General features: G+C 65.6%; 133 protein-coding genes and 1 pseudogene (1 of these 134 only partly in view). 80 read left to right on the top strand and 54 right to left on the bottom strand.

Annotation, left to right across the window (positions count from 1 at the left end):
• Nucleotides 1-1,254, top strand: the 3' portion of a protein-coding gene (locus ACVKN3_RS01675) for a YjbH domain-containing protein (protein WP_354512890.1). 984 nt of this gene lie to the left of the window's left edge; only the last 1,254 of its 2,238 coding nucleotides appear in the window; its start codon lies beyond the left edge, outside the window; its stop codon occupies nt 1,252-1,254.
• A 37-nt stretch (nt 1,255-1,291) separates the two neighbouring features.
• On the opposite strand, the gene ACVKN3_RS01670 is transcribed toward ACVKN3_RS01675, so the two are convergent.
• From ACVKN3_RS01670 to ACVKN3_RS01660, 3 genes are read right to left on the bottom strand one after another with little or no spacing between them, the layout of a single operon-like run.
• The gene (locus ACVKN3_RS01670) at nt 1,292-2,629 is read right to left on the bottom strand and encodes a UDP-glucose dehydrogenase family protein (RefSeq protein WP_354512892.1); all 1,338 of its coding nucleotides are present in this window, start codon (nt 2,627-2,629) and stop codon (nt 1,292-1,294) included.
• A gap of 42 nt (nt 2,630-2,671) precedes the next feature.
• Nucleotides 2,672-3,787 (bottom strand): polysaccharide biosynthesis/export family protein, encoded by a 1,116-nt coding sequence (locus ACVKN3_RS01665; protein ID WP_354512894.1) that lies wholly within the window; start codon nt 3,785-3,787, stop codon nt 2,672-2,674.
• On the bottom strand, nt 3,784-4,110 hold the full coding sequence (locus ACVKN3_RS01660) for a hypothetical protein (protein ID WP_354512896.1): 327 nt from the start codon (nt 4,108-4,110) through the stop codon (nt 3,784-3,786). The genes ACVKN3_RS01665 and ACVKN3_RS01660 overlap by 4 nt, the downstream gene beginning before the upstream one ends.
• 374 nt (nt 4,111-4,484) lie before the next feature.
• Here ACVKN3_RS01660 and ACVKN3_RS01655 point away from each other — a divergent pair, with 374 nt between their 5' ends.
• Both ACVKN3_RS01655 and galE read left to right on the top strand, forming a co-directional pair.
• The gene (locus ACVKN3_RS01655; RefSeq protein ID WP_354512898.1) at nt 4,485-5,930 is read left to right on the top strand and encodes an undecaprenyl-phosphate glucose phosphotransferase; all 1,446 of its coding nucleotides are present in this window, start codon (nt 4,485-4,487) and stop codon (nt 5,928-5,930) included.
• Between the two features lie 79 nt (nt 5,931-6,009).
• Nucleotides 6,010-6,990: a UDP-glucose 4-epimerase GalE gene (gene galE / locus ACVKN3_RS01650; protein ID WP_354512900.1), complete on the top strand. Its 981-nt coding sequence runs from the start codon at nt 6,010-6,012 to the stop codon at nt 6,988-6,990.
• A 4-nt stretch (nt 6,991-6,994) separates the two neighbouring features.
• Here galE and ACVKN3_RS01645 read toward each other — a convergent pair whose 3' ends face one another.
• Genes ACVKN3_RS01645 through ACVKN3_RS01605 form a run of 9 tightly spaced genes read right to left on the bottom strand, consistent with a single transcriptional unit; the run spans nt 6,995 to nt 18,049 of the window.
• A complete protein-coding gene (locus ACVKN3_RS01645) occupies nt 6,995-8,494 on the bottom strand; it encodes a right-handed parallel beta-helix repeat-containing protein (RefSeq protein ID WP_354512902.1) in 1,500 nt (499 codons plus the stop codon).
• A gap of 13 nt (nt 8,495-8,507) precedes the next feature.
• Nucleotides 8,508-9,329, bottom strand: coding sequence for a glycosyltransferase family 2 protein (locus ACVKN3_RS01640; protein WP_285401811.1), 822 nt, complete (start codon nt 9,327-9,329; stop codon nt 8,508-8,510).
• Nucleotides 9,326-9,835: a serine O-acetyltransferase gene (locus ACVKN3_RS01635; RefSeq protein WP_354512904.1), complete on the bottom strand. Its 510-nt coding sequence runs from the start codon at nt 9,833-9,835 to the stop codon at nt 9,326-9,328. The genes ACVKN3_RS01640 and ACVKN3_RS01635 overlap by 4 nt, the downstream gene beginning before the upstream one ends.
• The gene (locus ACVKN3_RS01630; protein WP_354512906.1) at nt 9,828-11,060 is read right to left on the bottom strand and encodes an O-antigen ligase family protein; all 1,233 of its coding nucleotides are present in this window, start codon (nt 11,058-11,060) and stop codon (nt 9,828-9,830) included. The genes ACVKN3_RS01635 and ACVKN3_RS01630 overlap by 8 nt, the downstream gene beginning before the upstream one ends.
• Before the next feature lie 4 nt (nt 11,061-11,064).
• A complete protein-coding gene (locus tag ACVKN3_RS01625) occupies nt 11,065-11,949 on the bottom strand; it encodes a glycosyltransferase family 2 protein (protein ID WP_354512908.1) in 885 nt (294 codons plus the stop codon).
• A complete protein-coding gene (locus ACVKN3_RS01620) occupies nt 11,946-13,370 on the bottom strand; it encodes an MOP flippase family protein (RefSeq protein ID WP_354512910.1) in 1,425 nt (474 codons plus the stop codon). Before ACVKN3_RS01620 ends, ACVKN3_RS01625 begins: the two co-directional genes overlap by 4 nt.
• On the bottom strand, nt 13,367-14,617 hold the full coding sequence (locus ACVKN3_RS01615; protein WP_354512912.1) for a glycosyltransferase: 1,251 nt from the start codon (nt 14,615-14,617) through the stop codon (nt 13,367-13,369). Before ACVKN3_RS01615 ends, ACVKN3_RS01620 begins: the two co-directional genes overlap by 4 nt.
• A 2-nt stretch (nt 14,618-14,619) precedes the next feature.
• Nucleotides 14,620-15,849, bottom strand: a complete 1,230-nt coding sequence (gene wcaK / locus ACVKN3_RS01610) for a colanic acid biosynthesis pyruvyl transferase WcaK (protein WP_354512914.1) — start codon at nt 15,847-15,849, stop codon at nt 14,620-14,622.
• A 10-nt stretch (nt 15,850-15,859) separates the two neighbouring features.
• Complete coding sequence (locus ACVKN3_RS01605; RefSeq protein ID WP_354512916.1) at nt 15,860-18,049, bottom strand: polysaccharide biosynthesis tyrosine autokinase; 2,190 nt, start codon at nt 18,047-18,049, stop codon at nt 15,860-15,862.
• Nucleotides 18,050-19,897: 1,848 nt separating this feature from the next.
• Between ACVKN3_RS01605 and ACVKN3_RS01600 the strand changes: the two genes are divergently transcribed.
• From ACVKN3_RS01600 to ACVKN3_RS01580, 5 genes are all read left to right on the top strand, one after another.
• Nucleotides 19,898-20,107 (top strand): MbtH family protein, encoded by a 210-nt coding sequence (locus tag ACVKN3_RS01600; RefSeq protein ID WP_285405684.1) that lies wholly within the window; start codon nt 19,898-19,900, stop codon nt 20,105-20,107.
• Between the two features lie 153 nt (nt 20,108-20,260).
• Nucleotides 20,261-23,584, top strand: a complete 3,324-nt coding sequence (gene fabD / locus ACVKN3_RS01595; RefSeq protein WP_354512918.1) for an ACP S-malonyltransferase — start codon at nt 20,261-20,263, stop codon at nt 23,582-23,584.
• A gap of 29 nt (nt 23,585-23,613) precedes the next feature.
• A complete protein-coding gene (locus ACVKN3_RS01590) occupies nt 23,614-56,445 on the top strand; it encodes an amino acid adenylation domain-containing protein (protein WP_354512920.1) in 32,832 nt (10,943 codons plus the stop codon).
• Between the two features lie 17 nt (nt 56,446-56,462).
• A complete protein-coding gene (locus ACVKN3_RS01585; RefSeq protein WP_354512922.1) occupies nt 56,463-57,908 on the top strand; it encodes a cytochrome P450 in 1,446 nt (481 codons plus the stop codon).
• Nucleotides 57,905-59,296, top strand: coding sequence for an MATE family efflux transporter (locus tag ACVKN3_RS01580; protein ID WP_354512924.1), 1,392 nt, complete (start codon nt 57,905-57,907; stop codon nt 59,294-59,296). Before ACVKN3_RS01585 ends, ACVKN3_RS01580 begins: the two co-directional genes overlap by 4 nt.
• A 65-nt stretch (nt 59,297-59,361) precedes the next feature.
• On the opposite strand, the gene ACVKN3_RS01575 is transcribed toward ACVKN3_RS01580, so the two are convergent.
• Complete coding sequence (locus ACVKN3_RS01575; RefSeq protein ID WP_285405694.1) at nt 59,362-59,556, bottom strand: hypothetical protein; 195 nt, start codon at nt 59,554-59,556, stop codon at nt 59,362-59,364.
• A 72-nt stretch (nt 59,557-59,628) separates the two neighbouring features.
• On the opposite strand from ACVKN3_RS01575, the gene ACVKN3_RS01570 reads away from it, so the two are divergent.
• On the top strand, nt 59,629-67,944 hold the full coding sequence (locus ACVKN3_RS01570) for a GH36-type glycosyl hydrolase domain-containing protein (RefSeq protein WP_354512926.1): 8,316 nt from the start codon (nt 59,629-59,631) through the stop codon (nt 67,942-67,944).
• 73 nt (nt 67,945-68,017) lie between these two features.
• Nucleotides 68,018-68,218: a hypothetical protein gene (locus ACVKN3_RS01565; protein WP_354512928.1), complete on the top strand. Its 201-nt coding sequence runs from the start codon at nt 68,018-68,020 to the stop codon at nt 68,216-68,218.
• An 18-nt stretch (nt 68,219-68,236) separates the two neighbouring features.
• Here the strand turns inward: ACVKN3_RS01565 and ACVKN3_RS01560 are convergent, their stop codons facing one another.
• Nucleotides 68,237-68,866: a TMEM175 family protein gene (locus ACVKN3_RS01560; RefSeq protein ID WP_354512930.1), complete on the bottom strand. Its 630-nt coding sequence runs from the start codon at nt 68,864-68,866 to the stop codon at nt 68,237-68,239.
• A gap of 146 nt (nt 68,867-69,012) precedes the next feature.
• On the opposite strand from ACVKN3_RS01560, the gene ACVKN3_RS01555 reads away from it, so the two are divergent.
• From ACVKN3_RS01555 to ACVKN3_RS01540, 4 genes are all read left to right on the top strand, one after another.
• Complete coding sequence (locus ACVKN3_RS01555; RefSeq protein WP_285405702.1) at nt 69,013-69,456, top strand: hypothetical protein; 444 nt, start codon at nt 69,013-69,015, stop codon at nt 69,454-69,456.
• A complete protein-coding gene (locus ACVKN3_RS01550; RefSeq protein ID WP_354512932.1) occupies nt 69,449-70,768 on the top strand; it encodes a sorbosone dehydrogenase family protein in 1,320 nt (439 codons plus the stop codon). The genes ACVKN3_RS01555 and ACVKN3_RS01550 overlap by 8 nt, the downstream gene beginning before the upstream one ends.
• A 292-nt stretch (nt 70,769-71,060) precedes the next feature.
• The gene (locus tag ACVKN3_RS01545) at nt 71,061-71,498 is read left to right on the top strand and encodes a hypothetical protein (protein WP_354512934.1); all 438 of its coding nucleotides are present in this window, start codon (nt 71,061-71,063) and stop codon (nt 71,496-71,498) included.
• A 23-nt stretch (nt 71,499-71,521) separates the two neighbouring features.
• Nucleotides 71,522-72,397 carry a bestrophin family protein gene (locus tag ACVKN3_RS01540; RefSeq protein WP_285405708.1) on the top strand — a complete coding sequence of 292 codons (876 nt, stop codon included), beginning with the start codon at nt 71,522-71,524 and terminating at the stop codon, nt 72,395-72,397.
• Between the two features lie 10 nt (nt 72,398-72,407).
• Here ACVKN3_RS01540 and treS read toward each other — a convergent pair whose 3' ends face one another.
• Nucleotides 72,408-74,480 (bottom strand): maltose alpha-D-glucosyltransferase, encoded by a 2,073-nt coding sequence (gene treS / locus ACVKN3_RS01535; protein ID WP_285405709.1) that lies wholly within the window; start codon nt 74,478-74,480, stop codon nt 72,408-72,410.
• A 390-nt stretch (nt 74,481-74,870) separates the two neighbouring features.
• On the opposite strand from treS, the gene ACVKN3_RS01530 reads away from it, so the two are divergent.
• A complete protein-coding gene (locus tag ACVKN3_RS01530) occupies nt 74,871-76,589 on the top strand; it encodes a M1 family metallopeptidase (RefSeq protein WP_354512937.1) in 1,719 nt (572 codons plus the stop codon).
• Between the two features lie 3 nt (nt 76,590-76,592).
• On the opposite strand, the gene ACVKN3_RS01525 is transcribed toward ACVKN3_RS01530, so the two are convergent.
• The 3 genes from ACVKN3_RS01525 to ACVKN3_RS01515 form a co-directional block, all read right to left on the bottom strand.
• Entirely contained in the window at nt 76,593-78,401 is a 1,809-nt protein-coding gene (locus tag ACVKN3_RS01525; RefSeq protein WP_354512939.1) for a glycoside hydrolase family 97 protein, read from the bottom strand.
• A 116-nt stretch (nt 78,402-78,517) separates the two neighbouring features.
• Nucleotides 78,518-80,758, bottom strand: coding sequence for a S53 family peptidase (locus ACVKN3_RS01520; RefSeq protein WP_354512941.1), 2,241 nt, complete (start codon nt 80,756-80,758; stop codon nt 78,518-78,520).
• 286 nt (nt 80,759-81,044) lie between these two features.
• Nucleotides 81,045-82,601: a methyl-accepting chemotaxis protein gene (locus tag ACVKN3_RS01515; protein ID WP_285405713.1), complete on the bottom strand. Its 1,557-nt coding sequence runs from the start codon at nt 82,599-82,601 to the stop codon at nt 81,045-81,047.
• A 162-nt stretch (nt 82,602-82,763) separates the two neighbouring features.
• On the opposite strand from ACVKN3_RS01515, the gene ACVKN3_RS01510 reads away from it, so the two are divergent.
• Nucleotides 82,764-83,885, top strand: a complete 1,122-nt coding sequence (locus tag ACVKN3_RS01510; RefSeq protein WP_354512943.1) for a sialidase family protein — start codon at nt 82,764-82,766, stop codon at nt 83,883-83,885.
• A gap of 191 nt (nt 83,886-84,076) precedes the next feature.
• The gene (locus ACVKN3_RS01505; protein ID WP_354512945.1) at nt 84,077-87,088 is read left to right on the top strand and encodes a TonB-dependent receptor; all 3,012 of its coding nucleotides are present in this window, start codon (nt 84,077-84,079) and stop codon (nt 87,086-87,088) included.
• On the opposite strand, the gene ACVKN3_RS01500 is transcribed toward ACVKN3_RS01505, so the two are convergent.
• The 3 genes from ACVKN3_RS01500 to ACVKN3_RS01490 all read right to left on the bottom strand — a co-directional run bounded on the left by ACVKN3_RS01500 (nt 87,072) and on the right by ACVKN3_RS01490 (nt 88,843).
• Nucleotides 87,072-87,956, bottom strand: a complete 885-nt coding sequence (locus tag ACVKN3_RS01500; protein WP_285405716.1) for a DMT family transporter — start codon at nt 87,954-87,956, stop codon at nt 87,072-87,074. The genes ACVKN3_RS01505 and ACVKN3_RS01500 overlap by 17 nt on opposite strands.
• Before the next feature lie 65 nt (nt 87,957-88,021).
• On the bottom strand, nt 88,022-88,207 hold the full coding sequence (locus tag ACVKN3_RS01495) for a hypothetical protein (protein WP_354512947.1): 186 nt from the start codon (nt 88,205-88,207) through the stop codon (nt 88,022-88,024).
• Nucleotides 88,208-88,393: 186 nt separating this feature from the next.
• The gene (locus ACVKN3_RS01490) at nt 88,394-88,843 is read right to left on the bottom strand and encodes a VirK family protein (RefSeq protein WP_285405718.1); all 450 of its coding nucleotides are present in this window, start codon (nt 88,841-88,843) and stop codon (nt 88,394-88,396) included.
• Between the two features lie 187 nt (nt 88,844-89,030).
• On the opposite strand from ACVKN3_RS01490, the gene ACVKN3_RS01485 reads away from it, so the two are divergent.
• Nucleotides 89,031-91,451 (top strand): penicillin acylase family protein, encoded by a 2,421-nt coding sequence (locus tag ACVKN3_RS01485; protein WP_354512949.1) that lies wholly within the window; start codon nt 89,031-89,033, stop codon nt 91,449-91,451.
• 26 nt (nt 91,452-91,477) lie between these two features.
• Here the strand turns inward: ACVKN3_RS01485 and ACVKN3_RS01480 are convergent, their stop codons facing one another.
• On the bottom strand, nt 91,478-92,722 hold the full coding sequence (locus ACVKN3_RS01480) for a hypothetical protein (protein ID WP_285405720.1): 1,245 nt from the start codon (nt 92,720-92,722) through the stop codon (nt 91,478-91,480).
• A 39-nt stretch (nt 92,723-92,761) separates the two neighbouring features.
• Here ACVKN3_RS01480 and ACVKN3_RS01475 point away from each other — a divergent pair, with 39 nt between their 5' ends.
• Nucleotides 92,762-94,270: a glycosyltransferase family 39 protein gene (locus tag ACVKN3_RS01475; RefSeq protein ID WP_354512951.1), complete on the top strand. Its 1,509-nt coding sequence runs from the start codon at nt 92,762-92,764 to the stop codon at nt 94,268-94,270.
• 151 nt (nt 94,271-94,421) lie between these two features.
• Complete coding sequence (locus tag ACVKN3_RS01470; RefSeq protein WP_354512953.1) at nt 94,422-96,098, top strand: methyl-accepting chemotaxis protein; 1,677 nt, start codon at nt 94,422-94,424, stop codon at nt 96,096-96,098.
• 52 nt (nt 96,099-96,150) lie between these two features.
• Here the strand turns inward: ACVKN3_RS01470 and ACVKN3_RS01465 are convergent, their stop codons facing one another.
• On the bottom strand, nt 96,151-97,944 hold the full coding sequence (locus tag ACVKN3_RS01465; protein WP_354512955.1) for an IlvD/Edd family dehydratase: 1,794 nt from the start codon (nt 97,942-97,944) through the stop codon (nt 96,151-96,153).
• A 256-nt stretch (nt 97,945-98,200) separates the two neighbouring features.
• Between ACVKN3_RS01465 and chvE the strand changes: the two genes are divergently transcribed.
• Genes chvE through mmsB form a run of 3 tightly spaced genes read left to right on the top strand, consistent with a single transcriptional unit; the run spans nt 98,201 to nt 102,098 of the window.
• Nucleotides 98,201-99,328 (top strand): multiple monosaccharide ABC transporter substrate-binding protein, encoded by a 1,128-nt coding sequence (chvE, locus tag ACVKN3_RS01460; protein ID WP_275451396.1) that lies wholly within the window; start codon nt 98,201-98,203, stop codon nt 99,326-99,328.
• 24 nt (nt 99,329-99,352) lie between these two features.
• Complete coding sequence (gene mmsA / locus ACVKN3_RS01455) at nt 99,353-100,909, top strand: multiple monosaccharide ABC transporter ATP-binding protein (RefSeq protein ID WP_285405727.1); 1,557 nt, start codon at nt 99,353-99,355, stop codon at nt 100,907-100,909.
• Nucleotides 100,893-102,098 carry a multiple monosaccharide ABC transporter permease gene (gene mmsB, locus ACVKN3_RS01450; RefSeq protein WP_354512958.1) on the top strand — a complete coding sequence of 402 codons (1,206 nt, stop codon included), beginning with the start codon at nt 100,893-100,895 and terminating at the stop codon, nt 102,096-102,098. The genes mmsA and mmsB overlap by 17 nt, the downstream gene beginning before the upstream one ends.
• A gap of 48 nt (nt 102,099-102,146) precedes the next feature.
• Here mmsB and ACVKN3_RS01445 read toward each other — a convergent pair whose 3' ends face one another.
• A complete protein-coding gene (locus ACVKN3_RS01445) occupies nt 102,147-102,905 on the bottom strand; it encodes a FadR/GntR family transcriptional regulator (RefSeq protein WP_285405729.1) in 759 nt (252 codons plus the stop codon).
• A gap of 119 nt (nt 102,906-103,024) precedes the next feature.
• Here ACVKN3_RS01445 and ACVKN3_RS01440 point away from each other — a divergent pair, with 119 nt between their 5' ends.
• From ACVKN3_RS01440 to ACVKN3_RS01425, 4 genes are all read left to right on the top strand, one after another.
• Complete coding sequence (locus tag ACVKN3_RS01440) at nt 103,025-104,551, top strand: aldehyde dehydrogenase (NADP(+)) (RefSeq protein ID WP_285405730.1); 1,527 nt, start codon at nt 103,025-103,027, stop codon at nt 104,549-104,551.
• Nucleotides 104,552-104,587: 36 nt separating this feature from the next.
• The gene (araD1, locus tag ACVKN3_RS01435) at nt 104,588-105,580 is read left to right on the top strand and encodes an AraD1 family protein (RefSeq protein ID WP_285405732.1); all 993 of its coding nucleotides are present in this window, start codon (nt 104,588-104,590) and stop codon (nt 105,578-105,580) included.
• 2 nt (nt 105,581-105,582) lie between these two features.
• The gene (locus ACVKN3_RS01430) at nt 105,583-106,521 is read left to right on the top strand and encodes a Gfo/Idh/MocA family protein (protein ID WP_285405734.1); all 939 of its coding nucleotides are present in this window, start codon (nt 105,583-105,585) and stop codon (nt 106,519-106,521) included.
• Between the two features lie 115 nt (nt 106,522-106,636).
• Nucleotides 106,637-107,884, top strand: coding sequence for a methyl-accepting chemotaxis protein (locus ACVKN3_RS01425; RefSeq protein ID WP_354512961.1), 1,248 nt, complete (start codon nt 106,637-106,639; stop codon nt 107,882-107,884).
• Between the two features lie 107 nt (nt 107,885-107,991).
• Here the strand turns inward: ACVKN3_RS01425 and ACVKN3_RS01420 are convergent.
• Together ACVKN3_RS01420 and ACVKN3_RS01415 are read right to left on the bottom strand one after the other, a co-directional pair.
• Nucleotides 107,992-109,107: pseudogene (locus tag ACVKN3_RS01420) on the bottom strand (glycoside hydrolase family 5 protein); the annotation flags it as partial.
• A 159-nt stretch (nt 109,108-109,266) separates the two neighbouring features.
• Nucleotides 109,267-109,776, bottom strand: a complete 510-nt coding sequence (locus ACVKN3_RS01415; protein ID WP_354512963.1) for a GNAT family N-acetyltransferase — start codon at nt 109,774-109,776, stop codon at nt 109,267-109,269.
• Between the two features lie 300 nt (nt 109,777-110,076).
• Here ACVKN3_RS01415 and ACVKN3_RS01410 point away from each other — a divergent pair, with 300 nt between their 5' ends.
• Entirely contained in the window at nt 110,077-110,811 is a 735-nt protein-coding gene (locus ACVKN3_RS01410) for an SDR family oxidoreductase (RefSeq protein ID WP_354512965.1), read from the top strand.
• 38 nt (nt 110,812-110,849) lie between these two features.
• Entirely contained in the window at nt 110,850-111,137 is a 288-nt protein-coding gene (locus tag ACVKN3_RS01405; RefSeq protein WP_354512967.1) for a DUF1330 domain-containing protein, read from the top strand.
• A gap of 89 nt (nt 111,138-111,226) precedes the next feature.
• On the opposite strand, the gene ACVKN3_RS01400 is transcribed toward ACVKN3_RS01405, so the two are convergent.
• From ACVKN3_RS01400 to ACVKN3_RS01390, 3 genes are all read right to left on the bottom strand, one after another.
• Nucleotides 111,227-112,609 (bottom strand): peptidoglycan-binding domain-containing protein, encoded by a 1,383-nt coding sequence (locus ACVKN3_RS01400; RefSeq protein WP_354512969.1) that lies wholly within the window; start codon nt 112,607-112,609, stop codon nt 111,227-111,229.
• A gap of 57 nt (nt 112,610-112,666) precedes the next feature.
• Nucleotides 112,667-113,095 (bottom strand): lysozyme inhibitor LprI family protein, encoded by a 429-nt coding sequence (locus ACVKN3_RS01395; protein WP_354512971.1) that lies wholly within the window; start codon nt 113,093-113,095, stop codon nt 112,667-112,669.
• A gap of 145 nt (nt 113,096-113,240) precedes the next feature.
• Nucleotides 113,241-113,636 carry a VOC family protein gene (locus ACVKN3_RS01390; protein ID WP_354512973.1) on the bottom strand — a complete coding sequence of 132 codons (396 nt, stop codon included), beginning with the start codon at nt 113,634-113,636 and terminating at the stop codon, nt 113,241-113,243.
• A 130-nt stretch (nt 113,637-113,766) separates the two neighbouring features.
• On the opposite strand from ACVKN3_RS01390, the gene ACVKN3_RS01385 reads away from it, so the two are divergent.
• The 5 genes from ACVKN3_RS01385 to ACVKN3_RS01365 all read left to right on the top strand — a co-directional run bounded on the left by ACVKN3_RS01385 (nt 113,767) and on the right by ACVKN3_RS01365 (nt 137,507).
• Nucleotides 113,767-114,189, top strand: a complete 423-nt coding sequence (locus ACVKN3_RS01385) for a hypothetical protein (protein WP_354512975.1) — start codon at nt 113,767-113,769, stop codon at nt 114,187-114,189.
• A 44-nt stretch (nt 114,190-114,233) separates the two neighbouring features.
• Nucleotides 114,234-116,129, top strand: coding sequence for an O-linked N-acetylglucosamine transferase, SPINDLY family protein (locus ACVKN3_RS01380; protein ID WP_354512977.1), 1,896 nt, complete (start codon nt 114,234-114,236; stop codon nt 116,127-116,129).
• A 114-nt stretch (nt 116,130-116,243) separates the two neighbouring features.
• Nucleotides 116,244-135,851 (top strand): LysM peptidoglycan-binding domain-containing protein, encoded by a 19,608-nt coding sequence (locus tag ACVKN3_RS01375; protein ID WP_354512979.1) that lies wholly within the window; start codon nt 116,244-116,246, stop codon nt 135,849-135,851.
• A 15-nt stretch (nt 135,852-135,866) separates the two neighbouring features.
• The gene (locus ACVKN3_RS01370) at nt 135,867-136,202 is read left to right on the top strand and encodes a DUF7668 domain-containing protein (RefSeq protein ID WP_354512981.1); all 336 of its coding nucleotides are present in this window, start codon (nt 135,867-135,869) and stop codon (nt 136,200-136,202) included.
• A gap of 846 nt (nt 136,203-137,048) precedes the next feature.
• Nucleotides 137,049-137,507 (top strand): hypothetical protein, encoded by a 459-nt coding sequence (locus ACVKN3_RS01365; RefSeq protein WP_354512983.1) that lies wholly within the window; start codon nt 137,049-137,051, stop codon nt 137,505-137,507.
• Between the two features lie 479 nt (nt 137,508-137,986).
• Here ACVKN3_RS01365 and ACVKN3_RS01360 read toward each other — a convergent pair whose 3' ends face one another.
• Nucleotides 137,987-138,808 carry a glycosyltransferase family protein gene (locus ACVKN3_RS01360; RefSeq protein WP_354512985.1) on the bottom strand — a complete coding sequence of 274 codons (822 nt, stop codon included), beginning with the start codon at nt 138,806-138,808 and terminating at the stop codon, nt 137,987-137,989.
• 424 nt (nt 138,809-139,232) lie between these two features.
• Between ACVKN3_RS01360 and ACVKN3_RS01355 the strand changes: the two genes are divergently transcribed.
• The 31 genes from ACVKN3_RS01355 to ACVKN3_RS01205 all read left to right on the top strand — a co-directional run bounded on the left by ACVKN3_RS01355 (nt 139,233) and on the right by ACVKN3_RS01205 (nt 176,752).
• A complete protein-coding gene (locus ACVKN3_RS01355; RefSeq protein WP_354512987.1) occupies nt 139,233-140,372 on the top strand; it encodes a tetratricopeptide repeat protein in 1,140 nt (379 codons plus the stop codon).
• 2 nt (nt 140,373-140,374) lie between these two features.
• Nucleotides 140,375-140,647 (top strand): flagellar biosynthetic protein FliQ, encoded by a 273-nt coding sequence (locus ACVKN3_RS01350; protein WP_354512989.1) that lies wholly within the window; start codon nt 140,375-140,377, stop codon nt 140,645-140,647.
• A complete protein-coding gene (locus ACVKN3_RS01345) occupies nt 140,644-141,393 on the top strand; it encodes a flagellar biosynthetic protein FliR (RefSeq protein ID WP_354512991.1) in 750 nt (249 codons plus the stop codon). Before ACVKN3_RS01350 ends, ACVKN3_RS01345 begins: the two co-directional genes overlap by 4 nt.
• 1 nt (nt 141,394) lies before the next feature.
• Nucleotides 141,395-142,471: an EscU/YscU/HrcU family type III secretion system export apparatus switch protein gene (locus ACVKN3_RS01340; RefSeq protein WP_354512993.1), complete on the top strand. Its 1,077-nt coding sequence runs from the start codon at nt 141,395-141,397 to the stop codon at nt 142,469-142,471.
• The gene (locus ACVKN3_RS01335) at nt 142,468-144,534 is read left to right on the top strand and encodes a flagellar biosynthesis protein FlhA (protein WP_354512995.1); all 2,067 of its coding nucleotides are present in this window, start codon (nt 142,468-142,470) and stop codon (nt 144,532-144,534) included. The genes ACVKN3_RS01340 and ACVKN3_RS01335 overlap by 4 nt, the downstream gene beginning before the upstream one ends.
• An 8-nt stretch (nt 144,535-144,542) precedes the next feature.
• Entirely contained in the window at nt 144,543-145,220 is a 678-nt protein-coding gene (locus ACVKN3_RS01330; RefSeq protein WP_354512997.1) for a flagellar hook-basal body protein, read from the top strand.
• A gap of 10 nt (nt 145,221-145,230) precedes the next feature.
• Nucleotides 145,231-145,998 (top strand): flagellar basal-body rod protein FlgG, encoded by a 768-nt coding sequence (gene flgG, locus ACVKN3_RS01325; protein WP_354512999.1) that lies wholly within the window; start codon nt 145,231-145,233, stop codon nt 145,996-145,998.
• 44 nt (nt 145,999-146,042) lie between these two features.
• Complete coding sequence (gene flgA / locus ACVKN3_RS01320; RefSeq protein WP_354513001.1) at nt 146,043-146,696, top strand: flagellar basal body P-ring formation chaperone FlgA; 654 nt, start codon at nt 146,043-146,045, stop codon at nt 146,694-146,696.
• A gap of 79 nt (nt 146,697-146,775) precedes the next feature.
• Nucleotides 146,776-147,282 carry a flagellar basal body L-ring protein FlgH gene (locus ACVKN3_RS01315; RefSeq protein ID WP_354513003.1) on the top strand — a complete coding sequence of 169 codons (507 nt, stop codon included), beginning with the start codon at nt 146,776-146,778 and terminating at the stop codon, nt 147,280-147,282.
• A complete protein-coding gene (locus ACVKN3_RS01310; RefSeq protein WP_354513004.1) occupies nt 147,279-148,400 on the top strand; it encodes a flagellar basal body P-ring protein FlgI in 1,122 nt (373 codons plus the stop codon). The genes ACVKN3_RS01315 and ACVKN3_RS01310 overlap by 4 nt, the downstream gene beginning before the upstream one ends.
• Before the next feature lie 12 nt (nt 148,401-148,412).
• Nucleotides 148,413-148,787 carry a hypothetical protein gene (locus ACVKN3_RS01305; protein ID WP_354513006.1) on the top strand — a complete coding sequence of 125 codons (375 nt, stop codon included), beginning with the start codon at nt 148,413-148,415 and terminating at the stop codon, nt 148,785-148,787.
• A complete protein-coding gene (locus tag ACVKN3_RS01300; RefSeq protein WP_354513008.1) occupies nt 148,784-149,245 on the top strand; it encodes a flagellar basal body rod protein FlgC in 462 nt (153 codons plus the stop codon). The genes ACVKN3_RS01305 and ACVKN3_RS01300 overlap by 4 nt, the downstream gene beginning before the upstream one ends.
• A gap of 2 nt (nt 149,246-149,247) precedes the next feature.
• Nucleotides 149,248-149,547 (top strand): flagellar hook-basal body complex protein FliE, encoded by a 300-nt coding sequence (gene fliE / locus ACVKN3_RS01295; protein ID WP_354513010.1) that lies wholly within the window; start codon nt 149,248-149,250, stop codon nt 149,545-149,547.
• A 7-nt stretch (nt 149,548-149,554) separates the two neighbouring features.
• Complete coding sequence (fliF, locus tag ACVKN3_RS01290; RefSeq protein WP_354513012.1) at nt 149,555-150,940, top strand: flagellar basal-body MS-ring/collar protein FliF; 1,386 nt, start codon at nt 149,555-149,557, stop codon at nt 150,938-150,940.
• The gene (locus tag ACVKN3_RS01285; RefSeq protein ID WP_354513014.1) at nt 150,937-151,383 is read left to right on the top strand and encodes a hypothetical protein; all 447 of its coding nucleotides are present in this window, start codon (nt 150,937-150,939) and stop codon (nt 151,381-151,383) included. The genes fliF and ACVKN3_RS01285 overlap by 4 nt, the downstream gene beginning before the upstream one ends.
• On the top strand, nt 151,380-152,048 hold the full coding sequence (locus tag ACVKN3_RS01280) for a FliH/SctL family protein (RefSeq protein WP_354513016.1): 669 nt from the start codon (nt 151,380-151,382) through the stop codon (nt 152,046-152,048). The genes ACVKN3_RS01285 and ACVKN3_RS01280 overlap by 4 nt, the downstream gene beginning before the upstream one ends.
• A complete protein-coding gene (locus tag ACVKN3_RS01275) occupies nt 152,045-153,376 on the top strand; it encodes a FliI/YscN family ATPase (RefSeq protein WP_354513018.1) in 1,332 nt (443 codons plus the stop codon). The genes ACVKN3_RS01280 and ACVKN3_RS01275 overlap by 4 nt, the downstream gene beginning before the upstream one ends.
• Nucleotides 153,373-153,819: a hypothetical protein gene (locus ACVKN3_RS01270; RefSeq protein WP_354513020.1), complete on the top strand. Its 447-nt coding sequence runs from the start codon at nt 153,373-153,375 to the stop codon at nt 153,817-153,819. The genes ACVKN3_RS01275 and ACVKN3_RS01270 overlap by 4 nt, the downstream gene beginning before the upstream one ends.
• Nucleotides 153,816-154,610 (top strand): hypothetical protein, encoded by a 795-nt coding sequence (locus tag ACVKN3_RS01265; protein ID WP_354513021.1) that lies wholly within the window; start codon nt 153,816-153,818, stop codon nt 154,608-154,610. The genes ACVKN3_RS01270 and ACVKN3_RS01265 overlap by 4 nt, the downstream gene beginning before the upstream one ends.
• On the top strand, nt 154,607-155,035 hold the full coding sequence (locus ACVKN3_RS01260) for a flagellar hook assembly protein FlgD (protein ID WP_354513023.1): 429 nt from the start codon (nt 154,607-154,609) through the stop codon (nt 155,033-155,035). Before ACVKN3_RS01265 ends, ACVKN3_RS01260 begins: the two co-directional genes overlap by 4 nt.
• Nucleotides 155,036-155,046: 11 nt before the next feature.
• Nucleotides 155,047-156,210 (top strand): flagellar hook-basal body complex protein, encoded by a 1,164-nt coding sequence (locus ACVKN3_RS01255; protein WP_354513025.1) that lies wholly within the window; start codon nt 155,047-155,049, stop codon nt 156,208-156,210.
• Complete coding sequence (locus tag ACVKN3_RS01250; RefSeq protein ID WP_354513027.1) at nt 156,203-156,952, top strand: hypothetical protein; 750 nt, start codon at nt 156,203-156,205, stop codon at nt 156,950-156,952. The genes ACVKN3_RS01255 and ACVKN3_RS01250 overlap by 8 nt, the downstream gene beginning before the upstream one ends.
• 5 nt (nt 156,953-156,957) lie before the next feature.
• A complete protein-coding gene (locus ACVKN3_RS01245; RefSeq protein WP_354513029.1) occupies nt 156,958-157,275 on the top strand; it encodes a FliM/FliN family flagellar motor C-terminal domain-containing protein in 318 nt (105 codons plus the stop codon).
• Complete coding sequence (locus tag ACVKN3_RS01240; RefSeq protein ID WP_354513031.1) at nt 157,272-157,616, top strand: hypothetical protein; 345 nt, start codon at nt 157,272-157,274, stop codon at nt 157,614-157,616. Before ACVKN3_RS01245 ends, ACVKN3_RS01240 begins: the two co-directional genes overlap by 4 nt.
• Nucleotides 157,613-158,341 carry a flagellar type III secretion system pore protein FliP gene (gene fliP, locus ACVKN3_RS01235; protein WP_354513032.1) on the top strand — a complete coding sequence of 243 codons (729 nt, stop codon included), beginning with the start codon at nt 157,613-157,615 and terminating at the stop codon, nt 158,339-158,341. Before ACVKN3_RS01240 ends, fliP begins: the two co-directional genes overlap by 4 nt.
• A gap of 1 nt (nt 158,342) precedes the next feature.
• Nucleotides 158,343-159,068, top strand: coding sequence for a sigma-70 family RNA polymerase sigma factor (locus ACVKN3_RS01230; protein ID WP_354513034.1), 726 nt, complete (start codon nt 158,343-158,345; stop codon nt 159,066-159,068).
• A gap of 32 nt (nt 159,069-159,100) precedes the next feature.
• Nucleotides 159,101-159,424: a hypothetical protein gene (locus ACVKN3_RS01225; RefSeq protein WP_354513036.1), complete on the top strand. Its 324-nt coding sequence runs from the start codon at nt 159,101-159,103 to the stop codon at nt 159,422-159,424.
• A 91-nt stretch (nt 159,425-159,515) separates the two neighbouring features.
• Nucleotides 159,516-175,106 (top strand): LysM peptidoglycan-binding domain-containing protein, encoded by a 15,591-nt coding sequence (locus ACVKN3_RS01220; RefSeq protein ID WP_354513038.1) that lies wholly within the window; start codon nt 159,516-159,518, stop codon nt 175,104-175,106.
• A gap of 20 nt (nt 175,107-175,126) precedes the next feature.
• On the top strand, nt 175,127-175,411 hold the full coding sequence (locus ACVKN3_RS01215) for a hypothetical protein (RefSeq protein ID WP_354513040.1): 285 nt from the start codon (nt 175,127-175,129) through the stop codon (nt 175,409-175,411).
• Between the two features lie 261 nt (nt 175,412-175,672).
• Entirely contained in the window at nt 175,673-175,903 is a 231-nt protein-coding gene (locus ACVKN3_RS01210; protein WP_354513042.1) for a hypothetical protein, read from the top strand.
• Nucleotides 175,904-175,906: 3 nt separating this feature from the next.
• Entirely contained in the window at nt 175,907-176,752 is an 846-nt protein-coding gene (locus tag ACVKN3_RS01205) for a hypothetical protein (protein WP_354513044.1), read from the top strand.
• Here ACVKN3_RS01205 and ACVKN3_RS01200 read toward each other — a convergent pair.
• Nucleotides 176,744-177,819 (bottom strand): IS3 family transposase gene (locus ACVKN3_RS01200; RefSeq protein ID WP_456991027.1). Its coding sequence is split into 2 segments (ribosomal slippage): nt 176,744-177,561 and nt 177,561-177,819, totalling 1,077 coding nucleotides; the frame shifts between segments, so codons are not numbered across the junction. The genes ACVKN3_RS01205 and ACVKN3_RS01200 overlap by 9 nt on opposite strands.
• Nucleotides 177,820-177,895: 76 nt before the next feature.
• Nucleotides 177,896-178,846: an alpha/beta fold hydrolase gene (locus ACVKN3_RS01195; protein WP_456991025.1), complete on the bottom strand. Its 951-nt coding sequence runs from the start codon at nt 178,844-178,846 to the stop codon at nt 177,896-177,898.
• A gap of 128 nt (nt 178,847-178,974) precedes the next feature.
• On the opposite strand from ACVKN3_RS01195, the gene ACVKN3_RS01190 reads away from it, so the two are divergent.
• The 3 genes from ACVKN3_RS01190 (at nt 178,975) to ACVKN3_RS01180 (ending at nt 180,312) form a co-directional block, all read left to right on the top strand.
• The gene (locus ACVKN3_RS01190; protein ID WP_354513046.1) at nt 178,975-179,556 is read left to right on the top strand and encodes a CGNR zinc finger domain-containing protein; all 582 of its coding nucleotides are present in this window, start codon (nt 178,975-178,977) and stop codon (nt 179,554-179,556) included.
• Nucleotides 179,557-179,713: 157 nt separating this feature from the next.
• Nucleotides 179,714-179,917 carry a hypothetical protein gene (locus ACVKN3_RS01185; RefSeq protein ID WP_036141265.1) on the top strand — a complete coding sequence of 68 codons (204 nt, stop codon included), beginning with the start codon at nt 179,714-179,716 and terminating at the stop codon, nt 179,915-179,917.
• Between the two features lie 50 nt (nt 179,918-179,967).
• Nucleotides 179,968-180,312, top strand: coding sequence for a hypothetical protein (locus ACVKN3_RS01180; protein WP_354513047.1), 345 nt, complete (start codon nt 179,968-179,970; stop codon nt 180,310-180,312).
• A 271-nt stretch (nt 180,313-180,583) separates the two neighbouring features.
• Here ACVKN3_RS01180 and ACVKN3_RS01175 read toward each other — a convergent pair whose 3' ends face one another.
• Both ACVKN3_RS01175 and ACVKN3_RS01170 read right to left on the bottom strand, forming a co-directional pair.
• Nucleotides 180,584-181,036 (bottom strand): hypothetical protein, encoded by a 453-nt coding sequence (locus tag ACVKN3_RS01175; protein WP_354513048.1) that lies wholly within the window; start codon nt 181,034-181,036, stop codon nt 180,584-180,586.
• On the bottom strand, nt 181,036-181,695 hold the full coding sequence (locus ACVKN3_RS01170; protein ID WP_354513049.1) for a contact-dependent growth inhibition system immunity protein: 660 nt from the start codon (nt 181,693-181,695) through the stop codon (nt 181,036-181,038). The genes ACVKN3_RS01175 and ACVKN3_RS01170 overlap by 1 nt, the downstream gene beginning before the upstream one ends.
• A gap of 430 nt (nt 181,696-182,125) precedes the next feature.
• Between ACVKN3_RS01170 and ACVKN3_RS01165 the strand changes: the two genes are divergently transcribed.
• On the top strand, nt 182,126-182,908 hold the full coding sequence (locus ACVKN3_RS01165) for a DUF3592 domain-containing protein (RefSeq protein WP_354513050.1): 783 nt from the start codon (nt 182,126-182,128) through the stop codon (nt 182,906-182,908).
• 151 nt (nt 182,909-183,059) lie between these two features.
• Here the strand turns inward: ACVKN3_RS01165 and ACVKN3_RS01160 are convergent, their stop codons facing one another.
• From ACVKN3_RS01160 to ACVKN3_RS01125, 8 genes are all read right to left on the bottom strand, one after another.
• Nucleotides 183,060-183,821 (bottom strand): hypothetical protein, encoded by a 762-nt coding sequence (locus tag ACVKN3_RS01160; protein ID WP_354513052.1) that lies wholly within the window; start codon nt 183,819-183,821, stop codon nt 183,060-183,062.
• Nucleotides 183,822-184,091: 270 nt separating this feature from the next.
• On the bottom strand, nt 184,092-185,999 hold the full coding sequence (locus ACVKN3_RS01155) for a peptidoglycan-binding domain-containing protein (RefSeq protein ID WP_354513054.1): 1,908 nt from the start codon (nt 185,997-185,999) through the stop codon (nt 184,092-184,094).
• Nucleotides 186,000-186,002: 3 nt separating this feature from the next.
• On the bottom strand, nt 186,003-186,767 hold the full coding sequence (locus ACVKN3_RS01150; RefSeq protein ID WP_354513056.1) for a hypothetical protein: 765 nt from the start codon (nt 186,765-186,767) through the stop codon (nt 186,003-186,005).
• Between the two features lie 239 nt (nt 186,768-187,006).
• On the bottom strand, nt 187,007-187,795 hold the full coding sequence (locus ACVKN3_RS01145) for a hypothetical protein (protein WP_354513058.1): 789 nt from the start codon (nt 187,793-187,795) through the stop codon (nt 187,007-187,009).
• A gap of 663 nt (nt 187,796-188,458) precedes the next feature.
• Nucleotides 188,459-188,821, bottom strand: coding sequence for a hypothetical protein (locus ACVKN3_RS01140; RefSeq protein WP_354513060.1), 363 nt, complete (start codon nt 188,819-188,821; stop codon nt 188,459-188,461).
• Nucleotides 188,808-190,175 (bottom strand): hypothetical protein, encoded by a 1,368-nt coding sequence (locus ACVKN3_RS01135; RefSeq protein ID WP_354513062.1) that lies wholly within the window; start codon nt 190,173-190,175, stop codon nt 188,808-188,810. Before ACVKN3_RS01135 ends, ACVKN3_RS01140 begins: the two co-directional genes overlap by 14 nt.
• Nucleotides 190,172-191,083: a DMT family transporter gene (locus ACVKN3_RS01130; protein ID WP_354513064.1), complete on the bottom strand. Its 912-nt coding sequence runs from the start codon at nt 191,081-191,083 to the stop codon at nt 190,172-190,174. Before ACVKN3_RS01130 ends, ACVKN3_RS01135 begins: the two co-directional genes overlap by 4 nt.
• On the bottom strand, nt 191,080-192,015 hold the full coding sequence (locus ACVKN3_RS01125) for an alpha/beta hydrolase (protein ID WP_354513066.1): 936 nt from the start codon (nt 192,013-192,015) through the stop codon (nt 191,080-191,082). Before ACVKN3_RS01125 ends, ACVKN3_RS01130 begins: the two co-directional genes overlap by 4 nt.
• A 211-nt stretch (nt 192,016-192,226) precedes the next feature.
• Here ACVKN3_RS01125 and ACVKN3_RS01120 point away from each other — a divergent pair, with 211 nt between their 5' ends.
• From ACVKN3_RS01120 to ACVKN3_RS01110, 3 genes are all read left to right on the top strand, one after another.
• Entirely contained in the window at nt 192,227-193,123 is an 897-nt protein-coding gene (locus ACVKN3_RS01120) for a LysR family transcriptional regulator (protein ID WP_354513067.1), read from the top strand.
• A gap of 189 nt (nt 193,124-193,312) precedes the next feature.
• The gene (locus ACVKN3_RS01115; protein ID WP_354513069.1) at nt 193,313-195,244 is read left to right on the top strand and encodes a M61 family metallopeptidase; all 1,932 of its coding nucleotides are present in this window, start codon (nt 193,313-193,315) and stop codon (nt 195,242-195,244) included.
• Between the two features lie 107 nt (nt 195,245-195,351).
• Nucleotides 195,352-197,001 carry a hypothetical protein gene (locus tag ACVKN3_RS01110; RefSeq protein WP_354513071.1) on the top strand — a complete coding sequence of 550 codons (1,650 nt, stop codon included), beginning with the start codon at nt 195,352-195,354 and terminating at the stop codon, nt 196,999-197,001.
• A 3-nt stretch (nt 197,002-197,004) separates the two neighbouring features.
• Here the strand turns inward: ACVKN3_RS01110 and ACVKN3_RS01105 are convergent, their stop codons facing one another.
• Nucleotides 197,005-197,379, bottom strand: a complete 375-nt coding sequence (locus tag ACVKN3_RS01105; RefSeq protein ID WP_354513073.1) for a nuclear transport factor 2 family protein — start codon at nt 197,377-197,379, stop codon at nt 197,005-197,007.
• A 151-nt stretch (nt 197,380-197,530) separates the two neighbouring features.
• Here ACVKN3_RS01105 and ACVKN3_RS01100 point away from each other — a divergent pair, with 151 nt between their 5' ends.
• The gene (locus ACVKN3_RS01100; RefSeq protein ID WP_354513074.1) at nt 197,531-197,923 is read left to right on the top strand and encodes a MarR family winged helix-turn-helix transcriptional regulator; all 393 of its coding nucleotides are present in this window, start codon (nt 197,531-197,533) and stop codon (nt 197,921-197,923) included.
• Between the two features lie 161 nt (nt 197,924-198,084).
• Nucleotides 198,085-199,719, top strand: a complete 1,635-nt coding sequence (locus ACVKN3_RS01095; RefSeq protein ID WP_354513076.1) for an NAD(P)/FAD-dependent oxidoreductase — start codon at nt 198,085-198,087, stop codon at nt 199,717-199,719.
• Nucleotides 199,720-199,768: 49 nt separating this feature from the next.
• Here ACVKN3_RS01095 and ACVKN3_RS01090 read toward each other — a convergent pair whose 3' ends face one another.
• The 4 genes from ACVKN3_RS01090 to ACVKN3_RS01075 form a co-directional block, all read right to left on the bottom strand.
• Nucleotides 199,769-201,325 carry a tryptophan halogenase family protein gene (locus ACVKN3_RS01090; RefSeq protein WP_354513078.1) on the bottom strand — a complete coding sequence of 519 codons (1,557 nt, stop codon included), beginning with the start codon at nt 201,323-201,325 and terminating at the stop codon, nt 199,769-199,771.
• 112 nt (nt 201,326-201,437) lie between these two features.
• Complete coding sequence (locus ACVKN3_RS01085; protein ID WP_354513080.1) at nt 201,438-203,879, bottom strand: TonB-dependent receptor; 2,442 nt, start codon at nt 203,877-203,879, stop codon at nt 201,438-201,440.
• Nucleotides 203,880-204,113: 234 nt separating this feature from the next.
• On the bottom strand, nt 204,114-206,741 hold the full coding sequence (locus ACVKN3_RS01080) for a glycoside hydrolase family 3 protein (RefSeq protein WP_354513082.1): 2,628 nt from the start codon (nt 206,739-206,741) through the stop codon (nt 204,114-204,116).
• A 72-nt stretch (nt 206,742-206,813) separates the two neighbouring features.
• Nucleotides 206,814-207,827 carry a LacI family DNA-binding transcriptional regulator gene (locus ACVKN3_RS01075; RefSeq protein WP_354513083.1) on the bottom strand — a complete coding sequence of 338 codons (1,014 nt, stop codon included), beginning with the start codon at nt 207,825-207,827 and terminating at the stop codon, nt 206,814-206,816.
• A gap of 290 nt (nt 207,828-208,117) precedes the next feature.
• On the opposite strand from ACVKN3_RS01075, the gene ACVKN3_RS01070 reads away from it, so the two are divergent.
• The 4 genes from ACVKN3_RS01070 to ACVKN3_RS01055 all read left to right on the top strand — a co-directional run bounded on the left by ACVKN3_RS01070 (nt 208,118) and on the right by ACVKN3_RS01055 (nt 214,634).
• Nucleotides 208,118-209,551, top strand: a complete 1,434-nt coding sequence (locus tag ACVKN3_RS01070) for an MFS transporter (protein ID WP_354513395.1) — start codon at nt 208,118-208,120, stop codon at nt 209,549-209,551.
• Nucleotides 209,552-209,693: 142 nt separating this feature from the next.
• Nucleotides 209,694-210,992, top strand: coding sequence for an MFS transporter (locus ACVKN3_RS01065; protein ID WP_456991216.1), 1,299 nt, complete (start codon nt 209,694-209,696; stop codon nt 210,990-210,992).
• Between the two features lie 128 nt (nt 210,993-211,120).
• Complete coding sequence (locus ACVKN3_RS01060; protein WP_354513087.1) at nt 211,121-213,655, top strand: TonB-dependent receptor domain-containing protein; 2,535 nt, start codon at nt 211,121-211,123, stop codon at nt 213,653-213,655.
• A 4-nt stretch (nt 213,656-213,659) separates the two neighbouring features.
• Nucleotides 213,660-214,634, top strand: coding sequence for a glycerophosphodiester phosphodiesterase family protein (locus tag ACVKN3_RS01055; RefSeq protein ID WP_354513089.1), 975 nt, complete (start codon nt 213,660-213,662; stop codon nt 214,632-214,634).
• Between the two features lie 776 nt (nt 214,635-215,410).
• Here the strand turns inward: ACVKN3_RS01055 and ACVKN3_RS01050 are convergent.
• The 5 genes from ACVKN3_RS01050 to ACVKN3_RS01030 form a co-directional block, all read right to left on the bottom strand.
• Nucleotides 215,411-217,084, bottom strand: coding sequence for a methyl-accepting chemotaxis protein (locus ACVKN3_RS01050; RefSeq protein WP_354513091.1), 1,674 nt, complete (start codon nt 217,082-217,084; stop codon nt 215,411-215,413).
• 62 nt (nt 217,085-217,146) lie between these two features.
• Nucleotides 217,147-217,512, bottom strand: coding sequence for a hypothetical protein (locus ACVKN3_RS01045; RefSeq protein ID WP_354513093.1), 366 nt, complete (start codon nt 217,510-217,512; stop codon nt 217,147-217,149).
• A 7-nt stretch (nt 217,513-217,519) separates the two neighbouring features.
• Nucleotides 217,520-217,879, bottom strand: coding sequence for a hypothetical protein (locus tag ACVKN3_RS01040; RefSeq protein ID WP_285404833.1), 360 nt, complete (start codon nt 217,877-217,879; stop codon nt 217,520-217,522).
• A 127-nt stretch (nt 217,880-218,006) separates the two neighbouring features.
• The gene (locus ACVKN3_RS01035) at nt 218,007-220,841 is read right to left on the bottom strand and encodes a type 2 lanthipeptide synthetase LanM family protein (protein ID WP_354513095.1); all 2,835 of its coding nucleotides are present in this window, start codon (nt 220,839-220,841) and stop codon (nt 218,007-218,009) included.
• Between the two features lie 69 nt (nt 220,842-220,910).
• On the bottom strand, nt 220,911-221,099 hold the full coding sequence (locus ACVKN3_RS01030) for a DUF6229 family protein (protein WP_036141379.1): 189 nt from the start codon (nt 221,097-221,099) through the stop codon (nt 220,911-220,913).
• 287 nt (nt 221,100-221,386) lie between these two features.
• Here ACVKN3_RS01030 and ACVKN3_RS01025 point away from each other — a divergent pair, with 287 nt between their 5' ends.
• Together ACVKN3_RS01025 and ACVKN3_RS01020 are read left to right on the top strand one after the other, a co-directional pair.
• Nucleotides 221,387-222,994, top strand: a complete 1,608-nt coding sequence (locus ACVKN3_RS01025; protein ID WP_354513097.1) for a cyclic peptide export ABC transporter — start codon at nt 221,387-221,389, stop codon at nt 222,992-222,994.
• Nucleotides 222,995-223,189: 195 nt separating this feature from the next.
• On the top strand, nt 223,190-224,281 hold the full coding sequence (locus ACVKN3_RS01020) for a hypothetical protein (protein ID WP_354513099.1): 1,092 nt from the start codon (nt 223,190-223,192) through the stop codon (nt 224,279-224,281).
• Nucleotides 224,282-224,333: 52 nt separating this feature from the next.
• Here the strand turns inward: ACVKN3_RS01020 and ACVKN3_RS01015 are convergent, their stop codons facing one another.
• On the bottom strand, nt 224,334-229,601 hold the full coding sequence (locus ACVKN3_RS01015) for an autotransporter-associated beta strand repeat-containing protein (RefSeq protein WP_354513101.1): 5,268 nt from the start codon (nt 229,599-229,601) through the stop codon (nt 224,334-224,336).
• Between the two features lie 194 nt (nt 229,602-229,795).
• A complete protein-coding gene (locus ACVKN3_RS01010) occupies nt 229,796-230,620 on the bottom strand; it encodes a hypothetical protein (RefSeq protein WP_354513103.1) in 825 nt (274 codons plus the stop codon).
• Nucleotides 230,621-230,686 lie beyond the last annotated feature (66 nt).

Genomic DNA, 230,686 nt, shown 5'->3' with positions numbered 1-230,686 from the left:
AAGGCGGCGGCCGCCGGTGCGCCCGAGCCGGCGCGCCGCGCGCCCGCGCAGGTGGACTGGGCGGAGATGGCCAACGCGCTGGGCAACAACGCCGGGATCGATGTGCGCAGCATCGGCCGGCGCGGGTCCGAGCTGGTCATCCACGGGCAGCAGGATCGCTTCTTCTACGCGGCGGAAGGCGTGGGACGCGCGACGCGCATAGTCGACAACCGGGTGGACGGCACGATCGACTGGGTCACGGTGTCCGCCGAGCGCAGCGGGCTGGCCACCGTGGACACCAGCGTGCACCGGCCCCGCTTCCTCGAACTGCTCGATCACCGGCTGGACCTGTCCGACTTCCGCCGCAGCGTGGAACAGGACCCGGTGACGGCGCGGGACGAAGAGGTGCTGTACCGCGCGCCGCTGCGGCGCTTCACCGGCGGCACGTCGCTCGGCTACCAGCAGAACCTGGGCGGCCCGGACGCCTTCGTGCTGTACCAGGTGTATGCCGCGGCGTCGGGCACGTTCAACGTGACGCGTCACCTGTGGGTCGACGGCGTGCTCTCGGTCAACCTCGCCAACAACTACGACACCTTCCGCTACGACGCGCCGAGCAACCTGCCGCGCGTGCGCACCGACGTCCGCCGTTATCTCACCAGCTCCGATGTCACGGTGCCGAACCTGCAACTGACGGGCACGCGCAAACTGGGCCAGGATCTCTACGGACTGGCCTACGCCGGCATGCTGGAAAGCATGTACGGCGGCGCCGGTGGGGAAGTGCTCTACCGGCCATTCGGCCAGCACTGGGCCATCGGCGCGGACCTGAACTGGGTGAAGTCGCGCGGCTTCCGGCAGGACCTGTCGTTCCGCAAATATCACGTGATCACGGGCCAGGCCACGGGTTACCTCGATACCGGCTACCACAACGTCACCGTGGCGGTGAGCGTCGGGCGCTACCTGGCGGGGGACTGGGGTACCACGGTGGACGTGTCACGGCAGTTCGCCAACGGGACCCGGATGGGCGCCTATGCCACCATCACCAACAAGTCGGGCAGCGCCGGCTACGGCGAGGGCAGCTTCGACAAGGGCATCTACGTGTCCATTCCCTTCGACCTGCTGCTGCCGCGCTCGTCGCGCAACCGCGCCACCTTGTTGTGGCAGCCCCTGCAGCGTGACGGTGGCGCGCGCCTGAACAAGCGTTACACGCTTTACACGTTGACCAACGACCTGGACAGCGACCTGTTCGACAAGAACCTCGGCAGGATCGCCGAGTAGGGCGGGCCGGCGCACGGTGGCGCCGGCCCGCCCTGGTTCAACGTTGCAGCGAACGCCCGCGCCCGATGCCGTAGTACGCGATGCCGGCTTCCTCGACGGTGGCGGGATCGTAGAGGTTGCGACCGTCGAAGATCGCCGGCGTCTTCAGCATGGCCTTCACGCGGGCGAAATCCGGGCTGCGAAAGGCTTTCCACTCGGTCAGCAGCACCAGCACATCGGCGCCTTCCAGGGCGTCGTAGGCACCCTGGCACAGCACCAGGTCGTCCCGCTGGCCGTAGATGCGCGTGGTCTCGTCGCGGGCTTCCGGATCGAAGGCACGCACGCGCGCGCCCGCGTCCCACAGTGACTCCATCAGGCGACGGCTGGGTGCCTCGCGCATGTCGTCCGTGTTCGGCTTGAAGGCCAGGCCCCAAAGGGCGATCGTCTTGCCGGCGATGTCGCCCTCGAAGTGGCCCAGCAGGTGCTCGAACACGCGGTGTTTCTGCGCCGCGTTCACCGCCTCCACCATGGCCAGCAGCCGCGCGTCGTAGCCGTGGCCGCGCGCGATGCGTTCCAGCGCCTGCACGTCCTTGGGGAAGCACGATCCGCCGTAGCCGGCGCCGGGGTAGATGAAGTGATAGCCGATGCGCGGGTCCGCGCCGATGCCCTGGCGGACCAGCTCGACATCCGCACCCACACGCTCGGCGATGTTGGCGATCTCGTTCATGAAACTGATCTTCGTCGCCAGCATGGCGTTGGCGGCGTATTTGGTCAGTTCGGCGGAGCGTTCATCCATCACCACCATGCGGTCGTGGTTGCGGTTGAAGGGGGCGTACAACTTGCGCAGGCGGGCCACCGCGCGCTCGCTGGACGAGCCGACCACGATGCGATCCGGCCGGAGGCAATCCTCCACGGCATCGCCTTCCTTGAGGAACTCGGGATTGGAGACCACGTCGAAATCGATCGCCGCGCCACGCGCCGCCAGCGCATCCGCGATGGTCGCTCGGACGCGGTCGGCGGTGCCCACCGGCACGGTGGACTTGTTCACGACGACGGCGTAGTCGTCGATATGCTCGCCGATGGTGCGTGCCACGCTGAGCACGTATTTCATGTCCGCACTGCCGTCTTCGTCCGGCGGCGTGCCCACCGCGATGAAGATCAGTTCGCCGTGGGCCACGGCAGGCGCGGGATCGGTGGTGAAGTCCAGTTGCCCGGAGGCGTAGTTGCGCGTGACGATGGGTGCCAGGCCCGGCTCGTAGATAGGCACGATGCCTTGCCTGAGTCCTTCCACCTTGGCCTGGTCCACGTCCACGCACACCACGTGGTTGCCCATCTCGGCAAGGCAAGCGCCCGTAACCAGTCCCACGTAGCCCGTGCCGAATATTGTGACCTTCATGGATGTCCCTTCAGACGTCTGGATGGAGCGGAGCGGGCAGTGTCAGAGCTGGCTGGCCCGGTCCAGGTTGTATGTCGCGCTCGCCGCGTTGCTGACCAGGCCGGACAGCGGAAGCAGCTGGCTGATGAAGCGGTTCCAGCGGGTGATGCCGGCCGGTCCGACGAAGATGACGTCGCCCGGTTTGACCGAGAACTGCGCCGCCACGGCGAAGGCCGCGGGCGAGCTGTTGTCCAGCTGGTAGATGGTCGCGGGGGCTTTTTCCATGTCTTCCACGCCGCGGATGACGTACACCGATCGTCCGTTGGCGCTGCTCTGGTTGAGTCCGCCCGACCGGCCCAGTGCCTGCGTGAGCGTGAGGTCGCTGGTCTTGAACGAGATGGCCTGGGGCCGCAGCACCTCGCCGATCACGTAGGCCTCGTGGCGGTCGTTATAGGGCAGGTAGATACTGTCGCCGCCCTTCAGGTACACCTCCTTGCCGCCCTCGCGCGAGCGCGACAGCGCGTCCAGGTCGATGTGGTATTCGTGGTCGTCGCGGCGAAGCACCACGTCGGACAGGTCGGCCAGTTGCGCATTGACGCCGGCGCTGCCCACCGCTTGCGCGAGGGTCAGCGGCGTCACGGTGATGTTCTGCGGGTCGGTGCGCACGAACGCGCCACCGAGCGTCACCCGCTGGCTGGCGTACGCGATGATGCTGATATCGACCTGCGGCTTCTCCACGTATTTCGTCAGGCGATCGGTGATCGCCTGACGCAGCTCCTCGACGGTCAGCCCGGAGGCTTTCAGCAAGCCGACGTACGGATAGAACAGCGTGCCATCCGGCCGCACCATGCGGCCGTTGGCGCCGGTCTGCTGCTGCGAGCCTGCTGGCGAGGTGAGCTCGGGGTGTTCCCACACCGTGATGTAGAGCGAATCGCCGGGCCCGATGCGATAGGCATCGGGCTGGTAGGACGTGAGGGTGGGATCGATGGCAGGCGCGCTGGCCGTGGCACGATCCATCGCGATGAGCTTGGGTGTAATGGGCACCAGTTGGTACCGGCTACCCGTGGCGCTCTGCTTGTCGTTCAGTTCGCCGGTCTTCATGTGCTGGCCGGGCGCGAGGATGCAGCCATTGAGCAACAGGCAGCATCCCGCGGTACCCAGCGCAAGCCGCAGCCTCAACGCGTGCCGCCCGTGCCACCCGAGCCGCCGGTCCCCCCGGTGCCACCCGTGCCGCCCGTGCCGTCGTTGCCGGTGCCGCTGGTGTTGTTCGCGGCAGCGCCGGTGACGGCGCCCATGGCGGCGGTGCCGGGCCCGACGCGCGTCGGTGCGATTGCGCCGCGCGATGCCTCGCGCGCTTCATCGGGGCGCGCGACCCGCGGTGGCGTGGTGTCGGCGGGCCGTGCGTTCGGTGGGTTGGCCGGCGGTCGGTCGGTGCGTTGGCTCTGGGCCCAGGCAGGAATCGCGACGGCAAGTATCGCGCTGGCAAACAGCAGACGTCTCATGGTCGTCATCTCCGGTGATGTGAAGCGATGCATGTATGAATGCATGCATCGCGTAGGCAGGGTTATTCACTGCCAACTCGCAAGGAAGTGCAAGGTAATCGGCTGAACGTGCGTTATCGAAAATTCTTTTTGTGACACGACCCGCAAATCGCATGATCTTGCATTGCCGTCAAAATTCTGGCGGTGCAGCATGGGGTCATCGTTACACACACACTGCGAAGTGTTGAGTTGGCGGCCCCACGGGAATGTCGTGGGCCGACCGTCACGTGTTGGGCCGCTACGTGTCCCTGGAGGGGCAACGCGATCCCACGGGGGGCACGTACCTGGGCACGCCGATGAACCGGCGATCATCGCGTCGAAATAGGGTACCTGTCATGCAACTGTCCAAATTCAACGCGTTAGTGGATCTCGAACTTCGCGTAAGCGATCCCGTCTGCGCCGTGTCGGCCAGTTTCCTTGCCTACTACCTGCGCTTCGGCACGCTGGCGATGACCAGCCTGTATTCGGTGGCCCTCGTCATCCTCCTGTTGTCCACGCTGACGGCATCCGCCGTGTTCCGTGTCTATGAGCAGCCTATCGGGCAGCGTCCCATCGGCCAGTATTGGCGCATTGCAGCATCGTGGTCCATGGCGTTCGCCGTGCTGCTTGCATTGGGCTACCTGCTGAAGGTGAGCGAGTTGTATTCGCGCGGCTGGGTATCGCTGGCCTTCGTGCTCGGTCTCGCGTTCATGGCACTGGTTCGCCTCGTCGCTTACCGCGCAACCACCCGCCTGCACGAGCGTGGGGTGGGTATCAGCCGTTGCCTGCTGATCGGCGCGACTGACTCGGGCATCCATATGATCGAGCAGGTCGAAGCCAATCCCGCGCTGGGCATGAAGATCACCGCGTACGTGCGCACCAGTTACGACAACGGCGCCCCGGCGAACATCCCGATGGCCGGTTCGCTGCTGGAACTGGACGAGGTGCTGGCCTGCCGCGAATGGGACCAGGTGCTGGTGGCGCTGCCGGTCGGCGCCAACCGCGCCATCAACTACGTGCTGGACCGCATGGAACAACACGTCATGACGGTGAAATTCGTTCCCGACATGCTCGGTCGCCAGCTCATCAACCACCGCATGGAAGACGTGGCCGGCGTGCCACTGGTCACGCTGCGGGAAAGCCCGCTGCTGGGCAACGCATGGCTGTTGAAGGACATCGAGGACCGTGTCATCGCCGGCACCATCCTGCTGATGATCGCGCCGCTGATGCTCGCGTTGGCCGTGGGGGTGAAGCTGTCCAGTCCCGGTCCCGTCCTTTATCGCCAGCGCCGCGTCGGCCTGGACGGCAAGGAATTCGAGATGATGAAGTTCCGTTCCATGCCCGTGGACATGGAGAAGAACAAGGCCGTGCAGTGGGGCGGCGCACAGAACAAGACGGTGACGCGCTTCGGCCGCTTCATCCGGCAGACCAGCCTCGACGAGCTGCCGCAGTTCCTCAACGTACTGCGCGGCGACATGTCCATTGTGGGACCGCGCCCCGAGCGGCCGATGTTCGTGGAGAAGTTCAAGGGCGAGATCGCCGGCTACATGCACAAGCATATGGTCAAGGCGGGTATCACCGGCTGGGCCCAGATCAACGGCTGGCGTGGCGACACCGATCTGGTCAAGCGTATCCAGCATGATCTTTACTACATCAACCACTGGTCGCTGGCCTTCGACCTGCGCATCATCTTCCTCACCCTGTTCAAGGGCTTCGTGCACAGCGAGGCCGCTCCCGCATCCTCGGCACCGGGAAAGCCGGCCTTGCCGGCCGTCGCTCCCGCCGTGGAGGAATCGCGTTGATCGCGCTGCATCCGTCCTGCCATCCATCGCGCCGACCCGTGTCGTGCCGCTTGCCTCCCGAATCCGCCGGAATGATCGCTTGAAGCTCCTGATCTGCGGCGGGGCGGGCTATGTCGGCTCGCACATGGTGCGCTACCTCACCGGCCAGGGACACGAGGCGGTCGTCTACGACGATCTATCCACGGGTCACCGCCAGGCGGTGCCGCGCGAGGTCACCTTCGTCCATGGCGATATCGGCGATGCCGCACGCCTGGCGCGCGTGTTCGCCACCCAGCGCTTCGACGCGGTCATCCACTTCTGCGCCAAGTCGCTGGTGGGTGAATCCGTCGGCGAACCCTATGCCTACTACCGGAACAACGTGGCCAACACGCTGGTGCTTCTGGGCGCGATGCGCGAGGCAGAGGTGGATCGGCTGGTGTTTTCCTCCACGGCGGCGGTGTTCGGGCATCCGCAGGCCGAACGCATCGACGAGTCGCACCCGACCGCACCGATCAATCCCTACGGGCGGAGCAAGTTGATGATCGAGCACGTGCTGGCGGACGCAGCCAAGGCCTACGGGCTGCGCTCGGTCGCCTTGCGTTACTTCAATGCCGCGGGCGCCGATCCGCAAGGCACGATCGGTGAGGCGCACGAGCCGGAAACCCACCTGATCCCCAACGTGCTGAAGGCGGTGCTGGGGCAGGGCGCGGCTTTGAACGTGTTCGGCGACGATTACGCTACCCGCGACGGCACCTGCGTGCGCGACTACGTGCACGTGAACGACCTGGCCTCGGCGCACCTGCTGGCCATCGATTACCTGTCCGGGCAGCCCGGTGCCCATCGCTTCAACCTCGGCAACGGCGAAGGCTTCAGCGTGCGCGAGGTGATCGCCGCCGCCGAACGCGTGACAGGAAAGGCGGTACCGCACACCATCGCGCCACGGCGTGCGGGCGACCCGGCCACGCTGGTCGCCTCCAGCACGCTGGCCCGTACGGAACTGGGTTGGGAGCCGCGGGTGGTGGGTCTGGACGATATCCTGGCCAGCGCGTGGCGTTGGCACAGCGAGCCGGCGTTCGGGTAGCTCCCTAGGCTGCCAGCCGACCGATCCGCGCCAGCGCATCGGCTACTGGCTTGCCATCGACGAAGCACTCGCGAACCAGCGCGTTGACCTGGTCCAGCGTGGGACGGTAGCGGCGGAACCGCGCCAGCAGGGCGGCGTCACCCGCGAGCGCACGCATCCGCCCTGGCGCAGCATCCTGCGGCGTATCGGTATAGACGGCGTTGTCGCCCAGCCGGGTCTGGGTGGCCACGCCCATGTCCATGCCCGGCGACCGCGCCGCCACGATGATGTTGTCGTGGATGGCGGTGTCGTCGGGTACGCCTTGCCACCGCGTGGCCTTGAACACGGTGACTTCCGCTTCGGCGACGGGCTTGTCCGGGATGATGATGATGTTGTTGTAGATCCGGCTGCCGGCCACGGGGCCGGAGATGCGCAGCGAGGCACTGTCCGTGGCGCGCAGTGCATCGTTGATGCTGACGTTGAAGCGCACGACGGTGCCCGTGTTGCCCACGGCGGAGGCGTTGCGCCCGTCGTTGCACACCAGCGCCATGCCGCCGACGTTGTCGTGGCTGTAGTTGTACTGGATGACCGTGCCGCGGCAGTTGAAATCCGCGTCGTACGCCTGGCCGTCGGCATGGGCGCGGTGGTCGCTCACCTCGTTGTACTGGATCAGCGTGTCGTCGCAGTCGAACGGCCAGATGCCGGCGGCGGCTTCACCGCGTGGCAGGGCGCCGCACTGGCTGACCGTGTTGCGCTCCACGATCGCGCCGGTGCAGCCCTTGACCAGGATGGCGTCGCCGGGCACGCCGAGGAGGCGGTTGCCCCTGACCACCACGCCGGCGGCAAGGCCGGATCGGCGGCTGCCCGCGCCGAGGAAGAGAATGCCGTCGCGACCGCAGCGCTCGATGCGATTGCCCGCGATGGTGAGACCCTGGTAGCGGGTCGGGGTCTGCTTGCCCCCCGCCTGCACGAGGATGGCACTGCCACCGCCGTCCTTCTTGACCAGGCTGCCGTTGACGTCACGCAGGTACAGGCCTTCCAGCACGATGCCGTGCACCACGCCCGCATCCTGGTGGAACAGGTGCACGGCGGTCCGGCGTGGTGCGGGCTGCGCACCCGTATTGGATATCTCCAGGTGGCGCAGCTCCCAGTATTCGACGTTCTGCAGCCGCACCGTGGAGGGGCTGTCGCCGTCGGCGTGCAGATGGGGCAGGGCACCATCGCCATAGGCGTCCACCGTGACCGGCGCGCCGGCGCGGCCGGAGCCCTTCGGCAGGAAGGCGCCGGGGTAGTCGCCGCCACGACGGAACAGGATGCGGTCGCCGGGCCCGAAACGCGCCTGGTTCAGCCGTCGCAGGCTGCGCCAGGCCTGTGCGGGCGTCGAGCCGTCCCGGCCGTCGTCGCCATCGATCCCGTCGATATGGAACACGCGGCCCGAGGTGGCCGCGCGCAGCGGCGGCAGTGGCAGGAAGGCACAGGCGCCGGCGACCCAGGCCGAGCGGCGAAGAAAGGTGCGACGGTCCATGGTCATGCCCGCCTCAGCGCCGCTCGTCGAGCGTATAGCGATAGACCCCGCCGTGCTTCCGCAGCATGTAGGCGAAGCCGGCCAGGTGCTTCAGCGCGAGGCGCGAGAACTTGCGCGTGCGCCGCTTGTAGTCGTGCACGACGGAAATGCGCCGGCAGTAGTAGTTGCGCAGGCCCAGCTTGCGCGTGCGCACGCAGAACTCCGCATCCTCCGGGCCGAAGAAGATCCGGTCGTCGTAACCCATCAGCAGGGCGGCCACCTTTTTGGTGAAGGTCTGGTTGGCGCCCAGCACGTAGTCCACCTCGAGCGGATCGTCGGCATCGTCGAACGCGGTATCCACCATCAGGTGGCGGTCCAGTTCGCGCTGGACGAAGCCGAGCTTGCGCGTGGCCGGAATGCGGGCGGCGATGGGCTGGAAGAAGCGGGGAAACCGGCGGGTGGAATCCTGGCGCGTGCGGTCGACGTTGAGCAGTTCGAATCCCACCACGCCCGCGTCGGGGTGGGTCTGGAAGAACTCGTCGACGATGCTGCCGGGATCGGCGGTCAGGAAGATGGTGTCGTTGTCCAGCGTCATGCAATACCGGCCGCGGGCCAGGAACAGGCCGCGGTTGCGCGCGGGGCCCACGCCGTAGTTGCTGTCCAGCGGGAAATAGCGCACCTGCGGCAGCGTCGCGACGAATTCGGCGCTGCCGTCGCGTGAGCCGTTGTCCACGACGATCACCTCGTCGCGCTCGAAGTCCAGCTTGTCCATCAGCGAGAGCAGACAGCGTTGCAGGTTCTCCTTTTCGTTCCAGGTGATGATGACGATCGACAGGCGCACATCGGCCTCGCTCATGACGGTGCTCCAGCGTGGGGCGGGGTGGAAACGGGAGCCGGGGCGCTTGCGCGCATCGACGACGGGGTGATGACCGCGTTGGCCTTCACCACGAAATGGTCGGGGATGACCACCGGGCCGAAGATGCAGGCGCCGGTGCCGATGGTCACGTTGTCGCCGATCACGGGCGCCCCGTCGCCGGGAAAGCGGTTGCCGATGCATACCCGCGCGTAGAGGGTGCAGTTGGCGCCGATGGTGGTCTTGCCGTTCACGATGATGCCGAAGGCGTGGTAGATCACCAGCCCGGGACCGATGGTCGCGGTGGTCGGCAGGTAGCACTTGAAGACGAACTCGGCCAGTTTCTCCAGCACGCGCAGCGGTGCATGCAACGCCGTGCCGCGCGCGCCGGCCAGCAGCCGGTAGGTCAGGATGACCCAGAACGACTGGTCCAGCATCCACCAGGCCAGGCTGCGATACCCGGGCAGCGAGCGGAGCCGGCGTATGTCGGCGCGGAAAGCGTCAAGCATGGGAAGGGTCCATGGAAGGATCGGCGGTCGGTCGGCCGGAGAGCTGGGCGCGCACTTGCATGCGCCGTTTCGTTTCCGTGCGTTGCGCGGCGCGCCGCAGGTCGGCACGCGCGTAGAACATGCCCACGAAAAACCAGAAATAGGCCTCGTAGCCGCTGAACTCGATACAGGCCAGCATGAGGTAGCACAGCAGGAAGAACTTGATGTTGCGCTGCGCGCCCTCGGTACGGGTGAGCAGGATCTGCGCCGCCATGGCCAGGAACAGCAGCAACGACTGCACGCCACCTTCGAGCAGGAACTGCAGGTAGATGTTGTGGACGTTGTTCTCCACGAAGGTCAGCCCGGACAGTTGCTCCATCACCGGCACGCCGTTGCCCACCCCGTAACCGAGCAGGTTGTGCTCCAGGGCGGTACCCGCGCTGTTCCACAGGGCCAGGCGCCCGACGTTCTTGTGGGCCAGCTGGGTCTCGGCCTGGAGGTTGAAGCGGTCCAGCACCGGGATGTCGATCACCGACGAAAGCACCAGCCCGACCAGCAGCACGGCCATGGCCACGCCGAAAAACGTAAAGAAGTAATAGTGGCGGGACTTGCGCGCCTGGAAACAGGCGATGCCGATCGATACCGCGGTGCCGACCAGCCCGGCGCGCGACAGCATCATGCCGCTGGTCAGCAAGGCGATGCCGGCGGCGATCGGGTAGGCACGGGTGCCCAGCAGCAACAGGGAAAGCAGGGCCAGCAGGCTGGCTTCGATGTTGCGGCCGCCGGTGGACATGTACAGGATGCTGGAGGCGCCTTCGGTGCGCGCGTAGACCGCGCCCAGGCTGCCCGCGTACACCAGGTCGCGCAGGATGACGAAGGCGAGGCAGCAGCCCAGCATCCAGGTGAAGATCCGGCGCAGTTCCACGTCCTGCAGCTTGCGGCCGAAGACGACACCAAGGAAATACGATGCCGCCACGAACACGATCAGCGTGGAGCGCAGGCCGCCGCCGTAGGTGGCCCCGGCGGCCAGCGCGGTGGCCGCCATGGTGGCGATGAAGGCCGTGGCCGGATTGAGTTTCAGGTAACGCGCGGCGGGAAGGTAAAGCACCGGCATCAGCAGGAGCAGCAGGTGGTAGACGTTCACGTGCGACTTGCTGCTGGTGCTGTGGCCAAGCGGTATCTGCACGAACAGCATGGCCATCAGCACGATGGCGGCACCTCGGGTCTTGTGGATCGCGATGGCCATGCGCTCAGCCGATCGCCCGGCCGAAGAACTTGTGCAGCAACACCTTCAGCGTGGACTTGTAGCCGCCCAGCGACAGGTTGCGCACGATCTCGCGCAGCGGTGCGCGCTGGCCGCCGATGACGAACTGGATGTTGCGATGGTTGCGTTTCTGGTCGGCGCTCATCAGCCGGGCATGCTTGGCCAGGAAGCGCTCGCTGCCTTCGGCGCGCTTGCTGGAGTTGCGTATGCGCGCCCGCGAGCGGTCGTCGTCGACGAAGGACAGCACGGCCCGCGTGCGCAGGGCTGGGCCGAAGCGGTCGGCCAGGCGTATCCACATGTCGTAGTCCTGCCAGGACGGCATGGCCTCGTCGAAGCCGCCCAGCTCGCGCATCCGCGACAGTTCCGTCAGCACCTGGTTGCCGGCCAGGTTGGCGTAGAGCAGGGCGGGCAGCGCCAGGCGCTCGGTCGCGTTCAGCTCGGCCACGCCGTAGTGCCGGCCGCGCAACGCGGCGATCTGCGCCTCGTCCTGGAAATAGCGGAACCGGCTGCACACGAATGATACGTCGTGCCGGCGGTAGAGCTCGACCAGGCACGCGATGCGCTGCGGATGGAACAGGTCGTCGTCGTCCAGCCCGGTCACATAGGTGCCGGTGGCGTGCTCGATGCAGCGGTTGCGGGCACGGCAGGCACCCTGCGGCGTGTCGTTGCGCAGGTAGGTGAAGCGCCCCGGGTGGCGCTGCGCGTACGCGTCCACCACCTCGGCGGTGTCGTCGGTGGAGGCCTCGTCGCAGATCAGGATCTCGATCCGCGGGTAGCTCTGCGCCAGCACCGAATCCACCGCGCGCCGCAGCAGGGCCGAGCGGTTGCGCGTGGGGATGTATACGCTCACCAGCGGCAGGGTGTCGGTCATGCGCGTACCGCCTGGAGCTGTCGATGGATCAGGATATGGCGGCTGTGCCAGATCACCCACGCGAGTGCCGGCGCGGCGAAGGCGAAACGCACGGCGCTGGCTGTCCAGCCGTCGCCCGGATACACCGCGACGGCCAGCATCAGGCACGCGTAGGGCACGACGCTGGCCATGACCCAGGCGTCGAAGAACTCGCGTGCCGTGGTCTGGATAAGCTTCGACGAGAAGAAGTAATACGAAAGCACCGTGGACAGCACCTGGCTGAGGGCGAGGGCGATCGCCATGATTTCCAGCGAGCGGGATGCCGCGCCCGCCACGCTCACCGCCAGCGTGATCCCGCAAATCCGCACATTCCAGCCGAATTCGATGTCCGAGCGGCCGCGGCTCTGGCTCAGGGCGCCGATCAGCGAGCCCAGCGGCCGCAGCATGCCGAACAGCAGCATCAGCGGGACCAGGCGCGCGACGCCGTCGTAGCGATGGCCGTAGAGGATCGAGACGGCGGGCGGCGCGAACACCGCCAGCATGATGAAGACCACGGCGCTGAAGATCGCCACGCCGCGCAATCCGACGAGGAAGATGCGGCGCAGGGCCTCGGGATCGTCCTGCACCGTGGCCAGCCGGGGCAGGGCCAGGCGTCCGGCCACGGGCATGATCAGCTTGGTCGGTTGCAGCACCAGTTCCTTGGCCAGCGAGTACACGCCCAGCGAGGACAGCCCGAGGAATTTGCCCAGGATGATCTGGTCGGCCTGGCTGCGCAGCTGGTTGATCACCTGTGAGCCGAGCTGGAAGGCGCCGTAACGAAGGGCCTCGCGCATGATGCCACGGTCGAAGGTGCGGCCCGGATGCCACTCGCGCTCGGACACGGCGAGGAAGCAGACAAGGCGCACCAGGCTGTTCACGATCATCGCGTACACGGCGGCCTCGATGGACGCCTGGAAGCCCAGCACCAGCACCAGCAGCGTGGCCAGCCCGCACAGCCGGCCGATCACTTCGATGCGGGCCAGGCGGGGCAGGCGGAACGCCTTGATCAGGCTGGCCTGGTACTGCGCCGCCACGCCCAGCAGGACGAAGTTCACCGTCGACAGGCGCAGCAGGTCGCCCAGCAGGTCGGACCGGTAGAAATAGGCCACCGCGTACGAGATCGCGAACAGCGTCGCCGCCGACGCCAGGCCCAGCCCCACGCTGATCATGAACAACGAGGTGCGCTGCGGGCGGCTGATGTCCTGCCGGTGGATCAGGTAACTGCTCAGGCCCATGTCCTGCAGCAGCGTGGCGATGGCGTTGACCACGTTGACCATGGCCAGCGCGCCCAGCATGTGTGCGTCGACGTGATGCGCGAGTACCGCGATCTGCAGCAGCTGGCTGCCCGCGCTCACCACGGTGGACCCGGCCGTCCACAGCGCATCGCGTCGTGCCGAGGTCATCGGGCTGCCTGCGCGTGCAGCTGCGCGGCAAGGCTGTCGTGCAGCCGGCGCTGGTCGAAGTGCGTCTCCACGGTGTGCCGGGCCTCGCGCGCGATGGCCGCCAGGTCGAAGTCGCCCGCCTGGATACGCGCCAGCACGTCCGCCAGCGCATCGACGTCGCGCTCGGGCACCAGCCAGCCGGAACGGCCATCCTCGATCAATTCGGGGATGCCGCTGTGCACCGTCGAAAGACACGGCACGCCGCTGGCCATGGCCTCCATCAGCGACACGGGGATGCCTTCCTGGTCGCCGTCGGCCGCGGTGACGCTGGGCAGCGCAAACACATCGGCACCACGCAGGGCTTGCTGCACATAGGTCGTGTCGCGACGGCCGAGGATATGGATGGCATCCTGCATGCCTTGCTCGTCGACGAAACGCCGGAGTGTCGTGTGCAGCGGGCCGTCGCCGATCACGTCCAGGTGCAGGGGAACACCGCGCCGCACCAGCTGGGCGACGGCCTCGCAGAGGTAGCGCACGCCCTTCTTTTCGACCAGGCGCGCCACGCACAGCAGGCGCAATTCGCGTCCGGGGGCCGGCGCGCCGTTCGTCGCCGGCGGCGCGTAACGGAATCCCTCCAGGTCCACGCCCATCCGGTGCACCTGGATCTTTTCAGCCGCGCAACCCAGAGCCTCCAGCTTGCCGCGCCAGCGCTGGCTGATCGGCAGCATCCGCTCACCATGCGCGAACAGGTGGCGATAGTCGGCCGCATGCCGCGCCAGCACGCTGTGCTGCGACAGATCGAAGCCGTGGAAGACGGTGTACAGCGGCCCTTCGATCAGACCGAGCGTGCGCAAGTGCGTGGCCAGCACGCCAGTCGGGCCGAAGTGGGCGACGATCGCCCGCGCCCGCAGAGGCGTAGGCAGGCGGCGTACCGCACCGGCCAGCACCAGGCTCTTCGCCGCGTGGCCGAAGCGGCGCACGGACAGCGCGCGCCGCACGCGGGCGCTGGGCAGACCGGGCAGCACGCGGCGCAGCCGCCGCAACAGCACCTGCCAGGAGGCCGACGCGCTGGCCGGGTGATCGAAGACGAAGGTCGCCCGTGCCATCAGGCCGCGCGTGTCCACGATGTCGCCGGGCACGGGGGCCGGCCCCCGGCTGATCGCGAGGATACGTACGTCGAACCCGCGGTCCAGCAGGCCGACGATCTGGTCGATGACGAAGGTTTCCGAATACCGTGGAAACTCGGCGAGGACGAACAGCACCGGCATGCTCAGGCTCCGATCCCCAGGGTGGCTAGCACGGATTCGCGTGCGAAGGCCTTTTCCCGCGCCGCCGCGATGGCCACGCGAGCGCGCAGCGTGTCGTCCCGCAACAGCGCCAGCACCTGGCTGCGCAGGCTGCCGTCGAGCAGGGCGGTGACCGGCACCGCCAGTTCGTCCACGCCCAGGCGCTTCATGATGCCCTCGGACTTGTGTTCGTAGTTGAGCGCCACCGACGGCGTGCCGAAGTTCATCGAGAGGATGGCGCTGTGCAGACGCGTGCCGATGGTCAGCACGCATGCACCCAGGCAACGGCCCAGGTCTACGTCGGTCAGCTCGTTCATTTCCACGTGGTAGGCCTCGGCGTGGCGCATGCGCGCACCGACGCGCAAGGCCACCATGCGGTCGTCCTTCGGGTAACCGTCGATCGCCGTGCAGGTGGAATACGCCACCACGCGGTAGCCTGCCTCGATCACCGCGTCCAGCAGGATGGCGAAGGCTTCCTCGTACTGCGCCTGGGTCACGCCCAGCCGCTTGTCGAACGGGGCCAGTTCGCGGAAGGTCACCGCGACGGTGGGCGGATCGGCGATGGCCACGGGTGCGCCTGGGTCCACCAGCCACGCGGTGTCCGACGTCCAGCGCAGCGTGTCCTGCGGGATGCCGTCCTCGGCCATGTAGCGCGCGCTCACTTCCTCGCGCAGGGCCAGCGCCTCGACGCGGCGCATGACATCCCGGGAAATGCGCCGGAAGAAGGGTTGCCGGAACGGCCCCACGCTGTGGCCGATCATGTAGACCGGCCGCCCGGCGAGAAGCGCGCAGATCGACTGGTCGTACTGGGTGGGGCCGTACAGGTCGACGAAGAACGATCCGCCCACCTGGATCACCAGGTCGTAGCCGGCCATCCACGCGATGGTGTCGCGATGGCGTTGCGGCAACGGTACCCAGCGCGCCCACCACCGGCCGGTGAGATGCGCATGCAGCAGGCGCGGCACGAGGCGACGCAGCAGCTGCGGGCGAAACCGGCCGAAGCGCTGGCTGGCCGCTTCGCGGTAATAAGCATCCAGTCCGTCGGGTAACAGCGGGCGGCCGAGCAGGTAGGCGGAGCTGGTCGGGAAGCGGCTGGTGACATCCACCTCGCAGCCCGGCAACGCGGCCGCCAGGCACTCCAGCAGCCCGCGCAGGATCGCGGCGTCACCGCGGTTCCCGCAAGTGTGGTTGCCGACGATCAGGATGCGTGACATGGGAACGCCTTCATGCGGGATCCGCCTGGTACTTGTAGTAGGCATAGGCGGAATAGCCGGCGGTGCGCCGCTCCACGGCGTTGAAGATGGCGCCCTTGAGTTCCACGCCGTTCTGCTCGAAGCGTTGCTTGGCCAGCGCCAGTTCGCGTTGCTTGTTCAGGCCGAAGCGCGCCACCAGCAGGCTGGTGCCGGCGTGGTGGCCGATGACCGCCGCGTCGGTTACCGCGAGGATCGGCGGCGTATCGATGATGATCAGGTCGTAGGCTGGGACGACGCTGGCAATGAACTGCGTGAAATGCGCATGCATCAGCAGTTCGGACGGGTTAGGCGGCACCTGCCCGCGGCTGATGAAGTGCACGTTCTCGGTCGGCCCCGGCTGTATGACGTCGGCCAGCGCGGCGCTGCCGACCAGCAGGTCCGACAGGCCGCGGCCGGTGCGCACGCCGAGCAGCTGGTGCAGCGTACCGCGACGCATGTCGCCGTCGACCAGCAGCACGCGTTGCCCGGCCTGCGCGATCACGGCGGCGAGATTGGCCGAGACGAAGGTCTTGCCGGCGAAGGGGCTGGAGCCGGTGATCATCAGGATGTTGTTCTTCGCCTCCAGTCGCGCGAAATGCAGGCTGGTACGCAGGCTGCGGATCGATTCGATGGCCAGGTCGGCAGGGTCGGCGATGGCCAGCAGCGGACCGTGCGCGGCGTGCGAGCGGCCGCGACGCAACATTCGCGTACCCTGGCCCGGGCTCAGCGGCACGGAGGCGTAGACGGGCAGGCCGAGGTCCTCGATCAGCGCGGGGTCCTCGATACCGCGGTTCAGTATCTGCCGCAGGAAAACGAAGGCCAGCGCGAGGAAGCCGCCGAGGAAGGTGACGACGATCACCACCAGCGCCTTGCGCGGCTGCACCGGCACGTTGGGATCCACCGCCGCACTGTCCACGATGCGCACGTTCCCCACCGTGCCGGCACGCGCGATATCCAGCTGCTGTGCCTGGTTGAGCAGGCTGGTGTAGGTGTTGCCGCTGACCTGCGTGTCACGATTCAGCTTGAGCAGCTCCTGCTGTGTGTCCGGCAAGTCGCCCACTTCCTTCTGCATCCGCGCCTTCTGGGCCTGCAACTGGCCCATCTGCTGTTGCAGCGCCTTGTACGCGGGGTGATCGTGGGTGAAGCGCCGTTCGATATCGGCCTCTTGCAGGTGAAGTTGCTGGAGGTTGTTCTCCACGGACACGATCTGGTCCAGCAACCCCTTGGTCTGCATGCTCAGGTCCACGGAGTGGGACTTCATCTGGAACGCGTTCATCGCCGCCTGGGCCTTGTCCAGGTCCTGGCGCACCTTGTGCAGCTGGTCCTTGACGAACTGCAGCTGGCTGGCGGCTTCCGCAGAATTGCGCTCGACGTTCTGCCGCACGTAGGCGTGCGTGACGTGCTCGAGCACCTGCCGCGCGAGATCGGGATCGGCGTTGTTGTAGGTCAGCCCGATGATTCCGGAGTCATTGCCCTGTTCCAGCGCAACGATATCGGACTGCAGTTTCGTCGTGGTCGTCAGCCGCGGCTGCACGATTACGTCGAAGCGGGTGCCCGGGTTGGCCACCAGCTGGCGGATCTGCAAGGTGACGCCCTTGCCGGTCACCGGCTGTCCCACCGCACCCTGGGCCACGCGGTTGCCGTCGTCGTCGTACAGGCTGAAGCGACCGCCGGCTTCGGCGCGCAACTCGAAGGTCGCGCTCATGCCCGGATCGGGCAAGGTCAGGCGGAAGATATCCACCAGTTCACCGCCCCAGCCGTAGCGGCTGAGACCGAAGCGCGGCTTGCCGGGCTGGCCGGGCTTGTGTCCGCGAGACAGATAGTTGCCGATCAGCGGCATGCGCCTCGGTTGCACCTGGACGTTCAGGCGCATGTCGTCCACGGTCTGTCCCACCACCAGTCGCGAGGTGATCAGAGCTATCTCGGTCACCGCCTGCGACGCACTGGTTCCCAGTGACTGCGACAGGTCGCTCAGGCCCGGCAGGCTGGGCGTTTTCTGTTCGACCTGCACCACCGCGGTCGCCTGGTAGATAGGCGTGGCGAGCACCGTATACAGCACCCCGGCCACGAAGAAGCAGCCGGTGATCGCCACGATCATCCACTTGTGATCCAGCAACGTGCCGAACAGCGCGTTGAGGTCGATGGTGTCGTCGTCGTGTGCCTGCTCAATCTTCGTCGTCATGCGGCGGCGTGGTTTCCTGGGTCATGAAGGGGACGCCTGGGCGTCTGCGTTGCACACCCGGTAAGCCGCTTCGACGGCGTGCGTCGATGGCATGTGCTTGGTCGCGTCAGGGCGAGTCACGTGTGTGATCGGCGCCGATGAGCTTTGAGCTTAGTCGCGCGGGGAGGGCACTCAAAGCGAGCGAGGTCGGTTTTGCGACATGCGTCAAGGAACCGTCGATTTGTGGCGGTGTGTTGCGTGACAGCATTATGTTTTTGTTAAATATTGGCGTAATTTATTGCACGAATATCTAATGAATCGTTCATTGGTTGGTCATTTCGCTTTTGGATTCATGGTTTTGGGTGTTTGGCTGGGGGTCGTGGGAATTGGCGGATTCGTTCCGGGGTCTTGCGGCGCAGCAAGAGCCATGGGGCTTGGAGCAAGAGCCGGCGGGTAGCCCCCTCGGTGCCACGCCTGCGGCGACCCGCTAGGGAAAGGCCGCATGCGCGGCCGTGTACCTGATTCGCGCACATCGTGCGCTCCTACCCGCGCCACATCCGGGTCGGGCTTCGAACGGGGGTTTCCGATTCGCCATCCATGGCTCAGCGGAAACGGCCGGCCGTCCTGGCCGGCCCCCTTCGGGCCTGATCTGTGCGAATCCCTCGCCTGCGGCTACCGGCCCCGAGGGGGCTACCCGCCGGCTCTTCCTTAAACTGAGGTGACGTGTTGGGCGAGCAGTGCGTGCGGGTGAACGTGCAGCGTTCGGGTACGGCGTCGCTGCTTCGTTGGCTTTTCGCCCACATCGTGGGCACCTGCCGCAAGGGTAGGCAGGTTGTTGTATATCCAATGCGTGATCTGCCGGCTGGGTAGGAGCGCACGCACGTGCGCGACCCCTCGACGGTGGGGATACTTATTTCTGGTGTGGTGTCAGCTCGGCCGTCGCAAAGCCAGCTATATCTACCTGCGGCCAATGCTGGCAGCATGAAAGCTAGTGTCAAAACACGTCAGGCGGCGTACTTAATGCGCGCAATCGGTATATTCATAGCCTTTGCAGGCATAGCGTTGAGCGCCGCATTTTTGTACGGGTTCGGCGGGGTACTGACTTGCGGTACATGGAATCTGGGTTGTCTTGTTTACGCGACCGTAACCGCCCTCGTCACGCAATCCTGCGCTGCTGTTGTCCTTTTCTCTAGCATTACCGCCACCAAGCCCGGATCGGCAGCCAGGTACATGTTTATATTGCTCGCGTCCGTTTGTAGCTTGCTCGCAATCGGCTGTCTCAGCGCCATTCTTCTCGTGGTAGCAAGGTAGTCGGTCTGCAAGGCGCGCTCCGCTCGCTCGCCATTCTTCGCTTCGCGCGCCTTGTCCTCGCGGGCCGCTCATGAAGCCTCTGATGAATTCCGCTGATCGCCGAATTGAGATGGATGACATCACTCAAGCCGAACTCGCGGCCCTTCCTTGACGGGTCGCCGCAGGCGTGGCCACGAGGGTGGCACCCGCCGGCTCTTGCTCCGAAGCATTCGGCGTCAACGCGCTGTTGGTTTTTCGCCCACATCGTGGGCTCCTACGGTTGCCTATGTGCAAATACGGCAGGAGGTGATGGTGGACTCATGCCGTTATCCGGCAGATAGCGCGGCGCGAAGCCATCTTCATGGCGTACCTGCCTGCATTTACCGATCGCAAGAACTTGCTGGTTGCAAAGCCGACGGTCTTCTTCGAAGAATGATCTGGGACACAGACCGGCACCCTGCAAGCATGCTGAGTGTGCTGGTCGAGGGGATCAGGGGCCACACAAACCATCGTTCCACGCTGTGACACGACGATCGCACTATCGAGAGCGACGACGTCATCGTTTGCACAGGAGCAAGCATGTCCACGAGTTCGAACGCGTCAGAAACCTTGTACGACGTGGTGGTCAACCAGGAGGGCCAGCACTCGATCTGGCCGGTGCCGAAGTCGCTGCCGCTGGGCTGGACGAAAGTCGGCGTACAGGGAACGAAGGCCTCGTGCCTTACCTATATCGGTGAAGCGTGGACCGACATGCGTCCGCGGTCGCTGGCTGTCGAGTCGAGGCATTAGCGGCTAGAACCGATCGATAGTGTGTTTCGGACGACCCGCACGGGTCGTCCGCGTGCCCCGGGGGGGGAGGGGAGTTGGCAGCACGGTCTGCGCTGCGTTCCAGGTCGATACGAATCGTCCGTGGGCGCAGGTGCAAGGATGGATGCGTCGCTCTTGAATACCGTATTTCTTTTTTCCGGCCAGGGCTCCCAGCACGTCGAGATGGGGCGGGAGCTGTACGAGGCCGATCGCTGCTTTCGTTCGACGATGCGTCATGCCGACCGGCTGTTCCGCGAACGGACCGGTGCGTCGGTGCTGGCGGTGCTGTTCGCGCAGGGTGTTGATGCGGATGTGCCGCTACAGCGCCTGCTGTACAGCCATGCCGCCATTTTCATGGTGGAGTATGCGCTGGCCACCAGCCTGATCGAACGCGGGCTGCGGGTCGATGCCGTGCTGGGCGCAAGCCTGGGTTCGTTCACGGCGGCGGCAGTGGCCGGATGGCTGGACCCGGACGACGCCCTGCTGGCCGTGGTGGAGCAGGCCCTTATCGTGGAAGCGCACGCGGAGCCGGGCTGCATGATCGCGGTGGTGGGTGAGCCGGCGCGATTCCTGGAGCCGGATGTGCTCGCCCTGTGCGAGCTTGGCGCGCGCAACTTCGCCACGCATTCCGTGCTTTCACTTCCCGCGCGGAACAGCGATGCGGTCGAGACGGCATTGCGTCGCCGCGGCCTGGCGTTCCAGCGGCTGCCGGTGGGGTTCGCCTTTCATTCGCGCTGGATCGACGCGGCGCGCGAACCGTACATGGCCTTCCTGCGCACGCTGCCGTACCGGCAAGGGCACGTTCCGCTGATGTGCTGCGCCCAGGGTGGCCATCTAGATGCGCCGTCGGCGGATCATTTCTGGGCGGTGGTGCGCGAACCCATTCGCCTGGCCGAGACCCTCGCGACGCTGCCGCCGCGGGACGACTACCGCTACATCGACGTCGGCCCCGCAGGGACGATGGCGACCTTCCTCAAATACCTGTTGCCCGCCGGTACGGCGTCCCGCGTGCACGCGGTGATGTCGCCCTTCGGCGGCGACCTCGCGCGCCTGGATGCCCTGGCGCCCGACACCCGAACCGTACGCATGCCGGAGCCAGACACGATGAAAGCGGTCATTTTTCCCGGGCAGGGATCGCAGTTCAGGGGCATGGGCAAGGACCTGTTCCCGTTGTATCCGGACGAGGTGCGCCGTGCGTCCGAGATCCTCGGCTACTCCGTCGAGGACCTGTGCCTCAACGACCGCGACGGCCTGCTGGCGAAGACGCAGTACACGCAGCCGGCGCTGTACGTGGTCAACGCGCTGCATTACTACCGCGAGCAGGCGTTGCAGGCCGATGGCGCGACAGGTCGGGCGCCGGCGTTCTTTGCCGGGCACAGCCTGGGCGAATACAACGCGCTGCATGCGGCCGGGGTGTTTTCGTTCGAGGACGGGCTGAGGCTGGTGAAGAAGCGGGGCGAGCTGATGGGGCGTGCCGGCGGCGGTGGCATGGCCGCCGTACTGGGCACCTCGGCCGGCCAGATCCGCGTCATGCTCCACGAGCACCGGCTGGACGGCGTCGATATCGCCAACCTCAACACGCCGACGCAGACGGTGATCGCGGGCGATCACGAGGCACTGGCCGCGGCCGCCGAGCTGTTCGCGACGCTGAAACTGCGCTGCGTGCCACTCAACGTCAGTGCGCCGTTCCACTCGCGGCACATGCAGCCGGTCGAGGCCGAGTTCGCCGATTACCTGAGCCAGTTCACCTTTGCCGCGCCCACCGCCACCGTGATCGCCAACGCCACGGCCCGGCCGTACGACGGTTCCGCCATCGCCCGGACGCTGGCCAGCCAGATCGCCAGCCCCGTGCAATGGGTGGATTCCATCCGCTACGTGATGGGCAAGGGCGACATCGAATTCCAGGAGATGGGCGCGAACATCCTGTCGAAGATGGTGCAGGAGATCCGCACCAAGGAAACGCCGATCCACGACGAACGGCGGGACACCGTGGTGCAGCCTGCGCCTGTGATGCCTGTGATGCCCGCGATGCCCGCGATGCCTTCGGCGGCCGATGGCGCGGATACCGGCGGTGTCGGTGACGACGGCCCCGATGGGCCGTTTCGCATCCGCGCCACGGCGCTGGGCAGCGAGGTGTTCCAGCGCCGCTTCGGCGTGCGCTACGCCTATATGACCGGTGCCATGTACCGCGGTGTCGCCTCCGCGGAGCTGGTGGTGCGCATGGGCCGCGCCGGTTTCCTCAGTTTCTTCGGTGCCGGTGGCCTGTCGCCGCAGACCATCGAGGCCAATATCGTGCGCATCCAGGCGGGACTGGACGCCGGGCAGCCGTACGGCATGAACCTGCTGGCGAACTACGAGAATCCGGCCCACGAGGAAGCGGTGGTCGACCTCTGCCTGCGCTACGGCATCCGCAACGTGGAGGCGGCGGCCTTCATGCAGATGACCCCGGCGCTGGTCCGGTTCCGGCTGCAGGGCTTGCGCCGCGATGCGAACGGCACGGTGGTGAGCGATCACCGCATCGTGGCCAAGGTGTCACGTCCCGAAGTGGCGCGGGCGTTCATGAGCCCGCCGCCGCCGGCGCTGGTGCAGCGCCTGCTGGACAAGGGTCAGGTGACGCCGGAGCAGGCGCAGTGGGCGCAAGCGTTGCCGGTCAGCTACGACATCTGCGTCGAGGCCGATTCCGGTGGCCACACCGACGGCGGCATCGCGGCCGTGATGCTGCCGCCGCTGTTGCGCTTGCGCGACGAGATGCAGGCGGCGCACGGCTACGCCGAGCCGATCTGCATGGGCCTGGCCGGTGGTATCGGTGGTCCCGAGGCCGCGGCTGCGGCGTTCCTGCTCGGCGCCGACTTCATCGCCACCGGTTCGATCAACCAGTGCACCGTGGAGTCGGGCATGAGCGCCGATGGCAAGGCGCTGTTGCAGGCGATGGACATCCAGGACACGGAATACGCGCCCGCCGGCGACATGTTCGAGATCGGCGCACAGGTTCAGGTGCTGAAGAAGTCGGTGTTCTTCCCGGCGCGGGCCAACAAGCTGCTGTCGCTCTACCGCCATCACGACAGCCTGGAGGACATCCCCGAGCGCACCCGGCAGCAGCTGGAAACCACGTTCTTCCACAAGAGCTTCGATGCGATCTGGCAGGAGACCTCGGCGTACTTCCGCTCCGTGGGTCGGGATCACGAGATCGCCAAGGCGGAGGCCAACGGCAAGCACAAGATGGCGCTGGTGTTCCGCTGGTACTTCGCCTACTGCACGCGCATCGCCATGGAGGGCAACGGCGACGACCGGGTGAACTACCAGATCCAGACGGGACCGGCGCTGGGCTCGTTCAACCAGTGGGTAAAGGGTACCGCGCTGGAACCGTGGACCGAACGCCATGTGGACGACATCGCCGTGCGGATCATGGATGCCGCTGCCGCTCACCTCACCCGCACCTTCAGCCGACTTCGTCGCTGAGTGAACCACCTTATCGCATGGGCACTTTCATGAACGTCGATATCGCCATCATCGGCATGGCCTGCCGCTTTCCCGGCGCCGCCGATTACGCGGCTTTCTGGGACAACCTGCGCCAGGGCGTGTCCAGCGTCGGCGAGGTGCCCGCGGGACGCTGGGATCGCGAGGCCTTCTACGCCGCCGACGGGCGCGAGCCTAACCGGTCGGTCAGCAAGTGGGGCGGCTTCATCGACGGCGTGGAGTATTTCGATGCCGATTTCTTCGGCATCTCCGCGCGCGAGGCGGCGGTCATGGACCCCCAGCAGCGCGTGATGCTGGAACAGGCATGGAACTGCCTGGAGGACGCCGGCTACGACGCTGCCGCGTTCAGCGGCACGCGTACCGGCGTCTACGTCGGCGTCTTCACTTTCGACTACCGCGATCACCTGAGCCGCGCGCTGGAGACGATCGAGGGCCATCTCGCCACGGGCACGCACACCGCGCTGATCCCCAACCGCATCTCGTATTTCCTCAACCTGCACGGGCCCAGCCTGCCCATCGACACGGCCTGTTCCAGTTCCCTGGTGGCCCTGCACAAGGCCGCGCACGCTATCCGCCGGGGCGAGTGCGAGCAGGCGCTGGTCGGCGGCGTCAGCGTGCTGTGCAGCCCCACGCATTTCATCTCGTTCTCCAAGACCGGCATGCTCTCGCCGGACGGCAGCTGCAAGAGTTTCGACGAGCGGGCCAACGGCTACGTGCGTGGCGAGGGCGCGGCCATGGTGCTGCTCAAGCCGCTGGACCGTGCCCTGCGCGACAACGATCGCATCGTTGGCGTGCTGCGCGGCACGGCGATGAACCACGGCGGCCACGCCCGCACGGTGACTTATCCCGGCTCGCTGGCCCAGTCGCACGTGATCGGCGACGCCCTGCGCGAGGCGGACATCGACGTGGCCAGCGTCGGCTATGTCGAGGCCCACGGCACCGGCACGCCCAAGGGGGATCCGATCGAGATCGAGGGGCTGAAGCTGGCCTTCTCGCGCGTGGCCGCGGATCGCGGTGAAGCGCCGGGCGAGGGCACTTGCGGGATCGGCAGCGTCAAGACCAACATCGGCCACCTGGAATCGGTGGCGGGACTGGCGGGCCTCATCAAGACCCTGCTGTGCATGAAGCACGAGGCCTTCCCGCCGCTGGTGCATTACCAGCGGCTCAATCCGCGGATCGACCTGTCCGGCAGCCCGTTTTTCATTGTCGACCAGGCACGGCCATGGCCCGTGCCGACCGATGCCAGCGGGGAAGCGATGCCGCGTCGCGCGGGCATCAGTTCATTCGGTTTCGGCGGCGTCAACGCGCACGTCATCGTCGAGGAACATGTGGACACGGCACCCGCGCCGGTGGCCGATGCCCGTCCGGCACTGATCGTGCTGTCGGCACGCACGGCACTGGCGCTGCGCGAGCGCGTCCGGCAACTGGTTGATGCGCTCACCGCGCACGAATCGCGCGACGCCGACCTGCATGACCTGGCCTACACGCTGCAACTCGGCCGGCACGCCATGGCGACGCGCCTGGCGACGGTGGTCGATTCGGTAGCGCTGCTGACCTCGCGACTGGAAGCATGGCTGGCTTCGTCCGCGGAGCGCGACGATGTGATGACGGGCGAGGTGCCGGTGGACGTCGCGACCACGGGCGACGAAACGTCCGGCAGCGAAACCCTGGCCGGGCACCTCGCCGGGGGCGACCTGGCGGCGGTGGCATCGGCCTGGGTGAAAGGCGGCACGGTCGACTGGACGCCGTTGTATGCCTCGGGTCCGCGGCGTCGCCTTGCCTTGCCTACGTATCCGTTCGCCCGGGAGCGTCATTGGGTGGATGCGAAGCCGGCCGCCACGGAGGCGATGCAGGCGGCGATCCATCCGCTGGTCCAGCGCAACACCTCCAACGCGTCGGGCTTGCGTTACTCCAGCCGGTTCACCGGTCGGGAGTTCTTCCTCGACGATCACCGTGTACGCGGCGAGCGGACCTTGCCCGCGGCGGCCCAGCTGGAGATGCTGCGCTGCGCCGCCGACCTCGCCAGTGCGTCATCCATCCGTTATCGCATCGAGGACGTGGTGTGGCTTCGCCCGTTTACCGTCGGCGACGCGCCGAAGGAACTGCATGTCGCGTTGTTCCCCGAAGCCCGCGGCGGTTTCAGCTTCGAGATCTACGACGACGGCGCCACCGGCGACGGTACCGTCTACACGCAGGGCGTGCTCGCCGTCGCCGAACATGGGGATGCGACCGACGACGTCCGCCATGACATCGAAGCGATTCGCCAGGCGTGCACGCGCTCGCATCGATCGGCCGCGGCATGCCATGCGCTGTTCGACCGGGTGGGATTGCAGTACGGGCCGGCGCATCGCAGCCTGGAGGAACTGTTCATCGGCGACGGCGTCGCACTGGCACGGATCGTCCTGCCGGCGACGATGATGTCGGGACGCGATGCCTATCTCCTGCATCCGGCCGTGCTCGACGCGGCGCTGCAGGCTGTCATCGCGGTGCAGGCGGATGACGCGGGCACATGGGACGGCGGAGCGCTGTCGTTGCCGTTCGCGCTGGCCTCGCTCGACGTGCGCGGCACGTGCAACGGCGATGGCTGGGCGGTGATTTGCCACCGCGCCGGTCGTGGTTCGGCCGCCTCCGTGGTGCAGGCGTTCGACGTGGACCTGTGCGATGCGCAAGGCACGGTGCTGGCACGGCTGGATGGCTTCTCCACGCGTACTGTCCCCGCGGCGATGGCGTCCGCTTCGACGCGCACGGCACTGTTCATGCCGACGTGGACGGAACCGTCCTCGGTGTCCACCGAGCCGGCCGCCTATGCACATCACACCGTCCTGGTTTGCCGGGATATGGCGTTGCCGGAACACGTTTCGACCGACCTGCAGGAGCACCTGCCCGAGGCGCGGATCATTGCGATCGACGACGACGCAGCGCTCGCGTCACGCTACGAAAGCGCGGCGGTCGCGTTGCTGGAACAGCTCCAGGGCGCCGTCACGCGGCCGGGACGGCACCTGATCCAACTGGTCGTCGCCGACCACGGCGCCGGGCAGCTCATGGCCGGCCTGGGCGGCATGCTGCGCACGGCGATGCGGGAGAACCCGCGGATCGTCGGCCAGGTGATCCGGCTCGGCTCGGCGGCGGACATCGTCCAGGCGATCGTCGAACATCGCAACGCGCCGGCCGGTGACAGCCGCTACCGCGATGGCATCCGTCAGGTGGCCGGGTGGTCCGAAGTGGCGACGCAGCCTGACGTCGCCTCGCCGTGGAAGGCGGGTGGCGTGTATCTCATCACCGGTGGCGCCGGTGGCCTGGGCGCGATCCTGGCGCGTGACATCGCCCGTGATGCCAGCAGTGCGACCCTGGTACTTACCGGGCGCTCGCCTGTCGGCGACACGGTGCAGGCGTTGCTCGCGGAACTGAAGGCATTGGGCGCGAGGGCGCTGTATCGCCCGCTCGACGTGGCCGATGCGGACGCCGTGTCGCACTTCGTGCGCGAGGTGGCTGCGACGCATGGCCTGCACGGCATCGTGCACGCCGCCGGGGTGTTGCGCGACGGCCTGCTGCCACGCAAGACGCGCGACGACCTGCACGACGTGCTGAGGGCGAAGGTGGCCGGCACGCTGCACCTGGACGAGGCCAGCCGCGACCTTCCGTTGGACTGCTTCATTTGTTTTGCCTCCACTTCGGGTGCCTTCGGCAACGTGGGTCAGGCCGATTACGCCGCCGCGAACGCCTTCATGGATGCCTTCGCGATCCAGCGCGCCGCGCAGGTGGCGGAGGGACGTCGCCACGGTCGCACGCTGGCCGTGGACTGGCCGCTGTGGGAGGAGGGTGGTATGCGCGTGGATGACGCCACGCGCGAGGCGATGACCGCGCAGACCGGCCTGGTGCCTTTGCGTACCGCCAGTGGCCTTGCCGCGCTCCGGCAGGCGATGGCGACGGCGTTGCCGCAGGTGGTGGTGGCCGAAGGCGCGATCGATCGCTTCGTGGCGAGCTGGTCGCCCCCTACGGCACCCGTGGCCGCATCGGTGCCGTCGTCTGTGGCGTCCACCGCGCTCCCGGCGTCGCCGACGGCGGACCATGCCGCAGCGGATCATGGGGATGCCACGGACGCCCTGCGCGACAAGGCCGAGCGTTACCTGGTCCGCCTGCTGTCGAGCACGCTGAAACGTCCCGCCCATAGCATCGATCCACGGGTGCGCATGGAGGCGTACGGCATCGATTCCATCCTCGTGATGGAACTGACCCGCGCGTTGGAGCCGGTGTTCGGGCCGCTGTCGAAGACGCTGTTGTTCGAGTACCAGACCCTGTCCGACCTGGCCGGCTACTTCCTGGGCGAGCACCGCGCCGCGCTGGTCGAGGCGCTGGGTGCGTCGGGCAACGTGACGGCCACTGCCACTGCTTCGGCGTCAGCGCCAGCCGTAACGAGTACCTCGGTTGCAGAGCCCATGTCCGGGGCGCCGAACGGTCCGGGGCAGAGCGCGGCGCACGACGAGTCGTTCACGCCGCCGATGCCCCGCCGCCCCCGCTTCGGTAGCGAGCCGCCGCGCACGCTGCCCACGGTGGACACCCCGGCAACGACGGAGATCGCCATCGTCGGCGTCGCCGGGCGCTATCCGCAGGCGGCCGACCTGGCCGCGTTCTGGGCCAACCTCAGCCAGGGCAGGGACAGCATCACCGAGATTCCGGCCGAGCGTTGGGACTATCGCCTCTACTACGACCCGGACCGCAACGCGGTCGGCAAGACCTACGGCAAGTGGGGCGGCTTCATCGACGGTATCGACCGTTTCGACCCGCTGTTCTTCAACATCGCCCCGCGCGAGGCGGAGCTGATGGATCCGCAGGAACGGCTGTTCCTGGAATGCGTGCATGCCACGCTGGAAGACGCCGGCTATACGCGCGAGAGCGTATCCAGCGACGGCAACGTCGGCGTCTTCGCCGGTGTGATGTACGAGGAATACCAGCTCTACGGTGCGCAGGCGCAGGCGCGCGGCCAGAACCTCGCCGTGTTCAACAGCCCGGCCTCGATCGCCAACCGGATCTCCTACTTCTGCGATTTCCACGGGCCCAGCATGGCGCTGGACACCATGTGCTCGTCGTCGCTGACGGCCATCCACCTGGCCTGCCAGGCGATCCAGCGCGGCGACTGCGCGGTGGCGATCGCCGGCGGCGTCAACGTGTCCGTCCATCCCAACAAGTACCTCATGCTGGCCCAGGGCCGTTTCATCTCAGGCAAGGGCCGTTGCGAGAGCTTCGGCGAAGGCGGCGAAGGCTACGTGCCGGGCGAGGGCGTTGGTGCAGTGCTGCTGAAGCCGCTGGCCGTAGCCATCGCCGACGGCGACCACATCCATGGCGTGATCCGTGCCACCGCGATCAACCACGGCGGCAAGAACAACGGCTACACCGTGCCCAATCCCAACGCCCAGGCGAAGGTGATCGAACGCGCGTTGCGCGCCGGCGGCGTGGATGCCCGCGCGATCAGTTACATCGAGGCGCATGGCACCGGTACCAGCCTGGGCGATCCCATCGAGATCGCCGGTCTGTCCAAGGCGTTCCGCGAGTGGACGCCGGACACCGGCTTTTGCGCGATCGGTTCGGCCAAATCCAACATCGGCCATTGCGAAAGCGCCGCGGGTATTGCTGGTGTCACCAAAGTGTTGTTGCAGCTGAAGCACCGGCAGCTGGCGCCGAGCCTGCATTCGGCCGTGCTGAATCCGAACATCGACTTCGCGCGCACGCCCTTCGTCGTGCAGCAGGACCTCGCCGCCTGGTCGCGTCCCGTGCTCGACGGGCACGAGCGTCCGCGGCTGGCCGGCGTGTCGTCGTTCGGTGCCGGCGGCGCCAACGCGCACGTGGTGATCGAGGAATACGTGGCTTCACCATCACTGGTGACCGCGGAACCGAGCGGTCCGGCGCTGGTGCTGCTGTCCGCGCGGCACGAGGATCGGCTGGTCGACCAGGTACGGCGCCTGCTGTCGGCCATCGACGACCAGCCGGACATGCGCCTGGATGAGCTTGCCTACACGCTGCAGGTCGGCCGCGAGGCCATGGACGAGCGCCTGGGTATCGTGGCGACCTCGCTGGCGGACCTGCGGGCGAAGCTGGCGGCATGCGTCGCCGGCGACATGGCGGTGGAGGATGTGTATCGCGGCCAGGTCAAGCCGAACAAGGACGCGCTGGCCCCACTGGCCGGCGACGACGACATGGCCACGCTGGCCGACGCGTGGATGGCGCGCGGCAAGTTCGGCAAGCTGCTGGACCTGTGGGTCAAGGGCGTGCCGTTCGACTGGCGACGCCTGTATGCGGAGCGGACGCCGCGACGCATCAGCCTGCCGACCTATCCCTTCGCCGGCGAACGCTACTGGATTCCCGTCGATACCGCCGCGCCCGCCGCTGCTGCCGTGGAAGCGCCGGTGCTGCATCCGCTGGTGCACCGGAACACCTCCGACATCGGCGGACTGCGCTTCAGCGCCGGCTTCACCGGTGCCGAATCCTTCTTTACCGATCACGTGATCCGCGGCGCACGCATGCTCCCCGGCGTGGCGCACCTGGAAATGGCACGCGCCGCGCTCCACGAGGCGGTCGACGACGGTCGCACCTGGGCCGTGCACAACATGGCGTGGCTGCGCCCGGTCGTCGACGACGGCGCCGGTGTATCGCTGCATGTCGCCCTGCACCCACAGACGGATGCCGCGATCGGCTTCGCCATCTACGCGGACGGCGAAAACGGCGACGCCTTGGTCCATAGCCAGGGCACGCTGGTCGCCGAGCCCGACGATGCGGATGCGGGTGTTACGCACGATCTTTCCGCCTGGCGCGCGACATGCAGGCTCGGCCACGGCGACGCGGCGGCCTGCTACGCGCGGCTGGAGCGGATGGGCCTGCAGTACGGGCCGGCGTTCCAGGGCGTGCGGGAGTGGTTCGTCGGCGAGGGACGGGTCCTTGCCCGGGTGGCCTTGCCGCCGTCGGCGACAATGGACGGCTACGGCCTGCCGCCGAGCCTGCTCGACGCGGCGCTGCAGGCAACCCTGGCGCTGCCGTCCACGTCGGCCGGCGACGCCACGACGCCGATGATTCCGTTCGCCCTGGGCGGCCTGCGGTTCCTGCGTGCGTGCAAGCCGGAGATGTGGGCGCTGGTGCGGTACAGCGAAGGCAGTGCGCCGGGTGATGCCGTGCCGCGGCTGGACATCGACCTCTGCGACACGGAGGGCGCGGTCTGCGTGCGACTGACCGGCCTCGGCCTGCGCGCGATGTCCGCCCCGGCTGCGGCTGCGGCTGCGGCTGCGGCTGCGGCGGATGCGGCGGCCACAGCCCACGCGGCCCATCGGGCCCATCCAGCCACTATGGTCGCTACGGCATCTGACGCCTCGGAAGCTACTGAGTCCGGCCTTCTCCTCTTGCAGCCGTCGTGGACGGCGGCTGCCGCGACCGCGGGCCACCGCGCGTTCGACGGTCATCTGATCGTGCTATGCGGCGTCGATGCGCAGGGCGTGCAGCAGGCGTGGCCCGACGCGACGCTGGTGGTGGCGGACAACACCGGCGACCTGGCGGAACGCTACGAGGTCGCCGCGACGCTGCTGCTTAAACAATTGCAGGTCCTGAACGGCCGCGGCGGCATGCAGCGGCTGCAACTGCTGGTGCCGGGCGACGGCGAAGGCCGGACCCTGGCGGGACTCGCCGGCATGGTGCGTACCGCACAGCGGGAAAACCCGCGTGTGCTGGGCCAGGTGATCGAGGTGATGGCCGGACAGGACGTGGTCGCGGCACTGCGGGAGAACCTCGGCGACACCGCGACGCACGTGCGTTACGTCGGCGGCGTGCGTGAAACGCTGGGCTGGCAGGAGTACACGCCCGTGGCGGAGGCCGCGGTGCCGTGGCGGGATCGCGGCGCTTACCTCATCACCGGCGGCGCCGGTGGCCTGGGCCTGATCGTGGCGCGCGAGATCGCCAGCCACGCGCGCAATCCGGTGCTGGTGCTGACCGGTCGCTCGGCGCCGGACGAGCGCATCCACGCATGCGTGCGCGAGCTGGAAACCCTCGGCGCGGTGGTCCGCTACCACGCGGTGGACGTCGGCGACGCGGCGGCGGTGGCGCACCTGGTGGCCAGCATCCCCGAGGAGTTCGAGCGCCTGGACGGCATCATCCACAGCGCCGGCGTGGTGCGTGACGCCTTCCTGGCCAGGAAGACACCGGCGCAACTGCGCGAGGTGCTTGCCGCGAAACTGCACGGCACGTTGAACCTCGATCATGCCAGCCGCGACATGGACCTGGACTGTTTCATCTGCTTCGCGTCCATCGCCGGTGTGCTCGGCAATGTGGGGCAGGCCGACTACGCCTGTGCGAACGCCTTCATGGATGCCTTCGCCCACGAGCGCAACCGTCGCGTCGCCAGGGGTGAGCGCCGGGGACACACGGTCTCGATCGACTGGCCGCTATGGGACGAAGGCGGCATGCAGGCGGACGCGGCCACCCGCGCGATGCTGGCCCGTCAGTGGGGCATGCAGCCGATGGCCAGCACTACCGGTGTGCAGGCCTTGCGCCAGGCGCTGGCGAGCGGGCTGGGCCAGGTGCTGGCGATCGAGGGCGACCTGGGCCGCATGCGCAGCGTGCTGATGGACGTGGCGCCCGTTGCCTCCGCTGTCGTCTCCGGCGAAGCGTCCGGCCAGCCTGTGCCCGACCTGCGCCGCGACGTGAAAAGGGCGCTGATGGAGGTGGTATCGGCACTCATCAAGGTGAGGCCGGGCGACCTGGACGGCGACACCGCGCTCAGCGAATACGGCTTCGATTCGATCTCGCTGACCGAGTTCGGCAACGTGCTGAACCAGCGCTACGGGCTGGACCTCACGCCGACGATCTTCTTCGAGTTTCCCACGCTGGATGGCCTGGCCGGTCATCTGGCCCGGGAGCATGCGGCGTTGCTTGCGCCGGTCTTCGCGCCCCGGTCGGCATCGCCGGCCGTGGCGGCTGTCCCGGCAGTGGCTGGAAGCGCGACGGTATCCGTGCCCGTGCCGCTGTCGTCCTTTCCGGCGCCGGACGCGATGCGCATGCCGACCCCGGCGCGCCGCGGTTTCGCGGCGACGACGGCGGCCCAGTCCCCCGCGCCGGAACGCACCCGCGAGCCGGTGGCGATCATCGGCATGAGTGGGCAGTTCCCGCACGCGCCGGACCTGGACAGCTTCTGGCGCAACCTGCGCGACGGTAAGGATTGCATCGACGCGATACCGGCGGGGCGTGACTGGCCGGACAGCCTGCGGGTGCAGGGTGGTTTCATCGACGGGATCGACGCGTTCGATCCGATGTTCTTCGGTATCTCGCCGCGCGAGGCCGAGCTGATGGACCCGCAGCAGCGGCTGATGATGATCCACATCTGGAAGGCGCTGGAAGACGCCGGCTACGCCGGTGGCGCCTTGTCCGGCAGCGACACGGCGATCTACGTCGGCACGATGCCCAGCGGATACGCCGCGCTGGCCGGTCGGGCCGGCATGGCGGTGGAGGGGTATTCGTCCACCGGCGCGGTCGCCTCGGTCGGCCCCAATCGCATGAGCTACTTCCTGGATTTCCACGGGGCGAGCGAGCCGGTGGAAACCGCATGCTCCAGCTCGCTGGTCGCGTTGCGCCGCGCGGTGCTGGCGATCGAGCGCGGCGAGTGCACGGTCGCGATCGCCGGTGGGGTGAACACCCTGGTCGATCCCGCGCTGCACGCCAGTTTCGACAAGGCCGGCATGCTCAGCGTGGACGGCCGCTGCAAGACGTTCTCGGCCGAAGCGAACGGTTACGTGCGTGGCGAGGGTGTCGGCATGCTGGTACTGAAATCGCTCTCGGCCGCCGAGCGCGACGGCGACGCCATCCATGGGTTAGTGCGTGGCACGGCCGAGAACCACGGTGGTCGCGCCAGTTCGCTCACCGCGCCGAACCCCACGGCACAGGCCGCGGTGATCCGCGACGCCTGGCGGCAGGCGGGGGTCAATCCGCGCAGCGTCACCTATATCGAGGCACACGGCACCGGCACGCCCCTGGGCGATCCCGTGGAAATCCGCGGTCTCAAGGCCGCTTTCGCGGAACTCTACGCGGATACGGGCGACGGCACGGTGGCCTCGGCGCATTGCGGGCTGGGTTCGGTGAAGACCAACATCGGCCACCTGGAACTGGCGGCCGGCGTGGCCGGCGTCATCAAGGTGCTGTTGCAGATGAAGCACCGCACGCTGGTGAAGAGCCTGCACGGCGATACCCTCAATCCGTACATCGATCTGTCCGGCACGCCGTTCTACCTGCTGCGCGACGCGCGCGAGTGGATCGCCCTGCGCGATGCGGACGGTCGTCCGCTGCCGCGCCGCGCGGGTGTCAGCTCGTTCGGCTTCGGCGGCGTCAATGCCCATGTGGTGCTCGAAGAATACGTTGCGCCCGCCCGGCGACCCGTCGTCGACGCACCGGTGGCCGTCTTGCTTTCCGCGCGCAGCGACGAGCGCCTGCGCGAGCAGGTGCAGGCGCTGCATGCGTTCGTCGACGATGCCCGCCTGTCGGGCGACATCGCCCTGGCGGACCTGGCGTATACGTTGCAGGTGGGGCGTGAGGCCATGGCGCACCGGCTCGGCTTCGTGGCCGGATCAGTCGCCGAGGTGCGCGACCAGCTGGCGCGCTACCTCGACGATGGTGCCGGCGGCATGCATCGCGCGGACGTCGGCGAGCATCGCGAGGCGATGGATGCCTTCGTGCCCGATATGGCGCTGCGCGGGCTCATGCGGCCCGCCATCGACCGGGCCGGCATGGACCGGCTTCTCGCCCTATGGGTCAAGGGATATGCCGTCGAATGGCCGGCCCTGTACGGCGAAGACAGGCCTGGTCGCGTGCACCTCCCCACCTACGCGTTCGCGCGGGAGCGCTACTGGGTGCCTGCTACCGGTTCGAGCGGATCCGGGGGGAAACCCCTGCATCCGCTGGTCCAGCGCAACGTGTCCACCCTGGATGGCGTGTCCTTCAGCAGCCATTTCGACGGCCACGAATTCTTCCTCGACGACCATCGGGTACGCGGTCGGCGCGTGCTGCCCGGCGTGGCGCACCTGGAGATGGCCCGCTTCGCGGCCACGGTGGCGGGCCGCACCGATGCGGCGGCAGGATGGCTGCGCCTGCACGACATCGTCTGGGCGCGCCCGGTCGGCGTGGGCGATGAGGGCGTGGAGCTGCACATCGCGTTGCAGGCCGGTCGCGGTGACGATGCCGGCTACGCGATCCGCTCGTCGCTGGCCGATGACGGCATCGTCTATGGCCATGGCGTGGTATCCCGTGTCCCTGGCCCCGCGCCGACGGTCGTGCTTTCGCTGGACGCGCTTCGGGCGCAGTGCGACCGCGAGCCGATGGACGCCGCGCGCTGCTATGCCGTGTTCGCGGCGATGGGCCTCGATTACGCTGCCGGCTTTCGCGGCCTGACGGAACTCCGGCTCGGCAAGCGCATGGCGCTGGCGCGGATCGACCTGCCGCCGTCGGTGCAGGGCACGCAGGCGGCGTATGGCCTGCATCCCAGCCTGCTCGACGGCGTGTTGCAGGCGTCGATCGGGCTGGTGATCGATATGGACGGCCCGCCGCCGGCGATGCTGCCCGTGGCGCTGGCTTCGCTGGATGTGCTCGGTCCGTGCCCGGATCGACTCTGGGCGATCGTAAGGCCGGCGGACGGTGTCGCCGGCGAGGATTCCTCGATCGTCGCGGACATCGACGTGTGCGATGCACAGGGCCTGGTGTGCCTGCGCTTGCGCGGACTGGTGTTCCGCGTAGTCGTGCCGAAATCGAAGCGCGGGCATGCGTATGTGGGCGGCGTAGCCGCAGACGCAGAGGTCGACGTCGTCGCTGCTGTCCCCCTCGATCCCGGTGCCGGTGCCGCGATCGGTGTCGCCATGGGCGCCGCTATCGAAGCGGGCGTCCACACGACGGGCTTAGACGTGTCGACGCTTGTCAGCGACGACACGACGGAGCGCGCCTTGCGCTATTTCGAGCGTTTCCTGTCGAAGGCGCTGAAGCTGCCGCTGCACCGCATCGATCGCCGGGCAAGGATGGAAACCTACGGGATCGATTCGTTGCTGGTGCTGGAACTGACGCGTGTCCTGGAAACCACCTTCGGGCCGCTGCCGAAAACCCTGTTCTTCGAGTACCAGACGCTGGCCGCCCTGAGCGACTATTTCGTGCGGCAGCATCCGGTCGCCATGGCCGGTCTGATCGGTGAGGCGCACGTGCCGCCTGCGGCGATGGCCGTGGCCGTGCCGCGTGCCATCCGGACCGCCGCGTCCCTGCCGTTCGCCGCGACGACCCCGCCAACCACCAACGCGCCCACGGTCGGCGACATCGCCATCGTGGGCGTGGCCGGCCGCTACCCCGGGGCCGATACGCTCGACGCGTTCTGGGCCAACCTCAGCCAGGGCCGGGACAGCATCACCGAGATCCCGGCCGATCGCTGGGACCACCGCCTGTATTTCGACGAGACGCGAGGCAAGGCCGGGAAGACCTACGGCAAGTGGGGCGGTTTCATCGACGGCGTGGACCGTTTCGACCCGCTGTTCTTCAACATTTCGCCGCGCGAAGCGATCCTGATGGACCCGCAGGAGCGCCTGTTCCTGGAGTGCGTGCACGCCACGCTGGAAGACGCCGGCTACACGCGGTACAACGTGGCGGAAGACGGCCGTGTCGGCGTCTTCGCCGGCGTGATGTACGAGGAATACCAGCTCTACGGTGCGCAGGAGCAGGCGCGCGGCCGCCCGCTCGCCGTGGCGGGCCACCCCGCGTCCATTGCCAACCGCGTTTCATATTTCTGCGATTTCCACGGCCCCAGCATGGCGCTTGACACCATGTGCTCGTCGTCGCTGACGGCGATTCACCTGGCCTGCCAGGCGATCCAGCGTGGCGATTGCGCGGTGGCCATCGCCGGCGGCGTCAATGTCTCCGTGCATCCCAACAAGTACCTGACCCTGGCCCAGGGCCGGTTCATCTCGGGCAAGGGCCGCTGCGAAAGCTTCGGCGAGGGCGGCGAAGGCTACGTACCGGGCGAGGGCGTGGGTGCCGTGCTGCTGAAGCCGCTGGCCCGCGCCGTCGCCGATGGCGACCACATCCACGGCGTGATCCGCGCCACCGCGGTCAACCATGGCGGCAGGACGCATGGCTACACGGTGCCCAATCCCAACGCGCAGGCCCAGGTGATCGAGCACGCCCTGCGCGCCGGCGGCGTGGATGCCCGTGGGATCAGTTACATCGAGGCGCACGGCACGGGCACCAGCCTGGGCGATCCCATCGAGATCGCCGGCTTGTCCAGGGCGTTCCGCGAGTGGACGCCCGACACCGGTTTCTGCGCGATCGGCTCGGCCAAATCCAATATCGGCCACTGCGAAAGCGCCGCGGGTATCGCGGGCGTCACCAAGGTGCTGTTGCAACTGAAGCATCGACAGCTGGCGCCGAGCCTGCACTCGTCCACGCTCAATCCCGATATCGATTTCGCGCGCACGCCCTTCGTCGTGCAGCAGGAGCTCGCCCCCTGGCACGCGCCGACCCTCGACGGCCGCGAAGCCGCACGTGTGGCAGGTGTCTCCTCGTTCGGGGCAGGTGGCGCGAACGCCCACGTGCTGATCGAGGAATACATCGCGCCCGAGCGCCCGGATACGGTGGCCGCGAACGCACCGCCAGCCATCGTCTTGCTGTCCGCACGAGACGAGGATCGCCTGCGCGAACGCGTGCAGGCGTTGCTCGACCACCTCGACGTCAACGAGGTGTCCCTGGCCGACCTCGCCCATACCTTGCAGGTGGGCCGTGAGGCGATGGACGAGCGACTCGGCCTGATCGTTTCCACGTTGGACGCGCTGCGCGCGAAGTTGTCCGCCTGGCTGGCCGGCGAGACCGGCATCGACGATCTTCACGGCGGCCAGGCCCGGCGCCACCAGGAGGCGCTGGCCGAGCTGGACGACGATGACGACATGGCCGCCACCGTGCGGGCGTGGCTCGACAAGGGCAAGTACGGCAAGCTGGTCGGGCTATGGGCGCGCGGCCTGGATGTGGATTGGGCTGCGCTGTATCCAGCGGGCTCACCGCGGCCGCATCGCATCGGACTGCCGACCTATCCGTTCGCGCGCGAGCGCTACTGGGTCGACCTCGGCCCGGCGACGCTGCCCGCGGGCACGGCACCGCTGCACCCGCTCGTGCATCGCAATACGTCCACGTTCGCGCAGCAGCGCTTCACGTCGCATTTCACCGGCGATGAGTTCTTCCTCGCCGGGCATGTCGTCCGTGGCGTCCGAATGCTGCCTGGCGTCGCGCAGCTGGAAATGGCCTACCACGCGGTAACCGAGGCGCTGGACGAGGCCGGCATCCTGTCGCTGCGCGATGTGCGCTGGACGCGCGCCGTCACGGTCGCCGACGAGCCGATCGACCTGCACATTGTCCTTGCCGTCGATGGCGATGCCATCCGCTTCGACATCGCGCGTGATGTCGACGGTGGTACCACGACCTTTGGGCATGGCACGGTGGAGGTCCATGCCGATGCGCCTCCTGCGGTGTTCCATGACCTTGACGCGCTCAGGCAACAGGCCACCCTGGGGCAGCTGGATGCGGATGCCTGCTATGCCTGGTTCGAACGCATGGGGCTGGACTACGGTCCCGGGTTGCGCGGCCTGCGCACGCTCCACATCGGCACGGACCAGCTGTTGGCGCGTATCGAACTGCCGTCGTCGCAACGCATGGACGGCTACACGCTGCACCCGGCGTTGCTGGATGCCGCGCTGCAATCCGTGGTCGGCCTGATGATCGCGGAGGACGCCAACGCCGAGCCGGCCCTGTGGCTGCCCGTGGCGCTGGACGGGCTGACCGTGCACGCGCCGCTTCCCTCGAACCTGTGGGGCGTGGTGCGTGCCGTGGCCAGCGCGGATGCCGGCACCCGGCGCTTCGACATCGACCTGTGCGACGACGCTGGCAGCGTCTGCGTCGGCCTGGCCGGCCTGGTCGTGCAGCCGGTGCCGGACGCGACGCCCGGAACTCGCCTGATGTTCGCCACCCCCGACTGGACCGAACGGTCGGCCCATGGAGCGGGGCTCGCGCCGAGGGCGTGGGCGCGGCATGTGGTGCTTGCCTGCGGCGTGGACGATGCGGCGCTGGCACGTGTGCGCCAGCGCCTTGCCGAGGCGACCTGCCTGGCGCTGCCTTCGACAGGAACCCTTGCCGGGGATTACGCCGCCGCTGCCGTGATGCTGCTGGAGCTTTTGCAGGCGCAGGACAGTACGTCGGGGCCGGCCTTGTTCCAGTTCGTGATCGCGGGGCAGGGCGACGCACGGACCATGAGCGGACTGGGTGGCATGTTGCGCACGGCCACGCTGGAGGACCCGGCCATCCACGGTCAGGTGATCGAGCTCGACGGCAGCGAGGATATCGCCCGCGTGCTCGACGAAAACCGCGACAGCACGGCGACGCGTATCCGCTACGTGGATGGATCGCGTCAGGAAGGCGGCTGGCTCGAGGCGGACGCCGCCATCGACGCCGCGCCTGTGTGGCGCAGCGGGGCGACCTACCTCATCACCGGCGGCGTCGGTGGCCTCGGGCTGATCTTCGCGCGCGACATCGCCACCCAGGCACCCGGGGCGACGTTGGTGCTGACCGGCCGTTCGGCACCGGGCGAGGCCACGCGTGAGTCGCTGGCATCGCTGGAGGCCATGGGTGTCACCGTGCGCTATCGCCAGCTGGACGTGGCCGATGCGGACGCCGTGGCGCGCTGCGTGCGCGAGACGGCGGCTGCCGATGGCCTGCATGGCATCGTGCACAGCGCGGGCGTGCTGCGCGACAGCTTCATCATGCGCAAGACGCACGAGGAACTGGCCGACGTGCTGCGTGCGAAGCTTGCCGGCACGCTCAACCTCGACGACGCCAGCCGCGATCTGCCGCTGGAATGCTTTATCTGTTTTTCGTCCATCGCGTCCGCCTTCGGCAACCTCGGCCAGGCCGACTACGCCGCCGCGAACGGCTTCATGGACGCGTTCGCGCAGCACCGCAACGACCTGGTCGCCCAGGGCCTCCGTGCCGGCCGCACCCTGTCGGTGAACTGGCCGCTGTGGGACGAGGGCGGCATGCAGGTCGGTGCCGCCACGCGGCGCTACCTCGCCCAGGAAACCGGCATGACACCGCTGCCGACCGCCGCGGGTTGCCGTGCGCTGGCCGGCGCATGGTCGCTCGGCGCGTCGCAGGTACTGGTGATGCAGGGCGATCCGGCGCGTTTGAGGACGCTGTTAGGCGACCAGGCACAGGCACCGACCGTTCACCCCGTCGCCGTGGCTCATGGACCAGCGCCCGCCGCGGCGGACGACCTGCGCGATCGCACGGTACGCCATCTCGTCCGCCTCCTTGCGACCACGCTGCGCCTGCCGCCGCACAAGGTCGATGCGGAGGCGCGCCTGGAGGCCTACGGCATCGACTCCGTGCTGACCCTGGAACTCACCGCCGAACTGGAGAAGACCTTCGGTGTGCTGCCGAAGACGCTGTTCTTCGAATACCAGAGCATCGCGACACTGGCTGGCTATTTCACGCGAGCCCATCGCGCCACGCTGGCGACGCTGTTCGGCAACACAGGCCAGACGAGCGAGACGGAAGCGCCGGGTGCTGCCGGTGCGGCCCGTGAGGTCGCCGCCACTCGTGCAGCCGACAGCGCCGTTCGCGCGGTCGGTGCCGCCGCGGCATCGGCGGTGCGGTTCGGGTCGCCGGCTCCGGTGGCCCCGGGCGCATCGCGCGTCGCACTGCGCCACCGCCATGGCGGCGTGGCTGCCGCCGCGGGCGCCGAGGCCGGTGTACCGGCGTTGGCCGAGGAAGGCATCGCCATCGTCGGCCTCGCCGGGCGCTACCCGCAAGCCGCCGACCTGGACGCCTTCTGGGCCAACCTCAGCCAGGGCAGGGACAGCATCACCGATATTCCGCTCGAACGCTGGGACCACACGCTCTACTTCGACGAGGATCGCAGCCGCGCCGGCAAGACGTACGGCAAATGGGGCGGCTTCATCGACGGCGTGGACCGTTTCGATGCGCGGTTCTTCCATATCTCGCCGCGCGAAGCGTCGCTGATGGACCCGCAGGAGCGTCTGTTCCTCGAATGCGCGTACGCCACCCTGGAGGATGCGGGCTACACGCCGGACAACGTGGCGACGGATCGCGACGTCGGCGTGTTCGTCGGTGTCATGTACGAGGAATACCAGCTGTACGGCGCGCAGGCCCAGGTACGCGGCGACGGTGTCGCCGTGGCGGGCAGTCCGGCGTCCATCGCCAACCGCGTATCCCACGTCTGCGATTTCAATGGCCCGAGCATGGCGCTGGACACCATGTGTTCCTCGTCGTTGACGGCCATTCACCTGGCCTGCGAAAGCCTGCTGCGTGGCGGTTGCTCCGTGGCGATCGCCGGCGGGGTCAACCTGTCGCTGCACCCGAACAAGTACCTCGTGCTCGCCCAGGGCCGTTTCATCTCGGGCAAGGGCCGCTGCGAAAGCTTCGGCGAAGGTGGCGACGGCTACGTGCCCGGGGAAGGCGTGGGCGCCGTGCTGTTGAAGCCGCTGGCCCGCGCGGTGGCCGATGGCGATCATATCTACGGTGTGATCCGCGGCACCGCGATCAATCACGGCGGCCGAACCCACGGCTATACCGTGCCCAATCCGAACGCGCAGGCGAGCGTGATCGAGCGTGCCCTGCGTGCGGCCGGCGTGGATGCGCGCGAGGTCAGCTATGTCGAGGCGCATGGCACGGGTACCCGTCTGGGCGACCCGATCGAGATCGCCGGCCTGGCGAAGGCCTTCCAGGCATGGACGGCGGATACCGGCTTCTGCGCGATCGGCTCGGCCAAGTCGAACATCGGCCATGCCGAGAGCGCCGCGGGTATCGCCGGCCTGACCAAGGTGCTGTTGCAGATGAAGCACCGGCAACTCGTGCCGAGCCTGCATTCGGCCGTGCTCAATCCCGCGATCGACTTCGGGCAGACGCCCTTCGTCGTCCAGCAGGAACTCGCGCCCTGGTCGCGGCCGGTCGTGAACGGCCGCGAGAAACGGCGGATCGCCGGCTTGTCCTCGTTCGGCGCAGGCGGCGCCAACGCGCACCTGGTGGTCGAGGAATACGAGGACACCAGGGCACACGAGGACGCCGCCACGCATGCGGCGAACCCGGCGGGCCCGGCCATGGTGCTGCTGTCCGCCCGCGACGAAGCGTGCCTGCGTGAACGCGCGCAGGCGCTGCTCGACCACCTGCGGACGAACGACGTCGATCTGCACGACCTGGCGTACACCCTGCAGGTCGGACGCGAGGCGATGGATGAGCGCCTGGCCTTGCTGGTGTCTTCCATGGGTGCCTTGCGCGAAAAGCTGGAAGCCTTCCTGGCCGGCGACGCATCGGTGGACGACCTGTACCGCGGCCAGGCCAGGCGCAACCGCGATGCGCTGGCCGCACTGGCCGGCGACGACGACATGGCCGGCACCGTGGCGACATGGCTCGCCCGGGGCAAGCATGCCCGGCTGCTCGACCTGTGGAGCAAGGGTATGTCGCTCGACTGGCCGCGCCTGCATGCCGCCGGTGGACGCCGGTCGCGACGGATCAGCCTGCCGACGTACCCGTTCGCGCGGGAGCGTCACTGGATCGACGTGGCCCCCCTCACCGAGCCCACGGAAAGCGTGACGGGCGCGGTGCCGGGCGGTGTCTTGCCAGCCGTGGCCGTCGCGTCCGTAGCGACAGCGATGCCACTCGCACCCGCGCCACGGATGACCTCGACGGCGGCGCATGCCGTGGACGTTCCCGTGCAGACACTACTTTTCCGCCCCCTGTGGCGAGCGGCCGATGCCACCGATACGGCCCCGACGGGGGAGGCGTTCACGTCACGCTTCGTCATGCTGTGCGGCTTCGACGAAACCACCGCCGCCCATCTGCGCGCACGTTTGCCGGGGCTCGCCTGCCTCTGCATCGACGATGCCGCGACGGACCTGCCAGGCGTCTTCGAGCGTGCGGCCATCGCCCTGCTGGAGGCGATCCAGGCGCGCATCGGCAAATCCGGACGGCACCTGATCCAGGTGGTCGTCCCCTTGGACAGCGACGGCGAAATCCTGGCGGGACTGGGCGGCATGCTGCGCACGGCGCAGCGCGAACACGAGCGGCTCGTCGGCCAGGTCGTCGCCGTTGCGTCCGGACCGGACGTGGGCGAGGCGATCGATAGGGCGCGGGATACCGGCGCCGCTCACGCACGCTACGTGCACGGCCGCTGCGAAGTGGCCGCGTGGGCCGAGCAGGACGTCGTGGCCGATGCCACGTCGCCGTGGAAGGATCGTGGTGTCTACCTCATCACTGGGGGCGCCGGCGGCCTGGGCCTGATCTTCGCCCACGCCATTGCGCGCGAGGTACGCCATCCGGTGCTGGTACTCACCGGTCGCACGCCGATGAACGATGCGATCAAGACACAGGTGCGCTCGCTGGAGACGCTGGGCGCCGTGGTGAGCTACCACGCCGTGGATGTCGCCGACGCCGAGGCCGTGACCACGCTGGTGCGCTCACTGCCCGAGACCTTCGAAAGCCTGGACGGCATCATCCACAGCGCGGGCGTGACCCGCGACAGCTACCTGGTCGCCAAGACACCGCAGCAGTTGCGCGAGGTGTTCGGCGCCAAGGTGGCCGGCCTGGTGAACCTGGACGAAGCCAGCGGCGACATGGCGCTGGACGTCTTCGTCGCCTTCGCGTCCATCGCCGGGGCGATCGGCAGCGTGGGGCAGGCCGACTACGCAGCGGCCAACGCGTTCATGGATGCCTTCGTCGAGCGTCGCACCGCACGCGTCGCGCTGGGCGAGCGGCAAGGCCGCAGCCTGTCGATCGACTGGCCGCTGTGGGCGGAGGGCGGCATGCAGGTGGATGCTGCCACACGCGACATGCTGGCCGGACAACTGGGCATGTACCCGCTGGACAGCGCGGCGGGCGTGGATGCGCTGCGCCAGGCATGGACCGGTGGCAACGATCGGTTGCTGGTGATCGCCGGCCATGCGCCGCGCCTGCGCGAAAGCCTGCTCGGCGACGCCTCGGCTTCCGTGACCGTGTCGGCATCGATGTCCGCACCGGTATCCGTTGCGGCAGCCGTGTCGGCATCGGCACACCTGCCTGCGCCCCCGGCAGCGGTGCTCGCCGAGCAGGTCGGGCAGGTGCTGGAAGGCATGGTCTCGCGCCTGATCGCCGTGCGACCGGAAGACCTCGACGGCGATACCACGTTCAGCGAATACGGATTCGATTCCGTCTCGCTGACGGAGTTCGGCAACGCGCTGAACACGCATTACGGACTGCGACTGACGCCGACGATCTTCTTCGAGCATTCGACCCTCGATGGTCTGGGCGCCTACCTCGTGCGCGAGCACGCCGCGGCCATCGCGTCCGTATCGCTCCCCTTGTCCACGGCCGCCATGGCCACCCCGGAGACCGCCGAACCGATGGCGCCGGCCGCACCTGCCGTCGCCACTCTCACCGACACGGCCATGGCACACGCGAGCGCCGCAGACGAGCCCATCGCCATCATCGGCATGAGCGGTCAGTTCCCGCAGGCCCGCGATATCGCCGCGTTCTGGGACAACCTGCGCGAAGGCAGGGACAGCATCGTCGAGGTTCCCCCCTCGCGCTGGGACTGGCGTGCGTGGTTCGGCGACCCGGCGCGCGAGCCGAACCGGACCAACATCACCCGGGGCGGCTTCATCGACGGTGTCGACGAATTCGATCCGATGTTCTTCGGTATCTCGCCGAAGGAAGCCGAACTGATGGATCCGCAGCAGCGGCTGATGATGATCCACGTGTGGAAGGCGCTCGAGGACGCCGGTTATGCCGGGCCGTCCCTGGCCGGCAGCGACACCGCCATCTTCGTCGGCACCGGATCGACGGGCTACGCCACGCTGGTGGCCCGCGCGGACCTCGGCGGACAGGCCTACGCCTCCACCGGCGGCGTGCCGTCGGTGGGGCCGAACCGGATCAGCTACCTGTTCGACTGGCACGGGCCCAGCGAACCGGTGGAGACCGCGTGCTCCAGTTCGTTGATCGCGCTGCATCGTGGCGTGCGGGCGATCCGCGCCGGCGATACGTCGGTCGCGGTCGTCGGTGGCGTGAATACCATCGTGACGCCGGAGGCGCACATCAGCTTCAGCAAGGCCGGCATGCTGAGCGAGGACGGTCGCTGCAAGACGTTCTCGGCCGATGCCGACGGCTACGTGCGCGGCGAGGGCGTCGCCATGCTGGTTTTGAAGCCCCTGTCTGCGGCGGAGCGCGACGGCGACACGATCCACGGCCTGGTGCGTGGCACCGCCGAAAACCACGGCGGCCACGCCAATTCGCTGACCGCACCCAATCCGGTCGCGCAGGCAGCGGTGATCCGCAAGGCCCAGCACCAGGCCGGCATCGATCCGCGGACGGTGACCTATGTGGAGGCACACGGTACCGGTACCCGCCTGGGCGATCCCGTGGAGATCCAGGGCCTGAAGGCCGCGTTCGGCGACGATACGGTAGCCGCGCCGTACTGCGGCCTGGGTTCGGTGAAAACCAACATCGGCCACCTCGAACTGGCCGCCGGCGTGGCCGGCGTGGTCAAGGTGCTGTTGCAGATGAAGCACCGCACGCTGGTGAAAAGCCTGCACAGCGACACGCTCAATCCGTACATCGACCTGGACGGCAGTCCCTTCTACGTCGTGCGCGAGGCCCGTCCCTGGGCCACCGTGAGCGACGCGCAGGGCCGGCCGTTGCCACGACGCGCCGGCGTGAGTTCGTTCGGCTTCGGCGGGGTCAACGCACACGTGGTACTGGAGGAATACGTCCCGGCGACGCCGAGGCCACCCATGGCACCGGCCGTACCCGCGATCGTCGTGCTTTCGGCACGCAACGAGGCCCGCCTGGCCGAACAGGTGCGTGCGTTGCAGGCTTTCGTCCTGCAAGGCGACGTCGACCTGGCCGACCTGGCCTATACGCTGCAGGTGGGGCGCGAGGCGATGGAGGCCCGGCTCGGCTTCGTCGCCGAGAGCATGGCGCATCTGCGCCAGACCCTGACCCTGCTGGCCGATGGCGCAAGCGTCGCGGGTGTCGTACAGGGCAGGGCGCTGCGCAACCGCGCGGCCCCGCCGGTCGTTTTCGACGGCGACAGGGGCATGCTGCTGCGGCAGTGGGTCGAGGGACGTGCGGTGGACTGGCGCACGCTGTACGGCACGGCGATGCCACGCCGCATCGGCCTGCCCACCTATCCGTTCGCCCGCGAGCGTCACTGGATAACCGTGGGCGCCGTCATCGACATGCGCCCTGCCACTGCCCCTGTCACTGCCGCCGTAGCCGACAGGGCAGCGGCGCCGGCCCAGGCCGACGACGAATGGCTGCTTGCGCCGGTGTGGGACGTGATGCTGGCTGCCGCTGTCGACGGTAGCGCCGCTAGCGCCGAACAACGCGTGGCGCTGCTCGGCGGTACGGACGCGCAGCGTGCGCTGCTCACCGCCCGCTGGCCGGGTGCGACGGTGCTGGCCACGCCCGAGGAGGCAGGCCATGCCACGTTCGATCACCTGGTCTGGATACTCCCCGGGGACACCGCGCCAGATCACGCGAACGACGACTTGACCGACGACGAGGCTCTGATCGCCGTCCAGCAGGACGGCGTGGTCACCGGCTTCCGCCTCGCCAAGGCCTTGCTCGGCCACGGCGCCGATGCGCGCGCGTTGCAGTGGACCGTGGTGACGTTCGGCACCCAGGCGGTGCATCGCAACGACGTGCCTGCGCCGGCCAGCGCCGGTGTGCATGGCTGGATCGGCGCGATGGCGCGGGAATACCCGCGCTGGCAGCTGCGCCTGATCGACCTGCCGGCTGGCGAACCGTGGCCCGTTGACACGATGTTCGACCTGCCGTGCGAACCCGCCGGGGCGGCATGCGCCTGGCGTCGTGGCCAGTGGCTGCGCCAGCGGCTTGCCCCCGTGGACGTCGATGCGACGGCGGCGGGCGAACTGCCGTGGCGGCCGGGTGGCGTCTACGTGGTCATCGGCGGCGCCGGCGGTATCGGACAGGCCTGGACCGAGCACATGGTGCGCACGTACGGAGCCCACGTGGTGTGGATCGGGCGCCGCGCCGCGGACGCCACGATCGAGCAGGCGCGACAGCGCATCGCTGCCGTCGGCCCGACCCCGTGGTACATCGCGGCGGATGCGTCCGACCGCCAGGCCCTGGCGCACGCCCGCGACGCGGTGCTGGCCCGCCATGGCGCCATCCACGGTGTCGTGCATGCGGCCATCGCCCTGCGCGACGGCAGCATCGCGCAGATGGACGAGGACGGCCTGCGCTCCGGGCTGGCGGCGAAGGTCGATGCCAGCGTGCGCATGGCCCAGGTGTTCGCCGGCCTCCCGCTGGACGTCATGCTGTTCTTCTCGTCGATGATCGGTTTCACGACGCCGGCGGGGCAGGCCGTCTATGCGGCCGGATGCCGCTTCAAGGACGCCTACGCGCTGCGCCTGGCCGCACGCCTGCCGTATCCGGTGAAGGTCATCGACTGGGGCTACTGGGGCAGCATCGGTACGGTGGCCTCGCCCATGTACCGCGAGCGCATGGCACGGCAGGGCATCGGCTCGATCGAGCCGGCCGACGGCATGCGTGCCCTGGATCGCCTGATGCGGACGCCCCTTGCACGACTGGGTTACGTCAAGGTGGTGCCCGGGCGCGAGACCGATGGCGGCGTGTTCGACCTCATCGGCGATACCCGGCTTCGTGTCGATGTCGCCACGTATTCTTCGGTGGCGGTGCCGGTCCCGGCTCTTGCCGCATCGGTCGGGTTCGCGGGCGATGCCGCCGCACTGGCGGCGGAGGGCGAGCAGATCGACCGCCTGTCGCTGGCGATCCTGCGCGCGGAGCTGCGGGCCCTGGGCCTGACGGATACGGCCAAGGCGGTCGCGTGGCATCCCCGCCATGCACGCTGGCTGGCCCACAGCCTGGACCGGGTCGCCCGTGCCGATGCGCTGGCCGGTGCCGATGCGACGCCGTCTTTAGCCGAGGCCTGGGCCACGTGGGACGCGCGCAAGGCGACATGGCTGGTCGAGGGCCACGTACGTCGTGCACAGGTCTGCCTGGTGGACGGGATGCTGCGCGCACTGCCGGCCATTCTCAGCGGCCAGGTGCAGGCCACGGCGGTGATGTTCCCCGAGTCGTCCATGCGCCTGGTCGAAGGCATCTACCAGGGCAATGCCGTGGCGGACCACTTCAACGACGTGCTCGGCCAGGCGGTGGCGGACTTCGTCGCCGCGCGTATCGCCGCCGACCCGACGGCCCGCCTGCGCATCCTCGAGATCGGCGCGGGGACCGGCGGCACCAGCGCGCGGCTGATGGCTCGCCTGGCGCCGCATGCCGCACACGTCGACACCTACTGCTACACCGACCTCTCGCGCGCCTTCCTGCTGCATGCGCAGGCCACCTACGGTCCGCACTACCCGTACCTGGACTACCGCCTGCTGGATATCGGCCGTCCGCTGGCGGGGCAGGGCATCGAGGCAGGTAGCTACGACCTGGTGGTCGCCACCAACGTGCTGCATGCCACGCCCGATATCCGCGAAAGCCTGCGCAACGCGAAAGCGCTGCTGCGTCCGCACGGCCTGCTGGCGTTGAACGAGCTCAGCAGCTGCGAGCTGTGGGCGCATCTCACCTTCGGCCTGCTGGACGGCTGGTGGCTGTACGAGGACGAGGCCCTGCGGATGCCCGGCTGTCCCAGCCTGTCGCCCGCGGGCTGGGCGACGGTGCTTGCCGAGGAAGGCTATGCCCCGGTGGCGTTCCCCGCGCAGGACAGCCACGCGCTGGGCCAGCAGGTGATCGTGGCCCGCAGTGACGGGATCACCCGGCAACGGCAGGTGCCGCGCGTGACTGCCTCGGCCGCTGTCGCCACGGCGAGCGTGACCGGTACGGTTCCACCGCTGGCCGTGGCCGCCGACAGGCCCGTTGCCGCTGGCCAAACCATGCACGCCGACGTCGCGCTGGCGGACAAGTGCAGGGCCGCCCTGCGCAAGCTGGTCGCAGCCAGCCTGAAGATGCCGGCGGGCAGTATCGAGACCGACATAGGACTGGACCGTTACGGCATGGACTCCATCCTGGTGCTGGAACTGACCCACGTATTGCGGGACACGTTCGAGGCACTGGGTATCGGCGAGGCGGTGACCACCACGCTGTTCTTCGAGCATCCGAGCATCGATGCGCTGGCCGACCACTTCATCGCGACCGAGCCGTCCGCGATGGCACGCTGGGTGGGCCTGCATCGCCCATCCGCGACGCATCGCGATGCAACGGAGGCCACAGACACCACGGACGGCGCGCCGCGGCGGATCGGCACGCGCCTGGCCGGCGACACCTTCGTGCTGGCCGACCACCAGGTCAACGGCGCGCGCGTGCTGCCCGGTGTCGTGCACATGGAGATGGCGCTGGCTGCCGCCCGCCAGGCGCTGGGGCGCAAGGTGCGCGGCCTGCGCAAGATCGTCTGGGCGCGGCCGCTGGTCGCCGACGAGAACGGCGTGACCGTGCATGTCGCCTGGTCCACCGATCGAAGCGGACGCGACGACTACACGATCGAGGCCGGCGACGACGCCACGGTGTACAGCCAGGGCAGCGCGGCACCCTCGGAAGCGCCGGTGGCCACCGTGCGACACGACCTGGACACGCTGCGCCGGGACTGCGCGCTGGCCCACGCCGACGCGGCACGATGCCAGGCCGTCTTCGCGCGCAAGGGGCTGCACTATGGACCCGGCTTCCGTGGCCTGGACGAGCTGTTCATCGGCGACGGCCGGGTGCTGGCGAAGATCTCGCTGCCGGTCTCCGTGGCGTCCACGCTGGACGACTACGTGCTTCATCCCAGCCTGCTCGACGCGGCCTTGCAGGCCGCGCTCGGCCTGCACCTGGGCACGGGCGACAACGACGATGACGTGGCGCTCGCGCTGCCGTTCGCGCTGGACGCCCTGGATGTGCTGGCGCCGTGCACGTCCCGGATGTGGGCCTTCGTCCGCTACAGCGATCCGGCGGGCCGCGACGGACCCGTGCAGTACCTCGACATCGACCTGTGCGACCCGACCGGCGCGGTTTGCGTGCGCCTGACCCGGCTCAGCCTGCGCCTTCTGGATATTCCACCGACACGTGACACGCCCACCGACCGGACCCTTCACGACATGAACGACACCACCGGCGTCACCGCATCCACTGGCCCCTCGCGCCTGCTTCGCGAACGGAGCGTCCTGCAGTTGAGGAAGCTGATCGCGAAGGGGTTATCCCTGCCGCTGGATGCCATCGGCGAGAACATCGGCTTCGACGAGTACGGCATCGATTCGATCCTGGTCATGGAACTGACCAACGCGCTGCGCGAGGCCTTCGGCGCCGAACACATCGGCACCACGCTATTCTTCGAGCACCGCGACATCGACAGCCTGGTCGAGCATTTCCTGCAGACCGATCCGGACGGGCTGCTGCGCTGGACCGGGCTCGCGGGAGCGGTCGCACCCGCACCGGCTGCGGCACCTGCACCCGCCGCGGTGCCCGTATCCGCTGCGACGCAGGCGAGCGAACAACCGGTCGGACCCTCGATACCGACGGCTCCCGCCACGACGACGCCCACGGCACCGGTCGTGCAGCGCGCCGCAGCCACCCCCGTGCACGCGCCGGCCCCCGTGGCGCCCTTCGACGTGGCGATCGTCGGCCTGTCCGGCCGCTATCCCGCGGCCGACGACGTGCACGGGTTCTGGGAGAACCTGGTGGCGGGCCGCAACTGCGTCACCGAAGTGCCGCCGGAACGCTGGGACCATGCGCGTTTCTTCGATGCCGCGAAGGGTGTGCCGGGCAAGACCTATACGCGCTGGGCCGGCCTCATCGACGGCGTGGATCGCTTCGACCGGCTGTTCTTCAACATCGCGCCGCGCGAGGCGCGGTTGATGAGCCCGCAGGAGCGGCTGTTCATGCAGGAGGTGCATGCCAGCATCGAGGATGCCGGCTACACCGCCGCGAACCTGCACACCAACCGGAAGATCGGCGTGTTCGTCGGGGTGACCAACGAGCACTACGCCACCGGCGCGCGGTTCTGGTCGATCGCCAACCGTATCTCGCACCTGTGCAACTTCCAGGGCCCGAGCATGGCGGTGGACACGGCCTGCTCGTCGTCCCTGACCGCCGTGCACCTGGCGATCGAGAGCCTGCGTAGCGGTGACAGCGAGGTGGCTATCGCCGGCGGCGTGAACCTGATCGTGGCGCCGACCCAGCTGATCGACCTGGCGTCGATGACCATGCTGGCCGCCGACGACAAGTGCAAGTCGTTCGCCGCCGACGGCGACGGCTTCGTCGATGCCGAAGCGGTGGGCGCGTTGGTGCTCAAGCCGCTGCACCGCGCCGTGGCCGACGGCGACCACGTCTATGGCGTCATCAAGGGCAGCGCGATCAACGCCGGCGGCAAGACCAACAGCTATCTGGTGCCCAGCCCGGCATTGCAGGCGCAACTGGTGGCCGATGCGCTGCGGCGCGCCGGCGTGGACGCCCGTTCGATCGGTTACGTGGAGGCGCAGGGCACCGGCAGCAGCCTGGGCGATCCCATCGAGATCGCCGGCCTGTCGAAGGCGTTCCGCCAGTGGACGGCGGACCGGCAGTTCTGCGCGATCGGCTCGGCCAAGTCGAACATCGGCCACAGCGAGAGCGCCAGCGGCTTTGTCGCGATCAGCAAGGTGCTGATGCAGATGAAGCACCGCACGCTGGTGCCCAGCCTGCACGCCGCCAGCCTCAACCCGAACATCCGCTTCGCCGACACGCCGTTCTTCGTCCAGCAGGCGCTGGGCCCGTGGACGCGTCCGACGCAGGAGATCGACGGCCGGCCGCACGAACTGCCGCGCCGGGCGGGTGTCTCGTCCTTCGGTGCCGGCGGTGCCAATGCGCACCTGGTGATCGAGGAATACATCGCCCCGCCCGAGGCCGCGCGGGCCATCGATGGCCCTGCGATGATCGTGCTTTCCGCACGCGATCCGGAGCGCCTGCAGGCGCGTGCGCGGCGGCTGCTGGCGGCGCTCGCGCCCGAACGCATCGAAGCGGAGGCGACGCTGGCCGATATCGCGTACACGCTGCAGGTCGGCCGCGAGGCGATGGAAGAACGACTGGCCTGGCTGGTCGAATCGGTGGACGAACTGCGCGCGAAGCTGGCCGCCTTCGTCGAAGGCGATGTCGACGGCGCCGAGGCCTACCGCGGCCAGGCACGGCGCAACGCCTTCGCGATGCTGGCCGACGACGAGGACATGCAGGTGGCCGTGCAGGCCTGGGTGGCCAAGGGCAAGTTCGGCAAGCTGCTGGACTTGTGGGTCAAGGGCTTCTCCTTCGACTGGAACGCCCTGTATGCCCACGGCCAGCTAAGTCCGCGCAGGATCAGCCTGCCGACCTATCCGTTCGCGCGCGAGCGTTGCTGGACCGACGTCCGCTACCCGGATGCGCCGGATGCACCGGGCGTGACGACGATGCACGCCGCGACGGCGGTGCCTGCCGCAACGGACCACGTCGGTCCCGTCCGCGAAGACGACGACATGGCGACCATGACGCGGATCTGGTGCGACCTGCTGGGTCGTCCGTCGGTGGCTGAGGACGACGACTTCTTCGAACTGGGCGGCCACTCGCTGCTGGGCACCCAGCTGGCGGCACGGATTCGTGACGAGTTCGGCGTAGACGTGCCGGTAAGCACGCTGCTGGAAGCACCGACCGTGACCGCGCTGCTCGCACGGATGCGCGGCATCGCCCCGATGCCGGCAGCGACGTCCGCGCCGCCGGCCACGACGGATGCCGCCGTCGACACGAACGGCCGCGCTGGCGGGGCAGACGAGAGCGAGGCGTTTCCGCTGTCGTTCGCCCAGCAGCGCCTGTGGTTCCTGGACCAGCTGGAAGGCCATAGCCCGACCTACAACATCCCGGCCGCGGTGCGCCTGAAGGGCAGTCTCGACGATCGCTCGCTGCAGGCGGCGCTCGACGATGTGGTGGCCCGCCACGATGCGCTGCGCGCGCGCTTCGAAAGCATCGACGGCTCGCCCGTGCAGCGCATCGCCAACGACGTGACGCTGGACTTCGTGCGCCACGACCTGCGCCAGCTGTCGCCGAAGGAACGCGACGTCAAGACCCGCTGGCTGATGCTGGACGAGGCACGCACGCCGTTCGACCTGCAGACCGGCCCCCTGGTCCGCAGCCGCCTGCTGCGTCTGGGCGAGCACGAACATCTGCTGCTGCTGACCATGCACCACATCGTCTCCGACGGCTGGTCGATGGGCATCGTGGTGCGCGAGCTGGGCATGCTGTACGCCGCGCACAGCACCGGCGCACCGGTGTCGCTGCCCGAGCTGCCCATGCGCTACGTGGACTTCGCCCGCTGGCAGCGCCAGTGGCTGAGCGGGGAGGTGCTGGATCGTCAGCTGGATTACTGGAAGCGTCAGCTGGCCGGCGCGCCCACGCTGCTGACCCTGCCCACCGACCGTCCGCGCCCGGCCCGGCAGGGGCAGGACGGCGCCGCGCTCGCCTACGCGCTGCCGACAGGGCTGAGCGCGCAGCTGAACGCACTCAGCCGGAAGTCGCAGAGCACGCTGTTCATGACCTTGTGCGCGGCGTTCAACGTGCTGCTGGCCCGCTATGCCGGGCAGAGCGACATCTGCATCGGCACGCCGATCGCCAACCGCAACCGCAGCGAGATCGAGGACCTGATCGGTTTCTTCGTCAACACGCTGGTGCTGCGCACGCAGGTGGACCTGTCGGCCGGCTTCACCGACCTGCTGAAGCAGGTGCGCACCACCACGCTGGATGCCTATGCACACCAGGACGTGCAGTTCGAACAACTGGTGGGCGCGGTGCAGCCCGAACGGCACACCAGCTACACGCCCCTGTTCCAGGTGATGCTGGTGCTGCAGAACTCGCCGATGAACCTGGCGCTGCCCGGCTTGCAGCTGGAGCTGGTGCCGCACGAGGTGGTCACGGCCAAGTTCGACATCACGCTCACGCTCACGGAAGGCCCGTCCGGCCTGCATGGCAGCTTCGAGTACAACACCGACCTGTTCGACGCCGGCACCATCGAGCGCATGGGCGTGCATTTCGGCAACCTGTTGCAGGCCATCGTGGACGAACCCACCCGCGCGCTGGGCGACCTTCCGATGATCGCGCCGGCGGAACGGAAGCGGTTGCTCTACGGCTTCAACGATACGGCAAAGGTCTACCCGCGCGTCGGACCGGCATCGCATACCCTGCAGCAGTTGTTCGAGGCGCAGGTGGCGCGCACGCCTGAGCAGGTCGCGGTGGTGTATGCGGGCGTCGCGCTCACCTACGCGGAACTCAACGCCCGCGCCAATCGCCTGGCCCGGCACCTGCGTGGCCTGGGCGTGGGGGCCGACACCCTGGTCGGCCTGTGCACCGAACGGTCGATCGAGATGATCGTCGGGCTGTACGCGATCCTCAAGGCCGGTGGCGCCTATGTGCCGCTGGACCCCACGTATCCGTCGGATCGCCTGGCCACGATCGTGGACGATGCCGCGCCGAAGGCGATCCTCACCCAGCGGCAGCACCGCGACGCGGTACCCCCGGTGGCCGGCCTGCCGGTGCTCTGCCTGGATGTCGACGATGCCCCGTGGGAGGGAAACGCGGACGGCGACCTGGATCACCGCACGCAGCCGGGACACCTGGCCTACGTGATCTACACCTCCGGTTCCACCGGCAAGCCGAAGGGGGTGGCGATCGACCATCGCGGCATCGTCAATCGCCTGCAATGGATGCAGGAGGCCTATCCGCTGACCGCCGCCGATCGCGTGCTGCAGAAAACCCCCTTCAGCTTCGATGTCTCGGTATGGGAGTTCTTCTGGCCGTTGCTGGAAGGGGCGACCCTGGTCGTGGCCCGTCCCGGCGGCCACCAGGACGTGGCCTACCTGGCCGGCATCATCGATGCGGAAGGGATCACCACGGCGCACTTCGTCCCGCCGATGCTGGACGTGTTCCTCAACGAGGTGGAGCCGGGCAGCGGCTGCTCGCTGCGCCAGGTGATGTGCAGCGGCCAGGCCCTGCCGCTGGAACTGCAGCAGCGTTTCTTCGCCACCTGGCAGCACGTGGCGCTGCATAACCTCTACGGACCCACCGAAGCCTCGGTGGACGTCACCTACTGGGCCTGCCGCAAGGACAGTCCGCTCAACTGCGTGCCCATCGGCTTGCCGATCGCCAACATCCAGATCCACATCCTGGACGACGCGCTGGAGCCGGTGCCGGTGGGTGTGGTCGGGCACCTGTACATCGCGGGCGTCGGCCTGGCGCGCGGCTACGTCAACCGGCCGGAACTGACCGCGCAGACCTTCATCCCCAATCCGTTCAGTGCCAGCCCCGGTGCGCGCATGTACCTCTCCGGCGACTTGGCGCGCTACCTGCCCGACGGCACCATCGACTACCTCGGGCGCAGCGACCACCAGGTCAAGATCCGCGGCCTGCGCATCGAACTCGGGGAAATCGAGGCGACGCTCGCAGCCATCGACGCGGTACGCGACGTAGTGGTCCTCGCGCGTGCCGACGAACGCGGCGTACCGCGGCTGGTGGCCTACCTGGTGGCCCACGACGAGGCGACCCTGCCGGACGCGGCGTCGCTGCGCGCGACCTTGTTGCGCACGCTACCCGACTACATGGTGCCGGAGTATTTCGTCACGCTGGCGGCGATGCCGCTGACCGCCAACGGCAAGGTCGATCGCAAGGCCCTGCCGGCGCCGGAGATGGTGCAGGACGAAGCGGCGCACGTCGCACCGCGCACGCCGACCGAGCAGCGTATCGCCGCGGTATGGGCCGATGTGCTGAAGGTGGAGAAGATCGGCGCGATGGACGACTTCTTCGAACTGGGCGGCCACTCGCTGCTGGCCACCCAGCTGGTGTCGCAGTTGCGCAAGCGACAGATCGCCGGCATCGAGTTGCGCGACCTGTTCGCCCACTCGACCCTGGGCGGGCTGGCCTCCTTCGTCGACGCCAGCCACGCCGGCGGACGCCACCCCAACCTGGTGCCGATCCGCGCGGAGGGCACGTCGACACCGCTGTTCCTGGTCCATCCGATCGGTGGCGGCGTGCAGTATGCGTTCGACCTGGCCCGTCAACTGGATTCGGACCAGCCGGTATTCGGCCTTGCGGCCACCGGGCTGGGGGAAGGCGAAACCCCGCTGGACACCATTGCCGGCATGGCCGACGCCTATGTGGACGCCATCCGCCAGGTGCAGCCGACGGGTCCCTACCAGCTGGCTGGGTGGTCGCTGGGCGGCATGATCGCCTACGACATGGCCCATCGCCTGGTCCAGGCCGGCGAGCGCGTGCGTTTCGTCGGTCTGATCGACACCGGGAGCCCCGCCATGCGCGCCCGTCTGCTCGCGGAGCACCCGGTACGCTCCGAGGCCTGCCGAGGCCTGCTGAACTGGATGCTCGACCTGCCGGCTGCCGTGGACGATCCGCGTCGGCATCCCGCGTTCGACGAGTTGATGGCACTGGCGGCGCGTGACGACCTTACCGGCATGATCGACGTGTGCCGGCGCGAAGCCTTGCTGCCGGACCACCTGGACACCGCGCAGGTACGGCGGACGGTGGCGCTCTACGGGGCCTCGGCACGCGCTGCGGACACCTATCGCGCGCCGGTCGCCGCCGGGCTGCCGGTGACCTTCTTCGCCGCCGGGCGCGGCGAGGGCGAGGAGGTGAGCCTGGGCTGGCGTGACCTGCTCGGCTCCTCGCTCGACATCGTCCGTATCGGCGGTACGCACCTGTCGATGGTGCGGCCGCCGCTGCTCGACCGCCTGGCGCGCGAGATCGCCGGCCGGATCGGCCACGTTTCCGCACCCGTCGCCCGCCCGGCCGCCAACCAGTGAACGCCTCCAGGACCGCCATGAACGACACACCCGCCCTGCAGTACTCGCGCGGCATCCAGGACCTGCCGGGCCCGAAGGGCCAGCCCTGGGTGGGCAACGCGCTGCAACTCAGCGGGCGGCAGATGCACCAGAAGTTCACCGCCTGGGTGCGCGAGTTCGGCCCGATGTTCCGCCTGGAGGTGTTCGGCAACCCCATCGTCATCGTCTCCGACGCGCCCACGGTACAGGCGGTGCTCAAGGAACGGCCCGAGGTGTTCCGGCGCAGCGGCAGCCTGAAGACGATCATGCAGGAGCTGGACATCCGCGGCGTGATCACCGCCGAGGGGGATGCCTGGCGCAAGCAGCGCAAGCTGGTGATGAGCGGGTTGAGCGCGGAGGTGATCCGCAACTTCTTCCCGACCATGCGCTTCATGACCGAACGCATGATGGACCGCTGGAAGCACCGGCTCGCCCAGGGCCTGCCGGTCGACTTGCGCCGGGACCTGAAGGCCATGGCGCTGGACGTGATCGTGGGCATCGCGATGGGCCACGACATCGATGCGGTCAACGACGAAGGCGGCCCGCTGCAGCGGAGCATCGATGCCATCTTCCAGCGGCTTGGCCAGCGCACCACGGCGGCGTTCCCGTACTGGCGCCATGTCCGGTTGCCGGTGGATCGCGCCGCCGACCGCGCGTCGGCGCAGATCGCAGCATCCGTGCAGGGCTTCGTCCGCGACGCCCGCGCGCGCATGGCGCAGCAGCGCCAGCTGCACGAGAAACCCGGCAACATGCTGGAAGCGATGATCGTCGCGGCGGAAGACCCGGCGTCCGGCTTCACCGACGAAGAGCTGATGGACAACGCGGTGCTCAGCGTCATCGGCGGCGAGGACACCACCGCCAACTCCATCGCCTGGATGCTCCACCTGCTGGCCCAGCATCCTGCGGCGGCCGCAGCGCTCACGGCGGAGGTGGACGCGGTGCTCGGCGAGGACACGCTCATCCGCGACTGGGAGCTGATGAAGCGCTTCGACTACCTGGAGGCCACCTTCAGCGAGGCGCAGCGCCTGCGCTCGGTGGCGCCGTATGTGGGGGTCACCAGCAACATCGATTGCGTGGTCGCGGACACGCTGATCCCGAAGAACACCGCCATCGTGGTGGCAACGGCGGGGGAGGGACTGGACGAAGGGCAGTTTCCCGATCCGGCCGCGTTCTCGCCGGAGCGCTGGATCTTCGAGCAGCGCCCGCCGCGCGAGCGGGACCCGGCGCGCAAGCTGTTTCCGTTCGGCAGCGGACCGCGGCTGTGCCCGGGTCGTTTTCTTGCGCTCACCGAGATCACCATGGTCGTCTCCATGATCCTGCGCAACTTCGAGCTGGAGCTGGACACGAAGGCGCCACCGGTGCGGGAGGTGCTCAATTTCTTCATGGCTCCCAGTTCGCTGCCGGTACGGATCAGGCTGCGCACGCCGCCGGGGGCTGCCCCGTGATCCCGGCGGCGCGCGAGTCCAACCTCGAGATCGCCCGGCGCATCCTGGGCGTGTCGCTGCCCCTGATGGGCTCGATGGTCGGCAACCTCATCATGATGCTGGTGGACCGGGTGTGCCTGGCACGGTATTCCAGCGAGACCCTGGCCGCGTCCGGCCCGGCGGTCTATACGGCCATGGCCATCATCGGTTTCTTCGCCGCGGTGGTGGGCTTCTCGCGCTCCTGCGTGGCCCAGGCCTTCGGCCGGTCCGGCCACGACGCCGCGGCCTACCAGGCGGCCGTCGGCATCGTCGTCGGCATCCTGTTCTCCGTCGCCTTGCTGCTGCTGGCGCCGCTGATGGCGATGATCCCGTCGCTGAGTCAGCGGCCGCCCGCCATCACCCACCTGGAATCGCAGTTCCTGTACTGGTCGGCGTATTTCGGCGCGGCGATGACCTTCAACATGGCGCTGTCGTCGTATTTCAACGGCATCGGCAAGACGCGCATCACGCTGGTGGCGGGGCTGCTCGGCCAGGTGGTCGGCATCGTGATGACCATCGGCCTGGTCTTCGGCCGCTTCGGCCTGCCCGAGCTGGGCATGCGTGGCTCGGCGCTGGGCACCCTGTGCGGCACGCTGGCGATCACCGCCTGCTATCTGCCGTATGTGCCGCGGCAGATATGGTCGACCCTGCGCGGGCTGGTGCGCACGCGCGGCGTTCCCCTGGCCGAGGTGGGGCCGCGACTGCGCAAGGGTGTGGCGCTGGGTGTGACGGCGGGCATCGGCAATTTCGGCAACGCCGCCTTCATCTGGATCATCGCCGGGCTGGGCGCCATCGCGCTGGCCGCCAACAACGTCAACCTGACGGTCAGCTACCTGGGCGTGATCCCGCTGCTGGGCCTGGGCATCGGCTGCAGCGTGCTGTGCGGCAATGCGCTGGGCAAGGACGAGTTCCACCAGGTGCCGCGGATCATCGCGGTGACGCTGGGCATCGAACTGGCGTACGTGGCGGTGATGTCCTTCTTCCAGATCGTGACCCCGGACGTGCTGCTGAATCCGTTCGGTCTGGCCGACAAGCCCGAGGCGATCCGGCAGGCCTCGGTCGCCACCTCACGGGTGTTGTGGACCTATTCGCTCGCCTTCGCCTTCTCGATGACCGGGCAGGCGGTGCTGGAGGCCTTCGGCATCACCCGCTTCCTGTTCATCACCCGGTTCGTGTTCATGTGGGGTCTGAGTATCCCCACGGTGTACCTGATGACCCTGGGCCACGTCGGCGATGCCGGGTTCCTGCCCACCTGCTGGATCGTGGGTTCCAGCTACGAGGCGGCCATCGGGGTGTTCTACTTCTGGCGGATCGCCGTGGCGGTGAGTAAACGGCAGAACGCGATCGTGCTGACCCGGGCACAGGCCTGACCGGGTTTCACCCGGATCATTCGCCCTGCACGCGGAAAGGACTACTCTCGGGGGTCAGGTGTGGATCATCCGCGCCGGGAGTGGCTCATGCTTAGCGTCGCGATGTTCATGGCGGGTCTATAGACCTCTTCCGGCGCAAGCGGACCCGGGTTGCCGCGGGCTCCGAGCGTGAGCCGGCCCTCCGGGCCGAGCTCTTCAATACCGAACAACTGGAAGCCTACGGCGCGCAACTGGCGACGCGGCACCGCGTAGCGGCCCATCGCTCCGCCGAATGGCTGCTGCCGCGGCTGGCCGACAACGAGACCGTCATCGTCGATGCCTGCCGTGGCCTGATGGCCGCCGGCAAGCGCGGCGAGGGCACCACGCCTGCGGGCGAGTGGCTGCTCGACAACCTCTACGTGATGGAAGAACACGTCCGCGCCGCGGAAAAGGATTTCCCCAAGGGTTACAGCCGTGAACTGCCGCAGCTCGACGGCGGACCGTCCAGCGGGCTGCCTCGGGTCTACGACATCGCCCTGGAGGTCATCTCCCACGGCGACGGCCGGATCGACGCGGCCGGACTGGCGCGCTTCCTCGACGCCTACCAGACGGTAGTGCCGCTCAGCCTCGGTGAGCTGTGGGCCGTGCCGATCATGCTGCGGCTGGCGCTGATCGAGAACCTGCGCCGCATCGCCGTTCGCGTGACGCTGGATCGCTCGCGCCGCCGCCGGGCCACGCGCTGGGCCGACGCGATGACGCGCATGGCCGCGGAGGATCCGAAGAACGTGGTGCTGGTGGTGGCGGACATGGCACGTTCGGCGCCGGTGATGAGCGCCCCGTTCGTCGCCGAGCTGGTGCGCCGCCTGCAAGGGCAGGGGCCGGCGCTGGCCATGCCGCTGGGCTGGGTGGAACAACGACTGGCCGAGTCGGGACGCAGCACCGATCACCTGGTCCAGGCGGAATCGCAGCAGCAAGCCATGCACCAGGTGTCGGTCGGCAACAGCATCGGCAGCCTGCGCTCGCTGGCCACGATCGACTGGCGCCATTTCGTCGAGGCGGCCAGCCTGGTGGAAAGCTGCCTGCGCGAGGACCCGGCCGGCATCTATCCGGCCATGGACTTCGCCAGCCGCGATCGCTACCGCCATGCGGTGGAGAAACTGTCGCGCACCGCGCGCATCGACGAGCGGACCGTGGCACGGCGCGCGATCGAGGCTGCTCAGGCGCCGGACGCGACGCCGGCCAACCTCGCCGCGCGACACGTGGGTTACCACCTGGTGGGCGCGGGACGCCCCGCGCTGGAACGCGCGCTGGGCGCTCGGCGCCGACTGGCCACGCGCTGCCGGCAGGCCTTCGACCGGGCGCCGTTCGCCTGGTCGCTGGTGGCCTTCCTCACGCTCACCGGTGCGTTGACGACCGCCTTGGTGGGTACCGCGGCGATCGGGCCCGCCTATGCATGGGAGCGGTCCTTGCTCGCGCTGGGCTGCATCGTCGTCGCCAGCCAGCTCGGCCTTAGCCTGCTGCACCTGATCGCCTCCTTGCTGACCGCCCCCGATTACCTGCCGCGCATGGACTACGAGGACGGCCTGCCCGACACCGCGCGCACGCTCGTGGCCGTGCCGACCCTGCTGGGCAGCCCGCAGGACGTGGACGACGTGGCGGAGGGGCTCGAGGTACGCTTCCTGGCCAATCGCGACGATGCCCTGCATTTCGCGCTGCTCACCGACTTCCCCGACGCCGATCAGGCGGTGATGCCCGGCGATGCGGCCATCCTCGCGCAGGCGACGCTCCGGATCGATGCGCTCAACGCAACGTACCCGTCCAGCGGTGCCGACCGCTTCTATCTCCTCCACCGGCCGCGCGAATGGAGCCCCACGCAGGGGCGCTGGATCGGTTTCGATCGCAAGCGCGGCAAGCTGGCCGCCCTCAATGCGCTGCTGCGCGGCGAAGGCGCCGGGCGTTTCCTGCTGATCGTGGGCCGGATCGCCGAACTGCACGCCGTGCGCTATGTCATCACGCTGGACACCGACACCCACCTGCCGCGCGACGCCGCGCACCAGTTGGTGGCCGCCATGGACCATCCGCTGAACCGCCCCGTGTTCGCCGCCGACAGCAACCGGGTGATCGCCGGGTACAGCCTGATGCAGCCGCGCGTGGGCATCGCGCTGCCGGCGCAGGCGCGCTCGGCCTATGCGCGCCTCTACGGCGCGGACGCCGGCGTCGATCCCTACACGCGCGCGGTATCGGACGTGTACCAGGATCTGTTCCACGAGGGCTCGTTCACCGGCAAGGGCATCTACGACGTGGATGCGTTCGAGCGCGCCATGGCCGGGCGGCTGAAGGACGAGCGCGTGCTCAGCCACGACCTCATCGAAGGCTGCTTCGTCCGCTCGGCGCTGCTGAGCGACGTGCTGGTGTTCGAGGAAATCCCCGAGCGCTATGCCGACGACAGCGTGCGCCGGCATCGCTGGATGCGCGGCGACTGGCAGCTGCTGCCATGGTTGCTGCCCACGGTGCCCAGCCCGCACGGGTGGGTGGCCAACGACCTGAGCCCGCTGTCGCGTTGGAAGCTGTTCGACAACCTGCGCCGCAGCCTGGTCGCCCCGGCCACGCTGGCGCTGCTGGTAGCCGGCTGGCTGTGGGTCGCGCCGGTGCTGACCTGGACCGTGGCGATCCTCGCGATGATGGTGATGCCGGTGCTGTTGCAGGTGCTGATGGACGCCGCGCGCAAGCCGCACGACGTCGCCTGGCAGCAGCACGCCAGCGTGCAGTCGCGTGCGGCGGGCGAACACGCGCTGCGACTCGGCCTGGCGATCGCCTGGCTGCCGCACGAGGCGCGCCTGAGCGTCGATGCGATCGTTCGGTCGCTGTGGCGCGTATGCGTCAGCCGCAGGCACCTGCTCGAATGGCGCTCGTCCGCCGATGTGGAACGACAGGGCCGCGGCACGCGGCAGATTCCCTGGCGCGCGCTGTGGGCCGGACCGGTCGCTGCCATCGCGCTGACCGTGCTGCTGGCCCTGGTGCGGCCGTCGGCCTTGCCGATCGCCTTGCCCTGGCTGCTGGCCTGGCTGGCGTCGCCACCACTGGCCTGGTGGATCAGCCGGGCGCAGGTGAGCAAGCCGTTCGCGCCCAGCGAGGCCGATCACGCCTTCCTGCGGCTGCTGGCGCGGCGCACGTGGGCCTTCTTCGAAACGCACATGGGCCCGTACGACCACTGGCTGCCACCGGACAACGTGCAGATGGCACCGTCGGCGCAACTGGCCCGGCGCACGTCGCCGACCAACATGGGCCTGGGCCTGCTGTCCGGACTGGCCGCCTACGACTTCGGTTACCTCGGTGCCGGCGCCCTGGCGCAACGGCTGGCGAACACGCTGGCCACCATGCAGGGGCTCGAACGGCATCGCGGCCATTTCTACAACTGGTACGACACCGCCACGCTGGCGCCGATGCGTCCGCTGTACGTCTCCAGCGTGGACAGCGGCAACCTGGCCGGCCACCTGTTGACCCTGCAACGCGGCCTGCTCGACGTCGCCCAGGCCCCGGTGTTCCGCAACGCGTCCATCGCCGGGTTGCGCGACACCGTGGCACTGCTGGCGCAGGCCACGGACGAAGGCCACCGTGCACCGCTGACCGCGTGGGCCAGCGAGCTGGCGGCCGCCATGCCGGCCCCGCCGGCATGCATGCGCGACGTGCTCGCGTTCGTCACCGTGCAGCAGGAGCGGCTGCGCGAGGTAACCGCCCAGGCACCCGACACCGTATCTTTCGGCGACGACGAAGGCGTCTTCTGGCTTTCGCGGTTGACCCTGCTGTGCGACGAGCTGCACGAAGAGGCGAGCCTCTGGTACGACGCGGCCACCGACGGCCAGGCCATTCCCACGCTGGCGGAACGGGCGGCGAACACGGCCGATGCCGCGCAGGCTGACCGTGCCACGGCACGCCTGCGGGCCCTGGAGGCCACGGCCTCGCTGGCCGGCGAACTGGCCGTGATGGACCACGCGTTCCTCTACGACGCCCATCGCCGCCTGCTGTCGATCGGTTTCGATGTCGAACGGCGCACGCTGGACGCGTCGTTCTACGACTTGCTGGCCTCCGAAGCGCGCCTGACCACGTTCGTGGCCATCGCCCAGGGCCAGCTGCCTCAGGAGAGCTGGTTCTCGCTCGGCCGGCTGCTCACCAGCACCGGCGGCTCGCCCGTGCTGCTGTCGTGGACCGGGTCGATGTTCGAATACCTCATGCCCATGCTGGTCATGCCGACGTACGAAGGCAGCCTGCTGGAGCAGACCTGCCGCGCCGCGGTGGCGCGGCAGATCGAATACGGCCGGCAACGCAACCTGCCGTGGGGCGTGTCCGAATCCGGCTACCACGCGGTCGATGCGCAGATGACCTACCAGTATCGCGCTTTCGGCGTGCCGGGCCTGGGCCTGAAACGTGGGCTGGGCGAGGACCTGGTGGTGGCGCCGTATGCGTCGGTGCTGGCCCTGATGGTGGCGCCCGCCGCGGCTACCGACAACCTGCGGCGGCTCGCGCGTGCCGGCCTGGCCGGCCGCTTCGGCCTGTATGAAGCGGTCGATTACACGCCCTCGCGCCTTCCCCCGGGCCAGGAGTCCGCCGTGGTGCGGCAGTACATGGCGCACCACCAGGGCATGTCGCTGCTGGCGATCGGTCACGTGCTGCTGGACCGGCCGATGCAGAAGCGCTTCGAGTCGGACCCGCGCATGATGGCGACCAGCCTGCTGTTGCAGGAGCGCGTGCCGCGCATGGCCTCCGAATACCTGCACACGGCGGGCCTGGGCGAAGTGGCGACGGCACCGGCCTTGCCGGAAGCCCGCCTGCGCCTGTTCACCGACCCCGACCGGCCGCGCCCGGCCGTGCAGCTGCTGTCCAACGGCCGTTACCACGTCATGGTCAGCAGCGCCGGCGGCGGCTACAGCCGGCGCGACGGCATGGCCGTCACGCGCTGGCGCGAGGACATCACGCGCGACAGCGACGGCATGTTCTGCTACATCCGCGATCCGGAATCGGGCGATGTCTGGTCCACGGCGTACCAGCCGGTGGCGCGCAACACCGATCGCTTCGAGGCGATCTTCGCCGAGTCGCGCGCGGAGTTCCGCGTGCGCCAGCGCGGCTTTGAAACGCATACCGAGATCGTGGTGTCGCCCGAGGACGATATCGAACTCCGGCGCACGCGCATCACCAACCGTGGCAACACGCGGCGCACGGTCGAGCTGACCAGCTACGCGGAAGTGGTGCTGGCCGACCCGCGCGGCGACGCGGCGCACCCGGCCTTCAGCAAGCTGTTCGTCACCACCGAGATCGTGCCGGCCATGCAGGCGCTGCTGTGCACCCGCCGGCCGCGCTCGGCGGACGAGGCACCGCCGTCGATGTGCCACATGGTCGCGGTGCACGATGCGGACGTGGATGCGATCTCGTACGAGACCGACCGCGCGCGCTTCATCGGACGCGGTCGCAGTACGGCGAGCCCCGTGGCGATGGATGCCGGTCACGATGCGCTCTCCGGTGGCCACGGCGCGGTGCTGGACCCGATCGTCGCCATCCGCGTGCGGATCACCCTCGATCCGGAACAGAGCGCCACGCTCGATTTCGTGACCGGCGTGGCCGACACGCGCCCGGGGTGCCTGCGCCTGATCGAGAAGTATCGCGATCGTTACCTGGCCGACCGTACGTTCGACCTGGCCTGGACCCGCAGCCAGGTGCTGCTGCGCCAGGCCAACGCCACGCTGGTGGACGCGCAGCTCTACGAGCACATGGCGACGTCCATCCTGTACCCGAACCTCGCCCTGCGCGCCGAGCCGGAGCTGATCGCGGCCAACCGGCGCGGCCAGTCGGGGCTGTGGGGGCAGGCGGTCTCGGGCGACCTGCCCATCGTGCTGCTGCGCATCGGCGATATCGCGCGACTGGACATCGCGCGCGAGCTGGTCCGTGCCGCGGCGTACTGGCGGCAGCGCGGGCTGACCGTGGACCTGGTGATCTGGAACGAGGACAGCACGGGTTACCGGCAGACGCTGCACGATGCGCTGACCGGCCTGCTGGCCACCGGTGCGGAAACCAACCTGCTGGACCGCCCCGGCGGCGTGTTCATCCGTGCCGCGCAGTCGTTGTCCCACGAGGACCGCCTGGTGATGGAGGCCAGCGCCTGCATCGTGGTGGTGGACACCCTGGGGTCGCTGCACGAGCAGATGGAGCGACACCGTATCGGTGAGCGTGCCGCGGCCGCCGAGCCGGCCTGGCCGGCGCGCAGGCGTCCCGCCCCGGTGCCGGCGGTGCCCGTCTCGGCAGCCTTTTCCGCCGACGGCACGGAATACGTCATCACCCTGGCACCCGGTGCCACCACGCCCGCGCCCTGGTGCAACGTGCTGGCCAATCCGTCGTTCGGCAGCGTGGTCTCGGAAAGCGGCAGTGCCTACACCTGGGCGGAGAACGCCCATGGTTGCCGTCTGACGCCGTGGCAGAACGATCCGGTCGAGGATGCCTGCGGCGAGGCGATCTACCTGCGCGACGAAGCCACCGGGCACACCTGGTGCCCGACCCCGTTGCCGATGCGCGGTGAAGGCACATACACCACGCGCCACGGCTTCGGCTACAGCGTGTTCGAGCACACGGAAGGCTCGTTGTCGTCGCGCCTGGAGGTCTTCGTGGCGCTGGATGCGTCGGTGAAGTTCCAGGTGCTGCGCCTGACCAACGACGGTGCCGACGCACGGCGGCTGTCGATCACCGCCTATGTGGAATGGCTGCTCGGCGACGTGCGCGAGAAGAGTGCCATGCACGTGGTCACCGAGATCGATCCGTCGACGGGCGCGCTGTTCGCGCGCAATGCGTACAACAGCGAGTTCCCCGATCGCGTCGCGTTCCTCGATGTGGAAGACGCGGAGCGCGACGTCGGCGGCGACCGTACCGGCTTCCTCGGCCGCAATGGGCACACCGGTGGCCCCCTGGGCATGCGCCGTGCCGGCTGGCATAACCGCGTCGGCGCGGGGCTGGATCCCTGCGGCGTGCTGCGTTCGACGATCACCCTGGCACCGGGTGAATCGCGCGACGTGGTGATCCGCCTGGGCATGGGCGTGGACGAGGTGGACGCGCGCGGCCTGGTACTGCGCTTCCGCGACGACGGCTCGGCGGCACGCGCGCTGGCCGCCGTGCGCGAGCACTGGCGGCAGACGCTCGGCGCGGTGCAGGTCAGCACGCCCGATGCGGCGACCGACCGTTTCGCCAACGGCTGGCTGCTCTACCAGACCATCGCCGCGCGGCTGTGGGCGCGCAGCGGCTACTACCAGTCCGGTGGCGCCATCGGTTTCCGCGACCAGTTGCAGGACTCCATGGCCACCCAGCACGCGGCACCGGCCATGGCCCGGGCGCAACTGCTGATATGCGCGGCGCACCAGTTCGCCGAGGGCGACGTGATGCACTGGTGGCACCCGCCCGGCGACCGCGGCGTGCGTACCACCTGCTCGGACGACTACCTGTGGTTGCCGCTGGCGACCAGCCGATACGTCCAGGCCAGTGCCGACACCGGCGTACTGGACGAGTCCATCGAGTACATCGAAGGCCGTACGCTGCGACATGGCGAGGAATCCTGGTACGACCAGGCCCGTCCGTCCGGCCAGCGTGCCACGCTGTACGCGCACTGCGTGCGCGCCATCGAGCACGCCATGCCACGGGGCCGGCACGGCCTGCCGCTGATGGGCGGCGGCGACTGGAACGACGGGATGAACAAGGTCGGCGAAGGCGGGCAGGGCGAGAGCGTCTGGCTGGGCTTCTTCCTCGTCCATGTGCTGCGCGAGTTCGCGGTCACCGCGCGAGGCCACGGCGACGCACCGTTCGCCGGGCGCTGCCTGGCGGAAGCCGATACGTTGTCACGGGCGCTCGACGCCGAGGCCTGGGACGGCGACTGGTACCGCCGCGCCTGGTTCGACGACGGCACGCCACTGGGGTCCGCCGCCAACGACGAGTGCCGCATCGATGCGATCGCGCAGAGCTGGTCCGTGCTGTCCGGCGTGGCCGGCACCGAGCGGCGCGAGCAGGCCATGGCCTCGCTGGATCGGCACCTGGTGCTGGAGGACCCCGGCATGATCCGGCTGCTCGATCCGCCGTTCGACCGGTCGGCCATGGACCCGGGCTACATCAAGGGCTACGTGCCGGGTGTGCGCGAAAACGGCGGCCAGTACACGCACGCCGCGGTGTGGGCGGCCATGGCCTTCGCGCAGATGGGACGCCATGAGCGCGCGTGGGAACTGGTGAAGATGATCCATCCGGCCAGCCACACGGGCGACGCGCAGGCGATCGATCGCTACAAGGTCGAGCCCTATGTCATCGCGGCGGATGTGTATTCCGTGCCGCCCCATGTGGGGCGCGGCGGCTGGAGCTGGTACACGGGTTCCGCCGGCTGGATGTACCGCCTGCTGGTGGAAACGCTGCTGGGCCTCCGTCGCGAGGGCGATCGGCTGTGGATCGCACCGCGCGTGCCCGCGGCGTGGCCCGGCTATGGCATGCGCTATCGCCACGGCGGGTCCGGCTATGTCATCGCGCTGCGCCCTGCGGCCGACGGGGAGGCCGGCAGCCTTCACGTCGACGGCATCCTGGTCGCCGACGGGGCCATACCGCTGGTCGACGATGGCACGGAGCACCGGGTAGAGGTGGTGTACCTGCGGCACTGACGGCAAGCTAACGCGGGAAGGCGCAGCGTAGGGGTTGCCGGGGCACGCCCGGCGGCCAAGGAGTGCCACGCTCATGTCCAAGCGCCCCGACCATCCATCACCCGAGCCCCAGCTGCGCGAGGATCGCACCAGCGCCTACAACGTCGCCGCGGCCACGCATCCCGGTGCCTGCGTCGTACGCGTAGTGGACGCGTCCGGTGCCTGCGTGCCGCGTAACGATGCCGCCAAGGTGGCACCTGCCTCCCGGCCGTCGCACCCGGCAAAGCGCACCTGAGCCTCGCCGCCGGTCGCGTCAGGCCTCGTCGGCGGCGACCTTGCGCGTCCCCAGGCGCGCATAAAGCATCACCACCAGCGGCGTAAGCACCAGCAGGATGTTGCTGCGCCCTGGCCACCACATCGCCAGGATGCCCGAGAGCAGGGCCATCGACGGCATCGCCAGGCTGCGACGACGCAGCACGGCCACGGTGTCGTCACTCACATCCGGCGCCAGGAAGGGTGGCCGCAATGCCTTGCGTACCAGCCGGTACTGCAGCAGACCGGCGATGAGCAGGCTGGTCGCGTAGAACACTTCCGGCACGCGTTCCACGGGGTGGGCACTCATCAACGCCGTGGAGAACGGTGTGAAGGCGATGGCCATCAGCAGGAACAGGTTCGGCCACACGATGGATGGGTCGTAGTGGCGCAACAGGCCGAACACGCGATGGTGAGCCGCCCAGACCGCGCCCACGACGACGAAGCTGAGGAAGAAGCCGGCCAGCTGGGGTATCAGTTCCACCAGGGCCTCCAGCCACGCCGCATCGCTGGACGCCGCCGGATGCGGCACGTGCACCTCGATGATCAGCAGCGTGATGGCGATGGCGAATACCGCATCCGAAAAAAACGTCAGCCGCTCCAGCTGCTGATCCTGGCCATGCTCCGACATCCCCACCCCTCGTTATGATCCCGGCGCGATGATCGCCCGTCACGGGTATGCATGGGAAGGGCGCGCAGCAGACATGGCCTAGACACGACGCGGACCAGCATGGCCCGTGCGTCATCCATCCGATCCATCCAGGGAGACCCTCGATCATGCATTCCCGCGTCGTGTCGCAGCGAAACGTGGTGGCCACCACGCTCTATGGCCTGCTCAATCCCATCCCCTTCGGCTGCTTCGTCGCCGCCCTGATCTTCGATGCGACCTATGCCCACACCGGCGTCCTGCTGTGGATCAAGGGTGCCGCGTGGCTGATCGTGTTCGGCCTGCTGTTCGCTATCGTTCCCCGGCTGGTCAACCTGGTGCAGGTATGGATTACCTCACGCCATGCGCTATGGCGTGGTGCGCGTATCGATTTCTGGCTGAACCTGGTGGCGATCGTCGTGGCGATCGTCAACGCCTTCGTCCACACCCGCGACGCCTATGCCGCCGTACCGATGGGCGTCTGGCTGTCTGCCGTGACGGTGTTGCTGCTGGCCGTCGCCCATATCCTCGTCGCGGTGTACGCGAACGACCACGGAGTGATCGTCCATGACTAAGTCCTTCGCACTCAGCAGCCTTGCCCTGGCCTGCCTGGTCGGCCTCGCGGGATGCAGCGAAAAAGCCTCGCTGGCGCCGCCGGACCAGTCCGGCGCGGATCCTTCGCTGCCCGCGCCGCGGCACTTCCTCGTCCCGCCGATGCAGGTGCCCGACAAGGCCGGCTGGAAGCCGGGGCAGACCCCGCATGTGGCACCCGGTCTGGCCATCGAGGCCATCGCTACCGGCCTGATGCATCCGCGCCAGCTTTATACGCTGCCCAACGGCGACGTGCTGGTGGTGGAATCCAACGGCCCGGGCACCGAACCGGTCACCACGCCCAAGCAACTGATGGCGGGACTGGTCAAGGATCAATCCGGCAAGGGTGGCAAGGGCGGCAATCGCATCACCCTGTTGCGCCGGCAAGGGCAAGGGCAGGGCGCCTGGGAGAAACACGACTTCGTCGACGGGCTGAACTCGCCGTTCGGCGTGCAGCTGATCGGCAACACGCTGTACGTGGCCAACACCGACGGCATCGTCACCTTCCCGTATACGGAGGGCGAGACCCATATCGCCGCGGCGCCCACCGTGTTCGCCGACCTGCCCGACACGATCAACCATCACTGGACCAAGGCCCTGCAGGCGAACCCGGAGGGGACCAAGCTGTATGTCGGTGTCGGCTCCAACAGCAACATCACCGAGAACGGCCTGGACGTGGAATATCGCCGCGCGGACGTGCTCGAGGTGGACGTGGCCACGGGCGCCAGCCGGATCTACGCGGCGGGCCTGCGCAACCCCACGGGGCTGCAATGGGATCCGGTGGGCAACACGTTGTGGGCCATCGTCAACGAGCGCGACGAGATCGGTGCCGACCTGGTGCCCGATTACCTGACCTCGGTACGCCCGGGCGCCTTCTACGGCTGGCCGTACAGCTACTACGGCCAGCATGTGGATACCCGCGTCAAGCCGCAACGCCCCGACCTGGTGGCCAAGGCGATCCGGCCGGATTACGCCATCGGCTCGCACGTCGCGCCGCTGGGGCTGCTGCTGACCCAGGCCAACGCACTGCCGACGAAGTACCACAACGGCGCCTTCATCAGCGAGCACGGCAGCTGGGATCGCTCGCCACTGAGCGGCTACGAAGTGGTCTTCGTGCCGTTCCGGGATGGCAAGCCGCAGGGCAAGCCAGAGACCATCGTCAGCGGCTTCTATTCCGACGACCAGAAGCAACTCTACGGTGCTCCCGTGGGCATCGTGCAGGACAAGGACGGTGCGGTGCTGATCGCCGACGATGTGGGCGATACGGTGTGGCGGGTCACACCGGCGGCGCCCTGAGCCACATGCACTGGCCAGCGTTCAGAAGAACCTCACGTCGCTCCGGACGTCCGGAGCGACGTATTTCAGGCCCTGGCTGAACGACTGGCAGCGCCCAAACCCGTGAAATGGACGTCTATTTCACGGGTGCGAATGCTGCGATGCCGCATGGCGACGCGGTTCGCATGGACGTCCGTAACAGGGGCGTTACATGTCACCCGGACCTTCGCTGAATGCCGTCGCCAACCCGGGGTTGCCATCGCCACGCGGGGTCTTGCAAGTTCGGGGCGTCCCCACCGCCACCGGATTGCGTATGCCGATACAACAGCTGTCCCCCGATCGCACGGATAACGCCGACCCCACCGTCGGTCCTCCCGATCACATCGCTCCCGCGCTCGCCCAAGTGCGTCCGCATCTGCCGCTGATGCTCGTACTGGCGGTGTGCGCGACCGTCGTCGTCGCGGCCGACCCGCCGCGACGCATGGATCTGTTGATCGCCGAATGGTTCGGCAGCGCCGTCGCGCTGGGCATGGTGCCGTTGTTGCTGGTGCGTGGACTGCGCGTACGCAAGGTGGCCCCCGTGATGGCGCTGACCCTGGCGATGGCCGTGGCGCTTGCCCAGGGCCGTGACGACGACCCTGCCACCGAGGGTGGCCGTCCGTCGCCGCACACCCATCAGAACCGCCTGCCGACCGCATCCGACGGTTTCGGCGCGTACACCACGCCGCGCGCTGCCGCGCACAACAGCTGATCGTCACCCAGGAGGACACCCCGATGCTGGTTCCCGGTCATGCCCATGTGAGTCATCTTTCCCGCTATGTCGGCGTGCCGCTGCTCATCCTGTTCTGCTGGGATGTGCTGGTCACGGCCGCGTGGTATTGCACGCAGGCAGGGTGGGACAACTTTCCCGCCTTGCCGCTCACCCTGTTCGGCACCGCGGTAGCGATCTACCTGAGCTTCCGTAATGCCACCGCCTATGCGCGCTGGTGGGAGGCACGCACCCTGTGGGGAGCGATGGTCAACTGCTCGCGCACGCTGGTTCGCGATGCGTGGACGCTGCTGGGTGACGCCCGCGTGGCGCGTGAGATCTCCTATCGCCAGATCGCCTATGTGCACGCGTTGCGGCTGCACCTGCGCCGGCAGAAGGAGCGCGACGAACTGGTCGGCCTGTTGTCCGAGGAGGAGCTGGCCGACCTGGATACGGTAGCCAATGCGCCCAACGCGATCGCCTTGCGCACGGGCGCGCTGCTGAGCGATGCGGCTCCGGATTCGATCATCCGCGCCGCCTTCGCCCGCACGCTGGCCGAGATATCCAACGCGCAGGGCGGCATGGAGCGGATCAAGAACACGCCGTTGCCGCAGCAGTACTCCGTCTATCCGGTGGTATTCACGCACCTGTTCTGCGCGCTGCTGCCGTTCGGCCTGGTAGAGCAGCTGGGCCTGTACACCCCGCTGGGCTCGACGGTGGCCGGCGTGCTGTTCCTCGGCCTGCTGCAATCGGGCAACGACCTGCAGGACCCGTTCGAGAACGGCGTCAACGACGTGCCGATGACGGCCGTCACGCGCGGGATCGAGATCGACCTGCGTGATGGCATGCGTGAGGACCATCGCCTCAAGCCGTTCCCGATCGAGGCCGGCGTGCTCAAGTGAGTGGCAGCGCTCAGAAGCCGGGCGGCGCCGATACGCTGACGATGCGCAGGCAAAGACCCTCGTAGGCATCGAGATGGATGTCCAGCACGCCGTCCTCGCCGACGTCGCCTTCCAGCGTCTCGTTGAGCAGGTCCACGACCGGACCGGCGCCCACGTTCTCCAGCACCAGGCGCTCGTCGATCGGCTCGGCAGTGAAGTTCAGGGCGGTGATCTGCACGCCGCGTCCGGCGGGCAGGTCATGCAGCATCACCAGCAGGCCCGCGGCTTCCACGTCCGGAATGGGCCGCTGGTGGCCGCTGGCCAACCCGGTGGCATGGCGCACCGTGAGCACGCGGCGCACGCGGCTGGCGAACGAGGTGGTGTCTTCCAGCTGCGATTTCAGGCTGCCGTACAGCGTGCGTGCCAGGGGCAGCCCCTGGCCGGAGACGGTGGCTTCCGGGTCCAGCTCCATCAGGTCATACGCACCGCGATTGATCCAGCGCGTGTCACCGTCACCCATGAGCGAGGATACGTCGTCCACGGGCAGGGTGAGCGCACCGACGATGTCCCACCCGGAAATGGCGAACACGCCCGGCTGCAGCGCGTTGAACATCACCAGCAGGAGGTGCAGCTTGCGGATCTGCTCGATGTCCTCGGCGGACAGCGCGTCCAGGTCGCGCAGGCCCAGCACGGCCGCCGCCAGGCTGGCCGTGGTGCAGGCGATGCCGTTGGTGACGAAGCGCAGGTTGTACGGGGCGTGCTCGCCGCTGAGCCGCTCGTACATGGCCTCGCGGATCTGCTCGCGCAGCAGCGCGCCGGGCATGGTCTGCCCCTTGAAGAAGAACGGCGTGGTGGCGTGGGCGGTCCAGAAGTGGACCAGCTCCAGGGTCAGTTCGTCGTGGTTCTGCATCGCGTGGATCAGCGAGGCCGGGTCGATCCCGTGCTGGTGCACGGTGCGCAGCATCAGGCGCAGGAATTCGGTGTCGCCGGTGGCCAGGGCATGCTGCACGGCGGGACGGGTGATGAAGTCGTAGGACAAGTCCGCACCGCCGCGCGACATGGCCGCGATGTCGTCCACGGTGAGGTTCAGTTCCTGGAAGCTGAAGCCACCCGCCTTGCGCACCATGCCGGCGATGATCTGGTTGCCGGTGATCGACAGCGGATGGCTTTCCGACCAGGCCGGGCCGCCGGCGCGACGCTCGATGCCGAGGAAGCCGTTGGCATCCAGGCGCAGGCCACGCGCGCCCATCACGTCCAGGCTGTGCAGCGCGTCGCCGATCACCAGCTGCTGCGCAGCGAAGGAAGGATCGAGCCAGTTCAGTGCCGGCTGGCCTTCCTTGAAGTAGTGCAGGTACACCCAGCGGCGCGGCTTGCCGTCCACGCCGGTGACGATCGCCGTGGCGCTCCAGTCGGTATCCTTCACCCCCGGCTCGAGGAAGATCACCCGCTGCAGCTGGCCGACGATGTAGCCCTTGTCGTGCAGCGCGTCCACCGTGAGCGGCCCGAGGTTGATCGAGTCGCGGCCTTCCGGCACGTCCGGCAACAGCGTCCAGTCGTCCTCGCGGATCTCCACCATGTGGTACAGGCCGGGGTAGTCCCCATAGGCCATTTCCGCCAGGCGGAAGTCGGCGCCCTTGCCGGTATGCGACGGGATCACGTCGTCGATGACGATGCCGCTGAACACCGACGCCATACGCGCGATGTCGGAGAACTCGGCGCTGGTGCCGAACACGGGGTCGGTGTCCAGGCCGATACGGTCGAAATGCCCGTCGATGGTCGGCGTCTTCTCGCGTCCACGCAGGCCACCGGCCTCCTTGGTCGGGCCCACGTGCATGCCCTGCACGCCGAGTACCGAAAGCGCGTGCCACAAATCGTGCTCGCCTAGCGCCGACAGCACCGACTGCCCCGGGCGCGTCACCAGCGAGGCCGGATAGGCGGTGAACCACACCGAGGCCATCTCCGAGGCGCTACGCCCGCGGCTTTCCGCATACGGATACGCCCACAGGCGCGCCTGTCCGCCATAGAGCCTGGCGCGTTCGCGGGCTTTCTCCAGCATGGAGCGCTCGAGCAGCCATGCCACGTAGTCCTGGGAGTTGTCGGTCATCGGGGAAGGGGCGCTGGCGAGGAAGGTCGCGATGGTAGCGGATCGCGGTGCATAGGCGGTGTAGGAGCCGACGATGTCGGCGAAGCCCTCAGCGTTTCTAGGGCGAGGGAGGCCTTGGGTAACATGCGAGCGAGCGTTCCCGTCTACGAAGCGAATCTCGGTCTTATTCGCCGTAGACGCAGGATGATAGGCGCGACGCGGGGCGATGGATGGTGCCGCGTCTTCGCTTTGTTGGCTTTTCGCCCTCATCGTGGGCTCCTACGCCCTCGTTCTTTCCGGCGACGTGGCGGGTTCGCGCGTAATTACCATCGGTCTTTCGACCTAGGACGGGGTCGCGGCATCTGGGTATGGTGGCCGCGCACATTTCACTCGCCGACGGTCGCTCAAGGTATGCGTATTCCCCTCCTGTTCGGTGCCGGTGTCGCGCTTGCGACGGTGGCATGCACGCCCTCGACGCCGCCGGCACCGCCGCCGCTGACCGACCTGACCCGCAACTCCGGGGCGGCGCGTGCGCCCGAGCAGATGGCGGTGACCTTCGAGCATGCCGACCTCGGCATCCGCGTGGACCCGGTGCGGCACTGGATCGAAGGGGATGCCAGGCTGACCTTCGGGGTGACGGTACCGCTGCGCCGCATCGTGCTGGACCTGGATCGCAACCTGCCGATCGACCGTGTCGAGGTCGATGGCAAGGCACTGGCAAGCGCCGCCTGGCGCAATCCCGACGGACGACTGTCGATCGACCTGCCGCGGCCGCTGGAGAAGGGCGCGCGGACCACGGTGCGCGTGGTGTATCACGGTAGCCCGCATACGGCGGTGCACGCGCCGTGGGACGGCGGCTTCGTCTGGACGAAGGCGCCGAACGGCATGCCCTGGGTGGCGACCGCGGTGGAGGGCGAGGGCTGCGACCTGTTCTGGCCGTGCATCGATCACCCCATGGGCCGCCCGCAGGTGGTCGACGAGCACATTACGGTGCCGGCGCCGCTGGTGGCGGTGGGCAACGGCGTGGCCATGGGCATGGATGAGGCCGAGGGCAGGCGTACCTACCATTGGCGCAGCCACGATGTGAGCACCTACGGCGTGGCGCTCAACATCGGGCCGTATCGCGAATTGTCCGCGTCGTATCGCAGCCGGTTCGGCAATATCGTGCCGCTGCATTACTGGTACGTGGACGACGAGAGCCAGGCGAAGGCGTTGTTCGCGGAGTTTCCCGCCATGCTCGATTACCTCGAAAGCGCCGTCGGACCGTATCCGTTCGGCGGCGAGAAGATGGGCGTGGCCGAAACCCCGTTCAAGGGCATGGAACACCAGACGATCAACGCCTATGGCAACGCCTATGCGAAGAATGTCTACGGCTACGACGACCTGCTGCAGCACGAGCTGTCGCACGAGTGGTTCGGCAACCAGGTCACCAACGCCAACTGGGACGACATGTGGCTGCACGAGGCGTTCGCCACGTACATGCAGCCGCTGTACGCGGGATCGCTGGGCGGCAGCCAGGCCTACTTCGCCAGCCTGATGCAGCTGCGCGCGCGCATCGACAACAAGCATCCCATCGTGTCCGGCAAGCCGCGCCGCGAGGAAGACGCCTACGACGACACCCGCGGCGGCCCGGGGCAGGACATCTACAACAAGGGTGCGCTGATGCTGCACACCCTGCGCGGACTGATCGGCGACGAGGCGTTCTTCCGTGCGACCCGCGAGCTGGTCTACGGCACCGATCATCCGGTGCCTGGCCAGTTCGCGCCGCGCTACGCCACCACGAAGGATTTCATCGACATCGTGAACCGTGTGACGGGCCGTGACATGCGCTGGTTCTTCGACGTGTACCTCTACCAGGCGGCCCTGCCGGAGCTGAAGGTGGCGCGCGAGGGCCAGCAACTGCACCTCGCCTGGCAGGTGCCGGGCAAGGGTCCGTTCCCGCTGCCCGTGGAAGTCCGTGTCGGCGAGAACGTGGTGACGCTGCCGATGACCGCGGGACAGGGCGAGGTGACCCTACCGCCGGGCGCGATGTTCACGGTCGATCCCGCCTCCAAGCTCCTGCGCCGCGACCCGGCCATCGAGGCCTTCCAGGCGTATACCAGTAAGCACAAGGCGCCGAAGGCGTCGTAACGGTCATCGGCGATAGCAGCCATCGGCCGGGGTGGCCGTCGCTGCCGGGCACAGCACCGCTGCAAAGCCGCCGTCCTGCGGCACGTCGAAGGCGAGCGTGCCGTCCGCGGCGAGCGTCTGCGCACTGCGTGCCACGTCGCCCCGGTCATGGCCGTCGCGCACGATATCCGCATGCCACGGGCCCGTGCCGAGCGATGCCACCGGCACGGCCAGGCGCCGGGCAGGCCCCGCCGCGATCGCGCCGATGAACCAGCGGTCGCCGCTGCGCCGCGCGATGATCGCCTCCTGCCCAGGCGTGCCGGCGATCAGTTTCGTGTCGTCCCACACGGTGGGCACCTGGTTGAGGAAGGCGAGGGCGAGCGGACGACGCTCGTACGCTTCCGGCCGGTCGGCCAGATGCGTCCAGCCCGACTCGAAGACGATGGGTAGCGCCACTTCGTGCGCGATGCTGGCTTTCTGCGTCCCGGTGTCGAAGGCCACCGGCGTGTAATCCATGGAACCGACCACGTTGCGCGTGAAAGGCTGGATCGTGTTGCCGGCGACAGGCGGATCGTTCTCCGCGCCGCGCACGCCTTCCATCGTCATCAGGTGCGGCCAGGTGCGCGCCAGCCCGTGGGGGATGGTGGCGCCGTGGAAATTCACCATGAGGTGCAGGCGGGCGGTGTCGGCCAGGGTGTCGTCGTACCAGCGGAAGCGGGCCTGCGAGTCGGATTCCATGAAGTCGATCTTCACGCCCTTGACGCCCCAGCCCTTGATCCGGGTCAGCTCCGCCATACGCTTGCTCGACGTGTCCAGCTTCGACCAGTGGTACCAGAGCAGGATGTCCACGCCCTTGCCGTTCGCATAGCGCACCAGGTCGGGCACCCACGTGTCGCTCCAGCCTTCGTCGACGAGCACGTAAGGGATACGGTTTCGCGCGGCGAAATCGACATACGCCCGCTGACGCTGCACGTTCGAGGGGCTGTCGTGCTCGCTCAGCCACGACCAGGCCACGCGGCCGGGCCGTATCCACGCGGTGTCGTCGAAGCGTGCCGGGTCGGCCAGGTCGTCCACCAGGGTGGATGCGGTGACCGTGGCAAGATCGCCGGCGATCACCACGCGCCACGGGGTCACGCCCTGGCTGTCGACGCGGGGATCGGCAAGGGCGAGGGTATAGGTGCCGCTACCCGCGGCATGGACCAGGCGGCTGCCGTCGTAGCGGCCATCGGCATTGGCTTCGGTGACCAGGGCGTAGTGCCCGCCCAGGCGAAACAGCGAGGGGTACCCGTAGTCGCCGGCGGCTGCCGTGCCTGCCGTCGTCTGGATGCGTTCTTTTTCGTACTGGGGGCCGTATGGCAGCAGCCAGGCGGGCGAGTCGGCGGGGACGGCGAAGGCGGTGGCTTCACCGGTAACGGTGGCCTGGTGCACGCCGGGAAGTTCGTAGCGGAAGGCAATGCCATCGGGCGCCGTGCGCAGCACGACATCGAGCTGCTGGCCCATGGCGTTACGCAGTGCGTAACGGGTCTCGTCGAAGGTGGCCTCGCGCTGCAGGCGCTTGCCGGTGGTCATGCGGTAGTGCTCGACGATGCCGTGGTGTTCGGTGGTGCGCTGGAGGGTCAGCCCCTGGGTGAGATCGGCCGCGGTCGTCTTCAGGCCGAGTGCGATGGTGATCGGCAGGGCACTGCCGGGATCGCGCACCGTCAGCACGGGCCGACCGCCGTTCGCCACGGTGAGCGTCGCCTGCGGCGAGGCGGCCATCGCCGGCACGGCCAGGAAGAGGGAGAGTGCCGGCACGAGCCGGCGAACGCGTGACACGGGCGAAGCAGCCTGCATGCGGACATCCTCACGGCAACGAATACCGAGGGTTCCACAAAACACCGGCGTGCTCAATGCGCCGCCATCGCACCACGATCCCGTCCACGGCGTGTCGCGCCGTGGACGGGGCCTCGTCAGTGTTGCTTGTTGTATGCCTTCCAGGCCTTGGCCAGGTTAGCGGCGTTGACCGAGCCCAGGCCGGCGGCGAAGCTCCAGCCAGGCTGCGCGGGGTAGGCCTCCTTGTACTTCTTCGTGGTGATCGAGGTCAGTCCGTAGGGCCCCGTATAGGCATAGCAGTTGTCGGCACCCGTGGAACAGTTGGTCGAGATGCCGCCGCGGGTGATGTTGTGGAACACGCAACCGGCGGTGCCGGTGGCGCCCTTGTCGGCATCGCACGCGGCCAGCGTGGCGGGCGCCGCGCCGTCGGCGGTGCCGTACTCGTTTGCGGCCAGGGCATAGAGCGTGGTCGCCGCCACACCCTGCTTCCGGCGACCGGTGGACTGGTTCACCAGGGCCTGGATGGCCGCGAACATGGGCGATGCCAGCGACGTGCCACCGCTGCCGTCGGCTCCGTTGGGCAGGCCCGGCGCGCACAGCGCGCTGGAATCGCACGTCACCGCGTAGGTGACATTACCGTAGCTGCCGGCGAACAGGGCCACGTCAGGTATGTCGCGTGCCCCGTCCTTCGATGCGCCGTGCACCTTGGCCTGCCATGCCGGCTTCTCGTTGTACAACGCAGGCGCGCCACTGGAGCCTTCCGCCGTGAACGGCGTGTTGAAGCGGCCCAGTTTGGCGTACTGTGCCTGGCAGAATTTCACTGCGCTGGTATAGCCGTTGGCCTTGGCTGCCACGCCGTTGCCGCAGGACTCGTTCCACGGGATCTCGGGTACGTAGGACAACGCGCTGCCCAGCACGCTGTTCGGCTTGGCCGCGAAATACGTGGCCGTGGTCTTGTCCAGCACATCGGCCGTATCCGTGCCGCCCACCGCGGTAACGTATGGCGAGGTTGCCAGCGCATTGGCGCTGATGCCCAGCGTGATGAATGCCGACCCGTTGTAGCCCGTGTTCACGCCGGAATCGCCGGTGGAAACGAACACCGAGATGCCTTCGGCGGCGGCCTGCTGCCACATGCCGTCCAGGGCGATCTTGGTCGCGACGTCCACGTCCAGTTCGTCGAAACCGTAGCTGGCACTGATGATGTCCGGCCGGTCGGCGCCGTTGATGAGGTTGTTCGCCGCGGTGTACACGCCACCGAAGAAGTTGTTCGTGCCGGAGTCGTCGCAGGTGGCGACCTTCAGCGTGGCGCCGGGGGCCATGGCGGTGACCCATTCGGCGTCGAGCAGCGTTTCACCGGATTCCTCCTCGATACCGGCGCTGACGTTCGGGTCGATGCAGTTGGTGCTGGACAGGCCCGCTGCCGGCGGATTGACCAGGGCGTACGTACCGCCGTATTTCGCCAGGTCGAAGGTCTTGACGAAGTTGTCCCAGTCCGCCTTGGGCATGTCGGCGTCCTCCACCACGGCCACGGTGATGCCCTTGCCGGTGATGCCGGAGGCGATCAGCGGCGCGGTGCCGTACATGACGCTCATGTCGTACGGGGTCAGCAGCCGTATCGTGTCGTTGAACGGGAACAGCTGCGGGCTGGCCTTGGCCGTGGCCACATCGGCGGAGGTACCCGTGGCGGGTTTGCGGATGAAGCCCGTACCCGACGGATCGCGCGCGGCATGCACGAAAGGCGTGTGCTGCGCCTGCGGACGCAGGTCGGTCAGGCCGGCCACGCCTGCGACGACATCGCTCAAGGCCTTGGGAATCGTCACGTCGCCGGCGTTGGCCAGGTGCTGCTTCGCGTCCACCGCATAGTATTTTTCCTGCACGCCGAAGGCGTTGCGCACCTGCCCGGCGGAACCCGAGAAGTCGATCTGCATGCGGCTGGGATAGACACCGTTGACGGTGAAGCCCTGGGCCGTGAGGTAGGACACGGCGGTGGCGAGATCGGCGTCGGTGACGCCGAAGCTCTTGCCGAAGGCTTCCGGCGTGAGCCAGCGACCGAAGCGGGCGGAGGATGGGTCGTTCTGCTCGGCGATCACCTTCTTCAAGGCGGCTTCGCGCTTCGCGCTGCGCTTGAGCACGAGCTGCAGGTGGTTCATCGGCAGGTCGTCGGTGGCGACGGAGGTCGCGGCGACGGCATCGACCAGCGGGATGTGGCTCCCGGCAATGGCAACACGTTGACGGGCATCGACCGCCTGCGTGATCCGTGGTGCCTCCGTGGTGTCGATATCGGCGACCGCGGACGCGGCGGTTTGCGAGAATACGGCGGCAGGTGCTGAAAGCGCGCACAGGACAGCCGCGCACAGCAACGACTTGCGATACGTCATGGATCGTCTCCCTCGAGTTTTGTGGTTCCCCTGTTTGTCGTGCGCGAAAGCTTCGGCACCGCCTTCGCCGACGCGGACCGGCCGCGTCTTCCCAAGGCAAATGGTTGCCCGGGAATGAGCCGAGCGTATTCCCTTGTAACGCGATTGAAAAGTGCGCTGGATCGCAAAAGACGCACAGACGTCTATACGTCTATGCGCTTTCTCATGCGTGAAAGATACAATGAAGCAAGTTATTGCGATCCGGGCGTCGTTGCGCGCCACGGATCGCAATAACCTGAGGCTCGGATCAGGCCGCTTCGAGGCGGAACACGTCCACCGCGGTGCGCAGCAACTGTGCCTGTTCGGCCATGGATCGCGAGGCGGCCGTGCATTGCTCGACCAGCGCGGCATTCTGCTGGGTCACCTGGTCCATCTGCGTCACCGCGCGATTGACCTGCTCGATACCCGAGGCCTGCTCCTGCGACGCCGCGGAGATGCCGGTCATGACGCCGGACACCTGGTACACCGCGGTGACCACGCCCTCGATCGTCGATCCCGCCTCGGCGACCATGGACGAACCCTCGGCGACCCGCTCCATCGACGCGTCGATCAGGCCGCGGATCTCCTTCGCGGCGGTAGCGCTGCGCTGTGCCAGCGAACGCACCTCGCTGGCCACCACGGCGAAGCCACGGCCATGCTCGCCGGCACGGGCCGCTTCCACGGCGGCGTTCAGCGACAGGATGTTGGTCTGGAAGGCGAGCGAATCGATGACGCCGACGATGTCACCGACGCGGGCGGAGCTGCTCGATATGCCCTCCATCGTGTCCACCACGCGTGCGACGGCTTCGCCACCGCGCTTGGCCGTCGCCGAGGCGGTGCCGGCGAGGGTCGTACCCAGCATGGCGTTGTCGGTGTTCTCGCGCACGGCGGCGGTCAGTTGCTCCATGCTCGCGGCGGTTTCCTCCAGCGAGGCGGCCTGTTCCTCGGTGCGCTGGGAAAGGTCGGAGTTGCCCTGAGAGATCTGTTCCGCGGCAATGGCGATGGAGTGGCTGGACTGCTTGATGCCGGTAACGATGCCGCAGAGGTGGTCGCGCATCGTGGCGATGGAATGCAGCAGGCTCGACGAATCGTCGGCCTTCAGGTCCACGCGCACGGTGAGGTCGCCATCGGCGATGCGGCGGACCACTTCCGCGGCGTAGATCGGTTCCCCGCCCAGGGCGCGGTACAGGCGGCGCCCCGTCCACACGCCGACGCCGGCGCCGATCAGCAGGCCACCCGTGGCGATGCCGAGCAGGGTGCGCCACAACAGTGCATAGCGCTCGCGCGAGCCCTGGTATTCGCTGGAGGCCACGTCGATCTGCAACGTGCGCAGGGCGTCCAGGTGCGACAGGGTGCGCGGCAGCAGGACATCGACCGAGGCGTGCAGCAGCTTGTCGGCGCCGGCGGTGTCGCCGGCCTCCAGGGCCTTGCGGGTCGCGGCGAAGCCCTGGCTTTCCAGCGTTTCGTACGAGGCATGGAAGGCTTCGGCCAGTTTCCGTTCGTCAGGCGTCCAGTACGTGGCCGCGTAGGTTTTCCACTGCGCCTCCAGCGTGCCGCGATGCGAAAGACTGGCAGCCACCGCATCGCGAGCCGGGAACCGCGAGGGGTCCAGTGCGGCCCGTGACAGCTGGGCCGCCTCGTCGCGCAGGCGATCGCTCACGATCGACAGCTGCTGGATGCAGACCGTGCGGTCCTCGTAGACGGTGCGCAGTGCCTCGCCCGTCGCCGAGAGGGCGTAGAGCCCGGACGCGCAGGTCGCCACCATCGCCAGGGCGAGTCCACCCGCGAGGATCGCCAATTGTGCCTTGACGCTTAACGTTGCCATTTTTGCTCATCGGTAGTCGGTGCTTCCTCGTCAGCGGCCACGACGAGCCGATCTGGAGTAAAAATTTGGCAAAATTGAGCTTTCAGAAACTTCTGTTCATATATGAGCGTGTTTGGTGAGGATAAGGTGAGTGATCGCCCGGCGCTCCTGAAAGGTCATGCCATGTTCGATTCGCTACCGCGCCGCCCCGTGGTCCGTAGCCGCGCCGCCTTCGCTGCCGCCGCGTGCCTGGGTCTGGCACTGGTGACCCCCACGGTGGTGGCCGAGCCGGGCGACGCATGCCACGCCGTGGTGAGTCGCGACTTCGTCGCCGATCCCTCGCCGACGGCCGCAAGCCACGCCGGCACCCTCGTCGATACCCCGCACGGACTGGTGGCGGCATGGTTCGGTGGCAAGCAGGAGCGCGATCCCAGCGTGGTTATCTGGCTGGCACGACGCGACGCGAAGGGATGGACGCCGCCACGGGAGGTCGCCACCGGCGTCCAGGCGGACGGATCGCGGCTGCCCACCTGGAACCCGGTGCTGTTCCGGTCGCGCGCGGGCAGCCTGATGCTGTTCTACAAGGTGGGCCCCGACCCGCAGCACTGGTGGGGCATGGTGATGACCTCTCGCGATGACGGCGCGCACTGGTCGGCGGCCCGCGCATTGCCGCCGGGCATCCTGGGACCGATCAAGGACAAGCCGGTGCAGCTGGCCGATGGGGCTATCGTCAGTCCGTCCAGCACGGAGCAGGGCGACTGGCATATCCATATGGAACGTTCCGACGACGAGGGCCGCACCTGGCAGCGCGAGCCCGACGTGGCCTCCGCAGGCATCGACGCGATCCAGCCCAGCCTGCTGGTGCATGGCGACGGTACGTTGCAGGCGATCGGCCGCACGAAGCAGGGGCGCCTGTTCGACACCCGCTCGCACGACGGTGGCCGACAGTGGTCGCCGCTGCGCCTGCTCGACATCGACAATCCCAACGCGGGGATCGACGCGGTGGCCCTGGCCGACGGGCGCTACCTGCTGGTCTACAACCCCACGCTGCCGGGCAAGGACTGGTGGGACGGTCGAGGAACCCTCGCTGTCGCCCTGAGTGCCGACGGGCACCACTGGAAGCGCGTCCTCACGCTGGAGGACCACCCCGGCAAGGAATACTCGTACCCCGCGATCATCCAGTCGGCGGACGGCCGCGTGCATGTGCTTTACACGTGGGAGCGATCGCACATGCGCCACGTCGTGATCGACCCCACGCGGCTCACGCCCGATGCGTGCTCCGGCGTAAATGTCCACGCCGAATAACGCCCCCTGAAAACCAAGCAGGCGCAATAACTTGCGACTTTTACGTAACGCTCATGTAACCGTTGTGTAAACGTTTACGCGATGTTAGAAGGTGAGGCGTCGGCCTTCACGGCGCCGGCAATCCCATTCACTTGCATCTCGTCCACGGGAGGGTCCCGTGCGCACGGGCATGCCGCTACAGGGGCCTTCCCATGCCGACATCGCCTTTCTCGCGTCGCCTTCCGCTGCACGCGCTGTGCCTCGCTCTCGCCGCCGCCGGCATGCCGGTCGCCTTCGCGCAGTCGACCACGGGCAGCCTGTTCGGCGACGTGCCCGTCGCGGCCGGCACGACGGTACGCGTGGAAAACCAGAGCGGTGTGAGTCGCGACCTGCCGGTGGATGCGAGTGGGCGGTACAAGTCGCCGGCGCTGCCGATCGGCACCTACAAGGTGACGCTGTTGCGGGACGGCAAGGTGCTGGACACGCGCGACAACGTGGCCGTGCGCGTCGGCAACGCGAGCGAGGTCTCGTTTTCCACCGGGACGGCGCAGGCCGCCACGCTCGACGGCGTGCAGGTGTCCGCCAACGCGACACCCCCGATCGATGTCGCCAGCGTCGATTCGCGTACCGTGATCGACGCGCAGCAGCTGGCGAAGCTGCCCCTGGGCCGTACCGCCGAACAGATCGCCCAGCTGGCCCCCGGCGTGGTCCCCAACAGCGGCGGCTTCACCAGCGACACCGGCAAGTCGCTGGTGAGCTTCGGCGGGTCGTCCGCCAACGCCAACGCGTACTACATCAACGGCTTCAACACGACGGACCCGCTGCAGGCCCTCGGCGGTATCACGCTGCCGTATGGCGCGATCGACCAGGAAGAGGTGTACACCGGCGGCTACAGCGCGCAGTACGGTCGCTCCGACGGCGGCGTGATCAACGCGGTGGGCAAGCGCGGTACCGATACCTGGCATTACGGGGTGCAGTTCCTCTGGGAGCCGCAGTTCGCCCGTGCCAAGGGCGCCAACAACTATTACGCCAGCGGCGTGCCGCAATCGGCCAAGGCCGGCAACCTGTATGCGTACAACCGCGACAACCGCAACGTCGACAGCACGGCGTCGGTCTATGCCGGCGGCCCGTTGATCAAGGACAAGCTCTACGTCTTCGCCGCGGCCGAAGTGGAGCGCCGTGACACGCAGACCGTGGCCAACGAGGAAGCCAGCAACTCGTTCGAGAAGTCGCGCAGCACCATGCCGCGCTGGTACACCAAGCTGGACTGGAACATCACCGACAGCAACATCCTCGAGCTGACCGGTGCCTCGGACAAGACCGAGAACCGCGGCAGCTACTACGATTACGATTACGTGGCCAAGCGACGCGGTGCCTTCGTCAACGATGCGGACCGGCAGAAGAACGGCGGCGACCTGTGGAGCGGCAAGTTCACCAGCTATATCACCGATGCGCTGACGCTCACGGCCGAGTACGGCAAGATGCACACGCAGGCCTACCAGGCACCGGCCAACTACGACGGCAGCCTGACCTACATCGACGGCGACGTGAACCAGAACCCGGCGCTCAACGGTGGGGTGCCCATCGGCAACGCGCAGACCACCGATGGCCTGAGCGATCCCAAGCGCGGCAACTTCACGACCAACACCCGGCTCGACCTTGCCTATGCGATCGGCGACCACACCATCAGCGTCGGTATCGACAACCTGACCGCCAAGGCCGCCAACCAGGGCAGCGAGTCGTCCGGCCCGGGTTACACCTGGTCGTACAGCCAGTCGCTGCCCAACGTGCCGATCAACTCGGATCTGGGCGTGGGTGCCACGGGTGACTTCCCGAACGGCGCGGACGGCTATTTCGTCCAGAAGAACACCTACAGCCAGATCGCCACGGTGCGCTCGACGCAGCGCGCGCAGTACGTCGAGGACAAGTGGCAGGTGAACGATCGGCTGCTGCTGCAGCTGGGCCTGCGCAACGACCAGTTCACCAACTACGATTCCGCCAGCCAGGCCTACATCACCCAGACCAAGCCGCAGTGGGCCCCACGCCTGGGCTTCAGCTGGGACGTGATGGGAGACGCCAGCTTCAAGGTGTACGGCAACGCAGGACGCTACTACCTCGGCCTGCCGCTGAACCCCGCACTCAATTCCGCGGCCGCCACGACCAACACCGTGCAGTACTACACCTATGGCGGGATCGCCGCCGACGGCACGCCCACCGGCCTGACCCCGATGTCCGGGCCGGTCTCCGGCCTGAACCTCTACGGCCAGCAGCCCGATCCCAAGGTGACCACCGCCAAGGGACTCACGGCGGAGAAGCAGGACGAATACATCCTCGGCTTTACCAAGACCGCGGGCCCCGAGTGGGTCTACGGCGCGAAGCTGATGTACCGCAACCTGCGCAACGCGATCGACGACTACTGCGACCGCAACGCCGTGCTGGCCAAGTCGGCGCAGCTGGGCTACGACGCGTCCACCAGCAACAGCTGCTTCCTGATCAACCCCGGCCGGGCCAACACGTTCACGCTCGTGGACGCCAGCGGCAACTACGTCGAGGTGCCGATGAGCAACGCGGAGCTCGGCTTCCCGAAGCTCAAGCGCCAGTACTACAGCCTGGAAACGCTGCTGGAGCATCCGTTCGACGGGCACTGGTACGCCAAGTTCGACTACGTGTTCTCGCGCAGCTACGGCAACACCGAGGGCCAGCTTCGTTCCGACGTCAGCCAGGCCAACGCATCCACCAGCTACGACTGGGACGGCGCGTCGATCATGCAGTTTGCGAACGGGCCGCAGAACAACGACCACACGCACCAGATCAAGCTCTACGGCTACTACCAGATCGATCCCGAGTGGCTGGTGTCGGCCAACCTGGCGATCATCTCCGGCAGCCCCCGGCACTGCCTCGGTTTCTACGGCGCCGACGGCACCGATCCGTTGTCGTACGGCAGCCTCTACCATTTCTGCAACGGCGAGCCGTCGCGTCCGGGCAAGCAGGGCCACCTGCCGTGGACCCGCCAGTTGGACATCGGCGCGACCTATAGCCCAGCGTTCGCGGACCACAAGCTGAGCTTCAGCGCGAACATCTTCAACCTGATGAACGAGCAGCGGCCGCTGCAGCTGTCTCCCTATAGCGAACTCAGCCCGCAGCTGACCAATCCGCTGTATCGCACGGTGACGATCCGCCAGCAGCCGCGTTACGCACGGCTCTCGGTCAGCTACGACTTCTGATCGTCACGCCACTGACGGCGACCAGTCCGGCGACGATGAAGCCCATGCCCACCCATTCGTTGGGCAGGGGCTTCTCGTCCAGCACCCACCATGCCATCAGCACGCTGAGCACGGGCACCGCCAGCGACGACATGGAGGCCAGCGCCGTGGGCAGGCGACGCACCGCCAGCAGCCAGAGCGTCCAGGCCAGGCTGGTGGCCAGGATGACCGAGTAGGCCAGCCCGGCGATGAACGCCGGGCTCCAGACCATGGTCCGTTGCGGGACGAGGAAGGCGACGACCGCCAGGGCCAGGGCGCCGAAGGTCATCTGCCATGCGGTGAAGGTCAGCGGATCGGGCTGGTGGCGCTGGAACATGCGCTTGCTGACCACCGTGCCCAGCGCCCAGCACATCCCGCCCAGCAGGGCCATGCCGGTGCTCAGCGGGTTGCCGAGACCGTGCCAGGGTGCGATGACGAAGACGAGTCCCGCCGCGGCCAGCGCCATGCCGATCCAGTGCCGGCGCTGTGGACGTTCGCCCAGCAACAGCCACGCGAGCAACACGGCCCAGAACGGCATGGCATAGGCCAGCAGCACCACGTGACCGGCGCCACCGGAGGTCAGGGCCCACTGGCCCAGTCCCTGGAACGCAGCGGTCTGGGCCAGCCCGGTGACGATCGTGCCGGCGAGCGGTGGCGGCGCCAGCGGCCGGCGCAGCACCAGCACGACGACGAAAAGCAGGGCGGCGCCCAGCGCGTAGCGCAACGCTGAGAAGTCGAACGGGCCGGCGTAGCGCATCGCCAGCTTCATCACGATCCAGCTGAACGCCCAGATGACGACGGTGGCGCCCAGTGCGACGACCGGACCCGAGGACGGCTTGGCCTCGCTCATGACAAACAACCCGCCCATTCAAACGGGCATAGTGGCCGATTCGCCCTCAGGTTGCACGGCGCCGTTTAAGCGGGCACGCAGCGCCAGGTGGCCTTGCCGTTGATCACACCGACGAACTCGGCGACCTGGCCCTCCGGGCACACCGGCGCATTGCGCGGGGCGTTGTCCGGGGTGGTCAGCTGGCGGGCGTCAACGGCGTGCGCGGAAGCGCCTGCCACGATCAGGACGAGGGCGGCGAGGGTGGTTTTCATGGGCGTTGTTCCCTGGGCGGTAACGATCGGAATGTCACGAAAGGCAGGCACCCATGCCGTGACCGGCGAGGATGCCTGCCTTTCGTGTACACCCCGGGTTGCCCGGGCGCAACGCATGGTCACTTGCGTTCACGTGTTGCTGCCGAAACGGCACATCCGGTCGCTCGGCAAGGGCATGCGACGTACTCAGTGGTGCTCGGGAATAAAGGTCACCCCACGGTTGATCCCGCACTCGTACGTGATCTCGGGTCCGAGCGGCGTATAGGTCGGCAGGGAATACATGAATGCCGTGAACGCGACGGTCTGGTCCGGCTTGACCTGGTAGCGGAGGAACTGCCACAACGGCTTGCCGTCCTGGCCGACGGTTTCATGCGCGTCGGAAAAACTGAAGACGCCATCCGGCGTCACGCGGTAGGCGCCGATCTTCAGGCCACCCTTCGTGGTGCCCGGCGCGGTCGTGGTACCGGTCGGCTTGCACTTGGTGAGGTCCACGGTGACGGCGATGTTCGCGCCGTTGTCTGCCGCTGTCTTCAATTCCTCCAGGCTGTAGATCGACGAGGGGGATTGCGCCATCGACGCGGAAATCGGCACGACCGCGGCCAGTGCCGCCAGGAGGGAGAGTCGCATGTTCATCATGGTGTGTTCCTCAACGGTGATGTCGTCGAAAAGAGTTACGATTCGTGATGCAATCGATTGTAATTGTCGATAAAGGTGTAGATTCGTCTCGTTTTCCCGCACGTATGCGCGTTGCCGTCCTGGATGTCCGCCCGCAGGTGAGTGCCCGCGACGGACGAATAGGATGCCTTCGACAAAGGACAAAAACGTGACGCATCTCACCTATCGGCATGTGCGCCGGCTGATCGCCCTGATCGTGGCGCTGGTCCTCGGGGCGGCCGCATCGATCCTCGTTGCCGTGTTCGTGCTGCTCCATGCAGGTGCCGCCACCACCGAAGGCGATGTCGCGGCCTCCGTCGCCTCGCCCGTGACGATCGCGCGCGATGCGGTGGGCGCGGTGACCATCGACGCAGCCAGCCGGGCGGACGCATCGTTCGCACTCGGCTTCGCGCATGCGCAGGACACGTTCTTCGCCATGGACCTCATGCGACGCAAGGCGGCCGGTGAGCTGGCGGCACTGGTCGGTCCCGCGGCTATCGACCTGGACAAGGACTATCGTCGCCATCGGCTGCGCGCGGTGGCCGAGCAGGCCTACCGGACGCTTCCCCCCGACCAGCGCGACCAGTTGCAGCACTACGCGGCGGGCGTGAACGCAGGCCTGGCCGGCCTGCGCGTGCGACCGTGGGAATACCTGGTGTTCCGGCAGGCGCCACAACCCTGGCGGCCCGAGGATTCCCTGCTGGTACTCGGCGCCATGTACCTCGAACTCAACGACGGCGGCCACAACGAGCGCAAACTGCGCCTGCTGCAACTGGACGCCGTGCTTCCGCCATCGGTCGTGGCCTTCCTCACCGCGCCCGATCCCACATGGGAAGCCGCGTTGGATGGTTCGGTGTCCAACGCGCCGCCCGTGCCGGACGCGTCGGTGTTCGTCCTGCCATCGCACACGGACGACGCGGTGGCGCTGGACCTGTCTTTCTCACCGCGGCAAGGGGCCGACATCGGCAGCAATGCGTTCGCCGTGGCCGGCACGAGTGCGTCCGACCCTGGCGCGCTGCTGGCGAACGACATGCACCTGAGCCTGGGCGTGCCGAACATCTGGTACCGCGCGACGCTTCGTTACGGGCAGGCCGACGCCAACGGCAAGGTTGTCGTGCGGCAGGTGGCCGGCCTTACCCTGCCGGGCACTCCCGCGCTGGTGACGGGCCAGAACGAACAGGTCGCCTGGGGCTTCACCAACAGCTACGCCGATGTGCAGGACTGGGTCGTCGTGCACACGACCGATCCGCAGGGCACGCGTTACCGGTCGCCGCAGGGTATCGAGGCCATGGTCTACAGGGACGAGGTGATCCAGGTACGCGGCGGCGCGTCCGTGCCGCTGCGTATCGCGGAAACGCGCTGGGGCCCGGTCATGGCGACGTCCGCGCAGGGCGAGCCGATGGCCCTGGCCTGGACCGGTGCCTCACCGCGCGCCTATAACCTGGCGATCATGCAGATGGAAGACGCGACGGACGTGCCCGCGGCACTCGATATCGCGCAACACGCCGGTCTGCCGTTGCAGAACGTCCTTGCCGCGGACCGGCAGGGGCACATCGGCTGGACGATTGCCGGCAACGCCATCCCGGTGCGAGGCACCGCTGGCTTCGCCAACCCCGCCGACTGGAGCGTATCCGGGGCAGGGTGGTCGGGATGGTTGGACGCGTCGCGGTATCCGTGGGTGGAGAACCCGCCGCAGGGGTATCTGTGGACGGCGAATAACCGCGCGGTCGGCGGTGCGTCCCTGGCGCTGCTGGGCAATGGGGGCTACAACCTGGGCGCCCGTGCCAGGCAGATCCGCGACGACCTTGCCGGCGGCCACCCCGCCACACCTGCCGCCATGCTGGCCATCCAGCGCGACGACCGCGCCGTGTTCCTCGCGCGATGGCAGGCGTTGATGCTTGAGGTCATCGACAAGGCGCGGGCCAGGCATGCCGACGAGGCCGGACTGGCCGCGCTGCACGATCGCGTCGCCCGGTGGGGGGCCAGCGCGGATGCGTCCAGCCCCGGCTATGGCGCCGTGCGACGTTTCCACGAAGAAGTGACTGCAAGGGTGCTGCGTCCCTTCGTGGCATTGGCTACCCGGCGCTTCAAGGATTTTGCGTGGCCCGAAGGTACCGCACCCGAGTACGCCGTCTGGCAGCTGATCCACGCACCGTCCTCATCGCACCTGCGCGACCCTCGCTATGCCAGCTGGGACGATCTTCTCGACGAGGCGTGCCTGGCGACGCTGCGCGACGTGGCGCAGGACGGCAAGGCCACCTGGGGCGACGAGAACGTGCTCAATCTGCGGCACCCCTTGTCGGGCGCCTTCCCGGGCATCGTTGCCCGGTTCCTCGACGCGCGCGCGCAGCCCCTGTCCGGCGACCGTGACATGCCGTTCGTCAGCGCGCCCCGGTTCGGCGCTTCGGAACGGATGGTGGCCGCGCCCGGTGACGCGGCACGCAGCCTGCTGCACATGCCCGGTGGCCAGACGGACCACCCGCTGGCATCGACCTACCTGGCCGGCACCGACGCCTGGCGGCTCGGCCAGCCGACGCCGTTGCAACCGGGCGTGGCGACGAGCACGTTTCGGCTGGTGCCGCTGCACTAGGTCCGAAAAACACGCATTATCCTGTTTCAATCGTCGGGGACAGGCTGCACATTGAGGGACTTTTGCTTGAGTACCTCATAGGTAGCGTCGTCCGGAAAATCGGTCAGGAGGAAACGGGGAGGGCAAAGGTCCGCACAGGGCACGGCAAGCTGCGGGATATGCGCTACGGCGTCTTCCCAGTCAATCGTCAGCAGTTCTCGCCGGACATCGCAGAACAGCAACAACTGGTCGCCCCGGGGCAGCAAGGTCTCGACGCCGCGAGTCCACTGTGCGGTACTGAAGATGCGCCCGGTATGGGTCTCCTCCGCGGCGCGATATGAGGCGACAAAGCGATCGGTCTGCTCTTTCTCGTGGATGGTTTCCAATACCTTCTTCTGTTCCCCGTACGCGCCGTCGAGGCGCCTGTAGCGCGCCAGCGACAGGCGGCGCGCCGTTTCAGGCGAAAGCGGTGTCTCGAAGGGAAGCCAGTTTCCATCGCGCAGCAGCAGAAACTGATCGCCCAGCGGTCGCGTGTCCTGCTCGAGCACATCCGCCGCGAGTGTAGCGATACGTTCGAGACCTTCCGCATCGAGGCTTCCCGTCACCAGCAGGTGGTTGCGCGAGGGAATGATCGCCACCGGCTCGCCATGCACATCCAGGCGGTGAATCATGTCGGTGAGCAGCAGTCGCGATGCATCGTAGATGTCGTTCCACGTGGATATCCAGACGCCGCCCTGCCGAGACATGCCCGACGGGTCCGTCCTGTCCCGCAGATTGTCGACGGCCTGGCGAAAGGCGGCATCGCGATCCAGGCCGGCTATCGCCAGCTGTCCTCGACCAACGGTCTGAGTCGCGCGTTCCGAATCCAGGACCAGTGCGACCGAGAGATTGTCCGTGAACGTTCGCGCGAGTGGTCCTGTGTCGGTCGATAAGTCGCCCGCGGCCCTGGCGTACAGCCGCATCCAGTCGAACATGGCGGTGTCACGGATGACCGGCATCAGGTTGGCGGCAATACCCTCGGCGCTATCATCCGCGAGGCCATGCGTCATGGAGAGCAGGTAGTGCTCGATGACCGCGCCGCGCTTCGCATGAGATGCGGCGAGGGCATCCCGATAGGCGTTATGGAGGTTCATCGTCCACGGCTTGCCTTCCGGCGAATCGAAATGGATCTGGAATGCCTTGTCGTCGTACCTGGCCGATAGCTGCGGTGAAAGCACGTGTGCCCGTTTCATCACCATGTCGGCAAAGCTATCCGGGCTCGGCTTGCGCATGAAGATATCGAGTAGGCCCATCGTGGTCGTCCGCGTTGAGTAATAAGATGAGGGTATCGCATGACAAGGCTTTTCATGGACAGACATAAAGCGATAACGACCTTACCGCTGCTGGGCATCGCCCTGTTGGCCGGTCTGGCTCACATGCTGACCAACGGGCAGTACGGATTCCATCGGGACGAATGGCAGTTCCTGAGCGATGCCCAGCACCTGGACTGGGGGTTCGTGCCATACCCGCCGCTGACACCCGCCGTGGAAGCCCTTGGCCTTAAGCTGTTCGGACTGTCGCTGGTGGGGTTGCGGCTATTCTCGGTGCTTGCGCAGATGCTGGTGATCGTCATCGCGGGGCTCATGGCGCGTGACCTCGGCGGTGGCCGACTGGCCCAGGTGTTTACCGCTATGGCGGTGGCGCTGTCTCCCGTGCCGATGTTCCAGGCGACCCAGTTCCAGTACTCGTCCTTCGACCTGCTCTGGTGGGTGCTGATCGCATGGTGCGTGATCCGTCTGCTGCGCGACGACGAGCCGCGCTGGTGGATCGCGATCGGCGTCGTCGCCGGCCTTGGCTTGCAGACCAAGTATTCCGTTGCCTTCCTGCTGGTCGGCGTACTCGTCGGCATGTTGCTGACAGATGCGCGCCGGTATATGAAAAGCGGGTGGTTCTGGGCAGGAGGTCTCGTCGCGCTCGCGATCGTCACGCCCAACCTGCTCTGGCTCGTGCGGCACGACTTCATTTCGTACCGATTCCTGCAGGGCATCCATGCACGGGATGTGCGCCTGGGTCGGGCTGACGGCTTCCTGCGCGACCAGTTCCTGCTCAATGTGAACCTGATCGCCGCACCCGTGTGGCTTGCGGGGTTGTACGCCTTCGCCACGAGCCGGCACCACCGCATGCTGGCATGGATGTATGCCGTGCCATTGCTCCTCTTCCTGCTCGCGAAAGGGCGTTTCTACTACGTGTCCGGCGCGTATCCCATGCTGCTGGCCATGGGGGCGGTGGTCGCGGAGAGTCGCCTGGGCAGCCTGCGCCCCCTGCATCGGCGGGGCGTCGTCGCGCTGGCGTTCGCCGCTTTGCTGGGATTGGGGGGATACGCGGCACTGCGCATCGTACCCATCGCATCGAGCGGCCCCTTACGCGACTACGCACTTCGTCACAACGCCGATCTACGCGAGGAGATCGGCTGGCCGGAGCTGGTCGCACAGGTCACCGCGATTCGCGACAGCCTGCCGCCGGCCGAGCAAGCGAACCTGGGCATCGCGGTGGGCAACTACGGTGAGTACGGCGCCATCGCGTTGCTCGGGCCGGCCTATCACCTGCCGGTACCTGTCACGACTATCAATTCCGGATGGCTGCGCGGCTACCCGGAACCCGCGCCATCCACGTACATCGTGCTGGGCAACTCGCTAGCGCGCGCTGAGGAAATACTCACGAAGTGCCGCGTGGCAGGCCGTAGCTCGAACAGGCTGGGCGTCGTCAATGAGGAGAGCAGAGATCACCCGGATATCCTTATTTGTGGCCCTTCGCGACTACCCCTAGATGAGCTGTGGAGGCGTGGCGCGGAGTTCGGCTGACGCGGCCTGCGAAAGGCAAAAGCAGCGAATTCTGCGTATCGCATGACATGGCGACGATTGGCAACATAACTTACGGCCTATATGCCGTTATTGCATAGGGCCGATAACCCCATCGAGTGCGACGTCCGTTGCATGGCTCTCGGGGGTGGATGTGAAAATTGGACTGCGTATCGTATTGACATCGGCGGCTTCGGTCGCCATTGCCCTGGCCGTGGGTGCCGTGGGTTTCTTCTCCACACGCCAGGCTACCGAAGGAGCCAACCGAATCTATTCGGATGCGCTGGTGCCTGTCACTCAGATCACCGAGGTTCGCCATTTCGTGACCCAGCAGCGTGGCGCGCTCAATCGCGCGTTGCTCCTCAACAAGCCGGATGCCGCCGCGGCGGCCAAGACCAAGATTGCCCAGATTCGCGCCGAAAGTGACACGGTCTGGCGCAGCTACTATGCGACGCAGAGCGAGAACCAGACGCTGCGCGAGATGGCCGACGCCTTCAATGCATCGCGTTCGGGTACGCGTCGTCAGGTCGATGCGATGCTGGAGATCCTGCCCACGGATCGTGCCGCCGCGATCGATCGCATGCTGAACGTCATCGCGCCGTCGATGGACAAGGATGCGGAGCTGATCGCTGCCCTCGTGGCCAAGAACCGCGACATGGCACGTGCCACGTACGACGCCGCAGTGGCGTCCGGCAAGCGATCGGCGGAGATCATGGCGGGTACGCTTCTGCTTGGTGCGGCCCTGGTCGCGATGGGCGGCTTCTTCCTGCGGCGCGCCGTCATGCGTCCACTGGTCGCGGCACGCGGTCTGGCCGTGCGTATCCGCGACGGCCACCTCGAGAACGAACTGGTCGTCACCGGTAATGACGAGCTCAGCGAGACCTTGCAGGCGCTGGCGGACATGGATACGCAGTTGTCCGCCATCGTGCGCAAGGTGCGGGAAAACGCGCAGCAGGTGAACAGCGCGGCCCGCGATATCTCGGCGGGTAACGACGATCTGTCCAACCGTACGCAGGAACAGGCCTCGTCGCTGGAAGAAACCGCCGCGTCGATGGAAGAAATGGCCGCGACGGTGAAGCAGAACGCCGAGGCGGCCGGGCATACCCGGCGCCTCACCGAAAAACTGCGTACCGACGCCACGAGCGGCCATGAGGTCGCCACGTCGGCGGTCGGCGCCATGGGCCGCATTGCGAAGGCCAGCAAGGATATCGGCGAGATCGCCGTGCTCATCGACGAAATCGCGTTCCAGACCAACCTGCTGGCGCTGAATGCGGCGGTCGAAGCGGCCCGCGCGGGCGAGCAGGGCCGTGGCTTCACCGTCGTGGCCAGCGAGGTCAGGTCGCTGGCCCAGCGCAGCGCGGCAGCGGCGAAGGACATCAAGCAGTTGATTTCTTCCACCCGTGACGAAGTCGCCGAAGGTGTCGGCCTGGTAGAGCACACGGGGCGTGCGCTGGCGGAGATCGCCACCGATGTCGCCAGGGTCTCGGGCCTGGTCGCGGAGATCGCGGCAGCCTCCGACGAGCAGTCCACCGGCGTGGAGCAGGTCAACCAGGCGGTGTCCGCACTGGACGAAGTAACACAGCAGAATGCGGCCCTGGTGGAAGAAGCCAGCGCGGCGAGCCGTACCGCGCTGGATGTCGCCGACGAACTGATGCGCCAGGTGTCGTTCTTCAAGCTTCGTGGTGATGCAAGCGAACTCGCATCGCAGCCAGCCAAAACCGCTCCGGTGGCTGCGACGCACGCCCCCGCACCGATCGTCGCACCGCGTCAGGCGGCCAGCCGCCCGATGATGACGACCCCGGCGCTGGCCTCTTCCTGGCAGGAGTTCTGACCGGACCGGTCAGAACGTCAGTGACACGCAGGGGCTTTCGCACGCAGCCGGTTCAATGGCTGTCGCGCGGAAGCCCCTTCGTCTGTGCGATCTGCTGGTACTTCTCGGCGCCTTCCAGGATGGCGCCGGTTTCCATCTGGCCGACCAGCGCCCGCTGGATTTCCTGCCAGGGGGTTTGTGATGCGGGGTACGGGTAGCCACCCGCCTCGACCAGCGCACGGCGGCGTTCGGCCAGTTCATCGTCCGGAATCAGCACGTCGGCCGTGCCCTTGCCCAGGTCGATGCGGACACGGTCGCCCGTGCGGATCAACGCGAGCCCGCCCATCACGGCGGCCTCCGGGCTGGCATTGAGGATGGACGGTGACCCGGACGTGCCGGACTGGCGCCCGTCGCCGATGCAGGGCAGGGCGTGCACGCCCTCGCGGATCAGGTAGGCCGGTGGACGCATGTTCACCACCTCCGCCGAACCCGGGTAGCCCACCGGGCCCGCGCCACGCATGAACAACAGCGTGTCCGTGGTGATGCCCAGCGACGGATCGTCGATGCGGTGGTGGTAATCCTCCGGACCGTCGAAGACCACCGCCGGGCCTTCGAAGGCTTCCGGGTCGTTGGGATCGCTGAGGTAACGTGCGCGGAACTCCGGGCTGATCACGCTGGTTTTCATGATCGCGCTGTCGAAAAGGTTGCCGCGCAGCACGATGAAGCCGGCATCTTCCTTGAGCGGTGTGGCGAAGGGACGGATGACGCGCTCGTCCTCGATCGTGGCATCGCGGCAGTTCTCGCCGATCGACTTGCCGTTGGCGGTTTTCGCGTCCGCGTGGATCAGGCCCTGCTTGAGCAGTTCGCCCACCACCGCTGGTACGCCACCCGCGTGATAGAAATCCTCGCCCAGGTATTCACCCGCCGGCTGCAGGTTGACCATCAGCGGCACCTTGTGGCCGTGCGTCTGCCAGTCGTCGATCGCCAGGTCTACGCCGATGTGGCGGGCGATGGCCGCGAGATGGATCGGCGCGTTGGTCGATCCGCCGATGGCCGAATTGACCACGATGGCATTGAGGAAGGCCTCGCGCGTGAGGATGTCCGACGGCTTCAGGTCCTCGGCGACCATCCCGACGATGCGCTTGCCGGTGAGATATGCGATTTCCTGGCGGTCGCGGTACGGCGCGGGGATGGCCGCGGCACCGGGCAGCTGCATGCCCAGCGCTTCGGCGAGGCTGTTCATCGTCGTCGCCGTGCCCATCGTGTTGCAGTAACCGGTGGACGGCGCGGACGAGGCGACCAGCTTGATGAAGCCTTCCTCGTTGATGGCGCCGGTGGCCAGCATCTCGCGCGCCCGCCACACGATGGTGCCCGAGCCCGTGCGCTCGCCCTTGTGCCAGCCGTTGAGCATCGGGCCCACCGACAAGGCGACCGCGGGGATGTTCACCGTGGCCGCCGCCATCAGGCAGGCTGGCGTGGTCTTGTCGCATCCGATGGTCAGCACCACGCCGTCGAGCGGATAGCCGTGCAGCACTTCGACCAGCGAGAGGTAGGCGAGGTTGCGATCGAGGCCCGCGGTGGGGCGCTTGCCGGTTTCCTGGATGGGATGCACCGGGAATTCCAGGGGGATGCCGCCGGCCTCGCGGATACCGTCGCGCACACGCTCGGCCAGCACCAGGTGGTGACGGTTGCAGGGCGACAGGTCGCTGCCCGTCTGGGCGATGCCGATGATCGGCTTGCCCGAACGCAGTTCTTCCAGCGACAGCCCGAAGTTGAGGTACCGCTCCAGGTACAGCGCGGTCATGTCGATGTTGTCCGGGTTGTCGAACCAGGCGCGCGAGCGAAGCGGAGGGGCGGTATGAGTCATGGCGAGCGGCGGTCTCTTCAGGAATCGGTGGACGGCTCGGCGCGGTGAGGGGCTCCGGCCAGCCGTTGACGCGCGATGGATGCGTCGATAGTCTATTACTCAGACAAGATAATCCATGAGTCAAGCGGCGGTAAAGGAATTTTCCGAACCCACGTTGTCTGGACGAATACCTCGGCACGGCCTGCGCGCAGTGCATTCACGAGTCGCCCCTTCAGATGACGCCATCATGCAGCATCCAACTGAAAGGGACCCCCCAGTGAACTCACGCAACCTGCTCCTCGGCCTCGCCACCGTCGGGTTCGCCTTCTCGCTCGCCGCCTGTTCCGGCGGCCGCGGCAACGGCGACACGGCCGCCGCCTCCGGCGACAACAAGGGCGCCCTCGTCGGCGTCGCCATGCCGACCAAGGTCTCCGAGCGCTGGATCAAGGACGGCAACGCGGTCAAGGAAGATCTGGAAAAGCTCGGCTACAAGGTGGACCTGGAATACGCCGACAACAAGATTCCGCAGCAGGTGCTGCAGGTCAGCAACATGATCACCAAGGGCGCCAAGGTGCTGGTGATCGCGTCGATCGACGGCGGCTCGCTGAGCGACCAGCTCGATGCCGCGGCCAAGGCCGGCATCAAGGTCATCTCCTACGATCGTCTGCTCACCGGCAGCAAGAACGTCGATTATTACGTGTCGTTCGACAACTACAAGGTCGGCGTCGACCAGGCCAACAGCCTGCTCACCGGCCTGGGCCTGCTGGGCGCGGACGGCAAGAAGACCGACAAGAAAGGCCCGCTCAACGTCGAGATCTTCGCCGGCAGCCCGGACGACAACAACGCCACGTTCTTCTACAACGGTGCGATGGATACCCTCAAGCCGTACATCGCCGATGGCAGCATCGTGGTGAAGAGCGGCCAGACCGGCTTCACCCAGGTCGCCACACTGCAGTGGGACCCGGCCACGGCCAAGGCGCGCATGCAGAACCTGGTGGCCAAGTCGTACTCGGCCGGCGCCAACCTCGACGGCGTGCTGTCGCCGTACGACGGCATGTCGATCGGCATCATCTCCGCGCTGCAGGGTGCCGGCTACGGCAATGCGTCCAAGCCGCTGCCGGTCATCACCGGTCAGGATGCCGAGGCCGCCTCGGTCAAGTCGATCATCGCCGGCCAGCAGTACTCCACGATCTACAAGGACACCCGCAAGCTGGCCGACCAGGCCGCGGTGATGGCCAACGACCTGCTCAGCGGCAAGAAGCCGGAAACCAACGACGACAAGACCTACAACAACAAGGTCGTGGTCGTGCCGACCTACCTGTTCCAGCCCACCGTGGTCACCAAGGCGAACTACCAGCAGGTGCTGGTGGACAGCGGTTACTACACGCCGGCGCAGCTGCAGTAAGTCCTGCCTGAGGATAGAGGATACGTGACCACCAACATTCTCGAGATGCAGGGCATCACGAAGACCTTCCCCGGCGTCAAGGCGTTGCAGAACGTGTCGCTCGGTGTCAAACGCGGCCATGTCCACGCCATCTGCGGCGAGAACGGTGCCGGCAAATCGACACTGATGAAGGTGCTCAGCGGGGTTTACCCCGCGGGCACCTTCGACGGGCAGATCGTCTTCGAAGGCGCGCCGGTAGACTTCAAGAGCATCAACGACTCCGAAGCCGCCGGCATCGTCATCATCCACCAGGAGCTCGCGCTCAGCCCGTACCTGTCCATCGCCGAGAACATCTTCCTCGGCAACGAACAGCAGAGCCACGGCTGGATCGACTGGAACAAGACCAACCTGGAAGCGGCCAAGCTGCTGGAACGGGTAGGCCTCAACAACAACCCGATCACCAAGATCACCGACCTGGGCGTGGGCCAGCAGCAACTCGTGGAGATCGCCAAGGCGTTGTCCAAGCGGGTCAAGCTGCTGATCCTCGATGAACCCACGGCGGCGCTCAATGATGCCGACTCCGCCCACCTGCTCGGCCTCATCAAGCAGCTGCAGGAACAGGGCATCACCTCGATCATCATCAGCCACAAGCTCAACGAAATCGAAGCGATCGCGGACGAGGTCACGATCATCCGCGACGGTCACGTGATCGAGACGCTGGACATGAGCGCGGGCGAAGTCACCGAGGAACGGATCATCAAGGGCATGGTCGGACGCGAGCTGGAAAGCCGCTATCCGGAGCACACGCCGACGATCGGCGACGAACTGCTGCGGATCGAGGGCTGGAACTGCTTCCACCCGATCGACGTCGACCGCCAGATCATCACCGATGCCGGCATCACCGTGCGCGCCGGCGAGATCGTCGGCATCGCCGGCCTGATGGGCGCGGGGCGCACCGAGCTGGCCATGAGCGTGTTCGGGCGCAGCTACGGCGTGAAGATCAGCGGCAAGGTGTTCAAGCGCGGCGTCGAGATCGACATGAGCACCGTACCCAAGGCGATCGCGAACGGCGTGGCCTATGCCACGGAAGACCGCAAGCGCTACGGGCTGAACCTCATCGACGACATCACCCGCAACACCTCGGGCTCGGCCCTGCACAAGCTGGCCAGTCTGTTCGGCTTCGTCGATGGCCACAAGGAAGCCACCGTGGCCGGCGAGTACCTGAAGAACCTCAACATCAAGGCGCCCGGTGTCGATGCCATCACCGGCAAGCTGTCGGGCGGTAACCAGCAGAAGGTGGTGCTGTCCAAATGGATGTATGCCGATCCCGACGTGCTGATCCTCGACGAACCCACCCGCGGCATCGATGTGGGTGCCAAGTACGAGATCTACGCCATCATCAACCGGCTCGCCGACGAGGGTAAGGGGATCATCATGATCTCGTCGGAACTCCCCGAGCTGCTCGGCGTCTGCGACCGCATCTACACCCTCGCCGAGGGGCGCGTCACCGCGGACATTCTACGATCCGAGGCGACCGCCGAGGTCCTTATGCAGCACATGACACGAGAACGGGAGAAGGTCGCCAGTGACAACGTCCAATGAAATGACGCCGCAGGGTGGCGGGGTAAGGAAGGCGCTGAGCTACCTGACCGGCCAGCTGAGGCAGGTCGGCCTGTTCAGCGCGCTGATCGTCATCGTGCTGTTCTTCCAGTTCGCCACCGACGGCATCACGCTTCGCCCGATCAACGTCTCCAACCTGGTCATCCAGAACAGCTACATCCTGATCCTGGCCATCGGCATGGTGATGATCATCATCGCCGGGCACATCGACCTGTCGGTAGGCTCGCTGGTGGCGTTCATCGGGGCCATGGCCGGGGTGATGATCACGCAGTGGCATATCCCGTGGCCGGCCGCCGTGGTGCTGTGCCTGGTCCTGGGTGGCCTGGTCGGTGCGTGGCAAGGCTTCTGGATCGCCTATTTCCGGATACCGGCCTTCATCGTCACCCTGGCGGGCATGCTGCTGTTCCGTGGCGCCGCGCAGATCGCGCTGCAGAACCAGCAGATCTCGCCGTTCCCGGAGGCGTTCCGCCGGATGGGCTCGGGCTTCCTGCCGGCCTTCGGCACCAGTGGCTACGAGCCGCTGACACTGGTGCTCGGCGGTGTCGCCGCCTTGGTGCTGCTGTACGGTTCGCTGCGGCAGCGGGCGGTGCGGCATCGGTATGGGCTGGAATCGGAGCCGCTGTGGTACTTCGTCCTCAAGCTGGCGTTCTCCGTGTTCCTGATCGCCTTCATGGCGTTCCTACTGGCCAGCTACAACGGTACCCCCATCGTGCTGGTGATCCTGGGCGTGCTGATCGTGGCCTATGCGGCGATCATGGCGCGGTCCGTGTTCGGCCGGCACGTGTACGCCATCGGCGGCAACCTCAGTGCCGCGGCGCTGTCGGGCGTGAAGACCAAGCGGGTGACATTCCTGCTGTTCGTGAACATGGGCGTGATCTCGGCCCTGGCCGGTCTGGTGTTCACCGCACAGCTCAACCTGGCCAGCCCCAGCGCCGGCACGGGCTTCGAGCTGGATGCCATCGCCGCCGTGTTCATCGGTGGCGCGGCGGTCACCGGCGGTATCGGCACGGTCACCGGCGCGATCATCGGCGGCCTGATCATCGGCCTGCTCAACAACGGTATGTCCATCCTCGGTGTGGGCACGGAATATCAGGCGCTGATCAAGGGCCTGGTATTGCTGGCCGCGGTGGCGTTCGACGTCTACAACAAGCGTCGCACCGGCGGTCGCTGAGGCGACGTTCCAGGAATGCCGTCTACCGGCAGTCGATGCCGCCCGCGCTCAGGGCTGCATCGACTGCTGGGTGTCTTCCAGCGCCAGTTCCACCAGCACCCGCATCGCCTCGCTGGCCGCCGTGGCATCGCCGTCGGCAATCGCCACCAGCACGCGACGGTGGTCGGGAATGGGGTTGCGGGGCAGGGCGCGCTGGCGATGCTTGAATTGCGTGGTCCAGCTGACCGCCGCGCAGATGCTCGCATTCAATACGATCAAGGCGTCGTTACCCGTGGCATGCAGGATCGCACTGTGGAAGTCGCGGTCGGCCATGCGGCCGGCGTCGGTGGCGAGCGTATGGCGGGTCATCCCGGCCAGGGCATCACGCATGGCCTTCAGGTCGTCCTTGCTGCGCCGTTCGGCGGCCAGCGCGGCGGCAGCGGGTTCGACGATGGCGCGCAGCTCGAACAGGCTGCGGATGAACGCCGTGTCCGGGCTGCCGGCAAACGCCCAACCCAGTACTTCCGGATCGAGCAGGTTCCAGCGGCTGCGCGGCAGCACGCGCGTGCCGGCCTTGGGCCGGCTCTCGACCAGCCCTTTCGCCGCCAGCGCCTGGATCGCCTCGCGATAGGCGCTGCGCGATACGTCCAGTTGCTCGGAAAACACCACCTCGCCGGAGAGCACGTCGCCCGGCAGGTATTCGCCCGCCAGGATGGCGGCGCCCAGCTTGTGCGCGATCGCGCCATACAGGCGCCGGCCCGTGCCACGCGGCTCGCGCGGTGCCTGGGTGTCCGCCTTGATCGGTGCTGTCGGCTTGGTGTTGCTCACGTGTTCATTCCTTCCCGTCCCTCGGCCGCCCGCCATTGCAAAAGCAGTATAACCGCCTTACCCTAATTGTCTGAGTAATTATCGCGGTGCAACATATGTCGAACGACGAAAAAACCGGTGTGACTCCCAACGCCTTTCGATCGGTGGATGCCGCGACGGGGCAGCCTTTCGGTAAGCCTTTCGCGTCGGATGGCGTCGATCGGGTCAGGGCGGCCTGCGCCGCGGCCGACGCCGCGTTCGATGTTTATCGTACGACAGATGCCGAGAGCCGGGCCGCCTTCCTCGAGCGCATCGCCGAGGAAATCGTGGCACTGGGCGACGAACTGATCGTCACGGCCATGCGCGAGAGCGGACTGCCGCGGCCGCGCCTGGAAGGCGAGCGTGGCCGCACCGTCGGCCAGCTGAAGCTGTTCGCTGGCGTGCTGCGCCGCGGTGGCTGGATGGGCCTGCGCATCGACCCGGCCACCGCGGCCGACGTGACGCCCGCGCGTGTCGACCTGCGCCTGCGCATGGTCCCGTTGGGCCCGGTGGCCGTATTCGGCGCCTCCAATTTCCCGCTCGCGTTCTCCACGGCCGGTGGGGACACCGCGTCCGCGCTGGCAGCGGGTTGCCCCGTGGTCGTCAAGGGCCACCCGGCGCATCCGGCGACCGGCGCCCTGGTCGCCTCGGCGATCCACACCGCGGTCGAAGCCTGTGGCCTGCCGGCGGGCGTGTTCGCCAACCTGACCGGTCCCGGGATCGAACTTGGCGCTGCCCTGGTCAAGGACCCCGCCATCACCGCCGTCGGTTTCACCGGCTCGCGCGCCGGCGGCCTCGCGCTGGTCAAACTGGCGCAGGAACGCGAGGTGCCCATCCCCGTGTACGCGGAGATGTCGAGCATCAATCCGGTGCTGCTGTTGCCCGAAGCGCTGCGTGCGCGCGGCGACGCGCTCGGTACGGCCTTCGTCGGTTCGTTGACCATGGGCGCGGGGCAGTTCTGCACCAACCCCGGCCTGTTGCTGGCCATCGAGGGTGAGGGCCTGGATGCGTTCGTCGCGGCTGCCGGTGGCGCCGTGTCGAAGGCCCCGGCGCAGACGATGCTCACCGGCGCGATCCACGGCGCGTACGAGCGCTCCGTCGACACGCTGCGGCAGAAGGACGAGGTCACCACCGTGGCGCAGGGTCTGCCCGGCGACGGTGCCAGCGCCGGAAGCGCCGCGTTGTTCGCTACCACGGGCAAGGCGTTCCTGGCCGACAAGGCGCTCGCACACGAAGTCTTCGGCGCCTCGTCGCTGTTGGTGCGCTGTGCCGACGAAGCCGAGCTGCAAGCGGTCGTCGCGGCCGCCGAAGGCCAGCTGACCATGACGCTGCATATGGACGAGGGCGACACGGCGCTGGCCGCGCGCCTGATCCCGCTGCTGGAGCGGAAGTGCGGACGCATCGTCGTCAACGGCTGGCCGACCGGCGTCGAGGTCACCCACGCCATGGTCCACGGCGGCCCGTTCCCGGCCACATCCGACGGACGATCCACCTCGGTGGGCAGCCTCGCCATCGATCGCTTCCTGCGCCCGGTGTCGTACCAGAACTTCGCGCAGGCCCTGCTGCCCGCCGCGCTGCGTGACGACGCCGGCCTGCCGCGCCTCGTCAACGGTGTCCCCGCCGCCTGATTCCCCGCGCCCCGTGTGCCCTGGAGAGACAACGCCATGACCTTGCGTCTTTTGCAACATCGTGCCGCGGACGGCACGCGCTCCGTGATCGCCGCGCGGGGTGACACCGCCGCGTTTGTTCCCGGCGTGGATAGCGTGCGCGCCCTGGCCAACCGCGCCATCGCCGCGGGCACCGACCTGGCAGGTGCCGTTGCGGCCTGCGGCGTCGGCGCCACGGTCGATATCGCGGCCGAACTGGCGGCCGGGCGCCTGCTCGCGCCGATCGATCACGCGGACCCGGCCCACCTGTTCATGACCGGCACGGGGTTGACCCACCTGGGTTCCGCGGAAGGACGCGACAAGATGCACCGCGAGGCCGCCGCCGCGGAGAAGCAGACCGACTCGATGCGCATCTTCCTCGAGGGCGTGGCAGGCGGAAAGCCCGCGGCCGGGCAGGTCGGCAGCCAGCCGGAGTGGTTCTACAAGGGCAACGGCCATGGCCTGGTCGGGCCGGGCGCAGCGCTCACGTCGCCCGCCTTTGCGAAGGACGGCGGCGAAGAACCCGAGCTGGCCGGCATCTACCTGATCGGTGACGACGGCACGCCGTTCCGGCTGGGCGTGTGCCTGGCCAACGAGTTCAGCGATCACGTGACGGAACGGCACAACTACCTCTGGCTGGCCCATTCCAAGCTGCGCCAGGCCGCGCTGGGGCCCGAGCTGCTGGTAGGGCCGCTGCCGGCGCAGATCCAGGGCAGCAGCCGCATCCATCGCGACGGTGCGGTGCTGTGGGAGAAGCCGTTCCTGTCCGGCGAAGAGAACATGTCGCACAGCTTCGCCAACCTCGAAGCGCATCACTTCAAATACGACGTGTTCCGCCAACCGGGTGACGTGCACGTGCATTTCTTCGGCACGGCCACGCTGTCGTTCTCGGAAGGCATCACGACGCAAGTGGGCGATGAATTCGAGATCGAGGCGGCGCCGTTCACCCTGCCGCTACGCAATGCGCTGGCGCAGGCCGACGCGCAGGCCGTGACCGTCAAGGCACTTTGACCGTGGCGCCTGTTCGCATCGCCGTCATCGGCTTGGGCAAGATCGCGCGCGACCAGCACCTGCCCGCGCTGGCGGGTAGCCCAGATTTCCAGCTGGTGGCGGTGGTCGATCCGGCGCTGCCTTCGGTGGAAGGCGTGACATCCTTCGACAGCCTCACGGCCTTGTTCCGCGACGGGCCGGCCGTAGATGCCGTCGTGCTGTGTACGCCGCCGCAGGTGCGGTACGCACTGGCCCGTGAAGCACTCCAGCACGGTGTACATGTGTTCCTCGAAAAGCCTCCCGGCGCCACGCTCGCGGAAGTCGCCGTGCTGGAACAGCGGGCGGAGGCGGGCGGCCTGACGCTGTTCGCCGGCTGGCATTCCCAGCATGCCGCGGGCGTCGAGCCGGCGCGCGAATGGCTGGCCACGCGGCGCATCGATCGTGTCGCGATCACCTGGCGGGAAGACGTGCGCGTCTGGCATCCCGGGCAGGAGTGGGTGTGGGAACCGGGTGGCCTGGGCGTGTTCGATCCGGGCATCAATGCCTTGTCGATCGCCACGCGCATCCTGCCCAACGGGTTTTTCCTCACCTCCGCCACGTTGTCGTTTCCCGCCAATCGCGCGGCGCCGATCGCGGCGGCGTTGCAGTTCGCCGACAGCGACGGCGTGCCGATCGCCATGGACCTGGACTGGCGACAGACCGGCCCACAGACGTGGGACATCGTGGTCGAAACCGATGGCGGGACACTGAAGCTCAGCAAAGGTGGCGATGTGCTCATCCTGCCGGATCAGACGCTGACGGCGGATGATCGCGAATATGCCGGCCTGTATGCGCGCTTCGCGACGTTGATTCGCGAACGGGGCAGGGACGTGGATACGCGGCCGTTGCGACTGGTGGCGGATGCGTTCCTCATCGGTCTGCAGGAGCGGGTAGAGCCCTTCGAATGGGCCGATCCATCCTGATGCGTGCGAGCCTCGATGCACCTTTCAGCCTGTCTCCAGGTTAAACGAGCTGTTAAATAATCCTTTGTTCTTGCCGATATCGCCTATTCGATAACGTAAGGCGAAGAAGGTGGTCATGGGTTTTTGGCGCAAAAGGGCAGGCAAGGCGGTCTCGGATATCCCGGTGATCGAGGTGGCATCGGTCGACGACCTGGACGTGGCGCGGGTTCAAAGTACCGACGATCTGGAAAAAACGCTCAGTGCGCTGGATGCATTGCAGAAACGCTTCGACCTGACCCGTCGCGTTTCCACGGACGGCCTCTGGGATATGGAGGCCGTGGGCGGCCAGGTGGATGCGTCGCAGCCGTTCTGGTGGTCGGACCCGTTCCGCGCCATGCTGGGTTTCCAGGACGAGAACGATTTCCCGAACGTGCTGGGCAGCTGGTCGAACCGGCTGCATCCCGAAGACCTGGAAAGCACGCTCGCTGCGTTTTCGGCCCACCTGTCCGATCGCTCGGGTAAGACCCCGTACGACGTTCGCTATCGACTGATGCTCAAGGACGGCAGCTACCGCTGGTTCCGCGCGAAGGGCGATTCCATCCGTCATCCCAATGGCGAGCCGATCCGGGTGGCGGGTTCGCTGAGCGACATCCACGACGAGCTGGCCCGCGACGCGGAACTGGACATCACGCTCACGCGATTCAACTTGTCGCGTGAAATGCTCAACGATGGGCTCTGGGACATGAGCGTCATCGCGGGCGATCCGGTCAATCCGCAGAACGCCTTCTGGTGGTCGCCGCAGTTCCGGCAACTGCTGGGATACACGAGCGTCGCGGAATTTCCGGATGTGCTGGACAGCTGGGCGTCGAAGCTGCATGCGGAAGACAAGGCCCGATCGTTGCAGGCGTTCGCGGATCACCTCAACGATACGACCGGGGCGACGGGCTTCGATATCGAATACCGGCTGCTGTGCAAGAACGGCGACTATCGCTGGTTCCGTGCCCGCGGGCAGACGAGCCGGGACGACCAAGGCATGCCGCTGCGCGCCGTGGGCGTGCTTACCGATATCCAGCCGGAAAAGGACCGCCTGGTGATGGAGGACGACCGGCAGTCCAAGCGCCTTGCCGCCAAGGCGGATGCGGATCGCATCGGCGAACTGGTCGCCGATATCCAGCTGATCGCGCACCAGACCAATATCGTGTCGTTGAATGCGACCATCGAGGCGGCGCGCCTCGGGCAGGAAGGCAAGGGCTTCGCCGTTATCGCCGACGAGATCCGGCGGCTTGCCCATACGACGCAGGACATCACGAAACACGTGGCGCACCTGCAGGAGTCCATCGCCCGGTCGGCCGACGCGGACGATCTCCAGCGTATCGAGGACTGAAGGCATCTGAGATGAAAGGCGGCGGCCGATGTATGGGCTCGGCCGCCGCCTGGGATGGGACCTTCGTCGCACCGGCGCGACGAAGGTCCGGCACACCGGCCTTAGTGCGTGGCCCAGAGTTTCTTCAGCAGGGTCACCTTGTCCGTACGCACCGATGACCAGTCGTCGTTGAGGATGCCACCGGTGTCGTTGCTGTTCGGATTCCACGACCAGTAGAAGCCGCCGTGGATGCCCTTGCCGATGAGGTAGTCGACCAGTGCGTTCTGCCACGTCACGTCCTGCGCACTGCCCTGGCCGTACTTTCCGCCGAATTCGCCCAGTAGCAACGCCTGGCCCGATGTCGCGAAGCGGCCGAAGTGCTGGTCCCAGATGGCCGGCATGTTGGCCGGGAAGTTCGACGCGCTGAAATACGACTGCATCGACACGTCGGGACCGTAGACATGCGGTGCCAGCAGCAGCCGGTCCGCCGGAATGTTTAGTGGCGTACACGAGAGGGGCTCCAGGTTCTCACCCCAGAAATGGCCGCCGCTGCTCGAGCAGCTGGGGTTCTCACTGATGCCCTCGACCACGATCAGCCACTTGGGTGCGACCTTCAGCACCGCGGCCGATGCGCGTTCGGCGGCGGTGTTCCAATCGGTTGCCGCGTTACCCGTGCCCCATGTGGCCGCGCCATGCGGTTCGTTCTTCAGATCGATGCCGATCACGCCCGGTACCGCGGCGTAACGCGTCGCGACCAGGGTGAGGTCGTCGATCCATTGTTGTTCGCTGTAGGACGACGTGTACCAGAGCTCGGATATGGCGTTGCAATCCGGCGTGTGATGGTCGAGCAGGACGTACATGCCGCGGCTGCTCAGCTCGTCGATCACTTTGTCCATCACCTGCAGTGAATTCAGGCCCTGCAGGTCCGGGTTGAGTCCGTAATCGATGCTACTTGGTGCCACTCCGCTCAAGGATTGCGGACAGAACGGCAGGCGCACGGCGTTGAAGCCCAGGCCCTGCATCTGCGTGATCATGTCCTTCCAGTTGCGTGCCCACAGGCCATGCACGGTGTGTACGTTGGTGTCGAAGCCGAACCAGTTGACGCCGCGTAACTGCACCGGGTTGCCGTTGTCGTCGACCACCTGGCCGTTCTTGATGGCATGGCTCCATACCGAACCGCTCGTTACCGCCAGCGCTGCGGCAAGCAGGCAGCGCGCCAGACAGGACTTTCTTGGCATCGACATGGTCTGTCTCCGAAGACGGCCCTCCCGGGAAGGGAAAGCCAAGGCCTGAACGCACGTGGCGTGTGGCGTGCATCATCGTGAGTGGATCGGTCGTGCGTTGTGACTGCGAGCACAGATGCAGGTTTCGTCCGAAAACGCGGTAGCGAATTCAGCGGCGCGTCACGGCAGGCGTTCGAAGGCGATCACCGGCTTTTCGCGGTAATCGCGCTCGTCGATCGGCTGATAGCCGAGCTTCTCGGCCACCCGAAGCGAACCGATATTCAGTGGATCGATGATGCACACCGTGCGTTGCGGGCCCTTCAGTCGCAGGAACCAACGAAGCGCTGCCTCCGCCGCCTCGGTCGCGTACCCCTTGCCATGGCTGTTCGCACCCAGAAGCCAGGCGCTTTCCGGATAGGGGTCGAAGTCGGTACCGAGATCGCGCTCGAAGTGCGCCGTGCCCGTCTCGCCGATGTATTCCCCGGTGGCCTTGCTGCGGATGGCGAACAGGCCATAACCGTACAGGCTCCAGTGGCCGACACTGCGCAGGAAACGCACCCAGCTCTCGGGACGTGGCGAAGGCCCCGCGCCGATAAACCGGTAGACCTCCGGTTGGGAGAGGATCGCGTGGAACGGTTCGAAGTCGTCGATGGTCGGGATGGACAGAGTGAGGCGGTCGGTTTCGATCATGCGATGTTCCCTGTGCATGCTGTCGCCCATGGGCGACGAACGAGGTGATGTCCGATGGCCGGCCAAAGCCGATGCCATCGCCGTGGTTGCCGATTATGCCGCGTATGCACCGCCGACCGCGCGTGCCTCCCTGGATGACTACCGGTGCCTGGGGCCAGGATTGCCGGCATGAGGGGGGCTTTATCCGGTGCCCCGGCGTCCCTATCTCGACAGACAGCGTTCCCGCCTTGTCCTTGCACTCGCCTGGTGCAGAAGAAGTCCGGGGGCATCCGCCTTCCGTCGATAGATAAAGGACGTCTCATGAATACCTCGCAGAAAATTGCACTCGTCACGGGTGCCACCCGTGGCATCGGCACTGAAACGGTGCGCCAGCTGGCCCAGGCCGGCGTACTGACGCTGCTGGCTGGCCGCGATGCCGGTCGTGCCAAGGCCGCTGCCGACAAGCTCGTGGCGGAAGGACTTTCCGTCGAACCGATCGTCCTGGATGTCACCAATACCGAAAGCATCGCCAAGGCCGTTGCCGAGGTCACGTCCCGGTTCGGCAAGCTCGATATCCTGGTGAACAACGCCGGCATCATGGTCGACGACATGAGCAAGGCGCCGTCCGAGCAGACGCTCGCCGTGTGGCGCGAGACCTTCGACACCAACGTGTTCGCTGTGGTGGAAGTCACGCAGGCGTTCCTGCCGCTGCTGAAGAAGGCGGATGCCGCACGCATCGTCAATGTGTCCAGCCAGCTGGGTTCGCTGGCCCTGCACGTGGATCCCAGCTCGCCAATCTATAGCTTCAAGGTGCCGGCCTACGATGCCTCGAAGACGGCTATCAACGCGTGGACCATCCATCTCGCGTACGAACTGCGCGACACCCCGATCAAGGTCAACGCGATCCATCCGGGTTACGTGCAGACGGACATGAACGGCGGGCAGGGCGAGATCGACGTGCCGACCGGCGCGAAGAGCAGCGTCAGCATGGCCCTTATCGGCGAAGACGGTCCGACCGGCAGCTTTACCTACCTCGGCCAGACGCTTCCCTGGTAAACGGCTCACCCACGCTTCTGGCTCATGAGGAAATGTCTATGACGACCTACGTGGTGTTTACCCGCGATCGCATCAAAGATGAAAACGAGTTCGCCACCTACGGGCAGCTCGCCGCCAAGGCGGGCGAGGGGCATCCGGCCACGCGGCTGGCTTTCTATGGCGAGGTGGAAACGTTGGAAGGCGATCCGGTCGACGGATCGGTGATCATCAGCTTCCCGACTAAGGCCGAGGCGCTGGCCTGGTACAACAGCCCGGCATACACCGCAGCGCGCGAGCACCGCTTCAAGGGAGCGGACTATCGGGTCTACATGGTCGAAGGCGTGTGACCCGAGTCGCCTGAACAGGCAGGGTCACGAGAGGCTTTTGCTTCGCGGAGGGCTGGCATCCTGCCGGCCCTTTGCCTTGCGTTGGTCGGTTACTGCTGGGGTGCCGCGGCCTGCTGGGCGGCGGCCGGGGCCTGTGCCTGCTGCTGATGGCGTTCCTGCGCGGCCAGCTTCTGGTTGTTGGCCTCGAGGTTCCACAGACTTGCGCTTTGTTCCGGCGTCTGGCCGATCGCCGTGTTCATGTCGACGCCGGAGACCTTTTTCAGCGGTGAGTTCAGGTCGCCCTGGACCGTGTACGCCGTCGAGCCGTCATTCGCCATGACCAGGTGGTCGATCCGGGTGAGGCCTTCGGCCTGTGCCTTCTGTGCAGCGGCGCCGGCCACGTTCTCACTGATGGCGTCGGGCGTGCGGCCCAGCTTCGCGTCCAGCTGGTGCACCTGCGCCAGTGCCTGTTCGTACAGGGCGTGGCCGGGGTGATCCTTGTCCTTCAGGCTTTCCATGGGCTGCTCGCGCGTCGCCGCCTTGAGCGCTTCCATGGTCTTCGGCCCGGCGATGCCGTCGGCGGTCAGACCGGCTTCGGTCTGGAAGCGCTTCAGCGCACCCTGGGTGTTGGGACCGAAGTCGCCATCGGGCGTCAGTGACTTGCCGTCGTTGCCCAGGTTGCCGTGCTTGTTGAGCATGGCCTGCAGCGCCGCCACGTCGGGCGAATGATCGTGCAAGCGTAGCGTACCGGCGCGCTGCACGTGGTCACCCGAGGCCTGGCTCGGATGATCGGCGGCGGATGCTGCCTTGCCCTTGTGTTCGACGGTCACGCCGTTTTCCTTGAGGACGCGATCGGCATCGGCGAGGACATCGAGCGACTCCTTCTCGTGCGCGATGCGCTTGGAAAGGCCCTTGTGCAGTTGGGGCGAACTGGCCCAGATATCCTTGACGTGCGCCGCCTTGTAATCCTGCACGGCATCGACGATGTCCTTGTCGCTGAGCTTGTCGAGCTGGTAGTCGTCGCCGAACTTCTCTTTCAGGCCCTTGGCGAAGATCTTCGGCGTCAGGTCGCGGGTCTGCACGGATGTGCTCCACACGGCATCCTGTACCGCCATGCCGCGGCCGGACAGGTCGATGCCGGCGGCTTTCAGCGCCTTGTCCTGCTCGTTGTAATGCGAGCGGCCGATGAAGTCTTTCTGGTCGGCACCGAAACCCGGATCGTTCTTGCCCAGCGCCTTCCACTTCTCGTCGAAGGCTGGGGTGGCGGGCGTCAGGCCCTTGAACTGGTCCTTATAGGCCGACTGGTCGAGGTATTCCTGCAGCGTGCCCATCTTCGTGGACAGCTGGAAGGACCCGTACGACACACCACCGTGATCGCCCTTGCCGGTGGATACCGCGCCGGGACCGGCCGCGCCGGATTCGTAACCGGCCGAGGTCTGGCCGAGGTGCCAGCTACCGGCGACGCGTTTTGCTTTATCGAGATCATCCGTCATGCGTATAACTCCTGGTTCACTATCGAAAACACCCGGCATGCCGCCGGGCACGGGTATTTATTTCTTCAGTCGGCCTTCCAGTTCCGTCGCACGCTCCGCCGTCTGCGTCAGCGCGCAATCGCCGGAGACGAGCAGGGCAGCCGTACCGCCATCCTTGTCGGGCGCGCACTTGGTGTCGCGTGCCTTGATCCAGGCGCGCTCCTCATCGCGGAGTGCCAGGCGGTCCTTGTCGGAAAGCGACTTGCGCAAGGCCTGGTAGGCGGTGTTCAACCGCTTGTCCTGGTAGTCGAATTCCTTGGCGAGACAGCTGTTCATCTTCACGGTGACGCCTTCGGAGGCATCCATGCAGGTGTCGAAGCCTGGCCGGAGGTGCTTGTCTGCGCTGGATGCGGCGGTCTCGTCGGCCTGCGCGGGGGCGACGAAGGCGCCGCCAAAGGCCATGACGAGCGCGGCCATGGTTGCCGCACGAAGGGAATATCGCGTCACTGCTGTGTTTCCTTGTGGTCCACCCGGACGCGCATCATACCGTGTCGTGCGCGGCAAGGCTTTGAGTTATTTCGTAAATCAGCTCGGATTCCTCGATACGGGAAGCCGCGCAGGGGGCGTCGCATCTGAAATCCGCTGCGTGATATCAGTCGAATCGCATGACCTGGAACACATTTCCCTCGGGGTCGCGGCCGTCGTACATTTCGTATGGAAACCCTTCATAACGCTTTAATTCGCCGACCTTGGTTCCCGCGGCCTGGAGCCTGGCGCGGTGGGCTGCGAGATCCGATGTGATGGCAAATACGAATTTGGTCGTTGGGCCGGCTCTTTCGTCCTGCATCGGCGATGTGAGGGAGTTCGCGGTGTTTCGAAACCTTGCACCCATCAGGTGAAGAGCTAGTTCGATGCCGCCGGCTTGTAAAACGACCCATTCGTTCTCGATTTCTTCAACGACGGGCAAGGCGAAGTGGGTGAGGTAGAACGACTTCATCGTTGCGATGTCGCGTACGTAGATGATGAGCCTTACCAAGGGGATAGACATAAGGATTGCCTTCGATGCGTCAACTCATGGTTTAGCGGGATAGGTTTTAAACGCCGTTGGGCCGTCGCCGTCTGGTTTGCGCGATGATTGGGCCGGGTTGTTCAAAGTTCCTGCTCTGGAATTCTACTGCATGAAGAAAACACGCCTTATCCTACTGCTCAGTACGGCCGGCCTTGTCGTTCCGGGTGCGGCTCTCAGTAGCGAGCTTCCCGGTGAGTGGAATCTTGCCGTCGAAAATCCTGAGCACCGTGTAGTCACCACGTTGACAGTGGAGTTCACCGATGAGCAGGCGGAGTCCTGCCTGGGCGGCGACTGGAAAACGGTGAAGGTCATTTCATCGACGACAGGAGACGAGGCTTTCTTCCCGAGGTCCGAGCCGCTCGCCTATCAGATAGAACAGGATCAACTCACCATAGGCCGCAACCAGATGTGCGATGCCTATTTGTTGCTTAAGGGTAAGCTCGGAGAGCCTCAGGTCAAGGGTGACTATTTCAGCTTTGGGATGGGGGGAAGCTTTCCGCTGGGCTACTTCGAGTTGAGTCGAGGTCGGTGAAGATCGATGGTGTGACGCATTTGATTGAGTCGGAGAAAAACGGGATGTGGGGTCTGGGGGAGCAACTTCACCGCGCATTGCGCGATCGCTTCGGCGAGCCGGGCCTGCTCCCGGCGGATGACTTCAGTCGTGCCCTGGGCGTGCTGGATGACGAAAGCCCGCTGGACAGCGCGGCAGTGAACGACCTAGGGCGCGGTCTGTTCCAGTCCGGGAACATGGAAGCCGCCGCGATCTGCCATGGCTATGCCGCTCGGGACGAGCGGGCACTGGGCGCGCGCGTCAACCTGGGGCAATGCGAGCTCGCCTTGGGCCGGACGGAGGCGGCGGCAGGCCATGCCGAGGACGTGTTGCGGCAATCGCCCGGCTTCGTGCCCGGCTGGCTGCTACGAGGCGCGGTGGCACTGCACGAGGCGCGATTCGCCGAGGCAGCGCAGGCCTATGCAACGGCGACGGAGCTGGCACCGGACCACGCGACGACCTGGTGGCACCTCGGCATGGCGAGTGAACGTGCAAACCAGGCGGAACGGGCGGTCCCGGCGTATCGACAGGCGTTCATGCTCCAGCCCGATCACCCGCGCCACCTCGCATCGCTGGTCGCCATGCAACGAAGGGTCTGCGACTGGACCGACCTGGACACCCTGGCGGCACGTCTGCGTGCCGCCGTCGCGGCGGGGACGATGACCATGCTGCCCATCGATTTCCTTGCCGAGGGTACGACGGCCGAGGAAGAGCGCGATTGCGCCGAACGGTATGCGTCGCGCTCGCCGGAGGGCATGGTCGACCGCCGCCCGGTGACCGCAGGCGATGGCATCCTTCGTATCGGCTTCGTGTCCGCCGGTTTCGGTGCGCATCCGACCTCCATCCTCGTACCGGCGGTGATCGAAGCCATGCGGCGACCGGGCGCGGAGATCCACCTGTTCGCCACCAGCGTCGCCGACGGCAGTGCACTGAGGGACCGGATGGAGAAGGCGGGCGACCTGTTCCACGACATGGCCTCGCTGCCTGCCCAGGCCGTCACCGAACGTATCCGCAGCCTGCGCATCGATGTCCTGGTCGATCTCGACGGCTATTGCCGTCTGCGCCGACCCGACGCGTTTGCCTTGCGTGCCGCGCCCGTGCAGATGGGGTGGCTCGGTTACCCGGGAACCACAGGCGCGTCGTTCATGGACTATGTGTTGGCGGATGCCTTCGTCGTCCCGCCGCAGAGCGAGCGTCACTACGCCGAGAGGGTGGTCCGGCTCCCCCGGTGCTACCAGGCCACCGATCCCACGCGGCACGTGGCCGACGTCCCATCGCGCCCGGAACTGGGCCTGCCGGAGGATGCGTTCGTCTTCGTCTGTTTCAACGCGTCGTTCAAGCTCAATCCGCGCAGCATGCAGCGGATGTTCCGCATCCTGCGGAGCGTGCAAGGCAGTGTCCTCTGGTTGATGACCCCGCCAGGGGACGGCAAGGTGCGGCTTGAGGCGGCCGCCGACAGGGCAGGCGTGTCCAGCGAACGCCTTATCTTCGCCCCCAAGTCCGACCATTCGATGTACCTGGGTCGCTACCGCCATGCCGACCTGTTCCTGGATACCGAGCAGTACAACGCGCATACGACGGCTTCCGACGCGCTGTGGGCGGGGTGTCCTGTGCTGACGCGACCCGGCGAGACGTTCGCCACCCGGGTCGCGGGCAGCATCAATCACTACCTGGGGATGGGCGATTTCAACGCCGACGAGGACGAGGCGTTCGTTGCCGCCGCCGTGCGCTATGCCGGGGACCCGGGATGGCAGGCGGACGCCCGCCGCCGGCTGGCCGTGGCACGGGGAGGTCCGGGCTTTTTCGATGCGCGGGGGTTTGCCGACGATTTCATGGCCCTGGCCCGACGCTTGGCGACCCATAACGCGGCCGGTGGCTCGCCGGGCGACTTTCCTCCGATGGTAAGCAAAAAATCGCCCTAAACTTTTACCCGCCATCCCTGGATTGATGTTCAAGGGTGGGCTGGAAGCATTCCGGCCCGCCATCGACATCCAATTCGGGGGAATGCAATGGTTGCTGTAATCGCAGGGAATGGCTTGGGTCTGGACAACGCGGCACTGGGCCAGCTCGGCCAGGTCCAGTCCGGTCAGGCGACCGTCGGGCAGGCCGGTGTCGGCCAGTACGTCAACATCGCCACGGGCAACCTGGTCCTCCAGGGGCGCGATGAAGGCATCGTCTTCGACGGCACCCAGCTCGATATCCTGCGTACCTATAACAGCCAGGGCAAGATGGCCGGGACCCACGGTTGGTCCTACGGTCCGTCGCGAAGCATCGGTGGGTTGACCGGCACGGTGAATACGGCCGGCAGCACGGTCACGCGTACCCAGGACGATGGCTCGACCGTGCTTTATGCCTACGACACCGTTCGCGGCGTCTATGTCAGCCAGAACGACGAGGGGACCGAGGATAACCTGGCGTGGACGGCTGCCAAGTCCACCTGGCAGTGGACCGACGGGCAGAGCCGCCAGACCGAGACGTACAACTCGACGGGCAAGATCACCGCGTTGAGCAACCCGGAAACGGGCGCCTCGTTCGCTTTCACCTATACGAGTAACCGGCTGACCTCGATCAAGGCGGCGAACGGCGACCTGCTGACGCTGGCCTACAACGCGTCGGGGCAACTGACCAGCGTGTCGCTGAAGGAAGTTCCCCCGGGGGCCACTGCGGCGATCACCCGGCAGCAGGCCGTCTACGCGTACGATGCGTCCGGCCGGCTGGCGTCCGTAACGACCACTCTCGCCTCGGATACCGCCACCAGCACGCTCAAGTACGTGACGCGCTATACCTACGACGGTACAAGCGACCGCATCGCCTCGATGGTGCAGGGCGACGGCACGACCGTGGGTTATACCTATGTCGCCGACGGCAACGGCACGTACCGTGTCAGCCAGATCGTGATGGGGACGGGCTCGGATGCCCAGACGATGGACTTCGGTTACACCGCGACGGCGACTACCGTGACCGACGCACTCGGTCATGCCTGGACCTACGAACACGACACGGCGGGTAACCTGACCGCGGTCGCCACGCCCGGCGCGGCGGGGCAGGTCGATCGTCAGTCCTACGCGTACGATGCGCACGGCAACCTGGCCTCCGCCACGGATGCGCTGGGTAACGTCACCCGCTATACCTACGATACGCACGGCAACCTGCTCACGGTGGTCGACGCACTCGGCGACACCGTCCGCTACACCTATACTTCGCACAACCAGGTGGCATCACGCACGACGTATGCCACGCCGGCGTCGAACGGCAGCGAGCCCACGGCGGCCAGCGATCCGTCCACGGCCTATTTCCTCTACGACAGCACGGACCGACTCGCCATGTCGCTGGATGCGGTCGGCAACGTGACCGAATACCAGTACGCCGCCTCGACCTTCGGGACGACCATACTGGCGTCGTCCTTGCAGCACCGTGGGGCGGTGTATCCCTCGGACGGAAACAACACACCCGAGTACCCGCCGACGATCGACTCGGTGCAGCACTGGCTGAACGACCCGGGTATCCAGGCCCTGCTGCCGCAGGCCGTCCGCGTGGATTTCAGTTACGACGTACGTGGCCAGGTTTCCGGCCAGACGCACTGGGATACGCTGGACGCCACCGGCAAGGGCGTCACCACGGCGGGAACCGCAACCACAACCACGACGTACGACGCGCACGGGCGCCTTTTGCAGACCGCCACCGTACGTCCGGCCGGCAACGAGATCACCAGCTACGCCTACGATGGGCTGGGTCGACTCGTGTCCGCCACCGATGCCGTGGGTAATCTCACCTCGTACGTCTACTTGGATAACAACAATACGGTCCAGGTCACGCGTGCCGATGGCCTGGTGACCACCCAGGTCCGTAACAGCGCTGGCCTGCTCATCAGTTCGATCGAATCGCCGACTGGCCAGTCGATCCTGACCACGCGGACGCTCTACGACGTCACCGGCCACGCGGTGGCCACCGTCGACGACAAGGGTGTCGCCACGTTCACCTTCTACGATGCGGCAGGTAACGTCACCGCATCGGTGGCCAGCACGAGAAAACTGACTGCCTACACCTACGATGCCCAGGGCAACCGGGTTCGCACCACCAGCTACGGCACGGCCGTCAACACGACGGGCTGGATCGTCAACGGTGCGTTGACCTCGGCGTTTCCCGGCGCGGCGCCGACACCGGCGACGGCCACCAGCGATCGGTCCTCGTGGTCCGTCCGCGACGCGCTCGGGCATGTCGTCGCCACGATCGACACGGCGGGGAAGGTCGTCACCAGCAGCTACGACAGTGTTGGCAACCAGACGTCCACCCTGGCCTACACGACCGCCCTGACGACCGACCAGATGGCGTCCCTGGGTACCAATCCGTCGCTGACGGACATCACGTCCAAGGTGACGGCATCGTCCACGGATAAGACCTCGCTGTTCGTCTACGACGGCGGCACGACGATGCTCGCCACGATCGATTCGACCGGCAAGGTCACGCTGAATACCTACGATGCGCAGAAGCATCTGGTCGCGGCTACGGTCGTCACCAAGTTACTCACCGCGGCACAGCTGCAAGGACTCGGCGCGAGCCCGAAGCTGGCCGACGTCCTGGCGGTGGTGACACGCGGCAGTAGCGACAAGACCTCGCTGTGGATCTACGATCCGGCGGGCCGCCTCGTCGCAACGGTCGACGTGAACCGCAAGGTCGCGCTCATGACCTACGACGCGATCGGTTCGCAGAGCGGTTCGACCGCCGTGACGACGGCGCTGACAGCGGCGCAGCTCACGACCTTGATGACGACGCCTACCCTGGTCACGCTCCAGGCGATGATGGTGACGGGCGACACTGGTACCACCGACCGTATTCTCTTCGATGCGGCGGGCAGGCCGGCGGGAACGGTCACCGGCGGCATCGCCACGATCGACAGCTACGACGCCGCCGGTTTCGTCACGGCCCACACTGTCTATTCGCCCCAGCTCACGTCCGCCCAGACCGCCCAGCTGGACGCCAACCCGACGCTGGCGACGTTGCAGTCGATCACGGGAAGCATGGGCTGGACCCGCTCGATCAACGTCTATGACTCGGCGCATCGCGTGGTCGGCAGCGTGGACGGTTCGGGCCATATCGTCCTGACCAACTACGACAGTGCGGGCCATCTTGCCTCGACCGTCGCTTATTACACCACTGCCGTCGGCCTGGCGGGCATCGGTACCGCGCCCACGCTGTCATCGCTGAAATCCACGGTTCGCGCCAGCGTCTACGATAGCTACACACTCAACGGGTACGACGCGCAGGGCAACCTCGCGGTGTCCGTGGACCATGGCGGTTACGTCGTTGCCTATGCCTACGACGCGAATGGTGTCCAGATCGGGACGAATCACTACAACCAGATCATCCCGTCATCGAAGTTGCCCGACCTGTTCGGCACGCCCACGGTCGCCCAGCTGCTGGCAGCGACGAAAGCCAGTGGTTTCGATTCGATCACCCTGAGCATCCCGACCGGTGACCCGAACGTCACGGTCGACATTACCCCCCAGTACGGGTACGACGCGTCCACGGGCAGTTACGGGTATGGCGGCGCGGTCACCGTGACCACGACCGACCCGGGCACGCATGTCACCGTCGCGGCGGTCTACAACCTGGGAGTCACGCATGGCCAGCTGCAGTCCCTTTTCAACCAGCCGTCTTACGCCACGCTGAAGTCGGTGCTGGGTTCGGCGACAGCGCAGGTTTCCGCGATAACGATCGGCGACGACCTGGGGCGCCCGCTGGCCCGCGTCAACGACTACGACGCGGAGATCTACACCTACGGAGGCGACGGAAGCGTCCTGTCCGACCGGGTCTATTCGAATATCTCCTACAATACGTTCCAGCAGGTCGTGGCGGACCCGCGCATGGCGACGTTGTTGCCGATGCTGCCGGGCGGCTACTACAACCAGTACGCCTACCAGGTCGTCAGCGCGGACGGACGCAGGAGCGTCAGCGTCGATCAGGGTGGTTCCGTGCATGTACAGACCACGGATGCCACGGGCCGTGTCGTGGCAACGATCGATTACGATTCCCTCTTGAGCCGGGCGGATTTCGACCAGCTCGGCATGACGCCCTCGCTGGCCGACATCGACGGCCTGATCGCGAGCCACGCCAGCGCGCATAACCGGATATCGGTCTACGCCAACGATGGCACGTTGTACGCCACGGTCGAGGACGGCGTCGCCACCGCCATGCAGCGGGATACGGCGGGTCAGGTCGTCCGTAGCACGCGCTTCGCCGTGGCGCTGACGACGGCGCAGATATACCGGCTGGCCTCGTCGCCCGACACGGGCACGCTATCGGGCATGCTGCAGGCGACCGTGGCGGACAACGTGACGTTGGTGGTCCGCGATTCCGACGAGCGCCCGGTACTATCCATCGGCAGCGAAGGCAACGTCACCTCGATCACCTACGATGCGGCCGGTCGTGTCCTCTCGACGACGGATTTCGCCAACCATCTTTCCGCGGCGGATCGCGCCGAACTGGGTTCGCAGCCGAGTGCAGCCGCCATCGTCGCGCGCATCGGTCACAGCGATGCCGACGCCATCGCGCTCAATTTCTACGATGCGAACGGCCGCCTCGTCGCGACCGTCGACGCCACGCATCGCGTCACCACGATCCAGTACGACGCCAATGGCCGGCGTATCGCCAGTACGGCGCACGACAAGCTCCTGACCGCCTTGCAGGTCCGCGAGCTGGCCTACGCCCCGTCACTCGACGCGGTCATGGCTGACCTGCGGCGACTGGCCGGTAACGTCCTCACGCAAACCCTGCACGACGCGGCCGGAAGGCCGTCGGCGACGATCGATGCCACCGGCAAGGTCGTCACCATGAGCTACGACGCGCGTGGCAACCTGACGGCGACGACGCGCTATGCCACGGCGTTGTCGACCGATCACGGCTTCATTCCTTCGATGGAAGCGTTGTACGCCGAGTTGCACAGCGCCGACGGGGACGTGACCACCCTCACCGTGTATGACGACGGCAATCGCCCGACGGCTACGGTCGACGGGACCGGGCACATCGCCGTCATGACCTACGACGCCGAGGGCAACCTGCTCAACAACGCGGTTTACTCGACGGTACTGACCCCGGCCCAGGTCGCGTCGCTCGGCCGTACGCCGTCGCTTGCGCAGCTGACCCAGCTCGTGGTCGGGCAGTCGACCCGGGTCATCTACGACGACGCAGGCCAGCCGATCGTCACGGTCGACGGCACGGGTGCGGCGACCTTCCTCTTCTACGATGCCGCGGGTCGCCTGAGCGGAACCATTGCGCCGGGTGGGGCGGTCACCGCGTACACCTACGATGCGGACGGTCACCGTATCGCGCAGACGCAGTACGCAACGCTCGTCTCGACGGCGGGCTGGATGCAATCCGGCTATCCGACCACCCAGCGCCCTATCGCCTTGCCCGTACCGGGCGCCGACGATGCGGATCGCCGGACCGACACGCTGTACGATGCCGCCGGTCGCGTATTCGCGACCATCGACGCCGTCGGCATGGTGACGCTGCTCGACCTGGACGGGGAAGGGCGGACGACACGTAGCACGTCGTTCGCCACGCCGGTGACGGGCGCCGCGCGCATCGCGGCGACCTCGGCAACCGATGCCGACGGGTTGCGCGCCCTGCTTCCCACGACGCCCGTCGACCGCGTTTCGCTGAACGTCTATGACGCCAGCGGCCGTGCGGTCGCATCGGTGGACAGCAACGGCACCATGGTGCTGCGGACCTTCGATGCGCAGGGCAACCTGACCGCGTCCCGCACCGGCATCGTCAGCCTTGACCCCGCGGCCCTTGGCGCGCTGGGCAAGGCGCCCACCTACGCCACCGTCCAGTCCGATTTCAATGCGTCGTGGGACGATGTTCCGTGGCAGGGATACTACGACGGTCAGGGCCGTATCGTCGCGTCCGTGGACGGCGAGGGCGAGGTCACGACCTGGCTCTACGACGACGCCCATCACACGGTGACGCAGACCCAGCATGCCACCCGACTGACCGACAGGACGGCGTTCTACCACGATCGCGCGGCAACCGAGGTGGCGTCCCTGGCGGCCGATCCGGCCGACCGTTCGACGATCACCGTCTACGACGGCATGGGACGCATCGTCTCGGTCACGGACCCATCCGGCGCCGTGACCACGCATCGTTACGACGCAGAGGGCAGGGAGACCCAGTGGCAATTGAGCGGCGGCGGCACGTTCGGTGGCGCCCATGGCTACGACATCTATGGCGACGTGACCTCGACCACCGACGGCAACGGCGAGGTGACCCGGTTCAGCTATGACGGGGCCGGCCGGGTGACGTCGCGAACCGACAGCAACGGATCGACCACCTGGTACTACTACGATGCCGCCGGCAACCTGTCGGCCCAGATCGAAGGCACCCCGGACGCGGCAGGTACCCTCAACGCGCGCGGCGAACTCACGACCTACGCGCACGACGCCTTCGGTCAGGTGGTTTCCACGACCACGGTTGCATCCTTCCTCCCGCTGCACCTGGCGAGCAACGCGGTGGGTGAGGGGTTCGACGCGGCCCGGGCCAGCCTGTCCGACGTACTTTCGGCCGCCGCCGTCGCGCCGTCGCCACTGACCGGTGCTAACCGGACGACCCGTGTCACCTATGACAGCAACGGTCATGTGACCTCCCGAACCGATGGCTCGGGGGTGGTCACGCGCTATGCATACGATGCTTTCGGCGGCCTGGTCCGTTCCGTCCGCGGCGGAGGCGACGCCGATCAGGTCACCACCTACCTGCGGGACAACAGCGGTGCGGTGATCTCCACGACGGAGGCCGCCGGTACCGCACAGGCACGAACCCGCTCGGTGACCTACGACGCGTTTGGCCGTGTCGCCACGTCCACGGACGCGACCGGCCACGTCGTCACCCATACTTACGATCGGGTGGGTCGCCAGGTCAGCGTTTCCGACGTCGTCGAAAACGGAGCCTCCTCGCGAACCACGTCCACGGTCTACGACGCATTCGGGCGCGTCATCACCAGCACCGATGCATTGGGCCACGCGACGACGTATGCCTACGACACCGCGACACGTGCCTCGACCGTGACGACGCCCGAGGGCGTCAGCATGACGTCCGTGGCGGATGCCATGGGTCACGTGGTCAGCGTAACGGACGGCGCGGGTGCCGTGACTCGCTACACCTACGACGGCGAGGGGCGCCTCGTTCACACGGTCGATCCACTCGGGAACGTCGAGGACACGACCTACACCGTGGGCGGCCTGTCGGTGCTGCACAAGGGACCGGGAGGAACCACCCAGGTAACGTACGACGTCGATGGCCGCGTGCTCTCACGGGTGACCGACGTCGGCGGGCTGGCCCTGACGACGAGCTATCGCTACGACGCCATGGGCCGCACGCTGAGCGTGACCGACCCTGCCGGCTCGGTCACGTTGTACAGCTACGATGTCGAGGGGCACGTGCTGTCCGAGTTGCGCGATGCCGGCGGCGTCAACCTCAGCACGTCGTACACGTACGACGCGCATGGAAACGTACTGACCGCCACGATCGGGGGTGGCGATGCCAAATCGGTGACCCGCTACCAGTACGACGTCCTGGACCGGCTGATCGCCAAAACGGTCGACCCGGACGGCCTGAACCTGACCTCCCGCTATGTGTACGACGCCCACGATCGCCTGATTGCCTCGACGGATCCCCAGGCGAACACGACGTACTGGAGCTACGACGATGCCGGTCGGCTGTCGTTCGTCTTTATGCCGGCGGGCCCCGACGGCGCTGGCATGGCGACGCTCACCCGATTCCTCTACGACGGCCTGGATCGGCTGACGCTCACCCGCCACTACGTGACGCTGACCAGGACTGACCTCGTCGCGTCTTATGTTGCCCAGGGCAAGGACATTCCCGACAGCGTGGCATCGGACGTCGACAGCCAGGTATGGTCGAGTGGCGATGCCGCAGCGTATTCCGTCTACGACGCCGACGGCCGCTTAGCGTTCAGCGTGGCGCAGGACGGCCACACGACGGAGTACCGCTACGATGCACTTGGCCGGCAGGTCGTCGTGCTCGAGTACGCCAACAACGTGCGCAGCAACGCCTGGTTTGGTATGGCATCCGAGATCGTCAGCGGGAAGGGCGCCAAGGCGGCCCTCGTCGATGAACTGGTCTCTGCCGGCAACCTCGACGGGAATGCACGCGTTACACGCACGGTCTACGACGCCGATGGTCGCCCGATCTACACGTTGAAGCGGAGCATGGTCGACGGCACGGAAGAGGCCATGATCACGCAGACGAACTACGGAGCGGACGGGCGGATATCGGCAACGGTGCGCTACGCCACCGCTATCCCGATGAATGTCCTCGGGGACGACGTGACCGCGGCGTCGATCGCCACGGCCTTGTCGGCCCATGAGGCGGCAGCCGACGTGCTGACCACGCGTTTCGTCTACGACGGCGCAGGTCGGACGACGGCGCAGATCGATCCCGATGGCGTTGCCAGCTTCACGTTCTACGATCGCCACGGCGACGTGGTGGCCACCGTCGACCGTGCGGGTACGGCCGTGCGTTATCTCCGGGATGGACTGGGCCGGGTGCTGACCACCCGGACCGGGTCGCGGACCGTCGACACGTCCACATGGCTCGCCACCGATGGCAGCCTGACCAGTGCCTACAGCCAGTTCAACGTCGTCTCCACCGAGTACTCCGATCACGGCGTGGTGAATACCTACGACGCGATGGGGCGGCTGTCGACGGTCCAGCACATGTCGGGAAGCTTTTCGTCCGATTCGGCGGGAGACGTGGCCACGTACGCCTACGACGCCGCCTCGCGACTCGTCTCTGTCAGCGACGTCGACAACAGTCACACCGAAGCAACGCGTGTCACCCGCTATTTCTACGACGCCGACGGTCGCCAGACCGGATCGCTCGACGCGGCCGGCTATCTGATGACGTATGCGTACGATGCGGCGGGAAATCGCGTGCGTACCACGGTCTATGCGGAAGCCGTCCTGGCGTCCCATCGAAACGCAGCGTCCCTCGCCGACCTGACGCCTGCGTCGACCGCAAGCGATCGCATCACTCGTACGTTCTACGATTATCGAAACCTGGTGATTGGTACTGTCGATGCGGCTGGCTATTACGAGGCGTTCGAACGCGACGTTCGTGGCGACGTCACGCGGCACACCCAGTGGGATGCTCCGGTCGACGCTGACTCCCGCGACGACCTCCACGCCATCGCCGTGAACTTCGCCGTGCGCGGCGTGCGTGGCTGGAGCAATTCGATCGATCGCGACGCGTTCGGTCGGGTCGTGGCGACGACCAATCTGGAAGGCACGACGAACCGTTACGCCTACGATGAATCCGGGAACCTGATCAGCACCACGCTGGCCGCCGGTACCGACGACGCGCGCACCACTACTTCCACCTACGATGCGCTTGGGCGGCTGACCAGCCAGACCGATGCCCTGGGCGCAACGACCCGCTTCACCTATGACGCGATGGGTCGCCTGGCACGTACCGAATCGCCCGAGGGCCACCTGAGCTGGACCATCTACGATGCGGCCGGTCGAATCCTTTACCTCGTTCGCGGACAGGCGGGTGCCGATGGAACGCCTAATACCGCGGGCGAACTGGTGGCTCGTCATTATGACGCTTTCGGTCAGCTGACCGATGAAGTCCGCTACGCGGATACGATCGTCGTCGATCCGCAGAACCCACCGACACGCGCCTCGATCGAGCATGCCTTGCCTTCGTGGAACTCGGCGACCGGCGATCAAGCCGGTTATACCTCCTACAATTACGACGCGGAAGGTAATCTCACGTATTCGAGCGACGGTTCGTTCGGTACGTCGTACCAGTACAACGCCTTCAACGAAATGAGTCAGACCAGCCATACCGAATATGACTCGGCGGTGACCTACTACCAACACGATGCCGTCGGTCACGTGGTCAACGTGATCGAGGCCCAGCCCAACGGATCGGGCTCCGGCGACTGGGGCAATGCCGGCGGCGGCAGCGTCTACGGCGACATCCTTCGCGAGCAGTACTGGACCTTCGACGCATTCGGCCAGGTAGCCACGCAGACCGACGGCAACGGCGTCGTCACGCAGTACGCCTTCGATGCGCGTGGCGAAGAGCTTACCCGTTCACGAACGGTGGACGGCCAGGTCCGCGTGACCGGTAAGACGTACGATTCCCGCGGCCGGGTCGTGGTCACTACCGATGCGCTCGGGTTACAGACGCACTACGAATACGACGACTACCATCGGACGATGGCCGTCACCGCGCCCGGCGGCTTGACCACCACCATCGCGCACAATCGCGAAGGGCAGACCATCGCCCTCACCGATCCGGCCGGTCGCAGCACGCAGTACGGGTACGATGCCGACGGCCATCTCACCAGCACAACCACCGCCGATGGCGTAGACACGCGCAGCTACGACAGCGAAGGAAACCTCTCGCTAACCGTCGATGCCAGCGGTCGCCGCATCGCCTACACCTACGATGCGGCCGGCCGGGTACTCACGCAGGTGGTCGATCCGCAGGGTCTTGCCTTGACCACGTCCACGCATTACAGCGCGCGTGGCCTGGCCATCAGCGTCACCGATCCCGCAGGCAGGGTGACGCACTACCAGCACGACAGCGCCGGCCGCATGACCCGGATGGCGGTTGCATCGGCGAGCGACCCTTCGTCCGATGTCCTGGACGAGACGTACAGCTACAACTACCTGGGCAAGCTGGCCAGCGAAGAACGCGAGACACGCCAGGGCGCGTTCAGCAGTTCCAAGACCTATGACGGCCTGGGCCGTATGGTCCAGGATTCGCCGATGGAGGGTCCAACGGTCGAGAATGCCTATGACGCCAATGGCAATCTCATTTCCACCCGTGTCGGCGACCAGCAGACGGTCAACTTCTACAACGAAGCGAACGAACTGATCGCCTCGGTGGAGAAGGTGGGGCAGGTATCGGACGGGACGGCCGTTGCAGGCTATGCCCAGCCGACGGGTGGCCGGGTCACGGTGTACACCCGCGATGCCGACGGTCGTCTTCTCGCCGCGACCGTTCGTGGTTCCTTGCTCGACTCGGGCAGTCTCGATCAACTGGGGTATTCCAGCCTGGGCGATACGCCGGCGAGCCGCAGTGCAAGGCTTGCGGCGTTGTCCGCACCCGGTCCGGCGGATCGCACGACCTACTCCGCCTACAATGCCGCGGGGCGCCTCGCGCTGACCATCACGCCTGCCGGCACGGTGACCGACTACACGTACGATGCCGACGGCAACGTCATCAAGCAGTTCGTCAACGCCCGTCCGTCGGCGTTCGCGCCTAACCAGTTCGCGGCGATAGCCGCCGGGCAGGCGGATCCGGATACGATCCTGTACTGGGTCTATGTCGTCCAGGACGCGCATCTGTCGCATGGCGACGTTCGGGTCTTCGACGATGCCGGACGTCTTCGCGTCGACTATCAGGGCGTCGGTCGTTACCAGGACTCCGCCACGTCCGTGCACGAGTACCGTTATGACGGTTCGGGCAACGTCATTGCCGATATCGTCTACCCTGGCACGACCACGGTCACCACCGACTACGCCACCGCGATGTCGAGCCTCGGCGCGCGCACGGACGGGTTGTCGACACGTACGATCTACGACGGTGCGGGCAGGGCGGTCTACATCATCTCGCCGACGGGCTTGGTGACCGCACATGGCTTCGATAGCGACGGTCGGCAGACATCGACCGTATCGTTCGCCCATCCCATCGCGCTCGATGGCGAACCGGACCTTCAGGCCGTGGCGAATGCCGTCGCCGCGGCGAATCCGTTGGCGACGGATCGTCGGACGACGACCACCGTGTACGATGAGCTGAATCGCGTCGTGGCGGTCTACGACGATGCCAGCGCCACGCCTGCCGATCAGTACACGTACGACGCGATGGGCCACAAGGCCTCGCACACCGATCGCGCCGGTCAGATCTGGTCGTACACCTACGACTACAGTGGTCACCTCAGCTCCGAAACCGGCCCGCAGGCCACGGCGACCTTCGTCGACGGAACCGGCCGGTTGACGACGAAGACCGGTCCGGTCGTCAAGCAATACAGCTACTCGGCGAATGGCTTCCTCCTTTCGCAAACCACCGGCGGCGACGGCAGCCCGCAGCGATACGTCGGCTACACTCGCGACCTGGAAGGCAACCTCATAGGCACCTACCAGGGCGTCGCGAACACGGGTGATATCGCTGTCGGCGACGTCGCGTACACGGGAGCCCCATCGTCCACGGCAGCGCAGCTGGATGTCTTCGGCAACGCGGTGGTGACCCGTAACGGGGCCGGGCTACTCAGCTACGCGGTCTACGACGCGGACGATCGACCGATCTACCAGGTCGATCCCGATGGCTATGTCACCCGTTACACCTACGACTCCCAGGGACGCCAGACCGAGCTTCGCCGGTACGCGCAGCGAATCGATCTGGGGCAGCTAGCCGGGTGGTCCAGCGGCACGCCGGTCACGCGCGCGCAAGTCGAGTCGATCCTGGTCGGTTCGGCACAGGACCGCCTCATCGCTACCACCTTCGACGCCGCTGGGCGCAAAGTGCGCGTCGAGCAGTCCGACGGCAACGGTTACGGCAGCAACGACGAGGTTACCACGTTCACCTACGACGGCTTTAACCACCTTACGACGCAGTCCGTGGTCGTCGGTGGCGGACGTACCGCCGTCACCTCGATGTTCTACGACGCTGATGGCCGCAAGACCATCCAGATGGACCCGGAAGCGTATGCGACCACCTGGACGTACGATGGCTTCGGCGAAGTGGTCTCCACGACGGAATGGGCCACCGCGCAAGCCTGGGACCCCTCGATGGGTCGCCCCGATCCGTCCGGCTTCGTGTCGAGCCAGCAGGATCGCATCAGCCTCACGCAATACGACGCCGCGGGTAGGAAGACCGCCGACTCCATCTCGCGTACCTACGTGGATGCGTCGGGTACGACCGTCCATGGGCTGGTCGAGACCGACTACGGCTACGACCTGCTTGGTCGCGTCACCACGATGACCTCGCAGGGTCGCACCATCGCGACGACCTACGATGCCTACGGCCGGACGCTGTCCATCACGGCACCCGAGCAGCGCGTGCTCGTCGACAACTGGAAGGACCTGCTGGCCACCGACGGCACGCTGACCCTTGCCAGCGACGCGCTCTATCGCTCGGCCTCGCAGGTGGTCTCCTATGGCTACGACTGGCTGGGCTATGCCACCGTCGAGACCCACGGCGCCACGGGCACCGCGGCCGGCGTCTCCACGGTGCGTCGCTACGACTACGCCGGCAACGTCATCGCCAGCGTCGTCCAGGCGGCCGGCGCGAAGCCGTCGTTCGAGGGCAACCCGAACGCGACGTTCAACACCTACGATACGTCGGGTCGTTTGACCGAGACGTTGTCCTACCTGGACCAGGAAGGCGGGACGCCATCCGAGGTCCGCACCCGGTACGCCTACGACGACGCGGGCCGTCTGGTCAGCACGATCGTATCGCGCGGCGGTGTCGTCGAGCACGCCAAGGTCGATGTATACGACGGCTTTGGCGAAGTGATCGCATCGGGTGATGGTGTATCCGTCACCGTGCAATCGACGTACGATAACGCCGGTCGTCTGCTCACCACCACTGATCCGAAGACCGGCGCCGTCACCTCGTACACCTATGACCTGGCCGGGCATCGGGTCTCGTCTCGTTCCCTGGTGACCGGCGGTGGCGATGCCGCCGTCACGAGCATCGCCTACGACCTGGACGGTAACGTCGTAAATCGCACGATGCGACGTGCCAGCGACAATGCCGTCGTCAGTTCGGTGACGGCTTCCTACGATCGGTGGGGCAATGTGCTTTCGTCGACGGATGCCCGGGGCGCGACCACCGGTTACACCTACGACGAGCGCAATCAATGGCTGAGCCGCACGGGACCGGCCGTGGCGGTGGTCGATGCCCATGGTGTATCGACGTGGACAACTACCACCAGCACCAACGGTTACGACGCGAACGGCGCGCTGGTGCGCAGCACCGACGAGAACGGCAATGTCACGCTGACGTTGCGCGACGCGGCGGGTGCCGTCGTCGGCATGGTGGACGGGGCGGGCGTTCGCGTCTGGACCGGCTACGACGCGCTGGGCAACGACGTTGCCGAACAGAGCGGAAGCGGCCACCTCACCTTCAAGGACCTCGACACCCAGGGGCATGTGATCCGCGAAGGCGACTTCGGTGACGACACGGGGTCCACGCGCGTGGCGACCTGGCGCCAGGTCTACGTGGTGGACCAGGCGGGCAACCGGCTCACCACGTACGACGGGCTGGGTGCGGCGTACCTGCAGGCAGGCGATACCGCCAACGCCGTGCTTCACGCCAACTTCTACGGCTACGACAGCCAGGGCCACGTGGTGTGGAGCCAGAGTGGCGTACAACGTGCCGCCACGCTCGCCAACCAGAACGCCGCCCCGGCACCGACCATCGCGCAGCCGCGCAACCTCGACTTCGAGCAAGGTGGCCTGGCCTGGTTCTCCGAGGCCGATGCCACCGCCGGCTGGACCTACGCCAACGGCACGGCGGTCTATAACGGCACGTCGCGCGACACCAGCATCCTGGTCAACCAGGACCGCGTGCCCGTCACCCCGGGAAAGCAGATCTCCGCCTGGGCCGACGTCGAATCCGTGGGCAATCACGGCGGCGCGGCCGTGGACCTGCGCTGGTTCGATGCCAACGACAACCCGATCGGCGACAGTGGCGGCAACATCCAGACCGTCGACGAGGGTCGCGGCATCTCGCGGGTCACCGGGACGGCACCCGCCGGTGCGGCCTACGCCCGGATGGGCGTGAGCGCGACCAACTACTCCGACCCCGACCGGCACATCACCGTCTATGGGACCGGTTGGGATTACTCCCCGCCGGTCGACCAGCTCTCCCCGGGACTGACCAACTCCATCTTCGTCGACCTGTCCAAGGACAGCTTCAGCCTACAGCCGCTCAATCCCGGCTTCGAGAACGGCGACAGCGGCTGGGACAAGACCGAAGGCTGGTCGATCATCCAGAGCAGCAACGCGGATGGCGGCAAGTGGGAGGCGGTGTACAAAGGCACCACGCCGCGGACGATGACCAACCAGAACCATGCGCCGGTCGTTCCCGGCCAGAGCATCACCGCCAAGGCCTCCATCGCCCTGGACAAGCCCAGCGGCAGTTCGCCGGCGGGCGCGGTGCTGTTGCTGTGGTTCGATGCCAACCACAACCTGATCGGCTACGACAGCAGCGACGCCATCACCAAGGGCGACCAGGGCCGCTACGCCGTGGTGTCGGTCACGGCGGTGGCGCCTAACGGTGCCGCCTACGCGACGGTCGGCCTCAGTGGCAATGGTGACGGTGACGGCGCCGCCGTGTTCGATTCGGTGGAGTGGGACTACAAGTACATTCCGGTCGCGCAGTCCGGCGGGTACATCAACCGCTTCACCTACGACCGCGACGGCAACCTGGTCGCGCAGATCGACGCCGACGGCAATATGCAGAGCTGGACGCGCGACGCGCAGGGCCGGGTGGTCCAGCACACCGACATGTCCGGTGCCACTTACCAGTACACGTACGACGGATCCAGCGGCCTGCTGGTATCGGAAAGCGACGACTGGGCGAGCAAGGCCCTGGCCGGTACGACCCGCCCCGGCTACGTGACCACCCCGGTGGGTACCGGCAACACGACCACCTACAGCTACAACGAAGCCGGGCAGGTCACGCTCATCGCGCACGGCGACGGCTCGTCGTACAGCTACACCTACGATGCCAACGGCAACCAGATCGAACAGCGGGCGTCGACGGTCGACGGCAACGGTGCGGCGGTCCAGACCCTGACCCGTACGACCTACGACAGCCATAACCGTATCGTGGAGGTCGATACCGACGACGGCACCGCGTCGATGAAGGAGACCTTCGCATACGACGCGGTCGGCAACCGACGCAACATCAGCGCGCTGGTGATTCGCCAGGGCGTCAGCACGGACAACGGCACGGTCTGGTACGACTACGACGGTGACAACCGGGTCACGGTGTCGGCGGGCCAGCTCAAGGACGGCACGATCGTCGTGGCCAGTACCGATACGTCCTATGCGCTGGGCTATGACGCCGACGGCAATGCCGCCACGCGCCTGACGATGGACCGTTACGGCACACTGCGCATCCAACAGAGCGTGTACGACGGCCGTCATCAGCTGGTGCGTGCCGACTATGCCAAGGTGGTGGGCGGCACCGATCAGGGCGTGGCCGAAACGCGCACCTACGACGCCGCCGGTCACGTCGTCACCGACAACCAGTACTACGCGCTGGGGACCACGGCCAACAAGCGCTACAACGCCAAGACCGACCCGGACAGCCCGTATTACATCGGCAACGGTGCGGGTAGCACGCCGGGCAACGACATCGGCGGCCGGCTCTCGACCGCGACGATCACCCGCTACGACACCTACGGCCGCCTCGCCGAAGAGCAGACCTTTGGTCACGATACGTACTGGGACGGCACCAACGGCGCGACCACGCCGGGCGCGGTGCCCGATGCCAACGCCACCAGCTATGCAGGCATGACCTTGCAGAACGCGGTGCTGTACCAGGGCACCGGTGGCAGCGCCGCGTACGATGCCATGGGCAACGTGGTGTTCTACCGGTACCAGAACAGCGCCAACCGGATCGACCAGTACACGGTCACGTACCTGAAAAAGGACGATTACCTGGAATCGGCCACCAGCGGCCAGAACATCTCCAACACGCCCAACGTGCGCCCGGCCACGGACGAGAGCTACTACAACGTCCGCGGCGAGCGTGTCGCGATCGCGCAGCACACCCAGTACGCCGGCGGCACGGTGGCCGACACGGTCCGCGTGTTCGCCTACGACGGCAACGGGCAGATCGTCAGCCGTCGCGACGGCACCGCCAGCGGCGACACCATCGACCAGGGCACCGGCACGGCGGCCGCGCAGCGCAACAACCACTTCGTCTACGTCAACGGCCAGCAAGTGGGCCATTACGACAACGACAAGTCCCTGGACGTGCTGAGTCAGGTCACCGCGTTCTCCAGCGGCAACAGCACGGGCGACTACGTGGTGCAGGAAGGGGACACGTTGAAGTCGATCGCGCAGGCGGTCTACGGCAACGCGAGCCTGTGGTACGTCATCGCCCAAGCCAATGCGCTGGGTGGCGACAACGAACTGGCCACGGGCCTGTCGCTGACGATCCCGGCGGTGACCACCAACCAGAACGATGCGACCACGTTCAAGCCGTACAACCCCAGCGAGATCCAGGGCAGCACCACGCCTAACCTGCCGGTGATCGCGCCGCCTCCGCCGCCGCCGAAGCAGCATTGCAACGTGGTGGCGACGATCATCGTGATCGCGGTGGTCGTGGCGGCCTCGTTCGTCGTCGGTCCGCTGGCCGCCGCTGCGTTGAACAGCACGCTGGCCGGAGTCGCGGTCGGCGCGGCCGCGGGTAGCGCCGCCGGTCAGCTGGCCGGCGATGCGCTGGGCACGCACCAGGGCTTTTCGCTGGGCGAGGTGTTCACGGCCGCGGCGACGGCCGTGGTCACCACGGGCGTGGGGCAGTACCTCAGCACGACGAGCGAGGCGGCCAGTGCGGCGCAAGCCGGCGAGAGCGTCTCGACGGCGACCGCCACGGCCGGCACGCTCAGTTTCGCGGGTCGTGCGATACAAGCCGCCGCCGGGTATGTGGCCCAGGACGTGGCCGGCAAGCTGGTGGGCCAGCATGAACACTTCAGCTGGGCGGGATTGGTGTCGAGCAGCCTTGCCGCGGGAGTAGGCGGCGAGTTCGGACCGACGCCGTCACAGATCCAGACGGGCCTCGTGAACGGTTCGGACTTGCAGATCGGTGCCGGGACCCTGGTGGCCGGCGTGGTCCAACGCGAGACGAGCCGTGCGCTGGGCGACGACCATGTACCGAGTCTGAAAAACATCGAGGAGCAGATCGTCGGCAACTATGTGGGCGCCGCGCTCGGAAGCCGTTTCGGCGGTGGATCCGAGGCAACTTTCGACCAGGATGCGCTGGAACAACGCGTCAACGGCGGGATCGCGATGGAGGAGGCGCGGCTTGGGGATGACATCGAGGGAAGTACGGGTGCGTCGCTGCGGGGGTACTTCGCTGCCACGAACGGCCAAGCCGCCAGTACGCTGGACACTGCCCTCAGTCAGATAGGGCTGACGCCGTCCGTTGGCGTTCCCGGCACCAACTTCGGCGTGTCATCGGGCAGTGTCTATCTAGGGGCTGACGTCTCACGCCCGGATACCTCGCTGAATCGCTATCTGGTCGCGCCCGACTCGCAGGAATACTGGGGTGGCAACGGACACGCGACCGCCGGTGACTTTTACGCGGTGAAGGGTTCTGCGCTTCCCGACCCGGAGAAGCCGTCCAACCGGATCGACTTCAGCAAATTCCCTGTCGACAATCGCCCGGTCGCACGTTCGCTGCCCCCGATCACCGGCGTGACCAGCATCATGCCGGATATCGGGGAGCCGGACACGACCTTCCAGATCGACGGCCCTTCGTTCGATACGTCTTTCGTCACCCACGCACCGGACTTGACGTCGGTTGATTCAACGAGTCCGGAGTACAACGCCTTCTTGGGTGGCGCAGCCCGTGCGGCGGGCTCGCTTGCCGGTATCGGTGAGTCCATCTACGACGTAGCTCGTGGCTTGACCAACGTGGGTGGCCTGCTGGGCTCGGCATACGTGGAACGTATCGCCGGACGAGGCGGAGTGAGCGATGCGCTCTTCAATGTCCATACCGACGCCTTCGACGGGGCGGCCGATCGTCTGGGTAGCGGCCTCGTGCAGCTCGGTAGCGCGGCGGCGGCATTTGCGCGACATCCGGTCGACCAGACAGCCAACTACGTGGGTCGTCTGAAGGGCGATCTGGACCATGCGGCTGCACTGAGCGATTCGACTCGGTATGCCGATCAGTTCGACTCGGGACGAGCGTTCGGCAAGTTGGCCGGTGAGGTCGCGATGGATATCGACGGCGGCACCGCGTTGGCCAAGGCAGGTATCGGCGTGAGCCGCGTGGCGGGGAGCTTCACTGCCGACGCGTTGTCGACGATGACGTACAGCCGTTCCACGGGTGTGACCTTCGAGGCCGGTTCCGGGCGTTTCGCGTTGCGTTCGCCGTTCTATCCGTTGGAAGGCTTCACGCCCACGTCGCTCAACACGCCCGTCGTGCTGCCGGTGGGGGTGCGCTCGCCTGTCGTGCGGCTGGCGGAAGATATTGTACCTGTTAACTTGACGGATATTGCTACACAGCCGACCGGGCCAGTTACTACGGCAGTAGGCTCACTTCGCTCTCTCGGTCTGAAAGATGCTCATCACGTAATACAAGACGCAGCCGTTCGTGATTTACCCGGTTACAACACGAGGCTTGCTCCCGGGGTACAACTGGAAGGTCCTTCGACTCTGGAAGGCTCTCAGCATTACAATGCTACTCAGGCGCAGCGAGTTATCGGGGGCGGTACATATGGTGCAGAACGTCAAATTGCTTATACTGCATTGATTGATGCTGGTTATACCGATGCTATGGCAAATCAGGCTCTTCGCGAAGCTGATCTGTACTTCAAAAGTATTGGGGTTACGACCGAAACACCTACCCGAATCCCTGGAAATCGTCGTTAGTAAGGAGAATGAGTGATGAACGAAAATATTGAATCTTCTGCTATTCAAGTCGCCAATCTTATTTCATGCGGAGAGTATGACCAGGCTCTGGGTTTTTGCTCGAGTTCTCGCCTTAAAGAGAGTGATTTGGATAAAGTTATTAAAGAATATGGTCGTACATTGGTAAAGGTAAAATTAGACGCCAATGATTTGGATATTGTATACGTTGATGGTAGTTCGCCGCCTGCTTGGTCCATCAGAGTGCCCTTGAATACCGTTGAAGAGGGTCGTTCGGACTTAACTCTTGAATTAACAGTGATAAAAAATCATGAAGGAAATTCAGTAGAACTTGATGATCTGCGAGTGCTATAAGTCGAGATCAGCTTGATCGGATTCCTTAAATAATTAAAAGCGTAACTTTCACGATAGGGATGGGGGCGAGGTCCAATACATATCCTGACCGCCTCCTTGAACGGCTCTGAGTTACAGGTGGGCGCCGGCATGCTGGTTGTCGACTTGGCCATAGTCACGCGGCGCTGAGGACACCACGTAACTGTCGCTCTACGACTATCGCAGCTCGCCGGGCGGCAATCTAAGCGCGTTCCAGAAAAGCGAATTGCTCTCCACCTTCGGCAGCAGACGTAACGCCGGCTTCGGTGGCGCGACCGACAGGCCTAGCGAGAACATCAGACCAGTCACGCCGCGGACGGATTCCGTCTGCCGCACGCGACAATGGCGTCGCGCAGTCGTGACGCCGAGAAGGGCTTGCCGTCAACCGCAGTGATCGTCAGGCCCTCGACGAGTCCCGCCTTGAAGGCGGGGCCTTCCCAAAGAACCTCGAGAACATGGCCTTTCGAATCGGTCTCGTGAAGTAGTAGGCGACAATTTGGAACACGACCATATACCATCGTTCGCGGCGATACGTGCGGCAGCAGAAATCGAAAATGGCGGCCCGTTGACGAAAGCGCAGCTTTCAAAGCTATATACTAGCGCGGTGGCAGTTGAAGTACCTCGTAATGTGCATTTGAGCGGAGCGACTTATGGTGGACGAAACACTTCTTTACAGATTGGTGCGGACGCGAAGAATCTTCGAGGTGCTATAGATCGAGATACCTCTGTGCTACGGAATAATTTGCTAAGTAGAGGCTATTCATCCGATGCGATTGCGGCAGCTATTCAGAAAATCTACGACAAGAATAGAGAGCTAGGAATTCGCTAATGAATGTTCATTGGGATGATTTTTTAGAAGCAGTTGGGTGTACTGAAGATTCACTGCAGATCACTAAGCTCGTAGAAAATTTAGGAGAGTTACCCGAGGTATCTTCGACTCACAGTGAGTACAATGATCCTGATGGCGAGACCAAGTTTTATCAATTCACGAAATCAGGGGTTGAACTCGGTTTTCGGTCTAGAAAGTTAAGCCATGCTCATTTTTTTTTAAAGCCTGACGAGGGCTATTCTTCTTATCAGGGGCCCCTCCCCAATACGATTTCCGTAACGTCTGATGTAGATAGTTTGTTCAGTTATTACGGAAATCCCGAAGTTGAAGGAGGTGGTAGTTTCGGCATATTGGGGTATGTAAGAAAGTGGGTGCGTTACGACTTTGTTACGTATGCTTTACGGTTTGAATTGTCTGACGAAGGTTTTTTGCAAAAAATAACCATTATTGGTAAATAATAATAATATGGGGTTTGATTTAAGGTTGTAGCAGCATAATTCTAGTCAATTACGCCGGTCGGGCGCGCTCCTTGCTTAACTAGCGCCCTGGAAAGTAGCGGATCGCACAGCAGGCCCAGCACTAATGGCTACGCTTCGGCGCTGACCGGTGGGGTTAGCTACGCCGGTAATGCGTTCATCGGCGGATCGACGTCCCCCCAATTTTGAGTAGCGGCCTGTTTTGAGTCCGAAATCGCTGTAACTGTTTTGCGTAGGCGGGCGTCAGTTCGCCCAATGATGTTGTCTACGCGGCCAGGCGGTATGTGAACGACGCCTCGTGTCACCAGGACATCAAGCGCACTGGATACGCTCGGCATGGAGCAGGCTTCTTCGGTGCAACGGGATTCGCCGGCGATTTCGTCGCCTTGGCGAAACGTATCGTCGATCGTGCGACAGAAACGCCTCCGTGACCGATACAGCCGTTCCTTGGGATCTTCGTTCTACCAGTATTCTGCAAACGACGAATGCTCCTTCGCTCCCGCCGACATATGCACCAACGCAATCGGCCTGCCAGCGGGACCGGGTTCCATAAATTCCTGCGTGATGGGATGACGTGTCGGCAGGCCCAAGTGGCACAGCCAATTGCAGATCGCGGGCAGGGCAGTCACGGGTAGCGAATGCGTGTGGATCGCTTCATTCAACGCCGTCTGGTCGCAGACAAGCATGCCTCGGGTTGCGCGTAGTCCTACGCGAAATGTGTCCGCCCAGGCCGTCCAATGAGGTCCGTCCGCGGTGATCGCGAAGACGCCTGCGTTGTAGTACGGCTGCCACGAGAGTCGCCGCGCGCTTTCGTTGCCAAAGTATGCGTGCAAACGGTCAGCCCGCCAGCGTGCGGATGACTCGGTGTGTCGGTACGCATGATGTACCTGCGGAACGATGGCCATGCCGCTGTGACGCGCCGCGTCGACGAGCCAGTCGATAACGATGGTGCGCTGGATGTGTATGTCTGCATCGAGCCAGATGTACACGTCGTAGCCGGGAAAATAGTCGCGCAGGAAGGGGCGCGCCGTCAGTGCGCGCAGGTGGGGTTGCGAGTGACGCAGCGAGTGACCTACGTCGAGGTCCCATCGTGGTTCGACCCTCTGCGAAAGCATGGGCGAGAGGTCCGCGATCGTGCATTCCGATAGACCCAGATCGACACAGGCGAGGTCGTAGCCGATGTCGCCTCGTGCGCTCCACAGTGCACCGACGAGTCGGCGCAGTGGTTTCGCGAAAGCCTCGTCTGCTCCGGTTACGACGATGACGCGCAGTGCTGGTGTCATGACGGGAGTGGCCAGGAGACGGCACCTGGTATCGATGGGTCGCGGACTTTATGACGTGGGAGGGCCATCGTTATTTCTTTTCCGAGACGGGTTCGTGGCGCGCTCGCGATCATCGCAGAGACGATCGATGCCTCGCTAGACCAGAAGTAAGGCCATGTCCTTGTTCGAGTGTGATTTTTTTGGCGCTCATAACAGGTGACGGAAAAGCTTGTAGGGGAAATCCTACAAAAAAACTGCTTGCTTCCTACACGAGATATTCACTAAATTCGCCTCCTCGTCAGGTCTCCGATTTTTCGGAGGTAGTTTTCGCAGGTGTCGCTCGTTGCCCGGGATGGGCACAAGGGGGCTTCGTGTTCTTCACATTTGTCGTTGCGCATTGCGATGCGCATCGCGGGCGGCTGCGCGCCGTTTTCGGAGACAGCGCATGGATCGTGTGACCCAGCTCGAGGGCTTCCTGAACCAGGATCCCACCAACCAAGCGCTTGCCCTGGACTACGTCGATGCACTGGTCGCAGCCGGCCGGGTGGATGACGCCCGTCATTTCCTCGAGGAAGCGCCACTTGCGTGGCTGGTCGAGCCTGCGTTCCTGTTTCGCGTCTCGCGCTGCGCCCTCGCCACGGCCGACTACGCCGCGGCCGTCGAGCCGTTGCGCACCATGCTCTCCCTGGGCGAGGAACATGTCGGCGTTCGCCACGACCTGGCTTACGCGCTGCTGGCCATGGGTGACTTGGCGGCCGCTGAGGACGTCCTTGCTCCGCTGGTTCCGCAGGCAGTGGCTGTGCCCGAGGTGGGTATCCTGCACGCACGGGTGTTGCAGCACCGGTTCGCCTACGACGATGCTGCGCTGATCCTCGAGGCAGTGGTCGCCGAGAACCCGGACAACGCATCCGCCTGGGGCCTGCTCGCCATGATCGAGGTCGACCGGGTAAGGCCAGATGTGGCGCGCTTTGCGGCCGGTATGGCGCTCGCCCTCGAACCCGCTCAGCCCGACGCCCTGACGGCTGTGGGCACGTTGGCGCTTTGGACGCACGATGCGGAGGCCTCGTACGCGGTCTTCGCGCAATTGCTGGCTACGCAGCCGCATCATGGCCGGGCGCTTGCCGGCGCCGGCGAAGCGCTGCTGCTACGGGGCGATGTCGAGGCGGCCCAGCCCTTGCTCGCCCGCGCCACGGCAGCCATGCCGGGTCACCTGGGCACATGGCACGCACGGGCCTGGGCGAACCTGCTCGCGGGCGACGTGGAGACCGCGAGCAGGTGCTTCGACGCGGCGTTGGACAAGGACCGCAACTTCGGTGAAACCCACGGTGGCCTTGCGCTCGTGCACGTGCTGCGTGGCGAGCAAGAGCAGGGCAGGCAGGCCATTCGCGTCGCCCTGCGCCTGGACGCCTCCGGACGCAATGCGCGTTACGCGCAAAGCCTGTTGTGGCGCGCCGAGGGCCGCGAACGCGAGGCGGAAGCCATGGTCGACGGGATCCTGGCCGAGGTTGGCATCGACACGGCGGGACGACCGACGGATTTCATCGCGCGCTTGCAGGCGCGGCTACAGGGCACGGCGCAGAACTGAGCATGGACGCGGATACCGGCATGCACCTGCTCGCGGAGACGTTGCTGACGGCGGCGAAGATATCCGCGCCCATCCTTATCGGGACGTTGGCGATCGGCCTGCTGATTTCCGTGTTCCAGGTGGTGACGCAGATCCAGGAAATGACGCTGACGTTCATTCCGAAGCTGGTGCTGGTCGTCGGCATGTTCCTGGTGCTGGGCTCGTGGATGATGTCGACGGTGGTCGAGTTCGCCCGGCACCTGATTATGATGGCCGGGGGCCTGGGGGGCACATGAACCAGGCGCTTTCCCTTGCCATCGTGGGCTGGTTGCTGGCCGGCGTCCGCTTCGCGCCGTTGCTGGTGGTGCCGGCGATGACGCCTTTCGCCTGGGCACCGCTGCACGTGCGCGTGTTGCTGCTGTTCGTCGTCTCTGCGCTGATGGCGGGCGTCGCTCCCTTGTCGTCCATGCCGCACGGCCTGGCGGCGGCGGTGTGTTCGGAGTTGCTCATCGGCGGTTGCTACGGGCTGGCGGTGATGCTGCCCATGGCGTCGCTGGGTTCCGCCGCGCGCCTGCTGGACGTGCAGGCTGGCCTGGCTGCATCCACGCTGTTCAACCCCAGCTTGCAGACCAACGACACCACGCTCGGCAGTGCGCTGGGCATGGCGGGAACGTTTGTGTTCTTCGCACTGGGATTCCACTTGCTGGTCTTGCGCAGCCTGGTGGCATCGGCGCGCTTCCTGCCGCTGGGTGCGGCGGAGCGCATGCCCTCCATCGAGCCGCTGTTCGCGATGCTCGGCTCGCAGTTCCTGCTGGGTCTGATGGTAGTGGTTCCGGTGGTGCTCGGGCTGTTCGTCGTCGACGTGTTCGTGGCGTTCGCCAGCCGGTCGATGCCGCAGGCCAATATCTATTTCCTCGCCTTGCCCTTGAAGGTCGCCGTCGTGCTGTTGCTGCTGGCCGCCTCGTTGCGTCTTGCGCCGGTGTTGATGGGTCGGCTGTTCCGCGATGCGCTGGACGGCGCCAATCACATGGTGGGTGGCTGAGATGGCCGACGACCAGCAGGACAAGACCGAGAAGCCGTCGCCGTTCCGGTTGCGCGAAGCGCGACAGAAGGGGCAGGCGGCCAAGAGTGCGGAGCTCGTCACGGTCATCACCATGGTCGTGTTCTGCGTGGCGTTCGTCAGCGCGCTTGGCGGGATCGCCGCGGCCTTCGCCCGTGCCACGCGCCAGTCCATAGCGATGGCTGGGGCTGGTCCGGCCTTCGGCGAGGGCCTGGCCCACTGGCTGGCGGCGGCGTTCGCACCCGCGTGGCAGGCGCTTTTGCCTTGCGTGTTTGCCCTGGCGATCGGCGCGGTCGCCGCGAACCTGTTGCAGACCGGATTCATGTTTTCCACCGACCCCTTGAGGCCCGATCCGTCCCGGTTGAATCCGGTCAAGGGACTGAAGCGGATCCTGTCGATGCGCACGCTGTGGGACCTGTTCCGCCTGGTGCTGAAGCTGGCGGTGCTCGGGGGCGTGGCGTACTGGCTGGTGGACGACCTGCGTACGTCATTGCTCACCAGCGCCACGCGTTCACCGGGCGACCTGCCGGCGACGTTCGGCAGCCTGTTTGCACGCGTGTGCAAATGGACGCTGGTGGTCATGGCCTTGATCGCGGTACTGGACCTGCTGTTCTCGCGACGCGAGTTCCTGCGCAAGCTGCGGATGAGCCGCCGTGACATGAAGGACGAGCACAAGCGCCACGAGGGCGATCCGGCGATCCGCTCGAAGCGTCGACGCCTGGCGCGCGAGCTGTCCAAGCGCGTGGCGTCGGTGGCCCGGGTCGGCGATGCCGATGTCGTCCTCACCAACCCCACCCACGTGGCCGTGGCCTTGCGCTATCGCAGCGGCACGATGCTGGCACCGGTCGTGCTGTCGAAGGGCGCGGGCTGGATGGCCGCGCGTATCCGCCGTGCCGCCGCGCGTCATGGCGTGCCGATGGTCCGGTCACCGGAGTTGGCCCGCGCCTTGTTCAAGGCCTGCGATATCGACGAGCCGATCCCGGCCGATCGCTTCACCGAGGTCGGCAAGGTCTATCGCTGGGTGATGGCGCGTCCTGGCCACAAGGTTCATGCCGCATGAATACGCTTCGCTACCTGCTGAAGGACAAGGGACAGCTGATCCTCGTCAGCGCCATGATCTTCATCCTGACGATCCTGTTCGTACCGGTGCCGCCGGGCCTGCTGGATTTCCTGCTGATCGTGAATTTCAGTGTGGCGCTGCTGGTCCTGCTCATCACGTTTCTGACCGATTCGCCGCTGAACTTCTCGACGTTTCCGTCGCTGCTGCTGATCGCCACGCTGTTCCGCCTGGCGCTGAACGTATCCGCGACCCGACTGATCCTCAACGGCGGCAACGCGGGCAAGGTTATCGGTGCGGTGGGTTCCTACGTAGTGGGTGGCAACTACGTCATCGGCCTGGTGGTGTTCCTGATCTTGGTGGTGGTCCAGTACGTCGTGGTGACCAGCGGTGCGCAGCGCGTGGCGGAAGTGGCCGCGCGTTTCACGCTCGACAGCATGCCTGGCAAGCAGATGAGCATCGACGCCGACATGAACATGGGCCTGATCGACGAGGCCGAGGCCCGTCGGCGCCGCTCGATGATCGAGCGTGAGGCCAATTTCTACGGTGCGATGGACGGTGCCACCAAATTCGTCAAGGGCGACGCAGTCGCGGGCATCATCATCCTTTTGATCGACATCGTCGGTGGCCTGTCCATCGGCATGCTCCAGCACGGCATGCCTTGGACCGAGGCCGTCCACCGATACACGCTGCTTACAGTGGGCGATGGCATCGTCACCCAGATCCCTTCGCTGGTCATCGCGGTGGCGACGGGCATCATCATCACCCGCGCCGCTTCCGATGCGGAGCTGGGCAGCGAGATCGCCAAGCAGGTGCTGTCCAATCCCCGCACCCTGTTGGTGGTGGGGATCACGCTATTCCTGGTCATGCTGTTGCCGGGCTTGCCCGCACTGCCGGTGCTGGCCGTGCTTGCCGGGCTCGGTTTCATGATCCACGTGGCGCGAAAGAAGGCCGGCGATACGCCTGAGGAAAGTAGCGCGTCCGAGCCGTCGAAGCCGGCGTCGGCCGAGGAAGACTTCTACAACAGCCTCGATATCGAGCCGCTGGAGATTCGCCTGGGTGCCGTCGTGGCGGAAACGTTCCGCTCGCGCACCACCGACATCAACGAGCGCGTGCAGAGCCTGCGCCGGCAGTTCGCGCTGGATTACGGGTTCGTGTTGCCCTCGATCATGACTCGCGAAGGTGCCCTCGGTACGGTGAGCGATCACCAGTACCAGGTGTTCCTGCACGGCAATCGCATCGGGCAGGGCGAACTGCATTTCGACGGTGTGCTCGCGATCAATCCCGGCGGGAGCCGGCCAAAGCTCGAAGGGCGCGAAACGCGCGATCCAGCCTACGGCCTGCCGGCGCAGTGGATCGCCCCGGATACACGCCAGTTCGCGCGCGGTGCGGGCTACACGCTGGTCGATCCGGATACGGTCCTGGTCACGCACCTCAACGAACTGGCCAAGCGGCATGCGGCCGAGTTGCTCAGTCGCGCGGAAGTGGAGCGTCTGTCGATCCGGCTCAAGGAACGCCAGTCCAGCCTGGTCGACGAGCTGGTGCCGGGGTTGATGAGCTACACGGATATACAGAAGGTGCTGCAGTGCCTGCTTCGCGAACTGGTCAGCATCCGCCAGCTCGAGACGATTTTCGAAACGCTCGCCGATGCCGCCAAGACGACCAAGAACGCGGAGGAACTGGCCGAGCGCGTGCGCGAACGGCTGGGCGCGACGATCTGCCAGCGTGCCAGTAACGACCAGGGCGAACTGCACGTGCTGACGCTCGCGCCGGAGTTCGAGCGGTCGATGCTGGTCTCGGCCCGGCAGCGCGAAGGGCACGGGCATGGGCTCCTCGTCGCCGATGCCTCGCAGCTGGATGGGTTCCTCGCCAGCCTGGCCCGGCAGTCCGACGCGATGCTGGGCAAGAGCCTCAGCCCGGTGCTGTTGTGCCCGGCCGCCTTGCGCCGACAACTGCGCTCGATGATCCAGCGTTCGCTGCCGCACATCGCGGTCATCGGCGTCAACGAACTTCCCGCCACGGTGATGGTGCGCGCTTTCGCCACCGTCAACCCCACGGCTACCTGAGATCGATAATGACCGACCCCATCGCATCCATTGCGCGTTACCTCAGTGCCGACGTCCGCTCGCTGGCGACCTTGAGCCAGAACGTCGCCAACCTGACCACGCCCGGCTATCGCGCCGTGCAGCGGGGCGAGGGCTTCGACGCGGCGCTCGGTACCGATACGAGCGTGGATCGTCACGACGGCGCGCTTATCCACACCGGCCGCCCGCTCGATCTCGCCTTGCAGGGACAGGGATTCTTCCAGGTCGCCGAGGGCGACCGCACCTTGCTGACGCGCAACGGCCAGTTCACGCTCGGTGCCGATGGCAGCGTCACCGACCCGCGAGGCCGTGTGCTGCTCGGCGAGAACGGACCGCTCTCGCTGCCGCAAGACGCCCTCACGATCGGTGAGGACGGCAACATTCGCGCCGCTGGCGAGGTCGTCGACCGGATCGCGCTGGTCGACGTACCCGCGGATGCCGGCCTGGACGTGGTCGGCGACGGCCTGTATGCGGCACCGGGCGGCAACGTCGTCGAGTCCACCGCGAAGATCGTGCAGGGCTCGCTGGAAGGATCGAACGTCGATCCCGGACACGAAATGGTTCGCCTGATGGAACTCACCCGCCACGCGGGCTCGGTCCAGCGCGCGATCGCAACCTATCACTCGGCGGTCATTTCCGGCATCGACGAGCTTGGCAAGGAATCCTGAGGAACATCCCATGATCGACGCACTCCACATCGCCGCCAGCGGCCTGACCTCGCAGCAACAGCAGATCGACGTCATCTCGAACAACCTCGCCAACATGCAGACGCCGGGCTACAAGCGTTCGCGCGTGGCCTTTGCCGATGTGTCGGCGATGACGCCCGCACAGGCACACGAAGGTCAGGCGACCAACGAGGTGGGTTCGGGTACCCGGATCACGTCCACCTCGCCGGTAATGATCGACGGCACGCTGCAACAGACCGACAACCCGCTGGACATCGCCATCCAGGGCAACGGCTTCCTCGAGGTCGAGGGTACCGATGGTGATCGCATCTACACTCGTGCGGGGCAGCTCAAGCTCGATACGGAGGGCTACCTGGCAACGGCGTCCGGGCTGCGCCTGTCGCAAGGCATCCAGATTCCGGCCGACGCTACGCACCTGGCCATCGCCTCCAATGGCGAGATCCGCGCGCAGTTGACTGGCGACAAGGACACCACCGTCATCGGCAACCTGGAACTGGCGGCGTTCGCGGCGCCCGAGGCACTGCGTTCGGTCGGAGGCAACAACTTCGCCGCGACGGATACCTCCGGCGACGCCACGGTAGGCAAGCCGGGCGAAGCGGGTTTCGGCACGCTCCACCAGGGCTACGTGGAAGGCTCCAACGTCGACCTGGTCGGCGAGATGTCCACGCTGGTCCTGGCCCAGCGCGCCTACCAGTTGAATGCGCGGGTGTTGCAGGCGTCCGACCAGATCCTCGACACGATCAACAACCTCAACCGATGAAACACGGGCTGTCCTTGCTGCTCGCACTGTGGCCGCTCGCGGTTATGGCGAACGATGTCCCGTCGACCGCCGACGCCATCGTCACGGCCGCGCGTGCGTCGATAGAAGCACGGCTGGGCGCGACGGCTGACGAGGCCTCGCTCGAGGTGACCGGTCGGCCAGCCGGTCCGTGGGCCGCGATGGACGCACGCACGGTGTTTCGCGCGGTTCCCGTCGTCGGGCGTTTTCCGCGCGAACGCTTCACGGTGGATGTGGCGCTCGTGCGAGCGGGCGTCGTGGTCGGCAAGGCCACCGTCGGTTTCGCGCTGCGCCTGCCATCGCAGGCATGGGTATATGGACACGATGGGCATACCCACGACGACGTGGATGCCCTGGCGCTGGAACGACGGACCGTGGATGCCGCCGGTGCACGTTCCGGATTCGTCATCGATCCCGCGTCACTCGATGGCTTGCGCCTGAAACGCTCGGTACGCCAGGGGCAGCCGGTATCGATGGCCGATTTCGAGCGCGTACCCGACGTGGACAACCGTCAGGCCGTGCGACTGAGGGCGTCGTTCGGCGACATCGTGCTGGAGAGTGCCGGCACGGCGTTGCGCGCGGGCAATCGCGGTGACGTGGTCACCGTGCAGATCGCCGGCGGGACCACGCCGGTCAAGGCGACCGTCATCGAACGGGGAGTGGCTGAACTTGTGCAATGAATCCTATCGACGGACGGGGTTTTTCGCCGTCCTGGTCGCCCTCTCGGCGCTTGCCCACGCGCAGGATCGTGGGCCCGGCATGATCGACCCGCGCTCCTACCATGGGCTGGCGGAAGATCGCCGCGCCTGGCGCATCGGCGACACCCTGACCGTACTGGTCGTGGAGACCTCGCGCGCCTCGGCGGCCGCCAATACCGATTCGTCCAACGACGTGCGGCTGGCAGGCAACGTTCGCGGTACGCGCGACGTGCACTCGGGTTCCATCGGTTTGTCCGGCAGCGATACCGGGGCCGGCCAGACGACGCGCTCGGGCGCGTTGCAGGCGCAGATCGCCGTACGCGTGGTCGGCGTCGACGATGTCGGCACGCTGCTGGTGCACGGCGAGCAATCGGTGGTGGTCAACGGCGAAACCCAGCGCATCGCGCTGAACGGCGCGGTACGGCCGGAAGACATCAGCTCGGGCAACACGATCCTGTCCAACCGCATCAGCGAAGCACGCATCGAGTTCACCGGTCGCGGCGACGTCAGCGCACCGCAGCGCCGCAGCATCATCTATCGGGTCACGAAATGGCTGGGTCTGCTATGAAGCGCTCCCTGATCGTCTTGCTCCTGGCGCTGGCCAGTAGCGTATCCCTGGCCCAGCAGACGTTCGTCGGCGTTCGCCTGAAGGAGATCGCACGCGCTGAAGGGGTGCAGGACAACGCCCTGATCGGCTACGGGTTGGTAGTGGGCCTGTCCGGTTCGGGCGACAGTTCGCGCAACCATGCCACCTTGCAGTCCGTGGGCAACACGCTCAGTCACTTCGGCATCAACGTCACGCCCGAAGACCTCAACAGCCGCAACGTGGCGGCGGTGATGGTGACCGCGACGTTACCGGCCTTCGCCGAACCGGGGCAGAAGCTCGATGCCTCGGTGGCGTCGATCGGCGATGCCCGCAGTCTGAGCGGGGGCACGCTGCTGCTCGCGCCGCTGGACGGTCCGGACGGCCAAGTCTATGCCCTGGCCCAGGGTGCCATCTCGACCGGCGGGTACAAGGTGCAGGCCTTCGGCAGTTCGGAGCAGAAGAACCATCCGACGGCCGGCAACGTGCCCGAAGGCGCCACCGTGCAGCGCGCGGCCCCCCTCGGCGCGCTCGGCGCTGGCGGCACGGTCAACGTCATCCTTATCCAGCCGGACTTCACCACCGCCAACCGGGTGGCGCAAGCAATCCGCCGTGCTCTGCCCGGCGTCGAAGCCAACCCGGCGCACGCCGGCAAGGTGGTCGTGAACTTCGGCAATGGGTCGTCCAGCGCGGTGCAGAACATTTCCGCGCTGGAAAACGTCATGGTCGAACCCGACCAGGTCGCGCGTGTCGTGGTGAACGAGCGCACGGGAACGGTCGTTTCCGGTGGCGACGTGCGCCTTGCAAGCGTCACCATCTCGCAAGGCGACCTTCGCGTGTCGATCAAGACGGATTACCTCGTTTCTCAGCCCGAAGGCGTCTACGTGGATCCCGGTCGCAACGTGCGTACGGCGGTCGTGCCCGAGTCTCGCATCCGTGTGGGCGAGGACGATGCGCGCATGGTCAACCTGCGCAACGGCGCCACGGTCGCCGACCTGATCGGTGCCCTGCGGTCGATCCACCTTTCCACGCGCGATGTCATCAGCGTCCTGCAGTCGATCAAGGCTGCCGGTGCGTTGCGCGGCGAACTCCTCATCCAGTAGCGGTCAGCAGCCATGACGATCAACAGTCTCACCATCGGTGCCGTCGGCCTCGCGCTGGACATCGCGCAGCGGGCCGCGGAAGTCGCCAGCCATAACGTCGCCCGGGCGAACATGCCCAACGCCCGGATCGAGCATGCGGATTTCGGCTCGGCCCTGTCCCTGCTCGATCGTGTCGCGCACGGCGACGACGTCTCGCCGGAGCGCCTGTCCCATGCCGACATAGGCACGACGACGACGCGGGCGGTATCCGATACCGATGCATCGAACAGCCTTGACGGGGAAGTGGCCGACATGGCGCTGGCCAGCGCGCACTTCCAGGCGTTGTCGGAGGCGTTGAACCGCCAGTTCGGCCTGATGACCATCGCGCTTTCCGGAGACCAGGTATGAGTACCGACGCCATCTTCGCGGTGACCCGGGCAGGGCTCGATTACGAGCGCGCACGCATGGAAGCGGCCAGCCGCCGCATCGCCACCGCCGACGTGCCGGTCGCGACACGTCGGGAAGCGCTGCGCGCGGCGGGCGAAACGGCCTTTGCCGAAAGTTTGCGCGACGCTCCCGCGAGCGACCTGGCCGCCAGCGCGGCGGGCGACGCGGCGGATGCCTCCGATGCCGTCGGGGGCGAATCGGCCGAGGGCGCGCTGCCCGGTGCGGACACGGTCCGCAACGTACTCGACCCGTCGTCTCCGCTGGCCGACGCCAACGGCATGACCGGATACCCCGATACCGACCTGGCGCAGGAGATGTCGACGCTGATGTCCGCACAGCGCGGCTACCAGGCCGATATCCGTGCGTTCAACGTCCTGCACGGGATGTTGCTCAAATCACTGACCATTGGAGGCCGTTGATCGTGATCGACGCCATTGCACCCCTTACTGCCATGCCGGACCTGGAGCGCCCCGCGCTCGTGTTGCCACCCGTCGACGCCGGTCGATCCTTCGCCACGATCGTGGGCGAGGGCGTCGGCAGCATCAATGGATCGGTCACGTCTGCCGACGCGGCCACCCGTGCACTCGCCGCCGGCAAGGACATTCCCGTCCACCAGGTGATGATCGCGCTGGAGGAAGCCCGTGCCGACATGCAACTGGTCGTGCAGGTGCGCAACCGCCTGCTCTCGGCGTACCACGACATCGTGACGATGCAGGTCTGACGACGCCATGGAACAGGCACGAAACCTCTGGAACACGTGGTCGCCACGCAAGCGCATGGCCCTGATCGGCGGCATTGCGTGCATCCTGCTGCTAGCCGGACTGATCGGCTGGTGGACCATGCGCACGCGCTACGAGACGCTCTTCGCGCAGCTGCGCGAGTCGGACGCTGCGGAAATCGCCACGGCGCTGGATGCCCTGCAGGTTCCGCACCGCTTCGCGGACGAAGGCAGCACGCTGCTGGTCCCCGCCGATGCGGTCTACGACACCCGCATGAAGCTGGTCGCGCAGGGCATACCGCACGGCGGCAGCGTGGGCTTTGAGACCTTCAAGGATTCCGACTTCGGCGTCACCGAATTCTCGCAGCGGGTGAACTACCAGCGCGCCATCCAGGGCGAACTGGAGCGGACCATCTCCGCGATCTCGGAAGTGGCCTCCGTGCGCGTGCACCTCACCTTGCGCCGCGCGGGCATGTTCGAGGCAGACGAATCGCCGGCGAAGGCATCCGTCACGCTCGCCACCCGGCCGGATCGTTCCCTCACTCCCCGGCAGGTCGCTGGCATCCAGAAGCTGGTGGCCTCAGCTGTCGACGGCTTGCAGCCGGAACACGTGGCGGTGATCGGCGCAGGTGGCGTACCGCTGTCGTCGGGTGCCGGCGGGGCAGGCGACCAGGGCGAGGAACAGGCTCGCGTGGAAGGCCGCCTGCGCCAGCGTGTGGATGCCATGCTTCGCGAGACGCTGGGAGACGATGCCGCTTACTCGGTGTCCGTGGACGTGCGACTCAACTACGACCGCGTCAAGCAGGTCAGCGACCGTCTGCTCGCCCAGGGCAAGGACGGCAACGGCCTGGTCATTCACCAGAAGAATTCATCGACCCACGCCGCCCCGGCCGCGGAGGGCGATCCCTCGCGCGCCGGTAGCGGCGACGCCGAGCTGGATTTCGCCCATGGCCGCGAGCAGGAAGAAATCGAGCGGGCCCCCGGTCGGGTCGAACGTATCAGCATCGGCGTACTGGTCCCTTACGGCACGGATACGGCGGTCGTTTCGCGCCTGGCCACGGTCATCAGTGCGGCAACGGGTCTGGATACCCAGCGCGGCGATCGCCTGGATATCGCGGCCGTCGGCGCGGTGCATCGTGCGGCACCGGCGGCTCCCGTCCGCGCCACGTCCAGCCCAACGGTTGCTCGTGCCGCGGTGACTGACGTCGGTATACCGGGCTGGGACGCACCATGGTGGGTTCAGGCTGCCCTGGGCGTGACGCTGGTCGTCGCGATGACCGGCGTCGGCTTTGCCGTGGGACGGGCGCGTCGGCGTGTCGCACGGTTGACCCTCGCCGAACGTGAGCGACTGCTCGCCGACGTGCAGACCTGGATCGGGGCACCGGAGCAACGATGATGACGCCGGGCACCCGTTACGCCGCGCTTCGCCTGGCCCGGTTGCACCCGGACGATCGGGCGTGGCTCCTTGCGCGGCTTCCCGCCGAGGTAGCCGAGGCCACGCATGCACTGTTGCGCATGCCAGGCGCCGCTCGGCTCGCGGAGGCGGCGCGCCACCTGGAACCGCCGGCCTGCGCTTCGATCGCCCCGGAACCAACACCCGTGCCGGTCACGGCGTCATTGGCGCTGCCTTTGCAGGCTCTCGCGACACTCGACGACGACTGGGTGTCGCTCTGGTTGACTGCCCACGATGGCGATGCGATGGAGCGCTACCTCGTGGAGGTCGACGTCCCACGCTGCCAGCGCGTCCTGACCGCCGCGGCGAAGCGACCGGCACCGTTGCCGCCGCGTCTGGCCGCCACCCTGACACGTTGGCCGCACGATAGCGGAGCGTCGGCATGAACTCGTCCGAATCCGCCGCCCGCCGCCTCGACGGCGCATCGATCAGCCATGGCCCCGGTCGCCGGCTGGGTGAGCATGCGGCACCGTCTCACCCTACCGACACGGAACTCGACCACCAGCTCGGGTTCGACCTCGGGTACCGCGACGGCATGGCGCGCGCGACCCACGAAGCGACGGCTTCCGCGGAGGAAGCTCGCCTGGCCTGGCAGGCCGAGGCACAGACGACACTCGACGAGGCCATCGCGGCCCTCGGGCGTGAACGAGAGACCTTGCAGACGGTTGCGGACGCCTGGCGCGCAAGGCTCGACGACGACCGTGCGTGGGCGGAGACACTGGTCGTGCAGGCGACGTATGCCGCTGTCGTCCGGTTCTTCGGCGAGCGGCATACAGCGGACGACCTGATCGGGCCGCTGTGCGCGGAAACGCTGCGCAAGCTACCGGATCGAGCCTTGCGCCTGCGCGTGTCGCCAAACGATGTCGATGCGGTGCGCGCGTGCGTGGGCGACACGCTGGTGGAAGCGGACGAACGACTCATCCCCTGCGCCTGCGAGGTCGACACGCCACGCGGACGCACCGTGGCCGGTATCGCCGAGCGCATGGACATCCTGCGCGACGGTTTGCTCCATCTGCTGGCCACCCGCGCGGACGGGGACGCATCGGTATGAACCTCAACGCCGCCCGCCTGCGCTCGGCCATGACCGCCCTTGCGCCCGGACATCGCGAAGGCGACGTCGTGGCCTGCAACGGCCTGGTCGTCGAAGCGATCGGACCGGACGCGCGGCTTGGCGAGGTCTGCGAACTGCGCGGGCCACATCGCGAGGGCGTGCTGCTGCTCCAGGTGATCGGCTTCCGCGACGGGCACGTACTCCTGATGCCGTTCGGTGCGACGACGGGCATCGCGGTCGGGGACCGCATCCGCGCCACCGGGAAGGAACTGCGCGTGCCTGTGGGAGACGCCTTGCTGGGCCGCGTCGTGGATGCCTTCGGCGTGCCGATCGACGGCCTGGGTGAGATCGCCACCGACACCTCCTGGCCGGTGCATCGCGCGCCCATCGATCCATTGAGCCGGCGGGACGACGATATCGTGCTGGAAACCGGCGTCCGTGTCGTCGATACGCTGTTGACGATGGGCAAGGGCCAGCGAGTCGGTGTCTTCGCCGGCTCCGGCGTGGGCAAGAGCACCTTGCTGGGCATGCTCGCGCGCCACGTGCAGGCCGACGTTATCGTGATCGGCCTGATCGGCGAGCGCGGTCGCGAAGTAGGCGACTTCATCCACCAGGTGCTGGGCGAAGACGGCATGCGCCGCGCGGTGGTCGTCGCGGCGACGTCCGACCAGCCGGCACTGGTCCGTGCGCATGCCACCCACGTGGCCCATGCCGTGGCGGAATATTTCCGCGACCAGGGCAAGGACGTCTTGCTGATGGTCGATTCGGTCACGCGTTTCGCGATGGCCCAGCGCGAGATCGGTCTCGCCGCTGGTGAACCGCCGACCTCGCGCGGCTATCCGCCGTCGGTATTCAATGCGTTGCCGAAGCTGACCGAGCGCGGCGGGGCGATCCAGGGACGCGGCTCGGTGTCCAGCGTCTACAGCGTGCTGGTCGAAGGCGACGACATGAACGAGCCGGTCGCCGACCATATGCGCGCCTTGCTCGACGGGCACGTGGTGCTCACACGCGAGCAGGCCAACCGGGGACAGTGGCCGGCGGTCGACCCGTTGCGCAGCGTCAGTCGCTGGATCAACCGCCTGACCACGCGCGAGGAACGCGCCATCGCGACCGACGTGCAACGCCTGTTCGCCGCGTACGAACAATCGCGTGACCTGGTCGATATGGGGGCGTGGCAGAAGGGCAGCAATCCAATGCTTGACCGCGCCGTCCGGCACGTGCCGTCGCTGGAAGCCTTCTTCCGCCAGGCGCCGGACGAAAGCCTTCGCCGCGACGACGGCTACGCCGCCCTCGTGCAGCTCCTGGCGGCCGACGAGGTCATCGCATGAAGCGCGATCGCGTCAGGCTTGCCGCGCGCATGGCGGCCATCGAAGCGTTCCGCGAAGAGCGCGAGCGGCAGGGCCTGGCCAGTGCCCGGCTCGAACTCGACCGCACGTGCCAGGACGTGGCCAGGGCGGAACACGCACTGGCTGATATCGAGCAACGGCGTGCCCTTGCCCTGGGTACGCGCCACGATGTCGGCACCTGGTTGCTCTATGGCGAGATCGCGGATGCCGCGGCGGGTGAACGTGACACGGCGATCGACCTGCAGGACGCAGCGGCCATCGTCGAAGGGCAGGCACGGCAGCGCTGGGCGGATGCGAAAGCGACGGCAACGTCGACCGACGACCGTGCCACCCGCCTGTCGAACCTGCACCTGACCGAGGTCGCCGCACGCGACGCGTCGGACCGTATCGACCTGTGGCTGGCTCGTCGGGGGGAATCCGCATGACCGGAATGCCTCTGCCGGGATCCGTGCCGTCGCCACCCGTAGTCGACGCACCTGCCGCTCGCCCGGTGGAGAAGCGCACGGATCGCGGCACGTTTGAAAAACACCTGGATACGCCCGCCAGGAATGCTCCCGGGCATGGCGTGTCCGACGCCCATGCCGCGCCGTCGCTACAGCCAGCGAACGCCGGTGCTCAGGCACCGATCGACCGGGTCGCGGCGGCGGCCCTCCTGCCCATGCCGTCGACCAGCGTCGAGTCCACCCTGGGCGCCGGCGCCACGATCTATCCGCAAGGGCTGCGCGTCATCGGTTACCTGTCGATGCTGGGGGTCCAGACGACACACGATCTATCCGCGGCATCGCCGTCGAGCGCGGACAACGCCGCCGCGATCGAACAGCGCGCCTCGATGCCCGGACAGGGATATGAGCTTGTGGGTGGCGAGACCGCCGGACGCTCCTTGCACTACGCGGTGGTATCGGCACCGATCGACGCGGATCGATCCACGATGCCCGGCGATGAGGGCACCACGGTTGACGCCACCGCAGCGGTAGACACGAGCCCCGCCGGCCGATGGCTGCGCCGTCGCCTGTCCGCAGCGATCGGTGAGTCGGGCACCACGCTGCGCCTGCGCGATTACCACCTGGCCGAAGGCGACATCCCCGCCGTGGTGGACACATTGCTTTCGCACGCCCGCCATGGCGGCTACGAGGTTTCCCGCATCGTCGTGAACGGTAGGGAAGTGTGGGCCGCCACGGGCGGCCCGTTGATGACCGCAGGAAAGGAAACGACATGACCGTCGACGCGATCGGCTCCGTGCTGGGAGGCGATGACAAGACCTCTGCCGGGGTCAAGAGCAAGGCCATCGACCAGCAGGATTTCATCAAGCTGTTCGTCAGTGAGTTGCAGTACCAAGATCCCATGCAGCCCCTGGACAACAGCCAGTTCCTCTTGCAGCTGTCGCAGTTCGAGAGCATCGCGTTATCCGGACAGACCAACCAGGGCATCCAGGACATGTTGACGATGAACTCGTCGGCCCAGTCGATCACCCTGCTGAACCACCCCGTCCAGGTGCTGGGTAGTGGCGGCGGCACGACCACCGGAAAGGTCACGGCGGTCGACTACACCACGGGTGGCGTGCAGCTCTCCGTCACCGACAGCAGCACCGGGGCCGTCGTGACCGGCGTGCGCATGTCGCAAATCCAGCTCATCCAGCCGTAAGGAATCGACCTATGTTCCAGGCCCTGTTCAACGGTCTGTCCGGCCTGTTCGGCTTCTCCAAGAGCCTCGATCAGATCGGCAGCAACATTTCCAACATGAATACGCCGGGGTATCGGGGACGCAGTGCGTTCTTCGAAAGCACCGGCGACGGTTCGGGTACGCAGCTCTCCCAGCAGTTCACCGACCTGTCCGAAGGCGATACGCAGCAGACCGGCACCGGAACCGATGTCGCGATCCGTGGCAAGGGCCTGTTCGTGCTGCACGACAAGGAAGGCAACACGTTCTACAGCCGGGCAGGGCACTTCCGTTTCGACGACACGGGAACGCTGATCGACGATACGACGGGCTACAAGGTCGAGTCCCTGAACAGCAGCGGCGCACTCTCGGATTTCAGCATCGACGGACTGACGACGTTGCCACCGACGCCCACCACCTCGATCACGTTTTCCGGCAACCTGGCGAAAACCGACACAACCAAGCAGGTGACCGGCCTGCAGGTCTACGATGCGGCAGGCGTGCTGCACACGCTGACCGCCACGTTCACGAACACCAATGCGGCTACGGCGAACAGCTGGTCGGTATCGTTCAAGGACGACACGGGGACCGTGGTCGGTACCGGCCAGCTTCGCTTCGACACCACCGGAGCCCTTACGCCGGGCTTCAGCGACGTAAGCCTGCACCTGTCATACAACGGCACGGCGCAGACCGTGGCGGTGTCCATGGGTACCGCAGGTACGTTCAGTGGCGTCACCCAGCTGAGCGGTACCGCGTCCAGCGTCGGCGGCAAGGTGGTCGACGGCCACGGCGTCCTGGGTATCTCCAATTCCACGTTCGACGACGATGGCGTATTGCAGATCACCTATTCGAATGGCGAGCAGAAGCAGGGGCCGCGGATAGCGCTCGCGACGGTCAGCGACGAACAGCGCCTGGATGCCTCGCGTGGCGCACTCTACACCGCGCCCGCCTCGCTCGAAGTACGACTGGGCAAGGCGAACGATGCGAATTTCGGCTCGATCCTCGGTGGCTCGCTCGAATTGTCGAATGTCGACCTCACCCGTGAGCTCACCCAGATGATCATCGTGCAGCGCGGCTACCAAGCCAGCTCGCGTGTGCTGACGGTCACCGATGGCATGTTGCGCGACCTGTACTCGAGCACCGGAGGCGGCGGTGGCTGAGCGTATCGGCTGGATCGGAAGCACTCGCCGCGAGGCGATCCGTCAACGGATCGCGGCGGTCGCCGCTACGTGGTGGCGCGAGTGGTCGTGCGTGGCCGACGGCGTGGTGACAGTGACCCTCGATGCCATGGACACGCATCCAGGCGCATACGCGATCGACGACGCGGGCTCGGTCGCTATCGAAAATGCAGCGGGAAATACCTTGCTGGCCGGTGCCTTGACGGCAACGTGTTCCGACCAAGGCAACCCGTTGGCACGTTTCGTGGGTGATGCCGCGATCGGCGATCTGCTGGCAATGCTTGCAGGTCAGTCCGGTCTCGAGCCCGGGTCGGCGGTGCTCGACGTGACCGCCCACGCCGCGCTTTGTAACGAGAAATACGGTGCCACGGGCTTCGTGCTGTCGGTCGGGCCGTTACAACTGCGCATCCGCTTGTCGCGTACGGCGGCGGACCGATGGGCGCCGTCACCGGGCACATCGTCGGCCCCGCTGGAAACCCGACAGGATGCAGCGAGCGATGCCCTCGCGCGGCTCGCCGCGACACTGGACCTGGGCGATATCGCGTTGTCCGAACTGGGCGGCTTACGGGCCGGCGACGTGCTGGTCACCCAGGCCCGCCTGGATACCGCGCCGCGGCTGAGCCTGATCGACGGCACGGGCGAATTCGTCGCTCGCGGCCACCTTGGCGAACGCGAGGGCCGCCGCGCCCTGCGACTCGTCTCCCCCCTGATATCCCTGGAGTGAATGCCATGAATTCCGTCCTTGTCGAGCCCTTGTTGCTCGAACCCCTGAGCCCGCCGGCCGAGACCACGGTGGGTGCGTCGATCGCCCCCGACCTGTCGATGGTGGGGCACGTCCGCGTGAAGCTGACGGCAGCCCTCGGTGAGGCCGACGTGCCGCTGTCCGAACTGTTCGACCTAAAGACCGGTCATATCGTCGAGCTGGACAGCCTGCTCGACCAGCCGATCACGCTTTCATTGAACGGAAAGCCCGTCGCCACAGCCCACCTGGTCGCGGTCGGCGACCACTTCGGCGTCCAGATCGTGAAGGTGCTCGCGCAGGTATGAGCGTCCCGACCGTGCCCGTGTCCTCGTCATCGACCGGCATTCCCTTCGGGCAGGGGCCGCAGCCGACCGTGGGCGGGTCCTTCGGTGGCATGGCCGTGGCGATCGTCCTGTTGGCGCTCGCGTATCTGGCGCTGTGGTACCTGCGTAGGCGTGGCGTCTTCGGCGGCGTGCCGTCAGTGTCGTCGCCCACGGCCGGCATGACCGTCGAGCAACGATTGCGGGTCAGTCCGACCTGCATGGCCTTCGTCCTGAAGGATGCCGATCGCCGCATGTTGCTGGTGGAGTCGCGTCACGGCGTGCACTTGCATGCACTGGGCCCCGACGGGGAGGGACGACCGTGAAGAAGACTTGTCTGTCGCTCGGTCTGGGTCTGCTCGCGCTGCTGCTGCCGTGGGCCGCGGGCGCCGACCCCTGGCAGGATGTGGCCGGGCAGAGCGATATCGCACCCGCACTGCGACAGGTCATGGTGCTGACGGCATTGTCGATGATCCCGGCCCTGCTGATCGCGATGACCTCGTTTACCCGCATCGTCATCGTGCTGTCGATGATCCGCAGTGCGTTGGGGCTGCAGCAGACACCGCCCAACGCGGTCATCATTACCTTGTCGCTGTTCCTCACCTTGTTCTCGATGGCACCCGTATTGCAATCGGCGAAGGAGCAGGGGCTCGATCCCTGGCTGGCGAAGACGACCGATACGGCGACGGCCGCTGCCGCGGGATTCCAGCCTTTCAAGCAATTCATGATCCGGCAGACGCGCGAGGGCGACCTACGCGCCGTCGTCGATATGGCGGGGGCACCGCAGCCGCGTTCGCTGGCGGACGTCCAGGCGTTGCACCTGATTCCCGCTTTCATGCTGAGCGAATTGCGTACGGCCTTTCAGATCGGTTTCGTGATCTTCCTGCCGTTCTTGCTGATCGACCTGGTCGTTGCGGCCATCCTGATGGCGCTCGGCATGATCATGGTGCCACCGGCGACGGTGAGCCTGCCGTTGAAGATCCTGCTCTTCCTGCTTATCAACGGCTGGGTGCTGGTGGCACAGGCGCTGCTGGGCAGCTACCGCCACTGACATGGCCGCCGTGCTCGCCGACCCGGCATTCGACTCCGTACCCTTCGACACCGCTGCCGGATGGCAACGCTGGAAAGCGGGTGACGGACAGGCGATCGATGCCCTGGTGAGCCACTATGCCTCGTGGGTTCGTGGCGTGGCGCGTAGCGTGTTCCTGCGCGTGCGCGGTCGCGGCGACGACTGGTCCGACTACGTCCAGAACGCGACCGTCGGCCTCCTGGAAGCCATGCGTGCCTTCGATCCCGAGCGCGGCATACCGTTCGAGCGTTTCGCCCATGCGCGTGTGCGGGGCGCCGTATTCAACGGCTTGCGTGCGCTGCGGCTGCTCTCGGCGGGCGTCCAGGCGCGACAGACCGACGACGGTACGGACGATCTCCTCGACCAGCCTTTCGACGATCCGGTGGAGCGCCTGCTGGCCATCGTGGCGGGGCTGGCGACGGGGCATGCCATGGCGATCCACGCCGAATGGGCCATGCAGGCCACGCATGAGACGCCCTACGAAGCCGCGCTTCGCAGCCAGCTGGGCGAGCGCCTGTCCGCATTGATGCGCAGGCTCACGCACAACGAACGCTCGGTGGTCGAGCTGCACTATGTGCAGCATTTACCCTTCGTGCAGATCGCCGACGTGCTCGGAGTGACCAAGGGCAGGGTGTCACAATTGCACCGTCAGGCGATGGAACGGCTACGCGAGCGTATGATGCACGACCGCTGGCAGATCAGTCTTTGAGCATGGATCCCCTCCGCCCCGACACCACGCGCATGATGACCGAAGCGCTCAGCGCGCTACGCAAGCCGGAAGCGCGAGGCCAGGCCTTCTCGACCGCCAGTGCACAGGCCGCGCAACCGCTGTCGTTGCGGCAGCGGTTGCGCGCCATCGTGGGCGATGCGCCGCATACGGAGCGGGACATGGATGCTCTGCGCCTGCCCTTGTTGCGATGCATCCTCGCCGAGCAGTGGGGGGATCGCGCCACGGACGACCCGCTATTCCATGAAATCCTCGCTGCCGTCGATCATGACATGCAGGGCCGCCCCGAGCTTCGGCATGTTCTTCACGAAGCGGTGCTGGCTCTGCTGAAAACGTAATATCGAAATTCACCCTAAACTTTTTCTGCAAATCATGGATTGACACTCTAGTACGCCGCGAAAGCGGCTTGGTCTGGCTGGGGTATCGATCATGGTTGCAGTGGTATCGGGTAACGGGCTCGGCCTGTTGAATGGATTCAGGCCGGGTGCGGGTGCCGCGGTTGGTAGCGGGTTGGTCGGGCAGGGTACCCAGTACCTCAACGCTGCCAATGGCCACCTTGTTCTGCAAGGTAGCGACGGTGGTCTCACCTTCGACGGCATGGCACTCTCCGACACCCGTACCTACAACAGCGCCGGGTCTGGGGTCGGCGGCAGTTGGTCCTTTGGATTCAGCCGCTCCATTGTCAACCTCACTGGCACAGCTAACCAGGCCGGAAGTACGGTGCAGCGACAGGCCGACGATGGCTCCCTGGTCAACTATTCATATGACGCCAATAGCGGCCTTTATACCGCCACGGATGAATCCGGCGCCATCGATACCCTGGCCTGGAACACGTCGTCCAACACGTGGACCTGGACAGCGGGGAGCAGCGGGCTGAAAGAAACCTACGACAACCAGGGGCTCCTGACCACGATTGCCGACCCGCGCTCCGGTGCGGTTTACAGCCTGGATTATGTCGATGGTCGACTGCACCAGGTGCGCGCCGGCGATGGCGATGCGCTCGTCTTTGGCTACGACGCTCAAGGCCGCCTGGCAAGCCTTTCCACCGTGTCGATCGCCCTGAACGGGATGGCGGCTGTCGACCGGCAGGCGGTGAGCTACGGTTACGATGCGCTGGGTCGGCTAAGCTCGGTTACCACCTCGCTGGTCGGTGATGACGGCAACCCCGCAGGCAGCTTCACCACCCGCTATACCTACGACGGCGATAGCATGCGCATGGCCTCCATGGCGCAGGACGATGGCCTGTCGGTAAGCTATAGCTATACCCTCGTCGATGGCCAGTACCACCTCAGCCGCGTGGCGGCAGCCATGAATGGCGAGCTTCAGAACGTCCAGGTCATGGACTACGCCACCACCACCGACAGCGGCCGCGCCTACCTGCTGACTACGGTATCGGATGGTGCGGGTCGGGGCTGGATTTACAAGACGGATGATAGCGGCCGGATTTTCAACATTACTTCGCCGGCGGTGGATGGTCAGCGCGAAGTAACGACTTATACCTACGATGCCCGGGGCAACGTGCTCACGGCCTACGACGCGACTGGCCGTGGCGTGACCTACACCTACGATGCGCATGGAAATCGCATCATGGAGGAAGATGCGGCAGGCGACACCGTGACACGCACGTTCGATGCCAGCAACCGCGTACTCACTGAGACAACATACCAGGCAGCCCATCCGGATGTTGCCTCCGTCGCCGCCACGTCGGCGAGCACTGTCCGCTACGTGTACGAAACCAATGGTCGCCTGCGTTACGTGATCGACGCCGCTGGGGACGTCACCCGCTACGACTACGACGATAACGGAGTGCTGAAAGTACAGTGGAAAGCGACCACCCGGACCTTCGACTTGACGGGTCTAACGCCGACCTCCGTGCCCACGCTCGGTACCATGGGGGGCTGGTGGAACGACAGTGATCCGGACAGGAGTGAGAAGATCACGTTCGATTATGACGCGCGCGGCCAGCTGATCGCCCGGGCGGATTATGTCCAGTCCAATTCGTGGAACGGGATCCAGATCACTAACTACATCCATGATGCCCGTGGGCTTCTGGTGCAGGAATCGACGGCTTACGGCACTGGTACGGTTACGAAAAGCTATGCCTATGACGGCCTGGGCCGCCAGATCGGCAGCGTCGACTCCTCAGGTCAACGCACCACATGGATATACGGTACGAATGGCCACGTTATCGTTACGACGACGGATGGTAACAGCGGCCAGTCCACGATCGCCAATCAGGCCTACGATGCTCGCGGCCAGTTGGTATCTTCGACAGTCTCGGCGTCGGATGGCAGCCTGTCACGAACGACACGCTTCGTGTACGACGCCTCCGGTGAGCTGGTTGCCACCCAGGCAGCAGATGGTGCGTCGAGCTTCCGCTTCTACGACGATGCCGGAAATCTGGCCGCAACCGTCGATCCGACAGGTGCCGTGACGCAATACGTTCGTGATGATGCTGGCCGTCTGCTCACGCAGATCCTGCGGGCAAACCTTGCCAATACTACCGGCTGGCTTGGCGACAACGGCGTGACCGTCGACGCATCGGCCTTGAACGTGGCAGTGTCCGCGCTCGACGCGATCACGCGCTATACATACGATAGCGCCGGCCGTGTCGAGACGATCACCGATCCTGCAGGTACCACGACGACCCAGACTTACGACGGTCTGTCGCATGTCGTCCGCACGGTGACGGGCACGGGAGACCAGGCGCGCATCGTGCGCCGCTTCTACGACGTGGCAGGGCGCGTGGTCGGCGTACTGGATGCGGAAGGTTACCTGACCGAGACCAGCTATACGCCAGCCAATGAAGTCGGGCAAGTGACCGAGTGGGCCAACCGTAGCCCGGCTGACAAGCTGGCCGATGGATCCTTGGATGACCTGCGTCCGGCGGCATCCTCCGCGGATCGTGTCACGCAGTACCGGTACGACGCCGCAGGTCGTCTCGGCGCCGTCATCGACGCGGCATCGTACGTCACGATCTACACGTACGACCCGGTTGCGCACACACGCACGACCACACGGTCGACCATCCCGCGCTCCGATTTCAGGACATATTCCACATGGAGCGTGCTAGGTGCCTATAACTACTGGCCCGCACAGACGGTCGACAAATACGACGGCGAGGATCGTCTGGTGTCGCATACCACCCAGGATGGAGTGGTCATCTCGTACGCCTACGACGGTGCCGGCAAGCTTCTTGCTGTCTCCGAGACCGAGGGCGCATCGACGGTTACCCGCGAAACGCGCCAATACGATCCGTTGGGTGAACTCATCCGCAGCACCGACTCCCTGGGAAGGGTAACGACGTACAGCTACGACGCCGCGGGGCGCGAAACAAGCCGCACGGAGCCGCTGGGTAATACGACGTGGACGGCCTACGACGCGGATGGCCGCGTGCGATTCGTTGCGCAGGGCTTTGCCGGTCCGGATGGCGCGGCAAATGCGCGAGTCGCGCTCACCGAGACGGCTTACGACGCATGGGGCCGCGTGGTGCGCACCACTGCCTACGCGAGCATGGCGAATCGCGGTGCGGGTTCGACGACCGACCTTGCTGAGCTCTCCACGCTGGCCGCCAGCGTGGCCGACCCCAAGTCGGACGCTACGGTGACGCACAGCTACGACGCCAAGGGACGCGTAGTCTCCACCACGGACGTGGCCGGCGGGGTCACGCATTATGACTACGACGCTTTCGATGACCTGACGGCGATTCAGGTCCCCAGCCGCGACGGCATCCCTCCGACCACGCTGCTGACCTACGATCATAGCGGCAAGGTGTTGGACAGGACAGACATCGCGGGCAACCTATCCCGCACCGCAGCGCATAACACCTACGACGCCTTCGGCGACTTATTGACATTGACGGATGCAAACGGCACGTCTACGGCATTTGCCTACAATGCGCTCGGCCGCCAGATATCCCGTACCGACGGTGTTGGCACGGAAAACTACCAGGCATCCATTACCTATGACTTCCTCGGTCGGGTATTGACCAGCACGGATGGCACGGGCCATACCACGTCTTACACCTTCGACGATAGCAATAGGGTAGTGACCGTCCGCTCAGGTGGCGGGGTAATAGTCACTCGCACCCAGGACCACGACGGTCACGTCGTTTCTGTAGGCGACAACGCTGGCAATACCACCCGTTATAGCTACGACACCGAAGGTCAGCTGGTTTCAACCACCGACGCCGACGGCGCGGTATCGACGACGGCACGGGACGAAGATGGCCACGTGGTTCTCGCGACGGATGCGGAAGGACGTAAGGTGGCACACACCTATGACGCCGCCGGACGCGAACTGACCGAGGTAGTCGATCCAGACGGATTGGCCCTCACGACGACCTGGACCTACGACGCCCTCGGGCGGCAGCTCTCTGTCTCGGATCCATCGGGGGTGGTCACACGTTACACCTATGGGACGACCGGTGCTGCGCTGACGGTGGTGCGCGACGCTACAGGCAACGCGACGATCGAGACCTACACCTACGATATCGACGGCCATGTGCTCACCTCGACGGTCAGTTCGCCCGGGGAAAGGTCGCAGGTGACGCGCTATCGCTATGACGGGTGGGGCCGGCTTGTTGAGCGCACAGCCGATGCGACCGGGCAGGCCCTGACCACTTCGTACGTGTATGACGTGGATAACAACGTCATCGCCACGTCGCAGCCAGATGGCACCACGACTTATGCGGCGTACGATGACCTCGGCCATCTGAGATATACGCTTGACTCAGCGGGCAAGCCTGGTGCCGGCATGGGTACGTTGACGCGCTACTGGCACGACGCACTGGGACAGCAAACCGCCGTGCGCTATTACGGAACCCTGGTCTCGATGTCCGAGGTGGCCGCCGACGTAGTGAACCGTCGGGATAGTACGACTCTGAATGCGACGTTCGCAGCCCTGGACGCCAGTGCCGCGACGGGGACGTTCGAAGAGACGCTGGACGTTTATGACGGTGACGGCCGGAAGGTCGTCGAATTTGGCCGAAATCATGAGCAGACTCGCTGGTTCTACCAGCCTGACGGTCGGCTAGATGCCGTCCTGGTCAATTCCCCACCCAGCCAGTCCAGCGCGACGGAAAGCGAGAAGGACGCTATCCGTAACGACACCAATGCGTTGACCAACGCGCAGTGGATGGGAAACGATTACGCGGGCACGTGGTATAGCCAGACGAGCTACGTCTACGATGCGGCAGGGCGGGTCATCTACCAGCTCGACAAAGGCGTCATCGATGGGTCTTCCGGCCAGACCGTCCACAGGAACACGTACGACGCAAGCGGGTTGCTGGTTGCCTCGACCGACTACACCACGGGCATCGGCGATCCCGCCGCTGGCATGACCGTCTCGACGATCGATGGCTACATGGCGGGCTCGGCGCAGAACTCACGTACGACGCGCTTCGTTTATGATTCGGCAGGCCGACAGGTAGCCCAGATCGATCCGGACGGTGTCGCGTCGTTTACATTCCGCGATGCGGACGGGCGCGTTACCGACACGATCGGCCGCGATGGCTCGTCGAACCATGTCTCTTACGATGCGCAAGGGCACGTCGTCGAGATGCGCATCGCCGCGACCCGCATCGATACGAGCGGTTGGCTCGATGACGGCGGTGTGCCGACATCGGCGATGACCTCGTACACCTACCGGGCGGCGGCCGATGACGATGTCACCCAGCATGCCTACGACGATCTCGGCCAGCTCGTGTCGACGCACCATGCAGGTGTCGAAACCTCCTACACCTACGATACGGCGGGCAAGCTGCTCAGCCAGGTCGCGCACGACCTGGCGCCGGGCGGCACGACCCGTACGACGCGCTATTTCTACGACGGTAACGGTCGCCAGGTGGCCGTCCTCGACCCGGATGGCTCGTTGCAGACGGTCGCCTATGACGTGGCCGGACGGGTCGTCGGCAGCCGGCGCTTTTCGACCCTGACCGATCCGGGCCTTCGCGACACGGGGACGCTGGCCGAGCTGACGCCCACGGCCAGCCCAGCCGACGCGGTCACCATCACGTTCTACGACGGTTACGGTCGCGCCGCGGGCCAACTGGATGCCGACGGCATTCTTGTCGTCGAGACGTTCGACGGGAGCGGCAGGGTCGTTTCCCGCACGCGCTATGCGGCCGCGGTAGCCGAAGACAGTCGCGGCAGCCTTGCCGCCGCAGTGGCGTCGCTGACGGCAGCGGGTGTCGGCTCGCAAACGGAGCAATGGGCGTATACCGCCGGGGGTGCGTTGATATCGCACATCGATGGCAACGGCCTGCGGACCACCTACGACGTCGATGCCCGGGGGTGGGTGACCGGTGTCCACCAGTTCGACGAGCGGGTGAACTACTACCGCCATGATGCCATGGGCCACGTCATCAGCGAGTCGACCAAGGTCGGTGTCTACCAGGCCGACCTCGTCGCGTCCGGCTCGTCCACCTACGACCTGATGGGGCGCCTTTCGTCGCATACCGACGGCGCCGGCAATACCACGTGGTATGTCTACGACGCGGCGGGGCATGTCGCCTTCAAGGTCGTCGGTGAGCGCGGTACCGACGGAACCCCGAACGGCAGCGCGGACGTCACCCAGTGGATCTACGACGCACAGGGTCGTCCGACCCGCGAGGTCGATTACAGCGCCTCGATCGATCCTTCCAGCCTTACCGGCATGACGTCCCCGGCAATCCTCGAAGCGCTAGCGGCGGTGCCTGCCAGTGCCGATCCGGATGGCGTAACTCTCTACACGTACGATGTCGCCGGCCATGTCACCCGGCTCGACCAGGGTGGGAATGTCACGACCTATGCGTACAACGGATTCGGTGAACTGGTCTCGCAGACGGAGCAGGGGGGCTTCCAGCGCACGACCGTCTACGAACGCGATGGATCGGGACGCGCCACCCGGACTTTCGTAACCGTCCCGTCGAGTACCGGCACCACCATCATTGCCGACGATCGCTGGACCTTCGACGGCCTGGGCCATGCGGTGATGCACACCGACCTGACCGGACATCTCGACACCTACGTATTCGATCCGTTGGGCGAGCAGCTTTCGCACTCGCTGACCGTGCAGGGTAGCCAGCGTACCGAGGCTGCGACCTACGACGGCTTGGGACGCACGCTGAGCGTGACCGACACCCAAGGTCTGGTCACGACCTACAGCTACGACGACACCAGGCACGAGATGACGATGACCTCGCCCGGCGGCCTGGTCACCGTCTCGGACTACAACGCCTGGGGCCAGCGGATACGGATGCAAGGTCCGGACGGGCAGGTCACCCAGTATCTCTACGACTACATGGGAAACCTCAGCGAGGTCGACTACCCCGACTCGACGAAGGAACTTCACGCCTGGGACTTGGCGCACCATCAGACGTCATTTACCGATGCAGGCGGCGTCCGCACGGACTACGCTTATGATGCGGCGGGCCGCGTGCTCACGGCCACCGTCGATCCGCTCGGATTGGCGCTGAAGACGACCACCCGCTACAGCGGTCGCGGCCTGGCGCTCACGGTGACCGATCCGCTCGGCATCGTTACCGCGCTTACACACGACGATCGAGGCAACGTCATCCGCATGCAGGTGACTCCGCTTCAGGGCATGGGTGGTGCCAGGGACATCCACTACGCCTACGACCGGGACGGCCATGCCGTCGACGAGGTCCACGAGGACGGCACCGAAGCCGTGCGCCAGTACGATGCCGCGGGCCACCTTGTGTTCGAGCAAGGCCTGACCGGGCCGTCCATCAGCTACCGCTATGACACGGCCGGAAACCTCGTCGAGAAATCGTCGGCGGGATTCAGCTCGATCTACGTCTACAACGAAGCAGGCGAAGTACTGTGGGAAGTCGACGACGTCGGCACCTCGTCGCTGGACCCGGCCGGGCTTGCTGCGCAGACGATACGTGGCGCAAGCGTTGTCCAGACCCACCGTGACGCACAGGGCAGGGTCGTTGGAACGACCCGCTACGCCACGCTGCTGTCCACCACGACCGTGGCCGAGCTCCGTGCAGGTGATGGCGATACGGTGGACGCGCGACTCGCGACACTTGCGGCGGTGGTGTCACCGTCGCCGGACGACCGCAGCGACTATCGATTCTTCGACGCGGCCGGCCGACTTGCCTTCACCATCGACGCGGAAGGAGGCGTGGTCGAATACCGCTACGACAACGCGGGACGCCTGCTCGACCAGATGACCTATGGTAGAGCGGTCGATATCCAAGGCAGCTTCGGCACGGCGCTTCGGCGCGGCGCCGCCAGCCTGCAGGATATTCGCGACGCCATCGTCGCCGCCGGTAACACGGATGACAATGCGCGGTGGGAACGCCATTACTACGATCGTCGTGGGAATCTGCGCTTCCTCGTCCAGTTCAACGGAGCCACGAACAACAGCGAACTCATCTTCATGTACACCTACGACGGTGCGGGACGCCTCGTGGGTGAAGGCCAGACACGGAGCCTCGATCGTGGCCATGCACTGAGCCAGGGTTCGTCCGAAGAACTCCTCAGCGAGATCAGCGCGGCGTCGTATCTTCACGATCACGTCTACGATGCCGCGGGACGCGAGATATACAGCGTCTCGGAGATGGGAGCGGTTACGCAGTACGATCGCGATGCCGACGGCAATGTCATCGCCAAAATCGTCTACAGCAACCGTATTCCACCCTATTCTTGGGACTTCAAGGGCGAAACCGCAGCCGCCAATCCGAACCCGGGCGATAGGTACACCACTTTCTACCAGTACGATGCGCAGGGTCGCGTCGTCAGCTCACATGATGACCTCAATCCTGGAGCCGTGAGCCACTACAGCTACGACGACCGTGGCAACAAGACATCGTATACCGATCCTTCCGGCAGTACCTGGACCTACGCCTACGATGGCCAGGGGCGACTTGCCGCCGAGACCGGACCCGCCGTTGCCCAGTCATGGTTTGACGACAATGGGGTTCTCCATACGGGGATGGGGTCGATCATCAAGTCGTACGCCTATGGCGACGACGGCCAGGTGCTGCGTGAAACGACCACGGGCATAGGCGGCTCCATCGCCTCGACGACCTACGTTCGCGATGCGCGTGGCAACATTCTCGAAAGCCACCAAGCCAGCGGCGGTGCTTACGATCCCGCCCAGGGGAAGATCGTCGATGCCGCGCCGGCTGCCATCACGACGGTAGCGCGCAACGCATTTGGTGAGGCTGTCGTCACCCGGGATGCGCTGGGTCAGTACAGCTACGTCGTCTACGATCACCAGGGCCGCGTCTCGTTCGACATCGACGCGGGAGGAGAAGTCACCGGATACGCGTACGACGCGTATGGCAATGTGACCAGCGTTACGCGCTACGCAACGGCTTTTGCTTTCGGTGCCGTTGGGCACGGCTGGACAGCAGGAACCGCTCTCGAGCCTGGGGATATCGATGCCGGGCTGGTCAGCAGCGGCGACGATCGTGCCGTGACGACAACGTACGATGCGTACGGCCGCAAGTTGAGCGTTGTGCTTGCCGAGGTCGATTTTGTCAGCGCCGATGGCGCGTCCGGTCGTGGCCGGCCGACGACCACCTACACGTACGACGCGAATGGGCGACTCGCGAGCGTGAATGTCCTGCGCCTGGCCGCCGATTCCGTCCATTATTCGGACACGTGGCAAACCACCACCCATCAATATGACAACGACGGCTTCGAGACCTCCACGGCGGGTATCGCCGGCGGCTATGTGAGCCGTACATTCGACGCGCTCGGGCACGTGCTTTCGGAAACGTACTACAACCCATGGGATGCTCAGAATCCTTCCGACTATCGGATAAATACCTATACCTACGACAAGGCCGGTAACCGCACCAGCGAAGCCACCAGCCGTACATCGGCGGATGCCCAGGGTAATCAGTCCAAGAATACGGCGACGACGTACTACGGCTATGACGCCATGGCCCGCGTGACGTCCGTTACGCGGGACGGCAGCACGATCACAACGGTGTATGACGCCCTGGGACGCATTGCGGAGGTGGATGCGCCGCCGGTCAAGATGCTCGTGTCCGACTGGAAAGAAAGGTTGGCCGCCGACCCAAGCCTTACCCTGGCAAGCGACACGCTCTACCAGGTCGGCTACGACATTGCCCGCTTTGGCTACGATGCCGCCGGGCGCAACATCGTGCAGACGCATACCGCTTCCAACGGTGCCCAGGGTTCCGACACCTACACCATCTACGACCATGCTGGAAACGCGGTCGCCACCTGGACCCAGGCGCAGGGCGGCTCTGCCGACCCATCCATTTCGACCGCTACCTACAACGCTTACGACGCCACCGGCCGCCTGCTGACCAGCACGCATTGGCAGGTCGGCATGGATGGCTCGCGCGGATTGGTTGTCACGCACCATCGCTACGACAGCAACGGCCACGAGGTTGAGAACTGGACGGTCGGTGCTACCGGCGTCACCGAGAGTCAGCGGGTCACCGCCTACAACGCGTTCGGCGAGGTAACGCAGACATCCAATGCGCTCGGCGTCCTCAGCGTCATGACGTACGACCACGCTGGCCGTGTCGCTACCCGCATCGACGGCGAAACCGGCGTGCTGCACCGCTATGGCTACAACCTCGGTGGAGACATCGAGACCGATACCACGCCGATAACGGGTGGTAACGATGACGTCGTCGGCCATTTGCGCCGCGATGCGAACGGCAACGTCGTCGAGCAGTGGTCCACCCTGGATGGCGTTATCCAGCCTGGCTTGATGGTGTACCAGTATGACGTATGGGGTAAGATCACCCTTTCGTACGATCTCGAGCACAAGTACCTCTACTATTCGTACGACGAGCTTGGCAACCTGATCCGGGAGCGAGAGCCGGGCGACTCGGTCATCGGTGCGAATGGCGTCAATACGGGCGCGCTCGTCGTCACGACCAAGGGCTATGACGCCGCCGGTAACCTGATCCGCGAAACGGACGGCAACGGCAACAGCACCACGTACGAGTACAACGCGGCCGGGCAGCTGCTGAAGATGCTCGATGGTGCAGGCGACGTCACGCTCTACGCGTACGATGCCATGGGCAATCGTGTGGCGACCGAGGTCGATGCCAGCGTCAACGCGCATGAGATCTCGTTCGTCGATGTCGATTTCCTGGGTCGGACGGTTCGCGAAGGGGACTTCGGCGCCGATGCCAACGGCACGCGCGCCGCTACCTGGCGACAGGCTTACGTCCTCGACCAGGCAGGCAACCGCCTGGTGACCTATGACGGCGTGGGTGCGGCCTTGCTCCAGGCCGGCGACACCACGGGTGCCGACAGGCGCGCGAACTATTACGTGTACGACAGTCAGAACCGGGTGATCTACACCCAGAACGGGGTACAACACGCGGCCACGGCCGAACACAACGGAAGGCTGTACTTCTCCGGCATGCCCACCGGCACCTTCGGCATGCAGCCGTTCAACCCTGATTTCGAGAACGGGGACAGCGGCTGGGACAAACTGCCGGGTTGGTCGATCATCCAGGGCACCAAACCCGCGAACGGAACCTGGGAAGGCGTCTACGACGGTACAGGCGCGTCGACCATGATCAACCAGAACCGTGCGCCGGTGGTATCGGGTCAGTCGATCACGGCCCAGGCGAGTATCGCGCTCTACAAGCCCGACGGTACGCATCCCGGTGGCGCGTTGTTGCTGATGTGGTTCGACGCCGCTGGCAACCTGCTGCGCTACGACAAAAGTAAGGAGATCGTCAACGGCGACCAGGGCGAGTACGAGGTCGTTTCCGTGACCGGTACGGCGCCCGACGGCGCGGCATACGCGACGATCGGCCTGAGCGGCAGCACCGATGGCAGTGGCGGCTCCGCGGTGTTCGACGCCGTGCAATGGAATTACCAGTTCCTGGTGCCCATGCCGGACGACAACACCGAGTACGGCAACCGGTCGGTCTATGATCTGAACGGCCATCTGTTGTCACAGACCGACGCCGACGGAAATACCCAGACGTGGCAGCGCGATGTCTATGGCCGTGCATTGGCGCACACGGACCTGTCGGGCGCTAGCTATCAATACGCCTACGACAAGGACACCGGCCTTCTGGTCAAGGAGACCGATAACTGGCAGTCCCAGATGACCGGAGCGTCGGCGCCGGCCTATGTGGGAGTGCGCCCGGTGTCGTCATCGTGGACGACCTACCAGTACACCGCGACCGGCATGATTGCGCGGATGGATCGTAGTGACGGCAGCTGGGCTACCTATGGCTATAACAGCCGTGGCCTCCTCAGCCAGGAAGACAACTCGGTCATCGACGGCGGTGGCCAGACGATAACCCAGCATCAAAGCATGCAGTACGACGGGCAGCGCCGTCTCATCAATGTCACCATCTACAACGACAGCCAATATCCGCTGCGCTGGGAAAACATCGGCTACGACGCCAACGGCAACCGGCGTCGTATTGTCACGGGCGGCACCGTGGGGGCGGACGATTCCGATGCCTGGTACGACTACGACGGCGCCAATCGCGTCACTGTGTCGGCGGGCAAGCTGGTCGATGGCGCGATTGTGCTGGATTCGGGTAGCACATCTTTTGGCCTGGCTTACGACGGCGCAGGCAACGTACGAGCGCGCTATACGCTCTCTGGCACGACCCAGCGTATCCAGCAGAACGTCTACGACTTGCGGAACGAACTGATTCGTTCCGACTACGCGGTGACTCTCAACACTAAGGAGGACAACGGTATAGCGGAGACGCGTACCTACGACGCCAACGGAAGCGTCATTACCGACGTACAGTACTACGCACGTGGCGCGCGTTCCAACGTGCGTTACAACCCCAAGACGGACCCGGACAGCCCGCAGTACCTCGATGGCGCCAGCCCGTCTCAGGGCAACGACATCGGTGGCCGCATCTACAACGCCACCATCAGCCGCTACGATGGCTTCGGGCGGTTGGCCACCCAGCAGACCTATGGCCATGCGGATTTCTGGGACGGTAGCGGGGGCGAAACGACGCCCGATCCGCTGCCCGCCGATGGCGCGACCCAGTGGAGTGGCATGACCCTGAAGAGCTCCGTGCTCTATCAGGGCCCGGGCGGTGTATCGGGCTACGACGCGATGGGTAATGCCGTTTTTTACCAGTACAAGACCGGTACGACGCGGACCGACCAGTACACGGTCAGCTACCTTAAGAAAGACACCTATCTCGAAGCGGCCACCATCGGCCAGAACTCGAGCAGCAACAGCGATGTGCGAACCGCGACGGACCAGAGCTACTACAACGCATTCGGCGATCGCATCGCCATCGTCCAGCACACCCAGTACGCCTACGGTACGGTCCAGGACCAGGTACGCCTGTTCGCCGCCGATGGGCGAGGGCAGATCATCAATCGCAGGGACGGTACCGCGAACGGCAGCACCATCGATCAGGGTAACAGCGCCGGCACGCAGACGCAGCACTACTACTACGTCAACGGTCAGCAGTACATCCACAGCAACGACGCCCGGCTCTTCGACGTAACGAGCCAGGTCACCGCTTTTTCCAGCGGAGATGGCTCGAGCAACTACGTGGTACAGCAGGGCGATTCGCTACGCACCATCGCCCAGGCCGTCTACGGCAACGCCAGCCTGTGGTATGTGGTGGCCCAGGCCAATGCGCTCAACGGCGACAACGACCTCACCGTCGGCCTGACCCTGACGATACCGTCGATCACCACGACCAAGAACGATTCGACGACGTTCAAGCCGTACAACCCCAGCGAGATCCAGGGCAGCACCACACCGAACCTGCCGGTGATCGCGCCGCCTCCGCCGCCGCCGAAGCAGCATTGCAATGTGGTGGCCGCGATAATCGTGATCGCCGTGACCGTGGTGGTCAGCTACTTTGCCGGTCCGGTGGCAGGCAACATCGCCGGGCAGCTGGTCGGCGATGCGCTGGGTACGCATCACGGGATCAGCCTGCAGGAAGTAGCGATTTCCGCCGTGGCTTCCGGGGCAGGGCAGTACGCCGACCAGTTCGTCAGCGGTGTCACCGGTTCGGCGGTGGCAGGTGGCGCAGCAGGTGCCGCCGCTAGCTACGGCGGTGCGGTAGCGACCGCGAAGGTGTTGAACGAGCCGACACACTTCAGCCTGGCGGGCCTTGTGGCCAGCGCAGCCGGTGGTGCTGCGGCGGCCCAGATCGGTCCGCTCTCCTATGACCAACTGGGCGGTGATGCGACAGCCGGACCGCTATCGTCGGCGGGGGCGTCGTTCACCCAGGCAGCGGTAACGCGCGAGGTGAGCGAGGCCCTGGGTGACCATCATGTGCAGAGCTGGCAGGACATCGTCGGTAACGCGATCGGTTCCGGCGTGGGTGCAGCGGTGCGTGATCGCCTGGTCAGTACCTACGCGGCGCCTTCCTCGCGCAATCAGGTAAAACTCGACGACAGGGTGGCAGCCAATCTGGCGGCCGAATCCTCGCGGGTAGCTAATGACATCGAAGGCACGACCGAAGCGAATCTAAGGGGGTATTTCGCGGCAGCCAACGGACAGGCTGCCAATACGCTGAACACTGCACTCAGTCAGATCGGGCTCGCGCCGGTGGTTGGCGTTCCTGGCACCAATTTCGGGGTGTCACCGGCAAATGCCTACCTGGGTGCGGACGTCTCTCGCCCGGATACCTCGCTAAATCGCTATCTGGTCGCCCCCGACTCGCAGGAATACTGGGGTGGCAACGGACACGCGACCGCCGGTGACTTTTACGCGGTGAAGGGTTCTGCGCTTCCCGACCCGGAGAAGCCGTCCAACCGGATCGACTTCAGCAAATTCCCTGTCGACAATCGCCCGGTCGCACGTTCGCTGCCCCCGATCACCGGCGTGACCAGCGTCATGCCGGATATCGGGGAGCCGGACACGACCTTCCAGATCGACGACCCTTCGTTTGATACGTCTTTCGTTACCCGTGCACCGGACTTGACGTCGGCTGATTCAACGAGTCCGAAGTACAACGCCTTCCTGGGCGGCGCAGCCCGTGCGGCGGGCTCGCTTGCCGGTATCGGTGAGTCCATCTACGACGTAGCTCGTGGCTTAACCAACGTGGGTGGCCTGCTGGGCTCGGCATACGTGGAACGTATCGCCGGACGAGACGGAGTGAGCGATGCGCTCTTCAATGTCCATACCGACGCCTTCGACGGGGCGGCCGATCGTCTGGGTAGCGGCCTCGTGCAGCTCGGTAGCGCGGCGGCGGCATTTGCGCGACATCCGGTCGACCAGACAGCCAACTACGTGGGTCGTCTGAAGGGCGATCTGGACCATGCGGCTGCACTGAGCGATTCGACTCGGTATGCCGATCAGTTCGACTCGGGACGAGCGTTCGGCAAGTTGGCCGGTGAGGTCGCGATGAATATCGACGGCGGCACCGCGTTGGCCAAGGCAGGTATCGGCGTGAGCCGCGTGGCGGGGAGCTTCACTGCCGACGCGTTGTCGACTATGACGTACAGCCGTTCCACGGGCGTGACCTTCGAAGCTGGTTCTGGGCGCTTCGCGTTGCGTTCGCCGTTCTATCCGTTGGAAGGCTTCACGCCCACGTCGATCAATACGCCCATCGTGCCGCCAGTGGGGGTGCGCTCGCCTGTCGTGCGGTTGGCGGACGACGTGGGGTCTGTTAACGTCACAGACAAAGCACCGACAGCAACGCAACTTCGTAATATGCCGGGCATTACTACAGTCAGCCGTGACCTTGAGCCTATCTCTGGAGCTTGGCTAGATGCCGGTAAGCCGACTCCAATTCCAGCTCAGGTCGGGCAGGCATTGGCCGGTAAGCGGTTCAATACTTTTGCCGATCTGAGGTCTGCGATTTGGGAAAATATTGGCAGCAACCCTGATCTAACGGCTGGATTCAGTCGTCGGAATATCGTCCAGATGCAGAATGGCTTTGCGCCGTTTGCGCCCTCAGAACATCTTAATGAAAGTGGTGCCTTTGGCCAGTCATTCAATCTTCACCATGAAGTGCCAATCTCTGAAGGCGGTTCTGTATATGATCTAAGTAACCTTCAGATTGTTTCGCCTAGGACTCACAATGACATTCACTATGGATCTGGACTGTGAAAAGTGATGAGGATAATGAAATGAGCGAGATGTCCAGTAGGGAAGACTTATTGGAAACGTTGAAGGTAATGGGCCAGCCAAAAAAACACGGACTTACTCAAGGTGATCTTGACCAGATACTGATCAACTTCTGCGCGAAATGTCCTGATCCGGTTCGGGCAAGGTGGCTCGTTGTGGAATGTCTTGATCCTATGACCGACGAAGAGCTTGTTGATCGCATACTAAATATGCCGATTCTTCCCATGGCTGATGTTCCAACTTCAGTAGTTCCAGCTGAACATCCCGCTAGAAAATCGGCTCAATAGTAAATCTAGGTACGACGACGGGTCGTCGTACCGCTACGCGTACGACGCCAACGGCACCCAGGTCCACCAGGAAGCGACCACCGTGGATGACGGCAACCGCGCGGTGCACACGTTCATCACGACCGCCTAAGACAGCCATAACCGCATCGTCCATGTCACCTCGGACGATGGTAGCCGCGTGCTGGGCGAGACGACCAGCTACGACGCGGTGGGCATCGCCGCCGCATCGTGGCGACGGTTACGGTTACTGTGGGCAGGACCGTGTCCTCGAGCACGACCTCCTGGTATGTCCACGATGGCGCCAACCGGGTCACGGTGTCCGATGGCGACCTGGTCGGCGGAGCGGCATCCATTGCCGGACGCAGCACCTCGTACGGCCTGGGTAACGACAGCGCGGGCAACGACAGCGTGCGCACGACCGTGTCCGGCACGGCGATCCTGGTCAAGCGCAGCGTGTACGACGAGCGCGGCCAGTTGAGCTGGGCCGACTAGGCGGTGGACATCACCGCCGGCGGCACCATGCGTGGCGTGGCCGAAACGCGCACCTACGACGCCGCCGGTCACGTCGTCACCGACAACCAGTACTACGCGCTGGGGACCACGGCCAACAAGCGCTACAACGCCAAGACCGACCCGGACAGCCCGTATTACATCGGCAACGGTGCGGGTGGCACGCCGGGCAACGACATCGGCGGCCGGCTCTCGACCGCGACGATCACCCGCTACGACACCTACGGTCGCCTCGCCGAAGAGCAGACCTTTGGTCACGATACGTACTGGGACGGCACCAACGGCGCGACCACGCCGGGCGCGGTGCCCGATGCCAACGCCACCAGCTATGCAGGCATGACCTTACAGAACGCGGTGCTGTACCAGGGCACCGGTGGCAGCGCCGCGTACGATGCCATGGGCAACGTGGTGTTCTACCGGTACCAGAACAGCGCCAACCGGATCGACCAGTACACGGTCACGTACCTGAAAAAGGACGATTACCTGGAATCGGCCACCAGCGGCCAGAACATCTCCAACACGCCCAACGTGCGCCCGGCCACGGACGAGAGCTACTACAACGTCCGCGGCGAGCGTGTCGCGATCGCGCAGCACACCCAGTACGCCGGCGGCACGGTGGCCGACACGGTCCGCGTGTTCGCCTACGACGGCAACGGGCAGATCGTCAGCCGTCGCGACGGCACCGCCAGCGGCGACACCATCGACCAGGGCACCGGCACGGCGGCCGCGCAGCGCAACAACCACTTCGTCTACGTCAACGGCCAGCAAGTGGGCCATCGACGTCCCCCCGCCTTCAGTAGCGGTCCGATCTTGAGTTCAGGATTAATGTAACTGTTTCGCGTAGGCAGCGGGAGTCAGTCCGCCGAGTCCTTTCTTCGGCCGTTCTTCGTTGTATTCCCGTCGCCAGTTTTCGATTTCGGTTCGGGCATGCAGCAGGCTGGGAAACCAGTGTTCGTTGAGGCATTCATCGCGAAGCCTTCCGTTGAATGATTCGATGTACGCGTTCTGATTCGGCTTGCCGGGCTCGATCAGGCGCAGCTGTACGCCGCCTTCGTGCGCCCATGCGACCATGGCCTTGCCACAGAATTCCTTTCCGTTATCGCTGCGAACGATCTTCGGCAGGCCCCGTATGACGGCCAGGCGATCCATGACACGCGTCACGCCGATACCTGATATCGCCCGCTCGATCTCGATGGCGACTGCCTCATGCGTGGCGTCATCGACGATCGTCAGGCACTTCAAGACGCGCCCTTCGGCGGTGCGGTCGAAAACGAAATCGATGGACCAAACCTCGTTCGCGGCCGCGGGCCGGAGCAGTGGCTGCCTGTCGGCCGGAGGCACCTTTTTCCGTTTCCGCCGGCGCACCTGCAGATTCGCCTTCTGGTACAGGCGCTCAACTCGCTTGTAATTGACCATCTGTCCGGCCTGGCGGAGTTTGAGGTAGATCATGCCGACGCCGTAGCGTTTATGGCGATTCGCCAGCGCGCAGATCATCTCGCGCAGCTCGACATTGGGGTCGGGCCGCGGCTCGTAGCGGTAAGCGCTTGCGCTCATGCCGGCGATCGCCAGCGACCTGCGCTCACTCAGTTCCTGGCCCATCAGATAGCGCACCAGCTCGCGCCGGTCCGGTGCGCTCACCATTTTTTTCGCAGAGCTTCCATGATGACCTCGTTCTCCAGAAGCTGCTCGGCAAGCAGCTTTTTAAGGCGTCCGTTCTCCGACTCCAGGTCCTTCAGCCGCTTGGCCTCGGGCACGCTCATGCCGCCGAACTTGCTTCGCCACAGGTAGTAAGAGGCTTCACTGAAGCCGTGCTTGCGGCACAGGTCCTTGACCGGCATGCCTGCCTCGACCTCGCGCAGGAAGCCAATGATCTGCTCTTCGGAAAAACGCTTCTTCACGTCCAATCTCCTTCTCGTGGGGGATTGAACTCGAAACCGGGGCGCTACTCAAATCTGGGGGGATGTCGGGCCATGCCTATTCGCGGGCTACCAGACGGTCGAGGAAATTACGGATCCGTAAGCCGATCTCTAGCCCATGCGATTCCAGAGCGAAATGCCCCGTGTCGTAGAAGTGCACCTCGGCATCGGGCAGATCGCGTTTGAAGGCCTCCGCACCTTGGGGCAGGAAGAAGGGATCGTGTTGGCCCCATACGGCGAGCAGGGCAGGCCGATGCGTGCGGAAGTAGGCCTGGAACTCCGGATACTTGGCTACGTTATTGCGATAGTCCAGGAACAGGTCCAGCTGTATGTCGTGGTTACCCGGCCGCGACACCTGCGCGAAGTCGAGTGCATAGGTCTCCGGTGCCACGAGCGACGGGTCGGGCACACCTTGGGTGTATTGCCACTTGATCGCCTCCAGGCTCAGGAACTCCCGCACCGCCTCGCGATTGGCATCGCTCGCGTCCTGCCAGTATTTCTGTATGGGATTCCATCCCTCGCTCAGGCCTTCCTCGTAGGCATTGCCATTCTGGGTCACGATGGCGGTGATGCGCTCCGGGTGCGCCGCCGCCAGACGCCAGCCGACGGGTGCGCCGTAATCAAACACCTGCATTGCATAACGCTCGAGGCCAAGTGCCCGGGTGAAAGCGTCCATCGTCGTCGCCAGACGATCGAAGGTGTATGCATAGGCCGCGTGCTCGGGCACCTCGGTCAACCCGAAGCCGGGCAGGTCGGGCGCGACGACGTGATAGCGATCGGCCAGCAGGGGAATCAGATTGCGGTACATGAAAGAGGACGTTGGGAAGCCGTGCAGCAGCAGGATCGTGGGGGCGGCGGGATCGCCTGCTTCCCGGTAGAACACCTTTACACCGTCTGCCTCGGCGTAGCGGTAGTGGACAGGCATCGGGGGACGCGGGTCGATTATGTCGTGTAGTTCGGTGGCGGCTGCTGAGGCAAGCGTTGCGAGGGGAGGATTTTGGCTGGACATCGGAGACTCCTGGGGTACTGAGGGATGTAACTTTAAAACGTGGTTTAAGAAAGTTACATCGGATCCCTGTAACTGGTCAATGTGTAATTTAGTGGTTACACTGGGCGCACCCTTCCTGGACGCAGCCCATGGCTACCTCCGTCATTCAAAGCGGCACTGCACCCCTGTTCCTCGGCGACGATCTCGCCCTCGACTTCATCAACAGCGCGTACGGTCCTTCGGGAGCCCGCATCGATCACTTCGAGGATCCGGAACGTACGTCGGCCTGGTTCGCGGCTGCCGGACTCGCGACGCCGGTAGCGGGCAGGGCGCGCGGCGCCCTATCGGCCGACGCGAGACAACTGCGCGACCATGCGCGCGATCTCGTGGAGCGGCGCAAACGAGGTGAGCGCGCCGACCCTGGCCTGCTCAACCGCGTGCTGGAGGCGGGAAGTGCCTATGCCACGCTGGACTGGCCTGCCGGCGACGTTCCCTCCATTGCCATGCATGAACGTGCGGAGGGCACGTCGGGACTGTTGCTGCCTGTGGCGAATGCGCTCGCTACGCTGCTTTCCACGGCGAACTTCGATCTCGTTCGAAAGTGTGAGAGCGACGAATGCACGCTGTGGTTCCACGACCGCACGCGCTCGCATCATCGTCGCTGGTGCAGCCAGGCGACGTGTGGCAACCGGATGAAGGTGGCCGCTTTTAGGGCGCGTAAGCGCGGGTAAACCGCGATGTTGGCCCTAATTAGGCAACGTTGCCCTCGCGCGGCAAGTCGACACTGGCAGGTGCGGGAGCCGCGTTGTAGGTTCGGCACATGCCGAACGTTCCGGATGTCCGTAGGCAGGGGAGTGCACCCAGACATCCATGAAGAAGGAACGTCTTATGAAGAAGCTGCTGATTGGATTCGTCTTGCTCACCGTCGCGTTGGCGACGCAGGCATCGACCGCGACGAAGATGCATGGCCCGCTACAGGGATTCTTCCCACCCTCCTGCCTGATCGGGCAGACGCTTGTCACCCACTATGACGCGAACGGGCGGATCACCGGCTACGAATGCGTCGGCACGCCTGATCCGAACGGGCGCTAATGGCGGCTACGGGGAATCGTTAGCCAGACGCGGCCTACGGCTCAGCGGCGGTGTCGATCGCCGCTGATCTTGTTAGCCTCGGCGTGCTGGTGGGCCATTCAGTCGTGCCGCATCCGGGCTTCTCGCACGCGCCGCGTCCGTCATCCGGACATGGCCTCGGCAATAAATATTTGTTCGGCTTCGGAGGTTGGAAAAAAGCGGCGAGGAAGGACCATGGCGCTGCTTTGAACCAGAAACACCCAGTATTTGCGGGTTTGAAAGAGATCCGTGATGCAACGCCAATTGGCGGTCATCATCAGGTCGCCCAAATCATAGACGAGCGCCTCCGGGGTCAAGCGAAGCGTGAGCGGCTGCTCGTATGCCTGACCTCGCTCAGCAAGAGCCTTCCGCATTGAAGAGCTGGCCAGTCTTTGGATTATCAGCAAGCCCACCCAAGCGCCCACGAAGGCGAACTCGACCGAAATCGCGGCCGCGGTCCATGATCCCGATACCTATCCACCGACAGGGATGCCGATCGCTAACATACAGATCAACAGGACCAGTTTCATCTGCCGTGGTGACACGCCTCTTGGACCCTTGATATAGGCCATCGCGGTTGTGGATTCACCGGCCGTCATAACCCCTGTCGCTTCCATCCAGTTCCTTCAAAGCAGCTTTGGGCCGACGCTAGCTACGCAGATCACGCGAAGCGCGATCAGGTCTCACTATGGCCCAGAACGTGCCGCCGACGAGGGCCCCGATCGCTGCGAAGGATAGTGGCACATAGGGGCGACTGACGATGGTTTCCGCGAGATAGGAGGCCGAGAAGACCAGCCCGTCCCGGACAAAGCCTGCGATGAAGGCAAGCGCCCAAATAAACAAAGCGCCGGCGGACCACGTCATCAGATAGGCCCGGACCGAACGATGATCGCGCCGCTGAAGCATCTTGTGGATCGGCAGCCCGACTGCCAGGACCGATATATATCCAAACACGCCACCCAGTGCAGCACCCATGCCTATCCAGGATTCCCGACTGACGCTTTCCAAGAAGTGGGGTGGTGGTGACAAAACAGCGATGATTGTCATGGCAACTGGGGCCCAAAGGGGCGCTAACAACAGAGCTGTAAACAAGCGCTTCATTAAAGTCTCGCTTCCGTCTCGCTGACACTGTCCTGCGCCGACAGCTCGGCAAGCTGCCGGAACTCACGAAAACCGCCGAACCCGCTGGCCTTAAGATCGAGCCAGCGCTTGCCGAAAACCAGCGAGGCCCGATCGCCGTAAAGCTCTTCGAATCGCTGCAACTCGGCCATAAACGCTCGCTTTTCATCCCACGGAAGCGCGCCAAGATGGATCGCCAGGACATTCGGCATGCTGTTCACGCCTGACCGCCCGAGCCTACGGGCTTCGGCAGCCATGGGATGCGGATGGAGGCGGGCGCTTGCGAAGCGGCGCAACTGCGGGAATTCTGGATTCAGATCCTCCTCCAGAAACTGACGGAACAACGCGGGATGATCGACGAGAGCCTCGACCATTTTGAGGAAATCGCCCACGCTGAGCCCGACCTCGCGAGGATCGAGATCGTCGCCAAAAGCCCGTAGGAATGCCGCGTTCAGATCGTCGGCATGTTGTTGCCAGAAGCTTTCGATATCCGTCTGAAGCGCGCGTCCCGCCTCGCCAGTCAGACCGCGCACATACTGCGCCACGGCTTCGGGAACGGTCTCAGCCTCGAGGTCCATGTCCTGATGGAAGCAATGGCCCATCATGGCGGCAAGAGACGGAAATGGCAGGTCAGCGCTCAAAGGAAAATGCGCCCAAAGACGATGGGCGAAAATACCACCACGCCCACGTGAAAACCATTACCCCCAGTGGGACAAATATTAAGCAGGCAGCACGCCGTTTGGTGTCGAAGAAAAGCTTTCCGGCGGAAGTACCGCTTGGATGGTCGGAGACGGATCCAATTTCGCGCCCAGCAGCGCCGGTTTCATGATCAATTACCGCGTCGATGACCTGGAGTCCCTGCTAGCCGCACTCCGATCGGAAGGATGTGATGTGCTGGACCATGCCGAAGACTCGGAATATGGAAAGTTCGGCTGGGTCATGGATCCGGAGGGAAACAAGGTCGAGCTTTGGTAACCGTTGGCGGGACAATAAATCCGGGATAATCGACGTGTTCCCGCCTGGCGCCGCCCCTTAGGGCAGGGGACGTCGGACCGACGATGGAGTATGTATATGGCCGAACGCGTTCTTGCCCCGGTGGCCAGAGGGGTCACTTTCACCGTCTTCGGACTGATCGCGATCTTGTTCATGGCGGTGGCTGGGCATGTTGCCTGGTCACGCGTCCAGTTCCTCACGCATGCCGAGACAGCAGAGGGCGTCGTTGAGGCAATCCCGTACGGCGGATCGCATCCGACGATCGCGTTTGTCACGGGGGCAGGTGTCCGCGTTCGATATATGCAGGGCGGCATGATTGCCGGCTTCCGACCTGGCGACGTGGCTCGGGTGCATTACCTGCCAGAGTCTGCAGGGGTCGATCCGGTCGTGGATCATTGGGGAGCGATGTGGGGAACGTCCGCGCTTCTGGCAGGCCTATCCCTGTGCTTCGCGGGAGCCAGTGTGCAGGCTTACCCGCGGCGACGCGGGATCTCCAGTGGCCTCCGCATGAAACAGCCCAGCGTGCCCACGCCCGAGTCATCTTGGATCACGATCGGCTCGATGAACCAGTCCGAGAGCGGCCATCACTATTATCTGTTCCACCTCGATTCGCGCCGGCCTGAGAAGCCATTCTGTTTCGAAGAGTCAGTGGGTGGTGGCCCTTACTCCGGCGGTGGCGCGATTGGTTTGGCGCGCTCGGAGCTGGAAGGCTGGAGCGGCAATTGGCGGGAACATGTGAAACGCGCCGGCTGTGAGTGGGTCGTTCCCATCATTGAGGCAAGCCAGGATCAGCAGGCGATCGTTGCTGAAATTGCGCGCGAGTCCAACCGATTAAAGCGTGAGCGCCCGGATGATCGCTAATTCGGGAACTAGAGTCACGCTTACTACATTTTTGAGCTGGAAGGCCACCGACCTGTCCCGGGCGCCGATGAAACCTCTCCAGCACCACGGCTGCGCTGGCCTGGGTCGCGTGGCCACAGAGTGACACCTCGACGGGGTCAGGGGCAGGAGACTATGGCGCTGCGACCCATGGCGAAGTCGCGTCGGGTTGGATCTTCTTCTCTAACTCGTTCAATGCGCCTTGGAGGTGCATGTCTATGGCGTCGAGTCGGCTCTTCGCTATGGACGAGGTCCAAGTTAATACGTAAAAAAGCAACAGCGCGAAACCAAACAGCCAGTCGACCACCGATAAGTGTCCGCCCTCAAGCAATTGACGGCCCTGAAAATAGATAGCGACAAGGACGGGAATGATGCCCAGCGTAGGAATGGCGCCGGCCAGCATGGGAAGCTTCTGCGCATAGCGTTCCCGTCGAAAGGCGGCCATGGAAGCGTATTTGCGGAGTCTGTCCTCGGGTTGTTCCATGAGCCAGGTTCGAAGCGAGAAATGGTAGTCGAAATCATGATCGAGCTGCTTCGAAAGCTCTTCCATAGGTCGGAACATCGTTCGGAATTCGCCGCGCGTCATCCACATACTCATCGTCAGTCCGACCACTTCTACGACAAGAAATGCTAGAAGCAGGATAGCTTGGGTTCCGCCGTCGATGGGCAGCCGGGGTATGCCCAGCGCTGCCAAATACGAAAGCGCCGCGATGGTAATTGCGATGCGCGACCACTGACGCGAGCTCTGTGTCGGCGCGTCGTAGTCCGGCATCGTTGACAGCCGCTGGTTCAGGGACTCAAAGGTGAGTAGCTCGGGAGTTGGGTCGACGTTCGGCAAGATGCAGTCCGTGTGAGCAGCGCCGGGTTCGTTCGTTGGGAAGGTCACCGATTCCATGCGAAGTCCATGTTGTTGACGCCGCGCGCTTGGCGGCTGTTGGCCAAGGACTATAGCGTTCGGTCGTCGTGCGCTGGAGTGGAGGCAGAGGCTGGTAGCGCTTCGAAAACGAGCTAGGGCCCGTGAGGGCAAGGGTTTCCCGAAAGGTGGCGGCCGATCCCAGACAACACACATGTTCGCATAATGTATATTATGTAAAATTGTAGGCGTCGCCAGCGAAGATGGTAGCGATGAAAGCGAACCGCGCCGGATCGCTCCCGCGCGGCGCGGTCAGCGCCCAAGCCCCGGTGCGGCCTGCTGCTGGTTCTGCGCCAGCGCCCGTTCGGCGGCCGATTGCTGCTGGGCCGCCTCAAAGCGCTCCATCGCCTGCGGCCACTGGCCGCCGCTCTGCTCCATACTCGTATTCGCCGAGGCCGTCGGGACGTTCGTGCGCAGGTCGGCGAGGTGATCGCGCTGACCCGGCGGCGTCTGCACCGCCCACATGCGGCTACCGTCTTCGGACAAGGCCACTTGATCGATACGTTGTAGCCCGTCCGAGCGCGCCTGTACCACGAGCGCGGAAGCGATCTGGTCGCTTTGCAGGTCGGGGGTGCGCCCGAGTTGGCGATCGATGACATGGACCTGGTCGCGAGCCTGCTGGAACATGGCGTGATCGGGATGATCCGGGTCGTCGAGGCGTCCTGGTACCTGCGCCGCGGTGGCCGTCTCCGTCTTCGCTCGGACCTGGTCCGCCAGGACCCTCAACGTATCGTTGCCCGCCACGCCATCGACGTCGAGCTTGCGGTCCTGCTGGAATGCTTCCACCGCCGCTTTGGTCGTCGAGCCGAACTTACCGTCCGGCGTGACGGTGTTGTCTAGGTAACCGAGGGCGGCCAGCTTCGTCTGCAATTGCTCCACGTCGGAGCCGTGCGCACCCTGCCTGAGGACAGCATGGTCACCTGGCTTCGGCGCATCCTGTTTCGGCTCTCCCTGCTTCTGTGCGCCCTGCCCGACGACATGCAGCAGATCGCGGGTGTGCCCGTCTTGGGTGATCTTCAGGTCGCGGGAGTGGTCCTTGTTGCGCTGGAGGCTCAGGTCGGATCGCGACAGCTCAGACCATTTCCCGTCGATGTACGACCGTCCGTGACCGTCCATGTCCCACTGGACCAGGTCCTTACCCTGCGCGTAGTAACCGCGCGAACGCTTGCTCGCCGGGTCGCCATGGCTATGGGATGCGCCCTTGTCCATGTCCTGCACCAGTCCACGGCCCTGAACCGGATCGATAAAGATGCCTTTCACCGTGCCGTATTGCGCAGCGAGATCCGGATGCGCCGCGTCCTTCGCGAGGGTCGTGGGATTGACCAGCGGATTGGCCAAGACGGCGTCCCATGCGCCCTTCAGTGGACCGTCCGCGCTGGCGTTCTTCATCGCGTTGAACGTGTCCGCGCCCTTGAGCGCCTCGTCACGGCCGGAGTGGAAATAATTCGGGAACTCGCCAACCTTCGATTTCAGGCCGTCGAGACTCGTGATCTTGCCGTCCTGGATACCCGTGATCAGCTTGTCGCCGTAGGCATCACCCTGATTATAGGCTTTGGCGACTACCGCGAAGATCCGTGCCTTGTCCTCGGTCGAAGCCTTCTGGTACAGATCCGTGTCTTTCAATGGCTCGGCGACACGGTCCATCAACTTGTTCACTTGCGTGACATCGCGTTCGTGGATGAACGTCTTGCCGGCATCGGTCGCCAGGTATTCGTTGAGATGGGATTTGAACGTCTGGTCGATATCTGGACCGCCGGCCGGCATTAACGATGCCGGGATGTCCTTCTTCTTCTTCTGGTACTGCTTCAGGTGCGCGTCGAAATTCGCGTCGCGGACATGGTTGCCGTCGCGCCCGAGGTCGGCGGACATCTTCGCCTGCTGCTCGTCCGTGAGTACCCAGTCGGGATGGTTTTCCTTCGCCCAGCCCTGGTAGGCCGCCACCAGCTGGCGTGCATCCGCCGGATGGGCGCCGAAATCGGTCTGCAACGTGCCGATGGTGTAGCCACTGTTGCCCACCGGCTGAAGATTGACGTTGCCGGCGGCGTCGCGCACCGTATTGCCAGCGAATGCCAATCGGTAAGACGCGTCCTTACCTTCCGAGCTGACGCCGATACTGAAGTACGCGACCGCTCGAAGTTCGTTATCGGTCAGATCCGCCATGCCTTATTCCGCCTTGCAAGAGAGCTGCGGTGATGACGGCAGGCCGAGCGCCTGTGCCACGTATTCCATCGTATCGCTCGCTCCTTTGGCCTTCGCTTCGTCGATCGCCGCCTGGAGTCTGGCTTTATCCACCACGCGCAAGGCCGGTGCGTCACCGGCGGGACTGAGGTCCGCCTTTTTCAGCCTGAACACGAAGCACCCCTCGACGGCCAAGAAAGTGCCATCGTCGAGGTCCAGCGCCGAGGTGATGTTCGACCAGTATTTCCCCTTCGGACAGGCCGACGCGGACATTTCCTGGTGATAGATCGGGAACTTGTGCCAGGCGTCCGCGCCGCCGGGCGACGGCGTCGCGGCGATGAAGCGAGAGCCGCAGTAGGCGGCCGATTTCTTCACGTAGATGCTGTCCGCCCCCAGGTCCAGCCCGGGCAGCGACGCTGACGACGCACCACCGGAAAAGGCGAAGCCCTTGCCGACGGCCACATGCGAAACGCCCTTTGCATCGGTAAACGAGGCGGACTGGTGCCCGTCGGCTTCGAGCGCGACGTCGACCTTCATACGTTCGCCGGTGAAGAAATCCATCGCCTCCACGTGCGCGCCACCCTTGGATTCCGAGACGACCCACGCGCGCAGCGTGCCGTGATCGTTCTCGACGAACATCGAGGCGCCGTTGGGGAAGGCGCGCTGGGCCACCGTGCTGGCGGGCCAGCGGGCTTCGCCTGACGCCAGGGCCGCCGAACAGAACGGGATGGCGAGCATCCCCAGCGACATGGCGATTCCGAAGGGGCTCGCGGACTTTCTCGAAGATCGGGTTGCAGACATCACGATGGGTTCCTGGCTATAGACGAATGGCCCCGCGTGGCGGTGCCCTGCCCCGCACCCCATGATAGCGGTGAAGGGGTTTATCGCAATGCGGAATCGTCAGCAAAACCTGGAACACGCAGGGGCTCCCCCGCTCGATGCTGTAAGCCATGACATGCCCGCCGATGGCTGCGTTGGTTCGCCAAGTCTCAAGGCGTGGGTTCGTACCTGAGCAACTCCGCACCGTAAAAATAGTTTCCGTAGTACTCGGCTGCCCGATATTCCGGGTGTGCTTCAAAGTCGATGTAAGGAGCTGCGCAGTAAGGGCATCGGAATGGATTGGTGTATCGGAAGCGTGTGCCATCCGGTGCAAGCGGAAGCGCAGCTTCCAGCGCGGCGAGATCAGACGGGTTCGGTGTGGACAAGGGGGCCGGACAGCCGGGTACGCGATCGCTCACCGTCAGCGTATGCTTGCCTGAGTCCGAGTAGAAGTAGCCCGCCTGGCTGAACCCGGCATGGAAGGAGCGTATGTGGAACGACTTATGACAGTCGTCGCACTCGCACGAGAGCACAATGTCGGATCGTGTTATCTGCTCGTTGAAGTGCAGTCCCCTTGCAAAGAGACCTTTGCCCCGGAAATCCGTATTTTTCACCTCCGCGCCGGAGAGAAAAAAGGGCTGAAAACGGATACCCGTGGCTTCCCCTCGATCGAAGGCGTGCGGATCGAACGCGGGTGAATCGGTCACCACGCAGTCCACTTGGCATCCAAGACCACCATGGACCCGAACCGAAAAGTGATACCACCCGGCGTTCGGGCCCAACGGGTGCTCGTGAACCACGCCCTGGCGGTCGATGAATTGAATCATGCCGCCGGCCTCGATCTCCATCGAGGGCGACTTTTCGCAAGGTAGCTCCGGCTCGTCGAACCTGGCGATTTCCTTACCCTTCACTTGCACGGATAGAAGTGGCTGGTGCTTCTTTTTGAGAATTGAAAACACGGCTTTCCTTAGAAGAGAAGCATTAAAAAGCTGCCTCTTTTACTACATCGGGCAGGAATCCACCAAATTCCCATGCGCACATGTGTCCCTGTCTTCGACCGCCGTTACAACGACCAGCCTGCCCGATAGTCCCGCCGCGCAGCGTAGTCAAACGGCGACGTCGTCTCCCCTCTGCCCTTGCACGCATCCACCCAGTTCATCTCATGGACGGCAACCATTACCTCGAATCCGCACCTTGAATGATAGTCCTCTACGCGAATGATTGGTGCACCGCCTTGGCGGCTGACGCCGTGTCAATCCGCCAACGGTAGCCTCGTCTAGTGCTCGTTGAAGGACGGTCAGAGCTCAGCAATGAGATGTGTCGCTTAATTATGTCGCGAAGCGCCGTTCTGCCCCTAAATCGTGTCGCAAACATCCAAGTCTGGCTTAGCGCATCAGCTGCGACCGTTTAATAATTAGATATGCATCCAAGGGTTTCATCTAAATTCAGCCTTTGCGACAGAATTAGAGGGTTACCGACATCCCAGTTCGACGTTGAAGCCCCTAGGGTCGCCACCACCGACAGATCGTCAAAGCCGCGAGGTACGACTGGCCGAAATCCGGGTGCCAGCGGAACATTGTCCCGCCGCGGCGGCATTGCTGGCCGCTGGCCCATGTCGGGAATCATTTGCAATCGGCCGAAGTTAAACCTCCGCGCACCCCCCACCGGAATGCCTCGACCTTCCTGTCGCTGTGTGGGTCATAAGCAATCTGAAAGCGCTTGCCCTTTCGACTGACGTCCAGCTGCACAGGCTTATCGAAACGACTCTGTTGGGCAATGAGGTCGACAGCTGTCATGACCTCATCGCCTGGCTGCATGCCCGCTGCTTCGGCATGCGAGCCCGGCTCAACGTCCCGGACAAAGGATCCCCGCCCCGTGTCCCGCCACGAAAAACCGAGATCGTAGATACCCGTCTGGATGGGTTCGGGTTGCAGGCAATCGCCAAAGGAACCCGAGACGGGCTGCAGTAGCTTACCGTCCCGCATGGCGCTCCAGTCCTGGACGGCCCAGGGCGCCCACCTCGTGGTTCAGGAGGTCCAACCACGTGCTGTCAGTGGCGGGCGCGCCCTTTTCTATACGAGCGGACATTGCATTGACGAGGTGCAGGACATCGACCTGCAAGCCGCGGGACTTCAACTGGGCATCCAGATTGGCGAAGTAGAGTGCACCGCGTGCGTAGGGGAGCATCCACGCCCCGTTGCCCGCCCACTTGATGGCCGCAGCGTCCTTCAACGAAACATCGCGATGTGCGTTGGTGTAGTACTGAGCGGCCCGGGCATTCACCTCGTCCTGGTATTGCTGCAACGAGTAGAGACGCGCATGGAATGGAAGCACTGTCGACATATAGTCAGCCAAGCCTTCGGTATACCAGTCACCCTGGGAATCGTCCGTATCGCTCAGTCCTCCTGCAAAAGCGTGGACCATCTCGTGAGCGATCAGGTGGTGGATCTGCTGTGAATCGGGTGGTATCGCCGGCGGCAGGTAGAGAAGGAAGGATCCGACATCAGCTGAGCCGCTGGCGATAGGGCCGCCATCGTACGAGCGGATCATGAATCGAAAAGGTGCGTTAGAGGGCGCCAGGAATGCACGGCGTTCGGCTTCATAGGCTTTTTCACTCCAGACGGCCGCCCTGAGCAGCGCCTCACGGGATTCGCCAAGGGCGAACATGCTGAAGCCCTCGGCGCGAGCAGGCGTCGGATAGGTTTGCAAGGGGCCTGCCAGAAATGACGCCTGCTCCAGATGGTTCATGTCGGTGCTCAACTGAGCATTGCCGACCGACAGCGTGGAGACGGCTTGCTGGCCGCGCGGCAGATGCCAGCGTAGTTTCAGCTCGATGGGGCCTTGTAGCTCGGGTAACAAAAGCAGGCTGACAAATGCTCCCGATATGCCGCCGCCGGCAGCCTGGAGGTCGTGATGAGGTCCGCGCTTCACAGGTAATGGCAGGGCCACTGGCACGAAGTAACGGACGTGCAAACTGCCCTTGACGGGACGCGACGGTTCCCAGACCTGCCACGTGCGATGTCGGATCTGTATGCGCTCGGGGGCCGCCATGGCCAGCGCACCGGCCGCATCGGCCACCTCAAGCTTTGTGACCTGGTCGGTGTCGCGGACGAGGGATGGTTCCAATGTATCGAAACGTAGCGTCGAGGACGGGTCAGATCCCACGGCTCGCTCAAGCACGTACGACACGCCCATCCCAGTGGCGCCCGCTGGTTCCACTCGCGGAGTGAGATCGAGCACTAACGTGTTCTTGCTTGCCGGCGCCGCATATGCCCGAGGCGACAGCCATACCAACATGATCACCGCCGCCACCATAAGATCAAGCAACTGACGCTTCATTCCTCTTTCCTCGAAACGCGCACCATGAGCGTCACGCCAGCCAGCGCGACACCGGCCGAAAGAAGCTTTGGCAAGGTCAGCCGCTCGTCGAGCAACAAGGCCGAAAGCAGCAGCGCGACGACGGGTGCGGCATAGTTGAAGGTATTGGCTATTGTCGGGGAAACCTGGGCATTCACGGCGAGGAAAACCGTGTAGCCCACTAGCGTGCTTGCAATGACAAGGAAGGCCAGCGCCGACCAGGCAGAGGCCGGTACCTCACTCATGTCGATCCGACTGAACATCCCAGTCGTCCCCCCCGCGATCGCGAGAATCAACGCGGTAGTAACTAATTGGGTTGCCAACGCGACGACGGGATCCGCAGGTAGGCGCAGTCGCCTCGCCCACAGTGACCCCGCAGCCCAACTCGCCGACGCGGCGAGTGTGAGCGCGGCGCCCAACGGGTGGAAACCGCCGCCGGTATAGGTGAAATAAGCCATCAGGGCGAGCCCGGTGAAGCCAAGTGCAATCCCGCAGACCTCGCGTCTGCCCAGGGGTTTACGCAGGATGGCCCACGAGAACAGCGCCAGAAAGATCGGTGCGCTCGATCCGAACACGGACGCCACGCCAGCCGGCAGCAGATGCGTTCCCATAAGCGCAAGCGTCTGGCTGCCGAGCAGCATCACCAGGCCGAGCCCCGCTGCAGACGCCAGTTCCGAAGCGTGCGCTGGAAGTAGCCGCCAACGCCACAACGCCAGCGGAAGAATCAGCGCCGCAGCAAGACCGAAGCGCATCGCGGCTAGGACGATCGGAGGTATCGCGTCGCCGCCCACCTTGAAAGCGACAAAGTTGGCGCCGTTGTAAAACCATTGGTAGCCGACCGCAGACGCGACGAGCACCCGACTCCGTGCCCAACCGGCGTGCACGCTCATACCGCCGTGAGCTTTTTGCTCTCGAGCCAGGCACGTAGGGCGAACGTGAGTTCGGTCTTGCACTCAAGCGGTAGCCAATGGGCGCCGGGCAAATGGGCAACGGTAAGGTCGGCGCAAGAGCTACGCATCGGGTCGCCCAGGTGGTTGCCGTTGATACTGTTCATTTGGTCATAGTCCCCATTGACGAACAGTACGGGCAGCGACAAGCGACCGCCGTCAGATGCCTTGGCGGCATAGGCGATGTTGGCCTCGTCATTCAAATACCACGCACACGGCGCTCGGAAACCGTGCGCATCGAACGCGCGCACCAGGGTTTCGAAATCGGCCAGCGGCCAGAGAGCTCGATCAAGGTCGGTGGGAGGGGCCCGGTGCGCGCCACCAAAGCGCCCTCCGTTGCGCGTGACCGTCGCGTTCGCGGCAGGCTTGGCGATCTTTTCCGGGTCGCCCGATCGATAGATCGACGCGAGGGATGCGGCCTTGTCCGCATCCAGATCGGCTATGGCTGATGCAAAGTTTGTCGTGTAGTAGCGGTAATAGTCCCACTGGCCGTCCGGATACCGGTCGGCTGGATAGATGGTGCGGTCGACCAACGGGATCAGCGTCTGCAATGCGTGCCCCGCAGGGAAATAAGGCACCGAGACCAGTACGGCGCCGCGGCTGCGCGCGGGCTCGTGCGACACCAGCGATCCGACAGCTACGCTACCCCAGTCATGGCCGATCCAGATGGCAGGCTCACAGCCAAGATGGTCGTGAAGCTCCCTCATGTCCGCCACCACATGCTCGAGGGCATAGGCACCGCTCTCCGCAGGCATGGAAGAGCCTCCATAGCCTCGCATGTCCGGGGCGATACAGCGCCACCCGCTTTCAGCGAATTCGTCGAGCTGAACTCGCCAGACCAGGCTGAGCTCTGGCCATCCATGAAGGAAGATCATGAGGGGCCCGTTCGCGGGACCCTTCTCGAGATAGTGCGTCGTATGTCGAGCCGTGCTGAACGTGCGCGAAGCCAATGTAGACAAAGCTGTTCCCCGTCTGTTTAGGGCCTGGACCCAGGTCGGAACGCTTAGGGATTGTATAAACGGAGGCCCTTTGCCACTATCCGCCTAATCACTCATGGGGCTGTAACTAGAACTTACAGATCGATCGATGCGATTGAGGGATTCACTGGAGGGCGTCGCCGTGTTCGTAGCGGCTGCGGACGCGTGTAGCTTTTCCGAGGCGGCCAGGCGCCTGGGCATCTCGCCTTCCGCCGTGAGCCAGGCCATCAGTGCGCTCGAAGAGCGGCTCGGCGCCCCACTCTTCCGCCGTTCCACGCGCAGTTTGAGCCTGACGGATGTGGGCGACGACTATCTGCGCACGGTGGCGCCAGCGCTCGCGCAAATCAAACAAGCCGCAGAAGTGGCCTCCGGCCGAGGTGGACATCCGACGGGCCCACTGCGCCTTACGATGCCGCGTGCGCCGTTCGATCTGGTGATTGCTCCCCTATTAGCGGCGTTCCAGGACAACTATCCTGGCGTGAGCCTCGAGATAGCCGTCGACGCGCGCCTGGTCGATATCGTCAAGGAGGGCTACGACGCAGGACTGCGTTATGGGAACTGCATCGATCAGGACATGGTTGCCAAACAGGTCGCGCCCACGTCAGACGCGATCCTCGTTGCGTCGCCGGCGTATCTGCGCGCACGCCCCGTGCCAGCCACGCCGGCCGATCTTCTCGACCACCGTGTCATAGCATGCCGCAGCCAAGGGACTGGCGTCGTCATACCGTGGACACTTCAATCCGCTGGAAAGACCGTACAGGTTGCTCCGCCTCTGGCAACTATCGTCCACGACCTTACTTCGCAGATCGATCTGGCCGTCAGGGGGCTAGGTATAGTCAATGCGCCCGTCGCCATGGTGGCCGACCTCCTCGCAGAGGGACAGTTGGCACGAGTTCTGCCCGAATGGTCCAGCCAAATGGCAGAGCTTTACCTCTACTTCCCAAGTCGCCGTCATCAGTCGGCCGCCTTGCGGGCTTTTGTCGAATTTCTGGGGCGTGCGCTCTGATGGGCGGTGCCGAAGCCATCCGAGACGACGTTCCCTAGTCGGGCGATAGGGACGACATAGAAGCGACGGCGACGGCGAAAGCGGGTCCGGTGGACGTCCTCGTCGTAAGCTTCGGTAGGACATGCCGTGGCGCTATCGCCTTGCGCCCGGTGATAATGCGGGCAAACCCGCCCCCGCCCAGAGCCCTCCATGCCCATCGTCAGTCGTAAGTTCTCGCGCCTCTCCACGGCGCTCGCGGTCGCGCTCGGTGTGGGCAATGTGCATGCTCAGCAGGCTGCTACGGACCAGGTGCCCGCACTGCAAGACGTGCAATATGTCGGCACGGTATCGCTCAACGTTGATGTCAGCGACACGGCGCAGGGCATCTTCCGGGTCCACGAGTCCCTACCGGTACAGGCAGGCGCGCTGACCCTGCTGTACCCGCAGTGGATTCCCGGCGATCACTCGCCGACGGGTCCTGTGGCGATGCTCGCCGGTCTCAGGCTCAGTGCCGACGGCAAGCCGCTTCCTTGGGTGCGCGACAAGTACAACGTCTACGCTTTCCATGTCGACGTTCCTGCCGGCGTATCGACGCTCGATGCCGAATTCCAGTACCTGTCCGAACGCGCGGACGACGCGGACTTCGAGATCACCGACCGCATGATGTACATGGAGTGGAGCAAGGTGGCGCTCTATCCGGCGGGCTACTACACGCGCGGCATCACGTTTGCGCCCAGCGTGAAACTACCGCATGGCTGGAAGGCGGCCACGGCGCTCGAGACGGCCGCGACATCGGGAGACACCACCACCTTCAAGGCAGTGACCTTCGACAACCTCGTCGACTCGCCGGTATACGCCGGCCAGTACGTGAAGCGCGTGGCCCTGAACCCCGGCGATAAAGCGCCGGTGTATATGGACGTCTTCGCTGATGAGCCCAAATATCTGGAGATGTCGGCCGAACAAGTGGCAGTGCATCGCAACCTGGTGACACAGGCCACGAAGCTGTTCGGTTCGCACCACTACGACCACTACGACTTCCTGTTCTCGCTGTCCGATCAGCTGGCCGGCAACGGCACCGAGCACCACCAGTCCAGCGAAGACGGCCTGGGCGCGGATTATTTCACTGCCTGGAACGACAACGCGTCCGAGCGCGACCTGCTCGCCCACGAGTATGTTCATTCGTGGAACGGCAAGTTCCGCCGCCCCGCCGACCTGTGGACGCCGAATTTCAACGTTCCCATGGGCAACTCGCTGCTCTGGGTCTATGAGGGCCAGACGCAATACTGGGGCTTCGTCCTGACCGCCCGCGCAGGCATGTGGACGCCGCAGGAATTCCGGGACGGCCTGGCGATGGTCGCCGCCAACTACGATCGCAACCGCGAGGGTTTCCAGTGGCGCTCGCTGGAGGACACCACCAACGATCCCATCGTCGCGCGCCGGGCTCCCCTGCCCTACCGTAGCTGGCAGATGAGCGAGGACTACTACAGCGGCGGGCAGATGATGTGGCTTGCCGTCGATGCGAAGTTGCGCAGCCTGACGGGCGACAAGCGCTCGCTGGATGATTTCGCACGCGCGTTCTTCGGGGTCGACAATGGTAGCCACGTACCGAAGACCTATAACTTCGACGACGTGGTCGCTGCGCTGAACGATACGGCAAAGTACGATTGGGCGAGCTTCCTCAAGGCTCGTGCATACAGCCTCAATCCGCCGCTACAGGATGGCCTTGCAGGTACCGGCTGGAAGCTGGTGTACGACGACAAGGAAAGCGCGTTCGAGAAGGCCTATGACGGCCGCCCGGAAATTTCGCGCCACCTGTTGAACTTCACGTGGTCGATCGGCCTGACGATAACGGGCAGCGGCAAGATCAACGACGTGCGCTGGGACGGCCCGGCTTTCAAGGCAGGGGTCAGTACGGGCGCGACCATCGTCGCGGTGAACGGCGTGGCGTATTCGAAGGATGTTCTGAAAGACGCGATCACGTCCGCGAAAGACAGCAGTCGCGAGATCGCACTGACACTGAAGTATCAGGGGAGTTTCCGCACGGTGTCCGTGGGCTACCACGGTGGACTGCAGTATCCGCACCTGGTGCGGGTGCAGGGCACGCCGGACTACCTCAGCGAGATCATTGCGGCGAGGAAGTAGACGGATGTACGGCAGCGGCCCGTGCAGGCCGCTGCCTGCGATAAGGCGAGGTCCAGCGGCGACCCCGAAGAAAGCATGCAGAAAACCTGGGTACCTAGGATGCACGCATGTTTTCGCGCATTCGCCCCTGGTATGGAACTGTCGGACGTTGTCTGGGCCTACTGGCCCTGCTCGTCCTGCGCGTGCTTTGGCTCAGGGCGTACCCGCTCAATTCCGACGAGCCACAGCACGCGCACGTGGCCTGGAGCATTGGCCAGGGCGACCTGCCCTATCGCGACGTCTTCGATAACCACGGGCCGCTCTTCAGCGCGATCTACGCCCCGCTGATGCATGCCATGGGTCCGCGGTCGGACATCCTCGAGTGGTTGCGACTCGCGGTGGTGCCCTGGTACCTCCTTGCGCTGGTGGCTACCTGGTGTCTGGCCCGTCGGCTTTATTCCCGTGGTATCGCCGATGCCTCCGTGGTGCTGGCTGGCCTGACACACGCCTTTTTCATCAAGATGGGCGAGTTCCGCACGGACGATCTTTGGACGGCGCTCTGGCTTTGCGCACTGGCCACTGCGGTACACGCGCGGGGGCGGGCCTCCCGATGGGCACTGGCCGGCTTGCTGCTGGGTGCGGCATTGTCGGTATCGCAGAAGACGCTGCCTCTTTCGTGTGTCGCCCTGCTCGCCGCGGCCTGCGTCTGGGCCATCCCATGGCGTAAGGACAGGCGAGCTCTGCTGAAGGGCGGCAGCGCCCTGCTGGCGGGTTGCCTCGTCGTGCCTGGTGCGTTCGCTCTCTATCTCGCTACACAGCATGACCTCGGGCCGGCGTGGTACGACCTCGTGGCGTACAACCTGTCTGCTACCGGGCGCGCGGCACACGCCGATCACCGTCTGGTCTACGGGATGCTGGCCGTCGCGGTCGCCATGGCGACCACGACGTGGTTGCGGCGCGTCGATCCCGGTGATGCGCCGACACACTGGCGTATCTTCCTCGGCATCCATGGGCTTTTGTTCGCTTCCTTTATCTGGCTGGTATGGCCGCTGCCCACGGCACAGGACTTCCTGCCGGTGATACCGACGATCTTCGTATTCCTGATCGGCCTGGTCGGCCTGTTTGGACGATCGGCCGCATGGCCGCGATCGCACGCGGCAGCCCTCGTGGCCGTGCTGGCCGCGGTGGAGATCGTCTTGCTGATCGAGCAGGCACCGCCCTGGCGCGACACCCTCGCCTACAAGGAAGGGCAACTGCGCACCGTGCTTGCCTGTACATCGCCCGACGACACCGTCATGGATGCCAAAAGCGGTGCCATCTTCCGCCCGCGGCCGTACCACACGGTGCTGGAAAGCATCGCCCTGCAGCGCTTCGAACGCGGGCTCAAGGCGGAGGACATCGTGCCCGCGCTGGTCGCGCACCGCACCATGACGGTGATCGTCGACCGGCTCCCGCCAGCGACCCGCGCCTTCATTGCGCAAAATTACCTGTCCGGCACGGCGAACGTCTTCATGGCCGGGAAACAGCTGGTCGGTCGCGATTTCGATGTGACGTTGGCGGGCACCTACACCGTGACCGACGGCGCGTCTGAGGTCGCCGTCGTCATCGACGGCCGGCCGGCCGCGTCACGCTGGCAGCTATCCGAGGGACATCACTCACTGGATACACTGTCGCATAGTGCCCTGGACCTGGTGTGGAGCCCGGCATGGATGGGAGGCTGGCGGCCCGTCGCTACCCCAGGCTCGTTTCCACCGGTTCTGGCAGGCACGCGCACCTGATCCTCATGCCGCGTCGGCGATATCGAAGCGGCTGACCTTGCCTTGCGTGAAGTGGAACACGTGACCCACGGTCTTGTCTTTCAGCCCGTGGGTCTGGCCTTCGAGAGGATTGCCTTGCAGATCGCGGATGGTCTGGATGACCCGCACCACGATCGCGCCGTCGGCCGATTCTTCGAACGAAACCGGCTCGACGTGCGCGCGGACCATCTGCCATTGGCCCGTCCAATACGCGCGCACCGCGTCCTTGCCGTGCTCGTGACCGCCGTCCATGCCGTTGGCCCACGCCACATCGTCGGTCAGCTTGGCGAATAGGCCGTCGATGTCACGCGCGTTGAAAAGGGTATAGATGTCACGCAGTGTCTGGATCGGATCGCTCATCGGGTTCGCTCCTGGTGAATTTACATATGGGCATATGTATTGAGCTACTCTGCACCCTGGCACGGCGTTCCGCAAGGCAAACATGATGCATAAAGACGTACTTTCCACGCCGGGACACCTGATCTCACTGGCGGCGCGGGGCTTCGCCCGCTTGAGCGAAGCGCGGCTGAAACCGATGGGCTTCGGCGTTGGTCACATCCCCGTACTGATCGCGCTGGCAACCGGAAAGGCAAGGACGCAGCGCGACCTCGCCCGCTTCGCGCGCGTCGAACAGCCACCCATGGCGCAGATGCTCACACGGATGGAGCGCGACGGTTTGATCCGACGCACGCCCGACCCGGTGGATGGTCGCAGTAGCCACGTCGTGCTCACGGCCCACGCCGAAGCAAACCTGCCGGACGCTTGCGAGACGCTCTTCGCGGGAAACCGCGAAGCGCTGGACGGCTTCAGCGAAGCCGAACAAGCGCAGCTGGTCGCGTTGCTGGGCCGCCTGATCGTCAACCTGGACAAGATGACCGATACGGAGTCCTCCGGGCGTCGGTAGCCTTTCAATACGCCATGGAAAAAACGACATGCCTGCTGGCCGCCACGCGTCCCGTCCGCGCCCTTCCCTATCGGCCAGACCCTCCACCGCACTTAAAATGCGTCGCTCGGCGCCCCTTAATGCGAAAATAGCCGACCGCCCCCCCTACCCCCCTCGCCCCCATGATTCGACTCACCGACATAAAGCTCCCGCTCGACCACGCCGAAGGCGCCCTCGAGGCGGCCATCCGCGCCAGGCTGGCGCTCGGCCAGGCGGGGCTGCTCGGCTTCACGGTCTTCCGCCGGGGCCATGACGCACGCAAGCGCGGCAACATCCAGCTGATCTATACGCTGGACGTCGAGGTGGCTGACGAGGCTGCCCTGCTCGCGCGGTTTGCCGAGGACAAGCACGTGCAGCCCTCCCCCGACACCAGCTATAAGTTTGTGGCGCAGGCGCCGGCCGGTCTCGAGCAACGCCCTGTCGTGATCGGGCTTGGGCCGTGCGGCCTGTTCGCGGGGCTGCTGCTGGCCCAGATGGGCTACCGGCCGATCATCCTCGACCGGGGCAAGGCGGTGCGGGAGCGTACGGTCGACACCTGGGCCCTGTGGCGCAAGCGCAAGCTGGAGCCGGAATCGAACGTGCAGTTCGGCGAGGGTGGCGCGGGCACGTTCTCCGACGGCAAGCTGTACAGCCAGATTTCCGACCCGCTCCACCACGGCCGCAAGGTGCTCACGGAGTTCGTGAAGGCCGGCGCGCCGGAAGAAATCATGTACGTCAGCAAGCCGCATATCGGCACCTTCCGGCTGGTGACGATGGTGGAAGCCATGCGCGGGACCATCGAGGCGCTGGGCGGCGAGATTCGCTTCAACCAGCGCGTCGACGACCTGCTGGTCGACAGCGCCGCCGATGGATCCCGGCAGATCCGGGGTGTGGTCCTGGCCAACGGCGAACAGTTGCTGAGCGATCATGTCGTACTCGCGGTGGGGCACAGTGCGCGCGATACGTTCTTCATGCTGCACGACCGCGGCGTGTACATGGAAGCCAAGCCGTTCTCTGTCGGCTTCCGCGTGGAGCATCCGCAATCGATCATCGACAAGGCGCGTTTCGGGCCGCAGGCGGGTCACGACCTTCTCGGCGCCGCAGACTATAAGCTGGTGCACCACTGTAAGAACGGTCGCTCGGTCTACAGCTTCTGTATGTGCCCGGGCGGCACGGTGGTGGCTGCCGCGTCCGAGCCGGAACGCGTGGTGACCAACGGCATGAGCCAGTATTCGCGCAACGAACGTAACGCGAACGCTGCGATCGTCGTGGGTATCGACCCCAAGGACTTCGCCGCCTTCGACGACAGTGGCAGTCCGTTGGCCGGTATCGCCTTGCAGCGTGCGCTCGAATCGCGCGCGTATGAGCTGGGCGGTCGCGATTACAGCGCGCCGGCGCAGTTGGTCGGCGACTTCATCAAGGGCACGCCTTCGATCGACTTCGGCACGGTGCAGCCTTCCTACAAGCCCGGGGTGCACCTGACCGATCTCACGTCTGCCCTCCCCGACTACGCCATAGAGGCCATCCGCGAAGCGCTGCCGGCGTTCGATCGCCAGATCAGGGGCTTCGCCATGAACGATGCGCTGCTCACGGGGGTAGAGACCCGGACCTCGTCACCGGTGCGTATCCGTCGCGGCGAGGACTACCAGAGCCTCAATACGCGCGGGCTGTTTCCCGCCGGCGAAGGCGCGGGTTATGCGGGCGGCATTCTTTCGGCAGGGGTCGACGGAATTCGCGTGGCGGAAGCGGTGGCCAGGAGTATCAACGGGGCTGCCTGATACCGTCACATGGGGTGCCCTTGAAGGGGTACAGCTCGTACCGGATCGGCTACCGCTGGTGATGCTCACGACACAGCTGCTCAACCAGCGCACGATGGTCCGGTAGATCGTCCAGTGCGCGCGTGGCCGCCTGCTGGATCATCGCGAATTCCCGTCGCGCTGCGTCCATGTGCGGATAGGCGCTGAGCATGGGCTCCAGGTCGGTCTGGAACTCCATGCCGTACAGGATGTACTGCCAGCTGGACGGCATGAACATTTCCAGGTCGCTGACAAAATCCAGCCGGTGCGGCGGTCGGTGCTTCCACATCGCGAGCTTTTCCTGCAGGGTCCGCGGGATGCTGGCGGCGTCGCCATTGTCGATCCAGAACGAAGAGTCACGCCGCTGGCTCAGGCAGTAGTGCATCTTGATGAAGTCGATGATGCGATCGTAGCGGGCCACCATCATTTCGTTGAAATGCCTTGCGGCGCCTTCCATGTCGTCCGTGTCGACCGGCAACAGGTGCGTGAGCAGGTAGGTCGCCAGTTCGACCAGTGCGATGCCGGTGGATTCGAGCGGCTCGACGAACCCGCCGGCCAGACCCACGGCCACGCAGTTCTTGCGCCAGTGCTCGGGACGGTATCCCGTCTCGAATCGGATGTGCAGCGCCTTCAGTCCCTCCCCCGCCGTGCCCACGTAGCGCCGGAAGACATCTTCGGCACGGTCGTCGGTGGTGTGCCGCGACGAATAGACATAGCCGGTGCCACGCCGCTTCTGCAACCCGATATCCCAGATCCAGCCGGCCTCCTGCGCCGTGGAGATGGTGTACGAAGGGATCGGCGCATCAGGCGTCTCGTAAGGCACCTGCATGGCGACGGCGCGATCGGCGAACAGGACATCCGCGCGGCTGCGAAAGGGTGACTGCATCGTGTCGCCGATCAGCATGCCACGCAGTCCGGTGCAGTCCACGTAGAGATCGGCGGTGAGATCGCCCTCCTCCTTCGTCACCACCCGGGCGATGGCGCCATGATCGTCCAGCTCCGCGCGCTCCAACGTGGCCATGTGCCGAACCACGCCGAGGGTCTGCTGGCCATGCTCGGCAAGCACACGCGCAAAGCAGGCGGCATCGAAGTGGAAGGCGTGATTCATCGGCCCCTGGTAGTCCGGGTCCCTCGCCCGCCTGGGCGCACGCGAGTGGTCGACCAGTGTGGTTTGCATGGAAACGGCTTCGGCAAACGACATGCCGTCCGGCGCAGCACCGAGCAACCAGTACGGCAATAACTCAGGCCCACCGGGACGCTGGCTGGGTGCGTTGAACGGATGAAAGAAATGGTCCGGTCCGGGCGCGCCCGGCGGCCGTACCCAGTGGCGATAATGGATACCCTGCTTGTACGCCGCCGTGGCACCGACCAGGAAGCGGCGTTCGTCCAGACCGATCGCCGACAACGTCCCGCGAATCGAGGGAAAGGTGGCCTCGCCTACCCCCAGCAAGCCGATGTCGGGCGACTCCACCAGATGCACCTGCACGCTCCGCGGATCGACCGCGTTGACCGCCTTGGCCAGGTAGCAGGCCGTCAGCCAGCCGGCGGTGCCTCCGCCGACGATCAGCACTTTCTTCAGGCGCGCCATGGGGTTTCCCTGCTGATACGGCCGGATGGAGATAAAGAAAGGCCGGGCCACCACAGGCGGACCCGGCAAAAAAGCCACTCAGGGGAGACTGAGAACGGCAAAGCCAGCTAACTCAGAACCAGACGCCCAGCTGCACACCGTAGGTCCGCGGCGCGAGGTACTGCGATACGTACTGCAGCGAGCCGTCGGCCATCTGGAAGCGGCCGGCGCTGGTGCGGGTCTTCTTGTCGGATACGTTCTGCACGTAGCCGTTGACCCACCACTTGTCGCCCGGTTCGCTGTAACGCAGCGACAGGTCGCCGCGCACGTAGGCCTTCTGCTGGTCCCCGGAACCCAGGTTGAAATAGCTCAGCCACTGCGCGCTCTGGTACTGCGCGCTGACCCGGGGCGTGAGCTTGCCACCGTTGGCAAGGTGGAAGGTGTGCTCATAGATGCCGGTGAGCGACACGTTCGGTGCATGTGGCAGGTCGTTGCCGGTGACGTCCAGGCAGCTGGCCAGGTTGGATGCCGGCGGGCATGCCGGCAGGCCCTGGTAGTCGTTGGAACCGGCGTACATCAGTTTGCCCAGCTCCTTCTTCGGGATGGCCGAGAAGATCAGGTTGAAACGGTCGTCCTTCTGCTGATAGGCCAACTCCGATTCGATGCCGAACACCTTGGTGCTGCCGCCCACGTTGGAGAAGCCCAGGCCGTGGTTGCCATCGGGGTAGATGATGGGCGCGGACAGCTGGAAGTTCTTGAAGTCTTCGTAGTAGATCGCCGAGTTCCACGTCATGTGGCCCTCGAGGAAGGTGAACTTGGTGCCGACTTCGTAGTTGGTCAGCGATTCGGGCTTGTACAGCGTGCCCGCGTCCTGCGTGCCACCCGATTTATAGCCGGTGGAGACGCTGGCGTAGAGCAGGCCGTTCTCGCTGACGTCGGTATCCAGGCGCACCAGCCAGGTCGGCTTGCTCTTGCTGTACTTGGCCGTGTTCCGCTGCGAGACGCTGAAACCGTTCGACGGGTCCGGATACACGTCCGGCGAAATCGGCACCTGCGGTACGGTCGGGTCAGCGGCCCAACCCCAGTTGATACCGCCCTTGTTCTCCTTCTCATCGTGCGACCAGCGCGCACCACCGGTGAGGCGCCAGTGGTCACTCAAGTGCCAGGTGGCCTGACCGAACAGCGCATACGACTCCACCGTTTCCTTCGGCTGGATGAAGGAGCCCTGCCAGCTGACCGTACCGTAGCGCGTACCGTTCATGATGGGGATGTCGAAGCGTATGTCGTTGTCTTCGTAGCCGTAGTAAGCACCGAGGATCCAGTCCACCGTCTGCGGCCCGACGGACTTCAGGTTGATCTCCTGGCTCCAGCTCTTGTACTTCGAGTCGTTGGTCCGGTCGTCCTGGTACACGCCGTTGGTGGTGAAGCTGGTGGGCACGCTCACGCCGACGTCCTGGTCGAAGTCGCTCTTGCCGGAGTAGCGGTTATAGCCGGCGATATAGCTCAGCTGCATGCCGTCGCTGATATTCCAGTCCATGCGGCTGCGCAGTGTCTTGGACGTACGGTCCAGGTAGGGCGCGGTGTCGATCAGCGCCGACCAGAAGTCCTGCCCCTGACGCGGCGTCTGCATGAGGCTCATGCTGGGCGTGCCGCGATCGGCGAAGTACTCGTACGACAGGTTCCACTTGAACGCGTCGCTGGGCTGCCACAAGGCACTGACGCGGGCGGCGGACTGGTCCTGCGAGCTGTACTTGTCGCCGCCCTGCACGTACTGGCCCGGGTCGATCGGCCGGAAGTTGGCCAGCGTGCCGCCGGAGATCGGCGACGCCAGATAGGCCTGTTGCTGCTGCGCAACGCTGGGCAGCTGGCCCGACGGTTTCTGGTAATCGACGTAGCCGTCGTGCTGCTCGTGCACCACGGCCACGCGCATGGCGAAGGTGTCGCTGATGGGCAGGTTGAAGGCGGCGCGCGCGCCGGCCTGGTTGTAATTGCCTGCGCCGACCTGTGCATTGCCGTAGAAACCCGCGCCGATGTCCGGCTTGGCCGTCTGGAAACTGATGGCGCCGGCGGTGGAGTTTCGGCCCCATAGGGTGCCCTGCGGGCCGCGGAGCGTTTCGACGCCTTCCATGTCCAGCAACAGGCCCGACGCCGCCTCGGCACGTGGCGCGTAAATGCCGTCGACGAAGGTGGCGACCTCCGGATCGGCGTACTCGGTCTTGGCGCTGTCATTTCCGATACCACGCAGGGTCAGCGTCACAACGCCGTGGTCACCCTGGGATGTGCCCTGCAGGCCCGGTACCAGCTTGGTGAGGTCCTGCACCGTCATGACGCGCTCCCGATCAAGCGTGTCGACGGTGATCGCGGTGACGGCCACCGGCGTTTTCTGCAGCGGCGTCTCGCGCTTGGTCGCCGTGACCGAGACAGCGTCGAGGTTCTGTACTTTCTTTTCGGCGGCGCCGGGCGCGTTGGACGGCGGCGGCGTTTGCGCGGTCGTATCCTGGCCCACGGCAAATGCCGTGCCCGGCGCAATGACGAGCGATATGGCGACGTACAACAAAGTGCGGTGCAGATTCATCTGGCTCTCCCCATCAATCGTTCGGATAAGTCACGAAGGTCCCCTACTCCCTCCGGCACGCCATCGATCCAGAATGACAGCGCTGTCATCGAGAGATAATAGAGTGCCGTGGCGATGAATGCTTGCCGCAAGGCAGCACATCATCCAGGCAACGACAAACTCAGGCTACGCAGACTCGCGCGATGCTCGCGGAGCCTTTCCATCGGCGGATATTGGTGCAAAGCGGATAGAACATCAGGGTGTGCCGCTCCCGTGGGCGGGGCATGACAAGGTCCGGTCCGCCACCGTGCCTAGCGACACGTCGGTGATGGCGACCTTTCCACCCGAGTGGCTGGACCACTCGAACGGACGATCGATCCTGCCCATGTTGGCGCCGGCGTCTCGGAAGCATTTCAACGGGATGCCGATGCGTAGCCACTGCCCCTTGGGCAACGCGGCAAGCTGGCTACCGATGGCTACCTGGCCGCCACAGCCGGCGCCACAGCCGATGCCGATGATCGAGGTGTCCCCGGGTGAGAGGGCGTCGACGCGCAACGTGGTCACCAGCAGGACATCGCCGTTGGTCTCGCGCTCCACGTCCATGGGCGCGGGTGCCACCAGTGCGATGCTTGCGGCACCGGTGCCGCTGCCGGACCAGCTGAGGCTGCGCGCGTCTTCCTGTGCCTTGTAGTCGAGCGCACCGATACGCAGACTGCCGTCTGCCGTGGCGGCCGTTGTGGCGGCGACATCCATGGCCACGCCGTTCGCCCCGGTCAGGCGCACGACGACATCCTGTGACGGCTTGCCGCGGGTGAAGTAAACGCCGGCCTGTTGGCTGCTCAGGGTGATCCCCGGATCCTCGGACAACGTGGCCGTCTTCCGGGGGGCTGCATAGGTCAGGCCGAAGCCGTAGGGAAACTGCGGCTGCTCGCCCCGCGCCCCGGCTGCCGACAGGCCCTGTATCGCACGGCGTGGCCACGTATAGGACAACGTGCCATGGAAGTCGTGCGCGATACGGCCATCACGACTACGCAGCAACACATCGGCGATGCCCTCCCCTTCGCTGCCCGGCAGCCAGGCCACCACGAAAGCGTCGGCGGCGTTGATCTCGCGGTTCATCCACAGGGGGCGTCCGGTCAGGAACACCGCGACGACCGGCACACCCTGTCCGCGCAGCTTGCGCAGCAGATCGAGGTCGCGATCGTTACCCGGGCGATAGGCCAGGTTCGGCCGGTCGCCCTGGAACTCGGCGTAGGGGTCTTCGCCGAACACCACGATGGCGACGTCGGGCTTTCGCGTGAAGTCTCCATCTACAGACAGTTCGGCGCTGCCACCCGCAGCGCTTACCTGGGCCTTGATGCCTGCCCAGATGGACGTGGCTCCCGGGAAATTCGCGTTGGTCTGGCCCGTTCCCTGCCAGGTCAACGTCCAGCCGCCATTCTGTTTGGATATATTATCGGCGCCGTCGCCGGCGACCAGGACATGCTTGCGCGGGTCGATCGGCAGCACCGCACGGTCGTTCTTTAGCAGCACCAGCGATTCGCGAACGGCCCGCCGCGCCAACGCTCGATGCGCAGGGTTCCCGATCACCTCCGTGGACCTGACGGCCCATGGGTTGGTCGATGGCGCACCGGCCTCGAACAGGCCCAGGCGCATCTTGACCCGAAGGATGCGCGTCACCGCGTCATCGACGCGGCGCATCGGGATCACCCCGGATTTCACCTCGGCCAGCGTGTTTTTGTAGAGCCCCTTCCACGAGTCGGGCGCCTCCAGCATGTCCAGCCCGGCGTTGTACGCCACGGGGCAATCTTCGTTGGTGCAACCGGGCACCTGACCGTGCGCGTTCCAGTCGCCCAGCACGATGCCGTCAAATCCCATGCGCCCCTTCAGCACGTCGGTGATCAGCGGCTTGTTGCCGGCCATCTTGACGCCGTTCCAGCTGGAGAAAGAGACCATGACCACCTGCACACCGGCGTCGATCGCAGGTGCATAGCCTGCCGCGTGGATGTCGCGCAGCGTCGACTCGCTGATCCGTGCGTCGCCCTGGTCCTTGCCATCCTGGGTGCCCCCATCGCCGAGGAAATGCTTGGCGGTGGCGATCACGTGTCCCGAGTCGAGGAATTCAGGCGTACCCGCCTTGCCTTCCAGGCCGCCGACCATCGCCGAGGCGTATTGCGCCACCAGTGCAGGATTCTGGGAATAACCCTCGTACGAGCGGCCCCAGCGCACATCCTGCGGCACGGTCAGCGTCGGGGCGAATGTCCAGCTGATGCCGCTGGCACGCAGTTCCCGCGCGGTAACGGCGCCGATGTCGTGGATCAGCTGCGGGTCGCGCGTCGCGCCCAGCGCCGAGTTTTGCGGAAACAGCGTGCTGCCGACCAGGTTGTTATGGCCATGCACGGCGTCGATACCAAACAGCACCGGGATTGCCGGCCTTCCGCTCGATGTGTCCATGGACGCGTGGTAGAACGTATCGGCCAGCGCCTGCCACTGCTTGCCATCGGGATACGGCTGTCCTTCGGGCTTGGAGTTGCCACCGGCCAGCACCGAGCCCAGGCGGTACATGCGTACGTCGTCCGGCGTTACGTATTTGATGTCGGCCTGGATCATCTGGCCGACCTTGTCTTCGACCGACATGGTCGCCAGTAACGCCTTCACCCGGGCTTCGATCGCGGGGTTGGGCGGCAGCGGCGACTGCGCTTTTGGCCATTGTTCCGGGTGTACGGACGCGGCATCGCCAGCGACGGCCGGAACGGTGGTCAGCAAGGCGCCTGCCAACGGCAGCGCGGAGGAAAGACGTCGCAAAAACAGGCTCGATCGCTGCAGCAATGGCACGTCAAGGCTCCCGGCTGGCGTACCGGTGGCACGCTTGTAGAAGCGCATCCTGGCAGAAATGACAGCGCTGTCAATTTGCTATGCAGCATACGTTTCCGGCCGGGCGCTCCGACGAGTACTTCAGGGCGCGGCGGAGGTGGAGCCGCGGATCTGCAGGGAGAAGGGAATCTGCACCAGCTTGCCCGTGCCTTGACTGCGCAGGGAGTTCAGCAGTTGCTCGGCCGCGATCTTCCCCATCTCGCGACTGGGTTGCTGGACGGTGGTGAGCGCGGGCCACAACTGCCGCGACAGCGGCGTGTCGTCGAAGCCGCAGACCGACAGGTCGTGCGGCACCTTCAGACCGTACTCGCCCGCCGCCCACATGACGCCGGTGGCCATGTCGTCATTGGCCGCGAATACCGCCGTCGGCCGGTTGGCCAGCGAGAACAGTTGCCGCGCCGCCTCTACGCCGGAGCCGAACGTAAAGGCGCCCTGCACCACCAGCCCCGGATCCTCCGGCAGGCCCGCGGCGTCCATCGCCTCGCGATAGCCCGCAAGTCGCCAACGGCTGGCACCGTGGTCGGCGATGCCGACCACATGGGCGATACGTCGGTGTCCCAGCTCCAGCAGATGCTCGACGATCGCGCGCGCGGCCTGTTGCTCGTCCATCGTTACGCCTAGGGCCTTGCCGCGCTTCTGCGGCGACACACTGGCATAGGGCACGTCGCGTTCGCGCAGGCGTTTCAGCAGGGGCGCGTGGTCGGTGATCGGAGGCGTCAGCACGACGCCGTCAGGATGGTGGTCCGAAATCAGCGCGTCGAAGCGACGGATGAAATCGCCATCGCGCATGCGCAGTGGCCGCACCATCATGCTGTAGCGATGCGCGTCACAGGCCTCGAGCACGCCGTCCTGGATTTCGGCCAGATAGGTCGAGGACGGGTTGTCGTTGTTGTCGTAGAGCATCGCCACCAGGAACGAGCGGTTGCCCGCCAGGCTGCGCGCCGACGGGTGCGGGCGATAGTCCATCGCTTCCATGGCCGCGCGCACGCGCTCGCGCGTGGCATCGGTCACGTTGGCCTCGTCGTTGAGAACACGCGACACGGTCTTGGGCGATACGCCCGCCGCGCGCGCCACGTCTTCGAGGCGTACCCGCATGGAATCTCCGCTGTCACCGCACTGGCGGCTGACTATGCCGCCAGCCCCTCGCCTTTACAAGGGCGACAGGCGGCCATGATGCTGCGTCCGCAACATGCGGTAAGCCCGGTGCCATGACATAACGGTGGCTGGAGGAGATACCCATGACCGTTTCAACCACAGCGCGGACCGGTGGCGCGCACGCCGAGCCGTCCGCCGACGGGCGCGGCCGCGCAGGACGTGGTCGGTTGCGCAAGGGCGAGACGCCGCGGACGGAGCGAGCCGCCCTGTCGTTTTGGCAGATATGGAACATGTGCTTCGGTTTCCTCGGCCTCCAGTTCGGGCTCGCGCTGCAGAACGCCAATGTCAGCCGGATATTCCAGACGCTGGGCGCGAACGTGAACGACATCCCTGCCCTATGGATCGCCGCGCCACTGACGGGGCTGATCGTGCAACCCATCGTCGGTCACTACTCCGACCGCACCTGGAACCGCCTGGGTCGACGCCGGCCCTACTTCCTGGTCGGGGCCGTGTTCGCCTCGCTGGCCCTCCTGTGGATGCCGAACGCGCCGGCGCTATGGATGGCGGCCGGTCTGCTGTGGATCCTGGATGCGTCCATCAACGTATCGATGGAGCCGTTCCGCGCGTTGGTGGGCGACCAGTTGCCCACGCGGCAGGCACCCACGGGTTTTGCGATGCAGAGCTTCTTCATCGGCGCCGGTGCCGTGGTCGCCTCCCTGTTGCCCTGGGTCCTGGCACGGTTCGGCATCGCCAACGTAGCGACGGACGGAGCCATCCCCGACACGGTCAAGTACGCGTTCTATGCCGGGGGCGCGGTGCTGCTGGGTGCGGTGCTCTGGACCATGCTGACTACGCGCGAATACTCGCCGGCACAGTTGCGTTCGTTCACCGACAACGTACCCGAAGGTCCGTCGGTGGACGTATCGCCGGCTCGCCGCCCAGGTCTGCTTCTGCTATCGGCCGGTGCCGTGGTCCTGATCGCGATCAGGTACTTCGCGCTTGAAAAGGAGGTTTACCTGCTGGCCGGCGGCCTGATCGCCTTCGGCGCGCTATTCACCTGGCTGAGCCGTACGCGCAGTCACGGCATGCTGCGTGAGGTGATGGGCGACCTCTATGGCATGCCCGTGTCGATGCGGCGACTGGCCGGGGTGCAGTTGTTCTCGTGGTTCGCGTTGTTTGCGATGTGGATCTACACCACGGCGGGCGTCACCCAGACGCTCTACGCCACCACCGATACCACCTCAGCCGCGTACAACGAGGGGGCCAACTGGGTCGGCGTGCTGTTCGCGGCCTATAACGGATTCGGCGCGCTGGCCGCGGTGGTCATCCCGTTGATGGTGCGCCGTTGGGGCCTGCGCATCAGCCACGTGGTGAACCTGTGCCTGGGTGGCGCGGGCTTGCTGTCGTTCCTCTACATCCACGATCCACGCTGGCTGCTCGCCTCGATGGTGGGGGTCGGCTTTGCGTGGGCCTCCATTCTGTCGCTGCCCTATGCGTTGCTTTCGGACCATCTGCCGACGGCGAAGATGGGCGTCTACATGGGTATCTTCAACTTCTTCATCGTGATTCCCCAGGTGCTTGCGGCAAGCATCCTGGGATTGCTGCTGCGCCTGTGCTTCCACAACCAACCCATCTGGGCGCTTGGCCTGGGCGGTGTCAGCCTTCTCATTGCCGGCCTTTGCACCCTGCGTGTTCCCGAGCCGGGGCGCTGGCCTGTCGCATAAGTCCGCACCCGCCCGCTTTTGTTGCACTGCGGTTTGCAATCGATTGCATAGATAGGCACGCTGCGACCCCGGAAGTGGGGACGTTGCACGAATGAGCGGATGCAGACCGATCGATGGAGACACGATGACGACCGACCATCGCATAACGCGAGAGGTGCCCAGGCGTACTTTGCGCCTCGGGCAGATCCTCAACATGAATGTCGGTTTCTTCGGCATCCAGTTCGGATTTGGATTGCAGCAGGGCAACATGAGCCCGATCTACAAATACCTGGGAGCCGACGATGCGGCGCTCCCCGTACTGTGGTTGGCCGGCCCTGTAACCGGCCTGCTTATCCAGCCGCTGATCGGTGCCCTGAGTGATCGCACCACCTCGCGCTTCGGCCGACGTACCCCGTACTTCGTCATCGGGGCGCTGCTCTGCAGCGTCTGCCTGTTCGTCATGCCCAACAGCGGCACGCTGTGGATGGCTGCGGGCCTGCTGTGGATGCTGGACGCCGCGGCAAACGTCGCCATGGAGCCCTACCGGGCCTTTGTCAACGACATGCTCAATCCCGCCCAGCGCGCAGCAGGCTATATGGTGCAAAGTGCCTTTACGGGTTTGTCCCAGACCGCGGCCTACCTGATACCGTCGTTCCTGATCCTGATGGGCATGCGCGCCGACCGGATGAATGCGCACGGCCTGCCGTCTATCGTGGAAATCGCCTTCACCGTGGGCGGTGTGGTGTCTGTCGCGTCCGTGGCATGGTCGGTCTACACGACACGCGAGGCGCCGGCAGCAATCGTGGCGAATGCCCCCATGTCCATGCGTGCCGCGTTGGTAGACGTCTACGACGCCGTGCGGGAGATGCCCGCCGCCATGCGGCAACTCGGCGCGATGATGCTGTTCCAGTGGTACGCCATGTTTTGCTACTGGCAGTACGTCGCCCTGTCACTCTCGCGAACGCTTTATGGGACGACCGACGCGCACGATCCGCACTTCCTCGATGCTGTGTTGCTGAGCGGACGCATCGGCGGTTTCTACAACTTCATCGCGTTTGTGGCGGGGTTCGCCCTGCTTCCCTTGTTGCCGAAGTTTGGCCCCGCACGGCTGCACACGGGGGCGCTTCTGCTGGGCGGACTGGGTATCACGATGGTTCCTATGATCTCCAACCCCTGGCTGCTGCTGGTGCCGATGGTCGGCCTCGGCCTCGCGTGGGCGAGCATGATGGGCAACCCCTACGCCATGCTGTCCGCGGCGATACCCCAAGCGCGTGCGGGCGTCTACATGGGCATATTCAATACGTTCATCGTGATACCCATGCTGGTCGAAGTGTTAAGCGTGCGCGCGCTTTACCGCGTGTTGGGTAACGACCCGCGGCATATCCTCGTGCTGGCCGGTGTCGCCCTTTGTGTCGCCGGCCTGCTCGCCCTCCGGGTACGCGTTCCGTCCGTGCCTGCCTGACGGCGCGCCGCGTCGCGCCGGGCCGTCACTACCTCAGTACTTACGCGTTCCTGTCACATATTTTTATTATCGTTCTTTGCAATCGATTGCATTCACTATCGATTCGTCATCATCCTCAGGGGGAATTTGTGACCATCCGCACCGCTCGTTCTGTTGCCGCTCCACTCAAGACACTGACCGTGGCCCTGCTCATCGCACTTGCCGCGCCTGCCGTGGCTCAGGATGCCCAACCGGTACCCCCACCGAAGGATGCCGCGACGAAAGACACCACCGCCCAGGACAAGGCAGTCGGCTTGTCCAACGTCGTCGTCACTGGTGCGGCTACCAAGGTCAGCCAGCTGGACGCGCCGTTCGCCATCACCACCATCGATCGCCAGCAGTACGATCGCGCCGCGCCGACCAGTCTGGTCCAGGCCATCCGGGCGGTACCGGGGTACTGGACGGAGTCGTCTGGCGGTCAGGGCGGTGGCCAGAACATCTACGTGCGCGGCCTGCCTGATGGTGGCTGGTACAACGTCCAGCTACAGCAAGATGGCCTGCCTATCTTCGACGAGCCCCAAGAGTCGTTTCTCAACATCGATACGCTCAACCGCACGGACCTGACGACCGCAGGTCTGGAGGTTGTCACCGGCGGTACCTCGCCCATCTACGCGAACAATGCCGCGGGTGGCACGGTGAACCTGATCTCGCGCTGGGGCACCACCCAGCCCACCGGGGCGCTACGTGTGACTGGAGGTTCGGACGACCTTCGCCGTCTCGAGGGTTATGCCTCCGGCCCCATCACCGACAAGATCCTGTATAGCGTGGGTGGCTTTGCCCGCGACGACAGCGGTTTTCGCAACGCCGGCTACAAGGGCGACAGCGGCAGCCAGTTGCGTACAGCGCTTTCTTTCCTGTTCGACAGTGGTCGACTGGACTGGGATGCCAGATACCTGAATGACCGTACGGCGTTTTATACCGCGACACCGCTGCGCGATCCGCGGCATGTATCGCAGTCCCTATCCCCGGCTCTCGACCCGGGCGATGGAACCATCCTGTCGAACAGCTATAGGCAACGCACGCTCGAGAGTTTCGACGGCAACGGCCGTATGGGACGTGGCAGCGATCTGGCCAACGGCATCCACACCAAGATGTTCCAGACCGGCACCTATCTGGACCTGGATCTGGGCGACAGCGGATGGACCCTCAGTAACAAGCTGCGCTACACCAACGCGGAAGTCGATTACGACACGATCTTCTCCGGTGCCAACCCCTCGGACAGCCAGGGCTACCTCGACTCGCGGCTCGCAGCAGCGTCCCGGGCGTTCCCGGGCACGACCCGTCTCGGCTATGTGGACGACGCCAGCGGCACTGACGTGGCACCGGTCAACGGACTGGTCATGGAAAGCCCCTGGTGGGCCGTGCGGACACGCGTGCGCACCGTGATCGACGACCTGCGCCTTAGCCGCACCCTCACCACGGGCTGGGGCGATCACGATGTGGCCGTCGGCCTGTACGGGGATGACTTCAGCTTCCGCCAGAGCCGCCTTTCCAGCACCCTGCTCACAACGGTACAGAACCAGGCCAGCGCACTGGACGTGCTGGCCTACAATGCGAACGGCGCTCCGATCGGTTCGGTGACCTCTCACGGATTTTCCCGCTACGGCAGCAGTGCTGTCGCCGGCGATGTCACCGGTCGCTACCTCACCGCCTACGCCGCCGATACGTGGCACATCACGCCGGCTTTCTCGCTGGACGTGGGCGTGCGCAAGACGCGTTTGCTCGACAGCGGCAGCAACGACACCACGGCCACGCGCAACCTGGGCGACTCCACCACGCTGGCCGATGACGCCGTGATGGGCTTCACCGGTGCCAGTACGACCAAGTCCGAAACACGCGATGCATTGACCTGGACCCTGGGCGCGTCCTACAAGGTTCTGGACGATACCGAGCTGTTTGCCCGCTTCACGCGCTCGCAACGCTTGCCGCGACTGCAGAACATCTACCTGCTGCAGAACCTGCCCGTGACGAACATCAAGCAGGGCGAAGCCGGCATCCGCTTCGGTGAGGACACGCTCTCGTTCTCGTCCATCGCCTACTGGAGTTCCTACAACCGGGTGTCCTTCAGCGGCCTCGTGCTCGACCCGAGCACGCAGACGATCGTCTCGCTGCCCCTGGTCGGCAAGACCCGCACGTACGGCCTGGAGAACTCGGTCAACTGGCGGCCTTACCACGTGTTCGGCCTGGCTGCCAGCCTGACCGCGCAGGACCCGGAAACACTGAGCCTTTCCGCGCCAGGCGGAGTCGATGCCGCCGCTTACCAGGGCAAGCAGCTGCCACGCATTCCGAAGTGGATGGGCAGTCTCACCCCCACCGCCTACTTCTCGCTCGGCGGCGTACCGATGGAGTGGTCGGTCACCGTTTTCCACACCGCATCGCGATATGTGGACTTCGCCAACCAGACGTCACTCCCCGGCTATACCACCTACGACTCCAGTCTCCTGGCAAAGCTACAGCCGAATCTCACCTTGCAGCTCTCGGGCAGCAACCTGACCAACTCCCACGGCCTCACCGAAGGCAATCCCCGCACCGACACGCTTGCCGGACAGGGCACGGTAGAGCCGATCTACGCGCGGGCTATCTTCGGACGCTTGTGGCAAGCCTCCGTCACGTACAACTGGTGATTCGATGACCTTCCGGCGCACCGCCCGGTATGCCTGTACAGCAGGCCTATTCCTGCTGACAGGGTTCGCGCTGGATGCCAACGCATCCAGCGCATCGTTCGCAGCCAACGAAGCCCGACTGGCTCATCCCGACGGAAAGGTGATGGTGGTCTCGCATCGCGGATGCTGGAAATACACGGCCGAGAACTCCCTGTCGGGCATCGATAAGTGCGTGGCATTGGGCGTCGACATGGTGGAGATCGACGTCCGTCGTACGCGCGACGGTGACATGGTGCTGATGCACGATGACACCGTCGACCGCACGACCAACGGCCACGGCAAGGTGCGCGATCTCACCGCTAGGGAGGTCCGTTCCCTTCGCCAGCGCGCCCATGGCGGCGGCAACGAGCCGCTTACCGACCAGCACGTGCCGACCCTCGATGAAGCACTCGACCGGGTCAAGGGCCGCATCCTGGTCAATCTGGACATCAAGGACGACGACATCTACGACGCGGTCATTGCCCGGGTGCTGGCCAGAAAGATGGGCCCCCAGGTACTGGTCAAGCGATCACTCGACACCGATCGGGATGACGTACAGCGCTGGGGCAGGCAGCTGCCCTTCTCGGTCGTCCTCCCGGTCACCGCGCATGGCCCGGGTGCCAGTGAGCTGATACGACGCTGCAACGACCTGCCCGTGGTCGCCGTGGAATTGTTGCTTGGACCGGGTACCGGACTCGACGGCGTGGCCAGCGCCGCGCGCTCCCTTTCGATCCACGTCTGGGTGAACACCCTGGCTACCGATGTCGCCAGTCATCGCCCCATGAACATGTCCGCCGGCCATGACGATGTAGCAGCGCAGAAGAATCCGGATGCTGCTTGGGGCTGGCTGTTCGATCATGGCGTCGACATCATCCAGACCGACGAACCTGCCCGTGCGCTCGACTACTTCACGAAGCGTGGCCTCCACGCCGATGTGGCTTCTCGACCGACAGGACAGTGACTATCCGACCACCATTTGTGCCCTCCTCTCACCGCGAGGATGGATGGACGAGAATGATGTATTGAGTCTGCACGTAGCGAGTCGGTAAAGATGGCCTCGCTATAATAAGAGCGTTAGCGACGACGGCGACCGCGTTTGATTCGCCGACCTTCGTAACACTCGAAGCTTGATCTAAGTTTAAAAACTGAATTTTCTGTCGATTTACGCGCGACCCGATGCGATTCGCACAAAGGCTTGATCACAGCGGCCGAGAAGCCAGGAATTCTTTCACCAATCGGATTTAGTACATGGTTGCTTATGTTCTTCAGTATACGTTTGACGAAGTCAGAGTCGGAAAGTCCCAGTGTCGCTATCACATCGTCATCAATGGAGTCACGGTTGCTTCGAACTGTGTCCCAGGGTTTTGGTCGAGTCGGCGGTCCGCGCAGGACGCAGCTCAGCGTCACGCAAAAGACTTCATTGAGCAGGCGTCAGGTTCGTTGACCGCTGAACCGGATGTTGGCCACTGCGACTCGAAGCTTCGGGTCTTCGCTGGCAAGGCGAGCGGATCTCGGATGCAGCCTCGGGCCCTCCCAGGGGGTGTTCGGTTCGGCATCAGAGTTGCGGCATCTGCTCGCGGCCGTAGCTTGCTATGAAGTTGCAAGCTAGCAGTACCTCTTGCCGATCGACGGTTTTCCGCAACGGCGTCAGGAAGGCATAAAGGCGCTTCCGCGGATCGGCCGGGACCAAGACGAACGCTGGTCCCGGCCGATGCATGGGCGCCTCAGCCCACCTCCTCAGAACTCGCGCCACATACCCTGATCGCCGCCGGCGACGGCAAGGCTGCGCGGCGCCATGGCAGACATGACGACCGACATGGATCGGCGTACGGGCGCTTCAGGTACTTGCGGTTCCGTCCTGGCCTGCACCGATGGAGCAGCGCCAGTCACGGAGAAGAACGAGACCTTACGAAGCAATTCCTGCGAGAGGTCCGAGGCATTCTTGCTTGCTGCGCTGGCCTCTTCGACCAGGGCCGCGTTCTGCTGGGTGACATCATCCAGGGTGACCACCGCATTGTTGACCTGGCTGATACCGGCGGCCTGCTCCTGACACGCCGCTGCGATCTCCTCGACAATGGCGTTGACCGAGCGCACGCCGGCGGATATCTCGCTCAACACGGTCCCCGTACGGCCCACCAGGGTAGCGCCCACATCCACGCTGGCCACGGTGGAGACGACAAGTGATTTGATGTCCTTGGCGGCCGCCGCACTTCGCTGGGCCAGATTCCGGACCTCGGCGGCTACCACGGCGAAGCCCCTGCCCTGGTCTCCCGCGCGTGCCGCTTCCACCGCAGCGTTCAAGGCCAGCAGGTTGGTCTGGAAGGCAATCTCGTCGATCAGCGTAACGATCTCGCCGATCTGTTTGCTCGCCTGCGTGATGGAGGCCATCGCCTCGGTCGCCTCTGCCGAGACCTTGCTGCCCAGTTCGGAGTCGCCTCGTACCCGCAGGGTCAGTTGCTTGGCCTGTTCTGCCCCGTCCGCGTTCTGCTTCACGGCAGAAGCCAGTTCCTCCATCGAGGCGGCGGTTTCTTCCAGCGAGCTGGCCTGCTCCTGCGTTCGCTGCGACAGATCGTCGTTGCCCTGGGCGATGTCGCCTGCCGACGACGACACTTCCTGCGAAATGTGCCGTACGTCGGTGACGATGCTGGCCAGGCGCTTGTCCATGTTGTCCAGGGCCAACAAGGTGTCGGCAAACTCGTCGTTACCCGATACCACCGTGACGTTGTTAAGGCGTCCTGCTTCAATGGCCTGGGCCAGCGCCCGTGCCTTGCCCAGGGGAACCAACACGCTACGGGCCAGTGTCATGGCGATGGCGAGAAGTGCCATCACGCTTACCATAAGCGCAGCGACGGACAGGTTGCGCGTTTGAACATAGCTGCCGTTGGCGAAGGTGGCAGCGTCGCCGGCCTGGCGGGCGTTGATGCCTGCCAGGACATCCATCTTTTCCGCCAGACGTCCCAGCGCCGGCCCGGCGATCTGAATCTGCAGCTGCCGCACTTCGTCGAGCTTGCCCGCTTCGAGAAGCGAAATTTCCTTTTCGACCACGGGTAACGATTTGGTGCGCTCGGCAAGATAAGCATCCGCGGCCTGTCGTTCCTCCGTCGAGCTGACATTGGCCGGATAGTACCGGGCCCATGCCTTGGCTTCCTTGTCGGACTCCGCATGAATACGCTGACCGATGCCGCCAAGGGTCGGGTCGACGATGGCTCGCAGGAACGCGACGCGTTCATTGAGGATCGCTTGCTTTACTTCGGCGATCTGCATCATGGAGGTGACGTTGGACGTGTACATCTCATCGGCGAGAACATGAACCTTCTTGACACCTTCCAGCCCTGTCCCGCCGAGAACGAGCATTAGCCCCAAGGCGATACCCATGGCTGAAAAGATTTTTGCGCGAACGGAAAATCGCATGATGGGTCCCCTGGATGTCGGGCTTAAGCCCAGTGATGAAGCAAAAAAAAAGCGAAGACGGATTACTCGACCCCGTCGGTCGGCCAACACGCGATGCGCGCCGGGGCCGACGTACCCTGGTGCGGAGACGCGCATACCCACCCCTGACCCTTCGCCGCATGGGCGAGGGTAAGTCGGATGCCCGAGGGCGCCATCGAAAGCGTGCCGACCTGGGTCGCGGATCGAATGGAGGCTGTACAGCCCGGCGATCCGGCCCGCACGGAGACGATGTCCCAATGGTCGACGGCATGGGTATCACTGCGATCGACGACCAGCGACGCGCCTGATGTGACAAACGCCAGGCAGGTCGTCTCGGCGGTCATCGCTGTCGCTACCTGGGTTTCGCCCAGGCAGAGCCCTAACGCCAGGACGATGCGCAGCGCACGCATGACCGCTTCACCGCCCATCGATCGTCGTCACGGCATCGGCGGCGGTAGCGATGACACGTTCGACAAGGGCTCGCGAGAGGGTCCTGTCCCCTCCCATGCGCCGAGCACTGACGGGCGCGTCCTGAAGCGCCTGGGACGCCTCGCAAAGTGACATGCAGCGGATTTGTTCGGCGAGGTTCGAAAGGAGCCCCGCACGGAACAGGACTTCATCGACATCACGATCGGCGAACGCATCCAGCAGGGCAAGCGCATCCTCGGCGATCGCCTGCTGGCAGGTTCGGTGAATCACGTTGTTCACGGTAACGGCGGAAAGCCGCGCCTTGTCGGGCCGGACGCCCGATACCCCCTTGAATGACCACAACGACATGACTTTCCATCCATCGAGTTTTCACTCGATATGCACATGCCATGCCAAGTTTAAGTCATTGTTTTTATTAAAGCCTCGCGAATCAAGCGTGTATTGAAATGACCATATTCGGCATTTATACCATTTTTCAGCAAGATTCCCCTACCCTGCACTCCATCAGCAGCGGCGAGGGGATATCGCACTCCGGATGCATGCGATTCAACTGGTGGATCGACCCGGAGATGCCGCTCATCAGGCCCGGCGTGAACGCGTCACGCGCCAGGCCGCCGACGATGCCGTGTTCTTCGATGCTCGACAGGATGATCGCGATACCCGGCAGTTCCTCCGGCGGTACCAGGCCGGGATCGATCCGGCGGGCTCGCATCAAAAGTTCCCATGTACTCAGGTCGCCATGGCACAGCGTGTGGCTGTAGCCCCATCCGCCCTGGACGGCGGCGCGCACCGCACGCTCCAGCGTGCTCAGGTGACGGGCCTGCCCGGTACGCGCGTAAAGGTCACACGCGGCCAAGCCGATCCCGACGCTGCCATGGCACCAGGTGTTGGCGAAGTCGCGGCTGTCGGGTTTGCGGATGTCGATCCAGTTGCGGCCTTCGGCGTCGTAGAGCGATTCCTCGAAATCGAAAGCCCGCTCTGCGAGGGCGAGCCAACGCTGTCGATCGGCCGCCGTGCCCGACGGGCTGAGGCCCAGGCGAACCAGGGCCCAGCCGGTGCCGGTCGCACCGTGGGCGAACCCGCCGATGGGTTCGCTGAAGATCGAGGCGGGCCAGCGTGCGCCGCGCGCGTCGACGATGGCCGTGGCTTCCAGTCGATGGCCTGCGCGTGCCGCCAGGGCCAGCCAGCGCGCATCGCCCGTGGTGTCGGCCAGGTGCAAAAGGGGGACGATGGCGCCGCTCACGCCTTCGAGCATGTCGAGAACGCGCTCGTTCGCGATGTCCCAGCGTTCCATCACGGACGCCTGCTTGATGGCGTTGGCGAGCAAGCCGGCTTCCGGACAAAGGCCGTCGAGGGTAAGCCAGGTAAGCACCTGGGAGCCGAGGCCCATGAAGCCGCCAATGGCTTCCGGTTCGTCGGTGTCCTCAGCCTTGCGCAGCACACGCAGCACACCGTCGAGCGCCGCCGTCACGCCTTCGACAGCGTCGGCTCGCCCTAGCGTCATCTCTCTCGCATACCCGGCCAGGGCCAGCGCAATACCCGACAGGCCCACGTAGAGGTTCGGTTGCAGGGTGCGCATCGTCCAACCGCTGCGCCCGAGGATCGGGCTGATCCAGGTCATCGTGCCGTCCCGACCGCGTACGGACAGTCGGAGCATCTGCTCGACGGTTTCCTTCGCCATCGCGCGTCGCCGGCGGTCGATGTCGTCGGCATGGGGATGGCGAGCGGAGAGGTCGTAGGGTGAGCGCTTGTCGTCGTTGAGGCGCACGTTGAGGTGCGCGGTTACCAGCGCACCGCGAATGGTCAGTTCTTCCATCTCCGGGCGCATGTCGAGCCACGCCTGGAATACGTCGTCGATCTGCGGTTGTTCCAGCACGTTGGCGAACACGGGAATATCGCCATGGCGCATGTCTTCGATCTCGGCCGCGATGGCCGCGGCGTCGGCGGGCGCGACGGGAGAAACGGCCGCGTTACGTTCGAGCAGGTCGGTCGCACGCGCGATGGCTGCGGGCTCGTCGTGCAGCGACGCCGGGTGCCAGAGCATGCGCATCACTTCGACATACGACTGGGTCGGACGACGAATGCGGCGGATACGGCTGCCTTTGAACGCGGCGACTCGCCCGGCGAGCGTGCCCGCGTGATGCAGGTCGACCAGGCGCGTCGTGAGGTCCTGGAACCCGGCGACGATATCCTCCCAGAACCGCGAGATGTCCGGATGGATGCACGGATGGTTCTTGGCCTCGTCGATCTGCACGTCGACGAGCCCGACGCGCGCATCACTGGTGCCCGCGTTGACGATCTCCGGGCCACGTATGGTGGGTTGCTCGCCCTGCAAGGCGCCGATGGCGGAAATGTCCACGCCATCCAGGCCGAGCGCGGGGGCGCGGAAGGGCACCAGTCCGGTGCGAAGGACCGATGAGCGAATGAGGGCCTGTGCCAGATCGACAGCTTCGCCCTTCCCGGACGGCGCCACCGTCTCCTCCGTGACGAACAGGCTCTCGACATCGACCACGTAGGGCACCGGACCGCAGGCGATCAGGTTCTCGTGATGGATATCGGTGCCGCCGAGCAGGCGCATGACCGCCAGCCAGTGACCTATGTTCCGGTAGAACGCGACGAGTTCCGTATCGTCTGCGCAGAAGACGTGTTCGACGTAGCGCGTCCAGCCGTAGGCGCCGCGATCCAGGACGGCTGGTACGCGGATCCGTGGCGAAACGTCGGGGAGCAGGCTTTCGAGGAAGGCTTCCAGCGCGGCATCCACGCGCAGCGAGCGCGGCTTGTACATCACGGTGCCGGCGGTGAAGACCACGCGTGCCACCGTTTGGCCGCCGTCATGGACATCGCCCTGGCCAAGGTCGAGCGAGCGCAGTTCGCCCATGGGCTGACCGAGGAACGACGCCAGCCGGCCGCGGTCGGCCGCGAGGCGGGAAGCGAGGGTGACGATGCCCCGGCCCTGCTGCCGCAGCGCGCGTTCCAGGCGGGGCCCCAGTACCGGATAGCGTTGTCGCAGCGCGAGGGGAAAGTCGGCCCCCGTGGCCTTGGCGACGAACTGCGCGAACTTCGCCGCTTCATCGCTGGCGGTCAGTTCGCCGGACAATTTCGCCGCGTGCAGTTCGAGAAGGAGGACGCGATTGAGTTTTCGTGCCGCGTTATCCAGCAGCGCGCGATCGGCGCTGCCGATGAAGATGTCTTTCTCGTCCGCGCTCAGGCCCGGCTGCGCGGTGAGCTCGTCGGCGAGTTGTCGCCTGACGTCGGCCGTCAGGAACGCGATGATCGTGGCGAACGTGTCGTTCGGCTGCGGGTCGGCCATAGGAAGAATCCGCGCGTTGGCAAAAAAATAGCCGTGGGGGTTGGCCACGGCTATCGTTACCGCCCTCTGTCAGCAGCAGAAACCCGGCCGGGAGGCCGTACAGGAGCTGCAGTTCGAAGCCAGTGCGATATCGGTACTGGTGAACGCAGCGATGGTGGTTGCATGTCCTTCGGTATAAAGCGAGCCCGCCGGATTGTCATACCCATCGACGCTATCGGCACCACTCAACCAGCCAGCCAGGATCTTGTCGGTCTGCATATTGAGATACTCCACGATGTGTTACAGGCAGGCGCCCGAATGTGGAGCAACCCCACCGCCACGGGCGCTTCAGCGGTGACGTCTCCCGCGTTGCCAGGACAAGCCGACGCAAGGTCGTTTCGACAGGCCCATGAGGCGCGTCGTCAAGCGGCATCTTGTATGAAAACCACGCCATGCCTGACTGACCATGCCGAATTTGCGCCCAACGCGACGGACACGCGGGCATCCCAGGTGTGACAGTGCGCGGGTGAGCCGGGTTTCGCGGTCTCCCTCAACCGGACCAGTCGATGATTCTCAAGCGTTTCCTCCGCCGGCATCGCCCTGCATTAGTCGCCGCGGTCGTCCTCTCCGCGATGAGCGCGATATCGACCATGGCTTTGCTGTCACACATCAATCGGATGGCCGCGGGAGGGCTTCTCGCATTGGGTGCGAGGCCACTGGCCACGGGTATCGGCTGGCTCCTCGCGCTACTGGCGTCCAGTGGTGCGTCCCAGTTCATCCTGGCGCGCCTGGGCGCATCGCTTGTGGCGCAGTTGCGCGTGGACCTTTCGAACCGGTTCATCGACCTCGAATACGAGGCACTAGCAACGACGAAGCATTCCATCGTGGGCTCCCTGATCGAGGACGTGGCGAGCATCGCCCCGCTGGTACTGGTTGCGCCCCTGCTCGCCTACAACGTCTTGCTGGCTGCCCTGTACGCCGGCTATCTCGCGAGCGTGTCGTTACCGCTGCTAGGCACCCTGCTCGCTTTCCTCTGCTCGACGCTGCTGGTCTCGCTCACGCTGGAGCGTTTCCTTCGCAAGCGCTTCGATCGCCTGCGTGACGCCAGCGACACGGTGTTCGAGTACTTTCGCTACCTCAGCGACGGCAAGAAGGAAATGACGCTGAACGTGTCCCGGGCGACCTATGTCGCCGACGAGCTGCTGGGGCCAGCGATCCAGCGAGCCCGTGTCCTGTCGGTGCAGGTAAACACCGGGCTGGGCTTCAACGAGGCGTGGTCGTCGGCGGTGGTCTACGGTTCGGTCTTCGTGATCGTCTACCTGGGTTACGCGGCGTTGGCGCTGCCGCAGGCGACGGTTGTCTCGTTCGTCATCGGTGCACTGTTCCTCAGCGGCCCCGTTGCGTTCATCGTGAGCGCGGCACGGCAGGTGGGCGTGGGCACGGCCAGCCTTCGTCACCTGCAGCGCGTGGGGCTGGATCTCGCCCGCGAAACCACGGCGCGGACGCCGGATACCGCGGCGGCGCCACTCTACACCTGGGATTGTATCCGGCTGGAAGATGTCTCTTACCGCTATGCAGGCGACTCTGAGTCGCGCATCGCGCTAGGGCCGGTGAACCTGGAGGTAAAGCGCGGCGAGATGGTGTTCATCGTCGGTGGCAACGGGAGCGGAAAGTCGACGCTGCTGCTCGTTCTGAGTTCATTGCTGGCACCCCACTCGGGGCGGGTCACGGTGGATGGCGTATCCCTGGATGGCAACATCCATCGTTATCGTGAGCGTTTCACGGGCGTCTTCGGCGATTTCTTCCTCTTTCCCCATGTCATCGATGCAACGGGGCAACGCCTGTCGGACCATCGTATCGGGCAGCTGTTGACGGTACTCGGGCTGGGTGCTCACGTGCAGGTGAACCAGGGCGAGTTGTCGAAGCTGACCTTGTCCACGGGCCAGCGAAAGCGCCTGGCCTTGCTGCAATGCTATGCGGAGGATCGCGAGATCTTCTTCTTCGACGAATGGGCGGCGGACCAGGACGCCCACTTCCGTGACTACTTCTATCGCACGCTGTTGCCGGAGCTGAAGGCGCGCGGCAAGACGGTTATCGCGATCAGCCACGACGACCGCTACTTCCACGTGGCCGATCGCGTCATCAAGCTGGAGGGCGGAAAGATCGTCGAGTAGCTTGCGGATGTCGGTACGGCGCCGCCCATGTGACGCACATCCTGTTTTGCTCTCCTTCCCATCCCCGACGGTGGGGGGATGGGGTCGTGGCTGCGTTGTAGTCAAGGAGTGGCCATCGGTGCGTCCCGCTGATCCTTCCGCGGACGATGCTCGTCGCCCCTCTGAATTTCCTTCCACTCAAAGGGGTAGAAAACAATGACGATCAAGAACATCCAGCGTGCCATCCCGTCGGCTGTCGCCACCGTTATCCTGGGCATCGTTCCGTTCGCCTCGGCGACCGCCACGCAGACGGACATCGCGACGCTCGCAAAGACCCAGGCGGTCCAGGCCTGGCATGAACAGGTCAAGGAAGACGGCCCGCCGGCCGAAGGGTGCTGGAGCGTGTCCTACCCCAGCCGGATATGGACCGCCGAGCGTTGCAATCCGGCTCCGAACTATCGCTCGATCCCGCCGTCGCCGACCTCCACGGGCCATTCACAGGTGAGTCGCTCGACCAGCCTTTCCGGTTCGCCGGTATCCGCCAAGGCAGGCGCCGGCGTCGACTATTCGGCGGTAACTGCGAGCCTCACGCGCTCGGCTACCGGTAGCTTTCCCACCGTGACGGGTGTCACGTCCGAGTCGGGCGCCCTGGGTGCCAACAAGTACACGCTCCAGCTCAATACCAACACCAGCGACGATGTCGCGGCGCTCGGCAATACGTCACCCTATTGCGCCGCCAACGGGTATGAAGCCTGCTCCACCTGGCAGCAGTTCATCTACTCCACCGATAACGGCAGCAACAATCCGCAGGTATTCATCCAGAACTGGCTGTTCGTCGGCCCGGGTGACTCGTGCCCGAGCGGCTGGCAATCCTTCAACACGAGCGAATACCAGGGCTGCTTCACCAATAGCCAGGCCGTCGCGGTGCCGAATGTGCCGGCAAGCAGCCTGGGCAATGTCAAGCTCGCCGGCTCGGCAACGGCCAACGGCAACGACACCGTGACCTTCACGAACGGGACGAAGGTCTACGCCATCAGCCAGCGCGACAGCACGCTGCAGATCGCCTCGACGTGGAACACGTCCGAGTTCAACGTCGTCGGCGATGGATCGAATTCGCCCGCGGCCAACTTCAACCGCGGCTCGTCCATCACCGTCAAGCTGGCCGTGAACGACGGCTCGACCCGGGCGCCGAGCTGCCTGGGTCCGAACGGCGGCGGCACCACGGGTGAGTACAACAACCTCACCCTGGGTCGCTGCACGACCTCCGGCGGCGCGACCCCGTTCATCCAGTTCACCGAGTCGAACTGATGCATGGATCGAGCTCGACGATGCATCGTCGAGCTCGATCCATAGCACGCCATCAGAACATTTTTACGAACCGCGCCGATACCAGTCGTGAACTGTCCCGTTGGCCCATCTGGTAGTCATATCCGAGGTCCAGCGATGCGTCCGCCCCCAAGTTGGCCTTGAGTCCTACGTTCAACAAACCGCTATATCGCGACAGCCCGATACCGACCAGAGGCTGCCACTGTTGCAGCCCCACGAAACTGGCATCGAAGACATCGCCCGTCGACGCCAGGGTACGCTGAAACTGGGCACTGGCCCGCACGTCCACGCCGCGTCCGCCGCCGAAGTCCCAGTGACGGCTGGCCCTGAGTCCAGCTCCCGCCTGCCAGCGATCAAGTACCTGCGCATGGGCCTGCAAGCCAAAGCCGCCTGCCCCTTGCTCGGAAAAGCTATCGCGCCGGATGTTCGCGTACTCGACATTCATGAAGGGAATCACACGCGTGCCGGCCCAGTTCAGATTCAGTCCCGTCTCACCGTACGCGACGCTGTAATCACCGCCGTACCGGGTGCCCACGGCCTGTGTGTTCACACCAAGCAGCAGTTGCCGATTCACGTCCTGCTCGAAATGTCCTACGCCCAGGCGTGCCTGCGTATACCAATTGCCGTCGAGTATGCCCGCGTAAAGCATCCCCTCGGTCGTGCGGCTACGGTTACGGTCGGCGCTTTGATCCAGCCGTTGCTGGCCCTGACTTTGTCCGAACGCGAAGCCGCCCACCCCGGAGCTTCCAATCTTCCGATCGTTGCCAATCATCCAGCCGTTGAGCTGGAAACCAACACCATCGAAACCGGATCGCCCCATGTTGCCGTCCATGCTGAGGTCGTGCGTCCACATGCCATAGCCGCTTTTCTTGTCCAGCAGTTCGTCCATGTGATCGGCGAGTGCTCGACTGGAGGCATCGATGGCCTCGAACGTCATAGCCGCACTGGCCGCATGCAACTGCCCCGACAAGGTCTGTAGAGAAGCCTGCGCAGCCTGAACCGTCGGAGCCTGCTGGAATTGGCCCGCGGCGGTAACGAACGGCGCCGGAACCTCCGCGAGGGTACCGCTTACGGCCTTAGCGTCCATCTGCGTGAAAGCCCGCTGGACGCGCGTGGCGCTGGCCATTGATGCTGTGGTGAGAACGCCACCCCGCTGTGTTACCGCGGTGGTCACGTTGAGGCCTGTTGTGTCGAGCCACACGCTTTGGGCATCGTAGTGGATGCTGGTTGCGGTGAATACGACGCCGGCATCCTTCACCAGCTGGCTGAACGTGCCGCTGACACCGCCGGAAGCGACGAGGACATCGGTATGCGTATTGCTGGCATATCCGGCGTCGGCACCTGTGACCTCGAGCGTTCCGCCGAGCGTGGCGGCTCCGCTTACGGCAAGCTTGCTGCCCAGGCTGACCGCCAGGGTGCCGTCGGATGTCTGGCTATAGCCGTTGCCCACCGTCGAATCACCGGCGTGCACCAGGACCCTACCGTTATTGACGAGGCCGCCAAGCACGCCGGGAACACCGTCAAGGGTACCGCTCGTATTTACGGTGACATTTCCTGCGAGCGCCTGCGTCGCGCGCAGCGAACCCGCGTTGATCGCCGTGCTGGCCACACCTGCCAGGGCATTGCCGTCGATCAGCCACGTACCGGCACCATTCTTGAGCATGGCACCGCTGAAAGTCGTCGATCCCGTGACCGCATCCGAGTAACGCTGGGTGGTGCCTGCATCACCGTCGAGGGTCAAGGTGGAATGGCTGTTGCCACCTATTTTCAGTGCACCGTGAATGTAGCCACCGGCGCTGAGCGTCACGTGGTGGACCAGCGCCGGGTCCATCTGTACGTCACCCAGGATAGAGCCGGCGTTGGACAGCGTGAGGCTGCCATTCGAACCGTACTGGCCAAATCCGGAATACACGGGGACATAAATCGCGCAAGCCGGCGTGGCGGAACAGTCGCCCGACGGCGCCGCAGTCGTTCCGATCGTCGAACCGGCACCGTTGACGACCACGCCCCCCACGCCGAGGCGGATGCCTGTCTGGCTGCCCGTTATATTGCCGCCGCTCGTGTTGTTGACCGCAACGATCGCGCTGGACATGCTGTCGCCGGCAACGCCAGTCATGCCGGAGACGAGGCTCCCTCCGTCATTGTTCACGGTACCACCGTCCCGCAGGCTAATGCCGTTCTGCACGCCGACGATGGAACTGGCGCCCAGGTTGTTGATAACGACGTTCGTATGCGAGGCGAAGACACCGGTGCTGATCGGAAGGTTGAACGGCGGGGCTTCGCTTCCCGAAGTGATCCGACCACCATTTGTGTTGTTGACAGCAGGCATATCACCATAAATGCCGGCATTGGTGAGGCCTGAAATGGTGCCACCATCATTATTCACGACTCCGGCGGATTCCACCCCCCTGGAGCCACGAATGATGCTACCGGACCCATTTGTGAGCGTGCTGTTGGCGCCGAGCGACACAGCGCCGCCGACATAGCCCTGCTGGGGGACCGTCTCGATGATGCCTCCATCACGGTTGAGCACGGCGGCCGCGCCGCCGCGGACCGCCGTGAAAGGACCACCGCCATGCACGGTGCCGGCATTATCCAGCGTGGCACCGTCCTGGAGCAGGGTGTCGGCGATGCGGGCACCGGCATCCACCCTCAGAACCGCGGGTACCTGATTCCCGCCCACCGTCGCCTGATAGCCGAGCGACGAGCCGCCGGCGACCCGAAGCGTTCCTGCGGTGACGAAGGTTCCGCCGGTGAACGTATTCGCGCCGGAAAGCGTCATCGTGTTTACTCCGAGCTTCGTCACTTGTCCCGCACCACTGATGGCACCCGCAAAAACCTGGTCATCACTCCGGTTGAATACCAATGACGCGTTATCGAGGATGGGACCGGCCAGGGTGCCCGTCGTACCGCCGTCGCCGATCTGCAGGCTGCCCTGGCTGATCGTTGTGCCTCCCGTATGTGTCAGGTCGCCCGTGATCGTCAGCGTGTTGGGCCCCGTTTTCTGGAACACGCCAGCGCCGCTTACCCGGTTGCTCAGCGTTACGTTATCGGAGCGATCGATCACCAGAAGTCCATCGTTGAAAATATCGCCCGTGACGCCGCCCGTGGTGCCACCCGTACCTAGTTGCAACGTGCCGCCATTGATCCGGGTGCCGCCCGTGTACGTATTGTCGGCCACCAGTGCGACGGCGTCGGCCCCCTCCTTGATCAGGTTGCCGCTTCCACTGATCGGTGCGGTTATTCCAGGCACCACGGAGGAAGGATTGCCCAGGTTCAATACCAGGGTACCGTTGTTGGCGATCGGCCCAGAGTTCCAGTTTTTCGCTCGGCCATTGCCGATCTGCAGCGTTCCCCGGCTGATGGTAACCCCCGCCAGGGAAACATCGTTAGCAACGATGAGCGTGCCCGTACCAGCCTGGGTCAGTGAACCCGTACCCCGGATCGCGCCATCGACACGCACGTTGTCGCTGCGATTGAACACCAGCGCAGCGTTATCGGTAATGTCCCCACCGACCGTGCCGATCGTCCCGCCGTTACCGATCTGCAACGTGCCTTCCGTCACCGTGGTCGGTTTGTTGGCTGTGTTCGAGCCATCCTCGGTGAGATTGCCGGTCACTATCAGTGTTCCGGCACCATCTTTCAGCAGCGCACCACTGCCCGTTATGTTGCCGCCGAACAGCACGTCGTCACTGCGATCGAACCTGACGTAGCTGTTGTTGGCGATATCGCCGGTGAGCCAGCCAACGGTGCCGCCCTTGCCAATTTGCAGGATGCCGCCACTGACGGTGGTCCCGCCGGTATAGGTGTGGTCGCCGGTAAGGATGAGCGTGCCCGCGCCCGCTTTGCGCAATGCGCCCGAGCCCTGGATCACTCCGGCGAACTCGACAAGGTCGCTGCGATTGAACGCCAGTGTCCCGTTGTCGGTCACATCGCCGATGATCGAGCCGCTGGTACCTCCGCTGCCGATCTGCAATACGCCGCCATCAATGGTGGTTCCACCCGTGTACGTGTTGGCGCCACCAAGCACGAGGGTACCGAGATCGGTTTTGACGAGCCCGGAGCTACCAGTGAGCGCGCTTTCGATCGTGGCTGCGTAACCGACGGCGGCGGAAGTACCGTCGCCGACGCGGAAGACCGTGCGCTCGGGATGCCCTGCTACGCCCACAAGGACGATCGGGTCGCCTTGCACGAGATATCCATTGCTGGCGAACTGCATGCCGGCCACCGTGACGTCGCCCTTGCCGGCGTCCACCGTGATCGTACCCGGGGTAGCCTGGAATACGGCGAACGAGCCACTCGAAAAAACCGAATTCGTCGCGCCATTCACGTCGGTCCAGTTCGTTCTCGCCCCGGTGCCGCTCGCCTGCCACGTTCCGTTGCCGCCGTTGATGACGTGGTCGCCCTGGGGGCCGCCATCGCCATCCCAGAAGGTGACATTCATGCCTTGGGCATCTACGACATTGACTTGATGCGCGACACCCGTCTGCACTCGTAGGCCGCCATCCACATCCAGGCCATTATCGACAAGCGCTCCACCATAATTGAGCAGACGATAGACGCCCGGCCCGGAAGAGCCACCCGATGGGGAGTCGATCGTGAGCTTGCCATCCAGCGTCAGATCTCCCTTGACGTCAAGAAAATCGCCAACCCACGGGTTGTGGGCATCGAATGCAGCCGTGTCATAGGCCAGCACGGAACTCGCCGAAAGCGCCAGGTTGCCATGGATGAGGAGCGTACCGACGGCACCCCGGCTGCCGGGGGCCAGGGTAGCGCCGGCATCGACGGTGACGTTGCCACCGATGGTGCCGCGGCCGCCGAGGGTTGCGCCGCTGGCAACCTCCGTGTTCCCGGTCGAAGCCGACTGGTCGCCATCCACGTACAGCCCGCCCGACGTCACTCGTGTGACGCCGGTATAGGCGTTGGTGCCGGTGAGCGTCAGCGCGCCGGCACCTTCCTTGACGACGTCGAACGAACCACTGAGGTTGTCAGCCAGTACCTTGGCAACGCCCGCAGCAACGTCGATCGTGCCACCGGCAAAGCCCGTGCCGTTAGTGGGGGGTGCTGTCGGCGGCTGGTCGGGCGGTGAGGACGTGGGCGGCACAGATGTTGGCGGCACAGACGGAGGCGACGATGGCGGTACGGTCGATGGAGAGGTCGGCCGGACGTTTCCGTTTCCTCCTCCCCCACCGCAAGCAGAAAGACCAAGCCCCATAGCCACGGCCAGCGCCATGGCGCCCAGCCTGAATCCCGTGCCCGACGTCGCGGCGTCGAGCGCACTCACACCTTGCGATGCTTCCATGTACCCCTCCCCTGATTGCGCAGCATCTTGCCGTAAGAACCGGCGAGACGCCATATGCAATGCGGCAGAGGTCCGGGACACGCAGGACTTGCCAGCGGACGCCCGCTTGCGATCCGGGAACGTCCGAGTAGAGAGCTAAGGATAAGGAGCCGAAGCACGATCCTTCGGCACCCTTCACCAGTGAAACGTGTTGCCTAGTTCGACTGGGTGAACTGGATCGACGGTGACGAGCCACCGCTCGCCGTGCAGCTACCGAGATTCAGGTTGTTGGTCTCGCCGGTCGTACCGGCGTTCGATACGCAGGTCGGCCGTGCGGTGGTGCCATCGACGGCGGCGATCTTGACCGTGATCGACGATCCGGTGTTGAAATCCGCTTCCGCTCCGCCCGCATCACCGCTGACGTTGAAGTCGGCCCGATCCCACACGCTGGCGATACCCAGCACGCTGTCGCTGGCACTGAGCGAGTACGCCTTGGTACCGTTGGTGAAGACCAGCGTATCGTTGCCACCGACGGTGGCGGTTCCCGTCAGCTTGAGTTTGGCCAGCTGCGTCGCGGGAACGTTCGGTGCGGTCACGCCGGCGCTGTTCTTGTAGCAGGAGCCACTGCCGCCGCCGAACCACCCGCTCGGACAGGTGTTGCCGTAGCCGATCAGCCAGTACTGGATGAAGGCCTGGGCCTGGCCCCGCGTGCTGTAGTCGGTGCCATAGACGAATTGCTGCCAGTTCCTGCAGCCCGAATGATTCTGGCAGGCCGACGTGGCCTGATCGGCATTCGTGTTGACCTGGAGCGTGTACTCGTTGGGTCCGAGAATGCCGCCATTGCCGAACGCCGCTACCCCGACGCTGCTCTCGGAGGTCACCCCGGTGACCGACGGAAAGGTTCCGGTGGCGCTCCTGATCAGGTTGGATGTGGCGATCGCGTAGTCGTTGCCGTTACCGGTGGTTGCCGCACCCGAGGCCGGCGCAAACGCCCCTACAGCCTGGGCACGGCGCGGCATCGGGTGAGCGGATGGACTCACCTGCGAACAGGACGTCTTTTCCCAGGTCATGCTAGGGAAGGTGGCCTGGAAACAACCATTGGAGGG

Source organism: Luteibacter sp. PvP120 (assembly GCF_054055715.1).
The sequence above is the reverse complement of the archived record's forward strand: the minus strand, read 5'-3'. Positions and strand labels throughout refer to the sequence as shown.

Coding starts and splice junctions, on each gene's coding strand:
- ACVKN3_RS01670 (WP_354512892.1), bottom strand. CDS start 2,629: ATGAAGGTCACAATATTCGGCACGGGCTACGTGGGACTGGTTACGGGC.
- ACVKN3_RS01660 (WP_354512896.1), bottom strand. CDS start 4,110: ATGAGACGTCTGCTGTTTGCCAGCGCGATACTTGCCGTCGCGATTCCT.
- ACVKN3_RS01655 (WP_354512898.1), top strand. CDS start 4,485: ATGCAACTGTCCAAATTCAACGCGTTAGTGGATCTCGAACTTCGCGTA.
- ACVKN3_RS01645 (WP_354512902.1), bottom strand. CDS start 8,494: ATGGACCGTCGCACCTTTCTTCGCCGCTCGGCCTGGGTCGCCGGCGCC.
- ACVKN3_RS01640 (WP_285401811.1), bottom strand. CDS start 9,329: ATGAGCGAGGCCGATGTGCGCCTGTCGATCGTCATCATCACCTGGAAC.
- ACVKN3_RS01635 (WP_354512904.1), bottom strand. CDS start 9,835: ATGCTTGACGCTTTCCGCGCCGACATACGCCGGCTCCGCTCGCTGCCC.
- ACVKN3_RS01630 (WP_354512906.1), bottom strand. CDS start 11,060: ATGGCCATCGCGATCCACAAGACCCGAGGTGCCGCCATCGTGCTGATG.
- ACVKN3_RS01625 (WP_354512908.1), bottom strand. CDS start 11,949: ATGACCGACACCCTGCCGCTGGTGAGCGTATACATCCCCACGCGCAAC.
- ACVKN3_RS01620 (WP_354512910.1), bottom strand. CDS start 13,370: ATGACCTCGGCACGACGCGATGCGCTGTGGACGGCCGGGTCCACCGTG.
- ACVKN3_RS01615 (WP_354512912.1), bottom strand. CDS start 14,617: ATGCCGGTGCTGTTCGTCCTCGCCGAGTTTCCACGGTATTCGGAAACC.
- wcaK (WP_354512914.1), bottom strand. CDS start 15,849: ATGTCACGCATCCTGATCGTCGGCAACCACACTTGCGGGAACCGCGGT.
- ACVKN3_RS01605 (WP_354512916.1), bottom strand. CDS start 18,049: ATGACGACGAAGATTGAGCAGGCACACGACGACGACACCATCGACCTC.
- ACVKN3_RS01600 (WP_285405684.1), top strand. CDS start 19,898: ATGTCCACGAGTTCGAACGCGTCAGAAACCTTGTACGACGTGGTGGTC.
- ACVKN3_RS01590 (WP_354512920.1), top strand. CDS start 23,614: ATGAACGTCGATATCGCCATCATCGGCATGGCCTGCCGCTTTCCCGGC.
- ACVKN3_RS01585 (WP_354512922.1), top strand. CDS start 56,463: ATGAACGACACACCCGCCCTGCAGTACTCGCGCGGCATCCAGGACCTG.
- ACVKN3_RS01575 (WP_285405694.1), bottom strand. CDS start 59,556: ATGGGCCGCTACGCGGTGCCGCGTCGCCAGTTGCGCGCCGTAGGCTTC.
- ACVKN3_RS01570 (WP_354512926.1), top strand. CDS start 59,629: ATGGCCGCCGGCAAGCGCGGCGAGGGCACCACGCCTGCGGGCGAGTGG.
- ACVKN3_RS01565 (WP_354512928.1), top strand. CDS start 68,018: ATGTCCAAGCGCCCCGACCATCCATCACCCGAGCCCCAGCTGCGCGAG.
- ACVKN3_RS01560 (WP_354512930.1), bottom strand. CDS start 68,866: ATGTCGGAGCATGGCCAGGATCAGCAGCTGGAGCGGCTGACGTTTTTT.
- ACVKN3_RS01555 (WP_285405702.1), top strand. CDS start 69,013: ATGCATTCCCGCGTCGTGTCGCAGCGAAACGTGGTGGCCACCACGCTC.
- ACVKN3_RS01550 (WP_354512932.1), top strand. CDS start 69,449: ATGACTAAGTCCTTCGCACTCAGCAGCCTTGCCCTGGCCTGCCTGGTC.
- ACVKN3_RS01545 (WP_354512934.1), top strand. CDS start 71,061: ATGCCGATACAACAGCTGTCCCCCGATCGCACGGATAACGCCGACCCC.
- ACVKN3_RS01540 (WP_285405708.1), top strand. CDS start 71,522: ATGCTGGTTCCCGGTCATGCCCATGTGAGTCATCTTTCCCGCTATGTC.
- treS (WP_285405709.1), bottom strand. CDS start 74,480: ATGACCGACAACTCCCAGGACTACGTGGCATGGCTGCTCGAGCGCTCC.
- ACVKN3_RS01530 (WP_354512937.1), top strand. CDS start 74,871: ATGCGTATTCCCCTCCTGTTCGGTGCCGGTGTCGCGCTTGCGACGGTG.
- ACVKN3_RS01525 (WP_354512939.1), bottom strand. CDS start 78,401: ATGCAGGCTGCTTCGCCCGTGTCACGCGTTCGCCGGCTCGTGCCGGCA.
- ACVKN3_RS01520 (WP_354512941.1), bottom strand. CDS start 80,758: ATGACGTATCGCAAGTCGTTGCTGTGCGCGGCTGTCCTGTGCGCGCTT.
- ACVKN3_RS01515 (WP_285405713.1), bottom strand. CDS start 82,601: ATGGCAACGTTAAGCGTCAAGGCACAATTGGCGATCCTCGCGGGTGGA.
- ACVKN3_RS01510 (WP_354512943.1), top strand. CDS start 82,764: ATGTTCGATTCGCTACCGCGCCGCCCCGTGGTCCGTAGCCGCGCCGCC.
- ACVKN3_RS01505 (WP_354512945.1), top strand. CDS start 84,077: ATGCCGACATCGCCTTTCTCGCGTCGCCTTCCGCTGCACGCGCTGTGC.
- ACVKN3_RS01500 (WP_285405716.1), bottom strand. CDS start 87,956: ATGAGCGAGGCCAAGCCGTCCTCGGGTCCGGTCGTCGCACTGGGCGCC.
- ACVKN3_RS01495 (WP_354512947.1), bottom strand. CDS start 88,207: ATGAAAACCACCCTCGCCGCCCTCGTCCTGATCGTGGCAGGCGCTTCC.
- ACVKN3_RS01490 (WP_285405718.1), bottom strand. CDS start 88,843: ATGATGAACATGCGACTCTCCCTCCTGGCGGCACTGGCCGCGGTCGTG.
- ACVKN3_RS01480 (WP_285405720.1), bottom strand. CDS start 92,722: ATGGGCCTACTCGATATCTTCATGCGCAAGCCGAGCCCGGATAGCTTT.
- ACVKN3_RS01475 (WP_354512951.1), top strand. CDS start 92,762: ATGACAAGGCTTTTCATGGACAGACATAAAGCGATAACGACCTTACCG.
- ACVKN3_RS01465 (WP_354512955.1), bottom strand. CDS start 97,944: ATGACTCATACCGCCCCTCCGCTTCGCTCGCGCGCCTGGTTCGACAAC.
- araD1 (WP_285405732.1), top strand. CDS start 104,588: ATGACCTTGCGTCTTTTGCAACATCGTGCCGCGGACGGCACGCGCTCC.
- ACVKN3_RS01425 (WP_354512961.1), top strand. CDS start 106,637: ATGGGTTTTTGGCGCAAAAGGGCAGGCAAGGCGGTCTCGGATATCCCG.
- ACVKN3_RS01415 (WP_354512963.1), bottom strand. CDS start 109,776: ATGATCGAAACCGACCGCCTCACTCTGTCCATCCCGACCATCGACGAC.
- ACVKN3_RS01410 (WP_354512965.1), top strand. CDS start 110,077: ATGAATACCTCGCAGAAAATTGCACTCGTCACGGGTGCCACCCGTGGC.
- ACVKN3_RS01405 (WP_354512967.1), top strand. CDS start 110,850: ATGACGACCTACGTGGTGTTTACCCGCGATCGCATCAAAGATGAAAAC.
- ACVKN3_RS01400 (WP_354512969.1), bottom strand. CDS start 112,609: ATGACGGATGATCTCGATAAAGCAAAACGCGTCGCCGGTAGCTGGCAC.
- ACVKN3_RS01390 (WP_354512973.1), bottom strand. CDS start 113,636: ATGTCTATCCCCTTGGTAAGGCTCATCATCTACGTACGCGACATCGCA.
- ACVKN3_RS01385 (WP_354512975.1), top strand. CDS start 113,767: ATGAAGAAAACACGCCTTATCCTACTGCTCAGTACGGCCGGCCTTGTC.
- ACVKN3_RS01380 (WP_354512977.1), top strand. CDS start 114,234: ATGTGGGGTCTGGGGGAGCAACTTCACCGCGCATTGCGCGATCGCTTC.
- ACVKN3_RS01370 (WP_354512981.1), top strand. CDS start 135,867: ATGAACGAAAATATTGAATCTTCTGCTATTCAAGTCGCCAATCTTATT.
- ACVKN3_RS01365 (WP_354512983.1), top strand. CDS start 137,049: ATGAATGTTCATTGGGATGATTTTTTAGAAGCAGTTGGGTGTACTGAA.
- ACVKN3_RS01360 (WP_354512985.1), bottom strand. CDS start 138,808: ATGACACCAGCACTGCGCGTCATCGTCGTAACCGGAGCAGACGAGGCT.
- ACVKN3_RS01355 (WP_354512987.1), top strand. CDS start 139,233: ATGGATCGTGTGACCCAGCTCGAGGGCTTCCTGAACCAGGATCCCACC.
- ACVKN3_RS01350 (WP_354512989.1), top strand. CDS start 140,375: ATGGACGCGGATACCGGCATGCACCTGCTCGCGGAGACGTTGCTGACG.
- ACVKN3_RS01345 (WP_354512991.1), top strand. CDS start 140,644: ATGAACCAGGCGCTTTCCCTTGCCATCGTGGGCTGGTTGCTGGCCGGC.
- ACVKN3_RS01340 (WP_354512993.1), top strand. CDS start 141,395: ATGGCCGACGACCAGCAGGACAAGACCGAGAAGCCGTCGCCGTTCCGG.
- ACVKN3_RS01335 (WP_354512995.1), top strand. CDS start 142,468: ATGAATACGCTTCGCTACCTGCTGAAGGACAAGGGACAGCTGATCCTC.
- ACVKN3_RS01330 (WP_354512997.1), top strand. CDS start 144,543: ATGACCGACCCCATCGCATCCATTGCGCGTTACCTCAGTGCCGACGTC.
- flgG (WP_354512999.1), top strand. CDS start 145,231: ATGATCGACGCACTCCACATCGCCGCCAGCGGCCTGACCTCGCAGCAA.
- flgA (WP_354513001.1), top strand. CDS start 146,043: ATGGCGAACGATGTCCCGTCGACCGCCGACGCCATCGTCACGGCCGCG.
- ACVKN3_RS01315 (WP_354513003.1), top strand. CDS start 146,776: ATGATCGACCCGCGCTCCTACCATGGGCTGGCGGAAGATCGCCGCGCC.
- ACVKN3_RS01310 (WP_354513004.1), top strand. CDS start 147,279: ATGAAGCGCTCCCTGATCGTCTTGCTCCTGGCGCTGGCCAGTAGCGTA.
- ACVKN3_RS01305 (WP_354513006.1), top strand. CDS start 148,413: ATGACGATCAACAGTCTCACCATCGGTGCCGTCGGCCTCGCGCTGGAC.
- ACVKN3_RS01300 (WP_354513008.1), top strand. CDS start 148,784: ATGAGTACCGACGCCATCTTCGCGGTGACCCGGGCAGGGCTCGATTAC.
- fliF (WP_354513012.1), top strand. CDS start 149,555: ATGGAACAGGCACGAAACCTCTGGAACACGTGGTCGCCACGCAAGCGC.
- ACVKN3_RS01285 (WP_354513014.1), top strand. CDS start 150,937: ATGATGACGCCGGGCACCCGTTACGCCGCGCTTCGCCTGGCCCGGTTG.
- ACVKN3_RS01280 (WP_354513016.1), top strand. CDS start 151,380: ATGAACTCGTCCGAATCCGCCGCCCGCCGCCTCGACGGCGCATCGATC.
- ACVKN3_RS01275 (WP_354513018.1), top strand. CDS start 152,045: ATGAACCTCAACGCCGCCCGCCTGCGCTCGGCCATGACCGCCCTTGCG.
- ACVKN3_RS01270 (WP_354513020.1), top strand. CDS start 153,373: ATGAAGCGCGATCGCGTCAGGCTTGCCGCGCGCATGGCGGCCATCGAA.
- ACVKN3_RS01265 (WP_354513021.1), top strand. CDS start 153,816: ATGACCGGAATGCCTCTGCCGGGATCCGTGCCGTCGCCACCCGTAGTC.
- ACVKN3_RS01260 (WP_354513023.1), top strand. CDS start 154,607: ATGACCGTCGACGCGATCGGCTCCGTGCTGGGAGGCGATGACAAGACC.
- ACVKN3_RS01255 (WP_354513025.1), top strand. CDS start 155,047: ATGTTCCAGGCCCTGTTCAACGGTCTGTCCGGCCTGTTCGGCTTCTCC.
- ACVKN3_RS01245 (WP_354513029.1), top strand. CDS start 156,958: ATGAATTCCGTCCTTGTCGAGCCCTTGTTGCTCGAACCCCTGAGCCCG.
- ACVKN3_RS01240 (WP_354513031.1), top strand. CDS start 157,272: ATGAGCGTCCCGACCGTGCCCGTGTCCTCGTCATCGACCGGCATTCCC.
- ACVKN3_RS01230 (WP_354513034.1), top strand. CDS start 158,343: ATGGCCGCCGTGCTCGCCGACCCGGCATTCGACTCCGTACCCTTCGAC.
- ACVKN3_RS01225 (WP_354513036.1), top strand. CDS start 159,101: ATGATGACCGAAGCGCTCAGCGCGCTACGCAAGCCGGAAGCGCGAGGC.
- ACVKN3_RS01220 (WP_354513038.1), top strand. CDS start 159,516: ATGGTTGCAGTGGTATCGGGTAACGGGCTCGGCCTGTTGAATGGATTC.
- ACVKN3_RS01215 (WP_354513040.1), top strand. CDS start 175,127: ATGAGCGAGATGTCCAGTAGGGAAGACTTATTGGAAACGTTGAAGGTA.
- ACVKN3_RS01195 (WP_456991025.1), bottom strand. CDS start 178,846: ATGTCCAGCCAAAATCCTCCCCTCGCAACGCTTGCCTCAGCAGCCGCC.
- ACVKN3_RS01190 (WP_354513046.1), top strand. CDS start 178,975: ATGGCTACCTCCGTCATTCAAAGCGGCACTGCACCCCTGTTCCTCGGC.
- ACVKN3_RS01185 (WP_036141265.1), top strand. CDS start 179,714: ATGAAGAAGCTGCTGATTGGATTCGTCTTGCTCACCGTCGCGTTGGCG.
- ACVKN3_RS01175 (WP_354513048.1), bottom strand. CDS start 181,036: ATGAAGCGCTTGTTTACAGCTCTGTTGTTAGCGCCCCTTTGGGCCCCA.
- ACVKN3_RS01165 (WP_354513050.1), top strand. CDS start 182,126: ATGGCCGAACGCGTTCTTGCCCCGGTGGCCAGAGGGGTCACTTTCACC.
- ACVKN3_RS01160 (WP_354513052.1), bottom strand. CDS start 183,821: ATGGAATCGGTGACCTTCCCAACGAACGAACCCGGCGCTGCTCACACG.
- ACVKN3_RS01155 (WP_354513054.1), bottom strand. CDS start 185,999: ATGGCGGATCTGACCGATAACGAACTTCGAGCGGTCGCGTACTTCAGT.
- ACVKN3_RS01150 (WP_354513056.1), bottom strand. CDS start 186,767: ATGTCGCTGGGGATGCTCGCCATCCCGTTCTGTTCGGCGGCCCTGGCG.
- ACVKN3_RS01140 (WP_354513060.1), bottom strand. CDS start 188,821: ATGCGGGACGGTAAGCTACTGCAGCCCGTCTCGGGTTCCTTTGGCGAT.
- ACVKN3_RS01135 (WP_354513062.1), bottom strand. CDS start 190,175: ATGAAGCGTCAGTTGCTTGATCTTATGGTGGCGGCGGTGATCATGTTG.
- ACVKN3_RS01130 (WP_354513064.1), bottom strand. CDS start 191,083: ATGAGCGTGCACGCCGGTTGGGCACGGAGTCGGGTGCTCGTCGCGTCT.
- ACVKN3_RS01125 (WP_354513066.1), bottom strand. CDS start 192,015: ATGATCTTCCTTCATGGATGGCCAGAGCTCAGCCTGGTCTGGCGAGTT.
- ACVKN3_RS01120 (WP_354513067.1), top strand. CDS start 192,227: ATGCGATTGAGGGATTCACTGGAGGGCGTCGCCGTGTTCGTAGCGGCT.
- ACVKN3_RS01115 (WP_354513069.1), top strand. CDS start 193,313: ATGCCCATCGTCAGTCGTAAGTTCTCGCGCCTCTCCACGGCGCTCGCG.
- ACVKN3_RS01110 (WP_354513071.1), top strand. CDS start 195,352: ATGTTTTCGCGCATTCGCCCCTGGTATGGAACTGTCGGACGTTGTCTG.
- ACVKN3_RS01105 (WP_354513073.1), bottom strand. CDS start 197,379: ATGAGCGATCCGATCCAGACACTGCGTGACATCTATACCCTTTTCAAC.
- ACVKN3_RS01095 (WP_354513076.1), top strand. CDS start 198,085: ATGATTCGACTCACCGACATAAAGCTCCCGCTCGACCACGCCGAAGGC.
- ACVKN3_RS01090 (WP_354513078.1), bottom strand. CDS start 201,325: ATGGCGCGCCTGAAGAAAGTGCTGATCGTCGGCGGAGGCACCGCCGGC.
- ACVKN3_RS01085 (WP_354513080.1), bottom strand. CDS start 203,879: ATGAATCTGCACCGCACTTTGTTGTACGTCGCCATATCGCTCGTCATT.
- ACVKN3_RS01080 (WP_354513082.1), bottom strand. CDS start 206,741: ATGCGCTTCTACAAGCGTGCCACCGGTACGCCAGCCGGGAGCCTTGAC.
- ACVKN3_RS01075 (WP_354513083.1), bottom strand. CDS start 207,827: ATGCGGGTACGCCTCGAAGACGTGGCGCGCGCGGCGGGCGTATCGCCC.
- ACVKN3_RS01070 (WP_354513395.1), top strand. CDS start 208,118: ATGTGCTTCGGTTTCCTCGGCCTCCAGTTCGGGCTCGCGCTGCAGAAC.
- ACVKN3_RS01055 (WP_354513089.1), top strand. CDS start 213,660: ATGACCTTCCGGCGCACCGCCCGGTATGCCTGTACAGCAGGCCTATTC.
- ACVKN3_RS01050 (WP_354513091.1), bottom strand. CDS start 217,084: ATGCGATTTTCCGTTCGCGCAAAAATCTTTTCAGCCATGGGTATCGCC.
- ACVKN3_RS01045 (WP_354513093.1), bottom strand. CDS start 217,512: ATGCGTGCGCTGCGCATCGTCCTGGCGTTAGGGCTCTGCCTGGGCGAA.
- ACVKN3_RS01040 (WP_285404833.1), bottom strand. CDS start 217,879: ATGTCGTTGTGGTCATTCAAGGGGGTATCGGGCGTCCGGCCCGACAAG.
- ACVKN3_RS01035 (WP_354513095.1), bottom strand. CDS start 220,841: ATGGCCGACCCGCAGCCGAACGACACGTTCGCCACGATCATCGCGTTC.
- ACVKN3_RS01030 (WP_036141379.1), bottom strand. CDS start 221,099: ATGCAGACCGACAAGATCCTGGCTGGCTGGTTGAGTGGTGCCGATAGC.
- ACVKN3_RS01025 (WP_354513097.1), top strand. CDS start 221,387: ATGATTCTCAAGCGTTTCCTCCGCCGGCATCGCCCTGCATTAGTCGCC.
- ACVKN3_RS01020 (WP_354513099.1), top strand. CDS start 223,190: ATGACGATCAAGAACATCCAGCGTGCCATCCCGTCGGCTGTCGCCACC.
- ACVKN3_RS01015 (WP_354513101.1), bottom strand. CDS start 229,601: ATGGAAGCATCGCAAGGTGTGAGTGCGCTCGACGCCGCGACGTCGGGC.